Raw genomic sequence first — 222,976 nt, 5'->3', positions numbered from 1 at the left:
GCTGCAGCTGCTGTCGGCCGGCTTGTACAGCCTGGGCCACGGCGGCAACGACGCGCAGAAGACCATCGGCATCATCTGGATGCTGCTGATCGCCACCGGCTATGCGGCAGCCGATTCGAAGGCGCCGCCCGGCTGGGTCATCGGCAGCTGCTACCTGGCGATCGGGCTGGGCACGATGTTCGGCGGCTGGCGCATCGTGCTGACGATGGGCCAGAAGATCACGAAGCTGAAGCCGGTCGGCGGCTTCTGCGCCGAGACCGGCGGCGCGATGACGCTGTTCCTCGCGACCGCGCTCGGCATCCCGGTGTCGACCACGCACACCATCACCGGCGCGATCGTCGGGGTCGGCTCGGTGCGGCGCGCGTCGGCGGTGCGCTGGGGCGTGGCCGGCAACATCGTGTGGGCCTGGGTCTTCACGATCCCGGCGGCCGCGTTCGTCGCGGCGATGGCCTACTGGGCGAGCTTCACGCTGTTCCCGTGACGGTCCCGGCTTACTGGCTGATCTTCCGGGCTTCCTCGACCTGGTACTCGAAGTAGCGCTGGCCGCCGAACGCGATCGTCGCCATCAGCACGGTGGCGCCCAGCAGCAGCGCGATCACGACGCCGATCACCGCCGCCCAGCCGGCCGGCGCGACCGGCTCGCCGGCGTTGAAGCGCAGGCTCCATTTCTCGTCGGGCATCAACCCGTAGACGATGGCGGCCAGCATCGCTGCGGCGACCGCAATGCCCAGCAGCGGGATCAGCGCCCACGACAGCGGGTCGTCCTGGCCGATGCGGATCACCCGCAGCACGCCATAGGCGCCGATCAGCGTCGGCACCGGCCACAGCCAGCCCCACACGTCGCGCGGGCCGTGCAGGTAGAAGCGGTGCAGCCCGAGGCTGCCGCCGACCAACGCGATCCAGGTCGCGAGCGTCTTCGACTTCGCCATGGTCATTGGCCCGCCGCCGGGGGCACGGCGTCGCCGCTGCCGAGGGCGCGCTGCATCAGCACCACGTCGAGCCAGCGATCGAACTTCCAGCCGGCGGACTTCAGCAGCCCGGTGTGCTCGAAGCCGAGGCTGCGGTGTACGCCGATCGAGCCGGCGTTGGCCGAATCGCCGATCACCGCGAGCATCTGGCGTGCGCCCAATGCCTCGCATTGCGCCATCAACGCGGCCAGCAGCGCCTTGCCGGCGCCTTGCCCGCGGGCGGCGTCCGACAGGTAGATCGAGTCTTCGAGGCAGAAGCGGTAGGCGCGGCGCGGCCGGAAATGGTTCGCGTAGGCATAGCCGAGCACCTCGCCGCCGCGTTCGGCCACCAGCCAGGGCAGGCCCTTCGACAGCACGTCGTCGCGCCGGCGGGTCATCTCGGCGAGGTCCGGCGCCTCGAGCTCGAAGGTGCCGGTGCCGTGCAGCACGTTCCAGCCATAGACGGCGGTGATGGCGGGAAGGTCGGCCGCCGTGCTGGCGCGGATCGTGATGGGGCTCTCGGACATGGCGGGTGGCGAGTTGGTGGGAGGAGTTTATAATGTCGGGTTTCGGTGACGGTCGACCCGGAGGGTCGGCGTATCTACGGCACCGGCCCCCGATCTGCTTGCCCTGAGTGTCTCCTGGTGCGGTGGATGTTTTCGACAATCTCAAGGAAACAACATGGTCGTGATTCGACTCGCACGTGGTGGCGCCAAGAAGCGTCCGTTCTACAACATCGTCGTCGCTGATTCGCGCGTCCGCCGTGACGGCCGCTTCATCGAACGCGTCGGCTTCTACAACCCGGTGGCCTCCGGTGCCGAACAGCCGCTGCGCGTGGCATTCGACCGCATCGAGCACTGGGCCTCGGTCGGCGCCCAGCTGTCGCCGACGGTCGAACGCCTGGTCGCCCAGGCCAAGGCCGCGACCCCGGTCGCTGCTGCCGCGGCCTGAAGCCGGGCCTGAGGACGTGTCGATGACCGCCGCGCCGGGGCCGACCGGGATGACAGATCCCGCCTGGCCCGAGGACGCGGTGGAAATCGGCAGGATCCTCGATGCCTGGGGCGTGAAGGGCTGGGTTCGCGTCCAGCCTTTCGCCTCCGATCCCCAGGCGCTGTTTTCTTCGCGCCGGTGGTTCGTGAAACCGCCGGAGCCTCAAGGCATCAAGCTGCCGGCGACGGCCGCAGCCGCCTTTCCGTCCTTGCTGAAGGTCGTGCAGGTCAAGGAACACGGCGACGGCGTCGTCGCCCAGGTGCAGGACGTCGCCGACCGCAACGGGGCCGAGGCCTTGCGCGGCGCGCGCCTGTTCGTCAGCCGCGCGAGCTTTCCGACCGCCGCCAAGGACGAGTACTACTGGGTCGACCTGATCGGCATGACGGTCGTGAACCGCGAGGGCCAGACCCTCGGCACGGTCGCCGGCCTGATCGACACCGGCCCGCACAGCGTGCTGCGGCTCGCCGCCGCGACGCCGGCCGAGGAGCGGCTGATCCCGTTCGTCGGCGCCTACGTCGACGATGTCAGCATGGACCAGCGCCGCATCACCGTCGACTGGGGCCTCGACTACTGATCCCGCGCGATGCGCTTCGACGTCGTCACGCTGTTCCCCGAACTGTTCTCGCCCCACCTCACCGTGGGTGTGACGCGCCGCGCGTTCGAATCGGCGCAGGTCGACGTGCGGCTGTGGCCGCTGCGCGATTTCGCCGACGACAACTACCGCCGTGTCGATGACCGCCCGTATGGCGGCGGACCCGGCATGGTGATGCTGGTCGAACCGTTGCAGCGTGCGCTCGCTGCCATCCGCAGCGAGCGGGGCGATGGCGCCGCCGCGCCGGTCGTGCATTTCACGCCGACCGGCCGGCGCATCGACCAGGCGGTGATGCGCGAGTTCGCGGCCGGTCCCGGCGCGGTGCTGCTGTGCGGCCGCTACGAGGGCATCGACCAGCGCTTCATCGACCGCCACGTCACGCTGGAGCTGAGCCTGGGCGATTTCGTGCTGTCCGGCGGCGAACTGCCGGCGCTTGCGCTGCTCGACGGCGTCGCGCGGCTGCAGGATGGCGTGCTGGGCGACGCGCAATCGCACCAGCAGGACAGCTTCTCCGACGGCCTGCTCGACTGCCCGCACTACAGCCGGCCCGAGGTGCTCGACGCCGTGGACGGCCCGGACGCAGTGCCGCCGGTGTTGCTGTCGGGCCACCATGCCGACATCGCCCGCTGGCGGCGCGATCGTTCGCTCGAGATCACCGCCCGGCGCCGCCCCGAATTGATCGCTGCCGCCCGCGGGCGTGGCGAACTCAGCAAACTCGACGAGAAGTTCCTCTCAGGCCTCGGGCTATAATCGCGGGCTTTTCGATCCTCTGCCGGGCGTGGCCGCCTCATTCTTGCGTGGCCACACCAGTACAGCAATCGCGCCGGCAAGATCACAGGAGAAACCATGGACCTGATCCAGACCCTCGAGCAAGAAGAAATTGCTCGCCTCAACAAGACCATTCCCCCCTTCGCCCCCGGCGACACGGTGATCGTCAGCGTCAACGTCGTCGAAGGCACGCGCAAGCGGCTGCAGGCCTACGAAGGCGTCGTGATTGCCAAGCGCAACCGCGGCCTGAACTCCAGCTTCATCGTGCGCAAGATCTCGAGCGGCGAAGGCGTGGAGCGTACGTTCCAGCTGTACAGCCCGCTGATCGCGACGATCGAAGTCAAGCGCCGCGGCGATGTGCGCCGCGCCAAGCTGTACTACCTGCGCGACCGTTCGGGCAAGTCGGCCCGGATCAAGGAAAAGCTCGCCTGACGAAGTCAGGGCCGACGCAGTCGGTCTGCCGCGAAGCGGCAAAGCCAGCTTTCGCGCGCAGCGCAAAAGCTGGCTCAAGCGCCGTTTCCCCCGAAAAAGAGCCGCCTCACACGAGGCGGCTTTTTTTCTTGTCCAATCGCTCCATGCCGCTGAGCTTCAACCCGCTGGAACTGCCCGTCGAGGGCATCGACGACCACCTACCCGCGGTTGCGCTGCCTCAGCTCTCGCCCGAGGCCTTGCGCCGCCGCTTCCTCGCGCCGCCGGTGTGGTCGCCCGAGATTTCCGCCGAGCGCGCCTTCGGCAACCGGGCACCCGCGCATGCCTCGGTGCTGGTGCCGCTGGTGCAGCGCGAGGTGCTGTGCGTCGTGCTGACCCAGCGCACCGACCACCTGACCGACCACCCTGGCCAGATCAGCTTTCCCGGCGGTCGTGCCGAAAGCTACGACGCCGACGCCGTCGACACCGCCCTGCGCGAGGCCACCGAAGAAATCGGCCTTGCGCGCGAGTACGTCGACGTGCTCGGCAGCCTGCCCATCTACACCACCGGCACCGGCTTCATCGTGACGCCGGTGGTCGGCCTGCTGCGCCCGGGCTTCACGATCCAGGCCGATCCGTTCGAGGTGGCCGAGGTGTTCGAGGTCCCGCTCGCGTTCCTGATGAGTCCGGCCAACCACCGCCGGCACAGTGTCGAGGTGGGCGGCGTGAAGCGCGAGTTCCTGTCGATGCCGTGGACCGGCGTCGCCGCCGACGGCCGGCCGCGCCAGTACTTCATCTGGGGCGCGACCGCCGCGATGCTGCGCAACCTGTACCGATTCCTCGCCGCCTGAGTCCGCCCGATGAGGCCTCGCCGCTATCATCGCGGGCCATGAGTTTCTTCGCCGTCCTGTTCGCGCTGCTCATCGAGCAACTGAAGCCGCTGCCGCGCCGCAACTTCGTGCACGACGGCCTGACCGGCTGGATGCGCTGGACCGGCCGCAACTTCGACGCCGGCCAGGACCACCACGCCTGGGTCGTCTGGTGCGTGACGACGCTCGTGCCGGCGCTGCTGGCCTGGGCGGTGTTCGCCGTCGTCGTGCGCTTCAGCCTGGTCGCGGCACTGGCCTGGAACGTCGTCGTGCTGTACCTGACGATGGGTTTCCGCCAGTTCAGCCACTACTTCACCGACATCCGCGATGCACTCGAGCGCGGCGACGAGCTCACCGCGCGCCGTCTGCTGGCCGAATGGCGCCACCTCGACGCCAGCGAGCTGCCGCGCGCCGAACTGCTGCGCCACGTGATCGAGCATTCGCTGCTGGCCGCGCACCGCCATGTGTTCGGCGTCTTCTTCTGGTTCGTCGTGCTGTCGTCGCTCGGCCTCGGGCCAGCCGGCGCGGTGTTCTACCGCATGGCCGAGTTCGCGAGCCGCTACTGGGCCTTCAAGAGCCGCACCGTCGGCGCCCCGGTCAACGAGCGGCTGCTGGCGCTGTCGCAACGCCTGTTCGGGCTGATCGACCACCTGCCGGCGCGGATGACCGCCTTCGGCTTCGCGGTGGTCGGCAACTTCGAGGAAGCGGTGTCGTGCTGGCGCCGCGATGCCGGGCTGTGGAAGCACGCGAACGAAGGGATCATCCTGTCGGCCGCCGCCGGTGCGGTGGGGGTGCAGCTCGGCGGCAGCGCTGCGCCGGGCGTGACGCCCGACCGCTCGAAGACCTTCGACAGCGGCGCGCCGGACGAGCTGTCGAATGCCGAAGGCTCGACCCCGGGGGCGCCGCCGCAGACCGGCCACCTGCGCAACATCGTCGGGCTGGTGTGGCGCTCGGTCGTGCTGTGGATGCTGCTGCTGGCGCTGCTGTCGCTGGCCAACCTCATCGGCTGATGGAGACGACCCCTCGATCGACGGGTACGTCGATCGATCCCCCGAGAGGATGGGGCCCGGCGCTCGGCCCGTCGATCAGAACCGCTGGCGCGACAACTCTTCGCGGATCTCGCCGTAGATGCGGTGCCGCGACTCGCTGATCTCCCCGCGCGCCAGCGCCGCCAGCACGCCGCAGCCGGGCTCGTGCTGGTGCGTGCAGTTGTAGAACTTGCAGTCGGTCGCCGCCGCGCGGATGTCCGGCATCAGCATCGCCAGCTGCGCCGCCTCGATCTGCCGCAACCCGAACTCCTGGAAGCCCGGCGAATCGATCAGCGCCGTCGTGCGCGCCGAATCGAGCCAGTACCACTGCGTCGAGGTGGTGGTGTGGCGGCCGGAGTTCAGCGCCACCGAGATGTCGCCCACCTGGGCCCGCGCATCGGGCGCCAGCAGGTTGATCAGCGTGCTCTTGCCGGTGCCGCTCGGCCCCAGCACCAGCGTCGCGCGCTCGGCGAGCAGCGGGCCGAGGCGGTCGCGCGCCTCCTGCGGCCGCGTCTTCAGCGCCAGCTCGATCACGTCGGCGCCCATCGCGCTGTAGGACTTCAGGCGCTCGCGCGCCGCGGCGATCTGCGGCAGGTCGGCCTTGTTCAGGATGATGCGCGTCGGAATGCCGGCGCTCTCGGCCGCGATCAGCGCGCGCGCGAGCTGCGATTCGCTGAACACCGGATCGGCCGCCACCAGCACCAGCAGTTGGTCGAGGTTGGCGGCGAACGACTTGGTCTTCCATTCGTCCTGGCGGAACAGCAGGTTGCGCCGCGGCTCGACATGCTCGATCACGCCTTCGTCGCCGGTGACCTGCCAGCGCACGCGGTCGCCGACCACGCAGGCGCTCTTCTTGCCGCGCGGGTGGCAGACGATGCGCTCGCCGTCGGGCGTCTCGACGATGTAGTGCCGCCCATGGCCCGCGACCACCAGCCCGCTGTCGAGCGCGACCGCGTGGCTCAAGCGAGGAAGGCGACGAGCGCGTCCGCCTTGGCCGCGCAGATGAAGTCGTTCAGCGAGATGCCGCCGACCGAGTGCGTGTTGAAGCGCGCCACGCAGCGGTCGTAGCTGACGGCCAGCTCGGGGTGGTGGTCTTCGGTGTGCGCGATCCAGGCCAGTGCATTCACGAAGGCGATCGTCTCGTGGTAGTTCTTGAAGCTGAAGGTCTTCTCGATGGCGCCGTCGTTCAGGTGCCAGCCGCTGACCTGCGCCAGGTGGCTGCGGACTTCGTTCGGGCCCATCGCGTCGGCGCCTTCCAGCGCCTTGCATTTCAGGTGCAGCAGGTTGCTCATGGTTCAGCTCGTTTGCGTGTGAAGGGCCGCCAGGCGCTCGGTGGCCGGCGGATGGGAGTAATAGAAGCTCGCGTACACCGGGTCCGGCGTCAGCGTCGTCGAATTGTCCTCATGCAGCTTCAGCAGGGCCGCAGCAAGGTCTTGGCCGTTCGCCTGCGAGCAGGCGTAGGCATCGGCCTCGAACTCGTGCTTGCGCGAGACGCGCGCCGCCAGCGGCCCGGCGAACACGCCGAACACCGGCATTGCGAGCATCAGCAGGATCAGCGCCAGCGCGTCGTTCGGTGCCGCCAGCGACGGCTGCACGCCCAGCCCGACGAAGAACCAGGCCTGGTTCGACAGCCAGCCCAGCAGCGCGAAGGCCAGCAGGCTCAGCACCGTCATCGTCAGGCTGCGCTTGAGCAGGTGGCGCAGCTTGAAGTGGCCGAGCTCGTGCGCCAGCACGGCTTCCATCTCGGGCGGGCTGAGCTTGTTGATCAGCGTGTCGTAGAAGATCACGCGCTTGGATTTGCCGAGGCCGGTGAACATCGCGTTCGCGTGCGCCGAGCGCTTGCTGCCGTCCATCACGTAGAAGCCCTGCGCGGTGAAGCCGCAGCGCGCCATCAGCGCGAGCGCCTGCTCCTTCAGCGTGCCGTCGGGCAGCGGCTCGAACTTGTTGTACAGCGGCATCACGACCAGCGGATACACCACCTGGACGAACAGGCCGAAGGCCGTCCAGGCGAGCCAGGCCCACAGCCACCACCCCGCGCCGGCCGCACCCATCAGCCACAGGATCAGCGCGACGATCGGCAGGCCGAGCACGATGCCGACCAGCGTGTTGGTGACCAGGTCGCGCACGAACAACTGCCAGGTCATCCGGTTGAAGCCGAAGCGCGCCTCGAGGCGGAAGGTGGCGTACAGCTCGAAAGGCAGCTCGAGCACCGCGCCGATCACCGAGAATGCCAGCACCAGCGCCAGCTGGTACGCGAGCCCGCCGAAGCGCGGCGCGATGGCGCCGCGCAGCACGTCGTTCAATGCGTCGAGCCCGCCGAGCAGCGTCCAGCCGAGCAGCACGACGGTGCCGAAGGCCATCGATACCAGCCCGAAGCGGCCCTTCGCGAGCGTGTAGTCGGCGGCCTTCTGGTGCGCCTCGAGCGACACCTTGCCGACGAAGGCATCCGGCACGGCGCCACGGTGGGCCGCGACATGGCGCATCTGGCGCGTCGAGAGCCACAGGCGCAAGCCGAGCGAGGCGAGCAGCGCGACGGCGAACAGCAGGGTCAGGTGAAAGGCTTGCATGGGCTGCAAGTGTAGGGCGCTGGTCGGCGAGAATGCCCGCAAGGAGAAAACCCATGAGCGACATCGCAAGCCCGCTGCAGCAGAGCGACCAGAACCTGGTCTGGATCGACCTCGAGATGACCGGGCTGTACCCGGACACCGACCGCATCATCGAGATCGCGGTCGTCGTCACCGATGCCCAGTTGACGCAGCGCGTCGAAGGCCCGGTGTTCGCGATCCACCAGAGCGACGCGGCGCTCGACGCGATGGATGCGTGGAACAAGGGCACGCACGGCCGCAGCGGCCTGATCGACCGCGTGAAGGCGTCGACCATCGACGAGGCCTCGGCCGAGGCGCAGGTGATTGACTTCCTGAAGCGCTACGTCGGCAAGAGCACGTCGCCGATGTGCGGCAACAGCATCTGCCAGGACCGCCGCTTCCTCGCGCGCACGATGCCGAAGCTGGAGGCCTTCTTCCACTACCGCAACCTCGACGTCAGCACGCTGAAGGAGCTGGCCAAGCGCTGGAAGCCGGAGATCCTGGCCGGCTTCAAGAAGGCGCAGGCGCACACCGCGCTGGCCGACATCCACGAATCGATCGACGAGCTGGCGTACTACCGCGAGCACTTTCTGGCGAAGTAGCTCCCGTCGCAGAGCCCTCTCGCGATTGAAGGGCATCGAGGCTTGCGGGAAAACCCGCAAGCCTCTACAATCCGCCCTTCGCCGCAGCTTGATCGTGGCGTTTCGTTCATCCCCTCTGACCTCATCGAGTCTTCCCACGGTGGTTTCCAACCACGGTGCGGCCTGATCGAAATCCGAAGCGACGCTGCCCGACAGGGTGCTCGCCAGGGAATGGTTGGCGGCGATGCCGTCGCTTTGACTGTTCCCATGTTCCCCGGCACCGGCGCGAGTGTTTCCCGCCGATCTGGGTTCGGACCTTCTCCCCAGCGACTGATCCGCGTGCACTTCCTGCACGCTGGTGTCCTGCTGTGCCCTTGGGGGCCGGCGGCACCGTGTTCGAGAAAGAAATCGATGAGTTCCGAGAACAACTTCGAGGCCCTGGGCCTCCACGCCGCCCTGCTGCAAGCCGTCAAGGATTCCGGCTACGACACCCCGACCGACGTGCAGGCCCGCGCGATTCCGCCGGCCATCGAGGGCAAGGACCTGATGGTCGCCTCGAGCACCGGCAGCGGCAAGACCGCGTCGTTCGTGCTGCCCGGCCTGCAACGCATCCTCGCCGCCCGCGGAGACAACAACAAGCGCCGCGAAAAGGGCATGGTCTACGGCCCGCGCATCCTCGTACTGGCCCCCACCCGTGAACTGGCGATGCAGGTCGACAAGGCGGCCACCGTCTACGGCAAGCACGTGCAAGGCCTGCGCGTGACCACCGTCGTCGGCGGCGTGCCGTACGGCGCGCAGCTGAAGGCGCTGCGCGGCCCGCTGGACATCCTGATCGCGACCCCCGGCCGCCTGCTCGACCACCTGAACAGCGGCAAGGCCATCCTCGAGAACGTCGAGATGCTGGTGCTCGACGAAGCCGACCGCATGCTCGACATGGGCTTCATCGACGACATCCGCACCATCGCCGACCAACTGCCCGAAGCGCGCCAGACGGTGATGTACAGCGCGACCTTCGCCGGCCACGTGGGCCGCCTCGCGCAAGACCTGCTGCGCGATCCGCAGCGCATCGAGGTCACCTCGCACACCGACACGCACGAGAACATCGAGCAGCGCCTGCACTGGGCGGACAACGGCGCGCACAAGAACGCGCTGCTGGACCACATCCTGACCGAGCGCGACATGGAGCAGGCGGTGGTGTTCACCAGCACGCAGCGCGACGCCGACTGGCTGGCCGATCGCCTGGCCGACATGGGCCATGCCGTGGCGTCGCTGCACGGCGGCATGCCGCAAGGCCGGCGCACCCGCGTGCTGCAGGGCCTGCGCAACAAGGAACTGCGCGTGCTGGTCGCAACTGACGTCGCCGCGCGCGGCATCGACGTGCCGACCATCAGTCACGTGATCAACTACGGCCTGCCGATGAAGGCCGAGGACTACGTGCACCGCATCGGCCGCACCGGCCGTGCCGGCCGCAATGGCCTGGCGGTGACGCTGGCCGAGCGCATGGACACCGGCATGATCCGCCGCATCCAGGCCTTCACGACGCAGAACATCCCGGTCAAGACGATCGTCGGCCTGGAGCCGAAGTCGCCGGAACCGCGCATGTTCGCGGCCCGTCCGGAAGGCAAGTTCGGCGGCAAGCCGTTCGGCCATGGCCGCGGTGGTCACCAAGGCGGCAAGAGCTTCGGCCGGCCGGCGCCGCGTGGCGGTGAAGGCTTTGCGCCGCGCAACGAAGGTTTCGCACCGCGTGGCGAAGGCTTTGCGACCCGCGGCCCGGACGGCTTCGCGCCGCGCGGCTCGTTCGATCGCCCGGCTCCGGAACAGCGTCGCGACAACCCGTTCTCGAACCGTCCGCCGCATGACGGCGCCCCGCGCCATGCGTTCGACCGCGCGCCGGCCGATCGCGGCAACAACGCCGGCTTCGCGCCGCGCAAGCCGGGTGGCCCGGGCGCCAACAAGGGCGGCTTCGGCAAGCCGCAACGCCCGCGCCAGGGTGGGTTCAGCCGCTGAGCTGAGCGCGTCGCGCATCACGAGCAAGCAAAGGCCCGCATCGCGGGCCTTTTTTCATTCGTGGGAACGATCGAGGTCGGGCTGTGACCAAGTCTCGTCACTCTTGTCGTCGAATCGGCCATGAAACCAGAATCGCAAAATCTTCCTGCTCCACGCGGCACGCTAAAGTCTCATCCGCTGCCGAGTGCAGCTGCCTTTCTGCAGAAGCTCACGTCAGAAAATCTTTCGGGCCCGGATCGTGAGCGCTTGGAAAAAGAAGCCGTCGACGAACTTCGGAGCCGCCTCAATCGGAGCGACGTCACTTGTCTGGAACTGCATGGCCAGCAGCTCATTGGACCGTGCGGGAAAGTCCTTCAAGCGTCGCTCGAGCATGCGAGCTGCCCTCTGCAGGAACTCGATCTGTCAGGTTCAGAGGTGGCGCTGACTGTTTTGCATGGCGCGGCAAAGAATCAAAGACTGACCAGGTTGAAACTCGCCAACGTCAGCTTTCCGTCAATCCTGGACCCGCATTTCCCTGTCATGGCGCTGGCCGCTGTCGTCGCAAGCCCGTCACTGACGCACCTCGATTTTCGAGGGGTGAATCTGGTGAACACCCACGGCTCAACCGCCTTTCAGGCATTCTGCTCGGCCCTGGATCAGAAGAAGAACCTCAAGTCACTTGAACTGGCTGCCACCGGCTTGCAAGAACGCCACCTGTGCCGTCTCATCGACGCGCTGATGGCTCACGGACAGCTCGAATACCTTGGACTCGGTGAGAACGATTTCCGTTGGGGCGACGAGGTGGCCGGCAAGTTCGTGGCTCTTTTCGCCAGTCGGTCATTGAAGCACCTGGTGTTGCCTCGCCCCGAGATGACGCAGGACGATTTCGATTTGCAGATTCTGCGCATGCTCGAAAACAACACGACATTGATCGTGCTGGAACCCTACAGCGCCCCTGCCCACGAGCTGCCGAAGGAGGTTTCTTCGTCGCGTGTGTATGACGTGCGAATGAAACTGGCTCGAAACCGGTTCGATGGGAATCGGCGACTGCCAGCCCAGGCGTGCGCGCTCTCCATCAGCCCGACGCCGCCGCTCGCGGAGTGCCTGCGGCAGATGACGCCTGAGGGTCTCGGCAGGGTGCTGACATCGCAGCGAATCTCGCGCCTGCTTCTGCAAGGAGCAAGGTTCGACGAGAAGAGCGTGTGGACGCTCGCGCATGTCCTGGGCGAACCGGCATGCAAGGTGACGGAGCTTGACCTGACAGGGGCGGAATTCGCGACGATGGGTGAGCTCTTCTCGAAGCTGAAGAACAACACGTCATTGCGTCGTCTCTGCCTCGGGGGTGTGTCCGTTGTCAACGAACGCGGCACGTTTCCCTTGCAGGCCAGGCACCTCTCGGCGATCGCCGAATTCTTGACATGCACGCGGACGCTCCACACCTTGATGCTGGGGAGCCAAGGGACGCTCGGCACGGACAAGACAGCGCTGCAGAAATTGATGGAATCCCTGCAGAAAAACGTCAGTCTGAAGTGTCTCGACCTGAGTGCCACGCGTCTTTCGAAGGAGCATTTGAGTTCCATTTCGTCGGCCTTGCAGCGGCATGCACTGGAGGACCTCAATCTCGACTCGAACGCCCTCTGTTGGGGAAGAGAGTTGAAGTCATTCCTGAACGGCCTCGCGCAGAACGAGTCGCTTTTGACACTCGTCATGCCAGAAGGCGTGCGCAAGCATGACAAGGTGATCAAGTATCTGTACAACATGCGAGCCGGGTTGCACCTCTGCCACTTTCCTCCCTTCACCAACGGGACACCGAAATTCGGCCTGGGCACCAAGCGCGCGGCCATTCGGAAGCGACTCATCGACAACCAGCAGCGACACGCGGAGAAGCCCGAAACAGATCAATTTCGCGTGAAGACAGTCATGCTGGCCTTGAAGGAGGCGCATTGCCAGGTGCCTCAAGACATGCGGGTGATCACTGCCCGACAACTGATCCAGATAACGTCGGCCGGCCTGCGCGTTTGATGTACGGCGCCCGGCCCGAGGGGGCTCACTCGAGCGTTGCGGAGGGCACCCGCTCATGCGCCCCGATCTCCACCGCCAGCGCCGCGCCCAGCAGGAAGATCTGGCACGACCAGTAGATCCACACCAGCAACGCCGCGAACGATCCGGCGGCGCCCAAGGTCGAGCGCAGCGCGGTGCCTGCGATGTACGCATTGATGCCGTAGCGCCCCGCCAGGAACAGCACCGCCGCCACCGCCGCGCCGATGAAGGCATGGCGCGCGCGCAGGTGCGCATCGGGCAGCCACACCATCAGCAGCGAGAACAGCGTGGTCATCACCAGCCACGACCACAGCAACTCCACCGACTGCAGCAGCGGCCCGAGCGCCGGACCGAGCGCATCGGTCCGGTCGACCACCCAGCGGATCGCCAGCAGCGCAATGGCCTGCAGCACCATCGCGACCGCGAGCAGGAAGCCGCAGCCGAGCAGCACGCCCATCGACAGCAGCCGGATCTGCACCAGCCGCCACAGCGAACCGCGCTCGGGCGGTGCGCCGAGCATCTCCTGCAACGACGCGCGCAGCTCGACGAACACGCCGACCGCACCGATCAGCATCGTCGCCACCGCGATCACCGGCGCCGCGACCGCGAACCCGCCGGCCCGCTCCCGCGACAGCAGCCGCGTGGCGGCGCTGGGTGCGCTGGCCAGCAGGTCGGCCAGCGTGCGGGCCTCGCTCGGGCCGAGCAACCGCCCGACGGCATCGACGATCGTCGCGTTCGCGCTCTGGTCGCCGAGCAGCCATACCAGCAGGCTGGTGACGACGACCAGCAGCGGCGCCATCGAGAAGGCCGCATAGAACGCGACCGCCGCGCCCTGGCGCGCGCCGTGGCATTCGATGAAGCGGTTGACGGTCCGCACGCCGAGCGAGACGACCCGCCCCGGCGCACTCGCGACCAGCCGGTGCCAGGCGCGGGCAGCCAGCCCCGGGGCGTCGGCGGCCTCGCCCTGCGCCATGCTCACCCTTCCATCAAGCGAGCGAGCCGGTTGGCGGATCGCGAATGCTCGGCGACGACCTTCATCGCGACGATCAGCCCGGGGCCGAGAAACAGGCCCCACACACCCCACAGCGCGCCCCAGAACACCAGGCCGATGAACACCGCCGCCGCATTCATCCGCGCGGCACGGCTCTGCAGCCAGGCCGCCACCGCGGTGCCGATCAGCGTCGACACCACCACCAGGTAGGCCGCGGTACCCACCGCCGCGCCGACCGTGCCGTGCGCGAGGAAGGCCTCGGCCGCGCCGAACGCCGTCAGGATGCCCATGCCCGCATACGGCACCACGTGCAGCACCGCCGCGGTGACGCCCCACATCACCGCATCGGGGATCTCGGCCCACGCGAACGCGGCCCACACCGCGAAGCCGATCAGCACGTTGGTGACCAGCAGCACGCCGACATAGATCCGGATCTGGCGCGAGCATTCGTGCAGCGCGCGGCAGGCCCGGATGCGCGACTGCGAGCGACCGCCCCACAGGTCGATGAACCGGCTGGCGAGCGGGCTGCCGCCGCTCAGCACGAAGAACGCGACGAACACGATGATGGTCAGGTCGCCGGCGAACTTCATCAGGATGGTCGAGCCGTTCAGCGCGGTGTCGCGCATCCACAGCGTGACGGTCTCGGTCAGCGTGTGCGCCGGCGCCGCGGGGATCAGTTTCTGCCGCGACGGCTTCGGCGGCGGCGCGCCGTTGGCCATGCCTTGCGCGGCGCGGTCGAGCTCCTGCAGCGCATCGCGCGAGCGCTTCAGCACCGAGTCTTCATCGGGTTCGGTCGGCGCGATGCGCTCGGCCACCATGCGGATGATCTCGGGGCTGCGGTCCACCATGCGCAGCAGCTTGCCGCCGAAGGCCATCGACGCGAACGCGGCGAGCGCGAGGAACAGCACCAGCGACAACAGCACCGCGAGGACCTGGCTGCGCAGCAACTGGCGCAGGCCGCTGACCACCGGCGCGACCAGCATCGCGAGCATCAGCCCAGCGATCACCGGCACCAGGAAGCGCTGGCCCCACCACAGCGCGCCGATCACCGCGACCGTCGCGATCACCGTGGCCGACGGAGCGGAGCGCGGCAGCGGGCCGGGCTGCCCCTCGTCGAGCGGTGGCGCGGCGTCGGCGGCGTGCGATGCGACGACGGCGTGCGCGGCCTCGACCGGAGGTTGGGCCGCAGGCGTCAGGGTGCCGGAGAGGGACATCGTGTGCGAAGACGGCGCACCGAGCGCCCTGTCTTCAACGCCGCAAGGCGCACGACCCTGGAGGGTGGTGCGCCTTCGCACGGCCGAGCCGTGGGAGAGCCCCGCGGATTACGGGCGGATCAGGATGTCGTTCTTGACCGACTTCACGCCGTTGACGTTGCGGGCAATCGATTCGGCGGTGCTCTTCTCGCCGGCGCTCTTCGCGAAGCCCGACAGTTGCACGGTGCCGTTCAGCGTCTCGACGCTGATCGACGAGGCATCGACGTCCTTGTTGCCGACGAACTTGGCCTTCACCGCGGTGGTGATGGCGGAGTCGTCAACGTACTGGCCGACCGTCGACTGGTCGCGCGTCACGGCGCAGCCGGTGGCGGACAGCAGGGCGACGGCGGACACGACGGCGGCGAGGGTGTTGCGGACAAACATGGTGGTTCTCCTTCAGTGTGGAAACGTTGTGGTGCAGGTGGTCGGCAGGAAGGTGAACATCAGGCCCCCACCCGTGCGAGCCCGTGTCGCGGCATTCAGAAGAACATCACTTGTTGCTGATCGCTTTCGCGCCCAGCAATCCGATCAGGACAACGGCGACGAACAGCACCAGGAACAGCACGAACAGGAACTTCGCGATGCCCGCCGCGCCGGCGGCGATGCCGGTGAAGCCGAACACGCCGGCCACGAGTGCGATGGCGGCAAAGATGATGGCCCACTTCAGCATGTCGTTCTCCTTGGTGCGAGTTCGTTTCGATGAAGGCAACTCTATGGGCGGGCCGTGCGGCGGGCCATCGGACGCTGGCGTGCGCGGATGTAGGACGGAATGCTTTGCCGATCGAACGCGCGATGACGTCGAGTTCGATCGGCAAAAAAAGAAACGCGCCGATGGCGCGCTTCGAGGGGAATCCGCGTGCAGCGTTCAATGCACGGTGAAGTCGGTGCCGGTCGGCGGCGGCATGTGCATCGACGAGGCGGGGCTCGCAGGCGCTGCGGCAGGCGCGGGCGATGCGGCGGCAGCCGACGCTGCGGGCGCCGCGGACTTCGTCGCGGCGGGCGAGGACCGCGTGAAGTCCGCGATCGCGAGGTTGACCCAGTTGATGATCGACGACAGGTCGAAGCGCGGCAGCAACCCGGCCAGCAACGCGCCGCCGGACAGCCAGCGCCACGGCTTCGCACGGGTCAGCAGCATGCCGCCGACGAACGCACCGGCCAGCAGCCACCATGGGTGCTTCTTCGCGAACGGCCCGGCCAGCTCCTGGCCCGCATCGCGCGCGAACTCGAACGTGGTGCGCCACGGATGGCCGGCCCACCAGCGACGCAGCCAGCGCACCGCGATCGCGGCGGCCGGCAGATCGGACAACGCATCGCCCAGCGTGCCGAGCCAGCCGGGCTCCTGCGGTGCCATCGCGGCCTCCGGATCGCGCGGCGCGCTCGCTTTCAGGAGCGCATGGCGGATCGATTCGCGCGACGCCGCAAGCCGCTCCTTCGGGCTCAGCGCCGTCGCCGGCGCAACCGCCGGCAGGCCGGGGTCGAGCTGTCCTTCTTCGACGTGGGTCATGTCGCGCCCACCTCGCCGAGCATGCGCGCGTCGGCCTCGAACTGCTGTTGCACCGCAGCGAACGCGGGTTCGCTCGCGGGTCGCCGTGCGAGCAGGCCGGCCACCACCGCCACCACCGCCGGGACGGCCGGCGCGGCCCACAGCGCCCACGCCGTGTCGGCCTGCAGCGACGGCGTCACCGCCCACAACATCAGCGCGACACCGGCGAGCACTGCCGTCACGCCGACGCAGCACAGCGCCAACGCGGTGAGCAGCAGGCGGACGGTCCAGCGGCTCTGCGCCTGGCGCGCCTCGCTGCCGATCAGCGCGGCATAGGCGCTCAGGTGATCGGCCACCAGTTCGGGCCGGGTCGCGACGAGCTTGATCAGCGGATGGATCATGGCAGCACCGGAAGAGAGCTACAGCGGACGACGGGATGTGGACGCGACAAACCCGGCCGCGGCGTCGAACGCCGTACGGCCGGGTTGCCCGGCGCCCACGGCGGGGATCACTGGTTGTTGCGGCGCGCGCTCTGGATCAGCGCGAGCAGGCCCATCAGCGCGGCACCGGTCGCCGCGGCGATCAGCACCGACTTGACCGGTTCGTCCCTCACATAGCGCACGGTGGCATCGCCGACCGACGCGGCACGCTCGCGCACCTGGGTCGCGGTGTCCTTCACCGCATCGACGCCGCGGCGCGCCAGCGCTTCGGCCTGGCCGGCCAGGCGGGCGATCGTCGGTTCGGCCGTGTCGCGGGCTTCGCCGATCGCGCTTTCGGCGCTGTCCAGCGCGGTGTTCGCGACGCGGCGCGTGCTCTTGACCGCGCTGTCGGCCGTGTCGGCCAAGCGGTTGACGGTGTCGCTCGCCTGCGTGCTGAGGTTGTCGGTCTTGAAGGTGGAGGTGCTCATGGCTGTTTCCTTGGGTTGTGTACGTGTGGGATATCTAAGTTAGGCGAGGCGCGGCTTCGCCGCAAGGCTGCTAGGTGCCGCGCTTGATGAGGCCGAACAGGAAGGCGGCCACGGCCATGATCGCGAAGATGATGAACAGGATCTTCGCGATGCCTGCGGCGCTGGCTGCGATCCCGCCGAAGCCGAACAGGGCGGCGATCAGCGCGATGATGAAGAACACGACGGCGTAATACAGCATGTCCGGGCTCCTTTGGGATGGGTGGTTGACGATGGAACCACTGTAGGAGCGTGCCCTGCCGCGAGGAATGGGACGGCGAGCCGATGCGATGTAGGAGGGGGCCGACGGTGCCGCCGCAGCCCTGGCGCGCAGAGCGGTCGACGTACCCGTCGACCGAGGGGCCGTCATCCTCAGAGCTGCGGCAGCGTCGCCTGGATGCGCGTGCCGGCGCCGGGCGTCGACTGGATGGCCATGCGGCCGCCTTCGGCCTCGACGCGGTAGCGCATGCCCAGCAGCCCGTGGCTCGACGGCCGCGCGATCTGCGTGTCGAAGCCGGCGCCGTTGTCGTGCACGTCGACTTCGGCCAGCGTGCCGCGCGCCTTCAGCGTGATGACCACCTGGCGCGCCTGCGCGTACTTCGCGACGTTGGTCAGCGCCTCCTGCACCAGGCGGTACACCGTCAGCTCGCCCGAAGGCTTCAGCGACACCGGCGCGAGATCGCTGACCACCTTGACGCCCGAACGCTCGGCGAACTCGCGGCCGAGGATCTCCAGCGCCGCCAGCAGCCCGAGGTTGCTCAGCGACGACGGCCGCAGGTCCTCGATGATGCGGCGCTTCAGCGCGATGCCTTCGTTCAGCGTGTCGTTCAGGTGCACCAGCCGCTCGGTGATGTCGGGCGTGTGGATCGTGATGCGCGACTTGAGCCTCGCGACGTCGAGCTTGGCCGCGGTGAGCAGCGCGCCGAGCTCGTCGTGCAGGTCGCGCGCGAGCCGGCTGCGCTCGTCCTCGCGGGCGGTCTGCAGGTGCTGCGCCAGTTCGGTCAGCTGCGCGGTGCGCGCCGTCACCTGCACCTCCAGCAGGTCGCGCTCGGCCTGCAGCGCCTCCTTCTTGTGCACCCGCTCCTTCTCGAGCGTGTTCGACTGGCGCAGGTACATGAAGAAGGCCAGCACGCTGAGCGCCGTCATCGTGCTGACGCCGAGCCGGCTCAGCAGCAGCGTCTGGTAGACCTCGTCGCGGCGCGCCGCGATCAGCGTCGATTCGCGCGCCACCAGCCGCTCGGACGCGAGCCGGATGCTCTCCATCTGCTCGCGGCCGATGTCGGTCTCGATGACCGCGCGCCAGGCCTCGTCGCGCCCGTCGGCGCGCAGCTGCACCGTGGTGTCCATCTCGGAGACCTTGCGGCTGACCAGCGTCGCGAGCACGGTGAAGTCGGCGACGCGGTCGGGCTCGTGCGCGTAGTACTCGCCGAGCGTGCGCAGCGTCTCGCCGATGTTCGCCATCGACGAACGGTAGGGCTTCAGGTACTCGGGGCGGCCGGTGATCAGGTAGCCGCGCTGGCCGTTCTCGGCATCGAGCACCTGGCGCAGCAGCACCATGTTGTTGGTGCGGGCGACGCCCATTTCGCCCAGCCGGTCGAGCGCTTCCACCGAGGTGCGGTACGCGGTCTCGCTGATGCCCATCAGCGTCAGCGCGGTCACCACCGCGAGCGGGAACGTGAAGGCACTGCGCTTGAATCGGTGAAAGAAGTTCTTCATGCGATTTTTCTGTGTGCCTCTAGAATCGATTGGAGTCCAACCACAGGGGACAGTCGCTCATGATCAAGATTGCCATCGTTGACGACCACGCGCTCGTGCGCGCCGGTCTGCGCCAGTATCTCGCGGAGCAAGTCGATCTGCAGGTCGTCGCCGAAGCCTCCAACGGCCGCGAAGCCCTTGACATCGTGCGCAAGGAACAGATCGACGTGCTGGTCATGGACCTGTCGATGCCGCAGCAAAGCGGCGTCGACGCGCTGGCCGCGATCCGCGCCCGCGAGCCCGACCTGCCCATCCTCATCCTCAGCGGTTTCCCTGAAGAGCACTACGCCACCACCTTGCTGCGCCAGGGCGCGAGCGGTTACCTGAACAAGGAGTGCGATCCCGAGGAGATCGTCACCGCGATCCGCACGGTCGCCCGCGGCCGCAAGTACATCACCCCGGCCGTCGCCGAGCTGCTGGCCAACAACCTCGGCGGCAATGCGAACCGTCCGTTGCATGAGCAGCTTTCCGAGCGCGAGTTCCAGGTCTTCCTGCGCCTGTCCAAGGGCGAGACCATCGGCCACATGGCCGACAGCCTGTCGCTGAGCGTCAAGACCGTCAGCACCTACCGCACCCGCGTGATGGAGAAGATGAAGCTCGAGTCGAACAGCGATCTGACCTACTACGCGCTGAAGAACGGCCTGATCCAGTAGCTCGTTCGCCAACGGGCCGGCGCATCCGGCCTTGCGCCGCCCGGGAGGGCCGCGCGGGGCCCATCCGCCTCCTGCCGCTGCCCGCGCTGCTTCACATGAAGCGCGCGCTACAGGCTTCCCGAACTCGAATTGGCGGCCTCGCCCGAGGCCAGTCGCTGGCAGTAACCGATCAGCGCATCGATCTCGTTCGACTTGTCGAACACCTTGTCCGCGCCGAGCTCCAGGCATTTGCGCCGCATGTCCGGTGTCGCGTAGTTGCTGAGCACGACCAGCTTGGTCGCGTCCGGCAGGTCGGCACTGGCCGACAGCACGCCGAGGCCCGATCCGCTCTTCAGGAAAATGTCGACGATCACCAGGTCGCAGCCGTTGCGCGGCTGCTTCAGCCAGTACAGCGCGGCGGCCTCGTTGTCGGCGGTGCCGACGACTTCGACGGCCACCAGCTCCTCGAGCGCCGCGATCAGGTTCTCGCGGATCACCGGGCTGTCTTCGACGATGTAGGTTTTCAGCATGTCCCGACTTCTGGATTTTTCTTCAACAGGCGAGGCACGCGCAACGAGGACTGGAGTTCACGGCAGTCCACGCGACAACACTGTCTGCAAAGGTCATGGATCTTGCCATTTCCGCCGGAAACGTGACGTGAAGGGCCGCGAGGATGCCGACAGACATGCGCCTGATTGTATGAATCGGGCAACGCCGGTGCTGACGGAAGAGCGCGGGAGCGCGTGTAGGAGCCAGCCTACAGCGTCGCCAAGGCCGGCGGCGTAGGACAGCACCGACAGACGAAGGCCCTGTCGTCCGGCTGTGTCGGCGGGGGGCACTCCCTAGACTCGTCCTCCAGTTGTCCGGATTCAAGGGTGCTCCGGATTCACGAATTGCCGACGGGAGTGGCGAATGAAAAGACTGTTGATGTGGGCTGTGGGTGTGCCGTTCCTGGTGATCAGCATGGTCATGATGTCGTTCAGCGACGGGCTGTCGACGCAGGTCGCGAGCCTCTCGTGGTCGCAACGACATTGACGGTGCGCGGCGAGGCGCCTTCGGGGGTGGGCCGATGAATCCCTCGATCACGGTCTACGAGGGATTCGATTTCGCGCTGCCTGCGGCGATCGAGGAGTTCGCCGGCGCGTTCTCGCGCTGGGATGCGCCTTCGCGCTCGGTGCGCCGTGCCCGCTTCAAGAGCGAGCTGACGCGCGCGATCGAGGAATTGCGCGCCTGCGTGCGGCAGATCGAGACCTTCACCGACGAACAGCGCTCGCTGTCGCAGGCGGCGCAGTGGCTGGTCGACAACTTCTATGTCATCGAGCGCATCCAGACCGCGCTGAGCCAGCAACTGCCCGACAAGGCGGTGCGCGGCCTGCCGGCCTACCAGACCGGCGGCCACCCGTCGCGCGCGCGCATCGAGTTGTTCTCGCACTTCTACCTCGAGGCCTGCGATTTCGACTTCGAAGCCGACGAGCTGGTGCACGTGCTGGTCGAGTACCAGAAGGTGCACCCGCTGATGCTGCGCGAGCTGGCGCTGCTCGCGCCGATCCTGAACTTCCTGCTGATCCGCCAGCTGCGGGCCTGTGCCGAGCAGATCCTCGAGATCCACCGTGGCGCGCATGCGGCCGACCTGGTGGCCGATGCGGCGCTGGCCTCGTCGTCGCGCGGGCCGACGCAGAAGGCCGCGTCCGCGGTGCCTGACCTGAAGAACGCGTCGCCGGTGTTCCGCCAGGCCTACCTCGGCCAGCTGGCGCAGCGCCGCCGCTACGACGATCCGGCCAGCATCGCCGGCGGCGCGCATGCCGAAGGCGTCGGCATCGTCCACCAGGCCGGCGCGATCGAAGATGACCTGGTCGTGCGCACGATGCTCGACGTGCGGGTGCGCAACATCTTCCGCAGCGTGAAGGCGATCGAGCTGAGCGACTGGGTCGACATCTTCGCGAAGACCTCGCTGGTCGACCGCGCACTGCAGCGCAACAGCGTCTACGCGCGCATGGACCCGCATTCGAAGGCCTTGTACCGGCTGGAGCTGGAGCGGCTGAGCCTGCGCAGCGGGCTGCCGGAGCCCGACCTCGCCGAGCTGGTCGTCGACCGCTTCGGCCGCGGGCGCGCCCGTGGCACCGAGGCGGGCAGCGATGCCGGCCAGGACGGCGAGGACACCGACATCGGCCGCTGGCTGCTGTCCGACCGCCGGCCCGAGCTGGAGCGCAGCATCGGCCTGACGCCGAACCCGCTGCGCCGCATCGAAGACGCGGTGCCGCACACCCGCCTGGTGCTGTACGCCGCGCTGGTGCTGTCGCTGACCTTCGCGTTCACCGCGCTGGCCTTCCGCGCCGGCTACGGCGAAGAGCACGTGTCGCTGCCGGCCTTCGTGATCTTCCTGCTGGCGGTCTGGCCGGCCTCCGAGATCGCGGTGCTGCTGATCAACCGCATCCTCGGCCGGGTGTTCAGGCCGGCGCAGTTGCCGCGCCTGGAGTTCTCGCACGGGTTGCCGCCGCAGTGCAAGACGATGGTGGTGGTGCCGACGATGCTGACCCAACTCGACCAGGTCGAGCACCAGGTCGGCGAGCTGGAGCGCCACTACCTGTCGAACCGCGACGACCAGCTGCGCTTCGGGCTGCTGACCGACTGGCGCGACGCGCCCGACCAGTCGCTCGAGACCGACGCCGCGTTGCTCGCGAAGGCGCGCGAGGCCGTGGCGCTGCTGAACCTGCGCTACCCGCTGCAGGCCGGCACCGCCAACGGCATGGCCACCGACGGCCGCGTCGAGGACCGCTTCTACCTGTTCCACCGCTCGCGCTGCTGGAACGAGAACGAAGGCGCCTGGATGGGCTGGGAGCGCAAGCGCGGCAAGCTCGACGAATTCAACCGCCTGCTGATCGGCGAACCCGGCACCTCGTACGTGTTCGAGGACGGCAGTGCCGAGCGCGTGCCGCGCGGCGTGCGCTACGTGATCACGCTCGATGCCGACACGCGCATGCCGGTCGGTTCGGTGGCCCGGCTGGTCGGCACCGCCGCCCATCCGCTGAACCGGCCGCAGATCGACCCGCAGACCGGCCGCGTCGAGCGCGGCTACGCGCTGTTCCAGCCGCGCATCTCGTTCCTGCTGCCGCAGGCCGAGGACCATTCGGTGTTCCGCTGGATCTTCTCCAGCGGCGCCGGCGTCGACCCGTACGCGGCCGCGATCTCCGACACCTACCAGGACACCTTCGGCGAAGCCACCTACACCGGCAAGGGGCTGTACGACCTGCAGGCCTTCCACACCGCGCTGTCGGGCCGGGTGCCCGAGAACGCGCTGCTCAGCCACGACCTGTTCGAGAGCGCGTTCGCGCGCTGCGCGCTGGTCAGCGATGTCGCGTTCTTCGAGGATTCGCCGTCGCACTCCGAGGTCGCCGCGGCCCGCGCGCACCGCTGGGTGCGCGGCGACTGGCAACTGCTGCCGTGGCTGCTGGGCGTGCGCGCCGAGCCGCTGTCGCCGCTGAACCGCTGGAAGATGCTCGACAACCTGCGGCGCTCGCTGCTGCCGATCGCGTCGTTCGCGCTGGTCATCGTGGCCTTCATCGACCCGGCCGCGCAGCCGCTCGCGTGGCTCGCGCTGGTGCTGGCGTCGATCAGCCTGCCCGGGCTGCTCGGCTGGTTCTCGGCGCTGTTCGCGCCGGTACCGAAGGGCGTGCGCAGCAACCGGCCGATCCAGCTGACGCGCGAGCTCGGCCATGTCGCCGGCCATGCGCTGATCGAGCTGGTGCTGCTGGCGCAGAGCGCCTGCGTGATGGCCGACGCGATCGCGCGGGCGGTCTGGCGCACCTTCGTCTCGCAACGCAAGATGCTCGAATGGCGCACCGCGGCGCAGGCCAAGGCGGCGGCGGGCGGGCAGTTGCGGCAGTTCAGCTGGGCCATCAGCAGCGCGACGCTGCCGCTGATCGCGTCCAGCGCGTTGATCCTGCTGTTCAACCGCGACGCGATCGTCGCGGCCGCGCCGCTGCTCGCCGCGTGGTGGCTGGCGCCGGTGATCGCGGTCGCGATCAGCTCGCCGGTGCTGCTGGCCGGCCGGCTCGCCGGCGACCAGGACCTGCGCGAATTCCGCCGCATCGCGCGCCGCACCTGGCGCTTCTTCGAGGACTACGTCGGCCCGGCCGACAACCACCTGCCGCCGGACAACGTGCAGTTCGAGCCGGAAGAGGTGGTCGCGCACCGCACCTCGCCGACCAACATCGGGCTGTACCTGCTGGCGCTGACGCGCGCGCGCGACCTCGGCTGGCTGGCCGGCGGCGATTTCCTCGCGCGCATGAAGGCCACGCTCGGCAGCATGGCGAAGCTCGAGACCTACAACGGCCACCTGCTGAACTGGTACGAGACCCAGTACCTGCGGCCGCTGGAGCCGCGCTACGTGTCGTCGGTCGACAGCGGCAACCTCGCGGCCCACCTGGTCGTCGTGGCGCGCGCGCTGCAAGAAGAGCGCGAACGCCCGGTGGTCGGACCGGAGCGGCTGGCCGGGCCGCGCGACAGCTTCCTGGAGCTGCAGTCGGCATGGCGCAGCCTGCGCGCCGGCAGCCCGCGGGGCGACAAGGGCGCGCCGCGCGGCAACGTCAGCCCGGCCGAGATCGACCGGGCGGTGGCCGACCTGGGCACCAAGCTGCTGCAGGCCGACCCGGCCACGCCGGCCGACGCCGGCCGCGCGCTGGCCGGGGCGGCCCAGCTCGCAGGGCACCTGAAGGAGCTGCTCGAGGCCTATGCGTTCGGCAGCGCCGACGGCGCCACGCAGGGCGCCGGTGCGTTGAAGCCGGTCGTCGACGAGGCCGAGCGGCTGTGCCATGCGCTGGCGGCGCACCTCGACGACCTGCAGCGCCACTGCCCGTGGGCGGTCGACGCCGCGTTCGGAACGCTGCAGCAGCAGGCGCCGGAGCTGCTCGGCGGTACGCTCGGCCCGCTGCTCGCACGGGTGCCCTGCGTCGGCGACGTGCCGGTGCACCTGATCGAGGTCGAATCGGCGCTGAAGGCCGCCGCGCAGCAGCCGGGCCAGGTTGCAGCGGCCGCGCTGCCGCTGGCGGCCGCGCTGAAGGCCTGCGCCGAGGCGCGCATCGCCACCGCAGCCTGGCTCGCCGACCTGGACGCCTGCGCGGCACAGGCCGAGGCCGCTTGGCGCGGCATGCAGTTCGGCTTCCTGTTCGATGCGCGGCGCAAGCTGTTCTCGATCGGCTACCGCGTCGCCGAGCACCAGCTCGACGAAGGACGCTACGACCTGCTGGCGTCCGAATCGCGGCTCGGCAGCTACCTCGCCGCGGCCAAGGGCGACGTGCCGGTCGACCACTGGTTCCGGCTCGGCCGCCACATGGGCCTGGTGGCCGCCGGCCCGGTGCTGATCTCGTGGTCGGGCTCGATGTTCGAGTACCTGATGCCGGCGCTGGTGATGAAGACGCCGCCCGGCAGCCTGCTGCACCAGACCTGCCACAACGCGATCGCCGAGCAGATCCGCTACGGCCGCGAGCAGAACGTGCCCTGGGGCATTTCCGAGTCGGGCCTCAACGTGCGCGACGTCGAGCTGACCTACCAGTACGGGCCGTCCGGCGCGCCGGCGCTGAGCCTGAAGCGCGGCATGGACCGCCAGCTGGTGGTCGCGCCATACGCGACCGCGCTGGCCGCGCCGTTCGCGCCGGCCGAGGTGCGGCAGAACTTCGCCGCGCTCGCCAGGCTCGGCGCGCTCGGGCCGCACGGCTTCTACGAGGCGATCGACTTCACCGCCGAGCGCCTCGGCGAGGACGAGAAGTGCGCGATCGTCAAGAGCCACATGGCGCACCACCAGGCGATGAGCCTGCTCGCGCTGACCGCGCTGCTGACGCCGGACAGCCTGGCCGACCGCTTCCACCGCGAGCCCGAGATGAACGCCTTCGACCTGTTGCTGCAGGAGCAGGTGGCCGGTTCGGTGGTGATCGCGCGCGACAGCACCGCGGCGCCGGAGCGCCACGACAAGCTGGCCCGCCATTCGACGCAGCGCGTGCGCCGGGTGCAGGCCAGCGACCTGCGCCGCCCGGCGGTGCACCTGATGTCGAACGGACGCTACGCGACCGCGCTGACCGCCAGCGGCTCCGGCTACAGCGAATGCGCCGACCTCGACATCACGCGCTGGCGCGAAGACCGCGTGCTCGACGACTGCGGCCTCTTCATCTACCTGCGCGATGCCGATTCGGGCGTGCTGTGGTCGGCCACGCTCGCGCCGACCTTCAGCGAGCCGGATCACCAGTCGGTCGAGTTCGCCGAGGCACGCGCGCAGTTCGACCTGCGCCAGCACGGCATCCGCAGCAGCCTGGAGGTGGTGGTCGCGCAGCAGGAAGACGCCGAGATCCGCACGCTGAAGCTGACCAACGAAGGCCATGGCGTGCGCCGCGTCGAGGTCAGCGCGCTCGGCGAGGTGGTGCTGAACCAGCGCAATGCCGACATGGCGCACCCGGCCTTCTCGAACCTGTTCATCACCACCGAGTACGACGCGGCGCGCGGCGCGCTGCTGGCCACGCGGCGCCCGCGCGCGTCGCACGAGTCGGCACCGACCGCGATCCTCGGCGCGGTGGTCGAGGGCACGCAGGCCGGGCCGCTGTCGTACGACACCGACCGCCGCACGGTGATCGGCCGCGGTCGCAGCAAGCGCGAGCCGATCGCGATGACCGAGCAGGGCGGCCTCGCGATGACGACCGGCGCGGTGCTCGACCCGGTGCTGTGCCTGCGCCAGACCCTCGAGCTGAAGCCGGGCCAGTCGGCCCGCGTCGCGTTCGTGCTGGCCTTCGGCGCCGACCGCGAGAGCGCGAGCCGCACCTGGCAGCGGCTCGGCTCGTTCAGCGCGCTGCAGCGCGAGATCTCGCGCTCGTGGGTGTATGCGCAGGCCAAGCTGCACCAGCTGGGCGTCGGCAGCGAGGAGGCGACGCACTTCCAGGCGCTGTCGGCCTACCTGATGTTCTCCGACACCACGTTCCGCCCCGGCACCGAGTTCATGCGCGGCAACCAGCTGTCGCAGCGGGCGCTGTGGCGCTACGGCATCTCGGGCGACCGGCCGATCCTGCTCGTCACCATCGATTCGAACGACGACCTGCCGCTGGTGCAGCAGATGGTGCGCGGCCACCACTTCTGGAAGGCGCGGTCGTTCGAGGTCGACATCGTGGTGCTGAACGACCGCGCCACCTCGTACTCCGACGACATGCAGCATGCGATCGAGAACATGGTGCGCCAGGCCGGCGCCGGCCCGGACGCGCCGGCCGCCGGCGGCCGCATCTACGTGCTGCGCGGCGACCGCCTGCCCGACGACGAGCGCCGCCTGCTGATGACGCTGTGCCGCGTGCTGCTGCGCGGCGGCCAGGGCCTGCTGGGCGACCAGCTGCGCCGGCGCGCGCCGCGCGAGGTGCCGCCGCTGCCGCAGACGATGCCGCTGCGCGCGCCGTTGGCGCAGGGCGGTGCGCCGTCCGAGCCGACCGCCACCGCGGAGCTGCAGTTCTTCAACGGCACCGGCGGCTTCACGCCCGACGGCAAGGAGTACCGCATCGTGCTGCCGCCGGGCCGCACCACGCCGGCGCCCTGGGTCAACGTGATGGCGAGCCCGCAGATCGGCACGCTGGTGTCTGAGAGCGGTTCGGCCTTCACCTGGCGCATCAATGCGCGCGAGAACCAGCTGACGCCGTGGTCGAACGATGCGCTCGTCGATCCGTCGTCCGAGATCCTGTACCTGCAGGACCGCGCGACCGGCGCGTACTGGACGCCGACCGCGCAGCCGCGCAGCGCACCCGGCGCGACGCACGAATGCGCGCACGGCGCCGGCTACAGCCGCTACACGACGCAGGCCGAGGGCATCGAGTCGGAGCTGACGCACTTCGTCGCGTGGGACCGGCCGGCCAAGCTGATGCGCCTGCGGGTGGCCAACCGCAGCGCGCGCCGCCGCACGCTGACGCTGACGCTCTACGTCAACCTGTGCCTGGGCGACAACCGCAGCGGCAAGGTCGACCTGCTGTCGACCTGGGCCGGCCGCAATGCGTCGACCACGCTGTATGCGCGCAACCCGATGAACGCCGACTTCGGGCGCGACATCGCGTGGCTCGGCAGCTCGCACCCGGTCAGCGGCTGGACCTGCGACCGCGCCGAATTCATCGGCATCGGCCAGGGGCTCGGCGCGCCGCAGGCGCTGGAGTCGCAGCGCACGCTGCGCCAGGCCGCCGGTGTCGGCCCCGACCCGTGCTGGGTGATGCAGGTCGAGCTGAAGCTGGAGCCGGGCGAGTCCGACACGGTGGTGTTCGCGTTCGGCCAGGCCGCCAGCCTCGCCGGCGCCGACGAGCTGGTGCGCATGACCACGCGCGACGCCGACCAGGCGCTGGCGCATGTGAAGGCGCAGTGGGACGAACTGCTCGGCGCGGTCGAGGTGCACACGCCCGACCGTTCGCTCGACCTGATGCTGAACCGCTGGCTGCTGTACCAGGTGCTGAGCAGCCGCTGCATGGGCCGCTGCGGCTTCTACCAGGCGGGCGGCGCCTACGGCTTCCGCGACCAGCTGCAGGACGTGATGGCACTGGTGCATGCGTGGCCCGGCTTCGCGCGCGACCACCTGCTGCGCGCGGCGGCCCAGCAGTTCGTCGAGGGCGACGCGCAGCACTGGTGGCACCCGCCGAGCGGCAAGGGCGTGCGCACCACCTTCTCGGACGACCGGCTGTGGCTGCCGTATGCGGTGGCGTACTACGTGTCGGTGACCGGCGACGAGGCGGTGCTCGACCAGACGGTCTCCTTCCTCGAAGGCCCGCAGCTGCCGCCGCACGAGGAGAGCCAGTACTTCGAGCCGACGGTCTCGCACGAGAGCGCGAGCCTGTTCGAGCACTGCGTGCGGGCGATCCAGGTGAGCCGCGGTCGCGGCGTGCACGGGCTGCCGCTGATGGGCTGCGGCGACTGGAACGACGGCATGAACCGGGTCGGCTGGAAGGGCCAGGGCGAGAGCGTCTGGATGGCCTGGTTCCTGAAGTCGGTGCTCGACGAATTCATGCCGATCGCGATGCGCCGCGAGCGCGCCGACCTGGTCTCCGAATGGACGCTGCTGTCGCAGGAGCTGATGACGGCGGTCGACGCCAACGCCTGGGACGGCCAGTGGTACCGGCGCGCCTACTTCGACGACGGCACGCCGCTCGGCTCGGCGTCGAACGACGAATGCCGCATCGATTCGCTGTCGCAGAGCTGGGCGGTGATCGCCGGCGGTGCCGACCCGCAGCGCGCGCGCGACGCGATGGAGAAGGTCGACGAGATGCTGGTCGACCGCGAGTCGCAGTTGATCCGGCTGTTCACGCCGAGCTTCGACAAGACCGCGCACGACCCCGGCTACATCAAGGGCTACGTGCCCGGCATCCGCGAGAACGGCGGGCAGTACACGCACGCCGCGGTGTGGACCGCGATGGCTTTTGCGCGGCTCGGCGATGCCCGGCGCGCGTACCCGCTGTACGCGATGCTGAACCCGATCGGCAAGAGCGATTCGCGGCTTGCGGTGCAGCGCTACCGCGTCGAGCCTTACGTGATGCCGGCCGACATCTACGGCGAATCGCCGCACACCGGCAAGGGCGGCTGGACCTGGTACACGGGCGCGGCCGGCTGGTACTGGCGCATCGGCATCGAAGAGCTGCTGGGCGTGCGCGTGCGCGGCGGCGTGCTGCACGTCGCGCCGGTGGTGCCGGCCGCCTGGCCGGGCTTCAGCGTCACGCTGCGGCGCGGCAAGACCGTCTACGAGGTCGAAGTCAACAACCCGTCGAAGCGCGAGCAGGGCCAGGGCACCTGGTCGCTGCAGCACGACGGGAACCCCGTTCCCCCCGAGGGCGGCGTGCCATTTGTCGATGACGGTGCACGGCACCGGGTTGTGGCCACGCTCGCCTGAATGCAGTCAATCCAACGTTGAAGTCGCATTGAAAGGAGATCCCCATGCCAGCCGCTCCTCGCCCCCGAGCCAAGCCCTCGCGCTTCGACGCCATCGAGATGCTGAAGGCCGACCACATCGCGATCAAGAAGCTGTTCATCGCGTTCCACCAGCTGAGCGACCGCAGCAACACCGAAGGCGAACGCCGCGCGGTGGCCGAGCGCATCTGCACCGAGCTGACGGTGCACGGCCAGATCGAGGAAGAGATCTTCTACCCGGCGGTGCGCGCCGCGATCGGCGACGACGCGCTGGTCGACCAGGCCGAGGTCGAGCATGCGAGCGCGCGCGAGCTGATCGCCGAGATCTCGGCGATGACGCCGGCCGACGACCAGTTCGACGCCAAGGTCATCGTGCTCGGCAAGCACATCGATGCGCACGTCGAGGAAGAGCACGGCAAGATCTTCCCGAAGGCGAAGAAGGCCAAGGTCGACCTGAAGTCGGTGGGCACGCGGCTCGCGTCGCGCAAGGCCAAGCTGATGGAGGAGTACCACGCGATGGCCAGCGGCGGCGAGCCGCACGAGAACGAGAACGACGACCCGGTCGGCCGTCCGCCGTTCGAGCACGGGCACCGGCCCGTGTCCAGGGCCTGAGACGGCAGGCCTGAGACCGCCGTCGAGCGGAATCAGCCGGTCCGCGTGACCTTCACGTCGACCTGCAGGCCGATGTACGCATCGGCATCGCCGAACCAGCTGCCCGAGATCGGCGCGGCCTGCTTCGGATCGCGCGCGACGCCGACGCGCACCAGCTGCGAGCCGCCGAGCAGGTTGTTGGTCGGGTCGAACGGCAGCCAGCCGGCACCGGGCAGGTAGACCTGCAGCCAGGCGTGCGTGGCGCCGGCACCGGTGGTGGGGACCGTGTCGTTGCCGTCGGCGCCATCGCGTGGCGCCCCGGCCGGGTCGAGCGCCGGGTCGTAGAGGTAGCCCGACACGAAACGGGCCGCGACACCGAGCCGCCGCACCGCCTCCATCATCAGCAGCGCGAAGTCGCGGCAGCTGCCGCTGTTCAGCGTCAGCGTCTTCAGCGGGTCCTGCGTGCCTTCCTCGTCGCGATCGGCATACGTGAAATGGTCGCGGATGTGCTGGTTCATGCGCACCAGCATGTCGCGGGTGCCGGTCGGGCCGTCGGTGCGGATGAACTGGCGGGCCCATGCGGTGAGCCGGCCGTGCGGGTCGTCGTGGTGCGGGCGCAGGTAGTGCTCGAGGTCGAAGCGCTCGTCGACCGAGTACGAGAACGGAAAGAATTCGGCGGACGGCGACAGCGGCAGTTCGAGGTTGTGGCTGCTCGCATGCTCGATCGTGAACGAGCAGACGAAGCTCAACTCGGCGGCCTCGACCAGCGGCTGCACCAGCGCGATCGAGTTCGAGTACGGGTCCTGGATCATCCGCACGCTGGCATCGGGGCTGACCTGAAGGTCGGTCGCCAGCACGCGCAGGTCATGGCTGTCCCGCGGGCGGAACATCACGCGGTGCTCGCCGAAGCGCACCGGCTTCGAATAGCGGTACGTCGTGGTGTGCGTGATGTCGTAGCGGATCAATGTGGGCCCCCCAGTCGCTGCGCTCCTGCCCCCAAGGGGCGCCACCCGGCGGCCCGGCAAAGCCGGTTCCGCGGGTGTTGCTTGATCAAACGCCCAGCAGTTCCACTTCGAACATCAAGGTCGCGTTCGGCGGGATCACGCCGCCGGCGCCGCGGGCACCGTAGCCGAGCTGCGGCGGGATCACCAGCACGCGCGTGCCGCCGACCTTCATGCCTTGTACGCCTTCGTCCCAGCCCTTGATCACCATGCCGGCGCCGAGGCCGAACTCGAACGGGTCGTTGCGGTCCTTGCTGCTGTCGAACTTGGCGCCCTTGACGCCGTTGTTGTAGAGCCAGCCGGTGTAATGCACGCTGACGTGCTGGCCGGCTTGCGCTTCGGCGCCGGTGCCGGGAACGGTGTCTTCGTATTGGAGGCCGGAGGCGGTGGTTTGCATGGGAATGTCCTGGGGAGTCCTGGTGTCGATCACCGCGGCAGAGTGTAGGCGAGGACGTAATCCCCGGGCCGCGTGCCGGTCGAGCCGTGCCCGCCCGCGATCACCAGCAGCACTTGCCGCCCGTCGGCGCCCGCATAGGTCATCGGCGTCGCCTGGCCGCCGGCCGGCAGGCGCTGCTTCCACAGCTCGCGGCCGGTGGTCGCGTCGTAGCCGCGCACGTAGTCGTCCAGCGTGCCCGACAGGAAGGCGACGCCGCCGGCCGTCAGCATCGGCCCGCCGATGTTGGGCACGCCCATGCGGAACGGCAGCGGCAGCGGCGACAGGTCGCGCACCGTGCCGTTGCGGTGCTTCCATGCGACCTGCCCGGTGCGCAGGTCGGCGCCGGCCACGAAGCCCCACGGCGGCTGCTGGCACGGGATGCCCAGCGGCGACGTGAACGCGCTCATCTTCGCGGCGAACGGCGCGCCGAAGTTCTCGTTCAGCGCCGGCAGCGGTCCCTTCGGTTCGCCCTCGCCCTGCACCATCAGCGCGCGGTCGTCCGGCCGCGGCACCAGCTTCGACACGAAGGCGAGGTAGGTCGGCGTCGTGAACGCGATCTGGCGCACCGGGTCGACCGCGATGCTGCCCCAGTTGAAGACGCCGAAGTTGCCGGGGTAGACCAGCGAGCCGCCTTCGGACGGCGGCGTGAAGCGGCCTTCGTAACGCAGCCGGTGGAAGGCGATGCGGCACGCGAGCTGGTCGAACAGCGTCGCGCCCCACATCTGGCCGCCGGTCAACGGCTTCGGCTCGAACGACAGCGCCGAGCGCGGCTGCGTCGGCGCGGTGTGGTCGCCGGTGGCCGCGCCCTGCGGCGACGGCACTTCGGTGACCGGCAGGATCGGCTGGCCGCTGCGGCGGTCGAGCACGAAGAGCTCGCCCTGCTTGGTCGGCTGCACCAGCGCCGGCACCGTCGCGCCGTTGACCGTCAGGTCGACCAGGCTGGGCTGCGCCGGCACGTCGTAGTCCCACAGGTCGTGGTGCACCGTCTGGAACACCCAGCGCGCGCGGCCGGTGGCCAGGTCGAGCGCGACCACCGACGACGAGTACTGCTCCACCGCCGGGCTGCGCCGGCCGCCCCACTGGTCGGGCGGCTGGTTGCCCATCGGCACGTACACCATGCCGAGGGCTTCGTCGACGCTCGAGATCGACCAGCTGTTCGGCGAGTTCGGCGTGTAGTTCTGGCCGGCCGCGAGCGGCGCGGTGGCTTCGGGCTTGCCCGAATCCCAGTTCCAGACCAGCGCGCCGGTGTCGATGTCGAACGCGCGGATCACGCCCGACTGCTCCTGGGTCGAGAAGTTGTCGAGCACCGTGCCGCCGACGATCACCAGCTTCTGCGTGACCACCGGCGGCGATGTGGCGTAGTACGAGCCCGGCTTCAGGTTCGGCATGTGGGCCCACAGGTCGATCTGGCCGCGCCCGCCGCCGAAGCTGCGGCAGACCGCGCCGGTCTCGGGGTCGAGCGCGATCAGCCGGCCGTCGGCGGTCGGCATGAAGAGCTTGGCGGGGCAGGCGTCGACGGCCTTCGCGCCGGCGGCGGTGGCGGCGACGAGCTCGCCGGCACGCAGCGGCGAGACGTCGGTGGCGGTCGACGGTGCCGCGGACGACGCCGCGGCCGCCGCCGCCGCAGCGCGCGGCGGCTGGTACGACAGGCCGCGGCAGGTCAGGTGCTGCAGCGCGAGCTCGCCCTGGATCTGCGGGTCGTAGCGCCAGACCTGTGCGCCGGTGGTGGCATCGAGCGCGATCACCGACTGGTGCGGCGTGCACAGGTAGAGCCGGTTGCCGATCTTCAGCGGCGTCACTTCGAAGGTGGTCTCCACCGGATCGCCGGGGCGTCCGCGCACATCGCCGGTGCGGAACTGCCAGGCCAGTTGCAGCGAGCCGACGTTGTCCGGCGTGATCTGCGACAGCGGCGACCAGCGCTGGCCGAGGCCGCTTCGGCCGTAGGCATGCCATTCGCCGATCGGCACGCCCGAGGCGGCATCGGACGCCGCCTGCGCGGTGGCCGGCGGCAGGCTGCCGGCGAGGTCGTGGCGGTCGACCGTCCACGAGGCGACCGCCACGCCGGCCGATGCCAGCAACAGCAGCGCCAGCACGCCGCGCGCGCCGCGCCAGCCCGGCAGCCGCAGCGACTGCGCGACCGGCGGCAGCACCAGCAGCAGCCCGAGCACGAACAGCACATCGAGGCGGGCCGCGAGCGGCCACCAGTCGAGACCCGATTCCCACAGTGCCCAGCCGAGCGTGGCGAGCAGCAGGCTGCTGAACACCCACAGCGCCGCGGCGTGCTGGCGCCACAGCAGCACGCCGCAGGCGAGGGCGGCGATGCCGGCCGCGACGTAGTACGGGCTGCCGCCCAGTGCGATCAACCAGGCCCCGCCGCCCGCGAGCGCCAGCCCGGACAGCATCAGCAGGACCGCGAGCACCGAGGCCAGCGTGGAACGGGGCGGGGTGGACCCGGCGGCGCGAGGGGTAGGGGAAGTCGGCAAGGGGAATCTCCGAAGGCGGCGGACAATCGCCGAGCCGCCCAAGGTAGCGGGCCGATGCGCGCCAGCCTGTCGGCCGTCCGCGCGCAGCGTCGTAGGACGCGACGCCTTGCGCACCCCTCGTTGCACCCGATGACAGGAGATGTCCGAATGTTCGAAGCCACCCTCGCCGGCAGCCTGCCGAAACCCGCCTGGCTCGCCGAGACCGGCAAGCTGTGGCCCACGTGGAAGGCCGAGGGCGATGCGCTGGCGCAGGCCAAGCTCGATGCGACGCTGCTGTGGATCAAGGCGCAGGAGGATGCGGGCCTGTCGGTGATCGGTGACGGCGAGCAGTCGCGCCAGCACTTCGTGCACGGTTTCCTGGAGCGCGTGGCGGGCATCGACTTCGAGCACAAGGTCGAGATGGGCATCCGGCGCGACCGCTACAAGGCGATGGTGCCGCAGGTGGTCGGCAAGCTGAGCCTGACCGGCCGTGTGCACGAGACCGAGGCGCGCTTCCTGCGCGCGCACACGCAGCGCAAGATCAAGTTCACGCTGCCCGGCCCGATGACGATCGTCGACACCGTCGCCGACCGCTTCTACGGCGACCGCGTGAAGATGGCCTTCGCGTTCGCCGAGCTGCTGAACCAGGAGGCGCGGGCGCTCGAGGCCGACGGCGTCGACATCGTGCAGTTCGACGAGCCGGCCTTCAACGTCTACATGGAAGAGGCAGCCGAGTGGGGCGTGAAGGCGCTGGAGCGCGCGGCCGAGGGGCTGCGCTGCACGACCGCGGTGCACATCTGCTATGGCTACGGCATCCAGGCGAATGTCGACTGGAAGAAGACGCTGGGCGACGAGTGGCGGCAATACGAGAAGGTGTTCCCGGCGCTGGCCGCGAGCCGCATCGACCAGGTGAGCCTGGAGTGCATCCATTCGCACGTGCCGCCTGACCTGATGGCGCTGCTGGCCGGCAAGGACGTGATGGTCGGCGTGATCGACGTCGCGAGCGACACCATCGAGACGCCCGAGGAAGTGGCCGACACCATCGGCCGCGCGCTGCAGTTCGTGCCGAAGGAGCGGCTGATCCCGTGCACGAATTGCGGCCTCGCGCCGATGAGCCGGGCGGTGGCGGAGGCGAAGCTGAAGGCGCTGGGGGAGGGGGCGGCGCTGGCGAGGAGGCGGATGAAGACTTGACGGCGACTCCGGTATATTCGCCGCCGGCTTGTAGAGCCGTCCCGCCGCGGCGGCTCGGGCCCGTTCGACAGAGGCTCGAGTGCATTCCATTCCCGTGCGGACGATGAAGTTCGCTGTCCCGGCCGGCGACGAATTCCATCCGCTGTACATCGCCGGCAATGCCCAGCTGTCCTACCAGCACAGCGCCATCGGGCTTTACGTGGCTCACCTGGAGCCGTTTTTCGTCAAGTCGTTGCGGAGGGTGATCGATCGCATCCGCGACGAGAAACTGCGTGAAGATGCCGACCGCTTCTGCCGGCAGGAAGCCCAGCACTACCAGCAGCACTCAGACTTCAACAAGGTCGTGCTGGCGCATGGCTACCCCGGCCTGCAGGAGCGCGTCGACCAGCTGAAGCGTGACTTCGACGGCTACTTGTCCGGGCGGAGCGACCGGTTCCGCATCGGCTACATCGAAGGGTTCGAGTCGTTCACCACGCAACTCGGCCTGAACCTGCTGGGCAGCGGCCTGTACGACCACAAGCGCACGAACCCCGCGTTCGGCACTCTCTTCAAGTGGCACATGCTCGAGGAGGTCGAGCATCGCAACGTCGCCTTCGACGTGTACCAGCATCTCTACGGCGACTACCTGCACCGCGTCCGCATGTGCTGGTTTGCGCAGCGCCACATGTTCAGGTTCTTCAGTGACTGCGAGAAGATCATGTGCGCCGCCGACATTCCGCGACACGGCGATCGGTGCCGCGTCCGGCTCAAGCACCGCCTGGTGTCGCGCGCCGTCACCACGGGCATGCGGGTGCGCTCGATGATGCCGTGGTACACCCCGCATGCGTACCGGATTCCGGCGAGTCTCGAGGCCCTGTCGGCGCACTTCACGCAATCGGCCCGGCATGTCCGCTAGACGCCAGGGTCCGGGAGCCACAGCCTTGACCCCGTCCTCGATCGGCCTATAAACTCTCGCCCGCAGTCGCCGCCAGGCGACTGCCGTAGGCGTTACCGTCATCCAACGCGTCCTTTGTCGAGAGGAGCCCAGCAGGGCAGTTCTCGATGATTTGCGACGCCGTTTCGATGACCACATGTTCTGTCTTGCCGGGATTGAATCTGCCCGGCATGTCCCACCTTCCAACGCTGCTCGTCCGCCTGGTGTTCCAGGCCGGTGCTTGCATGGCTGCCGGGGGCAGGGAGAACGTGTTGATCCGTGTTGCGGCTTCGCAGCAACCCAAACCACCTACCCTGAAGCAACACCCATGAAACTCACCGGCAACACCATCCTCGTGACGGGCGGCACCAGCGGAATCGGCCGCGCACTGGCCGAGGCCCTGCACGACCGCGGCAACCGCGTCGTCATCACAGGGCGCCGCCAGGCCCTGCTCGACGACATCACCGGCGCCAGGCCCGGCCTTGTGGGCCTGCAGCTCGATGTCGACGACGCTGCGTCGTTGTCGCGGCTGTCCATCGAGCTGCGCGAGCGCTTTCCTGAATTGAACGTGCTGCTCGCCAACGCCGGCATTTCGCGCACTGAAGACATGGCCTCCGATGCATGGCGGGCCGATGACGCCGAAGCGATCGTGCGGACGAACATTCTGGGCGTGATGCGCACGGCGGCAGCCTTCCTTCCACTGATCAAGGACAAGCCGCACGCGGCCTTTCTTGCCACCAGTTCCGCGCTGGCGTTCGTCCCGCGCGCTGACTTCCCGACCTACTGCGCCAGCAAGGCCTTCCTGCATTCGTGGCTGCAGTCGATGCGGCACCAGCTGCGGCCCATCCCGGTGGAAGTGCTGGAGCTCTCTCCACCCTATGTGCAGACCGAGCTCACCGGCGCACAGCAGGCCCGCGACCCGCGCGCGATGCCGCTGGACGACTACGTGGCCGAGGTGCTCCGGATCCTGGATGCCGGCGATATACCGCGTGGCGAGGTTCTGCTCGAGCGGGATTTCGCCAGGCGCTGGGCTGAGCGCGATGGTCGCTACGAGGCCACCTTCGCTGCCATGAACCCGGCCTGAGGCGCGGCGACAAACGAACTGCAGCGCGGCCGCGCCTTCCATCTTCCAAAGAGGCTTGCAAAGCTGAGTCGCGCGAAGAGCCGGGCGATGGCCGAGGCGAAGCTGAAGGCACTGGGCGAGGGGCGGCGTTGGCGAGGGGGGCGCAGCGGTGGGTAGCCGATCGACCGAGACTTCGTTTTCACTGGCCGGCGCCCGCTGCCGGCGGGGTCTTGTGCAAAGTTTCTTCAAAATGCGGGCCGAGGCTTTCCGCCATCAGAACTCGATGGAACAGGAAGGACCATGCCCCTCAATCTCAAGAAACTCATTGCGATGGCGATGCTGGCGGTATCTCAGGCCGCCGTCGCCGCCAGCTACTCGGCGACCTACAACCTGCAGGGCCGGATGGCCACGCTCACGAAGGCGGGCGTCACGACGACCTACACGTACGACGCGGATGGACGGCGGGTGCGCAAGGTCAGCAGCACGGGGCCGCAGAGCACCGTGAACTTCGCCTACGACACGGCGGGGCATCTCTTGGGCGAGTACGACAAGAACGGAGCGGCGCTGCGCGAGTACGTGTGGTTGGACGACATCCCGGTTGCCGTCTTCACGCCTGACCCGGCGAACCCAAGCGGTGACCCGCTCGTGTACAGGATCCACGCCGATCACTTGAACACGCCGCGCGTGATCGTCGACAAGAGCAACGTCGTCCGCTGGCGATGGATTTCGGAGCCGTTCGGGACGGCCGCACCAGAAACCAACCCGAGCGGGCTGGGGCATTTCACCTTCAACCTGCGTTTCCCTGGGCAGTACGCAGACCAGGAATCGGGGCTGTTCTACAACTACTTTCGCTACTACAGCTCGGAGGATGGGCGATACACGCAGTCAGACCCCATCGGGCTCGCGGCCGGCAGCTTGTCGACCTATCCCTATGTGCACGGCAACCCTTTGGCGTACGTGGATCCGTGGGGTCTTCAGAGTCTGGACGGTCCGAATGCAACGTTGAACTCGGCGATTGCGCGGGGTGACGTGCGGCAGCTGGAAACCTTGATGGAGGCGCTTGCTCCACAAGAGCAGACCCTTGCCAGGAGTGCGATCGAAAAATTCTCGTCCCGGGCCGGCGACTGGATCGGAAAGAATTGCCAGGGATCCATCAATCGAGAGTTCCCAGGGCAGTTCAGGAACCGCACACTGAAGGAGATACTCGATCAGGCCAAGGCTGGTGACAATTCGGCCAAGAAGGCATGGAAGCTCATCAATGACAACCGATTCAAAAAATAGCGATCTGCTGTTTGCGGCCAACCTGCTGTTCCGCTCGTCTCGAGAAGGCGTGTTCGATGGCGAGAACCTCTGGGAGGAGTCGATCCTCCTCGTGGAGGCCCCCAATGCCGCAGAGGCCGAAGAAAAGGCGGCTGCTCTTGCCTTGTCGAGGCAGTCGTCTTATGTGGCGATGGATGGCTCACATGTCGCCTGGCTCTTCTTCAAGGTTGAGCGCGTGTTCGAGATTCTCGATACGCCGCTGCGCCATGGATCCGAGTTGTTCTCCCGGCACCTGAGGCATTCCGAGGTGCAAAGCATGTTGTCGCCATTCGATGATCGAGAGCAGCCGGCGGCGCCTGAAAAAGACCGAAAATAGCGGCCCGCCCCGCTCGTCGGACCCATTCCTCCTCTCGAAGATCCCAGATGGCCACCATCCTCCAGAACCTGCCCCTCGGGCAGAAAGTCGGCATCGCCTTCTCCGGCGGCCTGGACACCAGCGCCGCGCTGCACTGGATGAAGCTCAAGGGCGCCTTGCCCTATGCCTACACCGCCAACCTCGGCCAGCCCGACGAGCCCGACTACGACGAGATCCCCCGCAAGGCGATGCAGTACGGCGCCGAGAAGGCCCGCCTGGTCGACTGCCGGCTGCAACTGGCCAACGAAGGCATCGCCGCGCTGCAGGCCGGCGCCTTCCACATCTCCACCGCCGGCATCACCTACTTCAACACCACGCCGCTCGGCCGCGCGGTCACCGGCACGATGCTGGTCGCGGCGATGAAGGAGGACGACGTCAACATCTGGGGCGACGGCAGCACCTTCAAGGGCAACGACATCGAGCGCTTCTACCGCTACGGCCTGCTGACCAACCCGGGCCTGAAGATCTACAAGCCGTGGCTCGACCAGCTGTTCATCGACGAACTGGGCGGCCGCGCTGAGATGTCGGCCTTCATGACGAAGGCCGGCTTCGGCTACAAGATGTCGGCCGAGAAGGCCTACTCCACCGACAGCAACATGCTCGGCGCCACGCACGAGGCCAAGGACCTGGAGCACCTGAACAGCGGCATCCGCATCGTCAACCCGATCATGGGCGTGGCCTTCTGGCGCGACGACGTGGCCGTGAAGGCCGAAGAGGTCACGGTGCGCTTCGAAGAAGGCCGGCCGGTCGCGCTGAACGGGCAGACGTTCGCGAGCCCGGTGGAGCTGTTCCTCGAAGCCAACCGCATCGGCGGGCGCCACGGCCTGGGCATGAGCGACCAGATCGAGAACCGCATCATCGAGGCCAAGAGCCGCGGCATCTACGAAGCGCCGGGCCTCGCGCTGCTGCACATCGCGTACGAGCGCCTGGTGACCGGCATCCACAACGAAGACACCATCGAGCAGTACCGCATGAACGGCCTGAAGCTCGGCCGCCTGCTGTACCAGGGCCGCTGGTTCGACCCGCAGGCCATCATGCTGCGCGAGACCGCGCAGCGCTGGGTGGCACGCGCGGTCACCGGCGAGGTCACGGTGGAACTGCGCCGCGGCAACGACTACTCGATCCTGAACACCGACAGCCCGAACCTGACCTACGCGCCGGAGCGGCTGTCGATGGAGAAGGTCGAGAACGCGCCGTTCTCGCCGCTGGACCGCATCGGCCAGCTCACGATGCGCAACCTCGACATCGCCGATACGCGCGAGAAGCTGATGGTGTACTCGCAGGCGGGGCTGCTGACGTCGGCGGGCGGGGCAGCGTTGCCGCAGTTGAAGGGCGACGCCGACAAGTGAAGGGCCGGACCCGGATGCCCCTCCGGGTCGGCCTCGCAAGGTGATGCCCGCCTACATCGCGAAAGGCCGCCGTCTGATCGACGGCCCGACGCGCCGCATCGACCATCGTCGAAGACCGGCCACCGCCTCGGAGGCCGCTCCAACTTCACGAGGAGTCGAATGAAAAGCACCACCACGTCCTTGTCGCTGGCCGCACTCGCCGCATTGCTCGCCGCCGGTTGCAGCTCCACCCCCAGCAACCTGCAGACGGACACCGGCGACACGCGCCCGCAGCCGGTCATCGTGCAGGTGCCCGTCGAACTGACGGCGCCGCAGCTGGAATCCGGCTGCTGGGTCCAGTTCTACAGCGACCGCAACTTCAAGGGCGAGGTCGCGACGCTGGTCGGGCCGGTCTCGCTCGACAGCGCCGACAAGATGAACGGCAGGCAGCTGAAGAAGAACATCGACAGCCTGGTGACCGGCTCCAAGGCCACGCTGCGCGTCTACGAACACGCGATGTTCAAGGACCGCTCCATCGCCTTCGGCCCGAACAGCCGCGAAGGCGGGCTGATCACGAAGCTCGGCGTCGGCGGCTCGATCCAGTCGCTGCAGCTCGAGTGCAGTTGACGCAGTCCGGATGCCGATCCGCGACCGCGGCCTGCGACTCACGCCGCAGGCGCCGTGGTCCCCTCGGCCGGCGCGGCCACCGCGGTGAAGCGCGCCGCCCCGAGCAGCCCACCGGCCGCGGCGAACACGCTGCCGATCAGGAACGCGAGGTGGTAGCCCGCGGCCAGCGCTTGCTTCGCGTCCACGCCGGTGTCGACCAGCCCGCCGGTGCGCGCCGCCGCCAGGCTGGCCAGCACCGCCAGCCCCAACGCGCCGCCCATCATGAACGCGGTGTTGACGATGCCCGAGGCCAGCCCTGAATCCTGCGGCTGCACTTCGCTCATCGCGGCCAGCAGCAGCGGGTTGAACGCGACGCCGGCGCCCACGCCGAGCAGCAGCATGCTCGGCAGCACGTCGATCCAGAAGTTGCCGTCGACCGGTGCGCGCGCGAGCAGCGCCAGCCCGAGCGCGGCCACCAGCAGCCCGCCGGCCAGCGGCTTCTTCAGCCCGAAGCGCATCACCAGCTTGGCCGACAGCCCGAGCGAGAAGGCCGCCATGATCAGGTTGGACGGCAGGAACGCGAGCCCGACCTGCATCGGCGTGTAGCCCAGCACCAGCTGCAGGTACAGCGCCGAGATGAAGAACCACGCGAACATGCCGGCCGCCCACAGCACGCCGACGATGTTGGCCGTCGACAGGTTGCGCAGCCGGAACAGCGACAGCGGCACCAGCGGCGACGCCACGCGCGCCTCGATTGCGAGGAAGGCGCCCATCAGCACGATGGCGGCACCGAGCAGCCCGAGCGTCTGCAACGACAGCCAGCCGGCCTCGTTGCCGTTGACGATCGCGTAGACCGCCAGCATCAGCGCGCCGGTGACGGTGGCCGCGCCGGCCACGTCGAGCCGCGTGCCGCCGGCCACCGTCGGTGTCGCCGGCAGCAGCACCAGGCACAGCGCCGCCACCGCGATGCCGATCGGCAGGTTGACCAGGAAGATCCAGTGCCAGCTCAGCGCGCCGGTCAGCAGCCCGCCCAGCAGCACGCCGATGCTGCCGCCGCCGGCGCAGACGAATCCGTAGACGCCCATCGCCTTTGCGCGCTCGGCCGGCTCGGTGAAGAGGTTCATGATCAGCGACAGCGAGATCGCCGACACCACCGCGCCGGCCAGCCCCTGCACCGCGCGCGCGACGATCAGCAGCCCCTGCGACTGCGCCAGCCCGCAGCCGAGCGACGCGAGCGTGAAGCCGGCGATGCCGAGCAGGAACAGCCGCCGCTGGCCGTACAGGTCGCCGAGCCGCCCGCCCAGCAGCAGGAAGCCGCCGAAGGTCAGCATGTAGGCGTTGACCACCCACACCAGCGAGGTCTCCGAGAAACCGAGGTCGCTGCGGATCGACGGCAGCGCGACGTTCACGATGGTCGTGTCGAGCACGATCATCAGCACGCCCAGGCACAGCACGGCCAGCGCGAGCCAGCGCTTGCGGGTGTCGAGGTGGCGGTGGGGCATCGGGAAATCCTCCGGCGGCGGCAAAAGGCGCCATTCTCCATGGCCTCGGCACGCCGTCCAGCCCGGCCGCGACAGGGCGCTGGCGACACCGCTGCTCACACCTGTTGTCGCCGCCGGCCGACAGACCCCCCAACAGAGGGGGCGCACCGTGCGCGACGACGGCGCGCCTGCTCGCTAGACTGCGCCGTTCATGCGCCGGGGAGGCGTTTCACTTCAGAAGACTCAGACCACATGAAACGGGCCACGTTCCTGCTCAAGCTTTGTTACTGCCTGAACCTGTTCGGGCTGTTGGTGCCGCTCGCGCTGGCGCGGCTCGGCAGCCTGCCGCTCTTCGGGGATGCCACCACGGCCGCCGCCGCGCTGTTCTCCGGGTTGATTGCGCTGGTGCTGATGCTCGCAGGCCTGTACCGCATCGGCCTCGTCGTGCGCACGCCCGGCACGCTGGACGCCTGGCCGGCCGTCGGCCTGGCCGATGCACTGCAGCGCGTCGGTTCGGCCGGCCTGCATGCCGGCGCGGTCGTCGGGCTGGCCAGCCTGGTGGCGGGCCCATGGCTGCATGCGGCCGATGCGCTGCTGGCGGCGCAGGTGCTGGCGATGGCCGGCGGCATCGGGCTGGTCGGGCTGGTGCTGTTCGAGTTCGGCCGGCTGATGTCGTTCGAGCAGCGGGCGCGCGACGAGCTGTCGCCGCAACGCCTGCGCCCGTCTCCGGCGATCGAGGGCCATTCGAGCCTCGACCGCCGCAAGCACTGAGGCGGCGACGGCGCAACTCGGCGCCACGCCGCGGGTGCGACATCACGTACCGCTGAGCGGCGTCATGCCGGCAGCGCCCTGAGCGCTTCCAGTGTCGCCAGGCAGGCGCCGGCGACTTCGGCGCCCTTCTTGACGAAGTGCTCGCTGAAGAACTGCCGGTGCTCCGCATGCTCATGGAAGTGCCGCGGCGTCAGCACGGCCGAGAACACCGGCACGCCGGTGTCCAGCTGCACGCGCATCAAGCCGTCGATCACCGCCGCACTGACGAACTCATGGCGGTAGATGCCGCCGTCGACGACGAGTGCGCAACCGACGATCGCGTCGTAGCGGCCGCTGCGCGCGAGCTTCTGCGCATGCAGCGGGATCTCGAATGCGCCGGGAACGTCGAACGCATCGATGCCGTGCGTCGAGACCCGTCGTCGTTCGAACTCGTCGAGCAGCCCGCGGCGGGCCTGTTCGACGATCTCGCGGTGCCACGAGGCGCAGACGACCGCGATGCGCGGCGAGTCGGCAGGGGAGGGAGTGGTGGGGGTCTGATTCATGGGTTCCTCGAGTTGGATGGCCAGAATCAGGGCGCGCGACAACGCGGGCGCTGCAGCCGAAGCTGCTGCGCCCGTGGTACTCGCGTTTCTCTTTCATCCGGACTGTGACCGTCGGCCCTGGCATCGCACCAGGTCTGCTGACCCCGTTCACGCACCGGTGTTGGCCACTGCATGAACGGGCGCTCGCGGGCTCCCGTGATCGCTCACGGATACCGCCGGTGGGGAATTCCGCCCCGCCCTGAGAACGCTGTCCGCCGATCAAGGCGGACGCGGCGATTCTAGAAGGGCTGCAGGCGGTTCACTCGCAGCGCGCCGCGCCGCCGGCCACGCAGTCGAAGAAGCCGAGCACCCGGTGCAGCACCGGGATGCGGTATGCATCGGACTCGATCAGCAGCGAGTGCTTGCCCTGCACCACCGTGCGGCCGATGCAGTAGCCGGCGCCATGCGCCGCGTTCAGGTTGTCGCAGAAGGTCTTCTGCGCCGACGGCTTCACGACCACGTCCTGTTCGCCCTGCAGCAGCAGCACCGGCTGGCGGATGCGCCCGGCCGCGTCGCCGCGCACCCGCTCGGCCGCGCCGCAGGATTGCTGGAACCAGCGGTACGACACGCCGCCCACCTTGGCATGCGGCGAGCCGCAGTCCGGTCCGTCGCAGCGCGCTTGTGCGCGCATGTCCCAGTGGCGCCTGAAGCGCGCGGCGCTGTGGGTCAGCGCGTTCGGCGCATCCGGCGCGCGCTGGCGGATCAGCTCGTAGGCCGGGTCGAACGGCGTGCCCTCGGCATAGCTCTTCGGCATCAGCCACGCGATGCCCGACAGCTGCATCGTGCCGCCGTCGCACAGGTAGTCGGCCAGCTGCGCCGTCACGCCGGCGTTGCTGGCGCCGGTGGCCCACGGTGCCATCATCGGCGTGACGAGGGCCAGCGCCGCGATGCGCGCCGACGGCGAAGCCTCGAGGAACAAGGCCGCCGCGGCGCCGCCCATCGAATGCGCCAGCAGGAACAGCGGCCGCGGCCGGCCGACGCGCGCGGCGCGCACCGGGCCGTCGACGAAGCTGGCCAGGTCGTTCACGTAATCGTCGAAGTTCTCGACATGGCCGATCGAATCGTCCTGCGGCAGCAGCCGCTGCGAGAAGCCCTGGCCGCGGTGGTCGTGGATGTAGACCGAGTAGCCGCTGCGCACCAGGTCGCGCACCGTCTCCTGGTACAGCGCCAGCCCTTCGGTGCGGCCGGTGGAGATCACGACGCCGCCACGCGTCTCGGCACGGTGCTGGTACAGCCGGTAGTGGATCTTGACGCCGTCGACGCCGCTGAACGAGCCGCGCGTCAGCGTGGCCTCTTTCAGCGCGAGGGCTTCGAGGTCGGTCCAGCTGGGCGACGCGGCCAGGTCGGCCTCGGTGCCGATCGCGTAGGGCGCAGCGCCGGCCGCTTCCAGCGGCGGGAACGAGGCCGTCTCCTGGGCGTGGAGCGAGCCGGCCGCGGCCGCGAACAGGACCCCGGTCGCCAGGCACCGCCGTGCGGCTTGCCACATCGTGCCGGTCATCAGTAGGTGCGCCCCGCCTTGAACTGCGCCCGCGTCGTGCGCGTGCGTTGCGTCGCCCGCTCGATCGCGGCGAACGACTTCGCGGCGTGCGCATGGCACACCGCCAGGCCGAGCGCATCGGCCGCGTCCTTGCCCGGCAGGCCGGGCAGCTTCAGCAGCCGCATGATCATCTCCTGCACCTGCTCCTTGCGCGCCTGGCCGTGGCCGACGATGGCCTTCTTCATCTGCAGCGCGGTGTATTCGGCGACGTCGAGGTTGCCCGACACCAGCGCCGTCAGCGCCGCGCCGCGCGCCTGGCCGAGCAGCAGCGTGCTCTGCGGGTTGACGTTGACGAAGACGATCTCGACCGACGCGCAATGCGGCTCGTAGCGGGCCGCGACCTCGCGCACGCCGTCGAAGATGATCTTCAGCCGCGCCGGCAGGTGGCCGATGTCGGCGGCATCGGTCTTGATGGTGCCGCTCGCGACGTAGTGCAGGTGCTGCCCGTCGACGTCGACGACGCCGAAGCCGGTGGTCCGCAATCCGGGGTCGATGCCGAGGATGCGCATGTCAGGCGTTTCTCATGCGTCGGCTCTCATGCGTCGCTCTCATGCGTCGCTCTCATGCGTCGAAATACCAGCGCACCGAATGGAAGAACACCGGCGCGGCGAACGCGAGCGGCGCGACGCGGTCGAGCAGCCCGACCGCCCCGGTCACCGACGCCCGGTTGCCCCAGCGCCGCACGCCGGCATCGCGCTTCAGCGCCTGCATCACCAGCGAGCCCAGCGTGCCGCAGCCCGACGCGATGAAGCCGATCAGCAGCGCCTGCGCCGGCTTGAACGGCGTGATCCAGTACAGCAGCCCGCCGACCAGGCCGCCGCCGAGCGCGCCGATGATGAACGCGCGCCACGAGAACTGGCGATCGATGTGCCGGGCCACCGGCCGCGCGCGCACGTGCCGGCTTGCCAGCGCCTGCACGCCCTGCGCGCAGGCCACCACCAGCACCAGGTACAGCACCAGGAAGGCGCCGCGCTCCTGGTAGCCCTCGAAGTCGAGCAGCAGCAACGCCGGTGCGTGGCTCATGCCGTAGATGCAGACCATCGTGCCCCACTGGATCTTCGCGGTGCGCTCGAGGAAGCGCGTCGCGTCGTTGCCGAGCGCCGCGAGGATCGGCAGCGCCGCGAACGCATAGACCGGGATGAACACCGTGAACAGGTCGAAGTGCCGCGTGCCCGCGAGGACATACTGCGCCGGCAGCACGACGAAGAAGGCCGCCAGCAGCGCGCGGTGGTCGCCGCGCCGGGTGTGCGTCAGCGTGATGAACTCGCGCAGCGCGAGGAAGCTCATCAGCGCGAACAGCAGCGTCGCGATGAACGCGCCCGACGCCCAGGCCACCCAGAACAGCACCGTGCCGATCCACACCGCGCGCAGCTCGCGGCGGAAGCGCTCGGTCAGCTCGGCCACCTCGGGCGACAGCTCGCGCAGCGAGCGCGCGAACGCGAGGCCGGTCACGATGGCCAGCAGCCCGAAGATGATCACGAACAACAGGCCGACCTGCTGGGTCACCGTCAGTTGACGCAGCGCACCCATCAGGCGGCCACCTTGCTGAGCGCCAGCACCGCCGAGCGCGCGCGGTCGAGGAAGACGCGCTTGTCTTCACCGGCCGCCAGCGTCATCGGCGCGCCGAAGGTCACCGAGCACAGGATCGGCACCGGCACCACCTCGCCCTTGGGCATCACGCGCTGCACGTTGTCGATCCAGGTGGGGATCAGGTGCACGTCGGGGAACTGCTCGGCCAGGTGGTACAGGCCCGCCTTGAAGGCCTGCGGCTCGCCCTTGTTGCCGCGCGTGCCTTCGGGAAAGATCACCAGCGAGTCGCCGTTGCGCAGCGCGTCGACCAGCGGCTCCAGCGGGTCTTCGTCTTCGGTGCGGACGCGGCTCACGTAGACCGCGTTGAACACCTCGCGCGTGATCCAGTGCTTCAGCGGCGACGAGGTCCAGTAGTCGCGCGCGGCGATCGGCCGCGTCTGCGCCCGCAGGTCGTGCGGCAGCGACGCCCAGATCAGCACCCAGTCGAAGTGGCTCTGGTGGTTGGCGAAGTAGATTCGCTGCTCGGCCTTCGGCGGGCTGCCGTACCAGTGCCCCTGGGCACCGGTGATCAGGCGGGCGATCGACGACAGCAATAATCCGACGAACTCGGGGCGGGTCATGCCGGGATGGTAGCCGCCGGCCTCAATGCCGGAAGTGGCGGATGCCCGTCAGCACCATCGCGATGCCGCGCTCGTTCGCGGCGGCGATCACCTCGTCGTCGCGCATGCTGCCGCCGGGGTGGATCACGCAGCTCGCGCCGGCATCGACCACCACGTCGAGCCCGTCGCGGAACGGGAAGAACGCATCGCTCGCGACCGCCGAATCCTTCAGCGACAGCTTGGCGTTCTCGGCCTTGATGCTCGCGATGCGCGACGAATCGACGCGGCTCATCTGCCCGGCACCGACGCCGAGCGTCATGCCGTTCGCGCAGAACACGATCGCATTGCTCTTGACGTACTTCGCGACCTTCCAGGCGAACAGCAGGTCGAGCATCTGCTGCTGCGTCGGCTGCTTGACGGTGACGACCTTCAGGTCGGCGAGCGCCAGCTCATGCAGGTCGGCGGTCTGGATCAGCAGGCCCGAGCCGACGCGCTTCACATCCTGGGCATTGCGGCCCTGCAGCCACGGCGTGGCGCCGCCCGGCGGCAGCGCGATCTGCAGCAGCCGCACGTTCGGCTTGCCCTTGAAGGCCGCCAGCGCGTCGGCGCTGAACGACGGCGCGATCACCACTTCGGAGAACTGCTTGACGACCAGCGCCGCCGCCGCGCCGTCGAGCTCGACGTTGAACGCGATGATGCCGCCAAAGGCCGAGCTCGGATCGGTGTGCAGCGCCTTGCTGTAGGCCTGCGCGGCATCGGCGCCGATCGCGACCCCGCACGGGTTCGCATGCTTGACGATCACGCAGGCGGCCGGCGCGTCGGCGGGGCCGAACGACTTGACGCATTCCCAGGCCGCATCGGCATCGGCGATGTTGTTGTACGACAGCTCCTTGCCCTGCAGCTGCTGGCCGGTCACCAGCGAGCCGGGCGCCGGGTCCAGGTCGCGGTAGTACGCGGCGGCCTGGTGCGGGTTCTCGCCGTAGCGCAGGTCCTGCAGCTTCACGAAGCGGCCGTTGCTCTGCGCCGGGAAGGCGCTGCGGCTGCCGTCGGCCTGCAGCGACGACAGGTAGTCGCTGATCGCGCCGTCGTAGTCGGCGATGCGGTTGAACGCCGCCACCGACAGCCTGAACTTCGTCTCGCGGCTGACGCTGCCGCTCGCCTTCAGCTCGGCGATCACGCCGGCGTACTGCGACGCGTCGGTCAGCACCGCGACGTCCTTCCAGTTCTTCGCGGCCGAGCGCACCATCGCCGGCCCGCCGATGTCGATGTTCTCGATCGCGTCTTCCAGCGTGCAGCCGGGCCTGGCCACCGTGGCCTCGAACGGATACAGGTTGACGACCAGCAGGTCGATCGTCGAGATGCCGTGTTCCTTCAGTGCCGCCATGTGCTCGGGCAGGTCGCGCCGGGCCAGCAGGCCGCCGTGCACCGTGGGGTGCAGCGTCTTCACGCGGCCGTCGAGCATCTCGGGGAAGCCGGTGTGGTCGGCGACCTCGGTCACCGGCAGGCCGGCGTCGGCGAGCAGCTTCGCGGTGCCGCCGGTGGACAGCAGCTTGCAGCCGAGGGCGTGCAGATCGCGTGCGAGGGCGAGCACGCCGGTCTTGTCGGAAACGGAAAGCAGGGCTTGCATAAGGGGTCCCGGAGGGTCTCGATTACTTGGTGAGCTTGTGGTCGAGCAGCTTGCGCCGCAGCGTGTTGCGGTTGATGCCCAGCCATTCGGCGGCCCGGCTCTGGTTGCCGTCGGCATGCTTCATCACGACGTCGAGCAGCGGCTTCTCGACGACCTTCAGGATCATGTCGTACATGGCGTTCGGCTCGACGCCGCGCAGGTCCTTGAAATAGGTCTCGAGGCTGTCACGGATGCATTCTTCGATGTGCTTCTTGCTCATGCTTGTTGTTCGATTAGGGGCCTGTCAACACGACGGGAAGGCTCGCGCCGGTGCCTGCCAAGGCGCTGGGCAAGGCGCGATGCGCGGCCCGGGCTTGCTGCCCGGGCAAGCATCGCAACGCGGCCCAGCGCCTTGGCAGGCACCGGCCCGAAGGGTGATCTCATCAAAAGGGCACCCGCGGCGTTGCACGGCTTGCCCAGGCAACAAGCCTGGGCTGCGCCGTGCGCCTTGCGGGTGCCCTTTTGATGAGTCACGCGAGCCTTCCCGTCGTGTTGACAGGCCCTTGATCGTGGTTGGCTGCGCCGCCGGGGTGGGCCGCGGGCAGCCGATGGTGCGTGTCGGCCAGTTGATCGAACCAGTCCGTCACGGCGCGGACCTGCTCCTCGCAGGTGTCCAGCGTGTTCATGCGGGCGCGAAAGCCCTCGCCGCCGGGCAGTGCGCGCACCGCCCAGCCGATGTGCTTGCGCGCGGTGCGCACGCCGGCGTAGTCGCCATAGAGGCCGTAGTGTTCGTGCAGGTGCTCCAGCAGCCAGCCTTTGGCCTGCAGCACCTCGGGCGCCGGCAGGTGCTCGCCGGTCTCGAGGAAGTGCGCGATCTCGCGGAAGATCCACGGCCGGCCCTGCGCCGCGCGGCCGATCATCAGCGCGTCGGCACCGGTCGCGGCCAGCACCTCGCATGCCTTCTCGGGCGAGTCGATGTCGCCGTTGGCCACCACCGGGATGCGCAGCGCGGCCTTCACCGCGGCGATGGTGTCGTACTCGGCGTGGCCGCCGTAGCCCTGCTCGCGGGTGCGGCCGTGCACCGTCACCATCGCGATGCCGGCCGATTCGGCGGCGCGCGCGATCGCGAGTGCATTGCGCTCGGCCTGGCACCAGCCGGTGCGCATCTTCAGCGTCACCGGTACGTGGCGCGGCGCGCAGGCGGCGACCACCGCCTCGATGATGGCGAGCGCGAGCGGCTCGTCCTGCATCAGCGCCGAGCCGGCCCACTTGGTGCAGACCTTCTTGGCCGGGCAGCCCATGTTGATGTCGATGACCTGCGCGCCGCGGTCGATGTTGTAGGCGGCGGCCTCGGCCATCATCCCTGGCTCGGTGCCGGCGATCTGCACCGCGATCGGCGCGGCCTCGCCGTCGTGGTTGGCGCGCCGCGAGGTCTTCAGGCTGTTCCACAGCTCGCGCCGCGAGGTCACCATCTCGCTCACCGCGTAGCCCGCGCCCAGCCGCTTGCACAGCTGGCGGAACGGCCGGTCGGTGACCCCTGCCATCGGCGCGGCGAACAAGCGGTTCGGCAGCACGATGTTGCCGATGACGGGGCCGGTGGGCATGGTGGGGGGAGTGCCAAAAAAGGAGGCAGAGTATAGCCCTTGGGGTCTGCGCATAATGCCGCCGGATGGATGCATGGATCGACCCGCTGATCGCGCTGCTGGCGCTGCCGAAATTCGGACTCTCCTCCGTCTTCGTCGTCGCGCTGATCTCCGCCACGCTGCTGCCGATGGGTTCCGAGCCGATGGTGCTGGGCATCGTCAAGCTGAACGCCGCGATGTTCTGGCCCGCGGTGCTGGTCGCGACCGCCGGCAACACGCTGGGCGGCGCGATCACCTGGTGGATGGGCTACGGCGCCGAGAAGGCCTACGAGCATGTGAAGCACAAGCCGCACGAGGTGCGCGTGCTGCGCTGGCTGCAACGTTTCGGCGCGAAGGCCTGCCTGCTGTCGTGGCTGCCGATCGTCGGCGATCCGCTGTGCGCGGTGGCCGGTTGGCTGAAACTGCCGTTCTGGCCCTGCGTCGGATTCATGGCGATCGGCAAGTTCGCACGCTACCTGGTGATGACGGCGGGCGCGCTGTGGTTGTTTCCAGGGTGGTTTGCCGGATGATGGCCGGTCCACCGGGCACCGCATCGGTGCGCAATCAAAGCGTGATGGATTGCCTGCTGGCAGCAATTGACGGCGAATTGCGATGACGGCGCCATCGCCCCTCGTGGCACGATCCTCGTTGCGCCCGGCGGGCTGACAAGGCATCCATGAAGTTTCCGACCCAATCCAAGCCCGAGACCAAGCCTGCCTCCGCGAAGGGGGCGGTGAAGAGCGCGCCCCAAAGCGCGCCGAAGAGCGCATCGAAGAGCGCGGCGAACAGCGCACCGAAGAGCGCGGCGAACAGCGCACCGAAGAGCGGTGCCGGCCCCGGCGGAAAACCAGCTGCACCGGCTCAGCCGATGAAGGCCGCTGCCGCGGCTGCGATGCCGACCGCCAAGGCATCCAAAGGAGCCAAGGCCATCAAGGCGACGAAGCCGGCCGCCGATCCGAACGCCTTCCTGAAGAACCCGGTGCGCTGGCTGAAGCGATTGTTCCGCCGGCCGGTCCGCCTGAAGCGCCAGGGCCTGGATTTCAAGCTGGTGCTCGATGACCCGGCGACCCGCTTCGGCGACACGACGATGGACGGCCTGAAGATGACGCCGTCGGACACCGCCGACGTGCAGGCGATGCGCCTCGAACTGGCCGCGGTGCTGGACCGCGATCCGCGCTCGCGCAGCGTGCTGGTGCACCTCAACATGCTGGAGCGCGCGCTGAAGACCAAGGGCATGAAGGCCTTCGAGGACCTGCCGGCCGAGCTGCTGCGCAAGGCGATGGCCCAGCTCGACACGCTGGTGATGGACTGGTCGGCGCGCGGCCTGACGCTGCTGCGCGCACGCGCCTCGGGCACGCTGGCGCGCACCCGCATCACCGCCGGCACGCGCCAAGCCGACTTCGGCGACACCACGCATGTGCAGGTGCGCGAAGCGAGCGTCACGACCTTCATGGAGGCCGAGCAGGAGTGGGAAGAGCGCTCGGTGACCGGCAAGCCCTCGGCGGCTCTCCCGAAGAAGGCCGCCTTCACGCCCGAACGGCCCTGAGCGCCTGCGCCGCAGCACGCTGACGAGCGGCCCCGCAGGGCCGCGCCCGGTCAGGCGGCCTTGCGGGCGGCCCGTTTGGCGGGCGCCTTCGTGCTTGTTTTCGCAGGTGCCGTGGTGGTCTTGGCGGCAGCCTTGCGTGCCGCCTTGGCCGCAGCCGCGCCGTTCAGGCCGGCGACCTTCGCGTTCAATTCGTCGATGCGCTTCGACAGCGCGGCCACGTCCTTCGCGCTCGGCACGCCCAGCTTGGCCAGTGCCTTCGCGGTGCGTTCCTCGAAGATCGTTTCCAGCTTGTCCCAGTGCTGGCCGGCCTTGGCGCTCACGTCGCCGGCCATGCCGCTCATCCGGTTGGTGACCTCGCCGATCTTCTCCTCGGCCACCGCCTGGGTCTTGCGCTGCAGGCTCACGCCTTCCTTGACCAGCGCGTCGAACACCTTGCTGCCTTCTTCCTGGGCCTTCGAGAAGGCCCCCAGGCCGGCCAGCCAGATCTGCTGCGCCGAATCCTTCACCGTGCCGGCGAACGCGCTGTCGAGCAGCCCGGCCGCCGAGGCGCTCTTCTTCTCGGCCATCTTCTGGAGTTTCTTGACCATGTCTTCCTCTGTCGGTTGTTGAACGTCGCCGCGCGACTATAGGAGCGCCCCTCGCGCGCGGCATCCGGTTTCTCTAGGGCGTGGCCTCTATGCGCGGCGGTGCCGCCAGCGGCGGGCTCGGGTAATCGCGCAGCAGCGTGCGCGCAGGTTTGGTCAAGAATCGAACGAAACTCGAACCGATAGTCAAACCCGATCGACCCAGGAGGATTGCATGCAGTATTTCGTCACCGGCGCCACCGGCTTCATCGGCAAGCGCCTCGTCAAGACCCTGCTGCAGCGCCGCGGCGCGACGGTGCACTTCCTGCTGCGGCCGGAGAGCGAAGGCAAGGTCGACGAACTGCTGCAGTACTGGGGCGTGACCAAGGCGCGCGCCATTCCGGTCTACGGCGACCTCACCGCGAAGAAGCTCGGCGTCGCGGCCGATGCGCTGAAGGCGCTCAAGGGCAGGATCGACCACGCCTACCACCTGGCCGCGGTCTACGACCTCGCGGCCGACGAAGAAAGCCAGGTGCGGGTGAACGTCGAAGGCACGCGCAACGTCGTCGAGTTCGTCCGCGCCGTCGAGGCCGGCCACCTGCACCACGTCAGCTCGATCGCGGCGGCCGGTCTGTACGAGGGCGTGTTCCGCGAGGACATGTTCGACGAGGCCGAAGGCCTCGACCACCCTTACTTCATGACCAAGCACGAGAGCGAGAAGATCGTGCGCAAGGAGTGCAAGGTCCCGTGGACGGTCTACCGCCCGGCGATGGTGGCCGGCGATTCGCAGACCGGCGAGATGGACAAGATCGACGGCCCGTACTACTTCTTCAAGCTGATCCAGCGCATGCGGCAGATCCTGCCGCCGTGGATGCCGAGCGTCGGCCTCGAGGGCGGGCGGGTCAACATCGTGCCGGTCGACTTCGTCGTCGCGGCGCTCGACCACATCAGCCACGCGAAGGCCGAGCTCGGCGGGAAGTGCTTCCACCTCGTCGACCCTCAGGGCTACCGCGTCGGCGACGTGCTCGACATCTTCAGCAAGGCCGCGCATGCGCCGAAGATGAACCTGTTCATCAACGCCGCGCTGCTCGGCTTCATTCCGCGCAGCGTCAAGAAGGGCCTGATGGCGCTCGCGCCGGTGCGTCGCGTGCGTGCCGCGGTGATGAAGGACCTCGGCCTGCCGGAAGACATCTTCACCTTCATCAACTACCCGACGCGCTTCGACTGCCGCGACACGCTGGCCGCTCTGAAGGGCTCGGGCATCGCGTGCCCGGACCTGCGCGACTACGCCTGGCGGCTGTGGGACTACTGGGAGCGCCACCTCGACCCGGCGCTGCTGATCGACCGCTCGCTGCGCGGCACGGTGGGCGGCAAGGTGGTGCTGGTGACCGGCGGCTCCTCGGGCATCGGCCTGGCGGCCGCGATCAAGTTCGCCGAGGCCGGCGCGATCACGCTGATCTGCGCACGCGACGAAGCCAAGCTGGCCGAGGCCCGCAAGGAAATCCTGCTGGCCGCCGGCAAGGACGCGCGCGTGGAGACCTTCTCGTCCGACATCGCCGACGAAGCGAGCTGCCGCGACCTGATCGACTGGATCAACGCGAACTTCGGCGGCGTCGACTTCCTGGTGAACAACGCCGGCCGCTCGATCCGCCGCGCGATCGAGAGCAGCTACGACCGCTTCCACGACTTCGAGCGCACGATGCAGCTGAACTACTTCGGCTGCCTGCGGGTGACGATGGGGCTGCTGCCCGGCATGGTCGCGAAGAAGAAGGGCCACATCGTCAACATCAGCTCGATCGGCGTGCTGACGAATGCGCCGCGCTTCTCGGCCTACGTCGCCAGCAAGGCGGCCCTCGATGCCTGGACGCGCTGCGCGTCGAGCGAGTACGCCGACACCGGCATCACCTTCACGACCATCAACATGCCGCTGGTGCGCACGCCGATGATCGCGCCGACCAAGATCTACAACAACGTGCCGACGCTCGCGCCCGAGGAGGCGGCCGACATGATCGCGCAGGCCTGCGTCTACAAGCCGGTGCGCATCGCGACGCGGCTGGGCATTGCCGGCGAGGTGCTGCATGCGCTGGTGCCGCGCATTGCGCAGATCGTGATGAACACCAGTTTCCGGATGTTCCCGGACAGTTCGGCGGCCAAGGGCGACAAGGCGGGCCAGCCGGGCAAGGCGACGCTGTCACCCGAGGCGATGGCCTTGCAGCAGATGATGCGGGGCATTCACTTCTGACACGGCGCCGGGGTGCGAGGGCGACGGGTACTCGCGCGCCGCGACCTGGCCGGCGCTGGCTTCGATCCAGCGCTCGGGTGCTGCGGCAATCTCCTCCAGGTGCTGCTGCGCGGTGCACACGCCCTTGCTGCGTTCGGGCAGGTCGCGCAGGATCGCCCAGCAGACGCGCCGCAGCGCGTGCAGTGCCGCGGCCAGTTGCAGGTCGTTGCCGCCGAGCAGGGTCGACGCGGCCTCGATCTCGCGCACCACGCGGTCGCTGTCGAGGCCCTCGCGCACGATGCGCTTGACGCTCGCGACCGGGTCGTAGGCGCGGCCCAGCTGGAACAGGCGCAGCGCGAGCGCGATCGCGACCAAGCTGCACAGCACGTGGCGCGCCGCGAACAGCTCGCCGCGCGACAGGTGGCGGCAGATCGACATGTGCGCATAGCCGACGTCGAACTGGGCGCGTGCCGCGATGCGGTCGTTGGTCAGCTGGCGGGCCACCGCGGCCTGCAGCGGCATCAGGTGGCGGGATCCCCACAGCGGCTGCCAGCGCAGCACGCGCTCGACGACCGGCAGCGTGTCGGGCGTCACGACGAACAGCTCGAGCTTGAAGCCGTCGGCGTACAGCACCGAGCTGCGGCAGCCGAAGCCTTCTTTCCAGGTCGGGCCGCCGACCAGTTGCACCGGCTCGGTGACCAGCGGCAGCAGCACGGCGGCGACCTGCCGGGCGCCGTCGATCAGGGGCCCCTCGGCGAGCAGCACGACGAGGTCGAGGTCGGACTGGTCGTCGTGCCGGCCGCTGGCCTGCGAGCCACCGAGCGCGACCGCCAGCGCATGCGGACAGTGCTGGAGCGTGGCCTGCGACAGCCGTGCGGCGAGTTGCGAGCAATCTCTCATGGGGGCTTTCTCGTCGGAGTGGACGCGTGGGGCTGCTGCATTGGACGGACGCGGGGGGGCCGGTCAGGCCTGCAGCGCCGCGCCGACCCGGGCCCGTTCGGCCAGCGCCGCGCGTGCCGCGATCGCCAGCGCGCCGGCGGCGGTCATCGTGGCCGCCAACCCGTACACGCCGGCGCCCCAGGTCGGCAGCGCGCGGCTGGCAAACCAGGCGGCGCCGGCCAGGCCGATGCCGTGACCACAGGCCGTGTAGACCGCCTGGCCGGTGATCGCGTAGCGGCTCGGACTCAGGTCGCGCACCCACAGCGCGCACAGCGCATGCATCCACGAGAACGACGCGACGTGCAGCACGAAGCCGAGCAGCAGCCAGGGCAGGGCGCCATCGGCCGCGAGCAGCGACCAGCGCAGCAGCGACAGCATCACGATCACGCCGAACACCCGGGCGTTGCCCCAGTGGGCGCGCAGGCGGTCGAACGCGGCGAAGCCGAGCGCCTCGACGCCGAAGGCGGCGCACCACAGCGCGGCGATGGCCGGCCCGCCGACACCGCGCTGTTGCAGCAGCAGCGTCGCGCTGCTGTAGAACACGCCGTTGGCGCCGATCAGCAACGTGGCGCCTGCCAGCAGCAGCAGGCCGCTGCCGGTCGCGAGCGAGGGCGGCGTGCGCCGGGTCATCGCCGCCGCATGGCGCTCGGCGCCGGGCGGGAGCACCGCGGCCCCTGCCGGACCCGTTGGTCCCGTTTTTTCCGTGCGTCCCGTGCCTCCCATGTGTCCCGTATGTCCCGTATGTCCCGTGCGTCCCGATCGTCCGGCCTGCACCATCGCCTGCACCGCCGATTGCATTGCATGCAGGCTGACCAGCAGCACCAGCGCCGACACCAGCACCAGCATCGGCAACGCGGCCTGCTGCCACGCCGGCCCGGCCGACCACAGCCCGCCGAACAGCAGCACCCCGGCGCACACCGAAGCCGAGCCGAGCGCCCGCATCGAGCCATAGCGCGCGCAGCCGTCGCCATCCTTGAGCCGGGTCGCGAGCGCCTCCAGCAGGCTCTGGAAGTAGTTGCGGCACGCGGCGATGACGACCACGCCGACCAGCAGCCCGCCGAAATGCGTCGAGCTGTCGAGCAGCCAGACCGCGGCGCAGCCGGCCCAGGCCGCCGCCCACAGCAGGTTCGACTGGCGCCGCGATGCATCGGCCCACCACGCGAGCAGCGGCCCGGTCAGCAGCTTGACGCCGAACACCGTGCTGAAGATCCAGGCCACCTCGTCGGGTGCGAGCCCCTTGTCGCGCAGGAAGGGCGGCAGGTAACCGAGCAGCACGCCGGTCGGCAGGAAGAAGCCGACGTAGGCGAGCGGCAGGTGCAGGCCTTGCCAGTGGCGCCAGTGACGCCAGTGGCGCCAGTTGAGCCCGTCCTGCCACGCCCTCCAGGCGCGGCTCACAGCAGCCGCTCCAGCATGCCGAGGCTCCATTCGCGCACGCGCCGGCCGGCCGGCTCGTCGAGGTGGCCGGTCCAGACGGCGCGCGTCGGCCCGACCAGCCGGTACAGGCACTGGAAGGCCAGGTGCAGGTGCAGGCGCCGCTGCCAGGCCAATGGGTCGGCCGGCAGCCTGGCGCTGCCGTAGTGGTCCCAGGCGCGGGCGACGATCGGCAGCGGGTCGCGGTCGTGGTTCAGTGCACGGATCGCGTACTCGCTGAGCAGGTAGGCCAGGTCGTAGCTGCCTTCGCCGAAGTGGCCTTGCTCGAAGTCGATCACCGACACCCGGTGGTCGGCGTCGACCAGCAGGTTGCGCGAGTTCAGGTCGCCGTGCACCGGCTCGGCTTCGAGCGTCAGGTAGTCGTCGATGAAGGCGCGCGCCGCACGGTGCAACGGCGACGGCAATTCATCGAGCAGCCGGATGTATTGCAGCTCGATCTTGAAAGCCTTGAACGGCCGGCTCGCGGCGAGCAGGGGGTTGCGCGGCTGCAGCGGCAAGGCATGCAGCCGCCCCAGCCAGCGTGCGATCGAGCGCAACGGCAGCTCGAGGGCGGCCGCGTCGGCCGCCTTGTCGCCGGGCTCGGACTTCAGTCGCTCGTGCAGCGGCGCGCCGGCCGCGGCGTCCATTGCGACGATGTCGTACTCGCTCTGGATCGCGACCAGCGCCGGCACGTTCAGCGGCTGCGCGGTGGCCGGACGGGTGGTCTGCCGAGTGGCCTGCCGAGTGGCCTGCATCACGCAGGCGCGCGACGCCAGGTCGTGCCAGCTGCAGGCGACGACGCAGCGCTGGGCGGCGCGGGTCGGCAGCGGCGGGAAGTCGCCCGACAACGCGACTTCGGTGAAGCGCTTCAGGTAGTGCGTGCCGGCCGGCGAGCTGACCTTCAACACCCGGTTGAACAGGCCGCCGGCGACCGGCTCGATCGACTGCGGGCCCGGCCACAGCAGCCGGGCGACCTGGATCATCTCGCTGTCGAAGCCCGCGCTGTCGGCGGGTGCAGCCGGTGCTGCCGACCAGGGCAGGCTGAGGGGAGCGGTGGTGGCCAGGGAGGTGGATGCAGGGTAGGACATGGTGGCGTGCCGGTGGTGGCGGGCGAGGCAGGGTCAACTCGGCGATGCCGCCCGGCCGCAGGCCGGGATCGACTGCCGATGGATGCCGCGCACATACAGGCTTTGCGCGACCGGAAAGAGGCTGATCTCCTGCACGTTGACGTGCGCAGGCTGCCGGTGGATCCATTCGATGGTGCGGGCGAGGTCCTGCGCTTCGAGCGGCGCGAAGCCCTCGAAGCGTTCGGCGGCGTCGAGGCCGGGTTGGCCGTCGAGCAGGCCGGTGCGGGTGGTGCCGGGCTGCACGCAGCTCACTCGCACACCCGAGCCGTGCAGGTCGGCGCGCACGCAGCGCAGCAACTGCTGCGTGTAGGCCTTGCTCGCGGCGTAGGCGGCCATCGCCGGGGCGGCGTCGTGGCCGGCGATCGAGCCGAGCACGATCAGCGTGCCGCCGCCTCGCTGCTGCAGCAGGCGCGCGATGTCGCGCACCACCAGCGTGGTGCCGAGCACGTTGGTGTCGATGGTGGCGTGCAGGTCGGCATCGCTCATCTCGGTGAGCGGTGCGCCCTGGAACGCGCAGCCGGCACAGTGCACCGCGAGTTCGATGTCGTGCAGCCGCAGGCGTTCGCTCGCGGCGAGCCGGTCGAAGGCGGCGCGCAGGCCGGGCTGCGCGACGTCGTGCGGCAGCGCGATGAAGCGCCGCGGCCAGTCGCGCTCGATCTCGGCCAGCCGCGCGGCATTGCGGGCGATGCCGATGACGCTGAACCCGCTCGCGAGCAGGCCCTGCGCGACCGCGCGGCCGATGCCGCGGCTGGCGCCGGTGACGGCGCACCAGCGCGGGGGGCGGTGTTCATCCATTGATCAGGTACGAGCTGCCGGGGACCAGGTGGGGCACGTGCGGCGCGATGGCATGGACGTTGACCGTCTTGATGCTCCAGCGCTGGCGTTGCGCGGCTTCGTTGCGCACGGTACCGATCTCCTTGCCGTGCAGGGACAGGTTGTTCGCGATCGACACGAAATCGCCGGGCCGCATCTGCACGCGGCGCTTCACGGCATGCAGCGTCTCGGTCAGCCGCTGCACCGCGCGGCTCGCCGAATCGGTCAGGCCTTCGGTGCGCTTCTCGAAGAAGCGCAGCTCGACCTCGCGCGTCAGCACCGCATGGTCGGCGGCCCTGCCCAGCGCCACGTTGCCGCCCATCATCGACAGGTCGTCGAACGGCGTGTAGAACGCGCCTTCGCGCAGCACCGCGAGCGTGTTCCTGTCGAGCGCGGCGAGGACATCGCGGTTGGCGACGAAGGTGGTCCAGATCTCGTTGTCGTCGCAGCTGCGAAGCGACAGGATGTTGACCAGGTCGGGGCGCACGAAATGGTTCGCCAGGTCCTTGTGGAAATGGATCGGGCCGAGCGCCTTCTGCGATTGCGAGTCGCTCAGCGACGCCTTCGGGAAGATGTCCTGGAAGACATCGCCGTCGTTGACGTTCAGGTACGAGATCGGGTGCTCGCCGGCCACGTCGGCATGCAGCTGCAGGAAACCTTCGGCGACGAAGCTGCGCTTCTTCGCATGCTTGTCGGCCACCGGATCGACGTTGCCGAGCTCGGGCAGCACGCTGTCGATCGGACAGTTCTCGACGAACACGAACGGCCGCTCGTAGGCCGACACGCGGCGACGCGCCTCCATGAAATCGCGGAAGCGCGCGACATGGGGGTCGCTCGCGACCAGCATGCAGATCTCGTGGCGGAAGGCCTCGTAGGCCTTGTACGGGTTGACGCGAATCGATTCGAGCCGCCGCACCAGCGCGCTGCGCTCGGTGTCGGTGAAGCTGAAATCCACGGGCAGCTCTCTGCAGGTCATCGGGTGTTCTCCCTGGGGGCGTGGCGGAGGGGGCGGTGCGGCGGCTGGGTGGGCAGGCGTTCGGTGATCGAGCGTTCGGCAATCGAGCGTTCAGCGATCGAGGAGTTGTCGCAGCCCCGGTTTGCCGCAGACCGGGTCGAGCGTGATCTCGAGGCAGGGCACGCCGGCGGCACGCAGCCAGCCGAGCGCCGCGGCGGCCGGCTCGGGCCGCTGCGCGAGGCCGCGGGTGTCGCCGTGCCAGCACGGGAAATCGGGGTCGTCGGCCGGGAACAGCGCATCGGCGATGTCGGCGTGCTGCAGGCCGGCGGTGCTGCCCGCCGAATGCAGCGTGATGCCCGCGGCATGACCGGGTTCGAGCGTGGCCCGCACCACGCCGGCCAGCGGGGCGCGCGGCACGTAGAGCGTGCCCAGCACCTCGGCCAGCAGGCAGGGTGCGACGATGCGCTTGTGCTGCTGCTCGTAGCTGCGCCGGTACAGCGCGCGGTCGCAGGTCTGGCCGGCGTCGAGGTGGCGGCGCTGCAGGTCGCGCAGCCCGGCGTCGAAGATGCGCCGCAGCTCGGGGTAGTCGACGATGGTGCCCTCGCAGTACGACAGGTAGCTCGGCCACGACCACACGCTGCGGCCGTCGTCGGCGTCGAGCAGCACCCGGTCGTTCGCCAGCGGCCGTGCGCCGTGCCGCAGCACCATGTCGATGAACAGCGTCGACTTGCCGGCCCCCTTGCCGCCGAGGAACAGCCAGGCCGCGCCGTCGAGCACCACCGCGCTCGCGTGCAGCATCGGCGCGAAGCGCGGCCCGCGCCGCCACAGCGTCAGGTTGCGCGCGGCATGGAAGATCAGTTCGCTGGAGCGCAAGGCGTGCATCGGATCGATGTGCACGTCGAGGCAGGCGCGCTGCGCATCGTGGCGGAACAGCATGCCTTCGCCGGGCAGGTGGATCGCGCCGGTGCCGCCGCGCGCACCGCTCGGGTCCCCCGGATCGGCCGGGCCTTCGAGGTTCCAGTGCGGGTAGTTCAGCGAGCGGTGGAAGCGCGCATGCGCCGGCCAGTCGGCGGCCGCGTCGACCAGTTCGGCCGCGCTCGCGTGGTGCACGCGGATGTCGAGCGACGGCGTGGCGCAGGGCTCGATCGGCGCGGGTTCGTACGAGCGCGCGATGCGGTCGAAGAACCACGCATCGCCGAACGCGCTGTGAAGCTGGAACTGGCTGTCGAGCAGCCGATGACGACTCGTGTCCACGCAGGCCTCGAAGACGCAATGTTCCTCGGCGGCAAGGGCAGCCGAGGCCCGGTTGAAGGGGAGCGAGAGGGGAAGCGTCTCCGAGTGGGAGTCGTGTGCCGCAAGACAGGCGGCCGGCTGGCGCGGGTCGAAAGAATTCTTTCGGTCCCTGGGCCGCGAAGTCTAAGGAGCCGGCCGTGACGGGTCAAGCGCCCTGCCGCGAAAAGGGCTGTCAGTTTGCTGTCGCGAACCCGACTCAGTCGCTGCTGTTTCGATGCCGGCGCATGATGCGCGGCACGCCGATGCCCGCCACTCCGGAGAACCCCCATGACACGCACCACACGCCCGTTCGACGCCATCGTGATCGGCAGCGGCCAGGCCGGCCCGTTCCTCGCCGCGAAGCTGTGTGCCGCCGGCATGAAGACCGCGCTGGTCGAGCGCGAGCACCTCGGCGGCACCTGCGTCAACGACGGCTGCATCCCGACCAAGACGCTGGTGGCGAGCGCGCGCACGGCCCATGTCGCGCGGCGCGCGGCCGACTACGGCGTCGTGATCGACGGCCCGGTGCGCGTCGACATGAAGGCGGTGAAGGCGCGCAAGGACGCGATCGTCGCGCAGTCGGTCGCGTCGCTGTCGTCGTGGCTCGGCGGCATGGAGAACCTGACGCTGCTGTGGGGCCATGCGCGCTTCGTCGGGCCGCACCGCGTGCAGGTCGGCGACGAGCTGCTCGAGGCGCCGAAGATCTTCATCAACACCGGCGGGCGCGCGCTGCTGCCCGACTGGCCCGGCATCCACGAGGTGCCGGTGCTGACCAACACCTCGATGATGGCGCTCGACGTGGTGCCGGAGCACCTGCTGGTGATCGGCGGCAGCTACATCGGGCTGGAGTTCGCGCAGATGCACCGCCGCTTCGGCGCGCGCGTCACGGTGCTGGAGCACGGCGGGCGGCTGGTGTCGCGCGAAGATCCGGAGGTGTCGGCCGAGATCCGCGCGATCCTCGAACGCGAGGGCATCGAGGTGCTGACGATGGCGCGCGATTTCACACTGGCCCGCGCGGCCGACGGCGGCATCCGGCTCGGCATCACGCAGGACGGCCGTCCGCGCGAACTGAACGGCAGCCACCTGCTGGTGGCGGTGGGCCGCAAGCCGAACACCGACGACCTCGGGCTCGAACAGGCCGGCGTGGCCTGCGATGCGCGCGGCTTCATCGAGGTCGACGACCAGCTGCGCACCAGCGTGCCGGGGGTCTGGGCGATGGGCGACTGCAACGGCCGCGGCGCGTTCACGCACACCTCGTACAACGATCACGAGATCGTCGCCGCCAACCTGCTGGACGACGATCCGCGCCGCGTCAGCGACCGCATCCCGGCCTATGCGCTGTTCATCGACCCGCCGCTCGGCCGGGTCGGGCTGACCGAAGCCGAGGTGCGGGCGAGCGGCCGCGAGGCGCTGGTCGGCACGATGCCGATGACGCGCGTCGGCCGTGCGAAGGAGCGCGGCGAGACGCAAGGCTTCATGAAGGTGCTGGTGGATGCGCAGACCGAACGCATCCTCGGCGCGTCGCTGCTGTGCATCGACGGCGACGAGATCGTGCATTCGCTGCTCGACGTGATGGCGGCCAATGCGCCGTACACGGTGATCGCGCGCGCGGTGCACATCCACCCGACCGTCAGCGAGCTGATCCCGACCTTGCTGCAGCAGCTGAAGCCGCTGGAAAAATGACCGAAGAAAATGACGGAAGATAGGCTCCCTCGAAGAACGACTCCGGAGCGCAACCGATGAAGATCCGAGCCACCGTCATCGCCCTGGCGGCATCGCTGGCCGCCTGCGGCACCCAGCCCCCGGCGGGCAGCCCCGCCGCCGAAGCGAAGCTGCAGGACAGCATCCGCACGGTGGTCGTGATCTTTGCGGAGAACCGCGCGTTCGACACCTTGTACGGCCTGTACCCCGGCGCCGACGGCATCCCCGGCGTCAACCCGTCGTCGCGCAGCGCCTGGCAGCCGCAGACCGAGCGCGACAGCGACCTGGCGCTGCCGAAGCTGCCGCAGACCTGGGGCGGCGTCACCGCCGCCGGCCAGGCGGTGACGCTGGCGCAGGGCGCGACCGCGAACCAGGACAACAAGCCGTTCCAGATCGATGCCGAAGCGGGCTACCAGGGCAGCGGCGTGAAGGTTGGCCAGGACGTGATCACGCGCGACCTGTACCACCGCTTCTTCGAGAACCAGATGCAGATCAACGGCGGGCGCAACGACAAGTTCGCCGCCTGGGCCGATGGCGGCGGGCTCGCGATGGGCTACTACGACGGCAGCCGCATGCGGCTGTGGCAGATCGCGCAGCAGTACGTGCTGGCCGACCGCTTCTACATGGGCGCGTTCGGCGGCTCGTTCCTGAACCACCAGTACCTGGTGTGCGCCTGCGTGCCGGTGTACCCGGGGGCCGAGCAGTCGCCGGCGAAGGGCTCGATCTCGGTGGTCGACCGGCTGCCCGACGGCCGCTGGAGCGCGAAGCTGGCGACGCGGCCCGATTCGCCGTCGTCGGCGATCGCCGGGCCGCCGAAGTACGTCAACAGCAGCAACCTGACGCCGGCCGACTACGCTGGCGACGGCCGGTACTACGCGGTGAACACGATGCAGCCGGCCTACCAGCCGAGCGGCGTGCCGCCCGCCGCGACCGGCAGCGACCTGCTGGCCGATGCCGGCAAGGCCAACACCTTGCCGCCGCAGACGCAGTTGACGATCGGCGACATGCTCGACCGCAAGGGCGTCGACTGGGCCTGGTACGGCGGCGCGTGGAATGCGGCGACCGACGAAGGCCGGCAGCCGGCATCGGTGGCGCGCAAGATCATCTATGCACCGCCGGTGGGCTTCCAGACGCACCACCAGCCGTTCAACTACTACGCGACGGTCGACCCGACCGACCCGGCGAAGGCCGCCTACCGGCGCGCGCACCTGAAGGATTTCGACGAGAGCTTCCTGAAGGACGCGGCGGCCGGCACGCTGCCGCCGGTGACGTTCTACAAGCCGCAGGGCAACCTGAACCAGCACGCCGGTTATGCCGACGTGGCGTCGGGCGACCAGCACATCGCCGACCTGATCGGCCAGCTGCAGCAGAGCCCGCAGTGGAAGCACATGCTGGTGGTCGTGACCTACGACGAGAACGGCGGCTTCTGGGACCACGCGCCGGTGCCGAAGGGCGACCTGTGGGGCCCGGGCTCGCGCATCCCGGCGATCATCGTGTCGCCGTGGGCGAAGAAGGGCTTCGTCGACCACACGCCGTACGACACCGGCTCGATCCTGCGCTTCATCACGCGGCGCTGGCAGCTGGAGACGCTGCCGGGGTTGAAGATGCGCGACGAGGGGCTCGCGAAGAACGGGTCGCCGGCGATGGGGGATCTGACGGGGGCGTTGAAGCTGGAGTGACGTCAGGGCGTGTATCCATCCGTCAACGTCTTCAGGAACGCGATCACGTCCGCGATCTCCTGCGCATCGAGTGCCGGCTTGTCTCCGGCGACGCGATCGAACGGCGGATCGCGGTTGACGTTCTCCTTCAGCACGCCCGGCAGGTCGTCGTACAGCTCGACCTTGCCATCCGCGCCGCGGCCGAACCAGCGCTGCGGTTCCAGGTCGCGCGTCGCGTAGAAGCGCATCACCTCGTCCAGCGAGTGCAGCACGCCATTGTGGAAGAAGGCCTGCCGCAGCGCCACGTTGCGCAGCGTCGGCGTGCGGAAGGCGCCGCAGTGCTCGCGCTGGTTCACCAGGTCGCGGCGCTCGGGGCCGCACAGCCCGAGGTCGAAAAAGCCTGGGTCGCGGTTCGCCGGCAGCTCGCGGTTGCGCGGCACGCCGACCACGATGTGGCCGTGGTCGGTGAAGGCCGGGAACGCGCCGGTCGTCGCGCTGACGGCGCTCGGGTGGCATGACGCGCAGTTGCCCTTGGCCTCGTCGTTGAACAGCGCGAGGCCGCGCGCCTCCTGCGGCGTCAGGCTCGCGCGGCCGCGCAGCACCGCGTCGTACTTGCTGCTGTACGGGTAGAACTGCGTCGCGTCCTGCTGGAACATCTCCAGCGCCAGCAGCGCCCATTGAAAGGCCGGCGCCACCGCGTCGAGCGCATCGGCGCCGAAGGTCGCGCGAAACTCATCCGCATACGGCGCGCGCCGCAGCCGCTCCACCACCTCGTCCGCATTCGCGTTCGCCATCTCGTTCGGCGACAGCAGCGCGAGGCCCGATTGCTCGTGCACCGTGGCCGCGCGGCCGTCCCAGTCGTGGCCGCCGGCCGGGCCCTGGTCGACGCTCTCGTCGACGTCGTCGTCGAAGCGGTGCTCGGTGAACGGCGGCACGTTCTGCAGGTAGCGCAGCGACGGCGTCGCGCGAAAACCCAGCGCCTGACCGTCGCGCCCGCCTGGCTGCACCGGCTTGCCGTCCGGCGGGCCGTAGGCCGAGGCCGGGTCGTGGCAACTCGCGCAGCTTTGTTCGCCCGACGCCGACAACGCCGGGTCGAAGAACATCGTGCGGCCGAGCCGCTGCATCTGCCGGAAATCGGGCTGGCGCGCGGCCTGCATCGCGTAGGCCTCGGCGGCTTGCGCCGGCGGCAGGCCGGGCGGCACGGCGGCGGCCAGCAGCATCGCGAGGCCGAGGCGCTGCAGTGTCATGGCGTGCTCGGCAGCGCCGCCGTGGCGCGCGGCACGACATCGAAGTGCCGTGCCCAGCGCCGGTCGCGCCAGTGCCTGAACGGGGTTTCGACCGCGCGGTACAGCAGCCAGCCGCCCGCCAGGCAGGCCAGTGCGATCAGCGCCACGTGCAGCGGCTCGGGCAGGCCCCAGGGCTTGATCAGCCGGTTCACGATCACCGCGATCGGCTTGTGCGTCAGGTACAGCGCATACGACCACAGCGCGAGCGGCGCCGCCCCGGGAATGCGCAGCCGCTGCAGCGGCGAGCCGTCGGCCAGCGTACCAAGCAGCAGCAGCGCAAACGCCATCGCCACCAGCGAGTAGCCGAAGCCGCTCATCACGTAGCCGTAGCCGCCCGGCATCTCGTAGAAGTTCTGCACCGCCCACAGCATCGCCAGCGTCGCCGTGGCGCCCGCCGCGAACAGCGCGCGTCCGTGCTGCATCAGCCTGGCCCAGGTGGCCGGGTGACCGGTCTTCAGCAGCGCCAGCGCGACGCCCGGCAGGAATTCGTCGAAGCGGCACAGCGTCGCGTAGTAGACGTTCGGGTAGTAGCCCTCGATCGCGCCGCCGGCCTCGCGCCCGTACTGCAGCCACAGCAAGCTGCGCCAGGCGATCGCCGCGACGACCAGCGAGGCCAGCAGCGCCCAGCTGAGTGCCAGCCGCTGCCGCCAGCGCATCAGCCCGAGCAGCGCCAGCGGCAGCACCAGGTAGAACTGCTCCTCGATGCACAGCGACCACGCATGCGAGAACGCGGTGCCCGGCTGCAGGCCGATGTTCTGCGTGAACGTCAGGAAGCGCCACAGCGGCGGTGGCTCGCGTCCGCCCATCACGGCCGGGAACAGGAAGTACAGCGCCAGCACGACCCAGAAAGCCGGCAGCGTGCGCAGCGCGCGCCGCAGGTAGAACGTGCCGAGCGACAACGTTCGCCCGCGCAGCATGCCACCCATCAGCTGGTTGGCGATCAGGTAGCCGCTGAGCACGAAGAACAGGTCGACGCCGGTCCAGCCGACCGCACTCGCCCAGCCGAAGGTGTCATGCCCGCTGACGAACACGCGGTAGTGGTACGCGAAGACCAGCAGGATGGCCAGCGCCCGCAACGTGTCGAGACCGGGCTGGCGGGCCGGATGCGGCGAAGTGGAAACGGTGGCGGTCATGCGGAAGGCGAGCGGGGCGTGTGCGTCGGACGCCGGCGATTCTGCCGCCGCGGCGGCGCCGACGGCATCCCCAGTGTGGGATTTTCCCGGGCCTTGCGGCAACTCCCCGGACCGGGCACCGCGATGCGGGGCTATGCTGCGCCCCCAGGGGGTTTCACCGCATGCTGAAGTTGTCGCCATGGCTGCGCGCGCAAGCCTTGACCCTGGCGGTCGCCATCGGGGCGGCCTTGCCGGCCAATGCCGCCGACAAGCCCGAATGCCTGCGCCCGATGAGCCTCGCGCTGCACGAGCACGGCCTGCTCTATTCGGGCGTCACCGGCGAGGGCATCGACAAGGACATCGCCGACGAACTGGCGCGCCGCAGCGGCTGCAAGTTCATCGTCTCGGTGCTGCCGCGCGCCCGCATCTGGCAGCTGATCGAAGGCGGCGCGCTCGACTTCAGCCTGTCGGGCATCACCAACCCGGCGCGCGAGCAGTTCGCCGCGTTCGCCTGGTACGTGTCGAACAAGTACTACCTGCTGGTGCGCCGCGATGCGAGCGTCGCCGCGCTGGCCGATTTCGAGCGCGACCCGAAGCTCAGGCTCGGCGTGATCCGCAGCTTCCGCTACAGCCCGACCGCCAACCGCCTGGTCGACGCGCTCGATGCGCAGGGCCGCGTGAACCATGCGTCCAGCCTCGAGCCGCTGTACCAGGTGCTGCTCGACAACCGCGTGCAGGCGATGATCATCGAACCGTTCGACTACCCGACGGTGCAGCAGGGCACGATCCGCGCGCAGACGCGCATCGTCGAATTCGACGACCCGGCGGTGCCGCACGGGCTGATCATGTCGAAGCGGTCGCTGTCGCCGGCGCAGCAGCAGGCCTGGCGCGCGCTGGTCGACGAGATGCGCGCCGACGGCAGCATGCAGCGCATCTTCGAGAAGTACTTCTCGGCCGAGCTGGCGCGCACGATGACCCGCTTTTGAGCACAGGGCCGGCGTGAAGCGAGCCTTTCCGTTGCTGATGTCGCTGCTGGTCGCGGCCGTCTCGCTGACGGTGACCGGCCTGGCGTGGCGCCATGAGCGCGCGTCCGAGGCCGCCGCATTGCGCGCGAGCTTCGACTTCGGCTTGCGCCAGGCCACCAGCCGCATCGAGCAGCGCATGGCCGCCTTCGAGCAGATGCTGCGCGGCGTGCAGGGCCTGTTCCTCGCGACCGGTTCGGTCGACCGCGCGCACTTCGACCGCTACGTCGACGCGCTGCTGGTCGGCGTCGACTTCAACGGCCTGCAGGCGATCGCCTACGGGCCGCTGGTGCAAGGCCCCGACCTCGCGGCGCACGAAACGGCGCAGCGCCGGTCCGGCATCCCGTTCTACCAGGTCCGCCCGCCCGGACCGCGCGCGAGCTACGTGCCGGTCACGTACATCGCGCCGGCGGACGGCCGCAGCCTGGCCGCGCTCGGCTACGACATCTCTACCGACCCGTCGCGCCGTGCCGCGCTCGACAAGGCGCGCGATTCCGGCAGCGTCGCGATCACCGGCCGCATCCGGCTGGTGACCGAGCCCGAGCACGCGCCGCAGTACGGCTTCCTGATGCTGCTGCCGCTGTACGCGCCCGGGCAGCCTACCGACAGCGTGGCCGCGCGGCGGCGCAGCGTCGTGGCCTGGGTGTGGGCGGGCTTTCGCATCGGCGACCTGATGTCCAGCCTGTACGGCGAGTCGACACCGGGGCTGGACCTGCGCGTCTACGACGGCGTCGAGCTGCGCGACGATGCGCTGATGTACCGCTCGGTCGGCGCGGAGGCCGACCGGCAGCCGGCGCGCTTCGAAGCGCAGGAGTACATCGGCGTGGCCGGCCAGAGCTGGACGGTGCAGGTGCGCAGCACGCCGGAGTTCGAGGCACGCCACCACCGCGAGTCGGCCCGCATCATCGCGGTGGCCGGCATCGGGCTGAGCCTGCTGCTGGCCGTGCTGACCTGGCAGCTGACCACCGGGCGCATGCGCGCCTACAGCGTGGCCCGCGTGATGACGCGCGAACTGCGCGACAGCGAACGGCGCTACCGCCGCATCGTCGAGACGGCGAACGAAGGCATCTGGCTCATCGATGCGCCGGGCCGCCTGTCCTTCGTCAACCCGAAGCTGCTGCGCCTGCTCGGGCAAGGCGCCACCGACATGCTCGAGCGGCCGCTCGCCGAATTCGTCGACGACCCGGCCGTGCGGCTGGCGCCCGAGGCGCTGGCGAGCCGGCCGCCCGGCACCGTCGAGACGGTCGAGCTGCGCATGCACCGCAGCGAAGGGCAGCCGCTGTGGGTGTCGATGTCGATCACGCCGGTGTTCGACGAGGCCGACCGCTATGTCGGCTCGCTCGGCATGGTGACCGACATCAGCGAGCGCAAGCAGGCCGAGGCGAAGCGCGTGCTGCTCGAGGCGCAGCTGCGCGAGTCGCAGAAGATGGAGGCGATCGGCACGCTGGCCGGCGGCATCGCGCACGACTTCAACAACATCCTCGCGGCGATCCTCGGCAACGTGTCGCTGGCGCGCGACCGGCTCGACGACGCCCACGGCGCGACGTCGCCGCTGAAGCAGATCGAGATGGCCGGCGTGCGCGCGCGCAGCCTGGTGCAGAAGATCCTGGCGTTCAGCCGCATGCAGCCGCACGAGCTGGTCAGCCAGCCGATGCGGCCGATGATCGAGGAGTCGATCGCGCTGCTGCGCTCGACGCTGCCGGCCACCGTGGAGCTGGTGCTCGCGCTGGAGGACCGGCCGCTGTCCGTCAGCGCCGACGCCACGCACGTGCAGCAGATCCTGCTGAACCTGTGCACCAACGCCTGGCATGCGCTGCAGGGCAGCAGCGGGCGCATCACGATCGGGCTGGACGAACGCCGCATCGATGCCGACGAGGCGCAACGCCTGGGCGACCTGGCGCCGGGGCCTTGTGCGCACCTGTGGGTGTCGGACAACGGCGTCGGCATGGACGAGGCCACGCGGGCGCGGGTGTTCGAGCCGTTCTTCACCACCAAGCGGGTCGGGCAGGGCACCGGCCTCGGGCTGTCGGTGGTGCACGGCATCATGACGGCGCATGCCGGCGCGATCGACGTCGACAGCGAGCCGGGGCGCGGCAGCACCTTCCACCTCTACTTCCCGCTGCTGCCGCACCGGCCGCAGCAGGTCGATGCGACCGGCGCGCCGGCGCCGGCGCCGGTGCCGGTCGGCCGAGGGCAGCACGTGCTGGTGGTCGACGATGACCCGGCGATGCTGCTGATGGTCGAGAGCCTGCTGCAGCGGGCCGGCTACCGCGTGACCGGCATCGACCAACCGCGCGAGGCGGCGGCGCTGCTGCAGCGCGATCCCGCCGCCTACGACCTGGTGGTGACCGACTACAACATGCCGGAGCTGACCGGCATGGAGCTCGCGGCCGAGATCGGGCGCATCCGCGCCGACCTGCCGGTGGTCATCAGCTCGGGCTTCATCTCCGACGAGATGCGCAGCGCGGCACAGCAGGCCGGCATCAAGGGGCTGATGCAGAAGGAGTACACGCTGGAGCAGCTGGGCGGCATCGTGCATGCGGTGCTGAACCCGGTGGCGGGCTGACGCCGCCGCGCGCGAGGCATGCCCCCTCGCCGGTGCGGGCCGGCCGGCGACGCCAGAATGCAGTCCTCATTCGAAGGAGCGCCTGATGCGTCACGACTGGATTCGCGGTGTTGTGCTGGCCACGGCGTTCGCGCTGTTCTCTCCGTGGCCGGCCTCGGCCCAGACCGACGCGGACCTGCAGACGCTTCTCGCCAGCCCGCTGCGCACCGACGACGACCGCAAGTCGGACGCCGGCCGCCAGCCGATCGGGCTGCTGCGTTTCGCGCAGGTGAAGCCCGGGATGTCGGTGCTGGACGTGTCGGCCGGCGGCGGCTACACGACGCAGTTGATGGCGCTGGCGGTCGGGCCGCAGGGCAAGGTCTGGTCCCAGGTGACGCAGTCCCGGCCGGTGCTCGACAAGCGGCTGGCCGCGCATCCGCAGCCGCAGGTCGGCGTGCTGGTGCGGCCCTTCGAAGACCTGTTCCCGGCCGATGCGCCAAGGGTGGACCTGGTGACGCTGGTGTTGTCGTACCACGACATCGCGTACTCGCCGGTCGACCGGCCGAAGCTGAACCGCGCGATGTTCGACGCGCTGAAGCCGGGCGGCCACCTGGTGTTGATCGACCATGCGGCGAAGGCCGGCACCGGCGTGGCCGATGCGAAGCGCCTGCACCGCATCGACGAGCAGCTGGTGCGGCAGGAGATCGAGGCGGCCGGCTTCGTGTTCGAAGCCGACAGCGATTTCCTGCGCAACCCGGCCGATCCGCGGGATCAGGCCTTCTTCGACATGAAGCAGTCGGCCGACCGGTTCGCGCTGCGCTTCGTCAAGCCCTCCAACTGACGGGGAAGGCCGAGGCTCTTCACCAGCCGTCGCTGCCGCCGCCGTCGGATCCGCCGCCCCCGCCGCCGCTGTCCCAGTCGCCACCGGAGCCGAAGTCGACCGAGCGGTTCGACAGTTCATCGGCCGCGCTGTTGTCGAAATAGCCCGGCGACAGGCCGCCATCCGACGCGGCGTTCGACGACGACGAGCCGCCGTCGCGGTGGCCGTCGAGCATCTTCTCGGCCAGCATGCCGGCCGCGAAGCCGCCGGCCGCTGCCAGGCCGGTGCCGAGCATGCCGCTGCCGGTGCCGCCGCCCATCGGACTGTAGTTCGGGCCGTAGCCGCCGGTCGGCATGCCGCCGGCGTACGCGGGCGACATCGGCTGCGCGCGGCGGGCGCTGAACATGCGCCACAACAGCACCGCGATCACCGCGAAGCCGGCACCCCAGATCCAGCCGGGGAGGCCGCTGCTGCGTTCGGCGGCGCGCGGGGCCGGCGCCTGGCGTGGCGCCTGCACCGCGGTGCCGGGTGAATTGCCGCCCCCGGCCGCGGTGGTGCCGCGCTGCTCGCGCTCCAGCAGCTGCTCGAAGCTCCTGAACTTGTCCGGCTGCGTGAAGCCGAGCGCCGGGTCGAGCTGCTGCGCGAGGCGCGCCTCCTGCAGCGCGAACTCGTAGCGCTTGTTGTGCGCGAGGATCTCGGCGTAGACGTAGTGCGCCTTCGCGCTGCCGGGCTTGGCGGCCACGACGTCGCGCATCAGCGTCTCGGCCTGGGCGTAGTTGCCCTTCTGCACCTCGGCCTGCACCTCGGTGACGGACGGCAGCGCGAACGCCGCGGCCGACGCCAGACCCATGGCCACGAGGGCCAGCATGGCAAGAAGTCGTTTCATGTCCGTTTGCCTTTCACTTTCAAGAGGACCTCGGCAAGGAGGCTTGCGGCCAGTAGGTGGGGGTCGATGCGGCGGGTCACAAGCCCTGTTTCTGCAACGCCCGGTCGGCGTGCCGCAGCTCGACCCGGGCATGCCGCATCACCGCGATGCCGCTTTGCAGGCCGAGGCCGGCCATCAGCAGCGCGACCACGACATCGGGCCACATCGTGCCGGTGCCGAACACGCCGACGGCCGCCAGCAGGACCGCAGCATTGCCGATCGCATCGTTGCGGCTGCACAGCCACACCGAGCGCATGTTGGCGTCGCCCTCGCGGAAGCGGTAGAGCAGCAGCGCGACGCCGAGGTTCACCGCCAGCGCCAGCGCGCCGATCCAGCCCATCGTGGCCGGCGCCGGCGACGCGCCATGCCACGCGTGCCACAACGCCAGCCCCAGCACGCCGGCGCCGTAGACCGCCATCGTCGAGCCCTTGAACCAGGCGACGCGCGGCCGCCAGATGGCCGCCATGCCGAGCGCGACCAGGCTCAGGCCGTAGTTGACCGCATCGCCGAAGAAATCGGCCGCATCGGCCAGCAGAGAGGCCGAGTCGGCATGCACGCCGCCGCCGATTTCCAGCACCGCCATGCCGGCGTTCAGCACCAACGCGACCCACAGCACGCGGCGGTAGGCGGCCGACACCGGGCCGGTGGGCAGGTGGTCGTGGGAATGGCCATGGCCCGCGCCGTCGGAGGGGGCATGGGCATGACCGTGGTCGTGATCGCAGCAATGTCGTGACATGGGCAAGGAGGAGGCGAGGCGAAAGCGCTGTGGCACATTCGAAAGCCTGGAGTCCCTCCAAGGTCAAGTCCCCATGCGCATCAAGGATGTATCCGAAGCCACCGGCGTGCCGGTCGACACGATCCGCCATTACGAGAAGGCCGGCTTGCTGCCCGCGCCGGCGCGTGGCGGCAACAACTACCGCCGCTATACCGACGCCGAAGTGCAACGGCTGCGCTTCATTCGCAACTGCCGGTCGCTCGACATGAGCCTGGACGAGGTGCGGCCGCTGCTGGAGTTCCTCGACCACCCGCAGGCCGATTGCTCGAAGGTCGACGCGGTGATCGAAGGCCACCTGGCGCATGTGCGAGAGCGGCTGGCCAGCCTGCAGGTGCTGGAGCGCCAGCTGGAGCTGCTGACGCAGGTGTGCGGCCCGCAGCGGGCGCACGAGCTGTGCGGCATCGTGATGGCCTTGTCGAAGGACGCGCCGGGCGGGTTGCCGCCGACCGGGCGCGGCGTGCACACCACCTAGTGTTGACCCCTACAATTCGCGCCGCGACGACCCGTGGCGGTCGTCTCCACGAAGGCCCTCCATGAACAACGAGCCCCCTGCCAACAAGCCCCAAGGCCACGCCAACCCCGATCTGACGCACATCGCCCCGCGCGACAAGGCGGAGATCCTGGCCCAGGCTTTGCCCTACATCCAGAAGTTCCATGGCAAAACCATGGTCATCAAGTACGGCGGCAACGCAATGACCGATCCGGCGCTGCAGCAGGATTTCGCCGAAGACGTGGTGCTGCTGAAGCTGGTCGGCATCAACCCGGTGGTGGTGCACGGTGGCGGGCCGCAGATCGAGGATGCGCTGGCCAAGATCGGCAAGAAGGGCACCTTCATCCAGGGCATGCGCGTCACCGACGAGGAGACGATGGAAGTGGTCGAGTGGGTGCTGGCCGGCCAGGTGCAGCAGGACATCGTCGGGCTGATCAATGCGGTCGGCGGCAAGGCCGTCGGCTTGACCGGACGCGACGGCGGGCTGATCCGCGCGCACAAGCTGAAGATGGTCGACCGTGACGACCCGACCAAGGTGCACGACGTCGGCCAGGTCGGCGAGATCGAGTCGATCGACCCGTCGGTCGTCAAGGCGCTGCAGGACGACCAGTTCATCCCGGTGATCTCGCCGCTCGGCTTCGGTTCGGAGAACGAGAACTACAACATCAATGCCGACGTGGTCGCCGGCAAGCTGGCCGAGGTGCTGAAGGCCGAGAAGCTGCTGATGCTGACCAACATTCCCGGCGTGCTCGACAAGCAGGGCAAGCTGCTGACCAACCTGTCGGCGCGCGAGATCGACGAGCTGTTCGCCGACGGCACCATCAGCGGCGGCATGCTGCCGAAGATCGCGTCGGCGCTCGACGCCGCGAAGAACGGCGTCAACACCGTGCACATCATCGACGGCCGCGTGCCGCACGCGATGCTGCTGGAGATCCTCACGGAACAGGCCTACGGCACGATGATCCGGAGTCATTGAGAGCCCCCCAGTCGCTTCGCTCCTGCCTTGCAGGCCGCGCCGGGCCAGAGGTCCGACCCCTCGCCAGGCACGAACAGTCCTCAGGACTGTTCATGTCCGGGCTCGGCCCCCAAGGGGCGCCTCCCCTCGGCCCGGCGGAGCCGGATCCTGGGGAGTGGCTTGATGGGACGCTTGGCTTCGCCGGCGCTCCGCGCGTCACTTCGGCGGGTAGCCCGCCTCGGTCAGCGCCGCCGCGAGCAGCGCCCGGTCCGATGCCGATTCGACCTCGACGGTGTGCTCCGCGAGGTTCACCACCACCAGCGCGTGGGGATCGGCGTCCTTCAGCGCCTGCGTCACCGCCTTGATGCAATGGCCGCAACTCATGCCGTCGACCTGGAACTCGATCATGGGGTTCTCCGTGGTTGTTCGATGGATTCACTGTCAAGCCTGAAGCTTGCCACCGTGGCAAGGTCAAGGCGCACCGCGAAGCCCCACGGCTGGCAAGGCCTTGACATTACCATGATGGTAAGGTTGACAGTCGCGTCATGAACACGACCGGCATCGCCACCCATTCCCTGTCCCTCGGCATCGACGGCATGACCTGCGCGTCCTGCGTCGCGCGTGTCGAGAAGGCGCTGCAGCGCGTGCCCGGCGTCGTGTCGGCCACCGTCAACCTGGCGACCGAGCGCGCCGAGGTGCAGACCAGCGTCGACGATGCAGCGGTGCTGCTGGCGGCGGTCGAGAAGGCGGGCTACGCGGCCCATGTGCACGAGGAAGACGAAGCGCCGGCCGCGGCGGCGCCGGCCTGGCCGGTCATCGCGGCGGCCGCGCTGTCGCTGCCGCTGGTGCTCCCGATGCTGCTGTCGCTCGCCGGCATCGACGCGATGCTGCCCGGCCTGCTGCAGCTGCTGCTGGCCGCGCCGGTGCAGTTCGTGCTCGGCGCGCGCTTCTACCGCGCCGGCTGGAAGGCACTGCGCGCGCGCACCGGCAACATGGACCTGCTGGTGGCGCTCGGCACCTCGGCGGCGTTCGGCCTCAGCGTGCAGCAGCTGTGGGTCCATGGCGGCCACGGGCACTTGTATTTCGAGGCGTCGGCGGTGGTGGTCACGCTGGTGCTGCTCGGCAAGTGGCTGGAGCAGCGCGCCAAGCGGCAGGCCACCGATGCGATCCAGGCCTTGAACGCGCTGCGGCCGCAGACGGCGCGGGTGCGGCGCGATGGCATCGAACGCGACCTGCCGATCGCGCAGCTGCGGGTCGGCGACCTGGTCGTCGTGCGGGCCGGCGAGCGCCTGCCGGTCGACGGCGAGCTGCTCGAAGGCGAGAGCCATGTCGACGAATCGCTGATCACCGGCGAGGGCCTGCCGGTGCTGCGCCAGCCGGGCGGCCGGGTGATCGGCGGGTCGGTCAACGGCGAAGGCCTGCTGCTGCTGCGGGCGACCACGCTCGGTGCCGAATCGGCGTTGTCGCGCATCGTCCACCTGGTCGAATCGGCGCAGGCGAAGAAGGCGCCGATCCAGCAGCTGGTCGACCGCGTCAGCGCGGTGTTCGTGCCGGTGGTGCTGCTGCTGGCGGCCGCCACGCTGCTCGGCTGGGGCGTGGCCACCGGGGCGTGGGAGCAGGCGGTGCTGAACGCCGTCGCGGTGTTGGTGATCGCCTGCCCGTGCGCGCTCGGCCTCGCGACGCCGGCCGCGTTGATGGCCGGCACCGGCGTCGCGGCAAGGCGCGGCATCCTGATCAAGGATGCCGAGGCGCTGGAGCGCGCGCGCCAGGTCGACATCGTCGCGTTCGACAAGACCGGCACGTTGACCGAAGGCCGCCCGGCGCTGGTGGCCTGCGAGCCGGCCGATGGCGATGCGCGCGCACTGCTCGCCGACAGCGCGGCGCTGCAGGCTGGCAGCGAGCACACGCTGGCGGCGGCCGTGCTCGCGGCAGCGCGTCACGACGGGCTGGCCATCGCGCCGGCGAGCGGCGTGCGCAGCGTCGCCGGCCGCGGGCTGTCGGGCGAGGTCGGCGGGCGCACGCTGCTGCTCGGCAGCAGCCGCTTCATGGGCGAGCGCGGCATCGACGTCTCGCCGCTGCAGGCCCGGGCCGATGCGCTGCAGCTCGATGGCCGCACTGTCTCGTGGCTGGCCGAGGCCGCGCCGGTGCCGCGGCTGCGCGGCCTGCTGGCGTTCGGCGATGCCGCGAAGCCGAGCGCGGCGGAGGCGGTGCGCCGGCTGCAATCGCTGGGCGTACGCTGCCTGATGCTGACCGGCGACAGCGCCGGCGCGGCGGCGAAGCTGGCGCGCGAACTCGGCGTCGACGCGGCCGACGTGCATGCCGCGCTGCTGCCGCAGGACAAGGCCGCGCTGGTCGAGGCGCTGCGCCGCGGCGGCGCGCGCGTCGCGATGATCGGCGACGGCATCAACGACGCGCCGGCGCTGGCGGCGGCCGACGTCGGCATCGCGATGGGCAGCGGCACCGACGTCGCGATGCAGGCGGCCGGCATCACGCTGATGCGCGGCGATGCGCGCCTGGTCGCCGATGCGCTCGAGATCGCGCGGCTGACGCAACGCAAGATCCGCCAGAACCTGTTCTGGGCCTTCATCTACAACGTGGTCGGCATCCCGCTGGCCGCCTTCGGGCTGCTGAACCCGGTGATCGCCGGTGCGGCGATGGCGTTCAGCAGCGTCAGCGTGGTCGGCAATGCGCTGCTGTTGCGGCGCTGGAAGGGAGTGGCACGATGAACATCGGTGAAGCGGCACAACGCTCGGGCGTGTCGGCGAAGATGGTGCGGCACTACGAATCGCTGGGCCTGTTGCCGCAGGTCGGCCGCACCGACGCCGGCTACCGGCAGTACGGCGACAAGGAGGTGCACACGCTGCGCTTCATTCGGCGCGCCCGCGACCTCGGCTTCGGCATGGCCGAGATCGGCGAGCTGCTGAAGCTGTGGCAGAACCGGCGGCGCGCGAGCGGCGACGTGAAGCGCATCGCGCTGAACCACATGGCCGACCTCGACCGCCGCATCGCCGAGATGGAAGCGATGAAGCGCACGCTGTCGAGCTTGGCGAGCTGCTGCCACGGCGACCAGCGGCCCGACTGCCCGATCCTCGACGAGCTCGCCGAATGAGCGGACAACGTCGCGCGACGGTTTGGCTGTTCGATCTGGACAACACAGTGCATGACGCATCGCATGCGGCGTTCGGCCCGACCAACCAGGCGATGAACGACTACATCGTGTCGCAGCTCGGGCTGGCGCCGGCCGAGGCCTCCGCGCTGCGCCAGCAGTACTGGGACCGCTACGGCGCGACGCTGCTCGGCCTGGTGCGCCACCATGGCGTGAATGCCAGCCATTTCCTCGAGGAGACGCACCGGTTGCCCGGCCTCGAGGACCGCCTGCGCACCCATGCGCACGACCGCGCGGCGCTGCGCCGGCTGCGCGGCCGCAAGGTCCTGCTGACGAACGCGCCGCGGTCCTACGCATTGCGCGTGCTGCGGGCGCTTGGCCTCGCGGACTGCTTCGACGGCCTGATCAGCATCGACGAGATGACGATGTTCGGCGACCTGCGGCCGAAACCGGATGCACGCATGCTGCGGCGCGTCGCGGTGCGGCTGAAGGTGGCGCCATGGCGCTGCGTGCTGGTCGAGGACACGCTGGCCCACCAGAAGTCGGCGCACCGCATCGGCATGCGCACGGTCTGGATGCAGCGCTACCTGAAGACGGCCAAAGTTGCGAACAACAGCACAGAAGTTGGCGTTCACCCTTGCCGAAAGCCCCCCTATGTGTATGCAAGAATTCAATCGCTGAACAAGCTCCTCTCCCTGTGACAACTCCGACCGCCGCGATGACCGACACCCCTGCCATCCCCGAAGACACCAGTCCCGAGGTGGCAGCCGACGCGGTGGCCGAACCGGCGGGCCGCAAGCGCCCGAAGCCCGGCGAGCGCCGCGTGCAGATCCTGCAGACGCTGGCCCACATGCTCGAACAGCCGGGCGCCGATCGCATCACGACGGCCGCGCTGGCCGGCAAGCTCGATGTCTCCGAAGCGGCGCTGTACCGCCATTTCGCGAGCAAGGCGCAGATGTTCGAAGGCCTGATCGAGTTCATCGAGCAGAGCGTGTTCACGCTGGTCAACCAGATCACCGAGCGCGAGACCAGCGGCCAGGTGCAGGCCCAGAAGATCCTCACGGTGCTGCTGCAGTTCGGCGAGAAGAACCCCGGCATGACGCGCGTGATGGTCGGCGATGCACTGGTGTTCGAGAACGAGCGCCTGGTCGCCCGCATGAACCAGTTCTTCGATCGCATCGAATCGCAGCTGCGCCAGAGCCTGCGCAGCGCCGCCGAAGCGGCCGGCTCGTCGACGCCGACGGTCGATGCGAATGCGCAGTCCTCGGTGCTGACCGGCTTTGCGGTCGGCCGCCTGCAGCGCTATGCGCGCTCCGGCTTCAAGCGCGTGCCGACCGAGCACCTGGACGCCGCGCTGCGCCTGCTGGTCGGCTGACGCCGGCCTTTTCTCCTTTTCTTCCCTGATCGCCATGGTCACGACCGATGTCGGCGGCCAGCGCCTCGCATTGCTGCCGCAGAAGGCTGCCTGGTGGCCGGCGCAGCACGCGCTGCTGGTGGCCGATGCCCACCTGGGCAAGGCCGTCTCGTTTCGCCGGCTCGGCGTGCCGGTGCCGGAGGCCACGACCGGCGAGACGCTGTCGCGGCTGACCGGACTGGTCGAGCAGCACGGCGCGCGGCGCATCGTGTTCCTCGGCGATTTCCTGCACTCCGTGCATGCGCACGCGGCCTCGACGCTGGAGGCGCTCGCGCGCTGGCGCGAGCGGCATGCGGATCTGCATCTGACGCTGGTGCGCGGCAACCACGATGCCCATGCCGGCGATCCGCCGGCCTGGGCCCGGATCGACGTCGTCGACGAACCGCTGCGGCTCGGCGGACTGGCACTGTGCCACCACCCCGTTGCACGCGACGACGACTACGTGCTGGCCGGCCACCTGCACCCGGGCATCGTGCTCGGTGGACGGCCTCACGATCATGTGCGGCTGCCGTGCTTCTGGTTCGGCGAGCGGGTCGGCGTGCTGCCGGCCTTCGGTGCGTTCACCGGGTTGAAGACGATCCGGCCAGCGTCTGGCGAGCGGGTCTTCGCGGTGGCCGACCACGCCGTGGTGCCGGTACCGGCCCGGCCGTCCGCTGCTCAAGAAGTGGGCTGACGCGGCCGATATCCGGCAAGGCTCCGCATGTGGCGGGGCATTTCTGCTGCCATGCCTATTCTTCCCCGTGTGCCATTCCGTCGTCTCGCCGCCCTGTGGCTGGCGGGGGGCGGCCTGTGCGTGGCGGCCGGCGTGCTCGGCGGCCAGATCGAACTGGCGCGGCTGTTCCTCAACGCGGTGCCGGCCAGCCTGAATGCCGGCCTGCTCAGCCTCGTGGCCGCGGTGGCGCTGTGGAGCGATCCGCGCATGCCGTCGCGCCGGCTCGCCTGGTGCGCCGCGCTGCTGATCTCGGTGCCCGCGCTGGTGCTGGTCGAGCACCTCGGCGGCGTCGACCTGGGCATCGACATCCCGGCGCTGCACCGCGCGATGCAGCCGACCTCGCCTCACCCCGGGCGCCTCGCGCCGAACACCTGCCTCGGTTTCCTGTTCGCCGGGCTGGCGCTGTGGCTGCAACACCGGCCGGGACTGCGCTGGCGCAGCCTGCTGGTGTCGTGCAGCGTGTACGGCACGCTCGCGGTCGGGCTGTCGGCGCTGACCGGCTACGTGCTCGACCTGGAGGCGATGTACAGGCTGCTGTCGTTCAACAGCATGTCGGCGGCCGTGATGGCGATGCTGGTGGTGCTGGGGACGACGCTGTGGTCGAACCTGCTGGTCGGCGACGCGATCGACGACAAGGCCGCCGACCCGGTGGACGAGCGGCCCGAAGACCGCATCACCCGCACCGCGGTCGGCGTGCTCGGCATCGTCGCGGTGGTGTCGGGCGTGGCCGGCTTCGCGCTGATGCAGCGCGCCTACAAGATGACGGTGGCCGACGGCCTGGAGACCGCGGCGCGCGGCCATGCCGGTGCGTTCGCGCACAGCCTGAAGCAGGAGATGGAGATCGCCGAGAGCGTGTCGCGCCAGCTGGCGCTGCAGCGCTCGCTCGCGCAGCTGGGCGTGAAGCCGACCGACGCCCAGGCGTTCGACGACCTGCGCGAGCTGGCGTCCAGCGTGCTGGGCCAGGATTTCAGCGCGTTGCGCGTCGAGAACGGGCGCGGCGAATCGCTGCTGGAGGCGGGTTCCGCGCGGCTGCGCTCGGCGGTGGTGGCGCTGCCGCTCGGCGATGGCCATTCGACGCTGCTGTGGGACGACGGGCTGGTGCTGCACAGCGAGCTGCCGGTCGAGCGCAACGGAGATCGCGTCGGCGGCCTGATGCTGGAGCGCCGGCTCGGCGTGCTGACCGGGTTGCTGTACGACCTGCAGCACCGCGACGATTCGACCGATGCGCTGCTGTGCGCGCGCATCGATGAAGACGCGGTCTGCCTGCCGAGCCGCTTCTACGAGGCGGGCCGGCACATCGCGATGTACCAGCCGGACGGCCAGCCTTTCCTGCCGATCTCGAAAGCGTTGCTCGGCATGACGGGCACCGAGTCGGTGAAGGACCTGCGCGGCGTGCCGGTGCAGGCCGGCTATGCGCCGCTGCGCGGCGTGAACCTGGGCCTGGTGGTCAAGACCGACAGCGGCGAGCTGTTCGGCTACATCCGCTCGCGGCTGCGCGTGCTGACGGGTCTGCTGGCGGCGCTGGTGCTGGTGGGGGCCTGGCTGCTGCGCTCGCACGTGTTGCCGCTGGCCCAGCGGCTGGCGCGCAGCGAGCGCCGGTTGCAGATGGTGTCGGACAACCTGCCGGCGCTGGTGTTCCATGTCGACGCGGAGCTGCGCTACCAGTTTGCCAACGCCCGCTACCTGTCGATGACCGGCCTCGACCCGAAGGCGATGCTCGGCGAGCGCATGCAGGACGTGCTGGGCGCGGAAGCCTTCGGCGGCATTGCCGAGCACATCGCGGCCGCGCTGCGTGGCGAGCGCGTGCGCTTCGAGCGCCACGGCCAGCTGTTCGGCCGCGAGCATCACCACCTGGTCGAGTACGTGCCGGAGCGGCGGCCGGACGGCCGCGTCGTCGGCATCTACGGCATGGTGCTGGACATCGCCGAGCGGCACCGGGCGCTGGCGCAGCTGGCCGAGAGCGAGGCGCGGCTGCGCACGATCACCGACAACGTGCCGGCCTTGATCACGTATGTCGACACCGACCTGCGTTTCCAGTTCTGCAACCCGGTGTTCGAGGCCTGGACCGGCATCCCGGTGGCCACGGCGATGGGCCGGCGCATGCAGGACGTGCTGCCGCCGAAGGTGATGGCCCTGCGGCAGCGCCAGATCGAACGTGCGCTGCGGGGCGAGACGGTGCAGTTCGAGACGGTGGCGGTTCTGGGGCACGGGCCGCGGCACTTCCAGGTCAACTATTTGCCGCATCGCGACGAGCAGGGCCGGGTGATCGGCGTGTACAGCCTGACGAACGACGTGTCGGCGCAGAAGGAACTCGAGCGCAAGCTGCAGACGCTGGCGCGCGTCGATGCGCTGACGGGGCTGGCCAACCGGCGGCAGTTCGAGGAACGCTTCTCGGAGGCGATGTCGCGCTGCCGCCGCAGCGGTCGGCCGATGGCGCTGATGTTCATGGACATCGACAAGTTCAAGGGCATCAACGACACGCTGGGCCATGCGGGCGGCGACGAAGTGCTGAAGACGTTCGGGCAGCGGCTGCTGGCCAGCGTCCGCAAGACCGACACGGTGGCGCGGCTGGCCGGCGACGAATTCGTCGTGATCCTCGAAGGGCTGAACACGGTGGACGAGCCGCACTTCCTGGCCCGCAAGATCCTCGCGGCGATCGCGGCGGAGCAGCAGGTGCTGGGGCATTCGCTGAGCGTCACGACGAGCATCGGCATCTCGTTCTACGAAGGCGACGACAGCACCGAGGGGGCGCTGATGGCGCTGGCCGACAAGGCCTTGTATGACGCCAAGGCAGCGGGTCGCGGGACCTACCGCTGTGCGCCGCGTTCTGCGCTTGTTGCCGGTCGGGTTTGAATCCCTGGATCCTTGGTCGTGCGGGCGGTGGCGCGCCTTGTCGACGCAGTGACGGACTGCGTGGGCAAAGAATCGCGGAATCGCCGCCGCTACACTGACGCCCGTCCCAGCCCTGGTGCCGGTAGATCCGGCGGTCCTGCATGTCTTTCGCTCCCGACACGTTGCTGCAATTGATTCAACGCGCCGATGCGTTGCTCACCCGGTTGGAAGCGGTGCTGCCGCAGCCGCTGGTCGCACCCGACTGGTCGGCGTCGATCGCGTTCCGCTACCGCCGGCGCGGCGCCTCCGGGCAGCTGCTGCCGGTTCGGCATGTGGCGCAGGTGCGCTTGTCGGAGCTGGTCGAGGTCGAACCGCAGAAGGAGCGGCTGCTGCGCAACACCGCGCAGTTCGTGGCCGGGCATGCCGCCAACAACGTGCTGCTGACCGGCGCGCGCGGCACCGGCAAGAGCTCGCTGATCAAGGCCTGCCTGAACGAATTTTCCGATCGCGGACTCCGCCTGATCGAGGTCGACAAGGCCGACCTGGTCGACCTGCCCGACATCGTCGACCTGGTCGCCGAGCGGCCCGAGCGCTTCGTCGTGTTCTGCGACGACCTCAGTTTCGACGAAGGCGAGCCCGGCTACAAGGCGCTCAAGTCCATCCTCGACGGCTCGGTCTCGCAGGCGTCCGACAACCTGCTGATCTACGCGACCAGCAACCGCCGCCACCTGCTGCCCGAGTACATGAAGGAGAACCTCACGTACCAGCACACCGATGACGGCGAGGTGCACCCCGGCGAGGTGATCGAAGAGAAGATCTCGCTCAGCGAACGCTTCGGGCTGTGGGTCAGCTTCTATCCGTTCAGCCAGGACGAATACCTCGCGATCGTCGCGCAGTGGCTGCGCGGCTTCGGCGTCGGCGAAGACGAGATCGCCGCGGCACGGCAGCCTTCGCTGGTGTGGGCGCTCGAGCGCGGGTCGCGCTCCGGGCGCGTCGCGTTCCAGTTCGCGAAGGATTACGCCGGGCGGCACGCGGCATGAGCGCGGCTGCAGAGCGCACGCCGGTCGACGTCGCCGTCGGCGTGCTGATCGATGCCGACGGCCGCTTCCTGCTGACCAGCCGGCCCGAGGGCAAGGTGTATGCGGGCTACTGGGAATTTCCCGGCGGCAAGCTGGAAGCCGGCGAGAGCGTCGAACAGGCGCTGCGCCGCGAGTTGCATGAAGAGATCGGCATCACGATCGGGCCGGTGCAGCCGTGGAAGATCGAGCTGATGGACTATCCGCATGCACGCGTGCGGCTGCACTTCTGCAAGGTTTTCGCGTGGACCGGCGAGTTCGAGATGCGCGAACGCCAGCAGATGGCCTGGCAGGACCTGCCGGTGCAGGTGCAGCCGGTGCTGCCGGGCACCGTGCCGGTGCTGGCCTGGTTCGCCGAGGAACGCGGTTTCTCGGGCCCGACTTGTGCCACAGATACACTCGCCCGATGAGCTGGCTCGACGAGATCAAGTGGGATGCCCAGGGCCTGCTGCCGGTGATCGCGCAGGAGGTCGGCAGCAACGACGTGCTGATGTTCGCGTTCATGAACCGCGAGGCGCTGGCCCGCACCGCCGAGCTCGGCGAGGCGGTCTATTACAGCCGCTCGCGCCAGCGGCTGTGGCACAAGGGCGAGGAAAGCGGTCACGTGCAGCAGGTGCACGAGATGCGCCTCGATTGCGACAACGACGTGCTGCTGCTGAAAGTGACGCAGCAGGGCCACACGCCCGGCATTGCCTGCCACACCGGCCGCCACAGCTGCTTCTTCCAGCTTTACAAGGACGGGGCCTGGCAGACCGTCGAGCCGGTCTTGAAAGACCCGGGGACCATCTACAAATGACCGACGTGAAGACCGGGACGAGCGCCCTCGGCGGCAACGACACGCTGGCACGGCTGGCCGCGGTGATCGAGTCGCGCCGCCAAGGCGACCCGGACAAGAGCTACGTGGCCCGGTTGTTCCACAAGGGCACCGATGCGATCCTGAAGAAGATCGGCGAAGAAGCCACCGAGACGGTGATGGCCGCCAAGGACGGCGACCGCCAGAAGATCGTCTACGAGGTCGCCGACCTGTGGTTCCATTCGATGCTCGCGCTGAGCGCGTTCGGGCTGACGCCCGCCGACGTGCTGGCCGAGCTGGAGCGGCGCGAAGGCCTGTCGGGCCTGGAGGAATTCGCCGCGCGCAAGTTGCAAACCCGAGAGGCGGACGGAACATGAACGATGTCGTGACCAAGCTTTCCGACAGCGAGCAGTCGCTGAAGAACATCGGCCACATCAGCTACGCGCTGCATGCGATCGTCGCGGTGGCCGCCGTGCTGCCCGGCGCGCAGGTCACGCCGGTGCTGCTGATCGTCGCCTTCATCCTCGACCTGGTGAAGAAGGACGAGGCGGCCGGCACCTGGCAGGAATCGCACTTCCGGTGGCGCATCCGTTCGGTGCTGTGGGCCGCCGTGCTGTACGTCGTGACGCTGCCGCTGTGGTTCCTGTTGCTGGTCCCCGGATGGATCGCGTGGGCCATCATCTCGATCTGGTTCCTGTACCGCGTCGTGCGCGGCTGGGTGAACCTGAACTCGAACACGCCGATGCCGGTGCCCGCGCCATGAGCCACGACCCGAACTGCATCTTCTGCAAGATCTCGGCCGGGCAGATCCCGAGCCGCAAGGTCTTCGAAGACGATGAACTGATCGCCTTCCACGACATCGCGCCGTGGGCGCCGGTCCACTTCCTGATCGTGCCGAAGGCGCACCTGGCATCGCTGTACGACACCGTGCCCGAGCAGCACCAGGCGCTGCTCGGCAAGATGCTCGCGCTGGCCCCGAGGCTCGCGCGCGAGCAGGGCGCCGTCAACGGTTTTCGCACCGTGATCAACACCGGCGTCGATGGCGGGCAGGAAGTGCCACATTTGCACATGCATGTCGTCGGCGGGCCGAGACCCTGGGCCAAGGGGTAGTGATGTCGGCCCCCACGTCACTGCGTTCCTGCCCCCCGCGGGGGCCGTCACCTTCCTTGGGGCGGCCCGGCGGAGGGTGATCCCCCGACCCCCTAGAATCCGCTATTTCCCGCAGGAGAAGAATCATGGGTTCGTTCAGCATCTGGCACTGGCTCATCGTGCTGGTGATCGTGGTCCTGGTGTTCGGCACCAAGAAGCTCAAGAACATCGGCAGCGACCTGGGTGGCGCCGTCAAGGGCTTCAAGGACGGCATGAAGGACGGTTCGACGACCGGCGCCAATGGCGAGGTCGTGCCGCCGTCGCAACAGGTCGGCCAGAAGGCCGTCGATCCGAACACCGTCGACGTCGAAGCGAAGACCAAATCGTGATGAGCATCCGAGGCCGGCTCGGGCTGGTCCGTCGGATGACAACCGCATGATCGATTTCGGTTTCGACAAGATCGCGCTGATCGGCGCCGTGGCGCTGATCGTCATCGGGCCCGAGCGGCTGCCGAAGGTCGCCCGCACCGTCGGCCACCTGCTCGGCAAGGCGCAGCGCTACGTGGCCGACGTCAAGGCCGAGGTCAACCGCTCGATCGAGCTCGAAGAGCTCAAGAAGATGAAGGGCGAGTTCGAAGATGCCGCCCGCAACGTCGAGCAGACGGTCTCGAACGAGATCCACCAGACGCGCGCCGACATGGCCAGCGCCTGGGATGCCCCCGGCGATGCCGCCTCCACACCCGACAGCGGTCAGCACCTCGGCTGGGAACCGCCGCCGCCGCAGTACAAGCACCCGAAGAAGAACTGGCGCCTGAAGCGCGGCGCGACGCCGCAGTGGTACAAGCAGCGCACCGGCGTGCGCAACAAGGCGCAGTCGGGTGCGGCGCGCGTCGCACGCTTCCGCCCGCCGCGCTCTTCGGCCTGAACCCTGCGGCCTGAATCCCTCGGCCCGCGAACCTGAACCCCTCCCATGAAGTTGAACAGCGACGGCCGCGATGAGCTGGAAGGCACCGAGCAGCCCTTCGTCACGCACCTGATCGAACTGCGCGACCGCCTGATCCGCGCGGTGATCGCGATCGGCGTGTGCTTCGGGATCCTCGCGGTCTACCCCGGCCCGGCGGCGCTGTACGACCTGCTGGCGCATCCGCTGGTGATGGCGCTGCCGGCCGGCGGCAAGCTGATCGCGACCAACGTGATCTCGCCGTTCCTGGTGCCGCTGAAGATCACGCTGATGGCCGCCTTCCTGCTGGCGCTGCCGGTGGTGCTGTACCAGGTGTGGGCCTTCGTCGCGCCGGGGCTGTACACGCACGAGAAGAAGCTGGTGCTGCCGCTGGTGATCTCGAGCACGCTGCTGTTCTTCTTCGGCGTCGCGTTCTGCTACTTCTTCGTGTTCGGCAAGGTGTTCGCGTTCATCCAGAGCTTCGCGCCGAAGAGCATCACCGCGGCACCGGACATCGAGGCCTACCTGAGTTTCGTGCTGACGATGTTCGTCGCGTTCGGCGCCGCGTTCGAGGTGCCGATCGTCGTCGTCGTGCTGGCCCGCATGGGCATCGTCTCGCTCGAGAAGCTGAAGGCCTTCCGTGCCTACTTCATCGTGCTGGCCTTCATCGTCGCAGCCGTCGTGACGCCGCCGGACATCGTCTCGCAGCTCGCGCTCGCGATTCCGATGTGCATCCTGTACGAGGTCGGTATCTGGGCCTCGGTGCTGTTCATCAAGCACACGCAGGCGCCCGAGGACAAGACGACCTCCAAGGCCTAGGTTCTTGACGTCGATGAGCCGGACTGCATTCGTCTACCAGATCCATTACGACGAGGCTTCCCGACGTCGGGTCGAGCCTGAGTTCATCCCGCTCGACAACACCGCGAGCGAGCGGCCGGATTGGCTGGAGTTCTGGCCCATCCTCAAATTCCTTCAGTCGAACACGCTGCAGGAAGGTGCGTGGTACGGATTCCTGTCGCCACGTTTTGCCGAGAAGACCGGCGTCAACGGCCAGCAGGTCATCGAGTTGCTCGACATGGTGGGCGATGCCGAGGACGTCATGCTCCTTTCGCCTTTCTGGGACCATGGCGCGTTTTTTTTGAACGCGTTCGAGCAGGGCGAGGCGACCTGTGCGGGCCTGCTGGACGCGAGTCAACGGTTTGTCGACGGCATCGGCTTGGCCATCGACCTGAGAACATGGGTCGTCACGTCGCGCAACACGGTTTTCTCGAACTACTTCATCGCGAAGCCCGTGTTCTGGCGCCGGTGGCTGGAGCTTGCGCAGCAACTGTGGACGTGCTGCGAAGACGACTCCCATCCGCTCGCGGTCGACTTGAACGCCGCGACGACCTACCCGGCAAGGGGCGGGCGGCCGGTCGCGCTGAAGATCTTCTTGCAGGAGCGCCTGGTGTGCCTGCTGCTGGACCGGCCGGAGTTCCGCGTGGGGTCGATCGACCTGAGCGAGGGGCACCGGGTGGACGGCATGTTCCACGCTGACGAGTCGAAGCGTGCTGACTTGCATCGGTGCGATTCGCTGAAGGCGCAGTACCTCGAAACACAGGACGAAACCGTGTTGGAGAGCTACTGGGCACTGCGCAGGACCATCCCGACCATCGTGCCGGTGCCGGGGCGGCGCCGGGTTGAGCAACGCCGGCGCGGTGTGCAGTTTCCGGCGTTCGGCGCGGGGTTCCACCCGACCGACTGGAGCAACTGGTCACCGGGTGCCGATCAGCCCCGGACCGCGATCATTCTTCGCGCCTGACCTGTGCCTTGCCGCGTGGCCGCTGCGCCACCATCACGCTGATCTCGAGCGCCTTGTCGCCGCGCTGCACGCCGATCTGCGCGGTTTCCTTGGGTTTCAGCGCGGCCACCGCGGCCAGCAGCTGCACCGTGTTGCTCACCGGCGTCTCGGCCACCTTGACGACCACGTCGCCCGGGCGCAGGCCGCCGCTCGCGGCCGGGCCGTTCTGCAGCACGCCGGTGATCAGCACGCCTTCCTTGATCGGCAGGTTGAAGGTTTCGGCGATCTCGGGCGTCAGGTCGCGCGGCTCGACGCCGATCCAGCCGCGGGTGACCTGGCCGTCGCGGATCAGGCCTTCCATCACCTGGCGCGCGGTCGTCTCGGGGATCGCGAAGCCGATGCCCAGGCTGCCGCCGCTGCGCGAGTAGATGGCGGTGTTGATGCCGAGCAGGTTGCCGTTGGTGTCGACCAGCGCGCCGCCCGAGTTGCCGGGGTTGATCGCCGCATCGGTCTGGATGAAGTTCTCGAAGGTGTTGATGCCGAGCTGGTTGCGGCCGAGCGCGCTGACGATGCCCGACGTGACCGTCTGGCCGACGCCGAACGGGTTGCCGATGGCCAGCACCACGTCGCCGACCTGCAGCGTCTCGGCGCTGCCGAACGCGATCACCGGCAGCTTGTCGAGCGTGATCTTCAGCACCGCGACGTCGGTGTCGGGATCGCTGCCGACCACCTTGGCCTTCGCGCGGCGCGCGTCGACGAGTTGCACCTCGATGTCGTCGGCGCCTTCGACGACGTGGTTGTTGGTCAGCAGGTAGCCCTCGGGCGACACGATCACGCCGGAGCCGAGGCCCACTTGCGGCTGCTCGCGCTGCTGTGCGCCCTCACCGAAGAAGAACTTGAACCACGGGTCCTCGCCGTGCGGGTTGCGCGCCGGCGCCTTGCTGGCGGTGATGCTGACGACGGCCGGCGACGCGCGCCGTGCCGCGCCGCTGTAGCTGGGGACGCCGCCGGGCGGCAGCGACACGTTCTGGAGCGCCGGCGCCTGGCTGATCGACACGATGCTCGGCAGGCCGTTGCCGGGCTGGCGGCGCACCCAGTCCGGCTTCAGCGTCGCGACCACGAACAGCACGGCCACGGCCACCGTCACGGCCTGGGAGAAAATCAGCCACGTCTTGCGCATCAACAGGGTCCTGTGTCATGGCCGCACGCTCCGAAATCGAGTCCTACCTGAACACGCTGCTGGACGTGGGCCGCTTCCGCGATTATGGGCCGAACGGTCTGCAGATCGAGGGCAAACCCGAGGTGCGCAAGCTGGTGTCGGGCGTCACTGCAAGCCGGGCCTTCATCGAGGCGGCGATCGAGCGCGGCGCCGATGCGCTGCTGGTGCACCACGGGCTGTTCTGGAAGGGCCACGACGGCCGCATCACCGGCTGGCTGAAGCAACGCATCGAGCGGCTGCTGGCCGCCCAGCTCAACCTGCTGGCCTATCACCTGCCGCTGGACGCACACCCGCAGTTCGGCAACAACGCGCAGTTCGGTGTGCGGCTGAACTTCATGGCCGACGGCCGCTTCGGCGACCAGGACCTGGGCTGGATCGGCAGCCCGGCGCAGCCGCTGACGGTGCCGGCGCTGACCGCGCTGCTCTCGCTGCGGTTGAACCGCGCGCCGGTCGTGGTCGACCCGGGCATCTCCGGCGGAGGCCGGCCGATCCGGCGCGTCGCGTGGTGCACCGGCGGCGCCCAGGGCTATTTCGAAGCCGCGATCGCCGCCGGCGCCGATGCCTACGTCACCGGCGAGATCTCCGAGCCGCAGGCGCACCTGGCCCGCGAGACCGGCGTCGCCTTCTTCGCCTGCGGGCACCACGCCAGCGAGCGCTTCGGAGCGCCTGCGCTGGCCGCGCACGTGGCCGAGAAGTTCGGCCTCGCGCACGAGTTCATCGAGATCGACAACCCCGCCTGATCACGGCGCGATGCGAATGTCATCCACGAATCCCCTGAAGGTGCCGGTGGCGTCCGGGCGGTCGTAGGCCACCAGGATGCGTGCGATCGTCTTGCCCGCGGCCCACTGGCCGATGGCCGAGCGCACCTCGTTCCAGGTGTTGCCGGCGAGCCGGCCGCCACGGCCCTGGAACTCCGGATGCACCCGCACGCCGTTCTGGTCGGTCGCGCCCGAATCGCGCAGGCTGCTGCCGTCGGTGAAGATCAGGTCGACCGCGACGAACGCGCTGTTCGGCGCCGAGCCCTGCGGGTAGATCCAGTACGACAGCGTCGTGCTGGCAGTCACCGGGATCCGCACGTCGAACACCTTGTTGTACGAGAACGAGCGTGTCGCGTCGGTGTCGTTGCCCGAGTACATCAGCGCCGTGCTGCCGCTGTGCGCGATGTTCTCGCGCCTCGTCGAGGTCTCCATCCCGGCCAGCCCGCAGCAGAAGCCGCCGACGTTGGCCTGGAAGTCGGCGGTGTCGTTCCAGTCGGGCTGCGCGATGCCGGCCTCGAAGTCCGAGAAGAAGCCGCTCGCGTTGGTCGTCGTGCGCGGCGCGTCGAACGACGGCGGCGCATCGGCCGCGGCGCTGCCCCACGCGGTGTTGGCGCTGGCGCCCAGCACATAGTCCAGCGTGGTGTCGGCGTCGAGCTGCGACAGCGCCAGCCAGGTGCGCGTCGACGTGGCGCCGTTCACCTTCAGGCTCTGCACGTAGGTGCCGTTCGCGCCGGCGTTCGACGCGTTGATCGTCAGCGTGCGGCCGTTGCCCATGCGCACCGCGGTGCTCGGGAACAGCGGGCTGCCGAGCACGAAGCCGCCGAGCCCCGGGATCTCCGGGTACAGCCCGAGCGCGCCCCACACGTACCAGGCCGAGGTGGCGCCCAGGTCGTCGTTGCCGGTCAGGCCGTCCGGGCCGGTCTTGTACAGGTCGCTCAGGATGCGCCGCACCACCGCCTGCGACTTGTACGGCGCGCCGGCGAAGGCATAGGCCCACGGCGTGCCGTGCTCCGGCTCGTTGCCCATGAAGGCGTACGGGCTGTTCGGCCCCGAATCGAGCTGCGTGAAGTGCTCGTCCAGCCGCGCGATGGCGGCCGCGTTGCCGCCCATGCGGTCGAACAGCCCGCGGTAGTTCTGCGGCACCATCCAGGTGTATTGCGCCGAGTCGCCTTCGACGAAGCCGGCACCGTCGGTGCGCGTGAACCCGCTCTTGAAGCTGCCGCCCGCGGTGCGTGGGTGGAGGTAGCCGCTGACCTTGGAGTACAGCGGCTTCCACATCTGCGCCTGCGTCAGGTACTTGTCGCGCCTGGCGGTGTCGCCCAATGAACCGGCGAACTGCGCGATCGCCGAATCGGCCAGCGCGTATTCCTCGGCCGAGGCGGCCGCGCCCCACAGGTTGGGCGTCTCGATCGGGATGTAGCCGTGGCCGAGGTAGTCGGCCAGCCCCGGGCGCGTCTCGCAGTTGCGCGAACGGGTGCCGGGTTGCGTCGCGCCCTGCTCCATGTAGCGCAGCGCGGCGGCGGTGTCGAAGCTGCGGCCGCCGAAGGCGTACAGGTTGGCGACGATCACCGCGCCGGCATCGCCCACCATCACGCAGGTGTCGTCGTTCGCGGTCGGCCACTTCGGATAGCCGCCGCCGCCTTTCTCGGCATCGACCACCATCGACTGCGCCATGTCGCTCGCCTCCTTCGGCGCGAGCCAGCCGATCAGCTGCACCTGCGAGCGGTAGATGTCCCAGCCGGAGAAGGTGGCGTACTTGTCCCAGCCGTTCGCGGTGTAGGTCTTGTTGTCGAAGCCGATGTACTGGCCGTTGACATCGCTGAACAGGTTGGGGTGCAGCAGCGAGTGGTACAGCGCGCTGTAGAACTTGGTGCGGTCGTCGGTCGAGCCGCCGGTCACCTGCACCTTGTTCAGCGTCGCGTTCCAGGTCGCCTGCGCCGCGCTCTTCAGCCCGTCGAAGTCCCAGGCCGGGTTCTCGGTCTGCATGTTCAGCTTCGCGTTCGCGGTGCTGACGTACGAGACGCCGATGCGCAGTTTCACCTGCCCGCCGCCTGCGAACTTGACCCAGCCGCCGTTGTTCTGCGCGCGCGCCGCGGTGCGCGAGCCGGGCGTCACGGTGTCGCCCTGGTAGGTGCCGAAGCTGGCGAAGGGCTTGTCGAACTGCCCATGGAAGTAGACGAAGTAGCCGCCGCCGCCGCACACGCCGCCGGTCTCGACGAAGCCCTGGACCGAGTCGGTGCCGACGATCTCCAGCTGCGCACTGCGCGCGCCGACGCCGTTGCGGCCGATGTTCAGGATCATCGTCGCATCGTTGGTGGCGGGCCAGGTGAAGCGGCTGGCACCGGTGCGCTTCGTGACGGTGAGCTCGGCATTGACGCCGTTGTTCAGCCCGACGCGGTACGAGCCCGGCACCGCCTGCTCGTTGGCGTGCGAGAAGCCGACCTGGTAGTTCTCGATGTGGGTGCCGGGCGAGCTGGCGATGTTCCCCACGATCGGCAGCATCGAGATGTCCTGCTGGATCGAGCAGCCGGTGCCGCTGGAGTGGATCAGGCTGATGCCCTGGATCACGCCCTTGTCGTAGTTGTAGCCGCCGAAGCCGTAGAACTCGCCGTAGCCGGTGTCGGGGCTGTACTGCACCATGCCGAAGGGCAGCGTCGCGCCCGGGAAGGTGTTGCCGACCGCGCCGCCGGTGCCCTGGTTGTCGGGGTTCGGGTTGCCGATCTTCGTGCCGACGAACGGGTTGACCAGCGGGAGCAGGTTGACGTCGGCGGCCTGCGCGGCTTCGGTCGGGGCCTGCGCCGCCGTCATCGGGGCATCGTCATGCCCGCCGCTGTTGCCACCACCGCCGCCGCAGCCCGCCACCAGCAGGGCGGCGAGCCATCCCGACCGCAAGGCGATGCTTCGCCGCGGCGTTGAACGATCTTGTTGCACTCTTGTCTCCTCAGTCGCGCGGGGACCGATGCACAGCGGAGCTGGCGTGCGACAACGTCCGCACGAAACTGCCACACGTCTACTTCTTGCTCTGGAGGCACCCTGGCTGTGCAGCGTAGGGGCAGGCCCGCTGCAGCCCGACGGGAGATTCCCGCGCAGGAGTCAGCGCAGCGAGCGAAACAAGCCCTCGATTCAGGACACCAGGTCCCAGCCCGGCACGCATTGCATGAAGGTGCTCAGGGCCTGGCCGGCACCGAGGTGCTCGTCGTCCTCGAACACGTCGAGCGCGTCGGGTTCGCAGTAGCCGGTGCGCCAGCGCGGCAGCAGGCGCGCGCTGCCGTCCTCGCCTTCGAACAGCACGCGGTAGCCGGTGTGGCGCGGATCGGCCTGGATGCGTTGCGCCAGCGAGACGATCTGCGGGCGCGCGCCCTCGATCAGCTGGCAGAAGCGCGCGCCATCGAACACCAGCACGCCGCTGATGCCGAGCGACTGGTTGCGTTCACGGGACACGTGCAGAATCTGTGCAACCACCGAGAAGTCCCGACCGGGCGCGAGATGGCTGAGGTAAAGCAGGCGGTACACGAAGGTGGTCGAGGGAACGGGCAAAGGAGGGCGGAAACCTCCAATTTATCGGCCGCGGAGGGCCGCACACATGTCAAATGACACAGCACCGCAGCGCACTGCGGTGCGCGTTCCGTGCAGCGAGTGCCCGTTGCGCGTGCTGCCGTTGTTCGTGCCGTCGTCGCCCGACGAGCTGGCGCTGATCCAGTCGCTGAAGCACCGCGAGCTGCGGCGCGACAGCGGCGCCAGCATCATCGACGAGGGCGCGACCGACGCGCCGCTGTTCACGCTGTTCTCCGGCTGGGCCTTCCGCTACAAGACGCTGAGCGACGGGCGCCGGCAGATCCTGAACTTCCTGCTGCCGGGCGACTTCATCGGCGTGCAGCAGAAGATGACCGATGCCGCGGTGCACGGCGTCGAAGCGCTGGGCGAGGCCTGGCTGTGCGTGTTCGAGCGCGATGCGCTGTGGGCGCTGCACCAGCACACGCCGCGGCTCGGTTTCGCGGTCACCTGGCTGGCCGCGCACGAAGAAGCGCTGGTCGACGACAACCTGCTGTCGGTCGGCCGGCGCAGCGCGGCCGAGCGGGTCGCGACGCTGCTGGTGCACCTGTTCCGCCGTGCCTCCGCGCTGATGCCCGACGCCGGCGCCAACGGCGTACCGTTCCCGCTGACGCAGCAGCACGTCGCCGATGCGCTCGGGCTGTCGCTGGTGCACACCAACAAGACCTTGCGCAAGCTGGAGCGCCAGGGGCTGCACCGCATCGAGAATGGGCAGCTGTTCCTCACCGACGTGCGGGCACTGGAGCGCCTCGCCGACCTGTATGGCGACGGCCGGTTGCCGCCACGGCCCTTGATCTGAATGTTGACCTGAAAGGTCTTGTCGAATGACGATTCGTGCACCGATTGCGTTGACGCAGGGCGATGCCTGCGGCATCGGCCCGGAGATCATCGCGAAGCTGTTCCGCCTGCCGCCATCGGCCGGCTGCTTCGTGATCGGCGATGTCGCGGTGCAGCGCCGCGCGGTCGCGTCGACCGGCGGCGGGCTGGCGGTGGCAGTGATCGAGCGCGCGGCCGATGCGCTCGAGGCGCCGCCGGGCTGCATCCCGGTGCTGCTGCCGCCCGGGCTGCCGGCCGACCTGATGGCCGCGCCGATCGGGCAGGTCGACGCGCGGGCCGGCGCGGCGGCGGCGCGCTGCATCGAGCACGCGGTGCGGCTCGCGCGCGATGCCGAGATTGCCGCCATCGTCACTGCGCCGATCCACAAGGAAGCGCTGGCGGCTGCCGGCGTCGCGTTCCCGGGGCACACCGAGATGCTGCAGGCGCTCTCGGTCGAGGCCGGCGAGCCGCTGCCGCCGGTGCGCATGATGCTGGCCAACGAAGAACTGCGCACCGTGCTGGTGACGATCCACCTGTCGCTGCGGCGCGCGATCGATGCGGTCACGTTCGACGCGGTGCTGCAGACGCTGCGCATCTCGCAGCAGGCAGCCGCGCGCTGGGGCCTGCCGTCGCCGCGCATCGCGGTGGCCGGGCTGAATCCGCATGCGGGCGAGGGTGGCCTGTTCGGTGACGAAGAGATCCGCATCATCCGCCCGGCCATCGACGCGGCGCGCGCCGAGGGCATCGACGCGACCGGCCCGTTCGCGCCCGACACGGTGTTCATGCGCGCCCGCCGCGGCGAGTTCGACCTCGTGGTCGCGATGACGCACGACCACGGCCTGATCCCGGTCAAGTACCTCGGTGTCGAGCAAGGCGTCAACGTCACGCTCGGCTTGCCGTTCGTGCGCACCAGCCCCGATCACGGCACCGCGTTCGACATCGCCGGCACCGGCCGGGCCGATGCGTCGAGCCTGCTCGCTGCGTTGCAGATGGCGCGCCGACTCGCGTAGCCCGGAAGCCCATCCGGGGCCACGGTCAATGCCGCGTGGTCGGCGGCCCCGAAGACGACGAAGCCGACAACGCTGCCAGCTGCTTGCGCGCCCGCGCCGTCGCGCGCTCCATCAGGTAGGCCTGCTCGAAGGCCTTGAAGCGCCCGGTCTCGCACATGCGCGCGAGCATCCGCGACGTCAGCGACACCGTCTCGTGGTGGCGCTTGCCGCGGGTGAACACGAAGAACGCGCGCCCCGGGCTCACGTAGCTCAGCCGCACTTTCTGCCACTGGTCGTTCAGGTGCATCTGGTACGCGAAGCCGAGCTTCACATGGTCCATCAGCTGCGCGCCCTGCGACGGCTCGGCCGGCTCGGACGACAGGTCGAGGTCGATGTCGACCCCGCCGACGTGCAGCGGCCCCGGCTGCGTATCGCCGCCGGCGCCCGGTTCGGTGTCGGGCCCGGTGTCGGCAGAGAGGTCGATGTCGACGCTGCCCGACCAGTCGATCGCGCTCTCCTGCACCAGGCCGATGCGCTTGGCCTCGTCCGGCGAGAAGTGCGGTTCGATCGGCGCGGCGCCCATGCTGGACATCGGCACGTCGCGCAGCAGGCCGTCCGGCTCCGGCAGCGCGGTGTTGAACACGCCTTCGAGCTGCTTGGCCAGCAGGTTGTATTCGAGCTCCGACAGCGGCTGGCCCTTCAGCGAATCGGCATGCGCCGGCAGCAGCTTGCTGAAGAACTCCTTCTGCGCCGCGTCCGGCCAGCCGATCAGCGCCATGCCTTCGTTGAGGTCCTTCATCAGCGGTGGCAGCTGCATCAGGAACTTCTTGCGCATCGCCGGCGAGCCCTTCGGCTGCACGCTCATCACCAGGTCGCGGCCGGCGCGCTTCAGGCGCTGCACCAGCTCGGAGTTGACGCCGTGCGACTTGGTGGCCTGCGCGAGCGCCTGGCTCCACACCTGGGCCAGGAAGTTGCGCAGGTAATCGGGCAGCGCCATCGGGTTCAGCGCGGCCTGCAGCTGCAGCATGTAGCGCTGCTGCACGCGCAGGTCGGATTCCTTCGCGTCGACCAGCGTCACCGCCGATGCATTCGCCTGCACCTCTTCCTTGGCCTGTTGCGCGATGAAGGTCTCGAGCGCACCGAGCTTGGCGGTGTACAGGTCGATCTGGTCGAAGTCGCCCTGCACGATCTCCTGTACCAGGTCGCGCACCCGGGCCATGAACTGCTTGCCGGCGCCGTCGTCGAGGTCGTCGAACGCGACCGCGAGCGACGCGATGCGGTTCACGAAGCGGCGCACCGGGTGCTTGCGCGACGAGAAGAAGGTCGGGTCGGCCAGCGCGACGCGCAGCACAGGCAGTTGCAGGCGGGCGATCTGGCGCGCCATCTGCGGCGGCACGCGCGGGTCGGACAGGATCTGGTCGAACAGGCTGCCGACCACGTCGATCACCATGTGATCGAGCGAGCCGGTCGAGGCCTGGCGCAGTTCGTCGCGGTGCTGGCGGATCACGTTGACCGCCATCAGGCCCGACAAGCCCTCGTTCAGGCCGCCGCTGCCGGTGGCGGCACCGCTCAGGCTGCCGAGCGCGCTTGCGCGCCCGAGCCCCGGCGAGCCGGTGTGGAGGCCGCCGCCGGTCGGCCCGCCCAGGTCGCCCGGACGGGTCGCGAGGAAGGTCAGCCGGCGGATCAGCGACATCAGCTCGGCATCGGCCTGCGCGCTGACGCCGGGGCGCGGCGTGAAGCGGCCGGCACCGGCGTTCGGGTTGCCGAAGCTCTGGCTGCCGCGGCCGGCGGCATCGCGGCCGAGCGTGCCGGTGCCGGGGCGGCCGACGGTGCCCACACCTGCATGGGCCCCGCCACCGCCAGCACCCGGTCCGCCGAAGCCGCCGCGCGTCGAACCGCCACCCGAGCCGCCGCCCGGACCGCGGCCGGGCAGGCCGCCCTGGCCGCTGTCGAAGTCGCCGGTCATCGTGGTCGGGCTGTACAGGTTGCCGCTGCCGGACGAGCCGGTGTCGCGCAGCGTCGCATAGCCGGAGTTGACGCGGTCGCGCGCCAATTCGTTGCCGGGGCCTTCGACGCCCCGCACCGACAGGCTGACCGGCTGCACGCCGCGGGCGCGGAAGTCCTTCAGGATGTCGCCGTAGCACGTGGGCATCGCGCGCGCGAGCGCGAGGCTCATCTCGCGTGCCAGCACCTTGCGCGTCTCGCGCTCGTTCGACACCGATTCGATCGCGCGGAACACCGCGGCGCCCATCACTTCGCCGCGCAACGGGTTGCGCTCCTGGTCGGCGCGGCCGATGCCCAGCAGCGAGCCGGTGTAGGCCGCCATGTCGCGCAGCTCCCATTCGCAGGCATGGGTGATGGCCTGGCTGATGCGGTCGGCGGACATCTGCTCTTCCATCTCGGCGTCGCCGACGATGCTCAGCGACATCCAGTCGGTCTCGGCGAGGCTGCGGCCGCTCTCGCGGTTCGGGCTCAGCTCGCGCGTCACGCGCTTGCTGAGGGTGTCGCCGAACACCAGCACGAAGGTGCTCATGTGGCGGCGCAGGTCGAGCTGCGCGGTGATCAGGATGTCGCGTTCGTAGATCCGCATTGCCGCCGAAGCCAGCGTGCCCAGGTGGGTCGACACGCGGTCCGCCACCGCCGCGGTGGTCGTCTTCAGGTGGCTGATGGCGGCGTCGAACGCCGCTTGCGAACGTGGATCGATCGGATTCATCTACGGACAGGGCCGATGGGCGGACCGGGGCGAAACCGCCGGACGGGTAGTCCGGACGGAGATACCGACAAGTATGACCCCAAACGCAGTGGGCACGCGCCGCATCGCGGCGTGGCGGCGTTGGCCGGCGGGGAGCATTTCACGCCCCCGCGGCGCGAACGTTCACTTCTTCAGCGCATCGCGGATCTCGCGCAGCAGCTGCACGTCTTCGGGCACGGCTGCCGGCGCTGCCGCCGGGGCCTCGTGCTTCAGGCGGTTGATCTGCTTGACCATCACGAAGATGATGACGGCCAGGATCAGGAAGTTGAGCGCGACGGTGATGAAATTGCCGTAGGCGAACAACGGGACGCCGGCTTTTGTCAGCGCCTCGTAAGTCAGCGGGCCCTTGAAATCGGCCGGCGGATTGGCCAGCATCAGGAAATAGTTCGAAAAATCGAGCCCGCCGACCAGGCGGCCGATCACCGGCATGATCAGGTCCTTGACGATGGAATCGACGATCTTGCCGAAGGCCGCGCCGATGATGACGCCGACCGCGAGGTCGACGACATTGCCTTTCATCGCGAAAGCCTTGAATTCGGTGGCGAATCCCATGGGTGCTCCTGTTCTTCTGGTGTTGCGCGGCAGTATCGACCAGCAATGCCGGATGTCAAGCCGAAAGCGCCGTCAATGAGGGTCCGCCCGCAGTGGCGCGCAGCCCTCGGCGCCCGGGGAGGGGGTTGACACGTCCGCTAGAATTCTCGGTTGCCCGTGACTAGAAGTCGCAAGCCGAGGACCCCCAATGAGTGACAAGCAAGGTCGTTCAGACAGCAGTGAGCAAAGTGGCCAGCAAAGCGCTTCACACCATGGTGAGCATCAGGTCGATCAAGGCCGTCGCACCTGGGTGGCCATCGCCTGTGGCGCCGGCGCGGTCGGGGGCGTCGCAGCCGCTGTGCCGTTCGTCAGCACCTTTCAGCCTTCCGAGCGGGCACGTGCCGCCGGTGCGGCCGTCGAGGTCGACATCAGCGACCTGAAGCCGGGCGAGAAGAAGACCGTCGAATGGCGCGGCAAGCCGGTGTGGATCGTCCGCCGCACGCCCGAGCAGCTTGCCATGCTGCCGAAGAACGACGCACAGCTTGCCGACCCGAATTCGCAGCGCAAGCCCGACGAGCTGACCCCCGAGTACGCCCGCAACGAGGCCCGCTCGCGCAAGCCCGAGGTGCTGGTGGTGGTGGGCATCTGCTCGCACCTCGGCTGCTCGCCGAGCGACAAGTTCCAGGCCGGCGCCCAGCCTTCGCTGCCCGCCGACTGGACCGGCGGCTTCCTGTGCCCGTGCCACGGGTCGACCTTCGACATGGCCGGCCGCGTCTACAAGAACAAGCCCGCGCCCGACAACCTCGAAGTGCCGCCGCACATGTACTTGTCCGACGCCAGGCTGTTGATCGGCGAAGACAAGAAGGCCTGAGCCCCGAGCACCCCGGAGAACAACGACATGGCTGAATTCAAGCAAGCGCCCGCCAATGCGTCCGTGGGCGTCAAGCTCATGACCTGGGTCGACAACCGCTTCCCCGCCACGAAGATGTGGAACGAGCAGTGGGGGCAGTACTACGCACCGAAGAACTTCAACTTCTGGTACTTCTTCGGCTCGCTCGCGATGCTGGTGCTGGTGATCCAGATCGTCACCGGCATCTTCCTCGTGATGCACTACAAGCCCGATGCGGCGCTCGCGTTCGCGTCCGTCGAGTACATCATGCGCGACGTGCCGTGGGGCTGGCTGATCCGCTACATGCACTCCACCGGTGCCTCGGCGTTCTTCATCGTCGTCTACCTGCACATGTTCCGCGGGCTGATGTACGGCAGCTACCGCAAGCCGCGCGAGCTTGTCTGGATCTTCGGCTGCGCGATCTTCCTGTGCCTGATGGCCGAGGCCTTCATGGGCTACCTGCTGCCGTGGGGCCAGATGTCGTACTGGGGCGCGCAGGTCATCGTGAACCTGTTCGCCGCGGTGCCGTTCGTCGGTCCCGACCTGGCGCTGCTGATCCGCGGCGACTACGTCGTCAGCGACGCGACGCTGAACCGCTTCTTCAGCTTCCACGTGATCGCGGTGCCGCTGGTGCTGCTCGGCCTGGTGGCGGCCCACCTGATCGCGCTGCACGAAGTGGGTTCGAACAACCCCGACGGCATCGAGATCAAGGCCAAGCGCGGCCCCGACGGCCACCCGCTGGACGGCATCCCGTCGCACCCGTATTACTCGGTGCACGACATCTTCGGCGTCGCCGGCTTCCTGCTGATCTTCAGCGCGGTGGTGTTCTTCGCGCCCGAGTTCGGCGGCTACTTCCTCGAGTACAACAACTTCATCCCGGCCGATCCGCTGAAGACGCCGGCGCACATCGCCCCGGTCTGGTACTTCACGCCGTTCTACTCGATGCTGCGCGCCACCACGACGCTGATGGTGCAGGTGCTGTCCGGCATCATCGCGGTGGCCACCGTCGCGGCCCTGCTGAAGGGCAAGTTCGGCGGTGCCGCCAAGCTGGCGATGGTGGTCGCGGCGGTCATCGCGGTCGCGCTGCTGAACGTGTTCGATGCCAAGTTCTGGGGCGTCGTCGTGATGGGCGGTGCGGTCATCATCCTGTTCTTCCTGCCTTGGCTGGACCACAGCCCGGTCAAGTCGATCCGCTACCGCCCCGACTGGCACAAGATCGTCTACGGCGTCTTCGTCGTGTTCTTCCTGATCCTGGGCTACCTGGGGGTGCAGCCGCCGTCGGAAGTCGGCAACTACGTGTCGCAGGTGGGCACGCTGCTGTACTTCGGCTTCTTCCTGCTGATGCCGTGGTGGAGCCAGCTGGGCACCTTCAAGCCCGTGCCCGACCGCGTGACCTTCCATGCCCACTGAGAGACCTGGAGACAACACCATGAAGAAACTCCTTCTCACGCTGCTGGCGAGCCTGGCCCTGGCGGGTGGCGCGGCGCGCGCTTCCGAAGGCGGCGTGGCCTGGGACCAGTTCCCGGTGGCCAAGACGACCGACCTGGCGGCGCTGCAGAACGGCGCCAAGCTGTTCGTCAACTACTGCCTGAACTGCCATTCGGCGGCGTTCATGCGCTACAACCGCATGCGCGACATCGGGTTGACCGAAGCGCAGATCAAGGCCAACCTGCTGTTCGCGACCGACAAGGTCGGCGACACGATGAAGACCTCGCTCGACCCGAAGCAGGCCAAGGACTGGTTCGGCGCGCTGCCGCCCGACCTGTCGGTGATCGCTCGTTCGCGCGCCGACATCGGCAAGGGCTCGGGTGCCGATTACCTGTACACGTACCTGCGCAGCTACTACCGCGACGACACCAAGGCGACCGGCTGGAACAACCTGGCTTTCCCGAGCGTGGCGATGCCGCATGCGCTGTGGGAATTGCAGGGCCAGCGGGTCGCGAAGTTCGTCGAAGAGAAAGACCCGCACGACGAGACGAAGTCGATGCACCGCTTTGCCGGCTTCGAGCAGGTGACGCCCGGCAAGCTGAGTCCCAACGATTACGACGGGGCCGTCGCCGACCTCGTCGCCTACCTTCAGTGGATGGGAGAGCCAGCCCAGGGCCAGCGCGTTCGCGTCGGCGTCTGGGTGCTGCTGTTCCTCTCCGTGTTCGTCGTCATCGCCTGGCGCCTGAACGCGGTTTACTGGAAAGACGTGAAATAACGATGTGATTTCGCGCCCCGGGCTGCACGACGGCCCGGGTCGACGACGCAGCGGCAGCCCGACGGCGTGCCTGCTGCGTCTTGTGTTTTGACCCTAGCCCCAAGGAGCCACCACCATGATGGTGCTTTACTCCGGAACGACCTGCCCTTATTCGCATCGTTGCCGCTTCGTTCTGTTCGAAAAGGGCATGGATTTCGAGATTCGCGACGTCGATCTCTTCGCCAAGCCTGAAGACATTGCGCTGATGAATCCGTACAACGAGGTGCCGATCCTCGTCGAACGCGATCTCATCCTGTACGAGTCGCACATCATCAACGAGTACATCGACGAGCGCTTCCCGCACCCGCAGCTGATGCCGGGCGATCCGGTCGCGCGCGCCCGCGTGCGGCTGTTCCTGCTGAACTTCGAGAAGGAGCTGTTCGCGCACGTCAACGTGCTCGAGTCGCGCGGCCTGAAGCCGAACGACAAGCAGCTCGAGAAGGCGCGCGCGCAGATCCGCGACCGCCTGACGCAGCTCGCGCCGATCTTCCTGAAGAACAAGTACATGCTGGGCGACGACTTCTCGATGCTCGACGTGGCCATCGCACCGCTGCTGTGGCGCCTGGACTACTACGGCATCGACATGTCGAAGAACGCGGTGCCGCTGCTGAAGTACGCCGAGCGCATCTTCTCGCGCCCGGCCTACATCGAGGCGCTGACGCCGTCCGAGAAGGTGATGCGCAAGTGATTGCGTGACTGAGCGCTCAGCATGGCCTCCACTCCCATGGCACCGGGCAACGCCGGCTCATCGACCCGCCCGTACCTGATTCGTGCGCTGCACGACTGGTGCACCGACAACGGGTTCACCCCGTACCTCGCGGTGTTCGTCGACCGGGGCGTGCACGTGCCGGCCGAGTACGTGAAGAACAACGAGATCGTGCTCAACGTCAGCTTCGAGGCCACCACGGCCCTGAAGCTGGGCAACGAGCTGATCGAGTTCAAGGCGCGTTTCGGCGGCATCGCACGCGAGATCGCGGTGCCGGTGGATCATGTGATCGCGATCTATGCGCGCGAGAACGGGCAGGGCATGGCCTTCCCGATGCCGAGCGAATCGGCGTCCGAGACAGCCGGCGCGTCGGATGACGCCGCACCGGCCGATCGCCCGGCGGGTGGCGGGCTGCGCCTGGCCACCACCGAAGGCACGGCCGAGCCCGCAGCCGGGGCACCGGCACCCGCGCCGGTGGGCGAGTCCGATGAAGACAAACCGCCCGAACCTCCGGCCGGGGGTGGCGGGCCGCGTCCGGCGCTCAAGCGCATCAAATAGAATCCCCGCCTCAGCCCTTGTAGCTCAGCTGGTAGAGCAGCGGTTTTGTAAACCGAAGGTCGCGGGTTCGATTCCTGCCGGGGGCACCACCATCGATCTGGCCCGAGTGGTCTAGGCCAGACACATTTCTTCATCAACCCCCTGACACACGTCAGGCCTCAGGTTGATTGAACCTTCACACGTATTGCAGTAACCTGCCAGCCCCGGGCTTGGAGCGCTTGCTCCATCCGGGGTTGCAGCTGGCGCAGCTTCGAGGCGACCGCAGAGTTGGCCGCAAGCAGAGACCAGCCCTCATCGTCGACCGGCCCGGGCTTCACATGCAGGGCCAGTGTGGGTGGCAGACAGTTTCGTACCGCATCGAAGCGTGCATTCGACTCCTGCAGCAAGCGCTGCAAGTGAGCCAGAGGCGCACTTCGGCTCAGGGCCTCTTCGATGCGCAAGGCGTTGGGGGTGACCGGGGATGTCTTCGGTTTCACCGCAAGGAGTTTAGCGATGCAGATCCTGATCACGCACGGCACCCTGGCCCGAACGCGTGTGTTGCGCTTCAACCGGTTCCAGGCCTTCGGTGCCCTGCTGGGACTGGCCATCGTGCTGATGCTGTTGTCCGGCACCATCTACCACGTGGTGTTCCTGAAGGCGGCCCGCGAAGGCTGGCCGGTGGTCAGCCAGATCGTCCGGCTGGTGGTGCGCGACGAATTCGCGCAGCGCGACCGCTTCGTCCGCGAGAACCTCGACGCGATGGCGCAGAAGGTCGGCGAGATGCAGGCCAAGCTGATCAAGCTCGAAGCAATGGGCGAGCGGGTCTCGGGCCTGGCAGGTATGAAACCGGAAGAGTTGAAACAGATCGTGCCGGCCGCGGTGACCGGCGGGCAGGGCGGGCCCTTCGTGCCGGCCCGCACGCCGTCGTTCGACCAGCTGAACGGCATGGTGTCGTCGCTCGACGAAGCGGCCGAGCAGAGCACCGACCTGTTCACGATGGTCGAGTCACGGCTGTTCGAGCAGCGCATGCAGCAGCTGATGGTGCCCAACAGCCGCCCGATCGACGTGCAGGTCGGCTCGGGCTTCGGCTTCCGCACCGATCCGTTCACCGGGCGTGCCGCGCTGCACACCGGGCTCGATTTCCCGACCGATGTCGGCACTCCGATCATGGCCGCCGCCGGCGGCGTGGTGCGCTCCACCGACGTCCATCCGGCCTATGGCAACCTGCTGGAGATCGACCACGGCAACGGCCTGGTGACCCGCTACGCCCACACTTCGCGCATCGCGGTGAAGACCGGCGACCTGGTCCGGCGCGGCCAGGTCGTGGCCTATGTCGGCACCACCGGGCGCTCCACCGGGCCGCACCTGCACTTCGAGGTGCTGGTCGAGGGCGTGCCGCAGGATCCGGCGAAATTCCTCGCCGGCGGGGCCCAGGCCGCCGCCAAAGGTGTCATCCGCCGCTGAATCCGGTTGATTCCGGCGAGGGCCCCGGCACGCTGCCGGCGGCCGCTTGCCGTAAAATCCGCCGCTTTCGCTGATCGTGCGCCGGGCTTGCAGGTTTGTGAACTTGCAAACACGGGCCGCACCCTCAGCTCACTCCAGCATCCAAGAAGTCGGCCCGTTCGCGAGCAATCGCGAGAGGCCGCGGCTGCCTTCCCGTACCAACCCCTGACGCTGCATGTTGCCCAAGCTTCTCACCCAGATTTTCGGTAGCCGCAACGACCGACTGCTCAAGCAGTACCGGCAGGTTGTGCAGCAGATCAATGCGCTGGAGCCGCAGTTCGAGCAGCTCAGCGACGAGGCGCTGAAGGCCAAGACGGCCGAGTTCAAGGAACGCCACGCGAAGGGCGAAACGCTCGACGCGTTGCTGCCCGAGGCCTTCGCGGTCACCCGCGAAGGCGGCAAGCGGGTGCTGAAGATGCGCCACTTCGACGTGCAGCTGATCGGCGGCATGTCGTTGCACAACGGCAAGATCGCCGAAATGCGCACCGGCGAAGGCAAGACGCTGATGGCGACGCTGCCGGTCTACCTGAATGCGCTGACCGGCAAGGGCGTGCACCTGGTGACGGTCAACGATTACCTGGCCCGCCGCGACGCCGAATGGATGGGCCGGCTGTACAACTTCCTCGGCCTCTCGGTCGGCATCAACCTGCCGCAGATGTCGCGCGAAGAGAAGCAGGCCGCCTACGCCGCCGACGTCACCTACGGCACCAACAACGAATACGGCTTCGACTACCTGCGCGACAACATGGTCTACGAGACGGCCGACCGCGTGCAGCGCGGCCTGTCATACGCGATCGTCGACGAAGTGGACTCGATCCTGATCGACGAGGCCCGCACGCCGCTGATCATCAGCGGCCAGGCCGAAGACCACACCGAGCTCTACGTGCGCATCAACGCCGTCGTGCCGCAGCTGAAGAAGCAGATCGGCGAGCTCGACCTGCGCACCGGCGAAGGCGTGATCGAGCCGGGCGACTTCACCGTCGACGAGAAGACCCACCAGGTCTTCCTGACCGAAGACGGCCACGAGAATGCCGAGCGCATCCTGCGCGAGGCCGGCCTGCTGGTCGAGGGCGCGAGCCTGTACGACCCGCAGAACATCACGCTGATGCACCACGTGTACGCCGCATTGCGCGCGCGCCACCTGTACAACCGCGACCAGCACTACGTGGTGCAGGACGGCGAGGTGATCATCGTCGACGAGTTCACCGGCCGGCTGATGACGGGCCGCCGCTGGTCCGACGGCCTGCACCAGGCGGTCGAGGCCAAGGAAGGCGTCGACATCCAGAGCGAGAACCAGACGCTCGCGTCGATCACCTTCCAGAACTACTTCCGCATGTACGGCAAGCTGTCGGGCATGACCGGCACGGCCGACACCGAGGCCTACGAATTCCAGGAGATCTACAACCTGGAGACGGTGATCGTCCCGCCGAACAAGCCGACGGTGCGCAAGGACGAACTCGACCTGGTCTACAAGACCAACAAGGAGAAGTTCAACGCCGTCATCGACGACATCCGCGACTGCGTCAAGCGCGGCCAGCCGGTGCTGGTGGGCACGACCTCGATCGAGAATTCGGAGCTGATCTCCGGGCTGCTGCAGAAGGCGCAGCTGCCGCACCAGGTGCTGAATGCCAAGCAGCACGCGAAGGAAGCCGAGATCGTCGCGCAGGCCGGGCGCCCGGGCGTGATCACGATCGCGACCAACATGGCCGGCCGCGGCACCGACATCGTGCTGGGCGGCAGTGTCGAGAAGCAGATCCAGCTGATCGAGGCCGACGAGGCCATCGCCGAAGCCGACAAGCTTGCGCGCTCGGAAACGCTGAAGAGCGAATGGCAGGGCCTGCACGACCAGGTCAAGGCGGCCGGCGGCCTGCGCATCATCGCGACCGAGCGGCACGAATCGCGGCGCATCGACAACCAGCTGCGCGGCCGTTCGGGCCGCCAGGGCGACCCGGGTTCGTCGCGCTTCTACCTGTCGCTCGAAGACCCGCTGATGCGCATCTTCGCCGGCGACCGCGTGCGCGCGATCATGGACCGCCTGAAGATGCCCGAGGGCGAGGCGATCGAGGCCGGTATCGTCACGCGCAGCATCGAGAGCGCGCAGCGCAAGGTCGAGGCGCGCAACTTCGACGTGCGCAAGCAGCTGCTGGAGTACGACGACGTGTCGAACGACCAGCGCAAGGTGATCTACCAGCAGCGCAACGACATCCTCGAGGCGCCGCAGCTCGACGCGCAGGTGGCCAGCCTGCGCGAAAGCACGCTGACCGACGTGGTGCGCACCTACGTGCCGGCCGAGAGCGTCGAGGAGCAATGGGACCTGGCCGCGCTCGAGAAGACGCTGCGCGACGAATGGCAGCTCGAGGTGCCGGTGAAGGCGCACGTCGAGAAGAGTCAGGCGATCACCGACGACGAGATCGTCGAGATGGTGGTGAAGGCCGGCCACGAGGCGTTCGCGGCCAAGCTCGCGATCGTCGGTGCCGAGCAGTTCATCCCGTTCGAACGGATGATCCTGCTGCAGCAGATCGACCAGCACTGGCGCGAGCACCTGGCGGCGCTCGACTATCTGCGCCAGGGCATCCACCTGCGCGGCTATGCGCAGAAGAACCCGAAGCAGGAGTACAAGCGCGAGGCCTTCGAGCTGTTCAGCCAGCTGCTCGACATCGTCAAGATGGACGTGACCCGCATCCTGATGACGGTGCGCGTGCAGACGCAGGAGCAGGTCGCACAGGCGGCCGAGGCGATCGAGGAACGCGCCGAGGCGATCAGCAACGTGACCTACACGCACCCGAACGAAGACGGCAGCGTGTCGCAGGAGCCCGATGCGACGCGCTTCGCGCAGATGGTGGCGGGCGGCATCCCGCCGGTCGGCCGCAACGACCCGTGCCCGTGCGGCAGCGGAAAAAAATACAAGCTGTGCCACGGCAAGCTCGCCTGACTTGACCTGATGCGACAAACGACGGAGCCTTCGGGCTCCGTTCTTGTTCGGGGGTTCTGTTGATGGATGAATGCACGCTGCAAGGCGCGCCGAAAGAGCTGTTCACCCCGCGGCTGCGGCTGGAGCATCCGCGCGAGGCGCATGCGGCGTTCGTGATGGAGAGCGTGAATGCGTCGCTCGGCGAGCTGCGCTACGTCGCGTGGGGGCAGGTGCCGTTCACCGCGGCCACCGCCGAGCGTTTCTGTCGGCGCAATGCCGAGCGCGTGGCCGCCGGCGAATGCCTGATCTACTTCGCGTTCGACCGCGGCACCGGCGCGTTCGTCGGCAACCTCGACCTGCACAGCTTCGAGTTCGACGTGCCGCGCTGCCAGATCGGCTACGTGGCCGATTCGCGCCAGGCCGGGCGTGGCCTGATGCACGAAGCCGGCGCGGCGCTGGTGCAGCTGGCCTTCGATCTGGGCGTGATGCGCATCGAGGCCTGGTGCGACGCGCGCAACCGCCGCTCGATCGCGCTGGCCGAGCGCCTGGGCATGAAGCGCGAGGGCCTGCTGCGCGCCTACGAGCGAGACGAAAGCGGCGCGCTGTGCGACCAGGTCGTGCTCGCGAGACTTCATCACGACATCGCGTCTTTCTACAATGCATTCCCTCACCCGCTGCCCGACTGAAAGACCGCCATGCCCGTCAACCTGAGCGCTCCCGATCCGAAGACCCTGCACCCCGTTCCCGGCGTCAAGCTCGGCATCACGATGGCCGGCGTGCGCAAGGCCAACCGCCGCGACCTGAGCGTGATCACGCTGGCCGAGGGGTCGCAGGTGGCCGGCGTCTTCACCAGCAACCGTTTCTGTGCCGCGCCGGTGCAGCTGTGCCGCAAGCACCTGGCGAGCGGCACCGGCCCGCGCGCGATCGTGATCAACACCGGCAACGCCAATGCCGGTACCGGCGAAGACGGCCTGGTGCGCGCGTTCTCGACCTGCGTGGCGCTGGCGCGCCACCTGGAGCTGGCGCCCGAGCAGGTGCTGCCCTTCTCGACCGGTGTGATCATGGAGCCGCTGCCGAACGACCGCATCGAGGCCGGGCTGCCGGCGGCGCTGGCCGACCTGAAGGAGGACAACTGGGGCGTCGCGGCCGAAGCCATCATGACGACCGACACGCTGCCGAAGGCGGCGTCGCGCCAGCTGCGCATCGGCGGCAAGACGGTCACCGTGACCGGCATCAGCAAGGGCGCCGGGATGATCCGCCCGAACATGGCGACGATGCTGAGCTTCGTCGCGACCGATGCGGTGATCGCACCGGCGCTGATGCAGTCGCTGGTGCGCGAGGCGGCCGACCTGTCATTCAACCGCATCACGATCGACGGCGACACCTCGACCAACGATTCGTTCGTCGTCGTCGCGACCGGACAGGCCGGGCATGCACCGATCACGAGCGTCGACAGCGCGGAGGGTGCGGCGCTGCGCGAGGCGCTGGTCAGCGTGGCGCAGCAGCTCGCGCAGGCGATCGTGCGCGACGGCGAGGGCGCGACCAAGTTCATCACGGTGCAGGTGGATGCAGGCGGCAGCGAAGCCGAATGCCAGCAGGTGGCGTATGCGATCGCGCATTCGCCGCTGGTCAAGACGGCCTTCTTCGCAAGCGACCCGAACCTGGGGCGGATCCTGGCGGCGGTGGGCTATGCGGGCATCGCCGACCTCGACCAGACGAAGATCGACCTGTTCCTCGACGACGTGCACGTCGCGAAGCAGGGCGGGCGCAACCCGAGCTACCGCGAGGAAGACGGGCAGCGCGTGATGAAGCAGAGCGAGATCGACGTGCGGGTGGTGCTGAACCGCGGTACTGCGTCGGCGACGGTGTGGACGTGCGACCTGAGCTACGACTACGTGAAGATCAACGCGGACTATAGAAGCTAATCGGAGCGACAAAGGCGCGTGCGGGGAGGCTGTGGCGCGCCGTCAGGTGCGGTCTTCGCCCCTGGCGGGGCGAAGACTTCCCTCCGCTGACTGGCTTCAAGGCCCGTCGCCGAAACTCCCGCCGCTCGCTTCGCTCGCTGTGGTCAAACAGTCGGCGACAGTCAGTTGTTGAAGCGTGCTGCGCACGCGGGCCATGAATCCAGCCAGCTCCGGCACCCCCTCCTTATTGGCGCTCCACAGCCTCCCCGCACGCGCCTTTGCGAACCGCAGCGCTGTGTTTTGTGGAAAAGATTGAAGTGACCGACGAGCATGCGAGCGCCCGCGCGCTTCGTCGGTCTGTTCAATCTTTCCACCCCCAAAGAGCGGCTGGTTCTTTGCGGTGGGTGAGGGAATGGGCTGGGGGAATTCTGGGGCGACGGAGAAGATTGGCTTTGGGGATGGCGCGCGCCAGCGCGCTTCGTGGACTGACTCATCGGCACTGTTTGACCACAACGAACGAAGTGAGTGGAGGGAGTTTGCCGATGCATCTCCACAGCCGATCTTCTTCGTGGAGTCGGCCGCTAGGCCGACCGCTCCGGCATGAGTCCCCAGCCCATTCCCTCACCCACCGCGACGCGCCAACCAGACCGCACGAAAAATTATCTCCAGCGCTTCACGCCGCTGAGGCTCGTCAGGTAGATCCACGTCCGCCACGCGATGAACGCCGGCGCCCACAGGATGTCGAGGAAGGTCTTTGCCGGCACACCGCTCAGCAGGTTGCCGGCGATGAAGTACAACAGGTAGGCCGGCAGCAGTGCAAACGCGAGCGCGAATTGCCACGACGCCAGTCCGCAGACGGCCGCCGCCGCGACGATGGCGACGAACAGCAGGCTCAGCTGCACCGCATGCGACGGCAGCAGGAAGTCGATCATCAGGTTCAGTGCCGCCCCATCGCCGCTCGCGCGGAAACGGGCCCACAGCGCGCGCACGCTGCGCCCGACGATCGCCGAGCGCCCACCGGCCCAGCGCCGGCGCTGCGCCGCCGCTTCCTTCGCGGTCTCGGGGATCACGCTCGAGGCGCGGGCATGCTCCAGCCAGTGCACCCGCTGGCCGCTGCACACCAGCTTCACCAGCATCTCCTGGTCCTCGACCATCGTGTCCGAATGCCAGGGCATGCGCTGCAGCACGTCGCGCCGGAACACCATGCCGTGGCCGCGCAGGTTGCAGCTCCAGCCGGCCTGGCTGCGCGCCAGTTCCTCCAGCCGGTTCTCGACCACCGCGTTCATGTAGTTCAGCCGCGAGAACAGCGTGGCCTGCCAGTTGTGCACGCCGACACGGCCCTGCAGCACCGCATGGCCTTCGTGCAGGCCGGCCGCGGCCTGCTGGAAGAACAATGGGTCGACCAGGTTGTCGGCGTCGAAGAACGCTACTGCGTCGAGTGCGTCGCCATGCCTTGCTTCCAGCGTCGTGATGCCCTCGGCGAGGCTCGCGGTCTTGCCGCGGGCGCCGCTCTGGCGGTCCAGGCAGTCGAAGCCGGCCGCACGGATCTCGGCCACCGTCGCATCGCTGCAGTGGTCGGCGACGAACAGGACCGCGAGCTGCGCGCGCGGGTAGTCCACCCGGGCCAGCGACGCGAACAGCGGGCCGAGCACGCCTTCCTCGTTGTGCGCCGGCACCAGCACGCCGAAGCGCTTGTCGCGGCGCGGCGCCAGCGGCGCCGGCGCGCGCACGCCCCACAGCCCGCGGATCGCCTGGTAGAAGAAGATCGCGGCCACCCCCAGCACCAGCGCACTCGCGGCCACCGCCGCGACGATCCACAGTGCGTGCATCATGCGGCGCTCCCGGCGGCAGAAGCCGGCGCGCCGGGCCGCACCAGGCCTGCTTCGTAGATCTCGACCATGCGCTTCATCCGCGCGTCGAACAGGAAGCCGTCGCGCACCTTCGCCGCCGCCGCCGCGCCCATCGCGGCACGGCGCGCCGGGTCGCCGAGCAGGCTCGCGAGCGATTCGACGAAGCGCGCCAGGTCGCCCGGCGGCACCAGCAGCCCGTCGACGCCGTCGCTCACCACCTCCGGAATGCCGCCCACCGCCATCGCGACGCCCGGCACGCCGTGCAGCATCGCTTCGAGCAGCACGTTCGGCAGGCCTTCGCGCAGCGAGGCCATCGCCAGCAGGTCGAGTGCCGGGTAGATCGCCGGCAGGTCGTTGCGGTGGCCGAGCAGCCGCACCGTGCCGTCGAGCTTCAGCTGCGCCACCTGCGCCTCGATCTCGGCACGCTGCGCGCCTTCGCCAGCGATCAGGAAGCGCGCCTTCGGAAAGCGCGGCGCGAGCTGCGCGGCCGCGTCGACGAACAACCGGTGCCCCTTCTCGATGCCGAGCCGGCCGACGATCGCGACGACCTGCGCATCGTCCTCCAGTCCGAGCGCCGCGCGTGCATCGCTGCGGGCTTGCGCACCGTGGGCCTGGTACGAGCTGCGGATCGCGTTGTGCACGACGGTGATCCTGCGATCCGGCACGCCGGCCGCGATCGCCAGCTGACGGTAGCTCTGCGACACGCAGACCACGCGATCGAAGAAGCGCCACAGGAAGGCCTGCAGGCGTTCATACAGCCGCACCTTCGCGTTCTCCGAGGTCCAGCCGTGTGCGGTCGTCAGCGCCGTCACCTTCGCGCGGCGCGCGGCCAGCAGCGTGTACAGGTCGGCCTTGTAGCCGTGGCTGTGCGCCACCGTGCCGGGCTGTGCCGCGAGCTTGCCGGCGAGCACGCGGATGGCGCCCAGGTCGAGCTTGCCGATCGACTGCAGGCATTCGTGGTCGATGCCGGCCTCGCGCAGCTTGCGCGAGATCGGCGTGTCGTCGGTGTGCCAGATGTTGATGATCCGGGCGTGCCAGTCGCTGCCGCGCAGCGCGAGGCATTCGTTGATCACGGTCTTCTCGGGGCCGAACACGTCGTCGGCGCTGATGATGTGGATGAGGGTCTTCACACGGTCTCCAGGACGCCGAAGCGCAGGCCGGCTGCGCGGGCGTTGTCCAGCAAACGCGGCAGGGCCTGCGCGGTCACCGGGGTGTCGTCATGGAACAGCAGGATGTCGCCGTCCGTCAGGGCCTGCGGCGTGACCCGCGCTTCGAGCTCGGCCGCCTGCTGCACGAACGAGTCGCGCGTCTCGAACGACCACATCACGATCTTCACGCGGTTCAGCAGGCACCAGCCGATGCGCAGCACCGACAGTTCACCGTAGGCCGGCCGGTAGCTGCGCAGCCGCACGCCGAAGCGCGCCGCCACCGCGCGCATGCGGCGCAGGTCGTCGAGCTGTTCGCGCCAGCCCATGTCGGCGCAGTGCCGGTGCGTGAAGCCGTGCAGCGCGATCGCATGGCCGCGCGCGCGCACCTCGGTCACCAGCGCCGGGTGGCGTTCCATTTCCTGGCCGATCATGAAGAAGGTGGCCTTCACGCCGGCCTGGTCCAGCGCATCGAGCACCTGCGGCGTGACGACCGGGTGCGGGCCGTCGTCGAAGCTCAGGTACAGGTCGGGTGCGTCGCCGCGGTAGCGCAGCACCGGGCTCAGCAGCTTGCGCAGCACCGCCTTGATCATTGAAGGCCTCCGGCATAGAGCTGCAGGTAGCGCTGGGCGGCGCTCTCGAGCGAGAAGGCCTCGCGCTGGCGTTGCGCGGCGGCCCGGCCGAGCACGGTGCGGCGGCTCGCGTCCTGCAGCAGCGTCAGCATCGCGTCGGCGAACGCGGCCTCGTCGCCATCGGGCACCAGCAGGCCGCTCTCGCCCTGCAGCACGGTCTCGGGGATGCCGCCGACCTGGGTGCCGACGACCGGCAGCCCGGCGCGCATCGCCTCCAGGATCGCGATCGACACGCCTTCGTAGTGCGACGACATCAGGAACACATCGGCGGCCGCGAGCAGCTCGGCGACATCGTTGCGGAAGCCGAGGAACTCGACCCGCGCGGCGATGCCGAGCGAGGCGGCGAGCGCTTCGAGCGCCGGGCGGTCGGGCCCGTCGCCGACCAGCTGCAGCCGCGAATCGGGCCGCGCGGCGGCGACGCGCGCGAACGCCCGGATCATCATCGCGTGGTTCTTCACCGCCGCCATGCGGCCGACGGTGATGAAGGTGGTGCCGCGGCGCTCTCCCTTCAGCTCGAGCCGTTCGTCGATGCCGTTGTGCACCGTCTCGACGCGGCGCGCGTCGATGCCGATGTTCTCGACCACGTAGCTCTGGATCGAATGCGACACCGTGACGATGCGCTGATGCCAGCGCGCCGCGAAGCGCTCCAGCCGGTGGCGCAGCGCGAGCTTCAGGCGCGGGATGAAGCGCCGGCCGTAGTCCTGGTAGTTGCCGTGCACCGTGTGCACCAGCGGCACGCCGGCCAGCCGGGCGGCGAGGGCCGATTCGAGGTAGACGCCCCACAGGTGCGAATGCATCACGTCGAAGCCCTGTTCGCGCACGAGCCGGGCCAGGCGCCACGGCACGGTCAGGTCGTTGCCTTCGCTCTTGCCGAGCGAGAACACCTGCACGCCGTCGCCCAGGCGCTGCGCCAGTTCGCCGCTGTGCTTCACGCAGCAGACGGCGGGCTGGCAGCGGCCCTTGGTGGCGGCGACGAGGTCGACGACGACCTTCTCGGCGCCGCCGAAGTCGAGCGTCTCGATCACGTGGAGGACTCTCATGCTTTTCTGTTTCTGCGTGTCGCGGCTCACGCCACAACCTCCGCCCGCATCGAAGAAGCCTTCACCGGCTCGTTCTTGCACAGCCGCTCGATCTGCTGGTACATCTCCCAGGCCGTCACGTAGTGCAGCGAGAACCCCGGCCGGTCGCGAAAGCGCTTTTCCAGCTCGGTCCACATGCGCTGCATGCCGCCGTCGAGAAGCGCGCCCGCGGTGCGCTCCTCGGCGCCGTGCGTGTGCACCTTGATGAACAGGTGGTTCTCGGCGCCTTCGATGCCGATGGCGGCCCGCTCCCACAGCGCAATGCGCGCCGCGGTCGGCAACGCGTCGGCCGAGATCTCGCTCGACTCGATGCGCGGCATGATGCCGGCCTTGCGGTCGCTCCAGTTCAGCGCCAGCGGGCCTTGCACCATCAGCAGCTCCTTGTGCTGCAGCCAGTCGCCGACGCGCGCATCGCGGCCGTGGTCGTGCGACTTGCAGCAGCCCGCTTCGCCGTGCGCGAAGTAGATCGAGTTGATCTTGCTCGTCTGCGTGTCGCTCGGCGCCGACGGCAGCGTCATGTCCATGCGGCAACCGGTCTCGTGCAGCACGTCCAGCTCGTTGTCCACGCCGCACCAGCGGCCGTCGGGCCGCGAGTTGTCGAGCGCCCAGTTGCCGTGGATGAAGGCGTACAGCACCTGGCCCGTCACCGGGTCCTTGCGCAACAGGCCGTGCCGCTCGTGCAGCAGCGTCGTGAAACCGGTCAGCGTCTTGCGCAGGTTCTCCGCCGTGTCGTTGTCGTGGTGCAGGTGCACCTCCACGTCGCCGAAGCCGCGCCGGCACAGGTCGGCCAGCTGGTCGAGGATCACCTCGTCGTACTCCTCCTCGGGGTAGAAGAACGAATGCTGCGGATGGCGCCCGTTGCTGTCGGTGTGCTCGGCAGCGATCGTCGGGTAGCGTTCCATCCAGCGGTCGACGCGGGCGCGCGCGGTCGCCAGGTCGGGCTTGTGCCAGAACGGCTCGTAGTGGTCGGCGAAGCAGAAGTGCACATGGGTGTGCGCCGCGTTGCGCCCGCGCAGCCGGCGCGGCCATTGCCGCAGGTAGCTCGCGATCCACAGGTCCATGTGGCGCGAGCGCAGCAGGCGCCAGACCACGCCGGCCCCCGCGGCGATCACGACGACGGCAACGAGCAACAGGATCGCGACCATCATCGTTGGGCCTTTCGCCAGCTCGTGCCCTGCTTGCCGGTCACGAAGCGCACGAAGCCGAGCAGCGCGGCCAGGTTCATCGTGCAGAAATAGAAGGGCACGTACAGCGCCGTCGGCAGCGGCCCGCGCCGCAGCCTGAGCCAGCCGGCCCACGCGGTGCCGTAGAACAGCAGCTGCAGCACCACCAGCGCCTGGTATGCCGCTTCGCCGGTCGCGGCCAGCCACAGCGAGCCGATCGCGATCGCCACCAGGAACAGCGGCACCAGATAGCGCAGCACCTTGTGCGACAGGTAGGCGAGCGCGAACCATGACAGCGGCGGCAGCAGCCGGCGCCATTGCTGCGCAATGGTCTGGAAGCCGCCCGCCACCATGCGCACCTTGACGAAGAAGTCGTCCTCGATACGGATCGATGCGTACTCGGTGGAACGCGCCGCCGGCTCGTACAGGATGCGCTTGCGCTGGTCGACGATGTCGAAGGTGATCTGCGCGTCGTCGTTGATGATGTCCTCGGCAATCGGCCGCCACAGCCCGCGGCGCATCGCGAAGATCTCGCCGTCGGCATTGGTGATCGAGCCGATCTGCCCCTCGGCCAGCTTGATCGCCGATTCGTAGCGCCAGTACAGCCCGTCGCCGACGCTGCTCTCGCGGTCGCCGGCCTCGCGGATCTGCTTGACGCCGCACACACCGCCCACCGCCGGGTCGGCGAAATGCTGCACCAGCGCCTTCAGCGCGTCGCGGTTGAAATCATTGTTGGCATCGGAGAACACCACGATCTCGCCGGTGGCCGCCGCCACGCCGCGGTTCAGCGCGGCCGTCTTGCCGCGGCGCGGGGCCAGGTGCATCGACACGGCGCCCCGGTCGGCGTAGCGCGACACGATCTGCGGCGTGCTGTCGCTGGACCCGTCGGAGACGACGATCAGCTCGATCGGCTGCGGATAGTCGAGCTCCAGCGAGTTGAGGATCTTGCCCTCGATCACGCGCTCTTCGTTGTACGCGGCGATCAGCAGCGTGACGCGCGGCCACTGCGCACTGCCCTCGGGGGTCGCAGGATAAAGCGCCGCGGCGCCCCGGCCGCGCCAGCGCGCGATCAGCAGCACCAGCGCCGGGTAGACCGCATAGTGGTACAGCACCGCGGCAATGCTCAGCAGGACGATCGGTTTCATCTCGGGGTCGTTCTCGTCATTCGTTTCATCGTCAGCCCAACGGGCGCGCCGCCGTGCGCGGCACCGGCGCACCCGGCAGCACGCTGGCCAGCGCCGCCGGCATCGGCGAGCGCAGCAGCAGTTCGACACAGCTCTCGATCAGCGCATTCAGCTCGGCACTCGCCTGCGTGGACCACTGGCCGTGCCAGCGGCAGCCGATGTGGTGCACGACGACCAGCGTCCGCAGCACCGGCACCAGCCGCTCCGGCAGCCGCGTTGCGCGCCAGTACTCGGCTTCCACAGCCAGCTCGTTCGGGCTCACCCGGCCCGTCAACAGTGCGCGCGCCGCCTGCAGCCAGCTCTCGCCGCCCAGCATGCGGTTGTACGTCAGCAGGTAGGCCATGTCGATGTACGGCAGGCCGCACAGCATCGCATGCTCCCAGTCGATCACGCCGGTGATCTCGCAGGTCTGCGGGTCGTACATCACGTTCTCGATCTTGAAATCGCCGTGGCTGCAGACGTCCAGCCACACGTGGCCGAGCACGTGCTCGCGCATGTGCTGCCCGAGCCGCTGCAGCGCTGCAGCGGACTGCGGGTTGCGCAGCACGGCCGAGTCGAAGATCGGTTGCAGGCTGGTCTCCCAGGCCTCGTCGTCCATCACGCGCTTCACGCAGGTCACCTCGTGCAGCGCCAGCAGGAAACGCTGCGCGGTGCGCGTCACGCGATCCAGCCCCGGCACCGGCGCATCGGCGGTCACGCCGCGCATGTGCTGCAGCACGAAGCAGTCGTTGCCGTCGAGCTTGAAGCGGTCGAGCACGCGCGGCAGCAGCACGCCCAGGTGCGCCGGCAGCATCGCATGCAGGCGGCGCAGGCTCTCGGCCTCCTGCACGCGGCGCGCCACCGCCAGCGGGTCGCGGGTGACGACAACCACGCGCGAGGTCTCGCGGTCGGAATCGGGCCGGAAGGTCGCGATCACCTTGCCGCTCAGCAGCACCAGGTACTGCACCCAGTGGAACTGGTGGCCGCCGGCCTGCAGCGTCAGCGCGACCGCATCGATCAGCCCCGGCTGCGGGTCGCCGATCCAGCCCACCGCGGCCAGGGCCGGCGCGAACCAGCGCGCGGCGCGCGGGCCCCACAGCCATTGCTTGATGCGCTCGCGCGTCAGGCCCTGGTTCTTGGTCGGCAGGTAACCGGTGGGTGCGATGGCCTCGCTGATGCCGGCGTATTCGTTCAGCAGCAGCGGGTGCACGCGCGGCGCGCGCACGCCCAGGCGGCGCAACTGCGACGCGAGCGTGAACCACGGCCAGGCGCTCGCGCCGCGCCGCAGGCCGCTGGCCAGGCGCTCGCGGCTCAGGCCGAAGCGGTTCGGCGTGGCCAGCAGCACGAAGGCGCCATCGCGCAGCAGCGGGCGCGCCTGCGCCAGCAGCCGGCCCAGGCCGCCGCGCACCTTGGCCAGCGCGCGGCCGCTCAGGTCGCTGACGACCAGCCCGTCGAACGCGATCGGCGCAGCGCGCTGCAAGTCCTCGAGCGCGATCACCTCGACATGCGACCAGCCGTGCGCCCGCACGCGCTGCGCGAGCTCGTCGGCGCTGCGGCCGTCGGCGGCCAGCACGCGCACCCGTGCGCAGCGCTGCGCCAACGCGGTGACGGCCGGGCCGCCGTCGTCGAGGCAGACGACGGAGCGGCCGCCCAGCGGCCCGACCAGCAGCTCCCAGCCCTCTTGCCAGGGCGGGGCGTTGTGCAGGTCGGCCGGCTGCGAGATCGGCGGCGGCGTCATGGACGGGATCGCGAGCTCGGCCATCAGACGAAGATTCCGGGAAAGGTCATGCGGGCCATGAACAGGGGATGCGGGATGTAGCGCTCGACCGCGATGCGCTTCAGCGCGAAACGGTCGGCGCAGCTCGGGTCGTTGACGCCGTCGATGTAGGCCAGCGCGGCACGGTAGCCGCATTCCTTCGCGATCGCGACGACGCGGTCGTTGAAGGTGTAGGTCTTGCCGACCGGATAGGCCAGCAGGTCGGCGCTCTGGCCGGTCTCGCGGCGGATGGTCTCGCGCGACTGCGACAGCTCGAAGCGCACGCGCTCCTCGGTCTGCATCGACAGCACCGGGTGGGTGACGGTGTGCGAGCCGAATTCGATGCCGTGCCGCGTCATCTCGCGCACCTGGTCCCAGTTCAGCGCCGACGCGGGCGCCGCTTCGGCCGGCGCGGCATGGTGGCCGAGCAGCGCCTCCAGCTCCTGCAGCGCGTCGCGGCGGCGGTCGTCGGCCAGGCGCTTCAGCACCGACAGCAGCCGGTCGGAGGCGGCACGGCGCGACGCCACGTCGGACAGCTGCAGCGTCACGTCGGCCAGCGGCAGCCGCAGCGTGCCGGCGGGTGCGCAGAACAGCAGCGTCGACACCCGGTCGAACCAGAACGGATCGCGGCTGCCGATGTACAGCGTCGACAGGAAGATGGTCGCCGGCACGTTCATCTCGCGCAGCAGCGGGAAAGCGTGGGTGTAGTTGTCGAGGTGGCCGTCGTCGAAGGTGATCGCGACGCTGCGCGGCGGCAGCGCCCGGCCGCGCTCGATCGCGTCCATCGCGCTCGACAGCCCGATCGGGTTCCAGTGCTCGCGCAGGAAGCTGAGCTGGCGGCGGAATTCGGCGACGCTCGCGCTGATGAGCTCGGGGTCGGCCGCGAAGCGGGATTCGTCGGCCAGGTCCTGGATGCGGTGGTACGCGAGGATGGTCAGCCCGCGCGGCCCGCTGCGCAGGCGCGCGCGCGTCACCCCGGCCCTCTCCAGCCATCTCGCCAGCATTGCCTGCTTGCCGCCCATGGTGTCCCCTCGCTCCGTGACTGCTAGTAGTACCCCATGATGAACACCTTGAAGGCCATGTAGTACGCGACCTGGAAGGCCACGATGATCATGAAGTCCTTGCGGGTGAATCTCACGGGTTGTGTGGTGAAGCGGCCCACCGCGGCCGTCATTCCCAGGAGGAAATACATGATCTCCGTCTCGAGCGAGACGAAGAGCGAACTGATCAGGTAGCCGGACAGGCTCATCAGCACCGCCAGCAGCGCCTGCCGCTCGGTCGGCTCGGTGGCTTCCTTGAGCCGCACGACGATGTGCTTGATGCCCATGTAGATGACCGCGATCCACAGGAACATGCCGGGGAAGCCGGTCTCGCCCATCGCCTCCAGCGCGGAGTTGTGAGCGACCAGCTTGCGGGTGTAGACGGCGAAGTTGCCCTTGCCGACGCCGAACAGCGGGCTCTCCTGCACCATCTGCAGCCCCATCGCCCACATCTCGACGCGGCCCTGGGCCGAGTTGTTCGAATCCTTGGTCTCGGTCAGGTACGACGGCGCCGCGGCCAGCGCGATGCCGCCGCAGGCCGCCGCGAGCACCAGCTTGCCCAGGCTGATCTTGAAGCGCGACACGATGAACATGCCGACCATCGCCGCGGTGGCCAGGATGCCGCCGCGCGAGCCGGTGTAGAAGGCCGCCAGCAGCAGCGGGAAGGTCAGCCCGACGGCGGCGACCAGCCGCAGCCACAGCGCATACGGGCTCACCATGTACTGGAACGCGAACGGCGCGGCGGCGGTGAACATCACGCAGAACACGCCCGGGCCGTCGAAGATGCCGATCCAGCGGATGCGCGACTTCAGCCCGATCGACGACGCCGAGCCGTCGATCCACGCGAAGCTCTGCCCGGCCCAGCCGATGCCCTCGGGGTTGTTCATGTGCTGGATGCCTTCGATCGCGATCAGCAGCGCGAGCGCGATCAGCGCATAGCCGGTGCGCTTCAGGTCGGTCACGTCGCTGATGGTCGCGCTGACGAGGCGGTACACCAGGAACAGCTTCGCGTAGTAGACGAGGTAGAACTGGCCGATGTCGGTGAGGCCGGCGACCATCACGCTGAGGAAGATCCAGACGTACATCAACAGGAAGAAGTAGTCCTGCGTGCGGAAGCGGAACACCTCGCCGAAGCGGCCGCGCGACGCCAGCACGATGACCCACATCGGGTAGACGATGTAGTCGACGCGCAGCCCGAGCAGCGGCGACCACCACAGCTGCGGCGCGACCAGCAGGCTGCCGAGGAACAGCCAGATCGGGAGCACGGCAAAGCTCATGCGGCTGCTCCGCTCGGCCGGCCCAGGCGCTGCAGCAGCTTCGCGCGCGCCGCGGCCAGCTCGGCCGGCTCGATCACGCGCGTCGCGACGATGCCGACCAGGAAAGCGGCGCCGAGCACGAAGCGCAGCGGCAGGCTCCACAGCAGCGGCAGCTGGTCGGCGAGCTGGCCGGCGACCGCGACGGCGACCACCAGCGCGAGCAGCGTGCCGAGCTTGCGCCATTCGTAGTGCACCGGGAAGAAGCGCTGGCTGATGCGGTCGGTCATCACCACCGAGACGATGGAAACGCCGAGCACCGACAGGCAGGCGCCGAGGATGCCGAAGGCCCAGATCAGCGGCACGCCCAGCACCAGGCCGGCAATGCAGGCCGCGATCGCGATGTGGAAGATGCTGCTGGATTGCTTCTGGTAGTAGATGCCGGTCTGCAGCGGGTAGGTCAGCACCTGCAGCACCGCGGCCAGCACCAGCCACGGCAGGTAGCGCGCGGCGCTCCAGTAGGCGGGCGCGGCAATCAGGCGCAGCGCGTCGCCGGCGAACAGCACGATGGCCAGCCCGATCAGCGACAGGATCACCGCCAGGTAGCGCACCACCTGGGCCTGGATGGTGCCGGCGTCGTCGCGCTCCATGATGGTGAAGCGGAACGCGCCGTAGGCCCGGTTGATCGGCTCGCCGACCAGGTCGGACGCAAGCTTCGACAGCTTCAGCGCCAACGCATAGATGCCCAGCGCCTCCAGCGACACCAGCGACTGAAGCAGGAAGCGGTCGGCGGTGCTCGCGACGATGCCGACCATCGTGGTCCACAGCAGCGGCAGGCTGTAGCGCAGCACCGGCATCAGCTTGGCCCATTCGAAGCGCAGCCCGCATTCGCGCAGCGTCACCCACGACAGCACCGCGAAGCCGAGCCCGACGGTCAGGCAGTTGCCGGCCATCACGCCTTCGACGCCGGCGTCGAAGTGCATCAGCGCGACCGAGTTGGCGATCACCTGCACCACCAGCTTCACGAACGAGACGACGATGAACAGCATCGAGCGCTCGACCGCGCGCACATAGGCCAGGCCGACCTGCGACGCGAGCTCGAACACGATGGTGGCGAGCATCCAGTGCATTGCGCCGCCGAGGTTCGAGATGCCCTGGCCCTTGAACAGCCAGCCGGCGAGCGGCGTCGAGAACAGCGCGACGACCAGCACCCCGGCGGTGGAGATCGCGATCGATGCGATCAGGTTGGTGCTGACCACCGCGCGGCGGTCGGCGGCGTCCTTGTAGTCGAAGTAGAAGCGCAGCGTCGCATGCGCGATGCCGACGCCGAGCACGCCGGACACCACCGACGAGACCAGGTACAGGGTTTCGAGCGTGCCGTACTCGGCCGGCGTCAGCAGCCGGGTGTAGATCGGCAGCAGCAGGAAGGCGCCGACGCGGTTCAGCGCATTTCCGATGGCATAGATGCCCGAGTGCTTGAAGAAGCGGCCGACTTCCGTGGAGGTGGAGGACATGGGAAGGGCAGGGTCAGGTCGCGACGGCGGCATGCACCGCGGGGGCGGGGGCGCGGGGCATCGGCACCTTCCTGCTCCAGCGGATGGCCGGCAGCTCGACGGCGCGGTACAGGATCCACGCGGCGACGAGGCTGGTGGCGATGCCGCAGGCCATGTACAGCAGGCCGAGCGGCACGGAAGGGTGGTCGCCGAACAGCTTCTTCAGCACCGAGATCGTGCTCCAGCCGACGATCGGGTGCATCAGGTAGAGGCTGTACGACAGCTTGCCGAGGAACTGGTGCACCGCGCTGCCGAGCCAGCCGCGCGCCGCGACCCAGCGGCTGGACAGCACCAGCACCAGCGCGGCGAGCACCGGCGCCAGGTGGGGCAGCGACGGCGCGCTGCCGAACACCACCACGAGCTCGACGCCGACCAGCGCCCACCACCAGCGCCACGACAGGTCGCCGAACACGCACCAGCAGGTCAGCGTGCCCAGCGCGAACATGTGCCAGTAGCGCACGAACAGGCCGTCGACCGGCAGCTTGATCTGGCCGACCGCGAGCACCAGCGACAGCGCGGCGAGTGCGGCGATCGCGAGGATCGGACGGCTGCGCGGCTGCGCCGGATCGTGCGCGGCGGTCAGGATCACCACCAGCACAAGGTAGAACTGCAGCTCGATGCACAGCGTCCAGAACACCGCCGAGATGTCGCCGTAGCCGAGGATGTCCTGCAGGTAGAACAGGTGCGAGACGATCTGCGCGGTGGAGAACTGGCCGCGGCCGGCGAGTTCGCTGAACATCAGCGCCGACAGCTTGGCCATCGCGATGCACAGCACGATGGTGGCCCAGTACGGCGGGTCGAGCCGCACCGAGCGGCGCAGCGCGAACATCGCGACATAGCGGCCCGACAGCGGCGCGTCGCGCAGGCTCATCGAGATCACGAAGCCGCTGAGCACGAAGAACACGTTGACGCCGGTGGCGCCGAAGCTGCCGATCAGCGCGTGCAGCCCGTCGGGCACGAAGGGGCGCAGCAGCGTCTCGGTGTTGAGGTAGAGGTGGTAGAGCACGACCAGCATCGCCGCGATGCCGCGCAGGCCGTCGACCGTCAGGTTGCGCGAGGGCAACGAGGCGGGGGCGGCGGAGGCGTCGGGTCGGGTCATGCGGCGGGAGATGCGGGCGGTTTCGGCGGGGTCGGGCCGCGGCGTCTCGCGGCTCCCGGCCAGGGGAAAGGCGTCGCATTGCACCATAGGGATCTGGCAGAAAACACCACCCGGGCAGGGGGTCGCCCCTCGGGCAGGGGGGCGGCCGCCGCGGGCGAAAAGCGCGCGCGGAGTGTGACTTTGTCCATAATCTGCCGATGCGTCCGAGCCCGGTCCACCCACCGCACCGCGCCGCCCTGGCGCGCCGCGAGCTGCTGTTGCGGCTGGCGTCGGCTGTCGCCGTCTCGGCGGCTCCGGTCGGCGCAAGCGCGGCCACCGACCCGTTCGTCGCCTGGATGCAGATGCTGCACGACCAGTGGGCGGTGCCGGCCTACGAGGCGCTGGACCGCAGCGCGACCGGGCTGGTCGCGGTGCTCGACGCGGCGATGGCGGCCGGCGGCAACCTGACGCCGGCCCAGCTGAAGGACTGCCAGGCGCTGTGGCTGCAGGCGATGCGGACCTGGCGCCGGCTGGAGGCCTTGCAGATGGGGCCGACGCTGGCGCGCCGCAGTTCGAAGGCGATCGATTTCTGGCCGACGCGACCGAAGGTGATCCAGCAGGCGGCCACCGTCACCGCGACGGCGCCGATGACCGGCACCGCGGCGGCCGACGCGATGGAGCGCTGGGGCACCGCGGTGAAGGGGCTGCCGGCGCTCGAATGGCTGCTGTTCCCGGCCGGCAGCGAGCCGAACGCGCCGGTGATGCGCGGCCCGGTGCTGTGCCGCTACACGCTGCGCATCGCGATGTCGCTGATGGAAGAGGTGGGGCTGCTGCTGGCCGGCTGGCGCGCCGAGGCCGACCGCTGGCGCTCGGCGACGCCGCCCGACGTGCCGGCGGCGAAGAAGCTGATCCTGAACCTGCTGGTCGGCAGCATCGAGCTGCTGCGCGGCAAGAAGCTCGAGAAGGCGGCCCGCGCGCAGGCGCTGCAGGTGCCGGGGCAGCGCGACGCGCTGGAGAACTTCGACAGCATGCGCACGAAGCACACGCGGGAGTTCCTGCTGGCGCATGTGGACGGCGTCGCGCAACTGCTGCTCGGACAGACGCCGGGGCTGGCCTACACGCAGGGCGGGCCGCGCTGGGGGCTGGACGACGTGCTGGCCGAACAGGGGCTCGGCAAGCCGCATGGGCCGGCGTTGCGCCGCGCGGTGGCGGCGGTGCGGCAGTCGATCGCGGCGCTGCCGGTCGACGCGGCGACCTGGACGCCGGCGCGCATCGCGGCGCCGGTGAAGGCGCTGGTCGCGCTGCGCGCGGTGATCGACCCGCCGATCGCGACGGCGTGGAAGGTGACGATCGAGTTCACCGATGCGGATGGGGATTGAGTCGACTAGTGTTCCATGAAAATCTTGAACAACGCTGCCCTCAGCTGTTCAAGCAAATCCTTCTCGTCCGCATTGCTTGGCTGCGCTCTTGCAAAAATTCCGACCAGATTGAGCAGGCCATCATCTGTGGCGTGAAGGGAGCGTGGCATAGAAAACAGGACCTCCAATGCTCCTTCGAGCCGATAGCTCAGCGCAGCAAGGAGAGGTTTGACGGCCGAATATAGAGCGTCGAGGCGGTCCTTGGATGGCTGGTCTAGCGGCGTTCCAGGGCCTGTTTCGGCGATGATGAGCGGCCAGGCCACATCGGCGGCGAGCAAGATCGCCGCTCTGCGTGCGGCACTGGCTCCTTCATGGTGGCGATATGCAAGCGTGCGAGCCACTGAGCATGCGGCAATCGGATCGTTCTTGAACAGCTCGTGGAAGATGTCCGTGAAACTCCCGAGCAACAGCTTTGCCTGGATCAGTGCCCGTGTCTGATTCCGTGATCTTTGCTGGATGCCCGCGAGTCGATGAAGGATCCCCTGCGCCATCGAGGCCACTCGAGCGCGGGCCGGCCCTTCGCCCAAGGTCGTCAGCGCGATCTTGAAGTGGTGGTTGGCTGCGAATTCTTCTGGATGGTTCTCAATGAAGCGCGCGATGTCCGAGAGTACGCCGTCTTCCGAAGTGACCACGCCCAATGCCTCGGCCAGAAGCCCCCACGCAGGTCTGGCCAGTGGCGCATGCCCACAAGCGTCGACAACGACGACGTAGCGCGACAACAGATGGGCATGCTTCTCAGGTACGAAGCGGCCGCCATGCACGTGACATGTCAGTCTGCCGGTGCTGAGGCTTGTTTCGAAATCGAAGCCCCGATGGAACAACTCGAGTCGTGCGACCTGCGCCTCCTCAGGAAGGTAGTCGATCATCGCCTGCAGCTTTGTCAGCCGCTGGTGCGTTGCGGCCACCGTATGAGCAGGGGATGCAAAGCCGTCGAGCAACAGCTTTGCCTGAACAAGCGCCAACGCCTGTTTCCGCGTTCTTTGTTGAAGCGGGGTGTCCTCCAGTCGACGCTTGAGGTTCTCCGCCATGCTGGCGATTCGGGTCCGGCCGGGCTCGATGTCGAAGTCGATCAGTGCAGTTCTGATCTCGTGAAGTTCTCCAAACGACTCGGGATCGTGCTCCATGACGTGCTCGATGTCCGACAGCATGTCGACGCCACGGGTGGGCACACCGAGTTTTTCAGCCAGAAAATGCCACACGGGTTTGGCCAAGCCATCGGCTCCAGTGGTCTCGACTGCAAAGGCATGGCGCAACAGCAAGATTGCGTGTTTACAGATGTCGAAGGCCCCGCGGAGCACGACACATTCGAATCCGTGGTCGCCGAGCTTCACGTCGAAATCGAAGTCCCGGCGTCGCAGCTCAATTTGAGTGGACTTCACTTCCTTCAGAAGACCGTCGATCATCTCTTGCGCTGTCTGTGGAGCAGGCGCTGCGAGGCTGACCGAGCACGTGCTTTTCGCGCGTCGCCTCTGCGAGGCAATGCTTGGGTTCCTGGGTGCGGCAAGGCAGGGCGGAGCGGAGATCGAACGATTCCGAGAGGAGAGGAGAGTTCGGGGGGTGAGGCTCATGCCAAGTGGATCGGTTTGATGACCCTGCCTGAGTCACCATTGCCGTGAGGGCGTTCCCTCGACATTTGACAGCGCGCCTTGCCGATTTGACACTGCCCTCTCATTCATCAGCCTCCATCGGGAGCCCCCGCATGACGACCCTCACGACCCCGCGCTTCGAGCAACGCACCGAGCAGGCCTGCATGTTCATCCGCACCGAGGTGTCGATGGGCGAGATCGGAACGAAAGTGGTGCCACTGATCCCACAGCTGTTCGAGTGGCTTCAGGCGCACGACGTGCCGCCGGTCGGTCCGCTGTTCTTCCGCTACAACGTGATCGACATGGCCGGGTTGATGGAGATCGACGTCGGCACCATCGTCCGCAAGCCGGCCGCGGGCGATGCCCGGGTGCAGTCGGGCAGCGTCCCCGCCGGCACCTATGTGACGATGCGCCACACCGGCCACCCCGAGGAGCTGATGCCGGCCACCGCGTTCCTGCTCGCCTGGGGCCAGCAGCACAACGTGGCATGGCGCAAGCAGCCGCGCGGCAACGCGGAGGTGTGGGCCGGGCGCTACGAGTTCTACCTCGACGGGCCGGACACCGAACCCGACATGTCGAAATGGCGCACCGACCTGGTGTTTGCCGCCGAGCCGCGCTGAATCAGTCGCCCGACTCCCATTCGATCCTGGCCCCGAGCGCACACAGGTTCTCGACGAACTGCGGGTGCGCGCGCCGGATCGGCCCGGCGTTGCGGATCACCGAGCGGCCGGGGATGCTGGCCGCGAGCATCAGCAGCGCGATCGCGACGCGGATGATGTACGGGCTCTCGACCTCGGCCGGCGACAGCGGCTTGCCGCCGAAGGTCACGATGCGGTGCGGGTCCGACTGGAACGCATGTGCGCCGAACTTCGACAGCTCCGAGGTCCAGCCGAGCGCGCCGTCGTAGACCTTGTTCCAGAACATCACGCTGCCCTGCGCCCGCGTGCCGAGCGCGATGAAGATCGGCAGCAGGTCCACCGGCAGGTAGGGCCAGGGCGCGGCCTCGATCTTCGGCAGCATGTTCTGCGTGAACGGCTCGGCCACGCGCAGCGGGCCGTCGACGACGGTGCGCGACCAGCCGCCTTCATGCAGCACCTGCACGCCCAGCTTCGCGAAGCTGCGGTCGATCAGCGGGAACTGGTGCGGCGCGGTGTTGCGCACCCGCACGTCGCCGCCGGTGATCGCGCCGAGCGCGAGGAAGGTGACTACCTCGTGGAAGTCGTCGGCGAAGCTGTAGTCGGTCCCGCCGAGCGCGTCGACACCGTGGATCGTCAGCCGCGAGGTGCCGCAGCCTTCGATGCGCGCGCCGAGCTGGCGCATGAACTCGCAGAACTCCTGCACATGCGGCTCGGAGGCGGCGTTCATCAGCGTCGCGCTGCCGTCGGCGAGCGCCGCGCATAGCACGAAGTTCTCGGTGGTGGTGACCGACGCGTAGTCGAGCCAGTGGTCGGCGGCGCGCAGCGGGCCGTCGTTGCGCACGATCAGCGCATCGGGCCGGTGCTCGACGCGTGCGCCGAAGCGCTGCAGCACCTCGACGTGCGGATCGATCTCGCGCACGCCCAGCGTGCAGCCCTGCACGTCGTTCTCGATGCGGGCGACGCCGAAGCGCGCCAGCAGCGGCGGCACCAGCATGATCGACGAGCGCATCTCCTGCGGCAGGCGGTGCAGCGTCTCGTCGAAGTGCGTGTGGCGGTGGTGCAGGTCGAGCAGGCCGGTCTTGAAGTCGACCTCGACCCGGCTGCCGAGCGAGCGGAAGACCTCGAGGATCTTGCGCACGTCGGTGATGTCGGGCACGCGGCGCAGGCGCACCGGCTGGCGCGTCAGCAGCGTGGCGCACAGGATCGGCAGCACCGCGTTCTTGTTGGCCGACGGGACGATGCGGCCCGACAAGGGCTGGCCGCCGTGAACGATGAGGTGGGACATGGACAGTGCGCGAGGCGCGCGGTGGTGGGCACCGGCGCACTGTCCTTGGCGTCGTCGAACGCCGGATGAAGTCCGTGTGAAGTGGCGTCTAGCCCTCGTAGCCTTCGACGGTTTTCTCGTCGCGCACCCGGGCGCTCGACGGGTCGTCGCCGAACTCGCGTTTCGCGCGGCGCTGCCGCAACAGGTCCCAGCATTGGTCGAGCTGGTGCTCGATGTGTCGGATGCGCTCGGCGTTCTGGCCGGGCGCGGTCGCGCCGTCGCGCAGCTGCTGCTCCTCGTCGACGAGGGCGCTGATGTGGTCGAGGATCGATTTGTCGCTCATGCCGGATCTCCTGTGGCGCGTGAAGGCCGCAGCCTACCCCGCATCCAGTAGCCCGGATGCCAATCCGGGAACGCCGGGCTCAATACCCCACCGAATAGCGCCAGCTCTTGTAGCGCAGCACCGCCGACTTGAGCTGGATCTGCTCCAGGTGAAGGTTGGGCGCGACGATGTCGCCCTCGTGATACAGCTGGCCGTTGACGATCAGCATGCGGTTCGCGCGGCTCGCGGAGTAGGTGGCGCCGCTGATCGCGAGCGTCGGCAGCTGGCGGCGCACATCCTCGGGCAGCTCGCTCAGCGGCACGGCCTTCGGCTCGTCCGGCGGCGGGACGGCGCGCACCGGCTCGCGCTTGGCCGGGGCCGGCTTGCGCTGCGGCTTGTTGGCGGCCGCGGCGACGCGCTCCGGCGCGGGTGTCGCCGGCGCGGCGGCAGCGACCGGCTCTTGTACCGGCGCTGGCACCGGCTCGGGCGTCGGCACCGCGGTTGCCACCGGCGCCGGCGCGACCGGCTGCGGCTGCACCAGCGGCGGCGGTGCCGACACGATCACCTCGATCGGCTTGTCGCGGCCGAACGCCATCCATGCGAACACGACGACCAGCGCCAGCCCGAGCAGCGACGCGACGAAGCCCCAGCGCATGCCGCCGCGGCCGTCCGGCAGGTCGTCGTCATCGGCCGTGCCGCTGGCCGGCTGGGCGTGCAGGCCGGGCACGCGGCCGCGTTCGCGTTCGGAATCGGCGCGCCGCAGGGCATCGAGGATGTAGGACATCGCAATGCCTTTCAGTGGACCAGGCCGGCATCGGCCTGCAGGCGCGGCTCGTCGACGCCGGCGGCGCGGTTGAGCTGCATGAAGGTGGTGGGACCGGCGACGCCGTCGGCACTCAGGCCCCAGGCCACCTGGAAGGCGGCGAGGCGCGATTTCAGCGCCGCGTTGAACGATGACGCGCCGCTCGGTGCGCTTGCGCCGTCGGCCCGCGCAACCAGCGTGGCCAGCGCCTCGACCACCGGCCCGCCGCTGCCTTCGCTGAGCGCCGACTGGTAGCCCTCGGGCGCACGCCAGAAGGTCGCGAAATCGCCGCGCCACACCTTGGCCAGCGACAGCAGCGACACCGTCTGCGAGACGCCGCCGGCGCGCAGCGTCGCGGTCTGCGGCGTCAGCGCGGTCAGCAGCACGAAGACCGATTGCCCGGCGTCGTCGCGCAGCAGCAGGATGCCGGGGCGGCTGAGCTGGCGGATCAGCGCCAGCGTCGCGACGGTGCGGAAGCACAGCAGGTTCTCGCGCTGCGCGCTGGCGCAGGGGTCGGGCAGGTCGGCGGCCAGCTTCCAGGCCGGGGCCAGTTCGCGCCAAGCCTCCTTCTCCGTGCGCCAGGCGGTCTTCAGGCCGTCGCGCAGGTCGAGCGACACCGCGCTCGCCGGCGGCGCGGCGGGCGTGGCGGCCGATGCGGCCGCGACCGCGGGCCGTGCCTTGTCGGGCGAACTGGCGGCCGAGGCCGGGAACTGCGAGGCCTGCGCATCGGGGGTGCCATTGGACGGCCGCCCGAGCCGGCCGTCGACCGCCCAGGCCACCATGCCCAGCAGCGCCGCTGCACCGGCGGCGCCGAGCCCCCAGCGCGCCGCATGCGCGAAGCGCGAGCCGGCCGGCAGTGTCGCGTCGTCGTCGTGCGCCGAGCCGAACACCTCGGCCGCCGCCTTGTCGACGATGGCCTCGTCGACGCGCGGCTGGCCCTGCCCGTAGGCTCCCAGCAGCGCGCGGTCGCACAGCAGGTTGATGCGCCGCGGCACGCCGCGCGACAGTTGGAAGATGCGGTGGCGCGCCGGCCGGTCGAACGGCAGCGCGGTGCGCATGCCGGCGACCGCCATGCGGTGGCGGATGTATTGCGAGGTTTCCTTCTCGCTCAGCGCCTTCAGGTGGTAGCGCGCGATCACGCGTTGCGCCAACTGCTCCAGCTGCGGCCGCGCCAGCATGTCGCGCAGCTCCGGCTGGCCGATCAGGATGATCTGCAGCAGCTTGCGTTCGGTGGTCTCGAGGTTGGTCAGCAGGCGCAGCTGCTCCAGCACGTCGGGCGACAGGTTCTGCGCCTCGTCGATGATCAGCACGTTGTTCAAGCCGATCGCGTGCGTACGCAGCAGGAAGTCGTTCAGCGGGTCGAGGTAGTCCTTCACCGTCGGCGCGCCCGGGCCCTGGTGCTGGTACGGGATGCGGAATTCTTCGCAGACCGTCTTCAGCAGCTCGAACACCGTCAGCTTCGGGTTGAAGATGTAGGCGACGTTGCAGCGCTTCGGGATCTGCTCGAGGAAGCAGCGACAGACGGTGGTCTTGCCGGCGCCGATCTCGCCGGTCAGCAGCACGAAGCCGCCGCCGCCGCGCACGCCGTACAGCAGGTGGGCGAGCGCCTCGCGGTGCCGCTCGCTCATGAACAGGTAGCGCGGATCCGGGGCGATCGAGAAGGGCTCCTGCTTGAGCCCGAAGAATGGCGCGTACATGGGGGCGGGGTGACGGTGCGAGCGGCCGGTGCGGCCTCGCGCAGTCTATCGCCGCCCGGCGCCTTCACGGCTCCGGAGATGCACGCGATCGATCAGTGGGGAAGAGGACCGCTCAGACGAACGAATGGGCGAAGCCGACGAGGGCCATCGCGCCGGTCGCGAGCACCACCAGCACCCAGTTCGGCAGGAAGCCGTGGGGAACGGGGCGGGCGCGGTGACGTTGTTTGTCAATCATGTGAACTCCATGTTTCCGGATCGCCCCGAAACGGCCGGGGACGACCGCCTGGCGCGGTTTTCCCGGCCAGGCGAGTTCAACAAAGCGATCTTCGTGCCAAGGCCCTGGCCTGCATTCAGCGGCAGTTCACCGGCAGGAAATTGGGCGGCACGTCGGTCTTGTTCAGGCCCTTGGCCGTCATCTTGGCCGGCACCGGCGAGTTGCCGCAGACCCACGAGACCGGCACGACCTGCGCGTCTTCGACCACCGCCGGGCGCAGCGTCAGCGTCTTGCCGCGGATCGCGCCGTTGGCCTGGTTGCCGAAGGTGATCTGGATCGCGCCCGATTCGACGGCCACCGCGCTGACCAGCGTGCTGACGATCTTGTCGCTGGCCGGCAACCCGGCGGCAGCGTTGTCCACCGGCAGGGTCTTGGTGGTGGCCCAGGCGGCGGCGACCGGCGCCTTCGCGATGTCGGCCAGCTTGACCGCCTCGACCAGCTGCCCGCGCACCAGCCGGCCCTGCATGCTGGGCACAGCCAGCGTGGCCAGCACGGCAATGACGGCGACGACCACCATCAGTTCGATCAACGTGAATCCGCGCGAAGGGCGGTGGGAGCGTGCGTGCATGCGGGCCTCGTAGCGATGGCGCATTCTGCCGTGGCGTGGCGGTTGCACCGGTTTCGATCGGTGACCTGCGCCGGCTTGCCCTGCGGCGGCGGCCGGGTTAGAAACAACCCATCCGGCACCCCTGTGCCGGCACCGCGGAGACCGCATGGCCCGATTCGACCCCGACCGCCTCGACCAGCAATACAACAACCGGGCGCGCATTCCGGAGCACCCGGATATCTTCGAGCGCTGGGCGCGGGCGTCGGCGCTGTCGCGCGACAGCATGTCGCGCCGGCTCGACGTGCCCTATGGCGACGGCCCGAACGAGACGCTGGACATCTTCCCGTCGCCGCGCGCCGGCGCCCCGGTGCTGGTGTTCATCCACGGCGGCTGGTGGCGCTCGCTCGACAAGTCCGAGCATTCCTTCGTCGCGCCGACCTTCGTGCATGCCGGCGCGATGGTGGTGGTGCCGAACTACGCGCTGTGCCCGGGCACGCCCGACGCGCCGGTCGGCATCGACACGATCGCGCTGCAGATGGCGCAGGCACTGGCCTGGGTGTGGCGCCACGCGGCGCTGTACGGCGGCGACCCGCTGCGCATCATCGTGGCCGGGCATTCGGCCGGCGGCCACCTGGCCGCGATGCTGCTGAACTGCGAATGGCGCCAGCTGGGCGCCGACCTGCCACCGAATCTGGTGCGCGGTGCGCTGGCGATCAGCGGCGTGTTCGACCTGGAGCCGGTGCGCCGCACGCCCTTCCTGGCGGCCGACCTGCGGCTCACGCCGGCGCTGGCCGCGAAGCTGAGCCCGGTGGCGATGCCGGCGCCGAACGGTGTGCTGTGCGCCGCGGTCGGCGCCGACGAGAGCGAGGAATTCCTGCTGCAGAACGACGCCATCCGCACCGCCTGGGGCGAGCGCGCGGTGCCGGTCTGCGAGCGCATTGCCGGCACCCATCACCTGACCGTGCTGCACGACCTGGCGTCGCCCGACGGCCGGCTCAACCAGCTGACCCGCCAGCTGCTCGGGCTGGGCTGACAGGCTCGTTTACCCGCAGAAAACATAGCCGCCTGCTATGCACTGCATTGAAGCTTTGTATTTGCCGGCGACCGGCGGTCGCGCTAGGGTTCGCGGGTCCTCCTGACCGCAGGGGGAACGCAAGGGACGCTTGCATCCACTTCACATCCACCAGCAGGAGAGCGCCATGGGATTGAAAGGATCGAAGACCGAGCAGAACCTGAAGGACGCGTTTGCCGGCGAGTCGCAGGCGAATCGCCGCTACCTCTACTTCGCGAACAAGGCCGACATCGAAGGGCAGAACGACGTGGCGGCGCTGTTCCGCTCCACCGCCGAGGGAGAGACCGGCCATGCGCACGGCCACCTCGAATTCCTGGAGGCGGTGGGCGACCCGGCCACCGGGCTGCCGATCGGCTCGAGCCGGCAGAACCTGCTGGCCGCGGTGGCCGGCGAGACGCACGAGTACACCGACATGTACCCGGGCATGGCGCGACAGGCGCGCACCGAAGGCTTCGACGAGATCGCCGACTGGTTCGAGACGCTGGCCAAGGCCGAGCGATCCCACGCGAACCGCTACCAGAAGGCCCTGGACGCCCTCGTCGATTGACGGCATGACCCGCGAAGGGAACCTCGAGGCGCCGACACGCCATCCTGTCGACTGGAAGAACCCCTCGTTCTACGACGAGGGGGCCTGCCTCCACGAGATGGAGCGCGTCTTCGACATCTGCCATGGCTGCCGGCGCTGCGTGAGCCTGTGCCAGTCGTTCCCGACGCTGTTCGACCTGGTCGACAACAGCTCGACCGGCGAGGTCGACGGCGTCGCGAAGGCCGACTACGCGAAGGTGGTCGACCAGTGCTACCTGTGCGACCTCTGCTACATGACGAAGTGCCCGTACGTGCCGCCGCACCCGTGGAACCTCGACTTCCCGCACACGATGCTGCGCGCCAAGGCCATCAAGTTCAAGCGCGGCGGGGTCGGGGCCGGCGAACGCTTCCTCGCGTCGACCGACGTGCACGGCCAGTTCGCCGGCATCCCGGTGGTGGTGCAGGTGGCGAATGCATTGAACCGCGCGAAGCCGATGCGCCGGCTGCTCGACACAGCGCTGCAGGTGCACCCCGAGGCCTGGCTGCCGGAGCTGGCCGCGAGCCGCTTCCGCTGGAGCGCGAACAAGCGCGGCGCGGCGACCCAGGTCACGAACGGCGAGCGCACGCCGGGCAAGGTGGCGATCTTCTCGACCTGCTACGTCAACTACAACGAACCCGGCATCGGCCACGACCTGCTGGAGGTGCTGGCGCACAACGACATCCCGTACGAGATCGTCGACAAGGAATCGTGCTGCGGCATGCCGAAGCTGGAGCTCGGCGACCTGGATGCGGTGGCGCGGCACAAGGAAGCCAACGTGCCGGTGCTGGCGCGCTACGCGAAGGACGGCTTCGCGATCCTGAGCGCGATCCCGAGCTGCACGCTGATGTTCAAGCAGGAACTGCCGCTGCTGTTCCCTGGCGACGCGGACGTGATACGGGTGCAGCAGGCGATGTTCGACCCGTTCGAATACCTCGTGGCCCGCCACAAGGACGGCCTGCTGAAGACCGACTTCAAGCAGCCGCTCGGCAAGGTCAGCTACCACGTGCCCTGCCACGGCCGGGTGCAGAAGATCGGCCGCAAGACCGAGGAGCTGCTGAAGCTGATCGGCCAGGCAGTGACGGTGCAGTTGAACACGGTGGAGCGCTGCTCCGGGCATGCCGGCACCTATGGCGTGAAGACGCCGACCCACCCGGTCGCGATGAAGATCGGCAGGCCGGTCTTCAAGGCGATGGCGGCCAACGGGCCGGACTACATCAGCTCCGACTGCGCGCTGGCGGGGCACCACATCGCGCAAGGCATCGCGCAGCAGGGCGCGCCGGCGGCGACGCTGGCGCATCCGCTGAGCCTGGTGCGCATCGCGTACGGCTTGTGACGGGAATGCATCGGGAGCCGAGATGCCGATCGCGACGATCACCCCCGACAGCCTGCTGACGCTGGAGGCCTACGCGAAGATCCGCCAGGCGCAGCGGCCGGCGTTCATCGCGCACCGCCGGCTGCGCTCGGTGGCGCTGGGCGAGCACGTCACCGTGCAGTTCGAGGACGAGCAGACGATCCGGCGCCAGATCCAGGAGATGCTGCACATCGAGAAGATCTTCGACGAGGACGGCATCCGCGGCGAGATCGAGGCCTACGCGCCGCTGCTGCCCGACGGCGGCAACTGGAAGGCGACGATGCTGATCGAGTACCCCGACGTGCACGAGCGCAAGCGCGAGCTGGCGCGGCTGATCGGCGTCGAGGACCGCATGTTCGTCGAGGTCGAAGGCCATGCGCGCGTCTATGCGATCGCCGACGAAGACCTCGACCGCGAGACCGCGGAGAAGACCTCGGCGGTGCATTTCCTGCGGTTCGAGCTGCCGCCCGCGGCGCGCGAAGCACTGCGGGCTGGCGCGGCCTGCAAGCTCGGCTGCGACCACACGCACTACCCGGCGCATGTGGCGATCGGCGCGGAGACGCTGGCGTCGCTGGCGGGGGACCTGCGGTAGGGCGAAGAGGTCACTGCCGGGCCGGCATTTCGTGGATCCAGCCGCTGTGTCGTTCGCGCAGTTGCAGCGCTTCGTCGACCGTCAGGATGTCGAATCTGCGGCCCAGCCCGACCAGGTGCAGCATGTGCGGCCCGGTCCTCTCGGTGGAGGGCTGCTGCAGCAAGGCCAGCATGGCGTGCCGGCGCGCGGCGCGCGCAGCCGCCCAGACGGGCTTCGACACCCGAAGCAGGCCCTGGCAGTCCCGCATGTCGGGCGCGGCTGTCCGACCCACCAGGTGCTCGGCCACCACGTGGCCGATGTCCGACACGGGCTCGAGCTGGCAGTGCCACAGGGCTGCATTGACGAAGACGCTGCAGGCAGGGGCCATCATCTCGACCGGTGCGATGGCGAAGCGGTCCCGGTTGGTGCCCAGCGCGGCGGACAACCTGGTGGGTAGTTCGCGGGGCAGGTCGTCGCCATGCACATCGAGGAGCGTGAGGGTGCCGAGGACGCCGTTCCGCCTGACCGCACGGATCAGGGCCTGAGGGTCCATCGCCTCGAACACATGACGGGACACGGTCAGCGACATCAGTCGCGGCAACGCGGCAATCGCTTGCGAGAGCGCCCTGGCGGCGTTGCGGATCGAGGCATCGCCATCGCGGGCGATGTCCACCTTCAGCGATGCCAGCGGCAAGGAGGGGCCGGCTGCCGACATCGTCTGGAACAGTCGCGAGAGATCGCAACCCGCGGCGAGCCTGAGCCGCAGGTCCTGCAAGGCCGGCATTCGCATCAGCGGGACCGCGAGCAGGTCGAAGTGATCGGCGGTCCAGGATTCATCGATGCACAGATCCAGGCATTCCAGGTTATGCACGCTGGACAGGGTTTCTGCCAGCACGGGAGCGATGGTGTCCGGATCGTCGTCGGTCCAGTGGCGCCACGATGAGAGGTGGTGGTGGGATCGCAATCCGCGTGCGATGCACAGGCCGACGCCGGGATCCATGTCTTCCGGCGTGATGCGGAAGCTGCGCAGGTGGTTCGTGCTCGACAGCGCTGCTTCCAGCCCGGCGATGTGCTCGCCGTCGGCGCTGAAATTCTCGAGCGTCATGTCGACGATCTGCGGGCAGGCGTGGAGCAGGTGAGCGATCAACTCGGGGCTGGGGCTGCAGATGTCGTCGGTCAGCGCGGTCCTGCCGAACAGCGTGGCGATGTGCGAAAAATTGGCCACCCAGTCCACGCCGTTGCAGGTCTGAAGCAGCGCAGTGCAGTCGGGGCCATCCCATGCCGACTTGAAGGTGGCGGATGGCGACTGGCTGGCCAGGCGCCAGATGGCTCGATGGGTGTCGAGGTTCCCTTTGAACTTGCCTGCATGCATCAGTTCTGCTGCGAGCACCACGTCTGTGCAGGAACGCTTCGATTCGTTGGATGCAGGTGAAGATCGCACGCGTTTCATGGTGGGCCGGCGACGAAGCGAAGTGGAAAGCCGGTGAGTGGCGATTCACCGCCTCCGGTTTCCAGACATGTGTCTGTGTCAGGGGGGCGATCGCCCGATGCCGAACAACTCGGCCACCGCCTCGCGGTACTGCGGCTGGCCCAGGTCGTTGGTGTTGTGGTGCGAGGCCCCTTCGATCAGCATGAATCGCTTCGGCTCGCGGGCTCGTTCGAACAGCGCGCGGCCGAGTGCCGGCTGGATCAGCGTGTCGTCGCTGCCGTGCACCACCAGCAGCGGCGAGCCGATGTCGGCGACCCGCGACGCGGCATCGAAGCGCTGCGTGATCAGCGGCCCGACCGGCAGCCAGCCCCAGCGGAAGGTCGATACCACGTCGGGGATCGACGTGAAGCTGCCTTCGACGATCAGGCCGGCCTCGTCGGGCACCTCGGCGGCCAGCTGCACCGCGATCGCGCCACCCAGCGAGTGGCCGAAGATGAAGCGGCGGGCCTGCGGCCGCTTGTGCGCGAGCCAGTCCCAGGCGGCATGGGCGTCTTCATCGGCCAGCGCCTGCGACGGCAGCCCGGCGCTGCTGCGCCCGAAGCCGCGGTAGTCGATCGCGAGCACCGAGAACCCCAGTTCGTGCATGCGCCGCATCCGCGTCGCGCTGGCGCGCACGTCGAAGCGGGCGCCGTGCAGGTAGAGCAGCACCGGTGCCTTGGGGTCGTCTTGCGCCAGCCACAGGCCGTGCAGGCGGACCGCCTGGTCGCGCGATTCGGCGACGTTCGATCGGTAGTCGATCCAGGCGTCGTCCATGCCCTCGGCGGCCGCGGCCCCGCCATACCAGACGCGGTCTCCGGGCTGGAAGATCCACGCGCGCTGGCGCTCGTCGAGCGACGCGCAGCCGATCTGCAGGCCGAGCAGCAAGGCCAGGCCGGCCGTGAGGACGGACTGGCGGTGCCAGCGGCGGAGGGACAACGGGCGCATCGGCGACGATGTTGCCACGCCGCCGACAGGCGACGGCCGCACTCGGGCTTCCAGGCCCCGTCAGGCGCTACTTGATGCTGAAGCTGTCGCCGTAGACCTTCCAGTTCAGCGGCGTGTTGAGGTCGAAGTTGCCGGCCTTCAGCCAGACGCGCTGCGCGGTGTCGACGCGCGTCGTGTCGCTGTGCGCTTCCTCGGTCTTCATCGCGGCCACGCGGGCATCGAGGAAGGCGTTCAGGTAGGTCGTCTCGTCGCCGCCTTGCGCCGGCGTCCTGGCCTTCGCCATCGCCGCCTTGCGGATGCCGCCGAAGCTGATGCCGTCGTTGCCCGGGCCGTGCATCACGATCGCGTCGTAGTAGGCGAACTGGCCGAGCGCGCGCAGCCCGTCGGTCTTCGCCTGGCTGACGGCCGGGTTGAAGTAGGTGTCGTCGCGCACGCTGTCCTGCGACTGCTGGAAGACCAGGTCGGCGGCAGCGGTCTTCCAGTCGCCGGTGAAGGTCGGGTCCAGGCCGGCGTGCGAATCGCTGCCGTTGACCTTCTTCAGCGCCGGGATGTACCTGGCCAGCACGTTGTTCGGCGACCGCTGGGTGTAATCCTGGACGACCTCCAGCATGTCGCTGGTGCCGGAGCAGAAGCCGATGATGCCGCCGGTGTAGCCGCGGCCGTCACCGATGTCCTGGATGTAGGCGTACTGCGCCTTCCAGTTCAGCGACGAGTTCTCGGCGCTGGAGACGATCTGCATCGCGATGTCCTTCTTGCGGGCATCGGTCAGGTCGGCGGACGACGGCGCGGGGGCTGGTGCGGGGGCTGGAGCCGGAGAGGGAGCAGGGGCAGGTGCCGGTGCCGGTGCCGGTGCCGGTGCCGGTGCGGGTGCGGGTGCGGGTGCGGGTGCGGGTGCGGGTGCGGGTGCGGGGGCCGGTGAAGGCGACGGAGTCGGAGCGGGTGCCGGCGCAGGCCCGCCCGACACCGGGTTCGACGGTTCGTCGTCCGATCCGCCGCCGCAGGCGGAGAGGGCGATGCTCAACGACAGCAGGGCAAGGTGGGTTCGACGGTTCATGGCGCGATGGAACTCTCTGGAATCGTTTCCATTCTGAAGGCCGCCTGCCCGCATCGCGCGGCCGGATTGTGACCAGCTGCAACCTCGGGGGGGCTCAGGTTTTCGTCAGCCTGTGCTGCAGGCGCTGCACTGTCGCATCCGTGGCGAGGCCGTACTGCTGCAGGATGGTGGCCCGTCGATCGACCGAGACTTTCAGCCGCTGTGCGGCGATCGCCTCGCCGGAGGTCTTCGCTGCCAGATCGCGATATGCCTTGCAGACGCACACCAGCGCCAATGCACGCCAGCGATCGCGAGGCGTGTTGCGGCCCATCCAGAATGCGTGGACGAGTTGGGTGATGTCGTGGGGAGCCGCGGCGCCGGTCGTGGAAAGCTGCGTCATGACGGCGCTGCAGAGCGCGTCGAAGAGTCCGTAGGGGAAGCGGACCAGCTTGTCGAGGTTCTCGGTCAGCTGCGGATGGATCAGCTTCAGGTTGTTGTCGACATCCTTGCGGACCTTGCCGACGAAATCCGGTGAGAAGTTCAGCGCATGCAGCGATTGGCTCTTCTTCACCGTGCGACGCATGTCATACGGGGCAATACCCCATCGCACTTCCTCCGGGTAACTCAGCTGACAGAGCGAATCGGCCAGAGGAATCCACATCTCGAGGGCCTTGGCAAGTTCTCCCCACAGATTCAGTCGACTGGCGTCGTGCAGTTGTTCGAAGACTTTCAGGTGCAGGTGCTCCAGACGATGCAGCGGCGTGGTGTGCAGGTGCTGGAGCAGGCATGTCATCGCTTCGGGCGCACTGTGCAGCGTGATGCTCCGCAGCGTTGCCGGCAATGAAGGCAGGATCGGGGCGAAGGAGTCTTCGTCGACGAAAGCCCCGAGGCGCAGGTGCTCGAGATGGGGCATCTGGCTCAGGCTGACGGCCAGTGCCTGGGCCGTGTCGGGAAAGGTCTCGATCTCGATGTCGAGGGACAGCGATTTGAGTCCGGTGAACGCCTGCAGTGCGCGCCAGGCCGCCAACGTATTTTCTTCCCCGCCCGCTTCATCCGGGCTCCATTCCCACGTCATTTTGAGTTCAAGCACGGAAGATGGATGGTCGATCTTCGTTGCCAGGCTGGCGAAGTCGACACCTTTGTGCTTGCCGCGACAGTCCTTGAACGACCAGGCCAGCTGGCCTGGCTGCGGGATGGTGAAGGCTCGCAGGGGATCGATGCGGGCTTCCGTGGCAAGACGAGGGCTGTCTGGAAGGGACGGCGAACGTGTGCGTTTGGCGGGCGTCATGCACCTGAGTGGCTGGCAACCGGCCAGGGTTCCACGCTTCAGCCGTGCTGGTCGCGGGCCCGCCAGCCTTCCACGCTGTACACCGCCAGCGCCAGCCAGATCAGCCCGAAACCCGCCAGCCGCGCGCCGCCGAACGGCTCGCCGAACAGCCACACGCCGAGTCCGAACTGGATCGTCGGGCCGATGTACTGCATCAGCCCGAGTGTCGTCATCGAGATGCGGCGCGCGCCGGCGGCGAACAGCAGCAGCGGCACCGCGGTGATCGGCCCGGCCGCCAGCAGCCACAGGTTGGTCGCCGTGTCGGGCAGCGGGAACTGCCCGCTGCCCTGCGCCTGCCAGAACAGCAGTGCGGCGATGGCCAGCGGCGCCAGCAGCATCGCCTCCAGTGCGAGGCCTTCCAGCGGCCCGAGCACCGCGACCTTGCGCAGCAGCCCGTAGCTGCCGAAGCTCGCGGCCAGCACCAGCGCGATCCACGGCAACTGGCCGGCCTGCACCGTCAGCCAGACCACGCCGGCCGTCGCCAGCGCGAGCGCGACCCACTGGCCGCGCCGCGGGCGTTCGTGCAACACGGTGTAGCCGAGCAGCACGTTGACGAGCGGCGTGATGAAGTAGCCGAGGCTCGCGTCGAGCACATGGCCGTGGTTGACCGACCAGATGTAGGTCAGCCAGTTCACCGCCAGCAGCAGCGCGCTGGCGGCGAACGCGCCGAGCACGCGCGGCTGGCGCAGCAGCGGCCTCAGCCACCCCCACTGGCGGCGCACGCCGAGCACGATCAGCACGAAGGCGAGCGACCAGACGATGCGGTGTGCCAGCACCTCGCCGGCCGGCAGCATGGCCAGCCGGCGGAAGAACAGCGGGAACACGCCCCACAGCGTGAAGGCGAGGGCGGCGTAGAAGGGTCCGTAATTCATCGGGTGGATTGTCGCGGCTGGGCGTGACGGGCATCATCGCGCTCCATGGCCCACGTCGTGTTCACGCAGCAGCTGCGCCGCTTCATCGAGACGCCCGAACTCGACGTCGACGCCGCCAGCCTGCGCGGCGCGCTCGACGCGGTGTTCGCCGCGCACCCGCGGTTGCGCGGCTACGTGCTCGACGAGCAGGGCCACCTGCGGCCGAACGTGGTGGCCTTCGTCGACGGCGTGCGCAGCGACGACCGCGTGGCGCTGGCCGACGCATTGCGGCCGGACAGCCGGATCCACGTGATGCAGGCGCTGTCCGGCGGTTGATCCAGGGCCTGTTAACGACGGGAAGGCACGCGTGACTCATCAAAAGGGCACCCGCAAGGCGCACGGCGCAGCCCAGGCTTGCTGCCTGGGCAATCCGTGCAACGTCACGGGTGCCCTTTTGATGAGATCACCCTTCGGGCCGGTGCCTGGCAAGGCGCTGGGCCGCGTTGCGCCGCTTGCCCGGGCACGGAGCCTGGGCTGCGCGTCGCGCCTTGCCCAGCGCCTTGCCAAGCACCGGCGCGAGCCTTCCCGTCGTGTTAACAGGCCCTAAGGAGTTGCAGATGTCAGACCGTGCCTGGGCCGCCACCCGCAAGGGCCTGTTCGAACTGACGCGCGGTCGCGGCGGCGCGTGGGACATCGCCCGCACCAGCTTCCTCGGCGAGCCGGTGTCGATGCTGCTGCCGCCCGGTGCCGACGGCCGCCTGCTGGCAGCGCTGAACCTGGGCCACTTCGGCGTCAAGCTGCATGCGTCCGATGACCAGGGCGCCACGTGGCACGAGGTGGCTGCGCCGGCTTTTCCGGCGCAGCCGGAAGGCGCGACCGGCGTGCCGTGGAAGGTGGTGCAGGTGTGGTCGCTGGAACGCGACCACGGCACGCTGTGGCTCGGCACGCTGCCGGGCGGGCTGTTCCGCAGCGGCGACGGCGGCGATTCGTGGCAGCTGGTCGATCCGCTGTGGCAGCGGCCGGAGCGCGCCGACTGGTTCGGCGGCGGCTACGACGTGCCCGGCATCCATTCGATCTGCCCGCACCCCGCGCGCGCCGGCGACCTGGTGCTCGGCATCAGCTGCGGCGGCGCCTGGGTCACGCACGACGACGGCGCGAGCTGGCAGCTCCAGGCCGACGGCATGCGCGCCGCCTACATGCCGCCGGAGCAGGCCGGCTCGCCGAACACCCAGGACCCGCACCGCATCGTGCGCTGCGCCGCGCAGCCGGACGTGCTGTGGACCCAGCACCACAACGGCATCTGGCGCTCGACCGATGCGTCGGCCTCGTGGCAGCAGGTGACGAGCGCGCCGCTGTCGGATTTCGGCTTCGCGGTCGCGGTGCACCCGGGCGATGCGCAGACCGCCTGGTTCGTGCCGGGCGTGGCCGACCAGCAGCGCGTGCCGGTCGGCGGCGCGCTGGCGGTCAACCGCACGCGCGACGGCGGGGCGAGCTTCGAGACGCTGCGCCGCGGGCTGCCCCAGCGGCATTGCTACGACCTGGTGTACCGCCACGGGCTCGACGTGTCGCCGGACGGCCGCAGCCTGCTGATGGGCAGCACGACCGGCCATGTGTGGGGCAGCGACGATGGCGGCGACACCTGGGCCGCGCTGCCGGCGCAGTTGCCGCCGGTGTATGCGCTGCGGTTCGGTTGACGCTGCGGTTGAAACATCGGCTGACACCTTGTGGCGCCATGTGCACACCGGGCGGGTTGCCGTCCCCTCGATCTTGGGGGGCCGCGTGTTGCAGCGCATGACAAGCCCGCCTGCGCTCCGGACAATCGGAGCTGTCGAGGAAGCGCCATGCCCACCACCATCACCGTCGGAGCCCGTTCCCTGTTCGTCACCGCGACGGCATGGGTGTTCATGCTGCTCGGCGCGCTGGCCTGTGCGTCGGCGCTGCTGCAGAACGCGATGCTGGTGTCGGGCGTGTTCCGCAGCGAAAGCCTGCAGGTCAGCGGCCTGTTCGGGCTGCTGATCGCCCACCTGCCGTGGGTGGTCAACGCCGGGCTGGCGGTGTCGCTGGCCACGCTGGTGTCGGCAGTCGGCCTGCTGCTGCGGCTCGACTGGGCACGCCGTACCTTCATCGCGCTGCTGCTGCTGGCGATCGTCGCGAACCTGCTCGGCCTGTGGCTGCAGCAGGAGGTGATGCAGTCGGTGGCCGACAGCACGCTGAGCACCGCGGCGCTGCCGCCGCGCGCCCTCGGCGTGTTCGGCGGTTTCGTGACCGCGGCGCGCGTGATGGCGGTGCTGGTGACGCTCGGCGCCTGCGGGCTGCTCGGCTGGATCATCCGCCGGCTGATGTCGGCTTCGGTCCGTCAAGAATTCGCCTGATCAGGACTCTCCGTCGACGTAGAACCAACGAGCGTCTTCGCGCACGAACCGGCTGGTCTCGTGCAGCCGCTGCGCGCGGCCGCCGAGCTTGCTGCGGGCAACGAACTCCACCGTCGCATGGTCGGCATCCTGGGAGGCATGCCGGCGTACCTCCAGCCCCAGCCAGCGCAGGCCCGGGGGATCGGGCTCCAACACGGCGGGCCGCGTGCTCGGGTGCCAGGTCGCCAGCAGGTAATCCGGCAGGCCGTTGACGAAGGCGCTGTAGCGCGAGCGCATCAGCGCTTCGGCATCGGGCGCCTGCAGGTGCAGCGGGCCGGCGTGGTAGCGGCCGCAGCAGTCGAGGTAAGCGCAAGGCAGGCCGCAAGGGCAGGTCATGTGGGGGTCAGTCCAGGTCGAGGGTCCAGGTTTCTCCGACCAGATCGTGCCCGAAACTGTGGTGCGGCTCGCTCGCGACCAGCCGGTAGCCCGCTGCCGCGTAGATGCCGCGCGCGGCCAGCAGGTTGCCGTTGGTCCACAGCGTGATGCGGCGGTAGCCGGCGTGGCGCGCGAAGCGCTCGCATTCGTCGACCAGCCGGCGTCCCAGCCCCAGCCCGCGGGCGGACGGTTCGACCAGCAGCATGCGCAGCTGGGCCACGCCCTCCTGCACGGCCTGCGTCGCCTCGTCGCGCGCCTGCACCAGGAACACGCAGCCGACGTTCGCGCCGTCGCGCTCGGCGATCCAGCAGGCTTCGCGCGCCGGCTCGAAGCGCTCGATGAAGCCGGCCGCGATGCGCGCCACCAGCGCCTCGAAGGCGATGTCCCAGCGGAACTCCTGCGCATACAGCGCGCCATGGCGTGCGATCACCCAGCCGATGTCGCCCGGGCGGTGCGCGCGCAGCAGGTAGGGCTGGCGCGCGCGGCGGGCCGGGTCGTCGTCGAGCAGGCGCTGCAGCGTGCCCATCGCCTGCAGCAGCTGCTGCTGCGACGGCTCGTCGAGCGCCGCGAGCAGCGCCTGCACCTGCTGCTGCGAGCCGCTGTCCAGCGGCGCGAAGGCGGCCCGGCCGGCGTCGGTGAGCGACAGGTGCGATTGCCGCGCATCGCTGGCCGACGGCGTCGCCTCGATCAGCCCGCGCTCGCGCAGGCCGCGCAGCAGCCGGCTCAGGTAGCCGGGGTCGAGCTCCAATGAGCGCGCGAGCGCGCCGGCCGTGGGCTGCGCCTGGTGCGCGAATTCCCACAGCAGCCGCGATTCGGTCAGCGTGAAGCCGCTGTCGACCAGGCCCTCGTGCAGCACGCCGATGCGGCGCGTGTAGAAGCGGTTGAAGGCGCGCACCGCGGCCACGCGGGTGTTCGGATCGACGGGTGGAAGGGCGTCAGGCATCGGGACATCGTGCCGCAAATGATTGCCAAAAGCAATTATTAAGGTGCTGAAAGCTTCTTCAAGGGACTTGTAACGGCATGACCCCGTTTTCAGGTGGATCGATATACTGGATGTTCATACAGTAGTTGCCATGCCTTCCACCGCCTCCTTCGCCGCCGCCCCCGCCCGCCTGCCGCTGCCCGAGCGGCTGCACACCAGCGTCTGGCGGGGCCACCAGATGGGGCGCAGCGTCGAACGCGCGCTGCCCAGCGGCTTTGCGGCGCTCGATGCGCAGTTGCCCGGTGGCGGCTGGCCGCGCCGCGCGCTCAGCGAACTGCTGCTGCCGCATCCCGGCCTCGGCGAGATCCGCCTGCTGGCCCCGAGCCTCGCCGCCACGCAGCGGGCCGGTCGGCTGGTGATGCTGTTCGATCCGCCGGCTGCGCTGTCGGCCTGGGCCTTGATGCAGATGGGGCTGGACCCCGAACAGCTGCTGGTGATCGACACCGGCACGCAAGGCATTCCCGGCGTCGACGGTCGGCCGCACGAGGCCGGCGTCGATGCGCGGCTGTGGGCGCTGGAGCAGGCGCTGCACAGCGGGCATGTCGGTGCGGTGCTGGCCTGGTTGCCGCCGCGCCTGCGCGCCGAGCGGCTGCGCCGCCTGCAGGTGGCCGCCCACGCGCACGACGGCCCGGCCTTCGTGCTGCGCGAGATGGCGGTGCAGCAGCAGGCGAGCCCGGCGCCGCTGCGGCTGGCGCTGCGGGCCGGCGGGGCCGATGCCTTGAGCGTGCGGATACTGAAGCGCCGCGGGCCGCCGCTGGCGCACGAGCTGCTGCTCGAGTTGCCGCCGGTGCTGTCCGCCAGCGCCACGCGCAAGGCGCGCGAGCTGGCGGTGCAGGCGGTCGAGGCCGCCGGCGCGGCGCCACCGCTGCGCGCCGCGACCTTCGTCAACCTGGCCTGATCCGGCACCTGCTGCAATGGGCGCGCGATGCTCTGGATCGGTCTTCACCTGCCGCTGCTGCCGCTGGAATCCTTCCTGGCGACGCTCCCGGCGGGCCCCGGCGGCAGCGAGCCGGCCGTCGCGCTGGTCGAGGCGCACCGCATCGTCCATGCCAACGCCGGCGCGCAGGCGCTGGGCGTCAAGCCGGGGCTGAAGCGCGCGACCGCGCTGGCGCTCGCTCCGCAGTTGCTGATCGGCCAGGCCGATGCGCTGCGCGACCGGCAGGCGCTGACCAGCGTCGCGCATGCGGCGCTGGCGTTCACGCCGGCGGTCAGCTTCGCGCTGCCGCAGGGCGTGCTGCTCGAGGTCGAGGCGAGCCTGCGCTACTTCGGCGGACACGACGCGCTGCTGCAGCGGCTGCGCGACGCGCTGCGGCCGCTCGGCCATGCGCTGCACTGCGTCAGCACCCCGACGGCGCAGGGCTCGGCGCTGCTGTCGCGCAGCACCGACGGCCTGCATTGCGCCGACGTCGCCGCGCTGCAGCGCGCGCTCGATGCCGCGCCGGTCTGGCTGCTCGGTCCGGGCCGCGAGCACTGGGAGGCGTTGCAGGGCATGGGCCTGAACACGCTGGGCGACCTGCGCAGCCTGCCGCGCGCCGGGCTGACGCGCCGCTTTGGCGAGGCGCTGCTGGTCGAGCTCGACAGTGCGCTCGGCCGGCGTCCCGACCCGCGCGTGTCGATCGAGCTGCCGGCCAGCTTCGACAGCGCGCTCGAGCTGTTCGCGCGCGCCGACACCACCGAGCAGGTGCTGCACGGCGCGCAGGTGCTGCTGGCGCGGCTGGTGGCATGGCTTGCGGCGCAGCATGCCTTCGTGCGCCGCTTCAGCCTGCAGATGAAGCACGAGCCGCGCTGGCGGCGCGACGCCGGCACGCCGCTGCACACCACGCTGGAGATCGCGCTGGCCGAGCCGTCGCGCGACCCGAAGCACCTGATGGCGCTGCTGCGCGAGCGGCTGTCGCAGCTGGCCTTGCCGGCGCCGACGCTGGAGCTTGCACTGCGCGCCAGCGACATCGCGCGCCAGCCGCCGCCGAATACCGAGCTGTTCCCGACGCCGCGCAGCGAGCGCGAAGGGCTGACGCGCCTGCTGGAGCGGCTGCAGGCGCGGCTCGGCCGCGAGCGGGTGCAGCGGCTGGTGCCGGTGCAGGACCACCGGCCCGAATGCGCCGGCCGCATGGAAGCCGCCGCGCTGGACGGCAGTCCACCTGCCCGCACCGGGCCGCCGTTGCGCCGGGCCGACGTGCTGGCGCGCCGCGCGGTGGCGCGCCCGGTGTGGCTGCTGCCGCAGGCGCTGCCGCTGGCGCAGCGGCAGTCGAGGCCGCTGCTCGACGGCGCCGCGCTGCAGCTGCTGGCGGGCCCGGAGCGCATCGAGGCCGGCTGGTGGGACGGCGATGCGGTGGAGCGCGACTACTTCATCGCGCAGCAGCCCGATGGGGCGCTGGTGTGGATCTACCGGGCGCGCATGCCGTTGTCGGCGCAGTCGGAGGGGGAGGGGTGGTTCCTGCAGGGGCGGTTCGGATAGCCCGCTTTTCGAAGGGAAGGATGAGATGGATCGGACCAGGATCAGGCGCCAGGTGGAACGCCTGCTCGACGAGCAGGCCCAGCAGACGCTCAGCATCATCGTGCAGGGTCGGCACGAAGGCCTGCGCCAGGCGATCGTCGAGGCGGCCGAGCGCGCGATCGAGCGGCGCGCGGTGACGAACGCGGCCGACCTGCTGCCGCCGCCGGCGCACGAGCGGCTCGCCGGCCACCAGCCCGCGGCGCGCCGGGCCGCCGACGTGCATGCGTTGCGCAGGACCGGCATCCAGGCCATCGAGCCGATGCAGCAGGCCGCCTTCGTGCGGTTCTCGCGCCAGGCGAGGCGGTCCGACGAAGGCGGCCGCATGCGCGCATTGCCGCTGGCGGGCGCGGCGGCGATGGAGATCGACCGCGACGACCTGGCCCAGCTGCCCGAGGCGCTGCCGCAGGCGCTGGCCGTGTTCGCGAACCGGCGCGTTCCGGTCCCGCCGCGCCTGCGTGCCACCGCATTGCCGCCGGAGATTGCGCAGCGTTCCACCCATGCCTGGGGCATCGAGGCCTCGGGCGCCCTGGCCAGCTGGGGCGCTTTCGGGGCCCGCGGGCAGGGCGCTCGCGTGGCGGTACTGGACACCGGCGTGGAGCCGTCCCATCCGGACCTCGCCGGCAAGGTGGCGCGGTTCGCCGAGTTCGATGCGCGAGGGCGCCTGGTCGCGCAGGGCGTCGACGCGGCCTGGGACGCCGACGGCCACGGCACCCACGTCTGCGGCACCATCGCCGGTGGCCGTGCCAGCGGGCGGTGGATCGGCATGGCCCCGGCGTGCAGGCTGCTGGTGGCCAAGGTCCTCGGCAAGGCCGGCGGCACGGACGAGCAGATCCTGAAGGGCATGGAGTGGGCGGTCGCCGAGGGGGCCGACGTGATCAACATGAGCCTGGGCGGCCTGTCCTTCGAGCCGTCGGTGCTGGACACCTACACCTCGGCGCTGATCGCGGCTCGCCAGGCCGGCATTCCGTGCGTCGTGAGCGTCGGCAACGAGGGCGCGCAGACCTCGGGCTCGCCGGGCAACGACTACTTCGCGCTGGCGGTGGGGGCGATGGACGCGAACGACCGCGTCGCCGCCTTCAGCGCGGGGCGCACGCAGATCGTCGAGGAGTCGGAGGCCATCGCGCCGCGCAACCTGCCGCTCGTCTACTCGAAGCCCGACCTCGGGGCACCGGGCGTCCAGGTCTATTCCTGCATCGGCAGGCAGCGCTGGGAACACCTGAACGGAACGTCGATGGCGGCACCGCACGTCGCCGGGGCCATTGCGGTGCTGCTCAGCCGCACGCCGCAGGCGAAGCAGGGGGCGGCATTGCTGAAGCTGACCGGGTGGGACCGCTCCGACACGCTGATCCAGCTGATCGTCGGCAGCGTGGTCGACCGGGGCGAGAACGGCCCGGACCACCGGTTCGGGCATGGAAAGCTGGCGCTTCTGCCGGCTTTCGGACACGCGATCGACCGCGGGTACCTGCCCAAGGGTTGAAACCCGGCGCCTCTCGGGGTACCCTGACTGTCCAAGCCAGATACCCACCCGCCACGGCGGTGGCCGGTCTGGCCATTCCGTCCTGGCAGTAGTCCTGGCAGTACCGCATGACCACAACGCACAACGCCCTGAAACACGATGACCTGGTGGAATTCGCCAGCCAGTCCGGATCGCGGCGTGCGTCGGTGATCATCGAGGCCAGGCGCCCGGCGATGCCGATCGGCCGGCGGCGCGCGCCGCCCCCGATCGTGGCGCAGATGAGCGAGCTTCAGTCCGACCTGGAGCGCCTGGGCCTGGCGGCACGCGCTCGCCGCAATGACCTGGCAGGCGCGTTCGTCGTCGAGGTCACCCCGCGCCAGCTGCGTGAACTGGCGGCCACGCCGTCGGTCCAGGCCATCCGACCGAATCAGTTCCACGGGCGGGTGGCTGCGTAAGACCGCCCAGGGGCCTCGCGAGGCTCAGCGCGGCGCCAGTACCAGCTTCAGTGCACCGCTGCGCTGCCACGCCTCCACCTCCTCGTTCAGCAGGAACAGCGTGCGCGGATGCGTCTGCACCCAGGCCTCGCTGAAGCCGAGCGTGGCCTGCCGGCCGCTCAGCTCCAGGCGCAGCGCGGTCGCATCGACCGGCCCGCGCGCATGGCATTTCAGGATCGCCAGCCGCAGGCACATCACCTGCACCGCGAAATCGGCGTTCGCGAGCTGCGGTTCCACCTTGCGCAGCCCGCCGCGCTGCGCCAGCACCAGCTCCGCCAGCCGGCGCTGCTGCGACTGCGAGAAGCCGGCCGCGTCGACATTGCCCAGCACGTAGGCGCTGTGCCGGTGATGGTCGTGGTGCGAGATCATCATGCCCATCTCGTGCAGCGCGCAGGCCCAGCGCAACTCGCGCGCCTGGATCGGAGTGCGCTGCGGCGCGGCGCTGGCATGCAGCGCATCGGCGACGCCCGCCACCCGCCACGCCTGCGTGGTGTCGACCTCGAAGCGCCGCTGCATCTCGATCACCGAGGCATCGCGCATGTCGTGCCCGTCGTGCCCCTCGCGGTCGCGCGATTCGGCATGCAGCCGTTCGTCGAGGTCGAAGATCACGCCCTGGCGCAACGCGCCGCGCGCCGGCTGCAGCAGCTGGATGCCGAAGTGCGTCGCCAACGTGTACAGGATCGCGAGGCCGCCGGCGATCACTGCTCGGCGGTCTTCCTTCAGCCCGGGCAGGTTCAGCTTGTCGATGCGGCCGGCCTTCAGGCACTGCTCGATGCACCAGCGCAGCCCGTCGGGCGTGATCGCGCCGTCGGTGATGCCGCTCGCCTGCAGCAGCTGCGACACCGCACCGGCAGTGCCCGACGAGCCCAGCGCCTCGTGCCAGTGTTGCGGCGCGAACGGTGCCAGCGCTTCTTCGAGTTCGGCACCGGCGGCCACCTGCGCGGCGCGGAACGCCGCCTCGGTGAAACGGCCGTCGGCGAAGTAGCGCATCGACAGGCTGACGCTGCCGACCTGGAACGACTCGGCGCGCAGCGGCGTGCGGCCCTGCCCGAGGATCATCTCGGTGGAACGCCCGCCGATGTCGATCACCAGCCGCGGGTCTTCCGACGGCTGCAGCCGCGCCACGCCGGCATAGATCAGCCGCGCCTCCTCGCGGCCCGAGATCACCTCGATCGGATGGCCCAGCACCTCTTGCGCGCGCAGCAGGAAGGCATCGCGGTTGCGCGCCTCGCGCAGCGTCTGCGTCGCGACCGCGCGCACCTGGGCGGGCTCGTAGCCGCGCAGCCGCTGCGCGAAGCGGCCCAGGCAGGCCAGGCCGCGCAGCGTCGCGTCTTCGGTCAGCAGGCCCGACTTGTCGAGGCCGGCGCCCAGGCGCACGGTCTCCTTCAGGTAATCGATGCGCTTGTAGCGGCCCGGGCTCAGTTCGCCGATCTCCAGGCGGAAGCTGTTGGAGCCCATGTCGATGGCCGCAAGGTGGTCGGGGAATCGGCTGGTCATCGCGCGATTCTCACTTGGTTTGCCGGCAGACCTCGTCGCGGCCAGGGCCGGCGCGCTGAAAATAGAATCGCGGCCACTCAGTCCAGACAGGGGAGACCGCCATGCTCGTCACCGCAGGCCAGGGCTATGCCGCATCGGTGCAGCCGGTCACCGCGCAGGCCATCGTCACCGACGCGCACGGCCTGGCCGCCGGGCCGGTGACGATCCCGGTCGGCGATTTCGCAATGCCGGCCTACCGCGCGATGCCGGCCGGCGGCACGAAGCTGCCGGTGATCGTCGTCGTCAGCGAGATCTTCGGCGTGCACGAGCACATCGCCGACGTCGCGCGGCGCTTCGCGAAGCAGGGCTACCTCGCGATCGCGCCCGAGCTGTTCGTGCGCCAGGGCGATGCGAAGGCCTACACCGACATGACGCTGCTGGTCTCCGAGCTGATCAGCCAGGTGCCCGACGCGCAGGTGCTGAACGACCTGGACGCAACCGTCAGCTGGGCCGCGACGCAGGGCGGCGACGTGTCGCGGCTCGGCGTCACCGGCTTCTGCTGGGGCGGGCGCATCACCTGGCTGTTCGATGCGCACAACGCGGCGGTGAAGGCCGGCGTGGCCTGGTACGGCAAGCTCGCGACACCGGCCACCGAACTGCAGCCGCGCCGCCCGGTCGACATCGCCGGCCGGCTGCACGGCCCGGTGCTCGGCCTGTACGGCGCGGCCGACAGCAGCATCCCGCTTGACACGGTTGATAAGATGAAATCGGCCTTGGCCGCGGGTGCCGCCGCGTCGAAGGCTTCCGAGATCGTGCTCTACCCCGATGCGCCGCATGCCTTCCATGCCGACTACCGGCCGAGTTACCGGCCCGAGGCGGCCCAGGACGGCTGGCGGCGTTGTCTCGACTGGTTCAAGGCGCACGGCGTCGCCTGAACGGCCGCCCCCGGTTTTTGACCGAGCCGCGCACCGCGCGGCTTTTTGTTTGACCGAATCCCATGACCCTCTTCTACATCGTGCTCGCGACCTTTGCCGGCGGGCTGCTGTCGGTGCTGCTGGCCGCCAGCCTGACGGTCAACGTGCTGGGCCGCATCGTGCACCACCTGGTCAGCCTGTCGGCCGGCGTGCTGTTGGGCACCGCACTGTTGAACATCCTGCCGGAGGCCTTCGAGAGCAAGGCCAGCCCGCAAAGCCTGTTCATGACGCTGCTGATCGGGCTGCTGTTCTTCTTCCTGCTCGAGAAGGCCGAGCTGTACCGCCACGGCCATCACCATGAAGGCGACGAGCACCACCACCACCACGGCTTCGACAAGCACCAGGCCGGGCGCGGCGGCTGGACCGTGCTGCTGGGCGACAGCATCCACAACTTCTGCGACGGCATCATCATCGCGGCGGCCTTCCTGACCGACACCCACCTCGGCATGTTCACCGCGCTCGCGATCATCGCGCACGAGATCCCGCAGGAGGTGGGCGACTACATCGTGCTGCTGAACGCCGGGCTGTCACGCCGCAAGGCGCTGCTCTACAACGCAATGTCGGGCATGGCGGCGGTGGTCGGCGGCGTGGTGGGCTACGTCGTGGTCGGGCCGTGGGAAGCGCTGTTCCCGTACCTGCTCGTGATCGCATCGAGCAGCTTCATCTACGTGGCGGTGGCCGACCTGATCCCGCAGCTGCAGCATCGGCTGTCCGCCAAGGACACGGCTGCCCAGCTGGGCTGGCTGGGCGTGGGCCTGGCGATCGTGATCTTTGTCGCCAGCCACGCCCACCATCACTAGCGCACTACAAGGACCGGCACCTTGCTGTGCGTCAGCACCTTCTGCGTTTCGCTGCCCAGCAGCAGCGCGCTGACGCCGCGCCGGCCGTGCGAAGCCATCACGATCAGGTCGCACTCCTGGCGGCGGGCGTGGTCGATGATCGCCTCCCACGGGTGCAAGGCCTCCAGCGTGTGGGCCTCGCAGGGCACGCCGAGCGCGACGCAGTCGTCGCGCACCGCCTTCACGCGGGTCGACGCGATGCGCTCCTGCGCGTCGAAGAACTCCTGCGGCGGCGTCGGCTGCATCTCCGAGATCGCGCTGTACGGGAACGGCTCCTTGACGCTCAGCGTGTAGACCCGCGCGTTGACCGACTTGGCCAGCGCGATGGCCGTGTCGGTCGCCTTCTTCGTGATGTCCGAGCCATCGGTCGGAACCAGGATGCGGTGGAACATGGTCACCTCCTGAGAGTGGGAACAGGATGGACTTCACCCGGAAGTCCAGTGTTCCCCAGAAGGCGTCGGCAGTGGCCCCTATCCCGCGTCAGAGACGAGGAGATTTCTCCATCGGACGGGCGCTGTCGGATGACCATTCGCTCCACGACCCCGGGTACAGCGCGGCGCCGCCCAGCCCGGCCACTTCCATCGCCAGCAGGTTGTGGCAGGCGGTGACGCCGGAGCCGCACTGGTTCACCACCGATTCCGGCGTGCGGCCGTCGAGCATGGCGAGGAACTCCGAACGCAGCTGCTCCGCCGGCTTGAAGCGGCCGTCGGGCTGCAGGTTGTCCTTGAAGAAGCGGTTCTTCGCGCCGGGGATGTGGCCGGCCACCGCATCGATCGGCTCGACCTCGCCGCGGTAGCGCTCCGGCGCGCGGGCGTCCAGCACCAGCACGTCGCCCAGGCGCTGCTCGAGTTGCTGCGCGTCGATGGTCGACCGCTGCGGGGCCTGGTCGGGGTAGCGCGCGGCCGGCACCGGCTGCGCGGTCTGCTGCGACAGCGCGCCGCCGGCGGCCTGCCACGCGGCCAGCCCGCCGTCGAGCACGCGCACCGTCGGATGGCCCATCCACAGCAGCACCCACCAGGCGCGCACCGCGTACATCGCGGCCTGCCGGTCGTAGACGACGACCTCGCGCCCCGGCACGACACCGATGTCGCCCATCCAGCGCGCGTAGTCGTCGCGCCCGGCCAGCGGGTGGCGGCCGTTGCGGCCGGTCTTCGGACCGGACAGGTCCTCGTCCAGGTTCACGTACAGCGCGCCGGGGATGTGCCCTTCGCGGTAGCTGCGCTCGCCGGCCGCGGCATCGGCGAGGTCGAAGCTGCAGTCGAGCACCAGCGGGGGCTGGGGTTGCGCGAGCGCCTGTTGCAGGTCGGCGGCAGAGATCAGCGGCGGTCGGATCATCGGGAGGCCTTTCAGCTTTCGGGCAGGACGGAAATGTCGCGTTGCGGCGGAGACTCCTGGCGCAACCGGGTCGCGAACAGGCCGGCACCGACGATCAGCACCATGCCGGCCAGCGCCATCCAGGTGACCGGATCGCTGAACACCAGCACGCCGTACGCGAACGAGAACGCGATGCCCAGGTACTGCAGGCTCGCGTTGACCAGCGTCCTGCCGGTGCTGTAGGCCCGCGTCATCAGCAGCTGTGCGGTGGTCGCCAGCAGGCCGACGGCCAGCAGCAGCGCCGCGCCGGTCCAGGTGTGGGCGTGCATGCCGGTCCACAGCATGCTGAGCGCGCCGGCCAGCACGCCGCCGAGCGAGAAGTAGAAGACGATGCGCGATTCCGGCTCGCCGGCGCGGCCGAGCGCCGAGACCTGCAGGTAGGCGGTGGCCGAGACCACGCCCGACAGCAGCCCGATCAGGCCGTGCCACAGCTGGTTCTCGGCGATCGTCGGGCGCAGGATCAGCCCGACGCCGATGAAGCCGGTGAGCACCGTCGCGATCAGCCGGCCGTCGACGCGGGCGGTGCCCAGCACCGCGGCGCCGCCGATCAGGAACAGCGTCATCCACACCGACGACATGTAGTTCAGCGTCATCGACGTGGCCAGCGGCAGGTTGCCGATCGAGTAGAACCACAGGCACAGCGCCGACACGCCGGTCAGGCTGCGCCAGAAGTGCATCGACGGCACCTGGGTGCGCAACGTGCCGCCGCGCCAGCGGGTGAGCCCGGCCAGCAGCAGCGTGCCGGTCAGGCCGCGGTAGAAGACGATCTCGCCGGCCGGGTAGTAGGCGGAAGCGAGTTTCACGCACACCCCCATCGAGGCGAACAGGAACGACGCGAGGATCATCAGGACGGGAGCGGAGCGCATCGGACGATTCTCGCCCAGCGCGCCGCGCCGCTGTCTCAAGCGGCCATTTTCATCGCCTTGCGGTACCACGCATGGAACTGCTCCATGCCGTCTTCCATCGGCGTCTGGTACGGGCCGGTCTCGTTGTCGCCGCGCTCGTGCAGCGCCTTGCGGCCGGCATCCATGCGCAGCGCGATCTCGTCGTCTTCGACGCAGGTCTCGAGGTAGGCGGCCTGGTTCGCGTCGACGAACTCGCGCTCGAAGGCCGCGATCTCTTCCGGGTAGAAGAACTCGACGACGTTCAGCGTCTTCTGCGGCCCCTTCGGGTACAGCGTCGACACCACCAGCACGTGCGGGTACCACTCGACCATCACGTTCGGGTAGTAGGTGAGCCAGATCGCGCCGTGCTCCGGCACCGGGTTGTCGAAGCGCCCGCTGCGGAAGGCGAGCACCGCGTCGTGCCACTTGCGGTAGGTGTCGGAGCCGGCCTTCGCCAGCGCGTTCTTCGGGCCGACCGTCTGCACCGAATGGTGGCGGCCGAACTCCCAGCGCAGGTCGTCGCAGCTGACGAACTGGCTCAGCCCCGGGTGGAACGGCCCGACGTGGTAGTCCTCCAGGTAGACCTCGATGAAGGTCTTCCAGTTGTAGTCGCACTCGTGCAGGTGCACGCGGTCGAGCACGTAGCCGCTGAAGTCGAGGTCGGCGCGCGGGCCGAGGCCGGCCAGGTCGGCGGCCACGTCGCGGCCGTTGGCCTCGAAGACCAGGCCGTTCCAGGTCTGGGTCTTGTAGCGGCTCAGGTGCAGGCAGGGGTCGGCCGGGAAGTGCGGCGCGCCGATCAGCTGCCCCTTCAGGTCGTAGGTCCAGCGGTGCAGCGGGCACACGATGTGGCTGCCGGTGTTGCCGCGCCCGCGCAGCATCACCGCCTGCCGGTGCCGGCAGACGTTGGAGATCAGCTCGATCCCCTGCGCGGTGCGCACCAGCGCGCGGCCCTCGCCCTCCTGCGGCAGCGCGTAGTGGTCACCGACGTCGGGAACCGCGAGTTCGTGCCCCAGGTAGCGGGGCCCGTGCTGGAAGATGAGCTCCATCTCGCGGCGATGGAGGTCGTCGTCGAAGTATGCGGAGACGGGGAGTTGCGGGTTGTGGGGGGCGGTGGGGCTGGGGGTGCTGCTTTGGCGCTCGAGCGCTGGAAGAGCGAGGCTCAGGTCGGACATGATCCCGAGGGTCTCCTATAACCGATGTGAACGTGCCACCACGGGCGCTGCCGGGGGTGGGAGGTCTCGCTGCGCACGGCGCGTTGGAACCAGCGAGGGCGGGATTGTAGCTGCGGCGCCGCACCTCGACCCTCTTTGGGGGGATGACGAGATGAAGCGGCCGCCGGTTCGTGGATCGCGGGATGGTCGCTGACTACAATGCTTGTTTTTGTGTCGCGACATGCCAAAGCCTTCTGCCACCCCTGCGCCGACCGAGGTGTCCCACCCGGCGCCCGCCAGCTACGAGGACGCGTTGTCCGAGCTCGAGCGGCTGGTCGTGGCGATGGAAGGCGGGCAGCTTCCGCTGGAGAAGCTGCTCGAAAGCTACAAGAGAGGAGCAGATCTGCTCAATTACTGCCGCGAGCGCCTGAGCGCCGTCGAGCAGCAGGTGCAGGTGCTCGAAGATGGCCAACTGAAGCCGTGGTCCGGGGGATGAGTTTGATCGAATTCGATGAATGGGCCCGCACCGAGCTGGAGTCGGTCGAAGCCGCGCTGTCGCGCTGGGTGCCCGCCGAAGCGCCGGCCGGGCTCGGCCAGACCATGCGCTACGGCGTGCTCGACGGCGGCAAGCGGCTGCGCCCGCTGCTGGTGCTGGCGGCGGCCCGCGCGGTCGACGGCCAGTGCGAAGCGGCGCTGCGCGCGGCCTGCGCGGTCGAGCTGATCCACGCCTACTCGCTGATCCACGACGACATGCCCTGCATGGACAATGACGTGCTGCGCCGCGGCAAGCCGACGGTGCACGTCCAATACGGCGAGGCGCAGGCCATGCTGGCCGGTGACGCGATGCAGGCGCTGGCCTTCGAGGTGCTGACGCCCGACGAGGGTGTCGAGCCGGTGCTGCAGGCCCGCTTGTGCGCGCTGCTGGCGCGTTCGGCCGGCCATGCGGGCATGGCCGGCGGCCAGGCGATCGACCTCGCGAGCATCGGCGCCACGCTCGACGAGCACACGCTGCGCGACATGCACCACCGCAAGACCGGCGCACTGCTGCAGGCCAGCGTGCTGATGGGCGCGGCCTGCGGCAACACGGATCCTGTGGCCTGGCGGGCGCTGGCGGAGTATGGTGACGCCCTGGGCCTCGCGTTCCAGGTGGTCGACGACATCCTCGACGTGACGCAGGCCTCCGAAACCCTCGGCAAGACCGCCGGCAAGGACATGGACAACAACAAGCCGACCTACGTCAGCGTGCTGGGCCTGGAGCCGGCGCGCCGGCATGCCGCGCAGCTGCGCGACCAGGCGCATGCGGCGCTGCGGCGCAGCGGCCTCCCGAGCACCGGCCTGCTGGGCATGCTGGCCGACAAAGTGGTCGAACGTGACTCCTGAACCGCCGATGAACCACACCCTGCTGCACACCATCCAGAGCCCGGCCGACATCCGCCGGCTGTCGCGCGTCGAGCTCAAGCAGCTGTCGGGCGAGCTGCGCGACTTCCTGCTGCACAGCGTCGCCGAGACCGGCGGGCACCTGTCGTCCAACCTCGGCACGGTGGAGCTGACGGTCGCGCTGCACCACGTCTTCAACACGCCGCACGACCGGCTGGTGTGGGACGTGGGCCACCAGACCTACCCGCACAAGATCGTCACCGGCCGCCGCGAGCGCATGGCCACGCTGCGGCAACTCGGCGGGCTGTCGGGCTTCCCGCGGCGCGACGAGAGCGAGTACGACACCTTCGGCACCGCGCATTCGTCGACCTCGATCTCGGCCGCGCTCGGCATGGCGGTGGCCGCCAAGCTGAAGGGCGAAGAACGCCGCTCGGTCGCGATCATCGGCGACGGCGCGATGACCGCCGGCATGGCCTTCGAGGCGCTGAACAACGGCGGCGTGTCGCAGGCCAACATGCTGGTGGTGCTGAACGACAACGACATGTCGATCTCGCCGCCGGTCGGTGCGCTGAACCGCTACCTGGCCCGGCTGATGAGCGGCAAGTTCTACGCCGCCGCGCGCGAAGGCGCCAAGCAGGTGCTGAAGAACGCGCCGCCGCTGTTCGAGCTGGCGCGGCGCTTCGAGGAGCATGCGAAGGGCATGGTCGTGCCGGGCACGATCTTCGAGGAATTCGGCTTCAACTATGTCGGCCCGATCGACGGGCACGACCTCGATTCGCTGATCCCGACGCTCGAGAACCTGCGCGACCGCCCGGGCCCGCAGTTCCTGCATGTCGTCACGAAGAAGGGCTACGGCTACCAGCTGGCCGAGGCCGACCCGGTCAAGTACCACGCGGCCTCGGGCAAGTTCGACCCGGCCGAGGGGTTTCCGAAGGCCAAGCCGAGCAAGCCCACCTTCACGGCCGTCTTCGGCCAGTGGCTGTGCGACATGGCCGAGAAGGACAAGCGCCTGATCGGCATCACGCCGGCGATGCGCGAAGGCTCGGGCATGGTCGAGTTCGAGAAGCGCTTCCCCGACCGCTACCACGATGTCGGCATCGCCGAACAGCATGCGGTCACCTTCGCCGCCGGCCTGGCTTGCGAAGGCCTGAAGCCGGTGGTCGCGATCTACTCCACCTTCCTGCAGCGCGCCTACGACCAGTTGCTGCACGACGTCGCGATCCAGAACCTGCCGGTGGTGTTCGCACTCGACCGCGCGGGCCTGGTCGGTGGCGACGGCGCGACGCATGCCGGTGCCTACGACATCGCGTTCCTGCGCTGCGTGCCGAACATGAGCGTGCTCGCACCGGCCGACGAGCGCGAGTGCCGCCAGCTGCTGACCACCGCGTTCGAGCAGGACCATCCGGTGGCGGTGCGCTACCCGCGCGGCGCCGGTGCCGGCGTCGCGATCGACCCCGAGCTCACGTCGCTGCCCTGGGGCAAGGGCGAGGTGCGCCGGCGCGGCGAGCGCATCGCGATCCTGGCCTTCGGCACGCTGCTGTACCCGGCGCTCGCTGCCGGCGAAGCGCTCGGCGCGACGGTGGCCAACATGCGCTACGTGAAGCCGCTCGATGCCGACCTGGTGGCCGAGCTCGCGCGCACGCACGACGCGATCGTCACGGTCGAAGAGGGCTGCGTGATGGGCGGTGCCGGCAGCGCGGTGCTCGAAGCCTTGCAGGCCGCGCGCCTGGAGATCCCGGTGCTGCAGCTGGGCCTGCCCGATGCCTTCATCGAGCATGGCGATCCGGCCAAGCTGCTGGCCGCCTGCGGGCTCGACGCGGCGGGCATCGAACAGTCGATCCTGAAGCGCTTCGGCGCCCGGCCGGCACTCGTTCGCCCGGCCGCCGGCCAAAGGGTTTGAACGGCGTCGTCAAGCCCTTTTGCGCATGGGGCGGTCGGAATGCTGTCATCCTTGCGACCGTTGACAGATAGAAGTCCGACATGAACCACATGACGAATTTGAAAGACGCGCTGCACATTCCCGACACGCAAAGCGAGCGCGACGAGCGCCACTTGGCGATCCAGCGCGTCGGTGTGAAGGATGTGCGCTACCCGCTGCAACTGAAGTTCGGCAAGACGGTGCAGCCGACCATCGGCCAGTGGGAGCTCGACGTCGCGCTGCCGGCCGAGCAGAAGGGCACGCACATGTCGCGCTTCGTCGCGTGGCTCGATGCGCTCGGCGAGCCGCTCGATGCTGACGGCCTGAAGCTGCGCTTTGCCGAGATGCTCGAGAAACTGCACGCCACGCACGGTCGCGTCGAGGTGAAGTTCCCGTTCTTCATCCGCAAGCGCGCGCCGGTGTCGGGGGTCGAAAGCCTGCTCGACTACCAGGGCAGCTGGGTCGCCGAGATGCGCGACGGCAAGCCGGTCGTGTGGTCGCAGGTGCTGGTGCCGGTGAAGTCGCTGTGTCCGTGCTCGAAGGAGATCTCCGACTACGGCGCGCACAACCAGCGCTCGCACGTGACGATCCGCGCCGAGCTGCTGCAGGACGTGCCCTGGGGCGAGCTGGTGCGCTTTGCCGAGAATGCGGCGTCGAGCGAGATCTGGCCGATGCTCAAGCGTGCCGACGAGAAGTGGGTCACCGAGCATGCGTACGAGAACCCGAAGTTCGTCGAAGACCTGGTGCGCGATGTAGCGCTCGGCTTGAACGCCGATCCACGCATCGGGCGCTACACGGTCGACGTCGAGAACTTCGAGTCGATCCACAACCACAGCGCCTTCGCGCGGATTGAACGTTAGCCCCCCAGTCGCTTCGCTCCTGCCTTGCAGGCCGCGCTGGGCCAGAGGCCCAGCTCCTCGCCAGGCATAAACAGTCCTCAGGACTGTTCATGTCCGGGCTCGGCCCCCAAGGGGCGCCACCCGGCGGCCCGGCAAAGCCGGTTCCGCGGGCGTTGCTTGATCCGTCGCTCGCCTTGCTCGCTCAGGTAGCATCCGCGCACTTATGAATTTGCCCTACGAGCTACAGATCGGCGTGCGCTACACGCGCGCCGGCCGCACCGGCCGGCGCAACGGCTTCATCTCCTTCATCTCCGGCGTCTCGATGCTCGGCATCGCGCTCGGCGTCGCGGCGCTGATCATCGTGCTGTCGGTGATGAACGGCTTCCAGAAGGAAGTGCGCGACCGCATGCTGTCGGTCGTCGCCCACGTCGAGGTGATGGACGGCCAGGGCCAGGCGCTGCCCGACTGGCACCTGACCGCGAAGCAGGCGCGCGAGAACCCGCAGGTGACCGGCGCCGCGCCGTTCATCGCGGCGCAGGCGCTGGTCGCGCGCGGCGACGACATGCGCGGCGCGATCATCCGTGGCATCTCGCCCGACGACGAGGCCACCGTGACCGACCTTGCCGCGAGCATCAAGGACTCGACGCTGTCCAGGCTGGTGCCGGGCGAATGGGGCATCGTGCTCGGCATCGAGCTCGCACGGTCGCTCGGCGTGCACGAAGGCGACAAGATCACGATCGTCGCGCCCGGCGGGCAGGTCACGCCGGCCGGCGTGGTGCCGCGGCTCAAGCAGATGACGGTGGTCGGCACCTTCAACGCCGGCCACTACGAATACGACAGCGGCCTCGCGATGATCCACGTCGACGATGCCGCCAAGCTGTTCCGCACCGACGGCCCGACCGGCGTGCAGCTGCGCCTGAAGGACCTGTTCCAGGCGCGCGACGTCGCCGAGCAGCTGTCGCAGGCCTTCGGTCCGCAGTTCATCGTCAGCGACTGGACGCGCACCAACCGCAACTGGTTCTCCGCGGTGCAGCTCGAGAAGCGCCTGATGTTCATCATCCTGACGCTGATCGTCGCGGTGGCCGCCTTCAACCTCGTCTCGACCCTCGTGATGACCGTCACCGACAAGCAGGCCGACATCGCGATCCTGCGCACGCTGGGCGCGAGCCCGCGCTCGATCATGGGCATCTTCATGGTGCAGGGCGCGGCGTCCGGCATCATCGGCACGCTGTCGGGCGTCGGCTTCGGGCTCTTGATCGCGCTGAACATCGACGTGATCGTGCCGTTCATCGAGCACCTGCTGCGCACCAGCTTCCTGCCGTCGAGCATCTACCTGATCAGCCGCATGCCGAGCGATCCGCAGGCCGCCGACATCGTGCCGATCACGCTGATCTCGCTCGTGCTGTCGTTCGTCGCGACGCTCTACCCGAGCTGGCGCGCGAGCCGCGTGCAACCGGCGGAGGCGCTGCGCTATGAGTGACTCGCGCGAGCTGGTGATCGATGCGCAGTCGCTGCACAAGCGCTTCAGCGAAGGCGGGCTCGACGTGCACGTGCTGCAGGGCGTGGCGCTCGGCGTGCGCGCCGGCGAGACGGTGGCGGTGGTCGGTGCCTCGGGCTCGGGCAAGAGCACGCTGCTGCACCTGATGGGCGGGCTCGAGGCGCCCACCAGCGGTGCCGTGCAACTGAAGGGCCGCGATTTCTCGCACATGAACGCGACGGAGCAGGGCGTCTGGCGCAACCGGCACCTCGGCTTCGTCTACCAGTTCCACCACCTGCTGCCGGAGTTCACGGCGTTGGACAACGTCGCGATGCCGCTGCGCATCCGCCGGCTGACGCAACCGCAGGCGCGCGAGCAGGCCGAGGCGGTGCTCGCGCAGGTGGGCCTGGCGGCGCGCGTGCACCACCGGCCGTCGGAGCTGTCGGGCGGCGAGCGCCAGCGGGTGGCGATCGCTCGGGCATTGGCCGGCAAGCCGGCCTGCGTGCTGGCCGACGAGCCGACCGGCAACCTCGACCGCGAGACCGCCGATGGCGTGTTCGCGCTGATGCTGGAACTCGCGCGCAACCAGGGCACGGCCTTCGTGATGGTCACGCACGACGAGGCGCTGGCGAAGCGCTGCGACCGGGTGCTGCGGTTGAAGCAGGGGCGGCTGGTCGACTGAGCCGATCGATGTCGATGCGGGCTGCCATCGCGGGAGCGTTGGCAGGAGCGTTGCGCGAAACCCTCGCTTCTGCTGGAACGCAATCCAGGTGGCGGTTCACTCATGCTGTCTTCACAGCGCAAGGAACCTGACATGAACGGAACAGCAGCATCGACCGCGGGTGGCGCCATCGGCCGCGTCGCCTTGAATCCAGCAGCGGGGCCTGAGGGGCAACCGCCTGGCTGCGATCTGCGGGGCAAGGTCAAGGAGGGCCTCGCAGCCGCCAAAGTATTCCTCATGGACCGAGGCATCGACACGACGCTGAACCAGCTGAGGGTTTCGATGCTGGCGACTGCGGGCGTGTGCGGTCTTGCCGGCTCGGAACCGGCAATGGCTGCCGCATTGAGTGTCTATCTGGGGCTCACTTTGGGTAGGGATCCTCTCGCCCGATTGGTTCTTGCATTGCCCGATGCGCCCGGCGCGCCAGTCCCGCTGGCAGAGCCCGATCAAGCATCCGGCAGAGGCTGAGACCCATGCTCACAGGGTGACGGTGCCCTGGCGACGAGACGGAGCACGCTGGAACCGGATCGGCGTTCTGGCCACTCATGCGGTGTCCGGATCAGCAACCAGCGATGCGCTGGTTCGATCTGCACACGCATCGTCTCTACAACTACTCAAAGATCGGATTGGCCATGAACACGCGAATACCAAGAATGATTGATGACCTGTCACAGCTCACGGAAACTTGACATGCGCGCGAGTCTCAGCGGATCACGGAGCCGTTCCGTCAGCGAGAGCCAAGACAGCTTGGCAGTTCAAGAACAGAACGGGGATCTTGGCGACGAGGTCGGGGAGGTCCGGTCCTGTGCAGGGATTTTTCTGAGATCTATGGCCACGTGCTTGGCGGGTACCACGGTGGTTGTGGGCGTCCCAGCCTTTATTGCCAATGCGGGGATTGTGGGCTGTGGAGTGGGGTTCGTACTCAACGAGTTCAATTGCAGCACGGAGGCGGGACTTGGCCTCGTCTCTGTCGGCGTGACAGCGGGCTTGATATGCACTGGTGCGTATATTCTGCAAATGGGGCTGGTCAAAAGACTTGCTGAACAGCAGCAACCGCAGGACGCTTCGGCGGACAGCGACAGTGGGGCAGGACCGGCGTCCGCTTCTTCGCGACAGTCCGGCTCCGAACGCTCGGTGGATCTGTCCCTGCCCCCGCAAGAGCGCGAGGGCCAGGAACTCGATCCGTGACTCCCGGCCTCCTCATTCGTCTGCCCGTTCCGCCACTGGCACAGCGGTCGGTGAGGCGAAGTTTGTGAACCAGGAGTGCTCGAAGTGTCTCGTCACCTGGGGGGCTCGGCCCGCAGCATCCCGGCGTAGATGCCGGGCGACGAGCCTTCGATCACCACCGCACCGACGGTCTTCTCGTAGAACGCCTTCGGTCCCGCACTGCCGATGACCGCGTAGGCATAACCGAGGTCACGCTGCGCATGCAGCGCGGCCAGCAGCAGCGCCTTCCCGACGCCCTGGCCCTGCACTGCATCGAGCACGCCTTCGGGCCCGAAGAAGTTCTTGCACGTCGCGTCGTGGCATGCGAAGCCGACGATCTGCTGCTCGCGGATCGCGATGAAGCAGGCCACAGGAAGACGCCCGATCGCGACGTCGATCTCTGCCACCCAGCCGGGGAAATGCTCGGCGGCCCAGGCCAGGATGCGCGGCTTCTCGGGCGCGAGCGCCCGCCGCACGGTGACGTCGTGCCGGGCCACCGCGGCCAGCGCATCGTCGAGCGGTGGCAGCTTGTAGAGCGTGACGAGCATGTCGGACATGCAGTCTGCTCGCCTTATTTCGTGTTCGTCACGATCGTCACCCGCCGGTTCTCCGGCGCCGCCGGCACCGCGCGATTCAGCAGGTCGTGATCGCCCTTGCCCTCGGCCTTCAGCCGGTCGGCGGCGATGTTGTGCGTCGTGACGAGGTAGTCGCGCACGCTCTCGGCGCGCTGCTGCGACAGCAGCATGTTCGCGTCGGGGTTGCCGCGCGGGTCGGCATGGCCTTCGACGTTGAAGCTGTAGTCGGCCAGCCGGTCGTTCTTCAGCGCGCCGGCCACCACGTCGAGCTGCTGCTTCGCCGATTCGGTCAGCTCCGACGAGTTCGTCAGGAACGTGATCAGCAGCGACGCGCTCGCCTTGCGCTCCGGCGCCGAGACACCGGCGCCGTCGCGGCTCACCTTCAGGCTGCGCGTGACGACCGGCTCCGGCGGCGGCGTCAGCGCGTCCAGCAGGTTGCTCTCGGTGACGTTCTTGCCCTTCAGCACCCGGGTGTCGCCGATGTCCTGGGCCCACAGCGGTGTCGCCAGGGGAGCAGCCAGCAGCGTGGCGAGGACCAGGCCGGCGGCCCGGCGCAGCGAAGACGACTTGAAACTCAGCGTGTCCATCAGGGACCTCCGTACAGATTCGGGGATGATGCCTGCGCCACCGGCCGCGGGAAGCGACCAAGGTCACGCCGGGCAGAGGCCCCCCACGATCAAGGGGACTTGCCCGCGCCGCCGGCGAGCGTGTCGTCATCCCACAACCCCGACATGCGCGTGGTTTCCGACGGATCGCCGATCCACACCGCGACCGCGCTGTAGTTGTCCTGCTTCGGCCGGGCCGCGGCGCGGATCGCTTCGCCCATGCGGTCCAGCCAGTCCTCGGCCGAATCGGCCGCGGCGAATGCGGCTTCGATCGCCCGCTTCGAGAACAGGTCCCACCAGCCGTCGGAGCACAGCAGGAAGGCGTCGCCATCTTCGATCGGCATGTGGGTTTCGAGCGTGCTCGGCTCGACCGGGCCTTCGGTGCCCATCGCGCTGAGCAGCTGGTTCTTGTGCGGATGGCCGACCGCTTCTTCCGGCGTCAGGTAGCCGGCATCGACCATGCGCTGCACGACGCTGTCGTCGCGCGTCACGTGGCACACACGGCCGTGGCGCAGCATGTACAGCCGCGAATCGCCGACGTGCGTCCACAGCGCTTCCTCGCGCCGCGTGTCGATCCACAGCGCGACCAGCGTGGCATGCATGCGCTCGGCGCTGCGCTTGCCCTGCTGCTGCTCGTTGATCGCCGCATGCGTGTCGCACACCAGCTGCGTCAGGTATTCGGGCGTGGCCTGCGTGGCCGACTGCAGGCCGAGCGCGGTCATGCGCACGACCATGTCGGACGCGACGTTGCCGCCGCGGTGCCCGCCGGCGCCGTCGGCCAGCACGGCATAGCAGAACGGCCCGCTGACGCCGTGGCGCAGGTCGTCCTCGTTGCGGCTTCGCCCGCCCACCTCGCTGCGGGCGGCGATCTCGACTTGCAGCATGGCCATGCGTCCTGTGCGGCGGCTTGGGAGACGGCGATGGATCAGGTGCCGCCGGGGTGGCGCTCGGCGTCCAGGCGGTCGAGCTGGTCTTCGTAGGCCTTGATGAAGGCCTTGCCGAACAGCTCGTGGAAATCCTCCTGGGCGTCGTCGTGGATGCGCTGGTAGTGCTGCAGGTACAGCTCCCACAGCTTGGCGCGGCGGTTCATCGGCAGCACGCTGTCGAGCACGCTGCTGCCCGAGAGCTTGCCCTCGAGCTGCGACGGCTCGAAGCGCTTCAGCACGCCTTCGAGCGCGGCGCGCATGCCGACCATCGTGCCGATCGCGTGGCCGACCAGGTCGTCCATCGCGTCGTGCACCGCGGCCGGGCCGACCATGAAGCCGCGCATCGGCGGCTGCAGCAGCTGCTCGATCGCGGTGCCGGCGTCGGGCGAGAACTTCAGCGGGTTGTTGTTGCGCGCCTGGATCATCGTGACGTCGGCGCGCAGCTCCTGCTTCGCGGCGGCCCGCGTGGCGACCAGCTTCAGCGTGCCGTCGACCGAATGGCGCAGCACCTCGCCGATGACGCGCATCAGCGCCGGGTTCAGCCCTTGCGGCGGCTGCAGGTGGATGCCGGCGCCTTCGCAGAACGCCGCCCACAGTGCTTCGGGCGATGTGTCGCCGGCGGCATGGGCCGGCGCTGCCACCGGCGGGCGCGCGACGGGCGGCGGTACCGCCGGCGGCATCGGCGTCAGCGGCATCGGTGCCGAGGTCATCAGCGACGGCCGGGCCGGGCGCACGCCCGGCATCGTGGTCGTCGGGGTCAGGTCCTCGCCGCGGATGCGCGCGGCCGGCGGCGCGGCCCGCGGCGGTGCCGGCGGGCGCGGCGAGCTGACCTGCGTCATGTTGGGATCGAACGGCGGCGGCGCCACCGGGGCCGGCGGGAAGGGGCGCGCCGGCGGCGCGGCGGGCGGCGGCGGGCTCTGCACCGCCGGCGGCACGTAGGCGCCGCGCAGTTCCGGTGTGTGGTCGAAATCGGCCGGGATCGAGGCGGCCGGCGCTGCCGGCGCGGCGCCGCCAAACATCGCCAGCGGATCGGTGCTGGCCGACGCGCCGCCCGGCGCGGGCGCGGCCAGGAAGGCGGCCAGCGGATCGCCGCCGCTGCCGGCGGCCGGCGCCTGGCCCAGCCCGAACATCGCGTCGAGGCTGGACGACGGTGCGGCGGTGGGCGAGCCCAGCAGGTCGCCGAGGCTGAAATCCACCGGCAGCGAGCCGCCGGACGGCGCCGGCGGCGGCGCCGAGGCCGAGCTGCCCATGAAGCCGGCCAGCGGATCGGCCGCGGCCGAGCCGGACGACGGCGACGGCAAATCGGCGAACGGATCGAAATCGTCCGGCAGCCGGCTGGCGGCGGCAAGCGGAGGCGGCGCGAAAGCAGCGGACGCGCGCGTGGCCGGCGGAGGTGGCGCGAACGGCGGCGGCGGGGCCACCACCGGTGCGGCGGCCGGCCGGAACGACGGCATCGTGCCGGTCGGGCTCGACTCGCGGGCGCCGCCCATCAGGTCGGCAAATGGGTCGCTGGCGCCCGGGCCGCTCGGGCCGCCCAGCAGGTCGCCGAACGGGTTGGCCGAATCGATCGGCGCGGGCGTGGCGCGCGGCGGCGTCGGCTGCGCGGGCGGCGGCATCGCTGCCGTCGTGCCGCCGAGCGGGCGGGGCGTCGGCGGGGCCGGCGGCACCGGCGGGTTCAGCTGCAGGCGCGGGTTGGTGCGCGATTCGACGGCCGAGGCCTTGATCACCGTGCGCGAATCGATCGGCGCCCGCTCGTCGGTACGCGGCGTGGTCTCGGGCGCGGCCAGCGTCGCCCGCATCACGTAGCCGCCGATCACCAGTTCGTCGGCATGGCCGAGCGTGCTGCCTTCGCCGGCGTTGATCGGCCGGCCGTTGACGACGATCGCGTTGGCGCTGCCGACGTTGCGGATCGAGAACGAGCCGTTGCTGAACCAGACCTCGGCCTGCAGGCGCGAGATGTGGCGCTCCGGATCGGGCAGGGCCAGCGTGTTCGTGTCGGAACGGCCGATCGTGCCACCGCGTTCGTCGAAGTGGCCCGTGATCGACTGAGACAGGGTCTCGTTCTTCAGGGTATGGGCGCGTATCACCAGGATCATGAGGGCTCCGACAGCGAGGCAGGCACGCCCGCCGTGCGGAGCCGGCGCGCCTGAAGCCGGTTTATCCGCCGGGCGATCCGGATTGGCAATCAACGAAAGTCATGCGCTTGTCGCACAAGCCGTCGGAAACGTTTGCCCTCGGGTGGCGAAATGGGTGGCGAAATGACTTTCGTTCATTGAGAGTTTCGGTTGGCGCAGGCACTGTGCCGTGCCATGCCTGAAGACGACTATCCGGAACGCCCGTTCGAAGACGACGAGACCACGCGCGTCATCACCCATTCCAGCGCCAGCATCCGCACCGCGCCGCTGAACGCGGCCGCGGCCAATGCGTCGGCCGACACGCTGCCGGCCGCTGCGCTCGGAAGTGAGTCCGCGCGCCGCGCGGCGCCGGCTGCCGCCAGCCCGGCGGCGCCGCGCCAGGTCGGCCGCTACCAGATCACCGAACGCATCGGGCGCGGCGGCATGGCGAGCGTCTACCGGGCGCACGACCCCGGCATCGACCGCACGATCGCGATCAAGTTCCTGCATGCCGCGTACTGCGAGGAAGAGGAATACCGCGCCCGCTTCCTGCGCGAAGCGCGCGCCGCCGGCATGCTGTCGCACCCGAACATCGTCACCGTGCACGACGTGGGCGAGATCGAAGGCCGGCCGTACATGGCGATGGAGCTGATCGAAGGCGAGCCGATGAACGAGCTGATGGCGCGTTCGGGCCCGATGCCGATCCGCGACACGCTGGTGATCGTGCTGCAGCTGGCCAAGGCGCTCGACTACGCGCATGGCAAGGGCATCGTGCACCGCGACATCAAGCCGTCGAACATCATGGTGCTGAAGGGCACCAGCACCGTGAAGGTGACCGACTTCGGCATTGCGCACGTGGCGGGCGGTGCGTCGTCCACCCACCAGACGCGGGTCGGCGACGTGCTCGGCACGCCGCAGTACATGTCGCCGGAGCAGACCAAGGGCTCCAAGGTCGACGGCCGTTCCGACCTGTTCTCGGTCGGCATCATCCTGTACCAGATGCTCAGCGGCGCGCCGCCGTTCCAGGGCGACAGCATCGTCGCGCTGGCGATGAAGATCGCCACCGAGGAGCCGACGCCGATCGAGAAGCTGCGTCCCAACCTGCCGCCGGGCGTGCGCCGCATCGTCGAGCGCTGCCTGGCCAAGCAGCCGGAGCGCCGCTTCCAGACCGGCCAGGAACTGGCCGCGGCGATCAGCCTGGCGATGCGCGATGCCGAAGACGACGCGCGCGAGAAGGAAAAGCCCCGCATCCTGCCGCTGCGCGTGAAGTGGGCGCTGATGATGGGCGCCATCGTGTTCGCGGTGATGGCGGTGACCGGCGCGGTCGTCAACCGGCAGCAGAGCGCCGCGATGATGGGCCAGGTGACCGACTACGGCGCGTCGCTGAGCCGCTTCATCGCGGCGCAGAACGCGGTGTCGGCGCTGGCCGACGAATGGGTGGCGGTCGAGGTGTCGGTCGGCGAGGTCATGAAGACGCGCGATTTCACGAGCGTCACCGTGGTCGACCGGGCCGGCGTCGTGCGGGCGTCGAGCGACGCCGCGAGCGTCGGCCAGCCGTACAAGGCGCGCAACGGCGAACTGCTGGGCACGCGGGCCGGGGGCGTCAGCGTGACGCGCGTGCTCGACGACAACGACAACGTGCTGCTGTTCGAGGCGCCGATGACCTTCCAGGGCAAGGCGGTCGGGCGGGTCGCGCTGGGCGTGCCGGAGAAGCCGCTCGCGCAGGTGGCGCGGCTGAGCCTGACGCTGATGATCGTGCTGGTGATCGTCACGGTGCTGGCGGTGGCGGTGGCGATGTACTTCGTCGCGAACTGGTTTGCGCGGCCGATCAAGCTGGTGGGCGATTCGATGCGCGAGATCGCGAAGGGTCAGTTCGAGCACCGCATCCGCGAGGAGCGCACCGATGAATTCGGCCAGCTCTACAAGGAGTTCGACGCGATGGCGCAGGCCTTGCAGGAGCGCTACGTGCCGACGCAGGACACCGCGGCCGACACGCAGCGCGTGGCCGCCAGCTTCGCCAACACGATGGCGCCGCTGAGGCGGCCACCGGCCGCCGATCCGAAGAAGCCTTCTTGAGGGAGCCGTCGATGCAAGCACTTCAGCGCCGCGCGCTGACCCTGGTGGCGAGCGTGGCCTGCGTGCTGGCGCTGGCCGCCTGCCAGACCCCGCCGCGCGGTGATGGCGGCACGGCCACCGTCGCCCCGAGCAGTGCCGACAAGGACGGCGTGCTCGCGCGCAGCGACCGCCTGTTGATCTACGTGCCGCAGGGCGACGACAGCTATGCGTCGATCGCGCAGCGCTTCCTCGGCAGTGCGGCGCGCGACTGGGAGGTGGCCGATGCCAATCCCGGCATGCCGCAGGCGCGCAGCGGCCAGCCGGTGGTCGTGCCGCTGAAGCCGCTGAACCCGATGGGCGTGCGCAGCGGCCAGTACCAGACGATCCCGATCCTCTGCTACCACCGGGTGGGCCAGGGCAGCGGCAAGATGACGGTGTCGGCGTCGGGCTTCGAGCAGCAGCTCGACTGGCTGGCGGCCAACAACTACAAGGTGATTCGCCTGAAGGACCTGATCGGTTTCCTCGAGGGCCGGCAGCCGCTGCCGAAGCGGTCGGTGGTGCTGACCTTCGACGACGGCTATGCGTCGTACTACCGCCATGCCTACCCGCTGCTGAAGAAGCATGGCTTCCCGGCGACGGTGTTCCTGTACACCGATTTCGTCGGTGCCGGCGATGCGCTCACCTGGCCGCAGATGCAGGAGATGACCGCGTCGGGGCTGATCGACATCCAGTCGCACTCGAAGACCCACTCCAACCTGATCGAGCGGGCCGCTGGTGAAAACGATGCCGCCTATGCGAAGCGCATGGATGCCGAGACGAAGGTGCCGCGCGACGTGATCGAGAAGCGCTTGTCGAACGAGGTGCTGACGTATGCCTACCCGTTCGGCGACGTCAACGAGGTGGTGCTGGAGGCGCTGGCGCGCAACCGCTACCGGCTGGCCGGCACCGTGACGCCGGGCGGCAACCCGGCGTGGGCGCAGCCGCTGATGCTGCGCCGGACGATGATCTACGGCAGCCACGACCTGGAGGCCTTCAAGTCCAAGTTGCAGACCGTTCGCAGCTTCACGCCTTCGTCATGACGCACGCTTTCGTTTTTCGATTCACGACGCTGGCCGCTGTCGCGCTGCTGCTGGCCGCCTGTGCGGGCGTGCCCACCGGGAACCCGGGGGGCACGCCCGATGCGGGTACCGGCGCACGCTCTGACCCGGTGTCCGAGTTCGAGGCGCGCCAGCGCGACCAGGCGGTGGCGCTGGAGCGCCAGGGCCAGTGGGGCGAGGCGGTGCAGGCCTGGGAGGTGCTTGCGACGCTGCGGCCTGCGCAGTACCGCGAGCGCCTGGCCGACGCGCGGCACCGTGCCGACCTGCTGGCGACCGAGCGGCTGCAGCGGGGGCGGGCCGAGCTGAAGAAGGGCGACCTCGATTCGGCGGAGCAATCGTTCCTGGGCGTGCTGGCCTTGCAGCCGGAGCAGGCCGAGGCGGCGGATGGGTTGCGCGGCATCGAGCGCGCGCGCAACAAGCGCGACTACCTGGGCCAGCCGTCGCGGCTGACGTTGACGCGCAAGCCGGGTGCGCGGATCGCGCCGAGCGAGCAGTCGATCGAGCTGGAGCATGCGGTGATGCTGGCCGGCCAGGGCGAATACGACGAGGCGATCGGCATGCTGCAGAAGCGGGTCGACGCGTCGCCGCGCGATGCTGCGGCGCGCCGTGCGCTGGCTGACACGCTGCTGAAGAAGGCGCAGGCGCTGCAGGCGAGCGACCCGAAGGCGGCGCGGGAAGCGTTGCAGCGGTGCCTGAAGCTGGAGCCGAAGAATGCTGCTGCTCTGGCGCTGCTGAAGAAAGTGCCTGTGTGAGTTCTTTCTGAGCGGCAAAGGCGCGTGCGGGGAGGCTGTGGTGGGACCCGCCGCGACGCACGAAAGAATCAGAACGCCGAACAAGACCCTCCGTCGCTGACGTCCAGGCACCCCGACAACTGCGGCTGGTTCCGCACCTTCCCCCATTCGGCCGCCAGCGGATCCGCCTGCTTGTCATCCGCCGACAACCCGCGAATCAGTGAAGCTGCCGTGCAGATGTAGGGCTGCGCCAGGTTCCGCCCATACACGCCCGACTCGAACTGCGACTGGAAGCGCGACTGCAGCGCCTCGCGCGTCACGCCGAGGATGTCCAGGTTGCCGATCGGCACTGCTGCCGCGCCAAGCACCAGGTTCGCGCCCTGGAACGTGATCGCGTAGCCGGTCGGCGACGCCAGCGAGCCCTGCGTGATCGCGTAGCTGCCCTCGGGGCTGGTCGGCGTCGCCGTCGTCGCGAGCGTGCCGGTCAACGCGGTCGCCGCGGTGTCGCCATTGACCAGGCCGGTCACCGTGTACGTCAACGGCGGGATCGCACCGCCCGGCCCGTTGGCCGCCGTCGCCGTCACGGTGAGCGTCGGCTGCGTCGGCGACAGCACCTGCCGGCCGGTCTGCGGCAATGCAATGCCCGACACCGAACACGTCCCGGTGTCGCCGAACGCGCAGCCGTAGTAGCGGATCGCGCCGGAGTCGGCCGCCAGGCCGGTCACCGTCGGGGCCCACACGCTCCAGCGCGCGCCGGCCGACAGCGTCGCACCGGTGCCGAAGACCACCTGCGTCGGCGACACGAGGTCGAGCCGGCCGATCTCGTTGTCCATCGAGATCGAACGGTTCAGCGTGATGGTGCCGGCCGCCTGCAGCAGCGCCGCCGCACCGCCCTGGCTGTCGGCGATCGCGAGCGTCGAGAAGCCACCGGCGGCATCGAACGATGCCGCGCTCGCTGCATCGACCACCAGGTTGCCGCCGGTCACCAGCGACAACGAACCGGGCGGATCGAAGGCCAGCGTGCCGATCTGGTTCTGCGCGTTCGTCAGCGTCACGTTGTTGCCGCCGCTGCCCTGGATCACCAGCGTCTGCACGGCGATCGCACCGGTCTGCGTGACGGTGCCGCTGCTCATCAGCCCGAGCGTGCCGATCGTGTTCTGCCCGCCCAGCACGATGCCGGCCGCGGCGTTGCCCTGGTTCTGCAGCGTCAGCGAAACGCTCTCGTGGTTCGCCAGCACGCCGCCATCCAGCGTGATCAGTCCGACGTGGCCGGCCGAGCCGACGACGATGCCCTTGGCCGCCGTCACGCCGCCATCGACGTCGCCGGCCGGCTGCAGCCAGGTCGGGTCGACACGAAACTCGTTGCCCGGGATCCCGCCGGCGTTGGCGGCGCCGATGCGGATCGCGATGCCGGTCTGCTCGGTCAGCCCGCCGTTCGCATCGACCCCTAGCGGCCGGAAGTTCACAGACCCGGTCGTGCGCACGAACGGGTTGAACGAGGCGCCGAGGTCGAGCGCGGTGCCGCCGGCGCTTTCGCCGCCGATCACCACGTTGGCGCCGGTCGGAAGCGGCGTGGCGCTGCTCGGGCCGCTGTCGATGTGCAGGCCGCCGCTGTCGCCGACGTTGTACTGGACGCCGATGCCGCCGCTCGCATTCGCCGCCTGGCCGGCCAGCGTGATCGTGCCGGTCGAGCCGGCAGCGCCGGCGATCGACAGCGTGCTGTAGCGCAGCCCGACCGCCGGGTTGATCGCGGTCGGCGTGAAGCCGGCATCGTCGGCACGTCCGGCCAGCCGTACCGAGCCCGTGCCGGCCGAGATGTCCAGCGAGCCGATGTCCAGCCCGATCGTCGGCTCGCCTGCAGTCGAGATCCGGGTCGCGATGCCGCGCAGGTCGACCGTGCCGGCCGCGGTGGTCAGCGTGGCGCCGCTGATCTGCACGCCCGAGCCGGCACCCGCGGTGCCGAGCACGGTGATGTCGTTCGCGGCGATGTCGGTGCCGAACATCGCGACACCGGATTCGAACGTGCCCGGGCCGCCGGCGCCGCGGAGGGTCACGTTGCCGGCACCGGTCGTGCCGCGCGTGTCGATGCTGCTGTTGTTGATGTCGACGCCGGCGATCTGCCCGTTGCCGTGTGCGAACCCGGTGCCCGGCGCCCCGCCGCCGCTCAACAGCAGGTTGCCGCCACCGGTCGCGATCGCCGCGCCGTTGAGGCTGATGTTGCCGCCGCCGTTGCCGTCCAGGTCGCTCAGCAGGTTGACGTCCAGCGGGCCGGCGCCCTTCACGGCGATCGAGCTGCCGGTGCCGATCGCGATGCTGTCGTGCGCCCGCAGCGTCAGGACGGTCGCGACGGTGCCCGCGCTGCGCACGATGGCGGTGTTGTCGGCCAGCGTGATGGTGCCGGCCGCGCTGCCGTTGTTGCCGGAGCCGGTCGAGACTTCCACGCTGGTGCCGCTGTCGAGTGCGGCCGAGAGGTTGTCCGCGCGGATGTTGGCGCCCGGACCCGTCGGGGTGAACAAGCCGTCGGTGGTGGTGGCTCCGCTGGTCGAGATCGTCACGTCGAACGGGTCCAGCACCCAGGTGCCGGCCTGGCCGCCCGCCGCACGCGGGCCCGCGTCGACCGTGCCGCGGCCGATCAGCGTGCCCGAGGTGCTGTCGGCCAGGCTGGCCGTCATCGCGAGGCCCGAGGTCTCGATGCTGCCGCCGTTGCCGCCATTGACGCCGCCGCGCGCATGCAGCGTGCCGTACATCTCGAGCACGCCGAATTCGACGCGCGGCAGGCCGGTCGGCGAGGCCGACACCATGCGGTTCAGCATCGCCTGCATCGCGATCGATCCGCCATCGCCGGAGCCGGTGGCATCGGCGCTGACGACGGCGTTGCTGGCGATCACCAGCGAGCCGGTGTCGGTGTCGCCCATCGCGATGCTGCCGCCGCCGGTCGCGCCATCGGCGGCCACCGAGACCTTGCCCGTGTTGTCCAGCGCGATGTCGCGCCCGCCCAGCGTGATGCGCCCGCCCCGGCCGACCGTGCTGCTGGCGCCGAGCACCGCATCGCCGCTCAGGACCAGTTTCGACGCCGCATCGCTGCCGGCATCGATGTCGATGGTGCCGCCCGCGCCGGTCGTGCTGTCGGTGCTGACCACGCCCTGGATCGTGATCGTCTCGCTGCGCGTGCCGCCTTCTTCGGCGGCCGCGCCGATGCGGATCGCACCGCCGCTGGCCAGCGTCTGCGAGCCGGTGCCCAGCAGCACGCCGCTGCTGCGCTGGGCCGGCGTGTCGACCGCGATCTCGATGAAACCGCTGGTGGTGACCGGCGCCAGCGTCGCGGCCCCGCTCGAGGTCAGCGTGATCGAGCCGCGCGGCGCACTGATGGTGCCCGACTGCTCGACGCCGTCGCGCCCGATCAGCAGGATCGAGCCACCGTCGCCGGCCTGGATCTGCGGCACCAGCGGGTTCACGGCCTCGAGCACCTGCACGCTGCGCCCGCCGGCCGGCGCCACGGTGGTCTCGAAGTCGATGCCGCCGCTGCCGTTGACGAAGCCGGCGTAGTTGTTGGCCGTCATGCTGGCAGACAGGTCGAGCGTGGTCGCGACCAGCGAGCCGACGTTCACCTGCGCGTTCGATCCGAACACGATGCCGGTCGGGTTGACGAGGAAGACCCGGCCGTTGGCGCTGATGCCGCCGTAGATCTCGCTGGCCGGGATGCCGTTGGCATTGCCGGTCACGCGGTTGATCAGGATGCTCTGCGAGTTCGGCTGCGTGAAGGTGACTTTCGCGCTGCTGCCGACGCTGAAGCTCTCCCACTCGACCAGCGCGCGGTTGGCGGCGCTGGCGTTCTGCGTGACCGCGAGCGTCGGGTTCGCGCCGCCGGTGGCGGTGCCGACGGTGGCGTTGATCTGCGCGCCACCGGGCCTGACGACCGGCAGCTGCGTGACCGGCGGCGCGGCGATGGCGGTGCCGCCGAGCGCGAGGGCCGCGGCCAGCGCGACCGGCAGCAGGCGCGGCTGGAACGCATGGGATGACCCCAGGGACGACACGAGAGAGCGATTGCGGGTTGCCATGGCGGGATCCTCGGTGGCGTACTCAAAAGCCGTGCTGCAGCTCGACCAGGAAGCGGGTGCGCTTGTCGTCGGCTTCGGAGGTGACGGGCTCGTCGCCGCGCCGCGCGACTGCGGCCTTCAGCGTGAAGAGCTCGGCGTTGGTGTACTGCACGCCCAGGCCCGAGCCGTGCAGGTTCAGCGTGTTCGGCCGGCCGTCGGCATCCGGGCGCTTGAAGCGCTTGCCGTGGCCGGCGTCGTGGAACACGAAAGTCGTCCACTGCGGGTCGATCCACAGCCGCAGCTCGGCGTTCAGCACCGCGGCCTCGTCCGACGAGCCTTCGGCCGACGGGTAGGCGCGCACGCCGCGCGCGCCGCCGAGCGTCATCTTCTCGGCGTTGTCGAGGTTCTTGCTGGCGAACTGGCCGACCAGGCCGACGAACAGCGAGACGCGCGGCACGATGGCCTGCAAGCGGTTGACCTGCACGCCGAGCTTGCGGAAGCTGCCCTGCGTCGCGCGGTCGCCGAGGCCGCTGTCGTAATCGCGGTAATACGCGCTCTCGATGTCGAGCTTGCCGAACTGCAGCGAGAGGTTGCCGCCGGTGAAGCCGCCGCCGGCAAAGGCGTCGCGGTTCTCGAACGACAGGCCGAACTCGCCGCCGCGGATCTTCTTCTCGGTGGTGTCGCCGAACTCGTCGACCAGCTTCTTGCTCGTGACCGCAAAGCGGCCGACCAGGTTGCGGTCGCGGGTGCGGATGAAGGGGTACGACAGCGACACGTCGGCGACGTTGGCCGAGCCGACCGCGCCGGCACCGGCGAAGTCCTGGCCGAGTTCGTACTCGACGCGCGAGATGCCGGCGCCGAGCCGCCACGCGCTCGCGCCGAGCGGGACCTCGTAGCCGAGCCGGCCGACCAGCGTGCCCTTGCCGCTGGAGACCGACGCGCGCAGGTCGAGGTTGTCACCCGAGCCGGTCGGGTTGTTCCAGCGCAGCAGCGCGCCGGCGCGGTACCTGCCGCTGACCTCGGAGCCGTAGTTGTCGGCATCGACGCTTGCATCCCAGCCGCGGCGCGCCTCGGTCTGCACCGCGATCGTGTAGCGGCCTTCGTCGCCGGTCGGCAGCAGCGTCGACTTGGCGCCGACGCCGGGCCAGTCGTTCAGCGTGTACATCGCGCGGTCGAGCGCCAGCACGTCGAGCGGCTCGTCCTTCGCGATGCCGTTGCGTGCCAGCACCGCGCTGATCTTCTGCGGCGAGATCGGCGGCTTGTCGGGGCTCTCGACCGTCACGCGGGCGATGCGCGGCTCGACGATCGCGATCTGCAGCACGCCCTGCGCCAGGTCCTGCGTCGGGAAGCCGACACCGACCAGGCCGTAGCCGCGCTCCTCGTAGAAACGGCGCAGCGCGACCGCGACCACCGCCAGGTCGGTGGCGGCGATCTCGCGGTTCAACCAGGGCTGGACGACCTGCTGCAGCTCGGCCTCGGGCACCGCCCTGGTGGGCGTGAAGCGCACCGAGCTGATCGTGAACCTGACGACGGGCTTCGCGGCGGCGCGCGGCGCAGAGGCGGCGTCGGCCGGCTGCGGCGCATTGCGCAGCGCCGGGGCTCCGGCCTGGCCGTGCGCCACCAGCGGGAAGGCCAGGGCCAGCGCCATCGGCAGCGAGCGAAGGGGAAGTTGGGTCATGCTGCTTCTCATCGCGCGGCCACCGCATTGAAGACCTGCAGGCGGCCGTTGCCGATCACGTTGAACGGGGCCCAGAAGAACGGGTGCGCGAAGCGGCGGTTCTTCTGCACCTCCAGCTCGGCCTGCTGCATTGCGCCCATCAGGTCGCGGCCGCCTGCCAGTTCGCGGTACAGCCGCGTCATCAGCAGGTCGGTGGATTCGTCGGCCACCGGCCACAGCGACGCGACGATGCTGTTCGCGCCGGCCGACAGGATCGAGTGCGTGAAGCCGACGATCTCGTCGCCGCGCGCGACCTTGCCGAGCCCGCTCTCGCAGGCCGACAGCGTCATCAGCCGCACGCCGTCGAGCTTCAGGTTGTAGATGTCGCGCGCTTCCAGCAGCCCGGGCTCGCTCGGCGTGGACGCCAGCAGCACGCGCGAGAACAGCGGGTCGACCTCGTCGAGCTCGGCGTGCGCGGCGATGTGCACGACGCTGGCCGACGCGGCGCCTTCCTTGAAGCGCTGCTTGGTGGCCTCTTGCTGCACGAAGACCTCGCTGCGGCCGAACTGCCGGGCCACCTTCTGCACCTCGCGTTCGGCGCCCGGCAGCGGCGGCACGTCGCGGTCGGTGGCCGGGTTGCCGAAGCCGAGCAGCGACGAGGCCTGCGCATTGCCGCGTGCCAGCAGCTTCGAGCCGACCGCCGCCGACGGCCACACCGCCAGCGCGCTGCGCTCGACCAGGAAGCCGCGGCCGTCGTGCAGCGCCTGGAATGGCAGGTAGTGCAGCGGGCCGTGCGGCACGACGAACAGGCGGCGGGTGCTTTTGTCGTCCGTCTGGCCGAGGTCGACGCCCGACAGCAGCGACTTGTAGAGCTGTTGTGCGAGCGCAGTGGTGTCGCGGCGGCGTTCGATGACGCTGCTGCGGAAGCCGTCGACCTGCTTCGCAAGCGAGGCCTGGCCTTGCGGGATCACCGCGGCCGACAGCCCGCTGCGGGTGACCAGCCAGACGATGCTGCGGTCGGCGAGCACGTGAAACTGCAGCACTGCATCGCCGGCACCGAGCGAGCGCTGCAGTTCGGCCAGCGACACCCGTTCCTGCGCCAGCGTGTCGCTCGCCCGGTCGCGGATCGAGTCGAGCAGCTGGCGCGAGCGCGAGGCTTCGGACAGCGTCCACGCCGCTTCGTAGTTGCGCGCGTCCAGGCTCAGGTTCAGCGCGGCGTCGAACACCTGCTGGATGTCGCCGAACAGGCCGGTCTTGAATTCTTCGCTGGTGAATTTGCTGCGCAGCCGTTCGGCCTGCTGCACGGTGTCGAGGTAGGACGTGAGCGCGGCCGCCTTGTCGCCGCGCGCGACCTCGACGCGCGCGATGCCTTCGGAGGCCCACAGCCGGTGGTAGGCGGCGTCGCCGGTGCCGGGGTCGGCGAGCACCTGCTTGAACAGCAGCAGCGCCTCGTTCGGCTGCGCGCTGCCGAGCAGCGCGTTGGCGCGGCTGCGCTTGTAGAACGGGCCGAGCTTGTCGGCCTCGCGCACCGGCACCTGGTCGAGCTGCTTCAGCGCCTCGGGCGCGCGGCCGGCGGCGGTGTAGGCGTTGGCGAGCGACACCTGCACCAGCGGGCGGAAGCGGTCGCTCGCGAGCGCGATGCTGCGGCCGTAGTAGCCGGCCGCGTCGCCGTAGCGGGCGCGGCGCACCGCGATGTCGCCGAGCACCTTCAGCGACGGCGCGTGGGCCTGCTGCGGATTCTTCGGCGTCAGCGCGAGCGAGCCGTTGGCGAAGCGCTCGGCCTCGTCGAGCAGGCCGGCGTAGTTGTAGGCGATCGCCAGGTCGCGCTGCGCCAGCGACTTCAAGTCGTCGTTGTCGTCGGCCTGGCCGAGGTGCAGCGCCTTGCTGGCGGCGCGGATGCTCTGGCGGAACTCGCCCTGTTCGGCGAGCGCGATCGAGCGGCCGCAGTAGCCGTAGCCGTCGAGCTTGACGACGTCGCGTTCGTAGAGCGCCTTGCCTTCGGCGCTGACGGAGAACAGGCTTTCGGCGTCGCGCTGGCGCGCGAGCGCGTCGCGGGCTTGCGTGTTGGCGGGGGCGAGGCCGTCGGCCGTGGCGGCCGACTGGGCCTGGGCCGCGGTGGCCAGCAGCAGGGCGCACGCCATCGCCACGCAGCCCGCACGAACTGAAGGAATCAACACAACCTATGCCTTTCGGTGCATGCCGGCCCGCGCATGCCGCGGGCCGCGCGTGAGCGCAATCGCGAGGCGATGCTAGGAGGCAGGGGGGCGGCCACAAAGTGACCAAGGTGAGTCGGTGGGTGTTCTAGGGGGGCGCGTGGCGCGTGAACTTTCCGACGCTCGCTGTTACAGAGGTGGCTGTTCAATGACGGGAAGTCTGCTTTGAAGAAGAACAGCGATCGCATTGGTGGAGGTAAAGGCCCGCACTCAGGCCATGTGGCCGGATCACTCAGCAGGAAGCTTGAAGAGATCACGAGGCCGCCCAAGGTGAGAAAGAAGGTCAAGAAGGTGAAGTTGATGGCCGGTATCGGCCTCAAGCGGGCAGCGCTTCACCCGGAGGACGCCGGCGAAGCGCCTGGGCTCAGGCCCGGAAAGAAGGCCAGGCCCGAGCAGAAATCCGGGCCCATGAAGAAGGTCGGGTTCGCACCGGACGAACACCTCGTCTCGTTTGCTCCGCCGCCACGTCTGTCGCAGGCGCTGGCTCAACCTTCTGCGTTGGAGCAGGAAGCCTTGCAGCTCTTGAGCGACGCCTGTGCGCGGACTGAAGCGATCGGCAAGCTGCCATTGAAGTCGGCGCGAGCCAGGGCCTTGTCGGCGCTGATATCGAATGTCTCCGGCCGCGTGCTGGCGGTTGCCGGGAGATGCCATGGGTTGGATTGGGCAGGGACTTCGCGCAGGCTGGCGCTGATTGCCCTGTTCCGTGGCGTGCTGACCAAGGCTGCTCTGCGCGGTGAGGCCGATGTGGTGAAGGACGAACTCGGCCTGATCGCGGATCACATGGCCGACCCGGGCATGCTGCGGGAGTACTGGCAGGTCGAGACCCTTGAGATCGTCGTCACCAATGTCCTCGCCAGTACCTACCTGCTCAGCGAGCGCAAGTTCGACGTGGCCGCCGAGCGGGCTTACGTTGCGCTGGACTCGCTCTGCGAAGGGATGGGATCGTCGGTCGCCGTGGGAAATGCCCTGGAGGCGTTGATCGACCAGTGGGCCATGCTCGGTGGTGACCTGAATCGGCTCTCGGCGGAATTCCGGCCACTGATCGCCGAGGTCGCTCACCAGATCGCCAAGCTGTCACAGCGCGATTGACACGGCGTTGAAGCGCGGCGGTGAAGACGTCTCAGACCGTTGGTCACCGCCCGCCACGTTTCGCCGGTATTCGTGCGTGGACACGACCTGACGAACCGACTTGCCATGGAACTGCAACCGATGCCGCGCCACTGATGCGACCTGGGGAATGTCTCCCCGGGACGCCGTCATTGTTGGAGCAGTCTATGAAGGCACCCTCTTCCAGGGATCGTGGGATCGTTTTTCAGGATCGTGGAACCGTTCCACTGCAGGCGCCGCACGAGGATGGCGTCCGCAAGAAAAAGGTGTCGACGACGCCGATTCAGCTCAGGAGCGACATGTATGAGCAACGAGTTCACGCCAAGCGCGCGTCTCTGCCCGAACCATGGAACGGGCAGGAGCCTGGCTCGAGCATCCTGCGCAAGCCCGGCTCCGCGCGCAAGCAAGGACAGCAAGTGAGCTTTGACGAAGAAGTGAAGCTGGCGACGTTCGAGCGTCATTCACCGTCGGCCAAGAGAGTGCTGAGGTTCTTCGAGCAAAGTGACGACGCTCGTCCCGACGTCGAATTCATTGTTCCCGGTCAGGAGGCACAGATCCTGGAGGACTTGCTGGAGACGGTCGAGCACACGATGGCGAATGCGGTCACCCCTTCGCGACCGGCCCGGTTGCGAAAAGCAGTGAATATGCTCAGGAACGAGCTCGTACGACATGCGGAATCAAGCGGAAACAAGGAATTTGCCTCGCATTGCCGCGCGCTGCTGAAAACTCATCAGCGCGACCTGGATGCCATCTTCGCACCGGACGACGAGCATCGCGAGGAGACCACCAAGCCGTCGCATGACATTGCCCGTCTCGGGGAGGTCATCACGAGCCTGCGTCGAATCAAGCAGGGCATGACCGTCCAGGACATGAAGCAGGCCCTCTCTGATGTGAAGAACGAGGGCAGCGGTTTGCGCTATGTCGAGCAGCAGTTGGACATGGCATTGAAGAAGCTGATGCAGGAAGCGTCCACTTCAGAAATCGAGTCCCCCTATGACACCGTGAACGATCTCTGGCAGTCGTGGACCGGCGCCTGTCATGAGGGCGAGGTGCGCGGGCACTTCGTGCGCCAGTGGTGGATGCATTCGGGCGCCTTGCGGGAGGACAGCACTCCCTTCAATGAGGCACTCGGTCAGCTCAGTGATTCGAATCAGTTCGAGCGTAGTCAGGTGAGGCAGGGGCTGCTGCAGTTGCTCGATGCCCCGATGAAAGAAGAGAAAGACCGCATCGAGCTGTTGGAGGACTTTTGCGACATCGGGCAATCCGATAGGTCGTTGGAGAAGACCCTGCAGGGGCTGCGTTCGGATGACGAGAACGCCGTCAACAAGACACTGGACGAGATCGCACCCCGGATTGCGGCACATGAATACGAGCAACAGGCCGTTCAGCCGACACGCTCGATGATCCTTGCCGCAAGGGCGGACCTCCAGGAGGCTGTGAAAAAGCTGCCGTTGAAGCAGGCTTCTATCGAGGAGAGGCGGGAGTTGCTGGAACCCCTGGCGGTGCGGTTTCGCGATGCCGTCATTGATGCGATGGAAATTGCGGACCCGGACTGCCGGCGTCAGGTGGCAACCAGCTTCTTCGGCTCCATGGTCCGTCTTGCGGACGCTGTCGACGCGGGCAGCGCCACCAGCCTCCGGGAGGAATTGAAGACTCTGAAAACGGACCTCGATCAGATCGCCTTTCGCAAGCCCTTCACCAGGGCGGCAATAGGGCGCGCGCTCAACGGAATGCTCCATATGGTCGGCGAAGACCAGGAAACGGCAGGGAGAGTCGTCATCTGGCTGTCCATCGAGGTCACGGACGAACTCGAATCGGCATTCCGGAAGTTGATGCGTGTGGTCGACACCCATGACGAGCCTGTCGCCTTTGGACGGTTGACGGATGTGATATTCAATCAGCAGACCCAGGATTGACCTGCTCGGAGGTACCTGCCCATGCGCGCAGATTTCTCAAGGTCCCGAGTCCTTCGGCATCGAGAGGAATACGCCGCAGGATTTCTGCGCAGAGATCCAGGGGCAGGTGCCGCTCGGCAGCCAGGCATTTCGACAGGCCACCCGCGGCCGCGGAGCGACCGCGGTTCGCCGACAGGACCCTGTCAAGCCGTGCGCGCTGCGACGCGGGCATGGGAATTCCCTTCAGTTCGATGGCCCACAGTCCACTCTCGGCCACGCTGTCTGCCAATCGCTCCACGTCGCATTCATCGATGCTGCAGCCCGACAGATCGATCGCGGCGAGCGAGCCGACAGCACGGCGCAGCGCAGCCGACAACGCGGATACTGCCTCCGTCGGAATACTCAGCCCCCGCAGCCGGATCATGTCCAGGCCGGTGTTTTCAGGCAGCGCGTTGAAGATCGTGCACAGGGCCGCCCCGTCGAGGCCGGACCATGAGAGATCAAGCCACCGCAGGCCGCGGTTGGCGTTCACGAGTGCTGCAAGAGATCCGCCAGATGCAGCTGCGTTGGCGCAACCGAGCGTCAGCGACCGCAGCGTGGCATGGCTGCGCAGCGCAGCGGCCAGGAGATCGACTGCTGTCGAGTCGAGGCCACAGTTGAACAGGTTCAGTTCGGCAAGCGACGTGTTCGTCAGCAATGCCTTGGCAATCCGCCGGACCTTGTCCTCGTCGAGCTGCGTTGCGCCGAAGTTCAGGCTCTGAACGTGATGGGTCGTCAGGTCTCCGATGGCCTGCGCGAGTTCGTCCGAGGTCAGCGTTCGGCGCGAGAAATCGAGGCGAACCAGACCGTGGCGTTGGACTTCGCTCGTGGCTGCGCTCCTGGCATCGGCGCGGCGCCGGCGACTGCCCATCCCGCCGAGCTTGGTCTTGAGCGGCTCGCTGACGATTTGCCTCCGATGGCCAGTCGCAACGGCGGTGAGCTTCGTTTCCATGGCGGGCTCCAGTGTGGTCGAGGCTTGCCTGAGTGGCCTTGCGTCGCCGTTTGGTTCAGTTTGTCAAGGCACCGCCCTCAACACCGCATACAACTCCCTTGTCCGCACCGGCTTGAACAACACCTGGTGCCCGCTGTCGTGCACCCGCTTCACCTGCTCCGGCGACGTATCGCCGGTGATCAGCAGCGCCGGCAGCGGCGCGCCGTAGAACTCGCGCACCCGCTCGATCGCCGCGATGCCGTCCTCGTCGTTCGCGAGCCGCAGGTCCGACACCACGACGTCGATCACGCCGGCGTGGCGGCGCACCTCGGTGCAGGCTTCGAGGATGGTGCCGGCCGTCAGCACGTGGTAGCCCCAGGTCTGCAGCAGCTCGCGCATGCCCTCGCGGATGATCTCCTCGTCGTCGATCAGCAGCACCGTGCGGTTCGCATCCACCTCGGCCGGCACGGTGTCGGCGGCGATCACCATGTTGTCCATCTCGACCAGCTCGGTCTGCTTGATCAGGATGCGGAACACCGTTCCGCGGCCCGGCGTCGATGCTACCTCCAGCCGGTGTCCCATCAGCACCACCAGCCGCTTGACGATGGCCAGTCCCATGCCCAGCCCGCGCGTGCGGTCGCGCCCCGGGTTGCCGACCTGGTAGAACTCGTCGAAGACCTTCGGCAGCTCGTCCTCGGCCATGCCGATGCCGGTGTCCCACACCTCGATGCTCACGTGCTGCCGCCGGTTGCGTGCCACCACCACCAGGCCGCCTTCGTTCGTGTAGCGGATCGCGTTGTGGATCAGGTTGCTCAGCACCCGCTCCAGCAGGTGCGGGTCGCTGGTGACGATCTTGCCGCCCGGCTTGAAGCGCAGCGACAAGCCGAGCTCCTCGGCCTGCCCGCTGCAGTGCATGTGCAGTACCCGGAACAGGTCGCGGATCGGGAACGACTGCAGGTTCGGCTCGATCACGCCGGCGTCCAGCTTCGAGATGTCGAGCATCGACGTGAAGCTCTGCTCCAGCGCGTCGATCGAGCGGATCATGTTCGTCACCATCGGCTGCAGAGGCGAGCTGCCGAGCTGCTTCTGCAGCGTCGCGGCGAACAGGCCGAGCGCATGCATCGGCTGTCGCAGGTCGTGGCTGGCCGACGCCAGGAAGCGGCTCTTCTCGCGGTTCGCCCGCTCCACCAGGAACACCTGCTGGCGCAGCGCGCGCACCAGCGCGTCGTTGTCGAGCTTGGTCTGCAGTTCGCGCATCAGCAGCCGGTGGCGCGACAGCGCGAACACGCCGATCACCAGGCCCGACACCGCCACCAGCGAGCCGAGCGTCAGCGACAGCGGCAGCCCCTCGTGCAGCAGAACCGCGACCAGCGGGAGCAGCACCGGCAGCAGCCAGCAGTAGATGGCCGGCCGGTACGGCGTCGCGAGGTGCGCGCCGGCGGCGGCCACCGCGAGCAGCACGCCGACCAGCCACGAGGTCGCCGTCCAGTTGGTGCTCGGCAGCAGCCACCAGGCGGCAGCGCCCCACACGGTGGACGACAGCGCCAGCACGACCAGGTAGCGCCGCAACCACTGCTGCGGCTCGGCGAGCGCGGCGCGGCCCTGGCGCCGGAATCGCCAGGCCAGCAGCAGCTGCAACCCCTGCACGCTGTGCATCGCAGCCGACCACCACAGCACGCGGGGCTCGTCGGTCAGCAGCGCGAACACGCCCCAGCCGAGCAGCGCGACCGCGAATGCCCCCGCGATCGACCGGTAGGCCTGCCGGAACAAGCGCTCCACCTGCGACGCGGCGGTGCGCTCGCGGCGGCGTTCCTGGCCTTCGTCGTGCGCGTCGTGGGCGGCCGAAGGCGCGATGCGGAACACCACGGGCGGCCGCGTGTTCACCGGACTGTTCAACGGAACACTCAGCGGAACAGGCTGATCAGGTGCGAGCGCGACTTGACGTCGAGCGCGAGCAGGATCGTCGACACGTAGTTCTTGATGGTGCCGAGCGACAGGCCGGTGGCGGTGCTGATCTCCTGGTTGGAGCAGCCGGACAGCACCAGTTCGAGGATCTCGAGATGGCGCGGGCCGAGTTCGGCGACGCGGTCGTAGCTGGACGAGCTCGGGAAGCGCGGGAAGCGCCCGCTGGCGCCGTGGTGGGCGCCATGGCCGTTGGCGCCGCCGGGCGCGGCCGACAGCAGCGAGAGCACGATGTCGCACATCGAGCCCGGCGCCTGGCCCTTGGTGACGTAGCCGACGGCGCCGAGCGCGCGCACCTGGCCGATCACGAATTCATCCTGCGTGCCGCTGATGACGGCAACGCGCGCCTGCGGAAAGGTTTCGAGGAACTGCTTCAGGCCCTGCAGCCCCTTGCAGTCGGGCATGTTCAGGTCGAGCAGCACCAGCGTGGTGTCGGGGTGGGCACGGTAGGCCTCGATCGCGTCGTGCAGCGTGCTCGCCTCGATCAGCTCGAGCGGCGTGCCCTCGATGGCCGACAGGCTGGTGACGATGCCGACGCGCAGCAGCGCGTGGTCGTCGACGATCAGGACCTTCGGGTGGGCGGACACGGCAGCGGCCGTGGATTCGGCGCCAGTGTGCAGAACAGGATTCATCGCAGGGGAGGCCTCATCGACGCTCAAGCAAGCGCGCATCGTATGCGCTGAGCGCGCAGGAGGCAAACCACCCATTCGGGCGAAACGCGGGACCCCACACGCCCGAACGGGGGTGTGTCGTCCACGCGCGCGCCCCGTCAGAACAGGTGCGTGAACAGCCAGTACAGCGACCCCGACAGCAGGATCGCCGCCGGCAGCGTCAGCACCCACGCCATCAGCAGGTTGCGGATGGTCGACATCTGCAACCCCGAGCGGTTGGCGGCCATCGTGCCGGCCACGCCGGACGACAGCACGTGCGTGGTCGAGACCGGCAGGCCGTAGACGTCGGCCGCCCCGATCGTCATCATCGCGACCAGCTCGGCCGACGCCCCTTGCGCATAGGTCAGATGGGTCTTGCCGATCTTCTCGCCGACGGTGACCACGATGCGCTTCCAGCCGACCATCGTGCCCAGCCCCAGCGCGATCGCGACGGCCACCTTCACCCACAGCGGGATGAACTTCGTCGCGTCGTCGATCTGCTTCTTGAAGGCCTTCAGGTTGGCGCGCGCATCGGCATCGATGCCGGTGCCGTCGGCCTTGTCGAGGAAGCGGATCGCCTCCGAAGCGAGATACATGTCGTTACGCACGTTCGCGACCGCGTCGACCGGCACGCGGGCCAGCGAGCCGTGCTGCTTCACCTGCTGGCCGATGCGGCCGGCCATCGCGGCGAGCGCCGGCACCACGTCGGGGGTCAGTGCCTTGGTGCGCACGTAGTCGGACAGCGTCTTGCGCGGGTCGGCCGATGCCGCGGCGGGGGCGCCGCGCTGCAGCGAGGTCTGCGTGGCCTGTGCCATCGCGGCGAACTGCGTCACCTGGTCGACCGGCATCGCGCGGTTCAGCGCGTAGGCCATCGGCACCGTGCCGACCAGGATCAGCATGATCAGCCCCATGCCTTTCTGGCCGTCGTTCGAGCCGTGCGCGAACGACACGCCGGTGCAGGTCAGCACCAGCAGGCCGCGGATCCACCACGGCGGCGGTTGGTTGCCTTTCGGCTCTTCGTAGAGCGCCCGGTTTTTCACGAAGGCGCGCAGCGCGACCAGCAGCAGCGCCGCGCAGCCGAAGCCGACCAGCGGCGACAGCAGCAGCGAGTAGCCGACCTTGGTGGCCTGCGCCCAGTCGACGCCGCTGGTGCCGTCGCGGCCGTGCATCAGCGCGTTCGCGATGCCGACGCCGATGATCGAGCCGATCAGCGTGTGCGACGACGAGGCCGGCAGCCCGAGCCACCAGGTGCCGAGGTTCCAGACGATGGCGGCGATCAGCAGCGCGAACACCATCGCGAAGCCGGCGCCCGAGCCGACCTGCAGGATCAGCTCGACCGGCAGCAGCGAGATGATGCCGAAGGCCACCGCGCCGCTGGACACCAGCACGCCGAGGAAGTTGAAGAAGCCCGACCAGACGACGGCGATGTTCGGCGGCATCGAATGGGTGTAGATCACGGTCGCGACCGCGTTCGCGGTGTCGTGGAAGCCGTTGACGAACTCGAAGCCGAGCGCGATCAGCAGCGCCACGCCCAGCAGCAGGAACGGCACCCAGGTGGTGGCGGGCGTGCCGGCCTCGCTGATGTCGCCAACGAGGCTGTAGCCGGTGAACAGCAGCCCGGCGGCGAGCAGGCCGACGAACAGGATCGCCGTCAGCGGTCCGGGCTTGCTGTCCAGCTTGGGGCGCGACGAGGGCGGCAGGGTTCCGGCGGTGGTCGTGTTCATGGCCGGATCGTCGGACGGTGTCGTGACGGCCGGATGACAGCCGGCTGTCACGATCCCGTCATCGGGCTGTTGCACCGTCGGGCACCTGTGTCTCCTTCCAACCTGCCGTACACACCATGAGCGTGAACCCCGAGCAAGACGAGTGGATGCAGCGCATCCACCGCGACCTGATGGACAGCTACGACGAGGAGCTCGAGCTGGAGATCGAGGACCGCGACCCCGACGGCACGCCGTCGGACCGCGAAGCGCGCCGCAGTTACTTCCGCGAGCTGTTCCGGCTGCAGGGCGAGCTGGTGAAGCTGCAGGACTGGGTGGTCGGCACGCGCCAGAAGGTGGTGATCCTGTTCGAGGGGCGCGATGCGGCCGGCAAGGGCGGCGTCATCAAGCGCATCACGCAGCGGCTGAACCCGCGCGTGTGCCGCGTCGCGGCGCTGCCGGCGCCCAACGATCGCGAGCGCACGCAGTGGTATTTCCAGCGCTATGCGACGCACCTGCCAGCGGCCGGCGAGATCGTGCTGTTCGACCGCAGCTGGTACAACCGCGCCGGCGTCGAGCGGGTGATGGGGTTCTGCACCGACGACGAGTACGAGGAGTTCTTCCGCACCGTGCCCGAGTTCGAGAAGATGCTGGTGCGTTCGGGCATCGTGCTGCTGAAGTACTGGTTCTCGATCACCGACGAGGAGCAGCACCTGCGTTTCCTCGGCCGAATCCACGACCCGCTGAAGCAGTGGAAGCTGAGCCCGATGGACCTGGAGTCGCGCCGCCGCTGGGAGGACTACACCAAGGCCAAGGAGATCATGCTGGAGCGCACCCACATCCCGGAGGCGCCGTGGTGGGTGGTGCAGGCGGTCGACAAGAAGAAGGCGCGGCTGAACTGCATCGCGCATTTGCTGGGGCAGCTGCCGTACCGCGAGGTCGAACATGCGCCGATCGAGTTGCCGCAGCGGGTGCGGCACGACGACTATTTCCGGCAGCCGGTGCCGGAGCAGATGATCGTGCCAGAGGTATATTGAAGCTGGGCGGCGTCTGAGCGTGCAAAGGCGCGGGTGGGGAGGCTGTGGCGCGCCGTCGGGGGCGGTCATCGGCCCCTGGCGGGGCCGATGACTTCCCTCCGCTGACTGGCTTCATGGCCCGTCGCCGAAACTCCCGCCGCTCACTTCGTTCGCTGTGGTCAGACAGTGCCGATGAGTCAGTCCACGAAGCGGGCTGCGCCCGCCATCCCCAAAGCCGATCTTCGCAGTGGAGTCGGCCCGCCAGGGCCGACCGTCCCGGCATGAGCCCCCGGCCCAGCCCATCCCCTCACCCGCCGCGACGCACCGAAGAACCAACGAAGATCAGAAATTCATGTACTGAGGCGCCCGCCCGTCCTTCGCCCGCACCCCCGCGAAGCGCGCCGTCAGCCGCGCCTGCAGGTTCACCGGCAGCGGCGCGAAGCCGGTGCCGCGCGTCAGGTCGTCGCCGTGCATCAGGCACCAGTAGAGGAAACGCATGCCCTGCGCAGCGCGCTCGGCATCGGCCGGTTCGGCGTCGAACAGCACGAAGCTCGTCTGCGTGATCGGCCACGCGCCGCTGGCCGGGCGGTTCATCAGCGACGCCAGGTCGTTGCCGGCGCGCGAGACGTCGCTGTCGAGGATCGCCGCACGAAAGCCCGCTTCCGATGCCGCCACCGCGACACCCGAGCCGTTGACCAGCCGCACCCCCGCGAGCTCGTCCTTCACGACGCGGTCGTAGCTGACGTAGGCGATGCCGCCGTCGGTCTCCGCGAGCGCCTTCACCATCCCGTCGTTGCCTTCGGCGGTGACGACCTGGCCCGGCCACTTCGGTGCCTGGCCCGCGCCGATCTCGGCCTTGAAGGCCGGCGACACCTCCGACAGGTAGCGGGTGAAGCCTTCGGTGGTGCCGGAACGATCGGCGCGCACGATGCGCTGGATGCGCAGCGCCGGCAGCGCGACACCCGGGTTCTGCGCCGCGATGCGCGGATCGTTCCACTTCGCGATGCGCGCGGCCATGACATCGGCCAGCACATCGCCGGACAGCTGCAGCTTGTTCGCGCCGATGCCCGGCAGCTTCACCACCGGCACGATGCCGCCGATCAGCATCGGCACCTGCACCAGCTTGCGCTTCGTCAGCTCGTCGGCGGGCAGCGGCGTGTCGCTGCCGCCGAAGTCGACGGCGCGCGCGCTGATCTGCTTCACGCCGTCGCCGGATCCGGTGGCCTTGTAGCTGACGGCGGCGCCGGCGGTCTGCTGCTCGTAGGTCCTGGCCCAGCGCTCGTAGACCTTCGACGGGAACGAAGCGCCGATGCCGCGCACCTGCGCCGAGGCGGTCGTGGCGAACAGCGGAAGGAGCGAAATCAGCCCGGCGAGGGCAGCAAGGCGAAGGCGGGAGGTGGTCACTTCGGAAAAGCCGTTGGTTACTGCGAGGGCGCGACGATACATCGGACGCGTGACAGTGCGCCCATCCCCCAGGTTGGGGATGCCGGACCGTGAACTGCGTCGCACCCGAGCGGGCTTCAACACGCTGTTACCCGCAACACGGTCACGTAACCGGCGCACATGGAAGACTTCTGCGCACTTGGGCCCCCGGGGTTCCTCAAGCCGGCTGCAAAACGGCCGAACTTGCACGAACCTCTTCCGAATGTTGTTGGAGTCTTGAATGGACCTGGAAACCTCTGTCGTCGACTCGCAGACGCTGCGCCGCCAGCTGATGGCACCGAACCCGATGCAGCGTGCGATCGCGCTGCATGCGCTGGAGGTCGAAGTCGAGCGCCTGCCGGCCGGGGACCGCTCACTGGGCCACGAGGTCGAGAAATTCGTCTCGCGCGGCATCCCGTTCTATGCGCTGAACGATCCGCACTATTGCAGCTGGGTCGGAAAAGCGGCGTCGTATTGGGACAAGCTGCACGCTTGAACGACGGCGTCCCGGATTGGCTAGCCGTAGATCGGGCGCAGCATGCAGTGCAACACGTAAGCCGCTCCGCCCACCGCCGTCGCCAATGAGCCGTACCGCGCGATGCGGATCTGCGGCGCCGCGATGCCGGCCTCGGTCGCGAACTGCTGCACCGCCGACAGCGCGGGGTCGAGGAACTCGGCACCGCGCTCGACCGTCTCGCCGCCGAGCACGATCACCGTCGGGTTGAAGGTCATCCACACGTTCTGGATCAGCACGCCGAGGTAGCCCCCGGCACGCGCCGCGTCTTCCGACGTCGCGATGTTCCGTGCGCCGATCAAGGCCTCGGCACAGCCGCGCCGGCCGCAGGAGCACATCGGCCCGCCCATCTGCAGGATCGTGTGCCCGACCTCGCCGGCCAGGCCGCTCGCGCCGCTGAAGAGCCGGTCGTTCAGCACGATGCCGGCGCCTACCCCGATGCCGCAGCTCAGGAAGATCAGCGGGTCGTCGGCCGGCCCCTCGCCGAACTCGAACTCGCCGATCGCCGCCAGGTCGGCCTCGTTCTGGTAGTAGATCGGCACGTCGGCCAGCCCCGCCGCCGCCGCCTCGCCCGACAGCCGCCGGCCCAGCTCCACGTCGCGCCAGCCGATGTTCGGTGCGAACTTCAGCACGCCCGCCTGCTCGTCGACCGCGCCGGGCAGGCCGACACCGATGCCCATCAGCCGGTAGTGGCGCTCCTTCACCTCGGCCGCGAGCGCCAGCACCTGCTCGATCAGCTGGTGGCAAGCCTGCTGCGGCTCCAGCGAGCGCAGCGGCGTGCGCTGCGATTCGATCACCTCGCCGTTGATCGTGACGGCTGCGGTCTGGATCGCGTCGATGCCGAGCTCGGCACCGATCAGCGCCAGCCGCTGGCTGTTCAGCCGCAGCGGCTTCGGCCGCCGCCCGAGGCTGCCGGTGTGCTGCGCCTCTTCTTCGAGCAGCCAGCCCTCGTCGATCAACTCCTTCGCGAGGATGCTGATGGTCGACTTGGTCAGCCCGCTGTGCGTCGACAGATCGGCCCGCGACAGCCCGGGCTCCTCGCGCAGCAGGCGCACCAGCGCCATCCGGTTGATGCGTTTGACAAGGTGCTGGTCGCCAGTGAGTGTCATGCGGCGCATTGTCGCCACCGGCGCGGCCCGGTTCGCCTTCGGGAAAGCGAGTGGTGTATTTTGTTTGTCCGATGAACTAAAGTGGCGGGCGTTGCCCCTCCCGGCCTTGCGCCGACGCTCGCCATGTACCTCGGAATCGACCTCGGCACCTCGGAAGTCAAGGTCCTGCTGCTGCAGGACGACCACCGCATCGTGGCCACTGCCGGCGCGCGCCTGACGGTGTCGCGCCCGCAGCCTGGCTGGTCCGAGCAGGACCCGGCCGACTGGTGGGCCGCCACCGAATCGGCGGTGGCCGCGCTGCGCGCGCAGGCGCCGGCCGAGTTCGCGCGGGTGCGCGGCATCGGCCTGTCGGGCCAGATGCACGGCGCGACGCTGCTCGACGCGGACGACCAGGTACTGCGCCCGGCCATCCTGTGGAACGACGTGCGATCCGCTGCCGAATGCCTGGAGCTGCAGCGCCGGTTGCCCGCGCTGCCCGAGATCGCCGGCAACCTGGCGATGCCCGGCTTCACCTCGCCGAAGCTGCTGTGGGTGCAGCGCCATGAGCCGAAACTGTTCGAGCGCACGCGCTGCGTGCTGCTGCCCAAGGACTGGCTGCGCCTGAAGCTGACCGGCGAGAAGGTCAGCGAGATGTCGGACGCGGCCGGCACGCTGTGGCTGGACGTGGCGCAGCGCCGCTGGTCGCGCGAGCTGCTGGCCGCCAGCAACCTGAGCGAGCAACGCATGCCGCGGCTGGTCGAGGGCAGTGCGGTGTCGGGCCAGCTGCGCGACACCCTGGCCGATGCCTGGGGCCTGCCGCGCGGCATTCCGGTGGCCGGCGGCGGCGGCGACAACGCGGCCAGCGCGGTCGGCATCGGCGCGGTGCGCCCGGGCGAAGGCTTCATCTCGCTCGGCACCAGCGGCGTGCTGTTCGTCGTGACCGACCGCTTCCGTGCCAACCCGGCGTCGGCGGTGCATGCGTTCTGCCATGCGGTGCCGGGCCGCTGGCACCAGATGAGCGTGATGCTGTCGGCCGCCAGCTGCCTGAGCTGGGTCACGCACCTGGTCGGCGCGGGCGACGAGGGCGCGCTGCTGAAGGATGTCGGCGCACTCGATGCGGCCGGCCAGGCGGCCGCGCCACTGTTCCTGCCCTACCTGGGCGGCGAGCGCACGCCGCACAACGATGCGAAGGCGCGCGGCGTGTTCTTCGGGCTGTCGCACGACACGACGCCGGCGCACCTCGGCTGGTCGGTGCTCGAAGGGGTCGCCTTCGGCATGCTCGACGGGCTGCATGCGCTGCAGGCCGCCGGCACCGAGGTCGGCCCGTTGACGATCGTCGGCGGCGGCTCGCGCAGCCCGCTGTGGGCGCAGCTGTTCTCGACGCTGTACGGCGTGCCGGTGCGCACCGTGCACGGCGGCGAGGCCGGCGGCGCGCTGGGCGCCGCGCGTCTGGCTTGGCTGGCGACCGGCGGCAGCGAGGCCGATGTCTGCCTCGCGCCCGAACTGAACACCGAATACCTGCCCGAGCCCGCGGCGCGCCGCGACGCGCTGCGGGCCCGCCACGACCGTTTCAAGACGCTGTACCCGACGCTGCGGGCCGCCTTTGCCGCAGCCTGACCCTCACCAGGAGACATTGCCATGACAGAGTTTTTCAAAGGCATCGCGCCGATCAAGTACGAGGGCCCCGAGAGCGACAACCCGCTCGCCTTCCGTTGGTACGACAAGGACCGCGTCGTGCTCGGCAAGCGCATGGAAGAGCAGCTGCGCTTCGCCGCCTGCTACTGGCACAGCTTCGTGTGGGACGGCCGCGACCCGTTCGGCGGCGACAGCTTCCAGCGCCCGTGGCACCAGATCGCCGACCCGATCGAGCAGGCGCGCGTGAAGGCCGATGTCGCGTTCGACTTCTTCAGCAAGCTCGGCATCCCGTACTACTGCTTCCACGACCGCGACGTGGTCGCCGAAGGCAGCACGCCGCGCGAGAGCGTCGAGTGGCTGCGCCGCACCGTCGACCTGCTCGGCGAGAAGCAGCAGGCCACCGGCGTGAAGCTGCTGTGGGGCACGGCCAACCTGTTCTCGCACCGGCGCTTCATGTCCGGCGCGGCCACCAACCCCGACCCCGAGGTGTTCGCGATGGCGGCGCTGCAGGTCAAGGAGGCGATGGACGCGACCGTGCGCCTGGGCGGTGCCAACTACGTGATGTGGGGCGGCCGCGAGGGCTACGAGACGCTGCTGAACACCGACCTGAAGTCGGAGCTGCAGCAGATGGGCCGGCTGCTCTCGATGGCGGTCGACCACAAGCACAAGATCGGGCTGAAGGGCCCGATCCTGATCGAGCCGAAGCCGCGCGAGCCGACCAAGCACCAGTACGACTTCGACGTCGCCACCGTGTACGGTTTCCTGAAGACCTACGGGCTCGAGAACGACGTGAAGGTCAACATCGAGGCCAACCACGCGACGCTGTCCGGCCACAGCTTCGAGCACGAGATCGCCACCGCGGCCGCGCTCGGCATCTTCGGCTCGATCGACATGAACCGCGGCGACATGCAGTGCGGCTGGGACACCGACCAGTTCCCGAACAACCTGCCGGAAATGGCGCTCGCGATGTTCCACATCCAGCGCGCCGGCGGCTTCACCAGCGGCGGGCTGAACTTCGACGCGAAGGTGCGGCGCCAGTCGATCGATGCCGAAGACCTGTTCCACGGCCACGTCGGCGCGATGGACCTGTGCGCCCGCGCGCTGCTGGCGGCCGAACGGATGATCCTGGACGGCAAGCTCGAATCGGCGGTGCAGCAGCGCTACGCCGGCTGGCGCGGCGCGTTCGGCCAGCAGGTGCTCAACGGCGAGCTGACGCTGGACGCGGTGGCGCAGCGCGTGCTCCACCGCAACACCGACGTGCCGCCGAAGTCGGGCCGCCAGGAGGCGATGGAGAACCTGCTGAACCGCTACGTCTGACACGGGGGCCGCACGGACCTGGGAACTGGAACGCCCCGGCAGGCCACTCAGCGTGTTTCCGACCTGGAGCGCGCATGGGTGCATCGGTGGCCGTACCGGAAGACGCGGCTGTTCTCAGTGGGCTCGAGATGGCCATGCAACTGCGGCATGCGGTGCTGGCCAGCGATGTCGATGGCGCGATGGCGCTGATCCGCCGCTTCATCGCCGACGAGCGGCTGGGCTGCGCCGACAAGGCCGATTGCCTCGCCGACGGCCTGGAGTGCCCGCACGGGCTGCAGTGCCTGATGGCACCGCAGGCTTTCGACCGGCTGAAGTCGCAACTCGAAGACCTGTGCGACGAACTGCTGCGGCCGGGCGAGATCCGGCTGCAGCGGCAGTTGCGCCATCTGGTCGACGTGGCGCCGGCGGGCCGCACGCGCTGAACGCCGCCGCACGACCGGCCGGGCTGGCGACAATGCCGCATGGACCGTGTCGAAGCAGTGGTGGTGGGGGCTGGGGTGGTCGGGCTGGCGGTGGCGCGCGGGTTGGCGCTGCGCGGCCTCGAGACGCTGGTGCTCGAATGTGAGAACGCCATCGGCACCGGCATCAGCTCGCGCAACAGCGAGGTCATCCACGCGGGGCTTTACTACCCGGCCGGTTCCCTGAAGGCCCGCCTGTGCGTGGCGGGCAAGCGGCAGCTCTACGCATTCAGCGAATCGCACGGCGTGGCGCACCGCCGCTGCGGCAAGCTGCTGGTGGCGACCGAGGCGCAGCAGTTGCCCGGGCTGCAGGCCCTGCAGGCGCAGGCGGCGGCCAATGGCGTCGACGACCTGGTGCCGCTCGACACGGCGCAGGCGCGGGCGATGGAGCCGGCGCTCACCTGCCTGGCGGCGCTGTGGTCGCCATCGACCGGCCTGGTCGACAGCCACGGGTTGATGCTCGCGCTGCAGGGCGACCTGGAACGGCACGGCGGCATGGTGGCGCTGGCCTCGCCGGTTCGAGCGGTGCGGACCTCCCCGGGCGAGCACGTCATCGAGGTCGGCGGCGAGCAGCCGATGGAACTGGCGGCCCGCATCGTCGTCAATGCCGCAGGCCTGTGGGCGCCCGCGCTCGCGCGATCGACCACCGGCCTGCCGGCCGCTGCGCAACCGCCGGCCCGCTTCTGCAAGGGCAACTACTTCTCGCTGGCCGGTCGTGCGCCGTTTTCGCGCCTGATCTACCCGCTGCCGCAGCGCGCCGGGCTGGGCGTGCACCTGACACTGGACCTGGGCGGGCAGGCGCGCTTCGGGCCGGATGTGCAGTGGCTGGCCGACGACACGCAAGACCCGATCGACTACACCGTGGACCCATCGCGCGCCGAGGCTGTTTACGCCGAGGTGCGCCGCTACTGGCCCGCGCTGCCCGACGGCGCGCTGCAGCCGGCCTACAGCGGCGTGCGGCCGAAGCTCGTCGGCCCGGGCGAGCCGGCGGGGGATTTCCGCATCGACGGGCCGGCCGAGCATGGGGTGCCGGGGCTGGTGAACCTGTTCGGGATCGAATCGCCGGGCCTGACGGCCAGCCTTGCGCTGGCCGACGAGGTGCTCAGCCGGCTGGGCGACTGAGCGTCACTCGCGGGGCGCGGCGCGCCACTCGCCGTCGACCAGCACCTCGTGCGGCCGGAAATCGGCCTTGTACGCCATCTTGTCGCTCTCGCCGATCCAGTAGCCGAGGTAGACGTGGCGCAGCTTCAGCAGCCGCGTCTGCTCGATCTGCCACATCACGTTGTAGATGCCGTAGCTGGTGCGTGGTTCGGGCTCGTAGAAGGTGTACACCGCCGACAGGCCGTCGTTCAGGATGTCGAGGATCGACACCATCTTCAGCGTGCCCAGTCCGTCGGACGACGGCTCGCGGAACTCGACCAGCCGCGAGTTGACGCGGCTCTGCAGCAGGAACTGGGTGTACTGGTCGATGCTGTCGTTGTCCATGCCGCCACCGCTGTGGCGGCCGGCCTGGTAGCGCAGGTAGAGCTGGTAGTGCTCCGGCACGAAGCACAGCCGCAGCACACGGGCCTGCAGCGCCTGATGCTGCTTCCACGCGCGGCGCTGGCTGCGCGTCGGCTCGAAGCCGGTCACCGGCACCCGCAGCGGCACGCAGGCGCGGCAACCATCGCAGTAAGGCCGGTAGGTGAACATGCCGCTGCGCCGGAAGCCGTTGGCCACCAGGCCCGAGTAGGCGTCGGCATGGATCAGGTGGCTGGGCGTCGCGACCTGCGAACGCGCCATCCGGCCGCCCAGGTAGCTGCACGGGTACGGCGCGGTGGCATAAAACTGCAGCGAGGCGAGCGGTAGCTCTTTCGGATGGGTCACGGACCGGGTTCCTGCACCGGGGCGCCCGGATCCAGCAGCGCCCACATCGAACGATCATAGGACCATTCGCGCACCGGGGGTTCCCTGAGTCTGGGGGGCAAACCGGTTTCGAATTGTTCGCGCGGCACCTCGCGCGCACCCAGCGACGCCAGGTGGCGGGTGCGCTGCTGGCAGTCGATCAGCGTGATGCCGTTCGCGCGGCAGAACGCGACCAGCCCCGACACCGCGATCTTCGACGCGTCGGTGACGTGCGAGAACATCGATTCGCCGAAGAACATGCGCCCGAGGCACACGCCGTACAGCCCGCCGACCAGCTGCCCGCCGATCCAGGTCTCGAAGCTGTGCACCGCGCCGAGCGCATGCCAGCGGCGGTAGGCCTGCACCATCTCCGGCAGGATCCAGGTGCCGTCCTGGCCTTCGCGCGGCGTGCCGGCGCAGGCGCCGATCACCGCGGCGAAGTCGCTGTCGATGCGCAGCTCGCAGGCCGGGTCGCGCGCGAAGCGGCGCAGCGTCTGGCGCAGCGAGCGCGACAGCCTGAACTCGTCGACCGGCAGCACCATGCGCGGGTCGGGCGACCACCACAGCACCGGCTGGCCTTCGCTGTACCACGGGAAGATGCCGTGGCTGTAGGCCTCGGTCAGGCGCTCGGGGGTCAGCTCGCCGCCGGCCGCCAGCAGGCCGGGGGCGTCCGAGCCGGGCGGCAGGGCCAGGCGGGTGTCGGGCAGCGGGGTGCGGGCGTCGCGCAGCCAGGGGATCAAGCGCAGCGCTCCGGGTCAGGCGGGCAGCGTGGCGCCGGCCGCCGCCGGCTTCTTCTGCGTGACGCCCACGCCATGCCGCACCGCGATGATCTCGGCCAGAATCGACACCGCGATCTCGGCCGGCGAGTTGCCGCCCAGGTTCAGCCCGATCGGGCCGTGCAGCCGGTCGATCTCGGCCGGCGACAGGTCGAACAACGCGAGCCGCTCGCGGCGCTTCGCGGTGTTGCTGCGCGAACCGAGCGCACCGACGTAGAAGGCCGGCGATTTCAGCGCCTCCAGCAGCACCATGTCGTCGAGCTTCGGGTCGTGCGTGACGGCCACCACCGCGCTGTGCGGGTCGAGTTGCATCTCGAGCGCCAGGTCGTCGGGCATCGCCTTGCTGAAGCGGGTGCCCGGCACGTCCCAGCTGAGGTGGTACTCCTCGCGCGGGTCGCAGCAGGTCACCTCGAAATCGAGCGCCAGCGCCATCTGCGCGAGCACGCGCGACAGCTGCCCGGCGCCGATCACCAGCAGCCGCCAGCGCGGGCCGAACAGCGCGCGCAGCGTGCGGCCGTCGAAGCTGAAGCTGTCGCCGCGCGATGCGGGCTCGACCTGCACCGTGCCGGTGTCGAGGTCGAGCCGGCGCGCGACCAGTTCATGCCGCTGCGTGCGCGCGAGGATCTCGTCGACCCAGGCGGTGTCGAGCAGCGGCTCCTGCACCAGCCGCAGGTTGCCGCCGCAGGGCAGGCCGAAGCGGGCGGCTTCTTCCTTGCTGACGCCGTAGGTGATGAGTTGCGGCCGGGCGACGCGCTCGCCGGTGCGCACGCGCTCGATCAGGTCGTCTTCGACGCAGCCGCCGGAGACCGAGCCGACCACCAGGCCGTCGTCGCGCATCGCGAGCAGCGCACCGGGCGGGCGCGGGGCGGAGCCCCAGGTTTCGAGCACGGTGACCAGCCAGACGGCATGGCCGTCGGCGCGCCACTGGCGCGATTGGGTGAGCACTTGCAGGTCGAGGCTGTCCATCGCGGGGTGGGTGCAGAGGGGGAAGGCGCAGATCCTATCGTGTGCGCGAGTTGGGCGCACGGTAGGGCGGTGACCCACTCATGCGGTATCCGCGAGACGTTTCCGCGTTGAAAGTTACGAACAATGGGTCAAGAAACGTCAGCGAGAACTGAATATCATGATTGGAAAGGGTGATCGGTATTTGCGAGTTTCATATTATTCGTTGCCCGGGGTTGTTGACCTCAGGGTTCATTGGTTGCAAAAGAAATTTGATGATGCAAGAAGCTATGGTGATTTGCACGGCCTGATGGCATTGAAGGTTGACATGTGTAAATGCCTCGATTCGCCAACTCTCCAGGCGGTGAAGTTGACGGTTGATTGGTTGAATTCGCTATGGGAGGTTTACAAGGCAAATTTTTATGGAAGACATGATATTTTTTGCGAGATATGTGATTTGATGCAAGTGGGCGGGGCGTGCTCATTGACGAGGAATCTTTCCACAGCGCAATTCAAAAATCTGGGTGAGCTGTTGCTTGCTATCAGGGATTGCGCAGAAGGAGTGCAACTGGAAAATATGCAAGATTTGCTGACCCGCTTTTGCAGGGCACCTAGAGACAACGCAGAATACGAGTCTTTGGTCGACAACAATTTTGTCGGTGATCATGATGGTTCTTCCCTGTTGGAAGGAAAGATGCGCGATGCCGTGGGCGGCTCTGACCCCTTCGTCGTGATTCGCATCGGCAGGCAGGTTGTCGAGAGCGATATGGCGCCTTGCGAGAAGCTGTCGATTCTGAATCAGATGAACTGCATACAGTGGGATGAGAGCAGAGTCTACGGGGGTAAACTGGTGTCGTCTGAGTATTGTAGATTGACCTCTGCCGTGAAGGAATTAATCCACTCATCGAATCAAGCTCCGAAAAATATCGAGCTCGTGCCCGACGCTTCTCCTATCAAGGTCGCCCACAATTTTGATTATTTCAGAAATCGAATGAATTCATCCTTCTCTCGGACGAAGGCAGCTGACGCGCTCAACGTGATGCAAGAGATAATAAACAGCAATCTGGATTTTGAGGACAAGTATGACATCTTGTACTCAACGGGGGTTGGAGTGCTCGATCCCGAAGTGGAACTTCAGAATTTCCCAAAGGAATTGACTGAATTCAAGAAAATTCGCGATGATTGGCTGAGCAGCCTCTGAGGTCTGCAGCGGTCTCGCAGCAGGACAGATTTCAGATTCGCGATTCTTGAAGGAAAAACACCTGAAGCCGGAGATCACATGGGGGAGATGGCTTCAGGCGGAGGAATCGATTCGGTGCAGGGCGTTCAGGCGTCGACCGCCTTCACGCGCTTGCCGATCACCATCACCGCCGGCATCTGGACCACCGGCAGGCGGGCTTCGGCTTCGGCCTTGGCGCGCGCCGCAGTGTGAGCTGCACTGTGGGCCTGGGCGGCGAAACCCAGCGATGCGGTGGCGAACAGGGCGAAGGCAAAGGCGACGGCGGAGAGGCGGCTGGTCATGATGGGCTCCTGGTGTGGCGGGGCAGCGGGGCTGCGATGGAGTGAACTCTAGGAGTCCGCCGCTCGCGCGCCCAGCGGCTTGCGACCAACTGCCGGAAACGCAGTCTCGGCTGCAGAGAAGCGCGATGAACGCATCGGTCGCCCTGTGCTGCCGTCCGGGGAACCGGCCGGTGGGTTGTTGTCACTCAGCGGGATCGCAGTAACCAGCGCAATCATGAATCCGCATCCCACGCAAGTCATGCCACGTGCCGTTCCGAACGGTGAGGGTCCGCCCCCGCAGACGGGAGCGGGCTCCCCGCGCAAGCCGACGATGACGACGATGGCCGTCAATCGCAATTCGGCGCGGTCGTCGCTCCCAATGCATCGAGAAGAGGGCGGCGATTCCATCGCTGCACCGACGAACTTCCTGTCCGCGTTTCCTTCGTTCGGAACCTTGCTTGCTCGCAAAGCATTTGCTGCCATCAGACAGCTCGCTCCTTCCAGCGAGACCGATGCGCATGAGCCTGCCGTGACCTTGGCATGCTCATTCGTCCATGATGGATGCCTGGATCTTTCGCACCTGAATCGGAGGGATCAAGTCGAGTTGTGTGGCGTCAGGCACTGGAGCATCTTGTACGCCCAGGCCAGCAGCCTCGGACACCCCATTACGAAGTTGTCGCTCCCGCCGGAAAACATTCTTTGCAAAGACAAGTTCCTCTTTTCGAAGGACGACGCCTTGCCAGCGCTGGACCGTGGGCTGCTGGCAAGGTTGTTGGAGCACCTGCAGGGCGGCGTCCTGGTCGAGTATGGCGAGGTGGGTGCCAGAGAACTGCTGCGCATCTCGCGCTGTACCGGCACCGACAGGGCGGCCAAAGCCCGGAGGAACCTCCACAACGATGTCATCGTGGCCGCTGAAGACAACACGGATTTCCTTGACCTGATGTGGGCACGGGAATGCTTGAAGAAGGGAAACGCTTTTGATGCCGGGCTGGACACGCTCAGTGCGGTGCAATGGCAGGAAGCGATCCAGTCGTCCGTTGAGGCCTTCAAGCACCTGCTGGCGATGCCGGTCACCCGAGCCAACGAAGAGAAGTTCTTTCTGCTCCTGACGCTTCTTGCGAACCACGACAACTGGTCGAGGTGCGACGACCCCTGTCGCGACGAATGGCGCAAGGGCTGCGAAGAGGTGGCGAACACTTTCGACGCGTGGAAACAATCGACGGGACTGCCGACGGACTGGCAGCGCTGGGGCGAGCGCAGCAAGACGTTGCGAAAGCTGCTGCAGGACCGAACTGTCGACACGAGAAAATCACGGCGCGCACTGTCACCGAGGGTGCTTGCGTCGCCATCCAAGCTCACTGGCACAGTGGCGAAGGCCACCGAAACGCGAAGGCGGGCGGTGCAGGTGACGAAGGACGCACAGACGGCATGGCGCAGCAAGTTGGTCGAATGTTGTCTGCGCGATCCGGTTGATGCCACGCCACTGCTTGCCTTGCTGGAAGAGCTCGTTGAAAGCCCGGGTTGGAAGCCCGCTCACAAGCAAGACCTGTTGCAGGAAGAATTCAACGGCAAGACGCTGCTGGAGCATCTTGGCGACGCGAGTACGGATGAGTTCTTCTTGTTGTTCGAACGACTGCAATGAGCCATGGTCCGATCTGATGCCGCGCCTGCCTCCGACCCTCAGCGGCTGCGCCGATACGCCTCGGTCACGTCCCCGTCCATCCGGTACCCCGAGGTGCCGAGCGCCGTGTCGCTGAACGCCGTGTGCAGCGTGCCGCTGACCCACAGCGCGTCCATCGTGCGAACGCCCGCCAGCGGCTTCGCGAGCTTGACGTGGATGGTCTGGTTGGCCGGCGGCGGCGGCACGTGGATGCAGGCGCCGAAGTAGGGCACGAGAAGGAACTCGCGCAGCTGGTCGCTCTCGCCTTCGAGCGGCACGACGAAGCCGGCGATGCGCACCCGCTGCTGGTCCATCGCGGCATTGGTCGGCGCGTTGTTCCACGCGCGCTTCAGCCGGTCGAGCGCGGCCTGCGCGCGCGGGTCGCCGTCACCGAACATCCGGAAGCTCAGCGCCTGCACGTCCTTCATCGGGTCCCAGTCCTTCGGCGTCAGGTCTTCCCAGCTCGTCAGCTTGTAGCCGCCGGCCACCGCAGCACTCGCCGCCCGTGCCGCGACAGCGGGGGCCAGCTTGTCGCCGATGCGGTAGTCGGCCGCGTCGGTCTTCGGGCTGTCGTCCACCTTCGGGCCGTCGGCGGCATCGCTGCAGGCAGCGCACAAGGCCAGCACAGCCGCCAGCGCGCCACACCAGATCGTTTTCATCGCGATTCCTTTCATCACAGTCGTGGCGTCAAGCCGTCCGACAACGACAGGCGGCAGGCCTGCCACGCCGGCAACAACCCGGCCACCAGGCCGGCGCCGAGCACCAGGCCGATCAACTTCCATTCGCCCGCGCCGGACACGCCGGGCGGCGGCGCGCTGCCGAACTGGCCCTGCAGCCACGGCCCGGCGAGCCATGACACGCCGGCCAGCAGCGCCAGCGCCGCCAGCGTGCCGATCAGCGTCGCGCCGACACTCTCGGCCACCAGCAGCGCCGCGACGTGGCGCGGCCCGGCGCCCACCGAGCGCAGGATGGCCAGCTCGCGCCGCCGCTCGTTCAGGCTCGCGAGCACCACGGCGACCAAGCCGGCCAGCCCGACCACGAGCACCAGCGCCGACACCGCGAGCAGCGTGCGCTCGACCACGCCGACCACCTGCCACAGCTGGTCGAGCGCGACGCCAGGCAGCACCGCGAGCAGCGGCTCGCCGTCGAACTCGTTGATCTCGCGCTGCGCCCGGAACACCGCGCCGCGCTGCTGCAGCCCGACCAGCACCGCGGTGATCGTCTTCGGCGCCAGGTCGAACTTGCGCACCAGGTCCGGTGCGATCGCGAGACCCGGGATCGGCGCGCCGCCTTGCCAGTCGAGGTGGATCGCCTCGATCGCCTGCAGGCTGATGTGCACCGTGCGGTCCACCGGCGTGCCGGTCGGCGCGAGGATGCCGACGACGGTGAACGGCTTGTCGGCATGCTCGGCCAGGCCTTCCCCGCCGCTGCCATGGCTCAGCGTGATGCGCTGGCCGATCGCGTAATGCAGCGAGCGCGCGACCTCGGCGCCGACCACCGCCTCGAACACGCCGTCGACCGTGCCGCTGAAGGCGCGCCCGTCGGCGACGACCAGCGGCCGCCGGTAGCCATAGCGGAAGTGCTCGAAGTAGCCGGGGGTGGTGCCGAGCACCGCGAAGCCCCGGTGCGAATCGCCGAGCGACAGCGGGATCGTCCACGCCACACCCGGCCGCGTCGCCAGCGCCTCGGCGCTGCTCCAGCGGATGTTGTTCGTCGCCTCGCCGAGCCGGAACACCGCATACAACATCAGCTGCACCGGGCTCGTGCGGGCACCCACCACCAGGTCGGTGCCGGACACCGATTGCGCGAAGGCCTCGCGCGCCGCGAGCCGGCTGCGCTCGACGCCGAGCAGCATCGTCACCGACAGCGCGATCGCGGCGATGGCCAAGCCGAGCGTCGCGCGGCGGTTCCACGCGCTCGCGAACGCGATCTGCAACAAGGGTCTCATGCCGCCTCCTGCTGCAGCACGGCGGCGCGATTCAGGTCGGCCAACGCCAGCTCGCGCGTGAAGTGCGCGGCCAGCCGCCGGTCGTGGCTGACGAACAGCAGCGTCGCCTGCGCGGCTTCGCACTCGCGCAGCAGCAGCTCGATGAAGCGCTGCTGCGTGGCCGCATCGAGCGCCGAGGTCGGCTCGTCGGCGATCACCAGCTCGGGCCGGCCGAGCAGCGCACGCGCTGCGGCCACCCGCTGCTGCTGGCCGACCGACAGCTGCGTGGCCGGCCGCGCGAGCAGCGCGCGCGGCAGGTCCAGCGCCTCCAGCAGCCGGCGTGCCTCGTGCGCCAGGTCGCCGTCGGACGCGGCGCGCGCCCGCGCGGCACGCAGCGCCGAGAAGCGGCATGGCAGCAGCACGTTGTCGAGCACGCTCAGGTAGGGCACCAGGTTGAACTGCTGGAACACGAAGCCGACATGGTCGACGCGGAAGCGGTCGCGTGCCGCGCCGGGCAGCGCCGAGAGCTCCTGGCCGAGCGCCCGCACGCTGCCGCTGCCGGGCACCAGCACGCCGCCGAGCAGGCCGAGCAGCGTGCTCTTGCCGCTGCCGCTCGGGCCGTGCAGGAACAGGCGTTCGCCGGCCCGCACGCCGAAGTCGTCGATGTCGAGGCAGGGCGGCAACGCGGGTTTCCAGCGAAAGCGCAACTGCCGCACCTGCAGCACCGGTGCGGCGCTCACCATGTCACGCTCCGGCGGCCCGGCACCAAGTCGACGGCGCGCTGGCCCGACGGCGCAGCCACCTGCACCTTGAGCCGGCGCAGGCCGGGGAAGTGGCGCATCAGGTCGACGTCGACACCGGTCAGCGCCTGCGGGTGGTCGCAGGTCCAGCTGAAATCGGCATCGAGGTCGGCATGGCCGTCGCCGTCGGCCGGTGTCGCGGCGATCGATTCGCCGAGCGCGGCCGAGGACGCCAGCTGCACGCCGCTCGCGCGGCACTGCGCGGCGGCGCTCGGCGCGAACACGCTGCCGACCTCGCGCAGCGTGCGCGCCATATGGCGCACGGCGGTGCGTTCGACGTCGGTGCGCGGCGCGTGCTCGAAGCCGATCAGGTTGTCGAGCGGGCTCTCGAGGCTGACCTGCAGTTGCGGGCCGTCGACGACGATGCGCAGTTCGGCGACGCCGTGCACATGGGCGCCGGGCTCGTGGGCCGCGGCCGCGCTGGCAGCCAGCGCAAGGCACGCCGGCAGGAGGGAGGGGATCTTCATGATGCGATATCCAGTGGCCCGCGGCGCGGACGCGCGGGCGGGAAATGAATGGAGCGAACAACGGGCCTTCGACAGGCTCAGTCCAGCCCTTCGACAAGCTCAGGGCGAGCGGGGGGTCTTCGCGAACGCCGGACCCATTCAAGGGCGTGGGCGGCTCAGGACAGCGTCAAGAACGGAGGGGCGCGGCTCAGGTAGGCCGGCTCGAACCGCGCATCGCGCGCGGTGATCGCGGCGGTCGCGGGCAGCTCGAAGCGGGCCGACGAGCCGGCGGGCTGCGCCACCTGCGGCGTGGCCGGGTGGTCGAGCTGCGCGAAGGCCAGGCACTGCGCGCACAGCGCGTCGATGTCGGCGGCTTGCGCCATCGGCGCGCCATCCGCCTGCGCCGAGGCCGCCAGCGATTGCCGCTGGTCGTCCAGTGCATGCCCCAGCACGTGCAGCACCGCCTGCTGCTGGCTGAACACCAGCAGCAGCGCGAGCAGGGCGCGCCAGACGACACGGGAAGCGGACATGGCCGACAGTATGACGGCGCCTCGAATGTCAGACCGTGTCGGTCGGTGTCTTCAGGATCTGTGCGGTGCTGCGCACGTGGCCGAGGCGCGGCATCACGTACTGCATCGAAGCCCGGTGCGGCTCGGCCAGCGGCGCGCTGCAGGCGTCCTCGGCGATCACCAGCTGGTAGCCGAGCTCCCAGGCCGCGCGCGCGGTGCCTTCGACGCCGATGTGCGTGACGATGCCGCCCAGCACCAGCGTCTCGATGCCGCGCCGGCGCAGCTGCAGGTCGAGCTCGGTGCCGTGGAAGGCATTCCACTGGCGCTTGACGATCTGCAGGTCGCCGCTCGCGCCGGCCAGCGCTTCGGGGTCGTCCCACCAATGCGCCGGCAGGGCGCCTGGCGGCAGCGGGGCGGGCTGGTCGGTGCTCTGCGCCAGCAGGTCGGGAAAATCGGCATGCCAGCCGACCTTCACGCGCACCACCAGCGCGTTCAGCGCATGGAAGCGGTCGGCCAGCGCGGCGGCGTTGGCAAGCACCGTGGCGCCGTCGTGCGGCGCGCGGCCGAAGCCGACGATGCCTTGCTGCAGGTCGATCAGCACGAGCGCGGTGCGGGCGGCGTCCAGCGGCTCGGCATCGAGAAAGAGGGCGTCAACGGATAGCATGCGTTTTCCTGTGGCTGAACTCTGGGATCGTCAATTTGTGAGGGAGTCCTCGCAAAACTAATTTTATGAGGAAGTATTCACAAAAGTCCAGCGTGCCCGACCCGGGTGCTGCCGCGCCCGTCGAGCGGGTGCGTCGCCAGCGCGGGCACCAGCGGGTCGAGGTGCTGCTCGGCGCCGCAGCCCAGGTGTTCGCCGAGAAGGGCTACGACGCGGCGACGATGACCGAGATCGCGGCGCGCGGCGAGTCGTCGATCGGCTCGCTCTACCAGTTCTTCCCGACCAAGCCCGACGTGGCGCAGGGCGTGATCGCGCTGCAGGCCGATGCGCTGCGGCAGCGGCTCGCGGCGATGGTCGACGCGAGCGCCGGTTGGCATGTCGACGAGCTGAGTGCGCGGCTGGTGGTTGCGTTGATCGAATTCCGCGCGGCCCATCCGTCGTTTGCGCGGCTGGTCGATTCGCCCGGCGCGCCGGCCGAGCAGGTGCAGGCGGTGCGGCAGGCGATGCGCGTGCAGCTGGCCGAGATCCTTGCGCCGCATGCGCCCGGGCTCGCCAAGGCGCGGCTCGCGGCGGTCGCGGTGGCGGTGCAGCAGGTGATGAAGGCGGCGGTCACGCTGAACGCCGAAGGCGCGCCGGGCACGCGCGCGGCACTGTCGGAGCTGAAGGAGATGCTGCGCGTCTACCTGCGCGCGGCGCTGCAGGCCTGAATCAGGCGGCAAGGTCCAGCCACAGGTCGACCTTCGGCGCGTTCGGGTCGCGCGGCTGGCGTCGGCGATTCTTCGTGCCGCCGCCGAAGCTGTCGGCGGACGCGGCCGCCGGCCGCGCGATGCGGCGCAGGTCGTCGAGCACCGCATCGGTCGGCGGCGCCTGGCGGATGGAGCTCGCCGATGCCGGGGCCGTGAACAGCTCGCGCGGCAGGAACAGGGAGTCGCTCATGGAAGGCCTCGCTCGGTCGGAATGACGAAGCGCAGTGTGCGACGCGCGCGTTTCAACCGCGCTTCGCTCCGGGTTTCAATTGTTGCGTCATGACCTGCTTCCAGGCATAACGGTCAGGTCAGTCACGACGCTCGCATGAGCGCGCACACGCACAGGCCGGCTTGCCGGCCATCAAGGAGGTGGCGTGGGGAACAGCCATGGCGCCGCCGTGCCGGTCATCGGGCACGGATCAGCGGCAGCACCCGACGATGACGGCCCGGCCTTCCTGCCGGACCAGGCCGCGAGCCCGGCGCAACGCCGGCGCGCCACCACCATCATCGTGATGTCGGTGTTGGTGTTCGTGGCTTTGGCACCGTTTGCAAAGGTCAAGCTGGCACCGTTCCCCGCCTTCATCGCCCTCTACGAGACCGCGGTCGTCGTCAACGACCTGATCACCGCGGTGCTGCTGTTCGGCCAGTCGCGCGTGCTGCGCACGCGCCGGCTGTCGGTGCTGGCCAGCGGCTACCTGTTCGCCTCGCTGCTGGTGATCGGCCATGCGCTGAGCTTTCCGGGGCTGTTCGCACCGGACGGGCTGCTGGGCGCCGGGCCGCACAGCACCGCGTGGATCTACACGTTCTGGCACCTCGGCTTTCCGCTGTTCGTGCTGGCCTATGCGTGGCCGGCGCGAGCGATGACCACGCCGCGCGCCGAGCGGCGGTCGGCGTTCGCGCTGCCGCTGGCCACCGCCGCGCTGGCGTTCGGCTTGATCGCGCTGGCCACCGTCGGCGCACCGCTGCTGCCGGCGGTGATGCAGGGTTCGCAATCGACGCCGCTGCTGCGCGGCATGGTCGGCGGCATCGGCGTCGTCACGCTGCTGACCCTTGCGCTGCTGTGGAAGCAGCGCCGCCCCTCGGTGCTCGACCGCTGGCTGATGGTGGCGCTGTGCGCCTGGCTGTTCGACACCGCGTTGTCGGCGATGCTGAACGGCGGCCGCTACGACCTCGGCTTCTACGCAGGCCGGCTGTACGGGTTGCTGACCTGCAGCGTGGTGCTGTACGAACTGCTGCTGGAGAACGGTCTGATGTACGTGCGGCTCGCGCAGGCGCATGCGGACGAGCGCCGGCGCAGCCGCGAGCTGGCGGCCGCGCGCGACCAGGCGCAGGCGGCCGATGCGGCGAAGAGCCTGTTCCTGGCCAGCATGAGCCACGAGATCCGCACGCCGATGAACGCCATCATCGGGCTGACCCAGCTGGTGCTCGACAGCAAGCTCGACGCGCAGCAGCGCAGCCACCTCGGCAAGGTGCAGACCTCGTCGAAGGCCTTGCTCTCGCTGCTGAACGACATCCTCGACTACTCGAAGGCCGAGGCCGGCCGGGTCGTGCTGGAGAACGAGGAATTCAGCGCCGAGGACACGATCGAGAACGTCGGCAACCTGTTCGCGGTGCGCATCGAGGAGGCCGGGCTCGAATTGGTGTTCGAGATCGACGAGGCCATTCCGCAGCGCCTGCTCGGCGATGCGCTGCGGCTGACGCAGGTCTTGAACAACCTGGTCGGCAACGCGATCAAGTTCACGCCGCGCGGCGAGATCGTCGTCAGCGCCGCGCTGGTGTCGCGCGACGAGCATGGGGTCGAGCTGCGCTTCGGCGTGCGCGACACCGGCATCGGGCTGACGCCCGAGCAGGCGGGGCAGCTGTTCCAGGTGTTCGGCCAGGCCGAGCGAAGCACCGCGCGCCGCTACGGCGGCAGCGGGCTGGGTCTTGCGATCTGCAAGCGCCTGGTCGAGCTGATGGGCGGCACGATCGAGGTCCGCAGCACGCCGGGCGAGGGCAGCCTGTTCACCTTCAATGCCCGCTTCGGGCTGGCGCGCGAAGGTGCCGAGCGCATCGACCTGCACGCGATCCGCGGCATGCGCACGTTGGTGCTGGACAACCAGCCGACCGCGCGCGTGGTGTTGCAGCAGGTGCTGCAGAGCTGGCGCTTCCAGGTCGGCAGCGCGGCGTTCGCGGCCGATGCGATGCACAAGCTCAAGCGTGCCGACGCGCAGTCGCCGTACGAGTTGCTGTTGCTGGACTGGCGATCGGCGGACCTCGATTTCGTGCTGGAGGCGCGGCGCGTCGCAGCGGAGCGGGGCGCGCACGAGCTGGCGATCGTCGCGATGGCGACGCCGCACACGCTGGAGCGTGTCAGCGAGGCACTGGACGGTTTGCCGCTGACGGGCGTGCTGAGCAAGCCGATCACGCCGTCGCGGCTGTTCGACACGGTGGTGCGTCTGCAGCGCGGCGAGCAAACGCAGAGCGCGCCGGTGGTGTCGCGCACGGCCGGCTATGCCGAGCAGCTGAAGCCGCTGCGCGGGGCGCGCGTGCTGCTGGTCGAGGACAACCTGGTGAACCAGCAGGTGGCGCTGGCCTTCCTGGCGCTCGGCGAGCTGGAGGTGACGGTCGCGAACAACGGGCTCGAGGCGGTGGAGTGGGTCCGCAAGGCGCCCTTCGATCTTGTGTTGATGGACATGCAGATGCCGGAGATGGACGGTCCGCAGGCGACGCGCGTGATCCGGCAGTTGCCGAACGGCGAGCAGCTGCCGGTGATCGCGATGACGGCGGCGGCGATGGACGAAGACCGGCAGGAGTGCTTCGCGGCCGGGATGAATGCGCATGTGAGCAAGCCGATCGATCCGCAGGAGCTGGTGCGGGCTTTGCTCGCCTGGATGCCGGAGGGTGTTTCGCGGTCTTTGGCGCGTCGCGGCGGGTGAGGGGATGGGCTGGGCTGGGCTGGGGGCTCATCCCCTCACCCGCCTTTGCTGCTTCTCACTCAACCTCAGAGCAGAACTCCCCGTCCGCCACCAGACACTGCCCCTCCTCAGAATCCGCCGCCGCCGCCATCCCACGCGTCACGATCCTGCTGCTCGACAGCCGCTTCGCCTCCGCCGTCGGCAGCAGCACCCACATCTGCCCGCGGTGCTTCGTGCCTCGCGCGTTTTGCGCGGCCTCCGAGCCGAAGCCCCAGAAGTAGTCGGCCCGCACCGCACCGCGGATCGCGCCGCCTGTGTCCTGCGCGAACACCAGCCGCTGCACCTGGATCGTCGAGCCCGACGGCGCCGGTGCGCTCAGGAAGACCGGGTAGCCGAGCGGCGTCACGCGCGGGTCGACGGCCACCGAACGCCCCGCCGTCAGCGGCACGCCCAAGGCACCCTGCGGTCCCTCGCTGGCCGGCCGGTCGGCCACCGGCTTGAAGAACACATAGCTGGGATCGGCCAGCAGCCGGCCCTGCGTGACCCGCGCCGGCGGCTTGGCCGAGGGCGCAGCAGCGGCCGCAGCTCCCCGGGCCGGCTTCGCGCCGCCCAGCAGCTGGTCGACCAGGCTGTCCGAGGCGCCATCGCGCGGCCCGGCGGCCGGCACCGCCTTGCCGCGCGTGACGACCGGCGAATCGTCGTCGGCCGCCACGTCGTCCTCCAGCACGAACTCCTGCGGCTGCTCCGCCGCCGCGCCGGTCCCGCGCGTCACGACCTTCGTGCCCTTGACCGCCGCAACCCGCAAAGGCTTGAACGGATGCCCGTTCTGCTCGGCGTACTGCACCCGCAGGATGCTGCCGTCGGGCAGCCGGATGCGGCCCGAGCCTTGCACCTGCATCGCATACAGCGCGAGGCCGTCGTTGACCCACGCGATCACCGGCGCGCCGATGTCCTGCGGCAGGTTCAGCGCCTCCAGTTCGGCGCGGGTGTAGTAAGGCTCGGCACGGGCGCTCGAACCGCTGCCGGCCAGCCGCACGCGCAGCCGGCGGTCGCGGTCGTCCAGCGCGAAGCGGCGCAGGTCCAGCGCGTAGCTGCCGGCCTGCGGTGTCGGCAGCGCCACCAGCTGGTTGCCGTCCGGCCGCACCGCGACCACGCCGCGGCGCTGCGCCTTCGGCACCTGCGACCAGTCGATCGTGTACAGGTCGCGCGGCACGCCCAGCACCGGCACGTTGTAGACGGCACTGCGCTGGCGCTGGCCTTCGAGCAGCGGTTCGAAGTAGCCGGTGATGTCGCCCTCCCGGCTCGCGTCGGTGTTCAGGATGCGCAGCAGCGAAAAGCGGCTCTCGAAGAAGCCTCGTATTGCTGTCGTGCCGGCCGCCGCGTCGGCAGCCGGTACGCGCCGCGACGCCTCGCAGATCTCGCGCCATTCGTCGCGCTTCTGCAGCACCTCGCACGACTGGCGGAACGCGCCCCAGCCGGCGCGCAGGTCGTCCTGCTGCCAGCCGGGCAGTTCGTCGAAATTCGCGAGCTTGAAGACGGCGTTGCGGGTGCGCACTTCGCTCGGTGCCGCCACCCGGGCGACCCCCGACTTCGGGGTGGCGATGCCCGTCGTGCCGGCCGCGTTCGCCAGCGGCGCCGCCGTGGTGCCGGCCGCCGCGAGCCCGCTGGCCGACGCCGTCGAGCCCGCCGGCGCCTGCGACGCACAGCCGGCCACGGCCAGCACCACCAGCGCCGTGGGCAGGCGCAGCCCAGGACGCAGGCGCGCACGAAGCGCACCGCAAGGTTCGAAGCGTTGCATGGCGCGAGCCTAGGCGGCGCCCGTCCGCCCTCCAACTGACCTTCGTCAACCGGCCCGCGGCGCCGGTCGGGCGCCCCCGGCGGGCGCATTACCTAAGTCACGACTGACTGGCGGGAGCGAACGCTATCCTGCGGACGCCAGACCGTGAACGGGGCCGGATGCCGCGTCGCGGCCAGACTCCCCACCCTCACCCCCACCCGCCGTCCCATGCGCCATCTGTTCATCACCGCCGCGCTGGCCGTCTTCGGCCTCGTCGCAGGTTGCACCACCGTCGAGAAGTTCAACCCGTTCGCCGGCCCCGCCACGCTGAAGGGCGAAATCGCCGCCGGCGCCCAGACCAACCCCGACGCCCGCAAGCGCGCCTCGCCGGTGGTCGTGCGCGTGTTCGAGCTGAAGGCCAACGCGCAGTTCGAGTCGGCCGACTTCGTCTCGCTGTTCGAACGCGAGCAGCAGGTGCTCGGCCCCGACCTGGTGTCGCGCGAAGAGTTCGTGTTGCGCCCCGGCGAGAAGCGCCCGCTCGAGAAGAAGCTGTCGCCCGAGACGAAGTTCATCGGCGTGATGGTGGCCTTCCGCGAACTCGAACGCGCCCGCTGGCGCGCGGTGGTCCCGGTGGCCGTGAACCGCACCAACGTGGTCGCCGTCAGCCTCGACGACATCGCGGTGCAGGCCACCCGCACCCAGCCCTGAGCGCACGGATCCCTCCATGAGCTGGCGTGCCAAGGTCGTCTGGTCCTCGGGGATGTTCCTGCAGCCCCACCATTTCCAGCAGGAAACCCGCTACATCGAGCGCCTGGTCGACGCACGCACCCGCTGCGTGACGCCGTTCGCCTGGGGCTTCTCCGAACTGGAGATCGACGAGGGGTTGCTCGCGCTCGGCAAGCTCGGCCTGACGCGCGCCGCCGGCCTGCTGCCCGACGGCACGCCGTTCTCGATGCCGCTGCTCGACCCGCTGCCGCCGCCGATCGAGGTACCGGCCGACGTGAAGGGCGAGCTGATCTACCTCGCGCTGCCGCTGCAGCGCCAGGGCCTGAACGAGGTCGACTTCAGCGGCACCGACGAGTTGTGCCGCTTCGAGGCCGCCGAAGAGAACGTGCGCGACAACACCGACGCGAGCGACGAGCCGGCCACCATCCAGACCGGCCGGCTGCGCATGCGCTTCGTGCGCGCGAAAGAGGCCACCGAGGCCTATGCGCTGCTCGGCATCGCGCTGGTGGCCGAACGTCGCAGCGACGGCCAGGTCACGCTGGAGCGCAGCTACATCCCGCCGCAGGTGTCGATCGAATCGACGGCCCAGCTGTCGGCCAGCGCGTCGCTGCTGCACGGGCTGATCCTGCAGCGCGCGCAGGCGCTCGCCGCCCGCATGGGCCAGCTGAGCCACGGCGTGTCGGAGCTGGCCGATTTCCTGATGCTGCAGACGCTGAACCGCAACGAGCCGATCTTCAGCCAGCACACCGCAGTGCCGAACGCGCACCCGAAAGAGCTGCACCGCGACTGCCTGCGCCTCGCCGGCGACCTGGCCACGCTGGCCAGCAGCACGCGGCGCCCGCCCGAATTCCCGCCGTACCGGCACGACGACCTGAATGCCTGCTTCGCGCCGGTGTTCGCCGAGCTGCGCCGCATGCTGACCGCGGTGCTGGAGCAGAACGCGCTGCAGATCGACCTGGTCGACCGCACGCACGGCGTGCGCACCGCGGTCGTCAACGACCTCGAACTGGTGCGCACCGGCAGCTTCGTGCTGGCGGTCAACGCCCAGGTGCCGGGCGAGCAGCTGCGCCAGCGCTTCCCGGCGCAGACCAAGATCGGCCCGGTCGACAAGATCCGCGACCTGGTGAACCTGCAGCTGCCGGGCATCGGGCTGCGCTCGATGCCGGTCGCCCCGCGGCAGCTGCCGTTCCATGCCGGCTTCTTCTATTTCGAACTCGACCGCAGCGGCGAACTGTGGAAGGCGATCACGACCAATGGCCACATGGCGATGCACATCGCCGGCGATTTCCCCGGCCTGGAGCTTGAACTCTGGGCGATCCGGAGCTGATCGGCGGCGGCATGAAAAACAACGACGGCAATCCAGGCAGGAGGGATCTCGATGTCGACGAGGAGGGGAATCGCGGCCCTGTTGAGCCTGGCGCTCGCGGGCTGCGCAACGGGCTACGGCTCGCAGGGCTACCGGGGCGGCTACTACGAGAAGGCCGCCACCGCGAAGATGCAATGGGTGTACTTCTCGGGCAACGGCTATGTGACGGCCGACGTGATCAGCAAGTACGGGCTGTACCGCTGCGCGGAACTGGCGCAGGCGCAGCACAAGCCGCATTTCGTGATCTACGAGCGGCTGGTCGATGCGGCACGCGACCGGCCCGCCGACGCGCCGAACACCGGGCTGATCGGCAACAAGCCCTTCGCGGCAGCGCTGCTGATGACGCTGGACGAGCCGCGCTACGGATCGAAGTCGACGCAGCAGGTGCTCGACGAGCTCGAAAGCTTCGTGCACCCGCAATCCGCGAAGGCCACCCCATGAAGCGCCTGATCAGGTCATGCGCCGGCGCGCTCGCCTGCGGCGCGGCGTTGCTGTCAGGGTGCGCGCTGCCGGTCTACAAGCCGGCCCCGGGAGCGCCCGTCGCGAAGGTGCAGTGGATGGGCTTCGGCGTGCCGCGCGTCTGCCAGGACGGCAAGGCCTACCAGGTCTGGACCCAGGAGTCGGGCGGCAACCAGACCTTCGAGGTCGCGACCGGCAGCCGCATCAGCGTCGGCGCGTGGATGTATTTCGACCACGGCAACGTCAACTATTCGTGCCAGCCCGCGCTGAGCTTCGTGCCGCTGGCCGGCCAGAGCTACCTGGCCAATGCCGGGGTGCGTACGTCCAATGGGTGCTTCTTCGAGGTGGTCAGGGCCGATGCCGGCAAGGTCACCGGCGTGGCGCTCGACGACTCGGTGGGCGCCCCGTTGTGCCGCCCCTGACCTGGCGAAGCAAGGTGTCTGCAGAGTCCTGAAAGAACGTGGTGAGTGCGATGAGTCCTTCTTCTCCTGACGATCCGTTTGCCGAAGTCGACACCGGCCGCACGTTCATCATGCCGACGCCGGGCGGGCGCACCACCGCGATGCCGTCGCGCCCGCAGCACGCGCCGCAGCAGGCGGCCGGTGCCGACGTGGCGGCCGACATCGGCCCGAGCGACAGCGGTCTGAACCCGCTGGTCGCGCTGGCCAACCCGCTGCTCGCGCTGGTGCCGCAGATCCGCGCGTCGACGCAGCTCGCCGACCCGGCCGCGCTGCGCGAATCGATCGCCCAGGGGCTGCGCGAATTCGAGGCGCAGGCGCGCGCCCGCGGCATCGCGCCCGAGCGCGTGCTGGCCGCGCGCTACATCCTGTGCACGCTGCTCGACGAGGTGGCCGCGACGATGCCGTGGGGCGCGTCCGGCCAGTGGGGCCGCCACAGCCTGCTCGCGATGTTCCACAACGAGACCGGCGGCGGCGAGAAGGTGTTCCAGCTGATGGCCAAGCTGGCCGAGAACCCGGCCGGCAACCGCGACCTGCTGGAGCTGATCTACGCCGCGCTGAGCCTGGGCTTCGAGGGCCGCTACCGCGTCGTCGACGGCGGCCGCGCGCAGCTCGAGGCAGTGCGTGAGCGGCTCGCGCAGATCATCAGGAAGGAGCGCGGCGACTACCCGCAACCGCTCGCGCAGAACTGGCGCGGCGAGGCCGCGACCCGCCGCTCGATGCTGACCTGGCTGCCGCTGTGGGTGGCCAGCGCCGTCGTGGTGCTGTTGGTGGTCGCGATCTACCTCGGGCTGTCGTGGCGGCTGAGCGGCGACTCCGACCCGGTCTACGGCCGCATCCAGGAGCTGCGGCTGATCCCGCCGACGCCGCCGGTCAAGCTGCCGGCGCCGAAGCCGCGGCTCGCGCAGTTCCTGGTCAACGACATCAAGGCCGAGCTGGTCACGGTGCGCGACGAGGTCGACCGCAGCGTCGTGATCATCCGCGGCGACGGGCTGTTCCCGCCGGCCAGCGCGGCGCTCACGAAGGACCGCGAGGCGCTGATGAAGCGCATCGCCGAGGCGCTGGCCCAGGTGCCGGGCTCGGTGCTGGTGACCGGCCACACCGACAACGTGCGCATCCGCACCGCGCAGTTCCCGTCGAACTGGCACCTGTCGGAAGAGCGCGCGAAGACCGTGCGCGACATCCTGGTCGGCTACGGCGTCACCGGCGACCGCGTGAAGGCCGAAGGCCGCGCCGACGGCGAGCCGGTGGCTGCCAACGACACGCCGGCCAACCGCGCGCTGAACCGGCGCGTCGAAATCACCTTGTTCATCACGCGGGGCGCGACGCCCGCCGCCTCGGCGCCCGGAACCGGATCATGAAGAAGCTGCTCGGAGTCCTGCTCAACCCGTGGTTCCTGCTGGTCCTCGGGCTGATCGCGCTGTCGCTGATCGTCTGGATCGTCGGCCCGCTGATCGCGATCGGCGCCTGGAGGCCGCTCGAAAGCACGACCGCGCGGCTCGTGTTCATCGGCGTCATCGTCGGCCTGGTGATCCTGCGCAAGCTGTGGCAGTACTGGCGCGCGCGCAAGACCAACGCGCGCGTCGTCGACCAGCTGCTGACCCCGGTGCCCGGCGCGCACGCCGACGACCCGGCCAATGCCGAGGTGAAGACGCTGAACGAGCGCTTCGAGAAGGCACTGCAGACGCTGCGCAACGCGAAGTTCGACACCGGCAAGACCGGCGTGGCCGGCGCGTTCAGCGGGCTCACGTCACGGCTTGGCAAGCGCTACCTCTACGAGCTGCCGTGGTACGTGATCATCGGCGCGCCCGGCTCCGGCAAGACCACCGCGCTGGTCAACTCCGGACTCAATTTCCCGCTCGCCGCCGCGATGGGCGAGCATTCGGTGAAGGGCGTCGGCGGCACCCGCAACTGCGACTGGTGGTTCACCGACCAGGCGGTGCTGATCGACACCGCCGGCCGCTACACCACGCAAGACAGCCACAAGAGCACCGACAGCAAGGCCTGGGAGAGCTTCCTCGGCCTGCTCAAGCGCAGCCGGCCGCGCCAGCCGCTGAACGGCGTGCTGATCACGGTGTCGGTCAGCGACCTGCTGACGGCCAACGCGAACGAGCGCGCGCAGCATGCCGCCACCGTGCGCCTGCGCCTGCAGGAGCTGCACCAGCACCTGGGCATGCGCTTCCCGATCTACCTGCTGGTCACCAAGTGCGACCTGCTGTCGGGCTTCATGGAGACGCTGGGCGAGGTCGACAAGGACACCCGCGCGACGCCGTGGGGCATGACCTTCAAGCTCGACAAGCAGCAGCACACCGACCTGTCGGTGTTCACTGCCGAGTTCGACGCGCTCGAGAAGCGCCTGACCGATGGCCTGATCGACCGGCTGCAGCTCGAGCGCGATCCGCAGCGCCGCGCCCGCATCTACGGCTTCCCGCAGCAGTTCGAAGCGCTGCGCGGGCTGCTGAAGGACTGGATCGACCAGGTCTTCTCGCCGTCGCAGTTCGAAGCCCACCCGCTGCTGCGCGGCGTGTACTTCATCAGCGGCACGCAGGAGGGCACGCCGATCGACCGCATGCTGGGCCGCATCGCGCGCACCTACCGGCTCGAACGCACGGTGCTGCCGCCGCTGCAGTCCAGCGGCAAGAGCTTTTTCCTGTCGCGGCTGCTGAAGGAAGTGGTGTTCGGCGAGGCCGCGCTGGCCGGCACCGACCTGAAATGGGAACGCCGCCGCGCGTGGATGATCACCGCCGCCTATGCGGCGCTCGGCATCGTGTCGGTCGGCGTGCTGCTCGCCTGGGGCGTCAGCTATGTCAACAACCAGCGCTACATCGCGAAGGTCGACGCCACGGTCGAGGAAGTGCGCAAGCTGGTGCAGTCGACCCCCAACCGCGCGTCGCCCGACATCCTGGTGCTGCTGCCGGCGCTGCAGGCCACGCGCGACCTGGCGCGGGCCGGCATCGGCGACTCGGTGCCGTTCAGCCACGGCTTCGGGCTGTACCAGGGGCGCAAGCTCGACGGCGCGTCGCAGCAGGCCTACCGCCGCATGCTGACCGACGCGGTGCTGCCGCGCATTGCGCTCGGCATCGAAGACCGGCTGAAGACCGGCCTCGACAACCCCGAGCTGCAGTACGAGGCGCTGAAGGCCTACGTGATGCTGTACGACCCGGAGCGCTTCGACCCGGCGGCCCTGAAGCTGTACGTGATGGCCGACTGGGACAACAGCCTGCCACGCTCGGTGACCACCGAGCAGCGGGCCGACCTGGAGGCGCATCTCGATGCGCTGCTGGCCGAAGGCCAGGCGGTGTCGCCGCTGCCGGAGGACAAGGCGCTGGTGGCGCAGACGCGCCAGCAGCTGACGGCCACGCCGCTGACCCAGCGCGTCTACCGCCGGCTCAAGCGCCAGGGCGTCGGCGCCGAGATCCCCGAGTTCACGGTCGCGAAGGCGGCCGGGGCGGCGGCCGGACTGGTGTTCACCCGCGCCAGCGGCCAGCCGTTGACGCGCGGCGTGCCGGGGCTGTTCACCTACGACGGCTACCACAAGGGCTTCCAGCGCGAGGTCGGGCGGGTGGCGCGCCAGCTGGCCGACGAGGAGAGCTGGGTGCTGGGCGTCAACGACAGCGGCCGGCAGAACGCGCTGCGCTCGGTCGAGGTGCAGGACCAGCTGGCCGACGAGGTGCGCCGCGTCTACCTGACCGACTACGTGAAGGTGTGGGAGGAGTTCATCAAGGACGTGAAGGTGCTGGAGGCCAGGGACCTGTCGCAGGCGGTGCAGCTGGCGCGCGTGCTGTCGGCACCGGACAACCCGCTGGTGCCGCTGCTGAAGGCGATGTCGCGCGAGACGACGCTTGGCGACAAGAAGGACGTGGTGTCGCGGATCGAGAACAAGGCGCAGGAGGCGATCAGCAAGTCGCGCGCCGAGTTCGGCAAGCTCTTCGGAACGCCGGACGGTCCGAAGCCGCTGGAGCCCGGGCAGCGCATCGAGAGCATCGTCGACGACCGCTTCGTCGCGCTGCGCCAGCAGGTGCAGGCGGCCGACGGCAAGGCGCCGCCGATCGAATCGACGATCGCGCTGATCAACGAGGTCTATGCGATGCTGACGGCGGCCGATACCGCGGTGAAGGGCGGCAACGTCGCGCCGCCGTCGGACGTGCCGAACAAGGTCAAGGCCGAGGCGGCGCGGCTGCCCGAACCGGTCCGCTCGCTGTTGAACAACCTGTCGGAGAGCGGCATCGGCGCGTCGACGGCCAGCGCCCGCAAGAACCTGCGGGAACTGATCTATGCCGAGGTCGGCCTGTTCTGCCAGCAGGCGATCAGCGGACGCTACCCGTTCGCGCGCGGCAGCAGCACCGACGTGCAGCAGGAAGACTTCACGCGGGTGTTCGGGCCGGGCGGATCGTTCGACACGGTGTTCCAGAAGAACCTGGCCAACCTGGTCGACATCTCGGCGCGGCCCTGGCGGTTCAAGACGGTCGACGGCGTGTCGACGGGCGGCGGCGACAGCTCGATGCTGCTGCCCTTCCAGCGCGCGGCGGTGATCCGCGACACCTTCTTCCGCGGCGGCGGCACCGGGCCGGGCCTGCGGCTCGATTTCAAGCCGATGGAGATGGACCCGACGATCACGCAGTTCACGCTCGACGTCGACGGCCAGCTGGTCAAGTACGCGCATGGCCCGCAGATCCCGGCGTCGATCCAGTGGCCGGGCCCGCGCGGCAGCACGCAGGTGCGCATCGCGCTGACACCGGTGTCGGCCAGCGGCCTGTCGGGCGACACCAAGGAAGGGCCGTGGGCGCTGTTCCGGCTGTTCGACAAGCAGCAGATCGAGGCGGCCGGTGCACCGGAACGCTTCAAGGCGACCTTCAACATCGACAACCGCAAGGCGGTGTTCCTGGTCACCGCGAGCAGCGTGCGCAACCCGTTCCGCCTGCCCGAGCTGCAAGAGTTCTCATGTCCGGGCAAGCCGTGAGCCACGATTTCAGCATCGACCAGTTCATCAGCGGCGTCGGCACGCAGGCGCCGGGCTGGTTCGGCAAGCTGGCGATGCTGGGCGATTTCGCGAGCCGCCGGCTACCGCAGCCCTTCGTCGATGCCTGCGACGCCTGGCTGTCGAAGGGCATGGAGGCGAGCAGGACGCGGCTCGGCGCGCAGTTCCTCGACGTGTACCTGACCGGCCCGATCTGGCGCTTCGCCTGGGCGCCCGGCCTGATCGACAGCGAGTGGTGGGCCGGCGTGCTGATGCCCAGCGTCGACAAGGTCGGCCGCTACTTTCCGCTGGTGGTCGCGCAGACGGCGCACGACCTGCCGGAGACGCTGGAGGGCATCCAGGCGCTGGACGGCTGGTACCGGCACCTGAGTGCCGCGGCACTCGGCACGCTGACGCCCGGCACGACCGTCGAAGACTTCGAATCGGCGCTCGCGCGCGCGCCGTCGTGGCAGGGCGAGCGGCACTGCGTCGAACCGGCCGCCACCGCGATGCCGGGCCGGCTGCGCTACACCTATGCCGGCGCGGCCAGCCTGCCGCAATGGGTCGACGGCCTGGTGGTCGCCGAGGCGATGCGCCGCTACACCGGCCACAGCCTGTGGTGGCCCGACCATGCGTCGGCACCCGACGACAGCCTGTCGGTGGCGCCCGGGTTGCCGCCGCCGGAGTACTTCTCGGAGCTGTTGGAGGGCCGCTGGTGATCGAATCGACGTCCGGGCCGGATGACGACCGCACGGTCGTGAAGACCGATGCGCCGCCCGACGGCGGCAACTCGCTGCCGAACGGCTTCCGGCTGCAGGAGTACGTGGTCGAGGGCCTGGTCGGCGAGGGCGGCTTCGGCATCGTCTACCTGGCGCGCGACACCCAGCTTGGCCGCGTGGTCGCGCTGAAGGAGTACATGCCGGCGACGCTCGCGACGCGCGGCCCGCAGTGCGAGGTGTCGGTGCGCTCGGCGCGCCACCGCGAGACCTTCGAGCTCGGCTTGCGCAGCTTCGTCAACGAGGCGCAGCTGCTGGCGGCGTTCGACCACCCGTCGCTCGTCAAGGTGTACCGCTTCTGGGAGCAGCACGGCACGGCCTACATGGCGATGCCGTACTACCAGGGGCCGACGCTGAAGCAATGGCTGATCGAGCGCGGCCGGCCCGACGAGGCGCTGCTGCTCGGCGTGGCGCACCCGCTGATCGACGCGCTGGAGCTGATGCACCACCAGCGCTGCTACCACCGCGACATCGCGCCCGACAACATCCTGCTGCTGACCCAGCAGAGCACGCAGTTCGGCGGCGCGGCGAGCATGCGGCCGGTGCTGCTGGACTTCGGCGCGGCCCGCCGCGTGATCGGCGACGCGACGCAGGCGCTGACCGTGATCCTGAAGGCCGGCTACGCACCGGTCGAGCAGTACGCCGAATCGAGGGCGATGCGCCAGGGCCCGTGGACCGACGTGTACGCGTTGTGCGCGGTGCTGTATGCCTCGATCACCGGGCGGGCGCCGCTGGCGTCGGTCAGCCGGCTCGTCACCGACGACCTGCAGCCTGCGGTGCAGGCCGGCACCGGGCGGTATTCGCCGCAGTTCCTCGCGGCCATCGACGCGGGGCTCTCGGTGAAGCCGGACGACCGGCCGCAGGACATGGCGGCACTGCGCGCCTTGCTGCCGGGCGGGCACGCGCCGGGCCACGCGCCGTCGCAGCTGCTGGGCAGTTCGACGCGCGCCGGGCTGGCGGTGCCGCCGGACCTCGGCGCGTCGACGGTGGTCGCGGGCGGCCGCGCGACGCGGCCGGCCGAGCTGACGTCCGATCCGCAGGCAACACCCTCGTCGCGCGCGGGCGTGTACGCGCTGGCCGGGCTGGCGGTGGCCGCGCTGGCCGGTGCAGGCTGGTGGTTCGCCGGACGGTCGCCGGCGCCTGCGCCGGTGGCGGCGGCAATGCCGGCCCCGGCTACGGCCCCGGTCGCCTCGGCTGCGCCGTCGCCGGCCCCCGTCGCAGCACCTGCGCCGCCGGCGGCCGTGCCGTTCGGGCTGGTCACCGCGCTGCAGGACATCGTGCGCCATGCCGACCCGGTGCTCGGCGTCAACGCGCTGGCCGACAAGTCGCAGCTGCGCATCGGCAGCGACCGGCTGCAGTTTCGCGTCAAGTCGTCGGAGGCCGGCTACCTGTACGTGTTCCTGGCCGGCACCGACAAGGCCCACTTCTACCTGCTGTTCCCGAACGAGCTCGACAAGAACAACCGCATCGAGCTGAACCGCGAGGTCGTGCTGCCGCGCGCCGGCTGGCACATCACCGCCGGCGGGCCGCCGGGCACCGACCACATCGTCGCGATGGTGTCGCGCCGGCCGCGCGACATGACCGGCATCGGCGTCAAGAAGGCCGGCGACCAGATCCCCGAGATCGACCTGCAGCTCGCCGAACAGCGGTGGGCGGCCCGCAGCGCGGCCGAGAGCCCGTTCGCCGGCCAGCCGGTGTGCGAGGCCGGCGAGGTGCCGTGCGACGGGAGCTATGGGGCGACGTTGCTGGTGATCGACGAGGTGAAGCGGTAGCCCGGATGCCAATCCGGGGTTCGTGAGTCACACATCCCGGATTGGCATCCGGTTACGGAAGGATTTCATGGCCACCCAGCCCGCCGCTGCGCCGAAGGCAAAGCCGAAGCGCCCCACCGCCGACCCGTTGCCGAAGAACGCGAAATTCATGCGCGTCGCCCGCCCCGACGAGATCGACGTGCGCGACCGGCCCTACCGCCCGGCCATCGGCAGCGCCCCGCCGCCGACGCTGTTCCCGAAGCACGGCCTGCCGGTCAAGTACCAGGGCGACACGATGGCCTGCACCGGCTTCGCGCTGTCGCTGGTGGTCGAGCACCTGCTGCTGGCGTCGGGCCGCGAGCGCAAGCCCGCGATCTCGCCGTACATGCTGTACTCG

General features: G+C 69.2%; 206 protein-coding genes, 1 tRNA gene and 1 riboswitch (2 of these 208 only partly in view). Of the genes, 107 read left to right on the top strand and 100 right to left on the bottom strand.

Annotated features, from left to right (window positions below):
- Positions 1-481: the 3' portion of an inorganic phosphate transporter gene (locus FHT26_RS04525; RefSeq protein WP_168558974.1), read on the top strand. The gene continues 536 nt to the left of window position 1, outside the view; the window shows 481 of its 1,017 coding nt (coding positions 537-1,017); its start codon lies off the left edge, out of view; its stop codon occupies positions 479-481.
- A 10-nt stretch (positions 482-491) separates the two neighbouring features.
- Here FHT26_RS04525 and FHT26_RS04520 read toward each other — a convergent pair whose 3' ends face one another.
- Positions 492-935: an NINE protein gene (locus tag FHT26_RS04520; RefSeq protein ID WP_168558973.1), complete on the bottom strand. Its 444-nt coding sequence runs from the start codon at positions 933-935 to the stop codon at positions 492-494.
- Positions 932-1,474 (bottom strand): GNAT family N-acetyltransferase, encoded by a 543-nt coding sequence (locus FHT26_RS04515; RefSeq protein ID WP_168558972.1) that lies wholly within the window; start codon positions 1,472-1,474, stop codon positions 932-934. Before FHT26_RS04515 ends, FHT26_RS04520 begins: the two co-directional genes overlap by 4 nt.
- Before the next feature lie 154 nt (positions 1,475-1,628).
- On the opposite strand from FHT26_RS04515, the gene rpsP reads away from it, so the two are divergent.
- The 6 genes from rpsP (at position 1,629) to FHT26_RS04485 (ending at position 5,584) form a co-directional block, all read left to right on the top strand.
- A complete protein-coding gene (rpsP, locus tag FHT26_RS04510; RefSeq protein ID WP_168558971.1) occupies positions 1,629-1,898 on the top strand; it encodes a 30S ribosomal protein S16 in 270 nt (89 codons plus the stop codon).
- Between the two features lie 22 nt (positions 1,899-1,920).
- A complete protein-coding gene (rimM, locus tag FHT26_RS04505) occupies positions 1,921-2,511 on the top strand; it encodes a ribosome maturation factor RimM (protein ID WP_246867707.1) in 591 nt (196 codons plus the stop codon).
- Positions 2,512-2,520: 9 nt separating this feature from the next.
- Positions 2,521-3,279 carry a tRNA (guanosine(37)-N1)-methyltransferase TrmD gene (gene trmD / locus FHT26_RS04500; RefSeq protein ID WP_168558970.1) on the top strand — a complete coding sequence of 253 codons (759 nt, stop codon included), beginning with the start codon at positions 2,521-2,523 and terminating at the stop codon, positions 3,277-3,279.
- Between the two features lie 96 nt (positions 3,280-3,375).
- Complete coding sequence (rplS, locus tag FHT26_RS04495; RefSeq protein WP_047584729.1) at positions 3,376-3,729, top strand: 50S ribosomal protein L19; 354 nt, start codon at positions 3,376-3,378, stop codon at positions 3,727-3,729.
- Between the two features lie 143 nt (positions 3,730-3,872).
- The gene (locus tag FHT26_RS04490; RefSeq protein ID WP_168558969.1) at positions 3,873-4,556 is read left to right on the top strand and encodes a CoA pyrophosphatase; all 684 of its coding nucleotides are present in this window, start codon (positions 3,873-3,875) and stop codon (positions 4,554-4,556) included.
- 38 nt (positions 4,557-4,594) lie between these two features.
- On the top strand, positions 4,595-5,584 hold the full coding sequence (locus FHT26_RS04485) for a CobD/CbiB family protein (protein ID WP_168558968.1): 990 nt from the start codon (positions 4,595-4,597) through the stop codon (positions 5,582-5,584).
- Between the two features lie 75 nt (positions 5,585-5,659).
- Here FHT26_RS04485 and rsgA read toward each other — a convergent pair whose 3' ends face one another.
- From rsgA to FHT26_RS04470, 3 genes are read right to left on the bottom strand one after another with little or no spacing between them, the layout of a single operon-like run.
- Positions 5,660-6,565, bottom strand: a complete 906-nt coding sequence (rsgA, locus tag FHT26_RS04480) for a ribosome small subunit-dependent GTPase A (RefSeq protein ID WP_168558967.1) — start codon at positions 6,563-6,565, stop codon at positions 5,660-5,662.
- The gene (locus tag FHT26_RS04475; protein ID WP_168558966.1) at positions 6,562-6,894 is read right to left on the bottom strand and encodes a 4a-hydroxytetrahydrobiopterin dehydratase; all 333 of its coding nucleotides are present in this window, start codon (positions 6,892-6,894) and stop codon (positions 6,562-6,564) included. The genes rsgA and FHT26_RS04475 overlap by 4 nt, the downstream gene beginning before the upstream one ends.
- 3 nt (positions 6,895-6,897) lie before the next feature.
- Positions 6,898-8,169: a M48 family metallopeptidase gene (locus FHT26_RS04470; RefSeq protein ID WP_168558965.1), complete on the bottom strand. Its 1,272-nt coding sequence runs from the start codon at positions 8,167-8,169 to the stop codon at positions 6,898-6,900.
- Positions 8,170-8,222: 53 nt separating this feature from the next.
- Between FHT26_RS04470 and orn the strand changes: the two genes are divergently transcribed.
- From orn to FHT26_RS04455, 3 genes are all read left to right on the top strand, one after another.
- Complete coding sequence (gene orn, locus FHT26_RS04465) at positions 8,223-8,789, top strand: oligoribonuclease (RefSeq protein ID WP_056805695.1); 567 nt, start codon at positions 8,223-8,225, stop codon at positions 8,787-8,789.
- A 390-nt stretch (positions 8,790-9,179) separates the two neighbouring features.
- Entirely contained in the window at positions 9,180-10,775 is a 1,596-nt protein-coding gene (locus FHT26_RS04460; protein WP_168558964.1) for a DEAD/DEAH box helicase, read from the top strand.
- 120 nt (positions 10,776-10,895) lie between these two features.
- Positions 10,896-12,776, top strand: a complete 1,881-nt coding sequence (locus FHT26_RS04455; protein WP_168558963.1) for a leucine-rich repeat domain-containing protein — start codon at positions 10,896-10,898, stop codon at positions 12,774-12,776.
- Positions 12,777-12,801: 25 nt separating this feature from the next.
- Here the strand turns inward: FHT26_RS04455 and FHT26_RS04450 are convergent, their stop codons facing one another.
- The 9 genes from FHT26_RS04450 to FHT26_RS04410 form a co-directional block, all read right to left on the bottom strand.
- Positions 12,802-13,767 (bottom strand): YihY/virulence factor BrkB family protein, encoded by a 966-nt coding sequence (locus tag FHT26_RS04450; RefSeq protein WP_246867733.1) that lies wholly within the window; start codon positions 13,765-13,767, stop codon positions 12,802-12,804.
- 2 nt (positions 13,768-13,769) lie between these two features.
- Complete coding sequence (locus tag FHT26_RS04445; protein ID WP_168558961.1) at positions 13,770-14,999, bottom strand: AI-2E family transporter; 1,230 nt, start codon at positions 14,997-14,999, stop codon at positions 13,770-13,772.
- Between the two features lie 108 nt (positions 15,000-15,107).
- Entirely contained in the window at positions 15,108-15,422 is a 315-nt protein-coding gene (locus tag FHT26_RS04440; RefSeq protein WP_168558960.1) for a BON domain-containing protein, read from the bottom strand.
- A gap of 106 nt (positions 15,423-15,528) precedes the next feature.
- Positions 15,529-15,708: a DUF1328 family protein gene (locus tag FHT26_RS04435; RefSeq protein ID WP_047584709.1), complete on the bottom strand. Its 180-nt coding sequence runs from the start codon at positions 15,706-15,708 to the stop codon at positions 15,529-15,531.
- Positions 15,709-15,903: 195 nt separating this feature from the next.
- Positions 15,904-16,542 (bottom strand): hypothetical protein, encoded by a 639-nt coding sequence (locus FHT26_RS04430; protein ID WP_168558959.1) that lies wholly within the window; start codon positions 16,540-16,542, stop codon positions 15,904-15,906.
- Positions 16,539-16,922, bottom strand: a complete 384-nt coding sequence (locus FHT26_RS04425) for a hypothetical protein (RefSeq protein ID WP_168558958.1) — start codon at positions 16,920-16,922, stop codon at positions 16,539-16,541. The genes FHT26_RS04430 and FHT26_RS04425 overlap by 4 nt, the downstream gene beginning before the upstream one ends.
- Positions 16,923-17,029: 107 nt before the next feature.
- The gene (locus FHT26_RS04420; RefSeq protein WP_168558957.1) at positions 17,030-17,428 is read right to left on the bottom strand and encodes a DUF883 family protein; all 399 of its coding nucleotides are present in this window, start codon (positions 17,426-17,428) and stop codon (positions 17,030-17,032) included.
- A 70-nt stretch (positions 17,429-17,498) separates the two neighbouring features.
- The gene (locus FHT26_RS04415; RefSeq protein WP_047500752.1) at positions 17,499-17,666 is read right to left on the bottom strand and encodes a DUF1328 domain-containing protein; all 168 of its coding nucleotides are present in this window, start codon (positions 17,664-17,666) and stop codon (positions 17,499-17,501) included.
- Positions 17,667-17,836: 170 nt separating this feature from the next.
- Complete coding sequence (locus FHT26_RS04410) at positions 17,837-19,180, bottom strand: CHASE3 domain-containing protein (protein ID WP_168558956.1); 1,344 nt, start codon at positions 19,178-19,180, stop codon at positions 17,837-17,839.
- Between the two features lie 59 nt (positions 19,181-19,239).
- On the opposite strand from FHT26_RS04410, the gene FHT26_RS04405 reads away from it, so the two are divergent.
- A complete protein-coding gene (locus FHT26_RS04405; protein WP_056805727.1) occupies positions 19,240-19,872 on the top strand; it encodes a response regulator in 633 nt (210 codons plus the stop codon).
- 107 nt (positions 19,873-19,979) lie between these two features.
- Here FHT26_RS04405 and FHT26_RS04400 read toward each other — a convergent pair whose 3' ends face one another.
- Positions 19,980-20,381, bottom strand: coding sequence for a response regulator transcription factor (locus FHT26_RS04400; protein ID WP_047584703.1), 402 nt, complete (start codon positions 20,379-20,381; stop codon positions 19,980-19,982).
- Between the two features lie 382 nt (positions 20,382-20,763).
- Here FHT26_RS04400 and FHT26_RS30250 point away from each other — a divergent pair, with 382 nt between their 5' ends.
- The 3 genes from FHT26_RS30250 to FHT26_RS04390 are packed head-to-tail and all read left to right on the top strand — an operon-like array spanning position 20,764 to position 30,360.
- A complete protein-coding gene (locus tag FHT26_RS30250; protein ID WP_255358684.1) occupies positions 20,764-20,886 on the top strand; it encodes a hypothetical protein in 123 nt (40 codons plus the stop codon).
- 34 nt (positions 20,887-20,920) lie between these two features.
- On the top strand, positions 20,921-29,731 hold the full coding sequence (locus FHT26_RS04395; protein ID WP_168558955.1) for a glycoside hydrolase family 94 protein: 8,811 nt from the start codon (positions 20,921-20,923) through the stop codon (positions 29,729-29,731).
- A gap of 44 nt (positions 29,732-29,775) precedes the next feature.
- The gene (locus FHT26_RS04390; RefSeq protein ID WP_168558954.1) at positions 29,776-30,360 is read left to right on the top strand and encodes a hemerythrin domain-containing protein; all 585 of its coding nucleotides are present in this window, start codon (positions 29,776-29,778) and stop codon (positions 30,358-30,360) included.
- A 32-nt stretch (positions 30,361-30,392) separates the two neighbouring features.
- On the opposite strand, the gene FHT26_RS04385 is transcribed toward FHT26_RS04390, so the two are convergent.
- The 3 genes from FHT26_RS04385 to FHT26_RS04375 all read right to left on the bottom strand — a co-directional run bounded on the left by FHT26_RS04385 (position 30,393) and on the right by FHT26_RS04375 (position 34,259).
- Positions 30,393-31,304 carry a transglutaminase family protein gene (locus FHT26_RS04385; protein ID WP_168558953.1) on the bottom strand — a complete coding sequence of 304 codons (912 nt, stop codon included), beginning with the start codon at positions 31,302-31,304 and terminating at the stop codon, positions 30,393-30,395.
- An 85-nt stretch (positions 31,305-31,389) separates the two neighbouring features.
- Positions 31,390-31,743: an FKBP-type peptidyl-prolyl cis-trans isomerase gene (locus FHT26_RS04380; protein ID WP_157598134.1), complete on the bottom strand. Its 354-nt coding sequence runs from the start codon at positions 31,741-31,743 to the stop codon at positions 31,390-31,392.
- A 23-nt stretch (positions 31,744-31,766) separates the two neighbouring features.
- Entirely contained in the window at positions 31,767-34,259 is a 2,493-nt protein-coding gene (locus FHT26_RS04375) for a membrane-bound PQQ-dependent dehydrogenase, glucose/quinate/shikimate family (protein WP_490362769.1), read from the bottom strand.
- Between the two features lie 147 nt (positions 34,260-34,406).
- On the opposite strand from FHT26_RS04375, the gene FHT26_RS04370 reads away from it, so the two are divergent.
- The 7 genes from FHT26_RS04370 (at position 34,407) to FHT26_RS04340 (ending at position 41,035) form a co-directional block, all read left to right on the top strand.
- Positions 34,407-35,429, top strand: coding sequence for a methionine synthase (locus FHT26_RS04370; protein ID WP_168558952.1), 1,023 nt, complete (start codon positions 34,407-34,409; stop codon positions 35,427-35,429).
- 103 nt (positions 35,430-35,532) lie between these two features.
- Complete coding sequence (locus FHT26_RS04365; RefSeq protein WP_168558951.1) at positions 35,533-36,324, top strand: metal-dependent hydrolase; 792 nt, start codon at positions 35,533-35,535, stop codon at positions 36,322-36,324.
- Positions 36,325-36,670: 346 nt separating this feature from the next.
- A complete protein-coding gene (locus tag FHT26_RS04360; protein ID WP_168558950.1) occupies positions 36,671-37,426 on the top strand; it encodes an SDR family oxidoreductase in 756 nt (251 codons plus the stop codon).
- 279 nt (positions 37,427-37,705) lie between these two features.
- A complete protein-coding gene (locus tag FHT26_RS04355) occupies positions 37,706-38,686 on the top strand; it encodes an RHS repeat domain-containing protein (protein WP_168558949.1) in 981 nt (326 codons plus the stop codon).
- Entirely contained in the window at positions 38,664-39,041 is a 378-nt protein-coding gene (locus tag FHT26_RS04350; protein WP_168558948.1) for a DUF4288 domain-containing protein, read from the top strand. The genes FHT26_RS04355 and FHT26_RS04350 overlap by 23 nt, the downstream gene beginning before the upstream one ends.
- 47 nt (positions 39,042-39,088) lie before the next feature.
- Positions 39,089-40,429 (top strand): argininosuccinate synthase, encoded by a 1,341-nt coding sequence (gene argG / locus FHT26_RS04345; RefSeq protein ID WP_168558947.1) that lies wholly within the window; start codon positions 39,089-39,091, stop codon positions 40,427-40,429.
- Positions 40,430-40,588: 159 nt separating this feature from the next.
- On the top strand, positions 40,589-41,035 hold the full coding sequence (locus tag FHT26_RS04340; protein ID WP_056805753.1) for a hypothetical protein: 447 nt from the start codon (positions 40,589-40,591) through the stop codon (positions 41,033-41,035).
- A gap of 38 nt (positions 41,036-41,073) precedes the next feature.
- Here FHT26_RS04340 and FHT26_RS04335 read toward each other — a convergent pair whose 3' ends face one another.
- Positions 41,074-42,516: a DHA2 family efflux MFS transporter permease subunit gene (locus FHT26_RS04335; RefSeq protein ID WP_168558946.1), complete on the bottom strand. Its 1,443-nt coding sequence runs from the start codon at positions 42,514-42,516 to the stop codon at positions 41,074-41,076.
- 231 nt (positions 42,517-42,747) lie between these two features.
- On the opposite strand from FHT26_RS04335, the gene FHT26_RS04330 reads away from it, so the two are divergent.
- On the top strand, positions 42,748-43,266 hold the full coding sequence (locus FHT26_RS04330; RefSeq protein WP_168558945.1) for a hypothetical protein: 519 nt from the start codon (positions 42,748-42,750) through the stop codon (positions 43,264-43,266).
- 62 nt (positions 43,267-43,328) lie between these two features.
- Here FHT26_RS04330 and FHT26_RS04325 read toward each other — a convergent pair whose 3' ends face one another.
- The 8 genes from FHT26_RS04325 to dusB form a co-directional block, all read right to left on the bottom strand.
- Positions 43,329-43,808 (bottom strand): 6,7-dimethyl-8-ribityllumazine synthase, encoded by a 480-nt coding sequence (locus FHT26_RS04325; RefSeq protein ID WP_168558944.1) that lies wholly within the window; start codon positions 43,806-43,808, stop codon positions 43,329-43,331.
- 80 nt (positions 43,809-43,888) lie between these two features.
- Positions 43,889-44,058: riboswitch (FMN riboswitch) on the bottom strand.
- Positions 44,059-44,106: 48 nt separating this feature from the next.
- Positions 44,107-45,333 carry an alpha/beta fold hydrolase gene (locus tag FHT26_RS04320; RefSeq protein ID WP_168558943.1) on the bottom strand — a complete coding sequence of 409 codons (1,227 nt, stop codon included), beginning with the start codon at positions 45,331-45,333 and terminating at the stop codon, positions 44,107-44,109.
- Positions 45,334-45,344: 11 nt separating this feature from the next.
- Positions 45,345-45,893: a crossover junction endodeoxyribonuclease RuvC gene (ruvC, locus tag FHT26_RS04315; RefSeq protein ID WP_056805769.1), complete on the bottom strand. Its 549-nt coding sequence runs from the start codon at positions 45,891-45,893 to the stop codon at positions 45,345-45,347.
- A gap of 52 nt (positions 45,894-45,945) precedes the next feature.
- Positions 45,946-46,914, bottom strand: coding sequence for a phosphatidate cytidylyltransferase (locus tag FHT26_RS04310; protein WP_210427244.1), 969 nt, complete (start codon positions 46,912-46,914; stop codon positions 45,946-45,948).
- A complete protein-coding gene (locus FHT26_RS04305; protein ID WP_168558942.1) occupies positions 46,914-47,534 on the bottom strand; it encodes a lysophospholipid acyltransferase family protein in 621 nt (206 codons plus the stop codon). The genes FHT26_RS04310 and FHT26_RS04305 overlap by 1 nt, the downstream gene beginning before the upstream one ends.
- A gap of 22 nt (positions 47,535-47,556) precedes the next feature.
- Positions 47,557-49,140, bottom strand: coding sequence for a bifunctional phosphoribosylaminoimidazolecarboxamide formyltransferase/IMP cyclohydrolase (gene purH / locus FHT26_RS04300; protein ID WP_168558941.1), 1,584 nt, complete (start codon positions 49,138-49,140; stop codon positions 47,557-47,559).
- Positions 49,141-49,162: 22 nt separating this feature from the next.
- Complete coding sequence (locus FHT26_RS04295) at positions 49,163-49,399, bottom strand: Fis family transcriptional regulator (RefSeq protein WP_047500781.1); 237 nt, start codon at positions 49,397-49,399, stop codon at positions 49,163-49,165.
- A gap of 250 nt (positions 49,400-49,649) precedes the next feature.
- Positions 49,650-50,723 (bottom strand): tRNA dihydrouridine synthase DusB, encoded by a 1,074-nt coding sequence (dusB, locus tag FHT26_RS04290; RefSeq protein WP_168558940.1) that lies wholly within the window; start codon positions 50,721-50,723, stop codon positions 49,650-49,652.
- A 65-nt stretch (positions 50,724-50,788) separates the two neighbouring features.
- Here dusB and FHT26_RS04285 point away from each other — a divergent pair, with 65 nt between their 5' ends.
- Both FHT26_RS04285 and FHT26_RS04280 read left to right on the top strand, forming a co-directional pair.
- The gene (locus tag FHT26_RS04285) at positions 50,789-51,271 is read left to right on the top strand and encodes a YqaA family protein (RefSeq protein ID WP_168558939.1); all 483 of its coding nucleotides are present in this window, start codon (positions 50,789-50,791) and stop codon (positions 51,269-51,271) included.
- 146 nt (positions 51,272-51,417) lie between these two features.
- Entirely contained in the window at positions 51,418-52,287 is an 870-nt protein-coding gene (locus FHT26_RS04280; protein ID WP_168558938.1) for a hypothetical protein, read from the top strand.
- A 50-nt stretch (positions 52,288-52,337) separates the two neighbouring features.
- Here FHT26_RS04280 and FHT26_RS04275 read toward each other — a convergent pair whose 3' ends face one another.
- Positions 52,338-52,874: a phasin family protein gene (locus tag FHT26_RS04275; protein WP_168558937.1), complete on the bottom strand. Its 537-nt coding sequence runs from the start codon at positions 52,872-52,874 to the stop codon at positions 52,338-52,340.
- 211 nt (positions 52,875-53,085) lie between these two features.
- Between FHT26_RS04275 and FHT26_RS04270 the strand changes: the two genes are divergently transcribed.
- Positions 53,086-55,092, top strand: coding sequence for an SDR family oxidoreductase (locus FHT26_RS04270; RefSeq protein WP_168558936.1), 2,007 nt, complete (start codon positions 53,086-53,088; stop codon positions 55,090-55,092).
- Here FHT26_RS04270 and FHT26_RS04265 read toward each other — a convergent pair.
- The 6 genes from FHT26_RS04265 to FHT26_RS04240 form a co-directional block, all read right to left on the bottom strand.
- On the bottom strand, positions 55,042-55,971 hold the full coding sequence (locus FHT26_RS04265) for a nucleotidyltransferase domain-containing protein (protein ID WP_168558935.1): 930 nt from the start codon (positions 55,969-55,971) through the stop codon (positions 55,042-55,044). The two genes, FHT26_RS04270 and FHT26_RS04265, sit on opposite strands and share 51 nt — an antisense overlap.
- A 63-nt stretch (positions 55,972-56,034) precedes the next feature.
- Positions 56,035-57,405, bottom strand: a complete 1,371-nt coding sequence (locus FHT26_RS04260) for an MFS transporter (protein ID WP_210427243.1) — start codon at positions 57,403-57,405, stop codon at positions 56,035-56,037.
- On the bottom strand, positions 57,402-58,508 hold the full coding sequence (locus FHT26_RS04255; RefSeq protein ID WP_168558933.1) for a phosphotransferase family protein: 1,107 nt from the start codon (positions 58,506-58,508) through the stop codon (positions 57,402-57,404). The genes FHT26_RS04260 and FHT26_RS04255 overlap by 4 nt, the downstream gene beginning before the upstream one ends.
- 33 nt (positions 58,509-58,541) lie before the next feature.
- Positions 58,542-59,342: an SDR family oxidoreductase gene (locus FHT26_RS04250; RefSeq protein WP_168558932.1), complete on the bottom strand. Its 801-nt coding sequence runs from the start codon at positions 59,340-59,342 to the stop codon at positions 58,542-58,544.
- The gene (locus FHT26_RS04245; protein ID WP_168558931.1) at positions 59,335-60,336 is read right to left on the bottom strand and encodes a hypothetical protein; all 1,002 of its coding nucleotides are present in this window, start codon (positions 60,334-60,336) and stop codon (positions 59,335-59,337) included. Before FHT26_RS04245 ends, FHT26_RS04250 begins: the two co-directional genes overlap by 8 nt.
- 90 nt (positions 60,337-60,426) lie before the next feature.
- Positions 60,427-61,569 (bottom strand): phosphoenolpyruvate carboxykinase (ATP), encoded by a 1,143-nt coding sequence (locus tag FHT26_RS04240; RefSeq protein WP_168558930.1) that lies wholly within the window; start codon positions 61,567-61,569, stop codon positions 60,427-60,429.
- A 306-nt stretch (positions 61,570-61,875) separates the two neighbouring features.
- Between FHT26_RS04240 and FHT26_RS04235 the strand changes: the two genes are divergently transcribed.
- Together FHT26_RS04235 and acpA are read left to right on the top strand one after the other, a co-directional pair.
- Positions 61,876-63,270 (top strand): FAD-containing oxidoreductase, encoded by a 1,395-nt coding sequence (locus FHT26_RS04235; protein ID WP_168558929.1) that lies wholly within the window; start codon positions 61,876-61,878, stop codon positions 63,268-63,270.
- A 56-nt stretch (positions 63,271-63,326) separates the two neighbouring features.
- On the top strand, positions 63,327-64,967 hold the full coding sequence (acpA, locus tag FHT26_RS04230; protein ID WP_168558928.1) for an acid phosphatase: 1,641 nt from the start codon (positions 63,327-63,329) through the stop codon (positions 64,965-64,967).
- Between the two features lie 2 nt (positions 64,968-64,969).
- Here acpA and FHT26_RS04225 read toward each other — a convergent pair whose 3' ends face one another.
- Entirely contained in the window at positions 64,970-66,193 is a 1,224-nt protein-coding gene (locus FHT26_RS04225; protein WP_168558927.1) for a cytochrome-c peroxidase, read from the bottom strand.
- Positions 66,190-67,365 (bottom strand): acyltransferase family protein, encoded by a 1,176-nt coding sequence (locus FHT26_RS04220; RefSeq protein WP_168558926.1) that lies wholly within the window; start codon positions 67,363-67,365, stop codon positions 66,190-66,192. The genes FHT26_RS04225 and FHT26_RS04220 overlap by 4 nt, the downstream gene beginning before the upstream one ends.
- A gap of 161 nt (positions 67,366-67,526) precedes the next feature.
- On the opposite strand from FHT26_RS04220, the gene FHT26_RS04215 reads away from it, so the two are divergent.
- The 3 genes from FHT26_RS04215 to FHT26_RS04205 all read left to right on the top strand — a co-directional run bounded on the left by FHT26_RS04215 (position 67,527) and on the right by FHT26_RS04205 (position 71,752).
- Positions 67,527-68,330 (top strand): substrate-binding periplasmic protein, encoded by an 804-nt coding sequence (locus FHT26_RS04215; RefSeq protein WP_210427242.1) that lies wholly within the window; start codon positions 67,527-67,529, stop codon positions 68,328-68,330.
- A gap of 13 nt (positions 68,331-68,343) precedes the next feature.
- On the top strand, positions 68,344-70,932 hold the full coding sequence (locus tag FHT26_RS04210) for a CHASE domain-containing protein (protein ID WP_168558925.1): 2,589 nt from the start codon (positions 68,344-68,346) through the stop codon (positions 70,930-70,932).
- Positions 70,933-71,017: 85 nt separating this feature from the next.
- Positions 71,018-71,752 (top strand): class I SAM-dependent methyltransferase, encoded by a 735-nt coding sequence (locus FHT26_RS04205; RefSeq protein ID WP_168558924.1) that lies wholly within the window; start codon positions 71,018-71,020, stop codon positions 71,750-71,752.
- A 19-nt stretch (positions 71,753-71,771) separates the two neighbouring features.
- On the opposite strand, the gene FHT26_RS04200 is transcribed toward FHT26_RS04205, so the two are convergent.
- On the bottom strand, positions 71,772-72,599 hold the full coding sequence (locus tag FHT26_RS04200) for a tetratricopeptide repeat protein (protein WP_168558923.1): 828 nt from the start codon (positions 72,597-72,599) through the stop codon (positions 71,772-71,774).
- A 94-nt stretch (positions 72,600-72,693) separates the two neighbouring features.
- Complete coding sequence (locus tag FHT26_RS04195) at positions 72,694-73,392, bottom strand: cation efflux transmembrane domain-containing protein (protein WP_168558922.1); 699 nt, start codon at positions 73,390-73,392, stop codon at positions 72,694-72,696.
- Positions 73,393-73,465: 73 nt separating this feature from the next.
- Here FHT26_RS04195 and FHT26_RS04190 point away from each other — a divergent pair, with 73 nt between their 5' ends.
- Together FHT26_RS04190 and argB are read left to right on the top strand one after the other, a co-directional pair.
- Positions 73,466-73,903, top strand: a complete 438-nt coding sequence (locus FHT26_RS04190; protein ID WP_246867706.1) for a Cd(II)/Pb(II)-responsive transcriptional regulator — start codon at positions 73,466-73,468, stop codon at positions 73,901-73,903.
- Positions 73,904-73,964: 61 nt separating this feature from the next.
- Complete coding sequence (gene argB / locus FHT26_RS04185) at positions 73,965-74,897, top strand: acetylglutamate kinase (protein WP_056805842.1); 933 nt, start codon at positions 73,965-73,967, stop codon at positions 74,895-74,897.
- A gap of 195 nt (positions 74,898-75,092) precedes the next feature.
- Here argB and FHT26_RS04180 read toward each other — a convergent pair whose 3' ends face one another.
- Positions 75,093-75,284: a heavy-metal-associated domain-containing protein gene (locus tag FHT26_RS04180; RefSeq protein WP_168558920.1), complete on the bottom strand. Its 192-nt coding sequence runs from the start codon at positions 75,282-75,284 to the stop codon at positions 75,093-75,095.
- Positions 75,285-75,421: 137 nt separating this feature from the next.
- Here FHT26_RS04180 and FHT26_RS04175 point away from each other — a divergent pair, with 137 nt between their 5' ends.
- From FHT26_RS04175 to FHT26_RS04100, 16 genes are all read left to right on the top strand, one after another.
- Positions 75,422-77,602 (top strand): heavy metal translocating P-type ATPase, encoded by a 2,181-nt coding sequence (locus FHT26_RS04175; RefSeq protein WP_168558919.1) that lies wholly within the window; start codon positions 75,422-75,424, stop codon positions 77,600-77,602.
- On the top strand, positions 77,599-77,985 hold the full coding sequence (cueR, locus tag FHT26_RS04170) for a Cu(I)-responsive transcriptional regulator (RefSeq protein ID WP_168558918.1): 387 nt from the start codon (positions 77,599-77,601) through the stop codon (positions 77,983-77,985). The genes FHT26_RS04175 and cueR overlap by 4 nt, the downstream gene beginning before the upstream one ends.
- The gene (locus FHT26_RS04165; RefSeq protein WP_168558917.1) at positions 77,982-78,683 is read left to right on the top strand and encodes a pyrimidine 5'-nucleotidase; all 702 of its coding nucleotides are present in this window, start codon (positions 77,982-77,984) and stop codon (positions 78,681-78,683) included. The genes cueR and FHT26_RS04165 overlap by 4 nt, the downstream gene beginning before the upstream one ends.
- A gap of 17 nt (positions 78,684-78,700) precedes the next feature.
- Positions 78,701-79,357 (top strand): nucleoid occlusion factor SlmA, encoded by a 657-nt coding sequence (gene slmA, locus FHT26_RS04160; RefSeq protein WP_056805974.1) that lies wholly within the window; start codon positions 78,701-78,703, stop codon positions 79,355-79,357.
- 34 nt (positions 79,358-79,391) lie between these two features.
- The gene (gene pdeM, locus FHT26_RS04155; RefSeq protein ID WP_168558916.1) at positions 79,392-80,069 is read left to right on the top strand and encodes a ligase-associated DNA damage response endonuclease PdeM; all 678 of its coding nucleotides are present in this window, start codon (positions 79,392-79,394) and stop codon (positions 80,067-80,069) included.
- A 69-nt stretch (positions 80,070-80,138) separates the two neighbouring features.
- Complete coding sequence (locus FHT26_RS30450) at positions 80,139-82,961, top strand: PAS domain-containing protein (RefSeq protein ID WP_168558915.1); 2,823 nt, start codon at positions 80,139-80,141, stop codon at positions 82,959-82,961.
- A gap of 140 nt (positions 82,962-83,101) precedes the next feature.
- Positions 83,102-83,980: an ATP-binding protein gene (locus FHT26_RS04145; RefSeq protein WP_168558914.1), complete on the top strand. Its 879-nt coding sequence runs from the start codon at positions 83,102-83,104 to the stop codon at positions 83,978-83,980.
- Entirely contained in the window at positions 83,977-84,426 is a 450-nt protein-coding gene (locus FHT26_RS04140) for an NUDIX domain-containing protein (RefSeq protein WP_168558913.1), read from the top strand. The genes FHT26_RS04145 and FHT26_RS04140 overlap by 4 nt, the downstream gene beginning before the upstream one ends.
- A complete protein-coding gene (hisI, locus tag FHT26_RS04135; protein ID WP_056805870.1) occupies positions 84,423-84,812 on the top strand; it encodes a phosphoribosyl-AMP cyclohydrolase in 390 nt (129 codons plus the stop codon). Before FHT26_RS04140 ends, hisI begins: the two co-directional genes overlap by 4 nt.
- 5 nt (positions 84,813-84,817) lie before the next feature.
- Positions 84,818-85,186 carry a phosphoribosyl-ATP diphosphatase gene (locus tag FHT26_RS04130; RefSeq protein ID WP_349238088.1) on the top strand — a complete coding sequence of 123 codons (369 nt, stop codon included), beginning with the start codon at positions 84,818-84,820 and terminating at the stop codon, positions 85,184-85,186.
- Complete coding sequence (locus FHT26_RS04125; protein ID WP_168558912.1) at positions 85,183-85,572, top strand: DUF4870 family protein; 390 nt, start codon at positions 85,183-85,185, stop codon at positions 85,570-85,572. Before FHT26_RS04130 ends, FHT26_RS04125 begins: the two co-directional genes overlap by 4 nt.
- On the top strand, positions 85,569-85,919 hold the full coding sequence (locus tag FHT26_RS04120; protein WP_168558911.1) for a histidine triad nucleotide-binding protein: 351 nt from the start codon (positions 85,569-85,571) through the stop codon (positions 85,917-85,919). Before FHT26_RS04125 ends, FHT26_RS04120 begins: the two co-directional genes overlap by 4 nt.
- 125 nt (positions 85,920-86,044) lie before the next feature.
- The gene (gene tatA / locus FHT26_RS04115; RefSeq protein ID WP_168558910.1) at positions 86,045-86,287 is read left to right on the top strand and encodes a Sec-independent protein translocase subunit TatA; all 243 of its coding nucleotides are present in this window, start codon (positions 86,045-86,047) and stop codon (positions 86,285-86,287) included.
- A gap of 46 nt (positions 86,288-86,333) precedes the next feature.
- Positions 86,334-86,822, top strand: a complete 489-nt coding sequence (tatB, locus tag FHT26_RS04110) for a Sec-independent protein translocase protein TatB (RefSeq protein WP_056805881.1) — start codon at positions 86,334-86,336, stop codon at positions 86,820-86,822.
- A gap of 45 nt (positions 86,823-86,867) precedes the next feature.
- A complete protein-coding gene (tatC, locus tag FHT26_RS04105; protein WP_168558909.1) occupies positions 86,868-87,656 on the top strand; it encodes a twin-arginine translocase subunit TatC in 789 nt (262 codons plus the stop codon).
- A gap of 13 nt (positions 87,657-87,669) precedes the next feature.
- Positions 87,670-88,638, top strand: coding sequence for a hypothetical protein (locus tag FHT26_RS04100; RefSeq protein WP_168558908.1), 969 nt, complete (start codon positions 87,670-87,672; stop codon positions 88,636-88,638).
- On the opposite strand, the gene FHT26_RS04095 is transcribed toward FHT26_RS04100, so the two are convergent.
- Positions 88,622-89,797, bottom strand: a complete 1,176-nt coding sequence (locus FHT26_RS04095; protein ID WP_168558907.1) for a trypsin-like peptidase domain-containing protein — start codon at positions 89,795-89,797, stop codon at positions 88,622-88,624. The genes FHT26_RS04100 and FHT26_RS04095 overlap by 17 nt on opposite strands.
- A gap of 17 nt (positions 89,798-89,814) precedes the next feature.
- Between FHT26_RS04095 and FHT26_RS04090 the strand changes: the two genes are divergently transcribed.
- Positions 89,815-90,576: a Nif3-like dinuclear metal center hexameric protein gene (locus tag FHT26_RS04090; RefSeq protein WP_168558906.1), complete on the top strand. Its 762-nt coding sequence runs from the start codon at positions 89,815-89,817 to the stop codon at positions 90,574-90,576.
- Here FHT26_RS04090 and FHT26_RS04085 read toward each other — a convergent pair whose 3' ends face one another.
- The gene (locus FHT26_RS04085; protein ID WP_168558905.1) at positions 90,577-93,486 is read right to left on the bottom strand and encodes a GH92 family glycosyl hydrolase; all 2,910 of its coding nucleotides are present in this window, start codon (positions 93,484-93,486) and stop codon (positions 90,577-90,579) included.
- A 231-nt stretch (positions 93,487-93,717) separates the two neighbouring features.
- On the bottom strand, positions 93,718-94,107 hold the full coding sequence (locus tag FHT26_RS04080) for a BLUF domain-containing protein (protein ID WP_168558904.1): 390 nt from the start codon (positions 94,105-94,107) through the stop codon (positions 93,718-93,720).
- A 70-nt stretch (positions 94,108-94,177) separates the two neighbouring features.
- Between FHT26_RS04080 and FHT26_RS04075 the strand changes: the two genes are divergently transcribed.
- Complete coding sequence (locus FHT26_RS04075) at positions 94,178-94,945, top strand: Crp/Fnr family transcriptional regulator (RefSeq protein WP_168558903.1); 768 nt, start codon at positions 94,178-94,180, stop codon at positions 94,943-94,945.
- A gap of 25 nt (positions 94,946-94,970) precedes the next feature.
- Positions 94,971-95,972, top strand: coding sequence for a 4-hydroxythreonine-4-phosphate dehydrogenase PdxA (pdxA, locus tag FHT26_RS04070; protein WP_168558902.1), 1,002 nt, complete (start codon positions 94,971-94,973; stop codon positions 95,970-95,972).
- A gap of 25 nt (positions 95,973-95,997) precedes the next feature.
- On the opposite strand, the gene FHT26_RS04065 is transcribed toward pdxA, so the two are convergent.
- Together FHT26_RS04065 and mscL are read right to left on the bottom strand one after the other, a co-directional pair.
- Positions 95,998-98,664 carry a DUF1631 family protein gene (locus FHT26_RS04065; protein ID WP_168558901.1) on the bottom strand — a complete coding sequence of 889 codons (2,667 nt, stop codon included), beginning with the start codon at positions 98,662-98,664 and terminating at the stop codon, positions 95,998-96,000.
- Positions 98,665-98,826: 162 nt separating this feature from the next.
- On the bottom strand, positions 98,827-99,255 hold the full coding sequence (gene mscL, locus FHT26_RS04060) for a large conductance mechanosensitive channel protein MscL (protein WP_168558900.1): 429 nt from the start codon (positions 99,253-99,255) through the stop codon (positions 98,827-98,829).
- Between the two features lie 187 nt (positions 99,256-99,442).
- On the opposite strand from mscL, the gene petA reads away from it, so the two are divergent.
- The 6 genes from petA (at position 99,443) to FHT26_RS04030 (ending at position 103,718) form a co-directional block, all read left to right on the top strand.
- The gene (gene petA / locus FHT26_RS04055; RefSeq protein WP_168558899.1) at positions 99,443-100,105 is read left to right on the top strand and encodes a ubiquinol-cytochrome c reductase iron-sulfur subunit; all 663 of its coding nucleotides are present in this window, start codon (positions 99,443-99,445) and stop codon (positions 100,103-100,105) included.
- A gap of 27 nt (positions 100,106-100,132) precedes the next feature.
- Positions 100,133-101,533: a cytochrome b gene (locus FHT26_RS04050; RefSeq protein ID WP_056805920.1), complete on the top strand. Its 1,401-nt coding sequence runs from the start codon at positions 100,133-100,135 to the stop codon at positions 101,531-101,533.
- A gap of 19 nt (positions 101,534-101,552) precedes the next feature.
- Positions 101,553-102,326 (top strand): cytochrome c1, encoded by a 774-nt coding sequence (locus FHT26_RS04045; protein ID WP_168558898.1) that lies wholly within the window; start codon positions 101,553-101,555, stop codon positions 102,324-102,326.
- A 115-nt stretch (positions 102,327-102,441) separates the two neighbouring features.
- A complete protein-coding gene (locus FHT26_RS04040) occupies positions 102,442-103,053 on the top strand; it encodes a glutathione S-transferase N-terminal domain-containing protein (protein ID WP_047500858.1) in 612 nt (203 codons plus the stop codon).
- A 21-nt stretch (positions 103,054-103,074) separates the two neighbouring features.
- Positions 103,075-103,629, top strand: a complete 555-nt coding sequence (locus FHT26_RS04035; RefSeq protein WP_168558897.1) for a ClpXP protease specificity-enhancing factor — start codon at positions 103,075-103,077, stop codon at positions 103,627-103,629.
- Between the two features lie 13 nt (positions 103,630-103,642).
- Positions 103,643-103,718 (top strand) — tRNA-Thr (locus FHT26_RS04030).
- A gap of 69 nt (positions 103,719-103,787) precedes the next feature.
- On the opposite strand, the gene FHT26_RS04025 is transcribed toward FHT26_RS04030, so the two are convergent.
- The gene (locus FHT26_RS04025) at positions 103,788-104,105 is read right to left on the bottom strand and encodes a DciA family protein (RefSeq protein WP_156151584.1); all 318 of its coding nucleotides are present in this window, start codon (positions 104,103-104,105) and stop codon (positions 103,788-103,790) included.
- Between the two features lie 16 nt (positions 104,106-104,121).
- On the opposite strand from FHT26_RS04025, the gene FHT26_RS04020 reads away from it, so the two are divergent.
- From FHT26_RS04020 to argJ, 4 genes are all read left to right on the top strand, one after another.
- Positions 104,122-105,072 carry a M23 family metallopeptidase gene (locus tag FHT26_RS04020; RefSeq protein WP_168558896.1) on the top strand — a complete coding sequence of 317 codons (951 nt, stop codon included), beginning with the start codon at positions 104,122-104,124 and terminating at the stop codon, positions 105,070-105,072.
- Positions 105,073-105,286: 214 nt separating this feature from the next.
- On the top strand, positions 105,287-108,043 hold the full coding sequence (secA, locus tag FHT26_RS04015; protein ID WP_168558895.1) for a preprotein translocase subunit SecA: 2,757 nt from the start codon (positions 105,287-105,289) through the stop codon (positions 108,041-108,043).
- A gap of 62 nt (positions 108,044-108,105) precedes the next feature.
- Positions 108,106-108,708 (top strand): GNAT family N-acetyltransferase, encoded by a 603-nt coding sequence (locus FHT26_RS04010; RefSeq protein ID WP_168558894.1) that lies wholly within the window; start codon positions 108,106-108,108, stop codon positions 108,706-108,708.
- A gap of 9 nt (positions 108,709-108,717) precedes the next feature.
- Complete coding sequence (gene argJ / locus FHT26_RS04005) at positions 108,718-109,947, top strand: bifunctional glutamate N-acetyltransferase/amino-acid acetyltransferase ArgJ (protein WP_168558893.1); 1,230 nt, start codon at positions 108,718-108,720, stop codon at positions 109,945-109,947.
- A 638-nt stretch (positions 109,948-110,585) separates the two neighbouring features.
- Here the strand turns inward: argJ and FHT26_RS04000 are convergent.
- The 11 genes from FHT26_RS04000 to FHT26_RS03950 all read right to left on the bottom strand — a co-directional run bounded on the left by FHT26_RS04000 (position 110,586) and on the right by FHT26_RS03950 (position 123,659).
- Positions 110,586-111,758: a glycosyltransferase family 2 protein gene (locus tag FHT26_RS04000; protein ID WP_168558892.1), complete on the bottom strand. Its 1,173-nt coding sequence runs from the start codon at positions 111,756-111,758 to the stop codon at positions 110,586-110,588.
- Complete coding sequence (locus FHT26_RS03995; protein ID WP_168558891.1) at positions 111,755-112,906, bottom strand: glycosyltransferase; 1,152 nt, start codon at positions 112,904-112,906, stop codon at positions 111,755-111,757. Before FHT26_RS03995 ends, FHT26_RS04000 begins: the two co-directional genes overlap by 4 nt.
- Positions 112,903-113,514, bottom strand: coding sequence for a polysaccharide deacetylase family protein (locus FHT26_RS03990; protein WP_168558890.1), 612 nt, complete (start codon positions 113,512-113,514; stop codon positions 112,903-112,905). Before FHT26_RS03990 ends, FHT26_RS03995 begins: the two co-directional genes overlap by 4 nt.
- Positions 113,511-114,593, bottom strand: coding sequence for a glycosyltransferase (locus FHT26_RS03985; protein ID WP_168558889.1), 1,083 nt, complete (start codon positions 114,591-114,593; stop codon positions 113,511-113,513). Before FHT26_RS03985 ends, FHT26_RS03990 begins: the two co-directional genes overlap by 4 nt.
- Positions 114,594-114,619: 26 nt before the next feature.
- Positions 114,620-115,780, bottom strand: coding sequence for a hypothetical protein (locus FHT26_RS03980; RefSeq protein WP_168558888.1), 1,161 nt, complete (start codon positions 115,778-115,780; stop codon positions 114,620-114,622).
- Positions 115,777-116,940: a glycosyltransferase family 2 protein gene (locus FHT26_RS03975; RefSeq protein WP_168558887.1), complete on the bottom strand. Its 1,164-nt coding sequence runs from the start codon at positions 116,938-116,940 to the stop codon at positions 115,777-115,779. The genes FHT26_RS03980 and FHT26_RS03975 overlap by 4 nt, the downstream gene beginning before the upstream one ends.
- Positions 116,941-116,971: 31 nt before the next feature.
- Entirely contained in the window at positions 116,972-118,720 is a 1,749-nt protein-coding gene (locus tag FHT26_RS03970) for a phosphotransferase family protein (RefSeq protein ID WP_168558886.1), read from the bottom strand.
- Positions 118,720-119,688: a polysaccharide deacetylase family protein gene (locus FHT26_RS03965; protein ID WP_168558885.1), complete on the bottom strand. Its 969-nt coding sequence runs from the start codon at positions 119,686-119,688 to the stop codon at positions 118,720-118,722. Before FHT26_RS03965 ends, FHT26_RS03970 begins: the two co-directional genes overlap by 1 nt.
- A gap of 71 nt (positions 119,689-119,759) precedes the next feature.
- Positions 119,760-121,031, bottom strand: coding sequence for an O-antigen ligase family protein (locus FHT26_RS03960; protein WP_168558884.1), 1,272 nt, complete (start codon positions 121,029-121,031; stop codon positions 119,760-119,762).
- A complete protein-coding gene (locus FHT26_RS03955) occupies positions 121,028-122,521 on the bottom strand; it encodes a lipopolysaccharide biosynthesis protein (protein WP_168558883.1) in 1,494 nt (497 codons plus the stop codon). The genes FHT26_RS03960 and FHT26_RS03955 overlap by 4 nt, the downstream gene beginning before the upstream one ends.
- A 13-nt stretch (positions 122,522-122,534) precedes the next feature.
- On the bottom strand, positions 122,535-123,659 hold the full coding sequence (locus FHT26_RS03950) for an acyltransferase family protein (RefSeq protein WP_168558882.1): 1,125 nt from the start codon (positions 123,657-123,659) through the stop codon (positions 122,535-122,537).
- Between the two features lie 197 nt (positions 123,660-123,856).
- Here FHT26_RS03950 and FHT26_RS03945 point away from each other — a divergent pair, with 197 nt between their 5' ends.
- On the top strand, positions 123,857-125,017 hold the full coding sequence (locus tag FHT26_RS03945) for an imelysin family protein (protein WP_168558881.1): 1,161 nt from the start codon (positions 123,857-123,859) through the stop codon (positions 125,015-125,017).
- A 5-nt stretch (positions 125,018-125,022) separates the two neighbouring features.
- Here the strand turns inward: FHT26_RS03945 and FHT26_RS03940 are convergent, their stop codons facing one another.
- Positions 125,023-126,459 carry a hypothetical protein gene (locus tag FHT26_RS03940; RefSeq protein ID WP_168558880.1) on the bottom strand — a complete coding sequence of 479 codons (1,437 nt, stop codon included), beginning with the start codon at positions 126,457-126,459 and terminating at the stop codon, positions 125,023-125,025.
- A 296-nt stretch (positions 126,460-126,755) separates the two neighbouring features.
- On the opposite strand from FHT26_RS03940, the gene FHT26_RS03935 reads away from it, so the two are divergent.
- Positions 126,756-127,262, top strand: coding sequence for a GyrI-like domain-containing protein (locus FHT26_RS03935; protein ID WP_168558879.1), 507 nt, complete (start codon positions 126,756-126,758; stop codon positions 127,260-127,262).
- A 1-nt stretch (position 127,263) separates the two neighbouring features.
- Here FHT26_RS03935 and FHT26_RS03930 read toward each other — a convergent pair whose 3' ends face one another.
- From FHT26_RS03930 to FHT26_RS03910, 6 genes are all read right to left on the bottom strand, one after another.
- Positions 127,264-128,565 (bottom strand): UDP-N-acetylglucosamine 1-carboxyvinyltransferase, encoded by a 1,302-nt coding sequence (locus FHT26_RS03930; protein ID WP_168558878.1) that lies wholly within the window; start codon positions 128,563-128,565, stop codon positions 127,264-127,266.
- Between the two features lie 88 nt (positions 128,566-128,653).
- The gene (locus FHT26_RS03925) at positions 128,654-128,887 is read right to left on the bottom strand and encodes a DUF2630 family protein (protein WP_168558877.1); all 234 of its coding nucleotides are present in this window, start codon (positions 128,885-128,887) and stop codon (positions 128,654-128,656) included.
- 79 nt (positions 128,888-128,966) lie between these two features.
- On the bottom strand, positions 128,967-129,650 hold the full coding sequence (locus tag FHT26_RS03920; protein ID WP_168558876.1) for a general secretion pathway protein GspB: 684 nt from the start codon (positions 129,648-129,650) through the stop codon (positions 128,967-128,969).
- Positions 129,651-129,661: 11 nt separating this feature from the next.
- Positions 129,662-131,365: an AAA family ATPase gene (locus FHT26_RS03915; RefSeq protein ID WP_168558875.1), complete on the bottom strand. Its 1,704-nt coding sequence runs from the start codon at positions 131,363-131,365 to the stop codon at positions 129,662-129,664.
- A gap of 112 nt (positions 131,366-131,477) precedes the next feature.
- Positions 131,478-131,600, bottom strand: a complete 123-nt coding sequence (locus tag FHT26_RS30245) for a hypothetical protein (protein ID WP_255358683.1) — start codon at positions 131,598-131,600, stop codon at positions 131,478-131,480.
- Positions 131,601-131,715: 115 nt separating this feature from the next.
- Positions 131,716-132,207 (bottom strand): pilin, encoded by a 492-nt coding sequence (locus FHT26_RS03910; RefSeq protein ID WP_168558874.1) that lies wholly within the window; start codon positions 132,205-132,207, stop codon positions 131,716-131,718.
- 145 nt (positions 132,208-132,352) lie between these two features.
- Here FHT26_RS03910 and FHT26_RS03905 point away from each other — a divergent pair, with 145 nt between their 5' ends.
- From FHT26_RS03905 to FHT26_RS03890, 4 genes are all read left to right on the top strand, one after another.
- On the top strand, positions 132,353-133,219 hold the full coding sequence (locus FHT26_RS03905; protein ID WP_168558873.1) for an alpha/beta hydrolase: 867 nt from the start codon (positions 132,353-132,355) through the stop codon (positions 133,217-133,219).
- A 166-nt stretch (positions 133,220-133,385) separates the two neighbouring features.
- The gene (locus FHT26_RS03900; protein WP_047510032.1) at positions 133,386-133,805 is read left to right on the top strand and encodes a rubrerythrin family protein; all 420 of its coding nucleotides are present in this window, start codon (positions 133,386-133,388) and stop codon (positions 133,803-133,805) included.
- Between the two features lie 4 nt (positions 133,806-133,809).
- On the top strand, positions 133,810-135,156 hold the full coding sequence (locus FHT26_RS03895; RefSeq protein ID WP_168558872.1) for a (Fe-S)-binding protein: 1,347 nt from the start codon (positions 133,810-133,812) through the stop codon (positions 135,154-135,156).
- Positions 135,157-135,178: 22 nt separating this feature from the next.
- Complete coding sequence (locus FHT26_RS03890) at positions 135,179-135,766, top strand: DUF3501 family protein (protein WP_168558871.1); 588 nt, start codon at positions 135,179-135,181, stop codon at positions 135,764-135,766.
- A 10-nt stretch (positions 135,767-135,776) separates the two neighbouring features.
- On the opposite strand, the gene FHT26_RS03885 is transcribed toward FHT26_RS03890, so the two are convergent.
- The 5 genes from FHT26_RS03885 to rarD all read right to left on the bottom strand — a co-directional run bounded on the left by FHT26_RS03885 (position 135,777) and on the right by rarD (position 141,390).
- Positions 135,777-137,195, bottom strand: a complete 1,419-nt coding sequence (locus FHT26_RS03885; RefSeq protein WP_168558870.1) for a hypothetical protein — start codon at positions 137,193-137,195, stop codon at positions 135,777-135,779.
- 78 nt (positions 137,196-137,273) lie between these two features.
- Positions 137,274-138,158: an alpha/beta hydrolase gene (locus FHT26_RS03880; RefSeq protein WP_168558869.1), complete on the bottom strand. Its 885-nt coding sequence runs from the start codon at positions 138,156-138,158 to the stop codon at positions 137,274-137,276.
- 67 nt (positions 138,159-138,225) lie between these two features.
- A complete protein-coding gene (locus FHT26_RS03875) occupies positions 138,226-139,212 on the bottom strand; it encodes a chitosanase (protein WP_282597138.1) in 987 nt (328 codons plus the stop codon).
- A gap of 94 nt (positions 139,213-139,306) precedes the next feature.
- Complete coding sequence (locus FHT26_RS03870; RefSeq protein ID WP_168558868.1) at positions 139,307-140,479, bottom strand: hypothetical protein; 1,173 nt, start codon at positions 140,477-140,479, stop codon at positions 139,307-139,309.
- A gap of 38 nt (positions 140,480-140,517) precedes the next feature.
- Positions 140,518-141,390 (bottom strand): EamA family transporter RarD, encoded by an 873-nt coding sequence (rarD, locus tag FHT26_RS03865; RefSeq protein ID WP_168558867.1) that lies wholly within the window; start codon positions 141,388-141,390, stop codon positions 140,518-140,520.
- Between the two features lie 45 nt (positions 141,391-141,435).
- Between rarD and FHT26_RS03860 the strand changes: the two genes are divergently transcribed.
- The 3 genes from FHT26_RS03860 (at position 141,436) to FHT26_RS03850 (ending at position 143,741) form a co-directional block, all read left to right on the top strand.
- Positions 141,436-141,705, top strand: a complete 270-nt coding sequence (locus FHT26_RS03860) for a MoaD/ThiS family protein (protein WP_168558866.1) — start codon at positions 141,436-141,438, stop codon at positions 141,703-141,705.
- Between the two features lie 281 nt (positions 141,706-141,986).
- Positions 141,987-143,063 carry a WD40/YVTN/BNR-like repeat-containing protein gene (locus FHT26_RS03855; protein WP_168558865.1) on the top strand — a complete coding sequence of 359 codons (1,077 nt, stop codon included), beginning with the start codon at positions 141,987-141,989 and terminating at the stop codon, positions 143,061-143,063.
- 147 nt (positions 143,064-143,210) lie between these two features.
- A complete protein-coding gene (locus FHT26_RS03850; protein ID WP_168558864.1) occupies positions 143,211-143,741 on the top strand; it encodes a hypothetical protein in 531 nt (176 codons plus the stop codon).
- Here FHT26_RS03850 and FHT26_RS03845 read toward each other — a convergent pair whose 3' ends face one another.
- Together FHT26_RS03845 and FHT26_RS03840 are read right to left on the bottom strand one after the other, a co-directional pair.
- Complete coding sequence (locus FHT26_RS03845) at positions 143,742-144,116, bottom strand: YchJ family protein (protein ID WP_168558863.1); 375 nt, start codon at positions 144,114-144,116, stop codon at positions 143,742-143,744.
- A gap of 7 nt (positions 144,117-144,123) precedes the next feature.
- Complete coding sequence (locus tag FHT26_RS03840; protein ID WP_168558862.1) at positions 144,124-145,098, bottom strand: bifunctional helix-turn-helix transcriptional regulator/GNAT family N-acetyltransferase; 975 nt, start codon at positions 145,096-145,098, stop codon at positions 144,124-144,126.
- A 130-nt stretch (positions 145,099-145,228) separates the two neighbouring features.
- Here FHT26_RS03840 and imuA point away from each other — a divergent pair, with 130 nt between their 5' ends.
- From imuA to FHT26_RS03820, 4 genes are all read left to right on the top strand, one after another.
- The gene (imuA, locus tag FHT26_RS03835; RefSeq protein WP_168558861.1) at positions 145,229-146,035 is read left to right on the top strand and encodes a translesion DNA synthesis-associated protein ImuA; all 807 of its coding nucleotides are present in this window, start codon (positions 145,229-145,231) and stop codon (positions 146,033-146,035) included.
- Positions 146,036-146,062: 27 nt separating this feature from the next.
- The gene (locus FHT26_RS03830) at positions 146,063-147,592 is read left to right on the top strand and encodes a Y-family DNA polymerase (RefSeq protein ID WP_168558860.1); all 1,530 of its coding nucleotides are present in this window, start codon (positions 146,063-146,065) and stop codon (positions 147,590-147,592) included.
- 25 nt (positions 147,593-147,617) lie between these two features.
- Positions 147,618-149,108, top strand: a complete 1,491-nt coding sequence (locus FHT26_RS03825) for a S8 family serine peptidase (RefSeq protein WP_168558859.1) — start codon at positions 147,618-147,620, stop codon at positions 149,106-149,108.
- 107 nt (positions 149,109-149,215) lie between these two features.
- Positions 149,216-149,542, top strand: coding sequence for a hypothetical protein (locus tag FHT26_RS03820; RefSeq protein ID WP_168558858.1), 327 nt, complete (start codon positions 149,216-149,218; stop codon positions 149,540-149,542).
- 24 nt (positions 149,543-149,566) lie between these two features.
- Here FHT26_RS03820 and ppx read toward each other — a convergent pair whose 3' ends face one another.
- Positions 149,567-151,078 (bottom strand): exopolyphosphatase, encoded by a 1,512-nt coding sequence (gene ppx / locus FHT26_RS03815; RefSeq protein ID WP_168558857.1) that lies wholly within the window; start codon positions 151,076-151,078, stop codon positions 149,567-149,569.
- Between the two features lie 101 nt (positions 151,079-151,179).
- Between ppx and FHT26_RS03810 the strand changes: the two genes are divergently transcribed.
- On the top strand, positions 151,180-151,992 hold the full coding sequence (locus FHT26_RS03810; RefSeq protein WP_168558856.1) for a dienelactone hydrolase family protein: 813 nt from the start codon (positions 151,180-151,182) through the stop codon (positions 151,990-151,992).
- Between the two features lie 62 nt (positions 151,993-152,054).
- Positions 152,055-152,831, top strand: a complete 777-nt coding sequence (locus tag FHT26_RS03805; RefSeq protein ID WP_168558855.1) for a ZIP family metal transporter — start codon at positions 152,055-152,057, stop codon at positions 152,829-152,831.
- Here the strand turns inward: FHT26_RS03805 and FHT26_RS03800 are convergent.
- The 4 genes from FHT26_RS03800 to FHT26_RS03785 form a co-directional block, all read right to left on the bottom strand.
- Positions 152,828-153,262: a universal stress protein gene (locus FHT26_RS03800; protein WP_056810045.1), complete on the bottom strand. Its 435-nt coding sequence runs from the start codon at positions 153,260-153,262 to the stop codon at positions 152,828-152,830. The two genes, FHT26_RS03805 and FHT26_RS03800, sit on opposite strands and share 4 nt — an antisense overlap.
- An 88-nt stretch (positions 153,263-153,350) precedes the next feature.
- Positions 153,351-154,205 (bottom strand): sulfurtransferase, encoded by an 855-nt coding sequence (locus tag FHT26_RS03795; RefSeq protein ID WP_168558854.1) that lies wholly within the window; start codon positions 154,203-154,205, stop codon positions 153,351-153,353.
- A gap of 11 nt (positions 154,206-154,216) precedes the next feature.
- The gene (locus FHT26_RS03790) at positions 154,217-155,110 is read right to left on the bottom strand and encodes a DMT family transporter (protein WP_246867704.1); all 894 of its coding nucleotides are present in this window, start codon (positions 155,108-155,110) and stop codon (positions 154,217-154,219) included.
- A 35-nt stretch (positions 155,111-155,145) separates the two neighbouring features.
- Positions 155,146-156,300 (bottom strand): aromatic ring-hydroxylating oxygenase subunit alpha, encoded by a 1,155-nt coding sequence (locus FHT26_RS03785; protein ID WP_168558853.1) that lies wholly within the window; start codon positions 156,298-156,300, stop codon positions 155,146-155,148.
- A gap of 220 nt (positions 156,301-156,520) precedes the next feature.
- Here FHT26_RS03785 and FHT26_RS03780 point away from each other — a divergent pair, with 220 nt between their 5' ends.
- The 7 genes from FHT26_RS03780 (at position 156,521) to FHT26_RS03750 (ending at position 163,079) form a co-directional block, all read left to right on the top strand.
- Positions 156,521-156,775, top strand: coding sequence for an exodeoxyribonuclease VII small subunit (locus FHT26_RS03780; protein WP_056810057.1), 255 nt, complete (start codon positions 156,521-156,523; stop codon positions 156,773-156,775).
- Complete coding sequence (locus FHT26_RS03775) at positions 156,772-157,659, top strand: polyprenyl synthetase family protein (protein ID WP_168558852.1); 888 nt, start codon at positions 156,772-156,774, stop codon at positions 157,657-157,659. The genes FHT26_RS03780 and FHT26_RS03775 overlap by 4 nt, the downstream gene beginning before the upstream one ends.
- Before the next feature lie 7 nt (positions 157,660-157,666).
- The gene (gene dxs / locus FHT26_RS03770) at positions 157,667-159,556 is read left to right on the top strand and encodes a 1-deoxy-D-xylulose-5-phosphate synthase (RefSeq protein WP_168558851.1); all 1,890 of its coding nucleotides are present in this window, start codon (positions 157,667-157,669) and stop codon (positions 159,554-159,556) included.
- Between the two features lie 89 nt (positions 159,557-159,645).
- Positions 159,646-160,434, top strand: coding sequence for a GTP cyclohydrolase FolE2 (gene folE2 / locus FHT26_RS03765; RefSeq protein WP_168558850.1), 789 nt, complete (start codon positions 159,646-159,648; stop codon positions 160,432-160,434).
- A gap of 202 nt (positions 160,435-160,636) precedes the next feature.
- Complete coding sequence (locus tag FHT26_RS03760; protein ID WP_168558849.1) at positions 160,637-161,893, top strand: lipoprotein-releasing ABC transporter permease subunit; 1,257 nt, start codon at positions 160,637-160,639, stop codon at positions 161,891-161,893.
- A complete protein-coding gene (gene lolD, locus FHT26_RS03755) occupies positions 161,886-162,572 on the top strand; it encodes a lipoprotein-releasing ABC transporter ATP-binding protein LolD (protein ID WP_168558848.1) in 687 nt (228 codons plus the stop codon). Before FHT26_RS03760 ends, lolD begins: the two co-directional genes overlap by 8 nt.
- 132 nt (positions 162,573-162,704) lie before the next feature.
- A complete protein-coding gene (locus tag FHT26_RS03750; RefSeq protein WP_168558847.1) occupies positions 162,705-163,079 on the top strand; it encodes a hypothetical protein in 375 nt (124 codons plus the stop codon).
- 812 nt (positions 163,080-163,891) lie between these two features.
- Here FHT26_RS03750 and FHT26_RS03745 read toward each other — a convergent pair.
- From FHT26_RS03745 to tagH, 4 genes are all read right to left on the bottom strand, one after another.
- The gene (locus FHT26_RS03745; protein WP_168558846.1) at positions 163,892-164,374 is read right to left on the bottom strand and encodes a GNAT family N-acetyltransferase; all 483 of its coding nucleotides are present in this window, start codon (positions 164,372-164,374) and stop codon (positions 163,892-163,894) included.
- A gap of 14 nt (positions 164,375-164,388) precedes the next feature.
- Complete coding sequence (locus tag FHT26_RS03740; protein WP_168558845.1) at positions 164,389-164,979, bottom strand: OmpA family protein; 591 nt, start codon at positions 164,977-164,979, stop codon at positions 164,389-164,391.
- 89 nt (positions 164,980-165,068) lie between these two features.
- The gene (locus FHT26_RS03735) at positions 165,069-165,887 is read right to left on the bottom strand and encodes a PP2C family protein-serine/threonine phosphatase (protein ID WP_168558844.1); all 819 of its coding nucleotides are present in this window, start codon (positions 165,885-165,887) and stop codon (positions 165,069-165,071) included.
- A gap of 35 nt (positions 165,888-165,922) precedes the next feature.
- Positions 165,923-168,019 carry a type VI secretion system-associated FHA domain protein TagH gene (gene tagH, locus FHT26_RS03730; protein WP_168558843.1) on the bottom strand — a complete coding sequence of 699 codons (2,097 nt, stop codon included), beginning with the start codon at positions 168,017-168,019 and terminating at the stop codon, positions 165,923-165,925.
- A 213-nt stretch (positions 168,020-168,232) separates the two neighbouring features.
- Here tagH and FHT26_RS03725 point away from each other — a divergent pair, with 213 nt between their 5' ends.
- Genes FHT26_RS03725 through FHT26_RS03715 form a run of 3 tightly spaced genes read left to right on the top strand, consistent with a single transcriptional unit; the run spans position 168,233 to position 171,941 of the window.
- Positions 168,233-170,113, top strand: a complete 1,881-nt coding sequence (locus FHT26_RS03725; RefSeq protein ID WP_168558842.1) for a protein kinase domain-containing protein — start codon at positions 168,233-168,235, stop codon at positions 170,111-170,113.
- A gap of 11 nt (positions 170,114-170,124) precedes the next feature.
- Positions 170,125-171,171, top strand: a complete 1,047-nt coding sequence (locus FHT26_RS03720) for a polysaccharide deacetylase family protein (RefSeq protein WP_168558841.1) — start codon at positions 170,125-170,127, stop codon at positions 171,169-171,171.
- Positions 171,168-171,941 carry a tetratricopeptide repeat protein gene (locus FHT26_RS03715; RefSeq protein ID WP_168558840.1) on the top strand — a complete coding sequence of 258 codons (774 nt, stop codon included), beginning with the start codon at positions 171,168-171,170 and terminating at the stop codon, positions 171,939-171,941. Before FHT26_RS03720 ends, FHT26_RS03715 begins: the two co-directional genes overlap by 4 nt.
- A 68-nt stretch (positions 171,942-172,009) precedes the next feature.
- On the opposite strand, the gene FHT26_RS03710 is transcribed toward FHT26_RS03715, so the two are convergent.
- The 3 genes from FHT26_RS03710 to FHT26_RS03700 are packed head-to-tail and all read right to left on the bottom strand — an operon-like array spanning position 172,010 to position 179,755.
- Positions 172,010-175,978 (bottom strand): beta strand repeat-containing protein, encoded by a 3,969-nt coding sequence (locus FHT26_RS03710; protein WP_168558839.1) that lies wholly within the window; start codon positions 175,976-175,978, stop codon positions 172,010-172,012.
- A gap of 22 nt (positions 175,979-176,000) precedes the next feature.
- The gene (locus tag FHT26_RS03705) at positions 176,001-177,635 is read right to left on the bottom strand and encodes a ShlB/FhaC/HecB family hemolysin secretion/activation protein (protein ID WP_168558838.1); all 1,635 of its coding nucleotides are present in this window, start codon (positions 177,633-177,635) and stop codon (positions 176,001-176,003) included.
- 8 nt (positions 177,636-177,643) lie between these two features.
- A complete protein-coding gene (locus FHT26_RS03700; RefSeq protein WP_168558837.1) occupies positions 177,644-179,755 on the bottom strand; it encodes a CHAT domain-containing protein in 2,112 nt (703 codons plus the stop codon).
- Between the two features lie 237 nt (positions 179,756-179,992).
- Between FHT26_RS03700 and FHT26_RS03695 the strand changes: the two genes are divergently transcribed.
- Positions 179,993-180,916 (top strand): hypothetical protein, encoded by a 924-nt coding sequence (locus FHT26_RS03695; RefSeq protein WP_168558836.1) that lies wholly within the window; start codon positions 179,993-179,995, stop codon positions 180,914-180,916.
- A gap of 185 nt (positions 180,917-181,101) precedes the next feature.
- The gene (locus tag FHT26_RS03690) at positions 181,102-182,850 is read left to right on the top strand and encodes a hypothetical protein (RefSeq protein WP_168558835.1); all 1,749 of its coding nucleotides are present in this window, start codon (positions 181,102-181,104) and stop codon (positions 182,848-182,850) included.
- Here the strand turns inward: FHT26_RS03690 and FHT26_RS03685 are convergent.
- From FHT26_RS03685 to FHT26_RS03670, 4 genes are all read right to left on the bottom strand, one after another.
- Positions 182,828-183,820: a leucine-rich repeat domain-containing protein gene (locus FHT26_RS03685; RefSeq protein WP_168558834.1), complete on the bottom strand. Its 993-nt coding sequence runs from the start codon at positions 183,818-183,820 to the stop codon at positions 182,828-182,830. The genes FHT26_RS03690 and FHT26_RS03685 overlap by 23 nt on opposite strands.
- A gap of 63 nt (positions 183,821-183,883) precedes the next feature.
- Positions 183,884-185,695, bottom strand: coding sequence for a hybrid sensor histidine kinase/response regulator (locus FHT26_RS03680; RefSeq protein WP_168558833.1), 1,812 nt, complete (start codon positions 185,693-185,695; stop codon positions 183,884-183,886).
- An 8-nt stretch (positions 185,696-185,703) separates the two neighbouring features.
- Entirely contained in the window at positions 185,704-186,348 is a 645-nt protein-coding gene (locus FHT26_RS03675) for a response regulator transcription factor (protein ID WP_056810136.1), read from the bottom strand.
- Between the two features lie 182 nt (positions 186,349-186,530).
- On the bottom strand, positions 186,531-188,135 hold the full coding sequence (locus FHT26_RS03670; protein ID WP_168558832.1) for an inorganic phosphate transporter: 1,605 nt from the start codon (positions 188,133-188,135) through the stop codon (positions 186,531-186,533).
- 116 nt (positions 188,136-188,251) lie between these two features.
- Between FHT26_RS03670 and ppk2 the strand changes: the two genes are divergently transcribed.
- The gene (gene ppk2, locus FHT26_RS03665) at positions 188,252-189,148 is read left to right on the top strand and encodes a polyphosphate kinase 2 (RefSeq protein ID WP_168558831.1); all 897 of its coding nucleotides are present in this window, start codon (positions 188,252-188,254) and stop codon (positions 189,146-189,148) included.
- Positions 189,149-189,469: 321 nt separating this feature from the next.
- Here the strand turns inward: ppk2 and pstS are convergent, their stop codons facing one another.
- Positions 189,470-190,531 (bottom strand): phosphate ABC transporter substrate-binding protein PstS, encoded by a 1,062-nt coding sequence (gene pstS, locus FHT26_RS03660; protein WP_168558830.1) that lies wholly within the window; start codon positions 190,529-190,531, stop codon positions 189,470-189,472.
- A 259-nt stretch (positions 190,532-190,790) separates the two neighbouring features.
- On the opposite strand from pstS, the gene FHT26_RS03655 reads away from it, so the two are divergent.
- Positions 190,791-191,045, top strand: coding sequence for a hypothetical protein (locus FHT26_RS03655; RefSeq protein ID WP_168558829.1), 255 nt, complete (start codon positions 190,791-190,793; stop codon positions 191,043-191,045).
- Positions 191,046-191,065: 20 nt separating this feature from the next.
- Here FHT26_RS03655 and FHT26_RS03650 read toward each other — a convergent pair whose 3' ends face one another.
- Positions 191,066-192,172, bottom strand: coding sequence for an ROK family transcriptional regulator (locus FHT26_RS03650; protein WP_168558828.1), 1,107 nt, complete (start codon positions 192,170-192,172; stop codon positions 191,066-191,068).
- 123 nt (positions 192,173-192,295) lie between these two features.
- Between FHT26_RS03650 and xylB the strand changes: the two genes are divergently transcribed.
- From xylB to FHT26_RS03630, 4 genes are all read left to right on the top strand, one after another.
- Complete coding sequence (gene xylB / locus FHT26_RS03645) at positions 192,296-193,768, top strand: xylulokinase (protein ID WP_168558827.1); 1,473 nt, start codon at positions 192,296-192,298, stop codon at positions 193,766-193,768.
- A 21-nt stretch (positions 193,769-193,789) separates the two neighbouring features.
- Positions 193,790-195,103: a xylose isomerase gene (gene xylA, locus FHT26_RS03640; protein ID WP_168558826.1), complete on the top strand. Its 1,314-nt coding sequence runs from the start codon at positions 193,790-193,792 to the stop codon at positions 195,101-195,103.
- Positions 195,104-195,177: 74 nt separating this feature from the next.
- Complete coding sequence (locus tag FHT26_RS03635) at positions 195,178-195,525, top strand: hypothetical protein (protein ID WP_168558825.1); 348 nt, start codon at positions 195,178-195,180, stop codon at positions 195,523-195,525.
- 39 nt (positions 195,526-195,564) lie between these two features.
- Positions 195,565-196,683 (top strand): NAD(P)/FAD-dependent oxidoreductase, encoded by a 1,119-nt coding sequence (locus FHT26_RS03630; protein WP_168558824.1) that lies wholly within the window; start codon positions 195,565-195,567, stop codon positions 196,681-196,683.
- Positions 196,684-196,686: 3 nt separating this feature from the next.
- Here the strand turns inward: FHT26_RS03630 and FHT26_RS03625 are convergent, their stop codons facing one another.
- From FHT26_RS03625 to FHT26_RS03615, 3 genes are read right to left on the bottom strand one after another with little or no spacing between them, the layout of a single operon-like run.
- Positions 196,687-197,427, bottom strand: a complete 741-nt coding sequence (locus tag FHT26_RS03625) for an arginyltransferase (RefSeq protein ID WP_168558823.1) — start codon at positions 197,425-197,427, stop codon at positions 196,687-196,689.
- Positions 197,424-198,185, bottom strand: a complete 762-nt coding sequence (gene aat, locus FHT26_RS03620) for a leucyl/phenylalanyl-tRNA--protein transferase (RefSeq protein ID WP_490362768.1) — start codon at positions 198,183-198,185, stop codon at positions 197,424-197,426. Before aat ends, FHT26_RS03625 begins: the two co-directional genes overlap by 4 nt.
- A gap of 15 nt (positions 198,186-198,200) precedes the next feature.
- A complete protein-coding gene (locus tag FHT26_RS03615) occupies positions 198,201-199,187 on the bottom strand; it encodes an XdhC family protein (RefSeq protein ID WP_168558822.1) in 987 nt (328 codons plus the stop codon).
- 235 nt (positions 199,188-199,422) lie between these two features.
- Between FHT26_RS03615 and FHT26_RS03610 the strand changes: the two genes are divergently transcribed.
- Entirely contained in the window at positions 199,423-200,364 is a 942-nt protein-coding gene (locus tag FHT26_RS03610) for a hypothetical protein (RefSeq protein WP_168558821.1), read from the top strand.
- Positions 200,365-200,489: 125 nt separating this feature from the next.
- On the opposite strand, the gene FHT26_RS03605 is transcribed toward FHT26_RS03610, so the two are convergent.
- Positions 200,490-200,684: a hypothetical protein gene (locus FHT26_RS03605; RefSeq protein WP_168558820.1), complete on the bottom strand. Its 195-nt coding sequence runs from the start codon at positions 200,682-200,684 to the stop codon at positions 200,490-200,492.
- Between the two features lie 310 nt (positions 200,685-200,994).
- Between FHT26_RS03605 and FHT26_RS03600 the strand changes: the two genes are divergently transcribed.
- On the top strand, positions 200,995-202,305 hold the full coding sequence (locus FHT26_RS03600; protein ID WP_168558819.1) for a hypothetical protein: 1,311 nt from the start codon (positions 200,995-200,997) through the stop codon (positions 202,303-202,305).
- 38 nt (positions 202,306-202,343) lie between these two features.
- Here FHT26_RS03600 and FHT26_RS03595 read toward each other — a convergent pair whose 3' ends face one another.
- From FHT26_RS03595 to FHT26_RS03570, 6 genes are all read right to left on the bottom strand, one after another.
- On the bottom strand, positions 202,344-202,982 hold the full coding sequence (locus FHT26_RS03595; RefSeq protein WP_168558818.1) for a DUF3299 domain-containing protein: 639 nt from the start codon (positions 202,980-202,982) through the stop codon (positions 202,344-202,346).
- A gap of 14 nt (positions 202,983-202,996) precedes the next feature.
- Positions 202,997-204,271, bottom strand: coding sequence for an ABC transporter permease (locus FHT26_RS03590; RefSeq protein ID WP_168558817.1), 1,275 nt, complete (start codon positions 204,269-204,271; stop codon positions 202,997-202,999).
- Positions 204,268-204,993, bottom strand: a complete 726-nt coding sequence (locus FHT26_RS03585) for an ATP-binding cassette domain-containing protein (protein WP_168558816.1) — start codon at positions 204,991-204,993, stop codon at positions 204,268-204,270. Before FHT26_RS03585 ends, FHT26_RS03590 begins: the two co-directional genes overlap by 4 nt.
- Complete coding sequence (locus tag FHT26_RS03580; RefSeq protein ID WP_168558815.1) at positions 204,987-205,517, bottom strand: DUF2796 domain-containing protein; 531 nt, start codon at positions 205,515-205,517, stop codon at positions 204,987-204,989. The genes FHT26_RS03585 and FHT26_RS03580 overlap by 7 nt, the downstream gene beginning before the upstream one ends.
- Before the next feature lie 155 nt (positions 205,518-205,672).
- Positions 205,673-206,026: a hypothetical protein gene (locus FHT26_RS03575; RefSeq protein ID WP_168558814.1), complete on the bottom strand. Its 354-nt coding sequence runs from the start codon at positions 206,024-206,026 to the stop codon at positions 205,673-205,675.
- A 28-nt stretch (positions 206,027-206,054) separates the two neighbouring features.
- Complete coding sequence (locus tag FHT26_RS03570; RefSeq protein ID WP_168558813.1) at positions 206,055-206,669, bottom strand: hydrolase; 615 nt, start codon at positions 206,667-206,669, stop codon at positions 206,055-206,057.
- Between the two features lie 92 nt (positions 206,670-206,761).
- On the opposite strand from FHT26_RS03570, the gene FHT26_RS03565 reads away from it, so the two are divergent.
- Positions 206,762-207,373 (top strand): TetR family transcriptional regulator, encoded by a 612-nt coding sequence (locus FHT26_RS03565; RefSeq protein ID WP_210427240.1) that lies wholly within the window; start codon positions 206,762-206,764, stop codon positions 207,371-207,373.
- Between the two features lies 1 nt (position 207,374).
- On the opposite strand, the gene FHT26_RS03560 is transcribed toward FHT26_RS03565, so the two are convergent.
- The gene (locus FHT26_RS03560; protein WP_168558811.1) at positions 207,375-207,602 is read right to left on the bottom strand and encodes a hypothetical protein; all 228 of its coding nucleotides are present in this window, start codon (positions 207,600-207,602) and stop codon (positions 207,375-207,377) included.
- A gap of 184 nt (positions 207,603-207,786) precedes the next feature.
- On the opposite strand from FHT26_RS03560, the gene FHT26_RS03555 reads away from it, so the two are divergent.
- Positions 207,787-210,330, top strand: a complete 2,544-nt coding sequence (locus tag FHT26_RS03555) for a response regulator (protein WP_168558810.1) — start codon at positions 207,787-207,789, stop codon at positions 210,328-210,330.
- Positions 210,331-210,385: 55 nt separating this feature from the next.
- Here the strand turns inward: FHT26_RS03555 and mltA are convergent, their stop codons facing one another.
- The gene (gene mltA / locus FHT26_RS29645) at positions 210,386-212,107 is read right to left on the bottom strand and encodes a murein transglycosylase A (protein ID WP_168558809.1); all 1,722 of its coding nucleotides are present in this window, start codon (positions 212,105-212,107) and stop codon (positions 210,386-210,388) included.
- A gap of 207 nt (positions 212,108-212,314) precedes the next feature.
- Here mltA and tssJ point away from each other — a divergent pair, with 207 nt between their 5' ends.
- From tssJ to FHT26_RS03505, 9 genes are all read left to right on the top strand, one after another.
- Complete coding sequence (gene tssJ / locus FHT26_RS03545) at positions 212,315-212,794, top strand: type VI secretion system lipoprotein TssJ (RefSeq protein ID WP_168558808.1); 480 nt, start codon at positions 212,315-212,317, stop codon at positions 212,792-212,794.
- Positions 212,795-212,810: 16 nt separating this feature from the next.
- Positions 212,811-214,139, top strand: coding sequence for a type VI secretion system baseplate subunit TssK (gene tssK / locus FHT26_RS03540; RefSeq protein ID WP_168558807.1), 1,329 nt, complete (start codon positions 212,811-212,813; stop codon positions 214,137-214,139).
- Positions 214,140-214,190: 51 nt separating this feature from the next.
- Entirely contained in the window at positions 214,191-214,619 is a 429-nt protein-coding gene (locus tag FHT26_RS03535; RefSeq protein WP_168558806.1) for a CC0125/CC1285 family lipoprotein, read from the top strand.
- Positions 214,616-215,059, top strand: a complete 444-nt coding sequence (locus tag FHT26_RS03530) for a hypothetical protein (RefSeq protein ID WP_168558805.1) — start codon at positions 214,616-214,618, stop codon at positions 215,057-215,059. Before FHT26_RS03535 ends, FHT26_RS03530 begins: the two co-directional genes overlap by 4 nt.
- A gap of 50 nt (positions 215,060-215,109) precedes the next feature.
- Positions 215,110-216,456, top strand: a complete 1,347-nt coding sequence (locus FHT26_RS03525; RefSeq protein ID WP_168558804.1) for a DotU family type VI secretion system protein — start codon at positions 215,110-215,112, stop codon at positions 216,454-216,456.
- A complete protein-coding gene (gene tssM / locus FHT26_RS03520) occupies positions 216,453-220,055 on the top strand; it encodes a type VI secretion system membrane subunit TssM (protein WP_210427239.1) in 3,603 nt (1,200 codons plus the stop codon). The genes FHT26_RS03525 and tssM overlap by 4 nt, the downstream gene beginning before the upstream one ends.
- Positions 220,037-220,771, top strand: coding sequence for a type VI secretion system-associated protein TagF (tagF, locus tag FHT26_RS03515; protein WP_168558803.1), 735 nt, complete (start codon positions 220,037-220,039; stop codon positions 220,769-220,771). The genes tssM and tagF overlap by 19 nt, the downstream gene beginning before the upstream one ends.
- Positions 220,768-222,600, top strand: a complete 1,833-nt coding sequence (locus FHT26_RS03510) for a protein kinase domain-containing protein (protein WP_168558802.1) — start codon at positions 220,768-220,770, stop codon at positions 222,598-222,600. The genes tagF and FHT26_RS03510 overlap by 4 nt, the downstream gene beginning before the upstream one ends.
- 67 nt (positions 222,601-222,667) lie before the next feature.
- Positions 222,668-222,976: the 5' portion of a C1 family peptidase gene (locus FHT26_RS03505; protein ID WP_168558801.1), read on the top strand. The gene runs 1,632 nt beyond the window's last position; 309 of the gene's 1,941 nt are visible here — the first part of the coding sequence; its start codon is at positions 222,668-222,670; its stop codon lies beyond the right edge, outside the window.

It is taken from the genome of Rhizobacter sp. SG703 (genome assembly GCF_012275445.1).
Lineage (GTDB): Bacteria > Pseudomonadota > Gammaproteobacteria > Burkholderiales > Burkholderiaceae_C > Rhizobacter.
Note: the sequence above shows the minus strand (reverse complement) of the source record. Positions and strands in the feature narration are given on the sequence as shown.

What these genes read in the sequence shown, in the direction of transcription:
- FHT26_RS04520 (WP_168558973.1), bottom strand. Translation starts at nt 935, where the DNA reads ATGACCATGGCGAAGTCGAAGACGCTCGCGACCTGGATCGCGTTGGTC.
- FHT26_RS04515 (WP_168558972.1), bottom strand. Translation starts at nt 1,474, where the DNA reads ATGTCCGAGAGCCCCATCACGATCCGCGCCAGCACGGCGGCCGACCTT.
- rpsP (WP_168558971.1), top strand. Translation starts at nt 1,629, where the DNA reads ATGGTCGTGATTCGACTCGCACGTGGTGGCGCCAAGAAGCGTCCGTTC.
- rimM (WP_246867707.1), top strand. Translation starts at nt 1,921, where the DNA reads ATGACCGCCGCGCCGGGGCCGACCGGGATGACAGATCCCGCCTGGCCC.
- trmD (WP_168558970.1), top strand. Translation starts at nt 2,521, where the DNA reads ATGCGCTTCGACGTCGTCACGCTGTTCCCCGAACTGTTCTCGCCCCAC.
- rplS (WP_047584729.1), top strand. Translation starts at nt 3,376, where the DNA reads ATGGACCTGATCCAGACCCTCGAGCAAGAAGAAATTGCTCGCCTCAAC.
- FHT26_RS04490 (WP_168558969.1), top strand. Translation starts at nt 3,873, where the DNA reads ATGCCGCTGAGCTTCAACCCGCTGGAACTGCCCGTCGAGGGCATCGAC.
- FHT26_RS04485 (WP_168558968.1), top strand. Translation starts at nt 4,595, where the DNA reads ATGAGTTTCTTCGCCGTCCTGTTCGCGCTGCTCATCGAGCAACTGAAG.
- FHT26_RS04475 (WP_168558966.1), bottom strand. Translation starts at nt 6,894, where the DNA reads ATGAGCAACCTGCTGCACCTGAAATGCAAGGCGCTGGAAGGCGCCGAC.
- FHT26_RS04470 (WP_168558965.1), bottom strand. Translation starts at nt 8,169, where the DNA reads ATGCAAGCCTTTCACCTGACCCTGCTGTTCGCCGTCGCGCTGCTCGCC.
- orn (WP_056805695.1), top strand. Translation starts at nt 8,223, where the DNA reads ATGAGCGACATCGCAAGCCCGCTGCAGCAGAGCGACCAGAACCTGGTC.
- FHT26_RS04460 (WP_168558964.1), top strand. Translation starts at nt 9,180, where the DNA reads ATGAGTTCCGAGAACAACTTCGAGGCCCTGGGCCTCCACGCCGCCCTG.
- FHT26_RS04455 (WP_168558963.1), top strand. Translation starts at nt 10,896, where the DNA reads ATGAAACCAGAATCGCAAAATCTTCCTGCTCCACGCGGCACGCTAAAG.
- FHT26_RS04450 (WP_246867733.1), bottom strand. Translation starts at nt 13,767, where the DNA reads ATGGCGCAGGGCGAGGCCGCCGACGCCCCGGGGCTGGCTGCCCGCGCC.
- FHT26_RS04445 (WP_168558961.1), bottom strand. Translation starts at nt 14,999, where the DNA reads ATGTCCCTCTCCGGCACCCTGACGCCTGCGGCCCAACCTCCGGTCGAG.
- FHT26_RS04440 (WP_168558960.1), bottom strand. Translation starts at nt 15,422, where the DNA reads ATGTTTGTCCGCAACACCCTCGCCGCCGTCGTGTCCGCCGTCGCCCTG.
- FHT26_RS04435 (WP_047584709.1), bottom strand. Translation starts at nt 15,708, where the DNA reads ATGCTGAAGTGGGCCATCATCTTTGCCGCCATCGCACTCGTGGCCGGC.
- FHT26_RS04430 (WP_168558959.1), bottom strand. Translation starts at nt 16,542, where the DNA reads ATGACCCACGTCGAAGAAGGACAGCTCGACCCCGGCCTGCCGGCGGTT.
- FHT26_RS04425 (WP_168558958.1), bottom strand. Translation starts at nt 16,922, where the DNA reads ATGATCCATCCGCTGATCAAGCTCGTCGCGACCCGGCCCGAACTGGTG.
- FHT26_RS04420 (WP_168558957.1), bottom strand. Translation starts at nt 17,428, where the DNA reads ATGAGCACCTCCACCTTCAAGACCGACAACCTCAGCACGCAGGCGAGC.
- FHT26_RS04415 (WP_047500752.1), bottom strand. Translation starts at nt 17,666, where the DNA reads ATGCTGTATTACGCCGTCGTGTTCTTCATCATCGCGCTGATCGCCGCC.
- FHT26_RS04410 (WP_168558956.1), bottom strand. Translation starts at nt 19,180, where the DNA reads ATGAAGAACTTCTTTCACCGATTCAAGCGCAGTGCCTTCACGTTCCCG.
- FHT26_RS04405 (WP_056805727.1), top strand. Translation starts at nt 19,240, where the DNA reads ATGATCAAGATTGCCATCGTTGACGACCACGCGCTCGTGCGCGCCGGT.
- FHT26_RS04400 (WP_047584703.1), bottom strand. Translation starts at nt 20,381, where the DNA reads ATGCTGAAAACCTACATCGTCGAAGACAGCCCGGTGATCCGCGAGAAC.
- FHT26_RS30250 (WP_255358684.1), top strand. Translation starts at nt 20,764, where the DNA reads ATGAAAAGACTGTTGATGTGGGCTGTGGGTGTGCCGTTCCTGGTGATC.
- FHT26_RS04395 (WP_168558955.1), top strand. Translation starts at nt 20,921, where the DNA reads ATGAATCCCTCGATCACGGTCTACGAGGGATTCGATTTCGCGCTGCCT.
- FHT26_RS04390 (WP_168558954.1), top strand. Translation starts at nt 29,776, where the DNA reads ATGCCAGCCGCTCCTCGCCCCCGAGCCAAGCCCTCGCGCTTCGACGCC.
- FHT26_RS04370 (WP_168558952.1), top strand. Translation starts at nt 34,407, where the DNA reads ATGTTCGAAGCCACCCTCGCCGGCAGCCTGCCGAAACCCGCCTGGCTC.
- FHT26_RS04365 (WP_168558951.1), top strand. Translation starts at nt 35,533, where the DNA reads ATGAAGTTCGCTGTCCCGGCCGGCGACGAATTCCATCCGCTGTACATC.
- FHT26_RS04360 (WP_168558950.1), top strand. Translation starts at nt 36,671, where the DNA reads ATGAAACTCACCGGCAACACCATCCTCGTGACGGGCGGCACCAGCGGA.
- FHT26_RS04355 (WP_168558949.1), top strand. Translation starts at nt 37,706, where the DNA reads ATGCCCCTCAATCTCAAGAAACTCATTGCGATGGCGATGCTGGCGGTA.
- FHT26_RS04350 (WP_168558948.1), top strand. Translation starts at nt 38,664, where the DNA reads ATGACAACCGATTCAAAAAATAGCGATCTGCTGTTTGCGGCCAACCTG.
- argG (WP_168558947.1), top strand. Translation starts at nt 39,089, where the DNA reads ATGGCCACCATCCTCCAGAACCTGCCCCTCGGGCAGAAAGTCGGCATC.
- FHT26_RS04340 (WP_056805753.1), top strand. Translation starts at nt 40,589, where the DNA reads ATGAAAAGCACCACCACGTCCTTGTCGCTGGCCGCACTCGCCGCATTG.
- FHT26_RS04335 (WP_168558946.1), bottom strand. Translation starts at nt 42,516, where the DNA reads ATGCCCCACCGCCACCTCGACACCCGCAAGCGCTGGCTCGCGCTGGCC.
- FHT26_RS04330 (WP_168558945.1), top strand. Translation starts at nt 42,748, where the DNA reads ATGAAACGGGCCACGTTCCTGCTCAAGCTTTGTTACTGCCTGAACCTG.
- FHT26_RS04325 (WP_168558944.1), bottom strand. Translation starts at nt 43,808, where the DNA reads ATGAATCAGACCCCCACCACTCCCTCCCCTGCCGACTCGCCGCGCATC.
- FHT26_RS04320 (WP_168558943.1), bottom strand. Translation starts at nt 45,333, where the DNA reads ATGTGGCAAGCCGCACGGCGGTGCCTGGCGACCGGGGTCCTGTTCGCG.
- ruvC (WP_056805769.1), bottom strand. Translation starts at nt 45,893, where the DNA reads ATGCGCATCCTCGGCATCGACCCCGGATTGCGGACCACCGGCTTCGGC.
- FHT26_RS04310 (WP_210427244.1), bottom strand. Translation starts at nt 46,914, where the DNA reads ATGGGTGCGCTGCGTCAACTGACGGTGACCCAGCAGGTCGGCCTGTTG.
- FHT26_RS04305 (WP_168558942.1), bottom strand. Translation starts at nt 47,534, where the DNA reads ATGACCCGCCCCGAGTTCGTCGGATTATTGCTGTCGTCGATCGCCCGC.
- purH (WP_168558941.1), bottom strand. Translation starts at nt 49,140, where the DNA reads ATGCAAGCCCTGCTTTCCGTTTCCGACAAGACCGGCGTGCTCGCCCTC.
- FHT26_RS04295 (WP_047500781.1), bottom strand. Translation starts at nt 49,399, where the DNA reads ATGAGCAAGAAGCACATCGAAGAATGCATCCGTGACAGCCTCGAGACC.
- dusB (WP_168558940.1), bottom strand. Translation starts at nt 50,723, where the DNA reads ATGCCCACCGGCCCCGTCATCGGCAACATCGTGCTGCCGAACCGCTTG.
- FHT26_RS04285 (WP_168558939.1), top strand. Translation starts at nt 50,789, where the DNA reads ATGGATGCATGGATCGACCCGCTGATCGCGCTGCTGGCGCTGCCGAAA.
- FHT26_RS04280 (WP_168558938.1), top strand. Translation starts at nt 51,418, where the DNA reads ATGAAGTTTCCGACCCAATCCAAGCCCGAGACCAAGCCTGCCTCCGCG.
- FHT26_RS04275 (WP_168558937.1), bottom strand. Translation starts at nt 52,874, where the DNA reads ATGGTCAAGAAACTCCAGAAGATGGCCGAGAAGAAGAGCGCCTCGGCG.
- FHT26_RS04270 (WP_168558936.1), top strand. Translation starts at nt 53,086, where the DNA reads ATGCAGTATTTCGTCACCGGCGCCACCGGCTTCATCGGCAAGCGCCTC.
- FHT26_RS04265 (WP_168558935.1), bottom strand. Translation starts at nt 55,971, where the DNA reads ATGAGAGATTGCTCGCAACTCGCCGCACGGCTGTCGCAGGCCACGCTC.
- FHT26_RS04255 (WP_168558933.1), bottom strand. Translation starts at nt 58,508, where the DNA reads ATGTCCTACCCTGCATCCACCTCCCTGGCCACCACCGCTCCCCTCAGC.
- FHT26_RS04250 (WP_168558932.1), bottom strand. Translation starts at nt 59,342, where the DNA reads ATGGATGAACACCGCCCCCCGCGCTGGTGCGCCGTCACCGGCGCCAGC.
- FHT26_RS04245 (WP_168558931.1), bottom strand. Translation starts at nt 60,336, where the DNA reads ATGACCTGCAGAGAGCTGCCCGTGGATTTCAGCTTCACCGACACCGAG.
- FHT26_RS04235 (WP_168558929.1), top strand. Translation starts at nt 61,876, where the DNA reads ATGACACGCACCACACGCCCGTTCGACGCCATCGTGATCGGCAGCGGC.
- acpA (WP_168558928.1), top strand. Translation starts at nt 63,327, where the DNA reads ATGAAGATCCGAGCCACCGTCATCGCCCTGGCGGCATCGCTGGCCGCC.
- FHT26_RS04225 (WP_168558927.1), bottom strand. Translation starts at nt 66,193, where the DNA reads ATGACACTGCAGCGCCTCGGCCTCGCGATGCTGCTGGCCGCCGCCGTG.
- FHT26_RS04220 (WP_168558926.1), bottom strand. Translation starts at nt 67,365, where the DNA reads ATGACCGCCACCGTTTCCACTTCGCCGCATCCGGCCCGCCAGCCCGGT.
- FHT26_RS04215 (WP_210427242.1), top strand. Translation starts at nt 67,527, where the DNA reads ATGCTGAAGTTGTCGCCATGGCTGCGCGCGCAAGCCTTGACCCTGGCG.
- FHT26_RS04205 (WP_168558924.1), top strand. Translation starts at nt 71,018, where the DNA reads ATGCGTCACGACTGGATTCGCGGTGTTGTGCTGGCCACGGCGTTCGCG.
- FHT26_RS04200 (WP_168558923.1), bottom strand. Translation starts at nt 72,599, where the DNA reads ATGCTGGCCCTCGTGGCCATGGGTCTGGCGTCGGCCGCGGCGTTCGCG.
- FHT26_RS04195 (WP_168558922.1), bottom strand. Translation starts at nt 73,392, where the DNA reads ATGTCACGACATTGCTGCGATCACGACCACGGTCATGCCCATGCCCCC.
- FHT26_RS04190 (WP_246867706.1), top strand. Translation starts at nt 73,466, where the DNA reads ATGCGCATCAAGGATGTATCCGAAGCCACCGGCGTGCCGGTCGACACG.
- argB (WP_056805842.1), top strand. Translation starts at nt 73,965, where the DNA reads ATGAACAACGAGCCCCCTGCCAACAAGCCCCAAGGCCACGCCAACCCC.
- FHT26_RS04180 (WP_168558920.1), bottom strand. Translation starts at nt 75,284, where the DNA reads ATGATCGAGTTCCAGGTCGACGGCATGAGTTGCGGCCATTGCATCAAG.
- FHT26_RS04175 (WP_168558919.1), top strand. Translation starts at nt 75,422, where the DNA reads ATGAACACGACCGGCATCGCCACCCATTCCCTGTCCCTCGGCATCGAC.
- cueR (WP_168558918.1), top strand. Translation starts at nt 77,599, where the DNA reads ATGAACATCGGTGAAGCGGCACAACGCTCGGGCGTGTCGGCGAAGATG.
- FHT26_RS04165 (WP_168558917.1), top strand. Translation starts at nt 77,982, where the DNA reads ATGAGCGGACAACGTCGCGCGACGGTTTGGCTGTTCGATCTGGACAAC.
- slmA (WP_056805974.1), top strand. Translation starts at nt 78,701, where the DNA reads ATGACCGACACCCCTGCCATCCCCGAAGACACCAGTCCCGAGGTGGCA.
- pdeM (WP_168558916.1), top strand. Translation starts at nt 79,392, where the DNA reads ATGGTCACGACCGATGTCGGCGGCCAGCGCCTCGCATTGCTGCCGCAG.
- FHT26_RS04145 (WP_168558914.1), top strand. Translation starts at nt 83,102, where the DNA reads ATGTCTTTCGCTCCCGACACGTTGCTGCAATTGATTCAACGCGCCGAT.
- FHT26_RS04140 (WP_168558913.1), top strand. Translation starts at nt 83,977, where the DNA reads ATGAGCGCGGCTGCAGAGCGCACGCCGGTCGACGTCGCCGTCGGCGTG.
- hisI (WP_056805870.1), top strand. Translation starts at nt 84,423, where the DNA reads ATGAGCTGGCTCGACGAGATCAAGTGGGATGCCCAGGGCCTGCTGCCG.
- FHT26_RS04125 (WP_168558912.1), top strand. Translation starts at nt 85,183, where the DNA reads ATGAACGATGTCGTGACCAAGCTTTCCGACAGCGAGCAGTCGCTGAAG.
- FHT26_RS04120 (WP_168558911.1), top strand. Translation starts at nt 85,569, where the DNA reads ATGAGCCACGACCCGAACTGCATCTTCTGCAAGATCTCGGCCGGGCAG.
- tatA (WP_168558910.1), top strand. Translation starts at nt 86,045, where the DNA reads ATGGGTTCGTTCAGCATCTGGCACTGGCTCATCGTGCTGGTGATCGTG.
- tatB (WP_056805881.1), top strand. Translation starts at nt 86,334, where the DNA reads ATGATCGATTTCGGTTTCGACAAGATCGCGCTGATCGGCGCCGTGGCG.
- tatC (WP_168558909.1), top strand. Translation starts at nt 86,868, where the DNA reads ATGAAGTTGAACAGCGACGGCCGCGATGAGCTGGAAGGCACCGAGCAG.
- FHT26_RS04100 (WP_168558908.1), top strand. Translation starts at nt 87,670, where the DNA reads ATGAGCCGGACTGCATTCGTCTACCAGATCCATTACGACGAGGCTTCC.
- FHT26_RS04095 (WP_168558907.1), bottom strand. Translation starts at nt 89,797, where the DNA reads ATGCGCAAGACGTGGCTGATTTTCTCCCAGGCCGTGACGGTGGCCGTG.
- FHT26_RS04090 (WP_168558906.1), top strand. Translation starts at nt 89,815, where the DNA reads ATGGCCGCACGCTCCGAAATCGAGTCCTACCTGAACACGCTGCTGGAC.
- FHT26_RS04075 (WP_168558903.1), top strand. Translation starts at nt 94,178, where the DNA reads ATGTCAAATGACACAGCACCGCAGCGCACTGCGGTGCGCGTTCCGTGC.
- pdxA (WP_168558902.1), top strand. Translation starts at nt 94,971, where the DNA reads ATGACGATTCGTGCACCGATTGCGTTGACGCAGGGCGATGCCTGCGGC.
- FHT26_RS04065 (WP_168558901.1), bottom strand. Translation starts at nt 98,664, where the DNA reads ATGAATCCGATCGATCCACGTTCGCAAGCGGCGTTCGACGCCGCCATC.
- mscL (WP_168558900.1), bottom strand. Translation starts at nt 99,255, where the DNA reads ATGGGATTCGCCACCGAATTCAAGGCTTTCGCGATGAAAGGCAATGTC.
- petA (WP_168558899.1), top strand. Translation starts at nt 99,443, where the DNA reads ATGAGTGACAAGCAAGGTCGTTCAGACAGCAGTGAGCAAAGTGGCCAG.
- FHT26_RS04050 (WP_056805920.1), top strand. Translation starts at nt 100,133, where the DNA reads ATGGCTGAATTCAAGCAAGCGCCCGCCAATGCGTCCGTGGGCGTCAAG.
- FHT26_RS04045 (WP_168558898.1), top strand. Translation starts at nt 101,553, where the DNA reads ATGAAGAAACTCCTTCTCACGCTGCTGGCGAGCCTGGCCCTGGCGGGT.
- FHT26_RS04040 (WP_047500858.1), top strand. Translation starts at nt 102,442, where the DNA reads ATGATGGTGCTTTACTCCGGAACGACCTGCCCTTATTCGCATCGTTGC.
- FHT26_RS04035 (WP_168558897.1), top strand. Translation starts at nt 103,075, where the DNA reads ATGGCCTCCACTCCCATGGCACCGGGCAACGCCGGCTCATCGACCCGC.
- FHT26_RS04020 (WP_168558896.1), top strand. Translation starts at nt 104,122, where the DNA reads ATGCAGATCCTGATCACGCACGGCACCCTGGCCCGAACGCGTGTGTTG.
- secA (WP_168558895.1), top strand. Translation starts at nt 105,287, where the DNA reads ATGTTGCCCAAGCTTCTCACCCAGATTTTCGGTAGCCGCAACGACCGA.
- FHT26_RS04010 (WP_168558894.1), top strand. Translation starts at nt 108,106, where the DNA reads ATGGATGAATGCACGCTGCAAGGCGCGCCGAAAGAGCTGTTCACCCCG.
- argJ (WP_168558893.1), top strand. Translation starts at nt 108,718, where the DNA reads ATGCCCGTCAACCTGAGCGCTCCCGATCCGAAGACCCTGCACCCCGTT.
- FHT26_RS04000 (WP_168558892.1), bottom strand. Translation starts at nt 111,758, where the DNA reads ATGATGCACGCACTGTGGATCGTCGCGGCGGTGGCCGCGAGTGCGCTG.
- FHT26_RS03990 (WP_168558890.1), bottom strand. Translation starts at nt 113,514, where the DNA reads ATGATCAAGGCGGTGCTGCGCAAGCTGCTGAGCCCGGTGCTGCGCTAC.
- FHT26_RS03985 (WP_168558889.1), bottom strand. Translation starts at nt 114,593, where the DNA reads ATGAGAGTCCTCCACGTGATCGAGACGCTCGACTTCGGCGGCGCCGAG.
- FHT26_RS03980 (WP_168558888.1), bottom strand. Translation starts at nt 115,780, where the DNA reads ATGATGGTCGCGATCCTGTTGCTCGTTGCCGTCGTCGTGATCGCCGCG.
- FHT26_RS03975 (WP_168558887.1), bottom strand. Translation starts at nt 116,940, where the DNA reads ATGAAACCGATCGTCCTGCTGAGCATTGCCGCGGTGCTGTACCACTAT.
- FHT26_RS03970 (WP_168558886.1), bottom strand. Translation starts at nt 118,720, where the DNA reads ATGGCCGAGCTCGCGATCCCGTCCATGACGCCGCCGCCGATCTCGCAG.
- FHT26_RS03960 (WP_168558884.1), bottom strand. Translation starts at nt 121,031, where the DNA reads ATGAGCTTTGCCGTGCTCCCGATCTGGCTGTTCCTCGGCAGCCTGCTG.
- FHT26_RS03955 (WP_168558883.1), bottom strand. Translation starts at nt 122,521, where the DNA reads ATGTCCTCCACCTCCACGGAAGTCGGCCGCTTCTTCAAGCACTCGGGC.
- FHT26_RS03950 (WP_168558882.1), bottom strand. Translation starts at nt 123,659, where the DNA reads ATGACCCGACCCGACGCCTCCGCCGCCCCCGCCTCGTTGCCCTCGCGC.
- FHT26_RS03945 (WP_168558881.1), top strand. Translation starts at nt 123,857, where the DNA reads ATGCGTCCGAGCCCGGTCCACCCACCGCACCGCGCCGCCCTGGCGCGC.
- FHT26_RS03940 (WP_168558880.1), bottom strand. Translation starts at nt 126,459, where the DNA reads ATGATCGACGGTCTTCTGAAGGAAGTGAAGTCCACTCAAATTGAGCTG.
- FHT26_RS03935 (WP_168558879.1), top strand. Translation starts at nt 126,756, where the DNA reads ATGACGACCCTCACGACCCCGCGCTTCGAGCAACGCACCGAGCAGGCC.
- FHT26_RS03930 (WP_168558878.1), bottom strand. Translation starts at nt 128,565, where the DNA reads ATGTCCCACCTCATCGTTCACGGCGGCCAGCCCTTGTCGGGCCGCATC.
- FHT26_RS03925 (WP_168558877.1), bottom strand. Translation starts at nt 128,887, where the DNA reads ATGAGCGACAAATCGATCCTCGACCACATCAGCGCCCTCGTCGACGAG.
- FHT26_RS03920 (WP_168558876.1), bottom strand. Translation starts at nt 129,650, where the DNA reads ATGTCCTACATCCTCGATGCCCTGCGGCGCGCCGATTCCGAACGCGAA.
- FHT26_RS03915 (WP_168558875.1), bottom strand. Translation starts at nt 131,365, where the DNA reads ATGTACGCGCCATTCTTCGGGCTCAAGCAGGAGCCCTTCTCGATCGCC.
- FHT26_RS30245 (WP_255358683.1), bottom strand. Translation starts at nt 131,600, where the DNA reads ATGATTGACAAACAACGTCACCGCGCCCGCCCCGTTCCCCACGGCTTC.
- FHT26_RS03910 (WP_168558874.1), bottom strand. Translation starts at nt 132,207, where the DNA reads ATGCACGCACGCTCCCACCGCCCTTCGCGCGGATTCACGTTGATCGAA.
- FHT26_RS03905 (WP_168558873.1), top strand. Translation starts at nt 132,353, where the DNA reads ATGGCCCGATTCGACCCCGACCGCCTCGACCAGCAATACAACAACCGG.
- FHT26_RS03900 (WP_047510032.1), top strand. Translation starts at nt 133,386, where the DNA reads ATGGGATTGAAAGGATCGAAGACCGAGCAGAACCTGAAGGACGCGTTT.
- FHT26_RS03895 (WP_168558872.1), top strand. Translation starts at nt 133,810, where the DNA reads ATGACCCGCGAAGGGAACCTCGAGGCGCCGACACGCCATCCTGTCGAC.
- FHT26_RS03890 (WP_168558871.1), top strand. Translation starts at nt 135,179, where the DNA reads ATGCCGATCGCGACGATCACCCCCGACAGCCTGCTGACGCTGGAGGCC.
- FHT26_RS03885 (WP_168558870.1), bottom strand. Translation starts at nt 137,195, where the DNA reads ATGAAACGCGTGCGATCTTCACCTGCATCCAACGAATCGAAGCGTTCC.
- FHT26_RS03880 (WP_168558869.1), bottom strand. Translation starts at nt 138,158, where the DNA reads ATGCGCCCGTTGTCCCTCCGCCGCTGGCACCGCCAGTCCGTCCTCACG.
- FHT26_RS03875 (WP_282597138.1), bottom strand. Translation starts at nt 139,212, where the DNA reads ATGAACCGTCGAACCCACCTTGCCCTGCTGTCGTTGAGCATCGCCCTC.
- FHT26_RS03870 (WP_168558868.1), bottom strand. Translation starts at nt 140,479, where the DNA reads ATGACGCCCGCCAAACGCACACGTTCGCCGTCCCTTCCAGACAGCCCT.
- rarD (WP_168558867.1), bottom strand. Translation starts at nt 141,390, where the DNA reads ATGAATTACGGACCCTTCTACGCCGCCCTCGCCTTCACGCTGTGGGGC.
- FHT26_RS03860 (WP_168558866.1), top strand. Translation starts at nt 141,436, where the DNA reads ATGGCCCACGTCGTGTTCACGCAGCAGCTGCGCCGCTTCATCGAGACG.
- FHT26_RS03855 (WP_168558865.1), top strand. Translation starts at nt 141,987, where the DNA reads ATGTCAGACCGTGCCTGGGCCGCCACCCGCAAGGGCCTGTTCGAACTG.
- FHT26_RS03850 (WP_168558864.1), top strand. Translation starts at nt 143,211, where the DNA reads ATGCCCACCACCATCACCGTCGGAGCCCGTTCCCTGTTCGTCACCGCG.
- FHT26_RS03845 (WP_168558863.1), bottom strand. Translation starts at nt 144,116, where the DNA reads ATGACCTGCCCTTGCGGCCTGCCTTGCGCTTACCTCGACTGCTGCGGC.
- FHT26_RS03840 (WP_168558862.1), bottom strand. Translation starts at nt 145,098, where the DNA reads ATGCCTGACGCCCTTCCACCCGTCGATCCGAACACCCGCGTGGCCGCG.
- imuA (WP_168558861.1), top strand. Translation starts at nt 145,229, where the DNA reads ATGCCTTCCACCGCCTCCTTCGCCGCCGCCCCCGCCCGCCTGCCGCTG.
- FHT26_RS03830 (WP_168558860.1), top strand. Translation starts at nt 146,063, where the DNA reads ATGCTCTGGATCGGTCTTCACCTGCCGCTGCTGCCGCTGGAATCCTTC.
- FHT26_RS03825 (WP_168558859.1), top strand. Translation starts at nt 147,618, where the DNA reads ATGGATCGGACCAGGATCAGGCGCCAGGTGGAACGCCTGCTCGACGAG.
- FHT26_RS03820 (WP_168558858.1), top strand. Translation starts at nt 149,216, where the DNA reads ATGACCACAACGCACAACGCCCTGAAACACGATGACCTGGTGGAATTC.
- ppx (WP_168558857.1), bottom strand. Translation starts at nt 151,078, where the DNA reads ATGACCAGCCGATTCCCCGACCACCTTGCGGCCATCGACATGGGCTCC.
- FHT26_RS03810 (WP_168558856.1), top strand. Translation starts at nt 151,180, where the DNA reads ATGCTCGTCACCGCAGGCCAGGGCTATGCCGCATCGGTGCAGCCGGTC.
- FHT26_RS03805 (WP_168558855.1), top strand. Translation starts at nt 152,055, where the DNA reads ATGACCCTCTTCTACATCGTGCTCGCGACCTTTGCCGGCGGGCTGCTG.
- FHT26_RS03800 (WP_056810045.1), bottom strand. Translation starts at nt 153,262, where the DNA reads ATGTTCCACCGCATCCTGGTTCCGACCGATGGCTCGGACATCACGAAG.
- FHT26_RS03795 (WP_168558854.1), bottom strand. Translation starts at nt 154,205, where the DNA reads ATGATCCGACCGCCGCTGATCTCTGCCGCCGACCTGCAACAGGCGCTC.
- FHT26_RS03790 (WP_246867704.1), bottom strand. Translation starts at nt 155,110, where the DNA reads ATGCGCTCCGCTCCCGTCCTGATGATCCTCGCGTCGTTCCTGTTCGCC.
- FHT26_RS03785 (WP_168558853.1), bottom strand. Translation starts at nt 156,300, where the DNA reads ATGTCCGACCTGAGCCTCGCTCTTCCAGCGCTCGAGCGCCAAAGCAGC.
- FHT26_RS03780 (WP_056810057.1), top strand. Translation starts at nt 156,521, where the DNA reads ATGCCAAAGCCTTCTGCCACCCCTGCGCCGACCGAGGTGTCCCACCCG.
- FHT26_RS03775 (WP_168558852.1), top strand. Translation starts at nt 156,772, where the DNA reads ATGAGTTTGATCGAATTCGATGAATGGGCCCGCACCGAGCTGGAGTCG.
- dxs (WP_168558851.1), top strand. Translation starts at nt 157,667, where the DNA reads ATGAACCACACCCTGCTGCACACCATCCAGAGCCCGGCCGACATCCGC.
- folE2 (WP_168558850.1), top strand. Translation starts at nt 159,646, where the DNA reads ATGACGAATTTGAAAGACGCGCTGCACATTCCCGACACGCAAAGCGAG.
- FHT26_RS03760 (WP_168558849.1), top strand. Translation starts at nt 160,637, where the DNA reads ATGAATTTGCCCTACGAGCTACAGATCGGCGTGCGCTACACGCGCGCC.
- lolD (WP_168558848.1), top strand. Translation starts at nt 161,886, where the DNA reads ATGAGTGACTCGCGCGAGCTGGTGATCGATGCGCAGTCGCTGCACAAG.
- FHT26_RS03750 (WP_168558847.1), top strand. Translation starts at nt 162,705, where the DNA reads ATGAACGGAACAGCAGCATCGACCGCGGGTGGCGCCATCGGCCGCGTC.
- FHT26_RS03745 (WP_168558846.1), bottom strand. Translation starts at nt 164,374, where the DNA reads ATGTCCGACATGCTCGTCACGCTCTACAAGCTGCCACCGCTCGACGAT.
- FHT26_RS03740 (WP_168558845.1), bottom strand. Translation starts at nt 164,979, where the DNA reads ATGGACACGCTGAGTTTCAAGTCGTCTTCGCTGCGCCGGGCCGCCGGC.
- FHT26_RS03735 (WP_168558844.1), bottom strand. Translation starts at nt 165,887, where the DNA reads ATGGCCATGCTGCAAGTCGAGATCGCCGCCCGCAGCGAGGTGGGCGGG.
- tagH (WP_168558843.1), bottom strand. Translation starts at nt 168,019, where the DNA reads ATGATCCTGGTGATACGCGCCCATACCCTGAAGAACGAGACCCTGTCT.
- FHT26_RS03725 (WP_168558842.1), top strand. Translation starts at nt 168,233, where the DNA reads ATGCCTGAAGACGACTATCCGGAACGCCCGTTCGAAGACGACGAGACC.
- FHT26_RS03720 (WP_168558841.1), top strand. Translation starts at nt 170,125, where the DNA reads ATGCAAGCACTTCAGCGCCGCGCGCTGACCCTGGTGGCGAGCGTGGCC.
- FHT26_RS03715 (WP_168558840.1), top strand. Translation starts at nt 171,168, where the DNA reads ATGACGCACGCTTTCGTTTTTCGATTCACGACGCTGGCCGCTGTCGCG.
- FHT26_RS03710 (WP_168558839.1), bottom strand. Translation starts at nt 175,978, where the DNA reads ATGGCAACCCGCAATCGCTCTCTCGTGTCGTCCCTGGGGTCATCCCAT.
- FHT26_RS03705 (WP_168558838.1), bottom strand. Translation starts at nt 177,635, where the DNA reads ATGACCCAACTTCCCCTTCGCTCGCTGCCGATGGCGCTGGCCCTGGCC.
- FHT26_RS03700 (WP_168558837.1), bottom strand. Translation starts at nt 179,755, where the DNA reads ATGGCGTGCGCCCTGCTGCTGGCCACCGCGGCCCAGGCCCAGTCGGCC.
- FHT26_RS03690 (WP_168558835.1), top strand. Translation starts at nt 181,102, where the DNA reads ATGAAGGCACCCTCTTCCAGGGATCGTGGGATCGTTTTTCAGGATCGT.
- FHT26_RS03685 (WP_168558834.1), bottom strand. Translation starts at nt 183,820, where the DNA reads ATGGAAACGAAGCTCACCGCCGTTGCGACTGGCCATCGGAGGCAAATC.
- FHT26_RS03670 (WP_168558832.1), bottom strand. Translation starts at nt 188,135, where the DNA reads ATGAACACGACCACCGCCGGAACCCTGCCGCCCTCGTCGCGCCCCAAG.
- ppk2 (WP_168558831.1), top strand. Translation starts at nt 188,252, where the DNA reads ATGAGCGTGAACCCCGAGCAAGACGAGTGGATGCAGCGCATCCACCGC.
- FHT26_RS03655 (WP_168558829.1), top strand. Translation starts at nt 190,791, where the DNA reads ATGGACCTGGAAACCTCTGTCGTCGACTCGCAGACGCTGCGCCGCCAG.
- FHT26_RS03650 (WP_168558828.1), bottom strand. Translation starts at nt 192,172, where the DNA reads ATGACACTCACTGGCGACCAGCACCTTGTCAAACGCATCAACCGGATG.
- xylB (WP_168558827.1), top strand. Translation starts at nt 192,296, where the DNA reads ATGTACCTCGGAATCGACCTCGGCACCTCGGAAGTCAAGGTCCTGCTG.
- xylA (WP_168558826.1), top strand. Translation starts at nt 193,790, where the DNA reads ATGACAGAGTTTTTCAAAGGCATCGCGCCGATCAAGTACGAGGGCCCC.
- FHT26_RS03635 (WP_168558825.1), top strand. Translation starts at nt 195,178, where the DNA reads ATGGGTGCATCGGTGGCCGTACCGGAAGACGCGGCTGTTCTCAGTGGG.
- FHT26_RS03630 (WP_168558824.1), top strand. Translation starts at nt 195,565, where the DNA reads ATGGACCGTGTCGAAGCAGTGGTGGTGGGGGCTGGGGTGGTCGGGCTG.
- FHT26_RS03615 (WP_168558822.1), bottom strand. Translation starts at nt 199,187, where the DNA reads ATGGACAGCCTCGACCTGCAAGTGCTCACCCAATCGCGCCAGTGGCGC.
- FHT26_RS03605 (WP_168558820.1), bottom strand. Translation starts at nt 200,684, where the DNA reads ATGACCAGCCGCCTCTCCGCCGTCGCCTTTGCCTTCGCCCTGTTCGCC.
- FHT26_RS03600 (WP_168558819.1), top strand. Translation starts at nt 200,995, where the DNA reads ATGACGACGATGGCCGTCAATCGCAATTCGGCGCGGTCGTCGCTCCCA.
- FHT26_RS03595 (WP_168558818.1), bottom strand. Translation starts at nt 202,982, where the DNA reads ATGAAAACGATCTGGTGTGGCGCGCTGGCGGCTGTGCTGGCCTTGTGC.
- FHT26_RS03590 (WP_168558817.1), bottom strand. Translation starts at nt 204,271, where the DNA reads ATGAGACCCTTGTTGCAGATCGCGTTCGCGAGCGCGTGGAACCGCCGC.
- FHT26_RS03585 (WP_168558816.1), bottom strand. Translation starts at nt 204,993, where the DNA reads ATGGTGAGCGCCGCACCGGTGCTGCAGGTGCGGCAGTTGCGCTTTCGC.
- FHT26_RS03580 (WP_168558815.1), bottom strand. Translation starts at nt 205,517, where the DNA reads ATGAAGATCCCCTCCCTCCTGCCGGCGTGCCTTGCGCTGGCTGCCAGC.
- FHT26_RS03575 (WP_168558814.1), bottom strand. Translation starts at nt 206,026, where the DNA reads ATGTCCGCTTCCCGTGTCGTCTGGCGCGCCCTGCTCGCGCTGCTGCTG.
- FHT26_RS03570 (WP_168558813.1), bottom strand. Translation starts at nt 206,669, where the DNA reads ATGCTATCCGTTGACGCCCTCTTTCTCGATGCCGAGCCGCTGGACGCC.
- FHT26_RS03560 (WP_168558811.1), bottom strand. Translation starts at nt 207,602, where the DNA reads ATGAGCGACTCCCTGTTCCTGCCGCGCGAGCTGTTCACGGCCCCGGCA.
- mltA (WP_168558809.1), bottom strand. Translation starts at nt 212,107, where the DNA reads ATGCAACGCTTCGAACCTTGCGGTGCGCTTCGTGCGCGCCTGCGTCCT.
- tssJ (WP_168558808.1), top strand. Translation starts at nt 212,315, where the DNA reads ATGCGCCATCTGTTCATCACCGCCGCGCTGGCCGTCTTCGGCCTCGTC.
- tssK (WP_168558807.1), top strand. Translation starts at nt 212,811, where the DNA reads ATGAGCTGGCGTGCCAAGGTCGTCTGGTCCTCGGGGATGTTCCTGCAG.
- FHT26_RS03535 (WP_168558806.1), top strand. Translation starts at nt 214,191, where the DNA reads ATGTCGACGAGGAGGGGAATCGCGGCCCTGTTGAGCCTGGCGCTCGCG.
- FHT26_RS03530 (WP_168558805.1), top strand. Translation starts at nt 214,616, where the DNA reads ATGAAGCGCCTGATCAGGTCATGCGCCGGCGCGCTCGCCTGCGGCGCG.
- FHT26_RS03525 (WP_168558804.1), top strand. Translation starts at nt 215,110, where the DNA reads ATGAGTCCTTCTTCTCCTGACGATCCGTTTGCCGAAGTCGACACCGGC.
- tssM (WP_210427239.1), top strand. Translation starts at nt 216,453, where the DNA reads ATGAAGAAGCTGCTCGGAGTCCTGCTCAACCCGTGGTTCCTGCTGGTC.
- tagF (WP_168558803.1), top strand. Translation starts at nt 220,037, where the DNA reads ATGTCCGGGCAAGCCGTGAGCCACGATTTCAGCATCGACCAGTTCATC.